General features: G+C 34.1%; 204 protein-coding genes, 8 tRNA genes and 4 pseudogenes (1 of these 216 cut by a window edge). 101 read left to right on the plus strand and 115 right to left on the minus strand.

Features of this window, described 5'->3' with window-relative positions; translation table 11 throughout:
• Window positions 1-51: 51 nt before the first annotated feature.
• The 3 genes and pseudogenes from hemE to ABWU35_RS00015 all read left to right on the plus strand — a co-directional run.
• A pseudogene (hemE, locus tag ABWU35_RS00005) lies at window positions 52-990 on the plus strand (uroporphyrinogen decarboxylase); the annotation flags it as partial.
• 464 nt (window positions 991-1,454) lie between these two features.
• Window positions 1,455-2,648, plus strand: coding sequence for a pyridoxal phosphate-dependent aminotransferase (locus ABWU35_RS00010; RefSeq protein WP_017531947.1), 1,194 nt, complete (start codon window positions 1,455-1,457; stop codon window positions 2,646-2,648).
• A 48-nt stretch (window positions 2,649-2,696) separates the two neighbouring features.
• A complete protein-coding gene (locus tag ABWU35_RS00015; protein WP_010403511.1) occupies window positions 2,697-3,014 on the plus strand; it encodes a DMT family transporter in 318 nt (105 codons plus the stop codon).
• Window positions 3,015-3,030: 16 nt separating this feature from the next.
• Here ABWU35_RS00015 and ABWU35_RS00020 read toward each other — a convergent pair whose 3' ends face one another.
• The gene (locus ABWU35_RS00020) at window positions 3,031-3,543 is read right to left on the minus strand and encodes a hypothetical protein (protein WP_214303167.1); all 513 of its coding nucleotides are present in this window, start codon (window positions 3,541-3,543) and stop codon (window positions 3,031-3,033) included.
• A gap of 388 nt (window positions 3,544-3,931) precedes the next feature.
• Between ABWU35_RS00020 and ABWU35_RS00025 the strand changes: the two genes are divergently transcribed.
• The 6 genes from ABWU35_RS00025 (at window position 3,932) to rpe (ending at window position 10,938) form a co-directional block, all read left to right on the plus strand.
• Window positions 3,932-5,167, plus strand: coding sequence for an MFS transporter (locus ABWU35_RS00025; RefSeq protein WP_007302244.1), 1,236 nt, complete (start codon window positions 3,932-3,934; stop codon window positions 5,165-5,167).
• Complete coding sequence (gene glyA / locus ABWU35_RS00030) at window positions 5,139-6,416, plus strand: serine hydroxymethyltransferase (protein WP_007302243.1); 1,278 nt, start codon at window positions 5,139-5,141, stop codon at window positions 6,414-6,416. The genes ABWU35_RS00025 and glyA overlap by 29 nt, the downstream gene beginning before the upstream one ends.
• 79 nt (window positions 6,417-6,495) lie before the next feature.
• Entirely contained in the window at window positions 6,496-7,683 is a 1,188-nt protein-coding gene (locus tag ABWU35_RS00035; protein WP_179943647.1) for a phosphoglycerate kinase, read from the plus strand.
• A 49-nt stretch (window positions 7,684-7,732) separates the two neighbouring features.
• On the plus strand, window positions 7,733-8,560 hold the full coding sequence (locus ABWU35_RS00040; RefSeq protein ID WP_012481925.1) for an EndoU domain-containing protein: 828 nt from the start codon (window positions 7,733-7,735) through the stop codon (window positions 8,558-8,560).
• A 74-nt stretch (window positions 8,561-8,634) separates the two neighbouring features.
• The gene (locus tag ABWU35_RS00045) at window positions 8,635-10,110 is read left to right on the plus strand and encodes an N-acetylmuramoyl-L-alanine amidase (protein ID WP_007302240.1); all 1,476 of its coding nucleotides are present in this window, start codon (window positions 8,635-8,637) and stop codon (window positions 10,108-10,110) included.
• A 153-nt stretch (window positions 10,111-10,263) separates the two neighbouring features.
• Window positions 10,264-10,938: a ribulose-phosphate 3-epimerase gene (gene rpe / locus ABWU35_RS00050; RefSeq protein WP_007302239.1), complete on the plus strand. Its 675-nt coding sequence runs from the start codon at window positions 10,264-10,266 to the stop codon at window positions 10,936-10,938.
• 100 nt (window positions 10,939-11,038) lie between these two features.
• Here rpe and pnp read toward each other — a convergent pair whose 3' ends face one another.
• The 3 genes from pnp to truB are packed head-to-tail and all read right to left on the minus strand — an operon-like array spanning window position 11,039 to window position 14,671.
• Window positions 11,039-13,315 (minus strand): polyribonucleotide nucleotidyltransferase, encoded by a 2,277-nt coding sequence (gene pnp / locus ABWU35_RS00055; protein ID WP_012481924.1) that lies wholly within the window; start codon window positions 13,313-13,315, stop codon window positions 11,039-11,041.
• Window positions 13,316-13,329: 14 nt separating this feature from the next.
• Window positions 13,330-13,602, minus strand: a complete 273-nt coding sequence (gene rpsO, locus ABWU35_RS00060) for a 30S ribosomal protein S15 (protein ID WP_007302237.1) — start codon at window positions 13,600-13,602, stop codon at window positions 13,330-13,332.
• A 7-nt stretch (window positions 13,603-13,609) separates the two neighbouring features.
• Complete coding sequence (truB, locus tag ABWU35_RS00065; RefSeq protein WP_007302236.1) at window positions 13,610-14,671, minus strand: tRNA pseudouridine(55) synthase TruB; 1,062 nt, start codon at window positions 14,669-14,671, stop codon at window positions 13,610-13,612.
• 133 nt (window positions 14,672-14,804) lie between these two features.
• Here truB and ABWU35_RS00070 point away from each other — a divergent pair, with 133 nt between their 5' ends.
• Window positions 14,805-15,389 (plus strand): hypothetical protein, encoded by a 585-nt coding sequence (locus ABWU35_RS00070; RefSeq protein ID WP_264685533.1) that lies wholly within the window; start codon window positions 14,805-14,807, stop codon window positions 15,387-15,389.
• A gap of 67 nt (window positions 15,390-15,456) precedes the next feature.
• Here the strand turns inward: ABWU35_RS00070 and ribD are convergent, their stop codons facing one another.
• Both ribD and ABWU35_RS00080 read right to left on the minus strand, forming a co-directional pair.
• Window positions 15,457-16,539, minus strand: coding sequence for a bifunctional diaminohydroxyphosphoribosylaminopyrimidine deaminase/5-amino-6-(5-phosphoribosylamino)uracil reductase RibD (ribD, locus tag ABWU35_RS00075; RefSeq protein ID WP_264685534.1), 1,083 nt, complete (start codon window positions 16,537-16,539; stop codon window positions 15,457-15,459).
• Complete coding sequence (locus tag ABWU35_RS00080) at window positions 16,539-17,720, minus strand: deoxyguanosinetriphosphate triphosphohydrolase (RefSeq protein WP_264685535.1); 1,182 nt, start codon at window positions 17,718-17,720, stop codon at window positions 16,539-16,541. Before ABWU35_RS00080 ends, ribD begins: the two co-directional genes overlap by 1 nt.
• A 47-nt stretch (window positions 17,721-17,767) precedes the next feature.
• On the opposite strand from ABWU35_RS00080, the gene ABWU35_RS00085 reads away from it, so the two are divergent.
• Both ABWU35_RS00085 and ABWU35_RS00090 read left to right on the plus strand, forming a co-directional pair.
• Complete coding sequence (locus ABWU35_RS00085; RefSeq protein WP_264685536.1) at window positions 17,768-18,214, plus strand: HesB/IscA family protein; 447 nt, start codon at window positions 17,768-17,770, stop codon at window positions 18,212-18,214.
• A gap of 26 nt (window positions 18,215-18,240) precedes the next feature.
• Window positions 18,241-18,915: an ABC transporter ATP-binding protein gene (locus ABWU35_RS00090; protein WP_019236789.1), complete on the plus strand. Its 675-nt coding sequence runs from the start codon at window positions 18,241-18,243 to the stop codon at window positions 18,913-18,915.
• Between the two features lie 247 nt (window positions 18,916-19,162).
• Here ABWU35_RS00090 and ABWU35_RS00095 read toward each other — a convergent pair whose 3' ends face one another.
• Complete coding sequence (locus tag ABWU35_RS00095) at window positions 19,163-19,861, minus strand: alpha/beta hydrolase (protein WP_353275966.1); 699 nt, start codon at window positions 19,859-19,861, stop codon at window positions 19,163-19,165.
• Between the two features lie 135 nt (window positions 19,862-19,996).
• On the opposite strand from ABWU35_RS00095, the gene ABWU35_RS00100 reads away from it, so the two are divergent.
• The 3 genes from ABWU35_RS00100 to ABWU35_RS00110 all read left to right on the plus strand — a co-directional run bounded on the left by ABWU35_RS00100 (window position 19,997) and on the right by ABWU35_RS00110 (window position 22,645).
• Window positions 19,997-21,184 (plus strand): cysteine desulfurase family protein, encoded by a 1,188-nt coding sequence (locus tag ABWU35_RS00100; RefSeq protein WP_007302229.1) that lies wholly within the window; start codon window positions 19,997-19,999, stop codon window positions 21,182-21,184.
• Between the two features lie 201 nt (window positions 21,185-21,385).
• Window positions 21,386-22,108: a Bax inhibitor-1/YccA family protein gene (locus ABWU35_RS00105; RefSeq protein WP_007302228.1), complete on the plus strand. Its 723-nt coding sequence runs from the start codon at window positions 21,386-21,388 to the stop codon at window positions 22,106-22,108.
• Window positions 22,109-22,645: a cytochrome c oxidase assembly protein gene (locus tag ABWU35_RS00110; RefSeq protein ID WP_010407017.1), complete on the plus strand. Its 537-nt coding sequence runs from the start codon at window positions 22,109-22,111 to the stop codon at window positions 22,643-22,645.
• Window positions 22,646-22,689: 44 nt separating this feature from the next.
• On the opposite strand, the gene ABWU35_RS00115 is transcribed toward ABWU35_RS00110, so the two are convergent.
• The gene (locus ABWU35_RS00115; protein WP_019236787.1) at window positions 22,690-23,391 is read right to left on the minus strand and encodes an ankyrin repeat domain-containing protein; all 702 of its coding nucleotides are present in this window, start codon (window positions 23,389-23,391) and stop codon (window positions 22,690-22,692) included.
• Window positions 23,392-23,511: 120 nt separating this feature from the next.
• Here ABWU35_RS00115 and ABWU35_RS00120 point away from each other — a divergent pair, with 120 nt between their 5' ends.
• Window positions 23,512-24,489, plus strand: coding sequence for a quinone oxidoreductase family protein (locus ABWU35_RS00120; protein WP_007302226.1), 978 nt, complete (start codon window positions 23,512-23,514; stop codon window positions 24,487-24,489).
• Between the two features lie 127 nt (window positions 24,490-24,616).
• On the opposite strand, the gene dapA is transcribed toward ABWU35_RS00120, so the two are convergent.
• From dapA to elbB, 9 genes are all read right to left on the minus strand, one after another.
• Window positions 24,617-25,498, minus strand: a complete 882-nt coding sequence (dapA, locus tag ABWU35_RS00125) for a 4-hydroxy-tetrahydrodipicolinate synthase (protein WP_012481921.1) — start codon at window positions 25,496-25,498, stop codon at window positions 24,617-24,619.
• A 9-nt stretch (window positions 25,499-25,507) separates the two neighbouring features.
• Entirely contained in the window at window positions 25,508-25,990 is a 483-nt protein-coding gene (gene ssb / locus ABWU35_RS00130; RefSeq protein WP_006014313.1) for a single-stranded DNA-binding protein, read from the minus strand.
• Window positions 25,991-26,058: 68 nt separating this feature from the next.
• Window positions 26,059-26,132, minus strand: a tRNA-Arg gene (locus tag ABWU35_RS00135).
• 12 nt (window positions 26,133-26,144) lie between these two features.
• Window positions 26,145-26,933: a hypothetical protein gene (locus ABWU35_RS00140; RefSeq protein ID WP_052264933.1), complete on the minus strand. Its 789-nt coding sequence runs from the start codon at window positions 26,931-26,933 to the stop codon at window positions 26,145-26,147.
• Complete coding sequence (locus tag ABWU35_RS00145) at window positions 26,930-27,538, minus strand: hypothetical protein (RefSeq protein ID WP_007302223.1); 609 nt, start codon at window positions 27,536-27,538, stop codon at window positions 26,930-26,932. The genes ABWU35_RS00140 and ABWU35_RS00145 overlap by 4 nt, the downstream gene beginning before the upstream one ends.
• A gap of 4 nt (window positions 27,539-27,542) precedes the next feature.
• Window positions 27,543-28,982 carry a hypothetical protein gene (locus ABWU35_RS00150; protein WP_019236785.1) on the minus strand — a complete coding sequence of 480 codons (1,440 nt, stop codon included), beginning with the start codon at window positions 28,980-28,982 and terminating at the stop codon, window positions 27,543-27,545.
• A 270-nt stretch (window positions 28,983-29,252) separates the two neighbouring features.
• The gene (ispH, locus tag ABWU35_RS00155; protein WP_007302221.1) at window positions 29,253-30,179 is read right to left on the minus strand and encodes a 4-hydroxy-3-methylbut-2-enyl diphosphate reductase; all 927 of its coding nucleotides are present in this window, start codon (window positions 30,177-30,179) and stop codon (window positions 29,253-29,255) included.
• Between the two features lie 58 nt (window positions 30,180-30,237).
• The gene (locus ABWU35_RS00160; protein ID WP_007302220.1) at window positions 30,238-30,546 is read right to left on the minus strand and encodes a hypothetical protein; all 309 of its coding nucleotides are present in this window, start codon (window positions 30,544-30,546) and stop codon (window positions 30,238-30,240) included.
• A gap of 129 nt (window positions 30,547-30,675) precedes the next feature.
• Entirely contained in the window at window positions 30,676-31,374 is a 699-nt protein-coding gene (gene elbB, locus ABWU35_RS00165) for an isoprenoid biosynthesis glyoxalase ElbB (RefSeq protein WP_007302219.1), read from the minus strand.
• A 141-nt stretch (window positions 31,375-31,515) separates the two neighbouring features.
• On the opposite strand from elbB, the gene ABWU35_RS00170 reads away from it, so the two are divergent.
• Window positions 31,516-32,529, plus strand: coding sequence for a hypothetical protein (locus ABWU35_RS00170; RefSeq protein WP_007302218.1), 1,014 nt, complete (start codon window positions 31,516-31,518; stop codon window positions 32,527-32,529).
• A gap of 578 nt (window positions 32,530-33,107) precedes the next feature.
• Here ABWU35_RS00170 and ABWU35_RS00175 read toward each other — a convergent pair.
• From ABWU35_RS00175 to ABWU35_RS00215, 9 genes are all read right to left on the minus strand, one after another.
• Window positions 33,108-33,659: a 5-formyltetrahydrofolate cyclo-ligase gene (locus ABWU35_RS00175; RefSeq protein ID WP_007302216.1), complete on the minus strand. Its 552-nt coding sequence runs from the start codon at window positions 33,657-33,659 to the stop codon at window positions 33,108-33,110.
• Window positions 33,643-34,272 (minus strand): hypothetical protein, encoded by a 630-nt coding sequence (locus ABWU35_RS00180; protein WP_007302215.1) that lies wholly within the window; start codon window positions 34,270-34,272, stop codon window positions 33,643-33,645. The genes ABWU35_RS00175 and ABWU35_RS00180 overlap by 17 nt, the downstream gene beginning before the upstream one ends.
• Window positions 34,273-34,305: 33 nt before the next feature.
• Window positions 34,306-35,433, minus strand: a complete 1,128-nt coding sequence (locus ABWU35_RS00185) for a SurA N-terminal domain-containing protein (protein WP_353275971.1) — start codon at window positions 35,431-35,433, stop codon at window positions 34,306-34,308.
• Window positions 35,434-35,551: 118 nt separating this feature from the next.
• A tRNA-Ser gene (locus ABWU35_RS00190) sits at window positions 35,552-35,642 on the minus strand.
• Window positions 35,643-35,972: 330 nt separating this feature from the next.
• Complete coding sequence (gene ppa, locus ABWU35_RS00195) at window positions 35,973-36,479, minus strand: inorganic diphosphatase (protein ID WP_019236780.1); 507 nt, start codon at window positions 36,477-36,479, stop codon at window positions 35,973-35,975.
• Window positions 36,480-36,559: 80 nt separating this feature from the next.
• Window positions 36,560-37,858 carry a hypothetical protein gene (locus ABWU35_RS00200; RefSeq protein WP_012481917.1) on the minus strand — a complete coding sequence of 433 codons (1,299 nt, stop codon included), beginning with the start codon at window positions 37,856-37,858 and terminating at the stop codon, window positions 36,560-36,562.
• Window positions 37,859-37,970: 112 nt separating this feature from the next.
• Window positions 37,971-39,077: a tRNA 2-thiouridine(34) synthase MnmA gene (gene mnmA / locus ABWU35_RS00205; protein ID WP_007302211.1), complete on the minus strand. Its 1,107-nt coding sequence runs from the start codon at window positions 39,075-39,077 to the stop codon at window positions 37,971-37,973.
• Window positions 39,078-39,296: 219 nt separating this feature from the next.
• Window positions 39,297-40,364, minus strand: a complete 1,068-nt coding sequence (locus tag ABWU35_RS00210) for a rod shape-determining protein (RefSeq protein WP_007302210.1) — start codon at window positions 40,362-40,364, stop codon at window positions 39,297-39,299.
• A gap of 20 nt (window positions 40,365-40,384) precedes the next feature.
• Window positions 40,385-41,803 carry a carboxypeptidase gene (locus ABWU35_RS00215; RefSeq protein WP_007302209.1) on the minus strand — a complete coding sequence of 473 codons (1,419 nt, stop codon included), beginning with the start codon at window positions 41,801-41,803 and terminating at the stop codon, window positions 40,385-40,387.
• A gap of 274 nt (window positions 41,804-42,077) precedes the next feature.
• Here ABWU35_RS00215 and ABWU35_RS00220 point away from each other — a divergent pair, with 274 nt between their 5' ends.
• The 5 genes and pseudogenes from ABWU35_RS00220 (at window position 42,078) to ftsH (ending at window position 47,184) form a co-directional block, all read left to right on the plus strand.
• The gene (locus tag ABWU35_RS00220) at window positions 42,078-42,557 is read left to right on the plus strand and encodes an OmpA family protein (RefSeq protein ID WP_007302208.1); all 480 of its coding nucleotides are present in this window, start codon (window positions 42,078-42,080) and stop codon (window positions 42,555-42,557) included.
• 142 nt (window positions 42,558-42,699) lie between these two features.
• A complete protein-coding gene (gene tilS / locus ABWU35_RS00225; RefSeq protein WP_264685537.1) occupies window positions 42,700-43,992 on the plus strand; it encodes a tRNA lysidine(34) synthetase TilS in 1,293 nt (430 codons plus the stop codon).
• 129 nt (window positions 43,993-44,121) lie between these two features.
• Window positions 44,122-45,135, plus strand: a complete 1,014-nt coding sequence (locus tag ABWU35_RS00230; protein ID WP_264685538.1) for an ATP-binding protein — start codon at window positions 44,122-44,124, stop codon at window positions 45,133-45,135.
• A gap of 57 nt (window positions 45,136-45,192) precedes the next feature.
• A pseudogene (locus tag ABWU35_RS00235) lies at window positions 45,193-45,342 on the plus strand (tRNA(Ile)-lysidine synthetase); the annotation flags it as partial.
• A gap of 12 nt (window positions 45,343-45,354) precedes the next feature.
• Window positions 45,355-47,184, plus strand: coding sequence for an ATP-dependent zinc metalloprotease FtsH (ftsH, locus tag ABWU35_RS00240; protein WP_264685539.1), 1,830 nt, complete (start codon window positions 45,355-45,357; stop codon window positions 47,182-47,184).
• 124 nt (window positions 47,185-47,308) lie between these two features.
• On the opposite strand, the gene ABWU35_RS00245 is transcribed toward ftsH, so the two are convergent.
• Window positions 47,309-48,178 carry a hypothetical protein gene (locus ABWU35_RS00245; protein WP_019236774.1) on the minus strand — a complete coding sequence of 290 codons (870 nt, stop codon included), beginning with the start codon at window positions 48,176-48,178 and terminating at the stop codon, window positions 47,309-47,311.
• Between the two features lie 236 nt (window positions 48,179-48,414).
• Here ABWU35_RS00245 and ABWU35_RS00250 point away from each other — a divergent pair, with 236 nt between their 5' ends.
• The 3 genes from ABWU35_RS00250 to ABWU35_RS00260 all read left to right on the plus strand — a co-directional run bounded on the left by ABWU35_RS00250 (window position 48,415) and on the right by ABWU35_RS00260 (window position 51,275).
• On the plus strand, window positions 48,415-48,909 hold the full coding sequence (locus ABWU35_RS00250) for a hypothetical protein (RefSeq protein ID WP_149168710.1): 495 nt from the start codon (window positions 48,415-48,417) through the stop codon (window positions 48,907-48,909).
• 284 nt (window positions 48,910-49,193) lie between these two features.
• Window positions 49,194-50,456, plus strand: a complete 1,263-nt coding sequence (locus ABWU35_RS00255) for a pyruvate dehydrogenase complex dihydrolipoamide acetyltransferase (protein ID WP_007302203.1) — start codon at window positions 49,194-49,196, stop codon at window positions 50,454-50,456.
• A gap of 57 nt (window positions 50,457-50,513) precedes the next feature.
• Window positions 50,514-51,275, plus strand: coding sequence for a hypothetical protein (locus tag ABWU35_RS00260; protein WP_007302202.1), 762 nt, complete (start codon window positions 50,514-50,516; stop codon window positions 51,273-51,275).
• Window positions 51,276-51,374: 99 nt separating this feature from the next.
• Here the strand turns inward: ABWU35_RS00260 and ABWU35_RS00265 are convergent, their stop codons facing one another.
• From ABWU35_RS00265 to ABWU35_RS00285, 5 genes are all read right to left on the minus strand, one after another.
• A complete protein-coding gene (locus ABWU35_RS00265; RefSeq protein ID WP_017532259.1) occupies window positions 51,375-53,120 on the minus strand; it encodes a type I secretion system permease/ATPase in 1,746 nt (581 codons plus the stop codon).
• A 284-nt stretch (window positions 53,121-53,404) separates the two neighbouring features.
• Window positions 53,405-57,031 carry an ankyrin repeat domain-containing protein gene (locus tag ABWU35_RS00270; RefSeq protein ID WP_264685540.1) on the minus strand — a complete coding sequence of 1,209 codons (3,627 nt, stop codon included), beginning with the start codon at window positions 57,029-57,031 and terminating at the stop codon, window positions 53,405-53,407.
• A 111-nt stretch (window positions 57,032-57,142) separates the two neighbouring features.
• Entirely contained in the window at window positions 57,143-58,153 is a 1,011-nt protein-coding gene (gene tsaD / locus ABWU35_RS00275; protein WP_007302199.1) for a tRNA (adenosine(37)-N6)-threonylcarbamoyltransferase complex transferase subunit TsaD, read from the minus strand.
• A 72-nt stretch (window positions 58,154-58,225) separates the two neighbouring features.
• Window positions 58,226-58,963, minus strand: coding sequence for a hypothetical protein (locus ABWU35_RS00280; protein WP_012481913.1), 738 nt, complete (start codon window positions 58,961-58,963; stop codon window positions 58,226-58,228).
• A gap of 176 nt (window positions 58,964-59,139) precedes the next feature.
• On the minus strand, window positions 59,140-60,567 hold the full coding sequence (locus tag ABWU35_RS00285; protein ID WP_010403276.1) for a sensor histidine kinase: 1,428 nt from the start codon (window positions 60,565-60,567) through the stop codon (window positions 59,140-59,142).
• A 64-nt stretch (window positions 60,568-60,631) separates the two neighbouring features.
• Between ABWU35_RS00285 and ABWU35_RS00290 the strand changes: the two genes are divergently transcribed.
• Entirely contained in the window at window positions 60,632-61,801 is a 1,170-nt protein-coding gene (locus ABWU35_RS00290; RefSeq protein WP_264684902.1) for an aspartate aminotransferase family protein, read from the plus strand.
• Here the strand turns inward: ABWU35_RS00290 and ABWU35_RS00295 are convergent.
• A complete protein-coding gene (locus ABWU35_RS00295; protein ID WP_264685541.1) occupies window positions 61,798-65,448 on the minus strand; it encodes a DEAD/DEAH box helicase in 3,651 nt (1,216 codons plus the stop codon). The genes ABWU35_RS00290 and ABWU35_RS00295 overlap by 4 nt on opposite strands.
• A gap of 97 nt (window positions 65,449-65,545) precedes the next feature.
• Here ABWU35_RS00295 and rimM point away from each other — a divergent pair, with 97 nt between their 5' ends.
• The 3 genes from rimM to ABWU35_RS00310 are packed head-to-tail and all read left to right on the plus strand — an operon-like array spanning window position 65,546 to window position 67,365.
• Window positions 65,546-66,046 carry a ribosome maturation factor RimM gene (gene rimM, locus ABWU35_RS00300; protein WP_007302194.1) on the plus strand — a complete coding sequence of 167 codons (501 nt, stop codon included), beginning with the start codon at window positions 65,546-65,548 and terminating at the stop codon, window positions 66,044-66,046.
• 59 nt (window positions 66,047-66,105) lie between these two features.
• Complete coding sequence (gene efp / locus ABWU35_RS00305; protein WP_007302193.1) at window positions 66,106-66,672, plus strand: elongation factor P; 567 nt, start codon at window positions 66,106-66,108, stop codon at window positions 66,670-66,672.
• Window positions 66,673-67,365 (plus strand): inositol monophosphatase family protein, encoded by a 693-nt coding sequence (locus tag ABWU35_RS00310; RefSeq protein WP_007302192.1) that lies wholly within the window; start codon window positions 66,673-66,675, stop codon window positions 67,363-67,365.
• Between the two features lie 280 nt (window positions 67,366-67,645).
• Here the strand turns inward: ABWU35_RS00310 and hemA are convergent, their stop codons facing one another.
• The 10 genes from hemA to priA form a co-directional block, all read right to left on the minus strand.
• On the minus strand, window positions 67,646-68,842 hold the full coding sequence (gene hemA / locus ABWU35_RS00315; RefSeq protein ID WP_007302191.1) for a 5-aminolevulinate synthase: 1,197 nt from the start codon (window positions 68,840-68,842) through the stop codon (window positions 67,646-67,648).
• Window positions 68,843-68,906: 64 nt separating this feature from the next.
• A complete protein-coding gene (locus tag ABWU35_RS00320) occupies window positions 68,907-70,739 on the minus strand; it encodes an ankyrin repeat domain-containing protein (RefSeq protein ID WP_264685542.1) in 1,833 nt (610 codons plus the stop codon).
• A gap of 150 nt (window positions 70,740-70,889) precedes the next feature.
• Window positions 70,890-74,066: an ankyrin repeat domain-containing protein gene (locus ABWU35_RS00325; RefSeq protein ID WP_264685543.1), complete on the minus strand. Its 3,177-nt coding sequence runs from the start codon at window positions 74,064-74,066 to the stop codon at window positions 70,890-70,892.
• Between the two features lie 38 nt (window positions 74,067-74,104).
• Window positions 74,105-76,009 (minus strand): molecular chaperone HtpG, encoded by a 1,905-nt coding sequence (gene htpG, locus ABWU35_RS00330; protein WP_007302187.1) that lies wholly within the window; start codon window positions 76,007-76,009, stop codon window positions 74,105-74,107.
• A gap of 158 nt (window positions 76,010-76,167) precedes the next feature.
• Window positions 76,168-77,388 (minus strand): P-loop NTPase fold protein, encoded by a 1,221-nt coding sequence (locus ABWU35_RS00335; protein WP_007302186.1) that lies wholly within the window; start codon window positions 77,386-77,388, stop codon window positions 76,168-76,170.
• A gap of 55 nt (window positions 77,389-77,443) precedes the next feature.
• Window positions 77,444-78,526 (minus strand): hypothetical protein, encoded by a 1,083-nt coding sequence (locus ABWU35_RS00340; protein WP_007302185.1) that lies wholly within the window; start codon window positions 78,524-78,526, stop codon window positions 77,444-77,446.
• A 118-nt stretch (window positions 78,527-78,644) separates the two neighbouring features.
• On the minus strand, window positions 78,645-79,232 hold the full coding sequence (gene recR, locus ABWU35_RS00345; protein WP_179943646.1) for a recombination mediator RecR: 588 nt from the start codon (window positions 79,230-79,232) through the stop codon (window positions 78,645-78,647).
• A 132-nt stretch (window positions 79,233-79,364) separates the two neighbouring features.
• The gene (locus tag ABWU35_RS00350) at window positions 79,365-80,753 is read right to left on the minus strand and encodes an ankyrin repeat domain-containing protein (protein ID WP_007302183.1); all 1,389 of its coding nucleotides are present in this window, start codon (window positions 80,751-80,753) and stop codon (window positions 79,365-79,367) included.
• Window positions 80,754-81,311: 558 nt separating this feature from the next.
• Window positions 81,312-82,106: an ankyrin repeat domain-containing protein gene (locus ABWU35_RS00355; protein WP_264685545.1), complete on the minus strand. Its 795-nt coding sequence runs from the start codon at window positions 82,104-82,106 to the stop codon at window positions 81,312-81,314.
• A gap of 115 nt (window positions 82,107-82,221) precedes the next feature.
• Window positions 82,222-84,669, minus strand: a complete 2,448-nt coding sequence (gene priA, locus ABWU35_RS00360; protein WP_264685546.1) for a primosomal protein N' — start codon at window positions 84,667-84,669, stop codon at window positions 82,222-82,224.
• Between the two features lie 98 nt (window positions 84,670-84,767).
• Between priA and ABWU35_RS00375 the strand changes: the two genes are divergently transcribed.
• From ABWU35_RS00375 to ABWU35_RS00385, 3 genes are all read left to right on the plus strand, one after another.
• Window positions 84,768-85,736 carry a hypothetical protein gene (locus ABWU35_RS00375; protein ID WP_264685547.1) on the plus strand — a complete coding sequence of 323 codons (969 nt, stop codon included), beginning with the start codon at window positions 84,768-84,770 and terminating at the stop codon, window positions 85,734-85,736.
• 9 nt (window positions 85,737-85,745) lie between these two features.
• Window positions 85,746-89,201: an ankyrin repeat domain-containing protein gene (locus ABWU35_RS00380; protein WP_264684911.1), complete on the plus strand. Its 3,456-nt coding sequence runs from the start codon at window positions 85,746-85,748 to the stop codon at window positions 89,199-89,201.
• Window positions 89,202-89,527: 326 nt separating this feature from the next.
• The gene (locus ABWU35_RS00385; RefSeq protein WP_264685548.1) at window positions 89,528-90,700 is read left to right on the plus strand and encodes a hypothetical protein; all 1,173 of its coding nucleotides are present in this window, start codon (window positions 89,528-89,530) and stop codon (window positions 90,698-90,700) included.
• A 24-nt stretch (window positions 90,701-90,724) separates the two neighbouring features.
• Here ABWU35_RS00385 and thyX read toward each other — a convergent pair whose 3' ends face one another.
• The 5 genes from thyX to acpP all read right to left on the minus strand — a co-directional run bounded on the left by thyX (window position 90,725) and on the right by acpP (window position 94,938).
• The gene (gene thyX / locus ABWU35_RS00390) at window positions 90,725-91,567 is read right to left on the minus strand and encodes an FAD-dependent thymidylate synthase (protein ID WP_007302176.1); all 843 of its coding nucleotides are present in this window, start codon (window positions 91,565-91,567) and stop codon (window positions 90,725-90,727) included.
• Window positions 91,568-91,576: 9 nt separating this feature from the next.
• Window positions 91,577-92,854, minus strand: coding sequence for a UDP-N-acetylglucosamine 1-carboxyvinyltransferase (murA, locus tag ABWU35_RS00395; protein WP_012481905.1), 1,278 nt, complete (start codon window positions 92,852-92,854; stop codon window positions 91,577-91,579).
• 4 nt (window positions 92,855-92,858) lie between these two features.
• Window positions 92,859-92,996 (minus strand): hypothetical protein, encoded by a 138-nt coding sequence (locus tag ABWU35_RS00400; protein ID WP_158307661.1) that lies wholly within the window; start codon window positions 92,994-92,996, stop codon window positions 92,859-92,861.
• 412 nt (window positions 92,997-93,408) lie between these two features.
• The gene (fabF, locus tag ABWU35_RS00405) at window positions 93,409-94,671 is read right to left on the minus strand and encodes a beta-ketoacyl-ACP synthase II (protein WP_019236756.1); all 1,263 of its coding nucleotides are present in this window, start codon (window positions 94,669-94,671) and stop codon (window positions 93,409-93,411) included.
• Window positions 94,672-94,677: 6 nt separating this feature from the next.
• Window positions 94,678-94,938: an acyl carrier protein gene (acpP, locus tag ABWU35_RS00410; RefSeq protein ID WP_007302173.1), complete on the minus strand. Its 261-nt coding sequence runs from the start codon at window positions 94,936-94,938 to the stop codon at window positions 94,678-94,680.
• 127 nt (window positions 94,939-95,065) lie between these two features.
• On the opposite strand from acpP, the gene ABWU35_RS00415 reads away from it, so the two are divergent.
• A complete protein-coding gene (locus ABWU35_RS00415; protein ID WP_006014603.1) occupies window positions 95,066-95,848 on the plus strand; it encodes a polyprenyl synthetase family protein in 783 nt (260 codons plus the stop codon).
• The gene (locus tag ABWU35_RS00420) at window positions 95,841-96,722 is read left to right on the plus strand and encodes an FKBP-type peptidyl-prolyl cis-trans isomerase (RefSeq protein WP_007302172.1); all 882 of its coding nucleotides are present in this window, start codon (window positions 95,841-95,843) and stop codon (window positions 96,720-96,722) included. The genes ABWU35_RS00415 and ABWU35_RS00420 overlap by 8 nt, the downstream gene beginning before the upstream one ends.
• A gap of 70 nt (window positions 96,723-96,792) precedes the next feature.
• Here the strand turns inward: ABWU35_RS00420 and hslU are convergent, their stop codons facing one another.
• Entirely contained in the window at window positions 96,793-98,244 is a 1,452-nt protein-coding gene (gene hslU, locus ABWU35_RS00425) for an ATP-dependent protease ATPase subunit HslU (RefSeq protein ID WP_007302171.1), read from the minus strand.
• A 1-nt stretch (window position 98,245) separates the two neighbouring features.
• A complete protein-coding gene (gene hslV / locus ABWU35_RS00430; RefSeq protein WP_012481904.1) occupies window positions 98,246-98,800 on the minus strand; it encodes an ATP-dependent protease subunit HslV in 555 nt (184 codons plus the stop codon).
• An 82-nt stretch (window positions 98,801-98,882) separates the two neighbouring features.
• Here hslV and gshA point away from each other — a divergent pair, with 82 nt between their 5' ends.
• Window positions 98,883-100,040, plus strand: a complete 1,158-nt coding sequence (gene gshA, locus ABWU35_RS00435) for a glutamate--cysteine ligase (protein ID WP_007302169.1) — start codon at window positions 98,883-98,885, stop codon at window positions 100,038-100,040.
• Here gshA and ABWU35_RS00440 read toward each other — a convergent pair.
• The 3 genes from ABWU35_RS00440 to ABWU35_RS00450 form a co-directional block, all read right to left on the minus strand.
• The gene (locus ABWU35_RS00440) at window positions 100,028-100,891 is read right to left on the minus strand and encodes a hypothetical protein (protein WP_007302168.1); all 864 of its coding nucleotides are present in this window, start codon (window positions 100,889-100,891) and stop codon (window positions 100,028-100,030) included. The genes gshA and ABWU35_RS00440 overlap by 13 nt on opposite strands.
• A 61-nt stretch (window positions 100,892-100,952) precedes the next feature.
• On the minus strand, window positions 100,953-101,906 hold the full coding sequence (hemH, locus tag ABWU35_RS00445; protein ID WP_007302167.1) for a ferrochelatase: 954 nt from the start codon (window positions 101,904-101,906) through the stop codon (window positions 100,953-100,955).
• Window positions 101,903-102,664 carry a hypothetical protein gene (locus ABWU35_RS00450; protein WP_012481903.1) on the minus strand — a complete coding sequence of 254 codons (762 nt, stop codon included), beginning with the start codon at window positions 102,662-102,664 and terminating at the stop codon, window positions 101,903-101,905. The genes hemH and ABWU35_RS00450 overlap by 4 nt, the downstream gene beginning before the upstream one ends.
• Before the next feature lie 105 nt (window positions 102,665-102,769).
• Here ABWU35_RS00450 and ndk point away from each other — a divergent pair, with 105 nt between their 5' ends.
• The 6 genes from ndk (at window position 102,770) to folD (ending at window position 107,542) form a co-directional block, all read left to right on the plus strand.
• On the plus strand, window positions 102,770-103,189 hold the full coding sequence (gene ndk / locus ABWU35_RS00455) for a nucleoside-diphosphate kinase (protein ID WP_007302165.1): 420 nt from the start codon (window positions 102,770-102,772) through the stop codon (window positions 103,187-103,189).
• A gap of 122 nt (window positions 103,190-103,311) precedes the next feature.
• The gene (locus ABWU35_RS00460) at window positions 103,312-104,490 is read left to right on the plus strand and encodes an aspartate aminotransferase family protein (protein ID WP_007302164.1); all 1,179 of its coding nucleotides are present in this window, start codon (window positions 103,312-103,314) and stop codon (window positions 104,488-104,490) included.
• Window positions 104,491-104,558: 68 nt separating this feature from the next.
• Window positions 104,559-105,836 (plus strand): HlyC/CorC family transporter, encoded by a 1,278-nt coding sequence (locus ABWU35_RS00465; protein ID WP_007302163.1) that lies wholly within the window; start codon window positions 104,559-104,561, stop codon window positions 105,834-105,836.
• A gap of 9 nt (window positions 105,837-105,845) precedes the next feature.
• Window positions 105,846-106,103, plus strand: coding sequence for a DUF2312 domain-containing protein (locus ABWU35_RS00470; protein ID WP_007302162.1), 258 nt, complete (start codon window positions 105,846-105,848; stop codon window positions 106,101-106,103).
• Complete coding sequence (locus ABWU35_RS00475; protein ID WP_007302161.1) at window positions 106,096-106,671, plus strand: UbiX family flavin prenyltransferase; 576 nt, start codon at window positions 106,096-106,098, stop codon at window positions 106,669-106,671. Before ABWU35_RS00470 ends, ABWU35_RS00475 begins: the two co-directional genes overlap by 8 nt.
• A complete protein-coding gene (gene folD / locus ABWU35_RS00480) occupies window positions 106,655-107,542 on the plus strand; it encodes a bifunctional methylenetetrahydrofolate dehydrogenase/methenyltetrahydrofolate cyclohydrolase FolD (RefSeq protein ID WP_353275979.1) in 888 nt (295 codons plus the stop codon). The genes ABWU35_RS00475 and folD overlap by 17 nt, the downstream gene beginning before the upstream one ends.
• Window positions 107,543-107,641: 99 nt before the next feature.
• On the opposite strand, the gene ABWU35_RS00485 is transcribed toward folD, so the two are convergent.
• The 15 genes from ABWU35_RS00485 to ABWU35_RS00555 all read right to left on the minus strand — a co-directional run bounded on the left by ABWU35_RS00485 (window position 107,642) and on the right by ABWU35_RS00555 (window position 124,176).
• On the minus strand, window positions 107,642-108,379 hold the full coding sequence (locus ABWU35_RS00485) for a hypothetical protein (protein WP_012481902.1): 738 nt from the start codon (window positions 108,377-108,379) through the stop codon (window positions 107,642-107,644).
• Window positions 108,380-108,482: 103 nt separating this feature from the next.
• The gene (locus tag ABWU35_RS00490) at window positions 108,483-109,073 is read right to left on the minus strand and encodes an outer membrane beta-barrel protein (RefSeq protein WP_019236743.1); all 591 of its coding nucleotides are present in this window, start codon (window positions 109,071-109,073) and stop codon (window positions 108,483-108,485) included.
• A gap of 108 nt (window positions 109,074-109,181) precedes the next feature.
• Entirely contained in the window at window positions 109,182-111,641 is a 2,460-nt protein-coding gene (gene leuS / locus ABWU35_RS00495) for a leucine--tRNA ligase (RefSeq protein WP_264685551.1), read from the minus strand.
• 4 nt (window positions 111,642-111,645) lie between these two features.
• Window positions 111,646-112,236, minus strand: coding sequence for a murein hydrolase activator EnvC family protein (locus ABWU35_RS00500; RefSeq protein ID WP_007302156.1), 591 nt, complete (start codon window positions 112,234-112,236; stop codon window positions 111,646-111,648).
• Between the two features lie 52 nt (window positions 112,237-112,288).
• Window positions 112,289-112,615 carry a MerR family transcriptional regulator gene (locus ABWU35_RS00505; protein ID WP_012481900.1) on the minus strand — a complete coding sequence of 109 codons (327 nt, stop codon included), beginning with the start codon at window positions 112,613-112,615 and terminating at the stop codon, window positions 112,289-112,291.
• The gene (locus ABWU35_RS00510; RefSeq protein ID WP_007302154.1) at window positions 112,612-112,911 is read right to left on the minus strand and encodes an integration host factor subunit alpha; all 300 of its coding nucleotides are present in this window, start codon (window positions 112,909-112,911) and stop codon (window positions 112,612-112,614) included. Before ABWU35_RS00510 ends, ABWU35_RS00505 begins: the two co-directional genes overlap by 4 nt.
• Before the next feature lie 38 nt (window positions 112,912-112,949).
• A complete protein-coding gene (locus ABWU35_RS00515) occupies window positions 112,950-114,146 on the minus strand; it encodes an MFS transporter (protein ID WP_007302153.1) in 1,197 nt (398 codons plus the stop codon).
• A gap of 306 nt (window positions 114,147-114,452) precedes the next feature.
• Entirely contained in the window at window positions 114,453-116,387 is a 1,935-nt protein-coding gene (gene uvrB / locus ABWU35_RS00520; RefSeq protein ID WP_007302152.1) for an excinuclease ABC subunit UvrB, read from the minus strand.
• An 85-nt stretch (window positions 116,388-116,472) separates the two neighbouring features.
• Window positions 116,473-117,234, minus strand: coding sequence for a cytochrome c1 (locus tag ABWU35_RS00525; RefSeq protein WP_007302151.1), 762 nt, complete (start codon window positions 117,232-117,234; stop codon window positions 116,473-116,475).
• Window positions 117,234-118,460, minus strand: coding sequence for a cytochrome b (locus ABWU35_RS00530; RefSeq protein WP_007302150.1), 1,227 nt, complete (start codon window positions 118,458-118,460; stop codon window positions 117,234-117,236). The genes ABWU35_RS00525 and ABWU35_RS00530 overlap by 1 nt, the downstream gene beginning before the upstream one ends.
• A 122-nt stretch (window positions 118,461-118,582) precedes the next feature.
• Complete coding sequence (locus ABWU35_RS00535; protein ID WP_007302149.1) at window positions 118,583-119,764, minus strand: ankyrin repeat domain-containing protein; 1,182 nt, start codon at window positions 119,762-119,764, stop codon at window positions 118,583-118,585.
• A 257-nt stretch (window positions 119,765-120,021) separates the two neighbouring features.
• Complete coding sequence (locus ABWU35_RS00540) at window positions 120,022-121,191, minus strand: ankyrin repeat domain-containing protein (protein ID WP_007302148.1); 1,170 nt, start codon at window positions 121,189-121,191, stop codon at window positions 120,022-120,024.
• 257 nt (window positions 121,192-121,448) lie between these two features.
• Window positions 121,449-122,504, minus strand: a complete 1,056-nt coding sequence (locus tag ABWU35_RS00545; RefSeq protein WP_007302147.1) for an ankyrin repeat domain-containing protein — start codon at window positions 122,502-122,504, stop codon at window positions 121,449-121,451.
• Between the two features lie 247 nt (window positions 122,505-122,751).
• Window positions 122,752-123,834: an ankyrin repeat domain-containing protein gene (locus tag ABWU35_RS00550; protein WP_007302146.1), complete on the minus strand. Its 1,083-nt coding sequence runs from the start codon at window positions 123,832-123,834 to the stop codon at window positions 122,752-122,754.
• Window positions 123,835-123,924: 90 nt separating this feature from the next.
• Window positions 123,925-124,176: a J domain-containing protein gene (locus ABWU35_RS00555; protein WP_230440382.1), complete on the minus strand. Its 252-nt coding sequence runs from the start codon at window positions 124,174-124,176 to the stop codon at window positions 123,925-123,927.
• Window positions 124,177-124,345: 169 nt separating this feature from the next.
• Between ABWU35_RS00555 and ABWU35_RS00560 the strand changes: the two genes are divergently transcribed.
• Both ABWU35_RS00560 and hisS read left to right on the plus strand, forming a co-directional pair.
• Entirely contained in the window at window positions 124,346-124,918 is a 573-nt protein-coding gene (locus ABWU35_RS00560) for a NifU family protein (protein WP_006015115.1), read from the plus strand.
• Window positions 124,915-126,138, plus strand: a complete 1,224-nt coding sequence (gene hisS / locus ABWU35_RS00565) for a histidine--tRNA ligase (protein ID WP_007302144.1) — start codon at window positions 124,915-124,917, stop codon at window positions 126,136-126,138. The genes ABWU35_RS00560 and hisS overlap by 4 nt, the downstream gene beginning before the upstream one ends.
• On the opposite strand, the gene surE is transcribed toward hisS, so the two are convergent.
• Window positions 126,135-126,905: a 5'/3'-nucleotidase SurE gene (surE, locus tag ABWU35_RS00570; protein ID WP_007302143.1), complete on the minus strand. Its 771-nt coding sequence runs from the start codon at window positions 126,903-126,905 to the stop codon at window positions 126,135-126,137. The two genes, hisS and surE, sit on opposite strands and share 4 nt — an antisense overlap.
• Before the next feature lie 101 nt (window positions 126,906-127,006).
• Entirely contained in the window at window positions 127,007-128,446 is a 1,440-nt protein-coding gene (locus tag ABWU35_RS00575) for a hypothetical protein (RefSeq protein WP_007302142.1), read from the minus strand.
• Between the two features lie 138 nt (window positions 128,447-128,584).
• Here ABWU35_RS00575 and ABWU35_RS00580 point away from each other — a divergent pair, with 138 nt between their 5' ends.
• Entirely contained in the window at window positions 128,585-129,859 is a 1,275-nt protein-coding gene (locus tag ABWU35_RS00580; protein ID WP_012481896.1) for an APC family permease, read from the plus strand.
• 70 nt (window positions 129,860-129,929) lie between these two features.
• Window positions 129,930-131,216: an APC family permease gene (locus ABWU35_RS00585; RefSeq protein ID WP_007302140.1), complete on the plus strand. Its 1,287-nt coding sequence runs from the start codon at window positions 129,930-129,932 to the stop codon at window positions 131,214-131,216.
• Window positions 131,217-131,244: 28 nt separating this feature from the next.
• Here ABWU35_RS00585 and ABWU35_RS00590 read toward each other — a convergent pair whose 3' ends face one another.
• Window positions 131,245-131,670, minus strand: coding sequence for a hypothetical protein (locus tag ABWU35_RS00590; RefSeq protein ID WP_007302139.1), 426 nt, complete (start codon window positions 131,668-131,670; stop codon window positions 131,245-131,247).
• Window positions 131,671-131,808: 138 nt separating this feature from the next.
• Here ABWU35_RS00590 and ABWU35_RS00595 point away from each other — a divergent pair, with 138 nt between their 5' ends.
• Window positions 131,809-132,831, plus strand: a complete 1,023-nt coding sequence (locus ABWU35_RS00595) for an aspartate-semialdehyde dehydrogenase (RefSeq protein WP_052264832.1) — start codon at window positions 131,809-131,811, stop codon at window positions 132,829-132,831.
• Window position 132,832: 1 nt separating this feature from the next.
• Here ABWU35_RS00595 and ABWU35_RS00600 read toward each other — a convergent pair whose 3' ends face one another.
• Entirely contained in the window at window positions 132,833-133,909 is a 1,077-nt protein-coding gene (locus tag ABWU35_RS00600; RefSeq protein WP_029237555.1) for a 5-(carboxyamino)imidazole ribonucleotide synthase, read from the minus strand.
• A 106-nt stretch (window positions 133,910-134,015) separates the two neighbouring features.
• On the opposite strand from ABWU35_RS00600, the gene apaG reads away from it, so the two are divergent.
• Window positions 134,016-134,420, plus strand: a complete 405-nt coding sequence (apaG, locus tag ABWU35_RS00605; RefSeq protein ID WP_012481895.1) for a Co2+/Mg2+ efflux protein ApaG — start codon at window positions 134,016-134,018, stop codon at window positions 134,418-134,420.
• Between the two features lie 202 nt (window positions 134,421-134,622).
• On the opposite strand, the gene ABWU35_RS00610 is transcribed toward apaG, so the two are convergent.
• Entirely contained in the window at window positions 134,623-136,221 is a 1,599-nt protein-coding gene (locus ABWU35_RS00610) for an ABC transporter permease (RefSeq protein WP_019078664.1), read from the minus strand.
• 130 nt (window positions 136,222-136,351) lie between these two features.
• Between ABWU35_RS00610 and ABWU35_RS00615 the strand changes: the two genes are divergently transcribed.
• Complete coding sequence (locus ABWU35_RS00615; protein ID WP_012481894.1) at window positions 136,352-137,197, plus strand: rhodanese-related sulfurtransferase; 846 nt, start codon at window positions 136,352-136,354, stop codon at window positions 137,195-137,197.
• Here ABWU35_RS00615 and ABWU35_RS00620 read toward each other — a convergent pair.
• Window positions 137,194-137,610, minus strand: a complete 417-nt coding sequence (locus ABWU35_RS00620; RefSeq protein WP_007302133.1) for a hypothetical protein — start codon at window positions 137,608-137,610, stop codon at window positions 137,194-137,196. The genes ABWU35_RS00615 and ABWU35_RS00620 overlap by 4 nt on opposite strands.
• 137 nt (window positions 137,611-137,747) lie before the next feature.
• Between ABWU35_RS00620 and ABWU35_RS00625 the strand changes: the two genes are divergently transcribed.
• A complete protein-coding gene (locus ABWU35_RS00625; RefSeq protein WP_007302132.1) occupies window positions 137,748-137,906 on the plus strand; it encodes a type II toxin-antitoxin system RelE family toxin in 159 nt (52 codons plus the stop codon).
• A gap of 281 nt (window positions 137,907-138,187) precedes the next feature.
• Here the strand turns inward: ABWU35_RS00625 and ABWU35_RS00630 are convergent, their stop codons facing one another.
• The 5 genes from ABWU35_RS00630 to ABWU35_RS00650 form a co-directional block, all read right to left on the minus strand.
• Window positions 138,188-138,496: a type II toxin-antitoxin system RelE family toxin gene (locus ABWU35_RS00630; protein WP_264685552.1), complete on the minus strand. Its 309-nt coding sequence runs from the start codon at window positions 138,494-138,496 to the stop codon at window positions 138,188-138,190.
• On the minus strand, window positions 138,459-138,668 hold the full coding sequence (locus ABWU35_RS00635) for a DUF6290 family protein (RefSeq protein WP_007302130.1): 210 nt from the start codon (window positions 138,666-138,668) through the stop codon (window positions 138,459-138,461). The genes ABWU35_RS00630 and ABWU35_RS00635 overlap by 38 nt, the downstream gene beginning before the upstream one ends.
• A gap of 354 nt (window positions 138,669-139,022) precedes the next feature.
• Window positions 139,023-139,109, minus strand: a tRNA-Ser gene (locus ABWU35_RS00640).
• A 31-nt stretch (window positions 139,110-139,140) separates the two neighbouring features.
• A complete protein-coding gene (locus ABWU35_RS00645; protein WP_007302129.1) occupies window positions 139,141-139,929 on the minus strand; it encodes a DUF2163 domain-containing protein in 789 nt (262 codons plus the stop codon).
• Window positions 139,930-140,313: 384 nt separating this feature from the next.
• Window positions 140,314-142,353 carry a porin gene (locus ABWU35_RS00650; RefSeq protein ID WP_265014480.1) on the minus strand — a complete coding sequence of 680 codons (2,040 nt, stop codon included), beginning with the start codon at window positions 142,351-142,353 and terminating at the stop codon, window positions 140,314-140,316.
• A gap of 331 nt (window positions 142,354-142,684) precedes the next feature.
• Between ABWU35_RS00650 and ABWU35_RS00655 the strand changes: the two genes are divergently transcribed.
• Window positions 142,685-143,998 (plus strand): lipase family protein, encoded by a 1,314-nt coding sequence (locus ABWU35_RS00655; protein WP_007302125.1) that lies wholly within the window; start codon window positions 142,685-142,687, stop codon window positions 143,996-143,998.
• A 42-nt stretch (window positions 143,999-144,040) separates the two neighbouring features.
• On the opposite strand, the gene ABWU35_RS00660 is transcribed toward ABWU35_RS00655, so the two are convergent.
• The 4 genes from ABWU35_RS00660 to ABWU35_RS00675 all read right to left on the minus strand — a co-directional run bounded on the left by ABWU35_RS00660 (window position 144,041) and on the right by ABWU35_RS00675 (window position 146,420).
• Window positions 144,041-144,868 (minus strand): 3'-5' exonuclease, encoded by an 828-nt coding sequence (locus ABWU35_RS00660; RefSeq protein ID WP_007302124.1) that lies wholly within the window; start codon window positions 144,866-144,868, stop codon window positions 144,041-144,043.
• Window positions 144,861-145,745, minus strand: a complete 885-nt coding sequence (gene era, locus ABWU35_RS00665; RefSeq protein ID WP_264685554.1) for a GTPase Era — start codon at window positions 145,743-145,745, stop codon at window positions 144,861-144,863. The genes ABWU35_RS00660 and era overlap by 8 nt, the downstream gene beginning before the upstream one ends.
• Window positions 145,746-145,786: 41 nt before the next feature.
• Window positions 145,787-146,245 carry a hypothetical protein gene (locus ABWU35_RS00670; protein WP_007302122.1) on the minus strand — a complete coding sequence of 153 codons (459 nt, stop codon included), beginning with the start codon at window positions 146,243-146,245 and terminating at the stop codon, window positions 145,787-145,789.
• A 102-nt stretch (window positions 146,246-146,347) separates the two neighbouring features.
• Window positions 146,348-146,420, minus strand: a tRNA-Gly gene (locus tag ABWU35_RS00675).
• A gap of 159 nt (window positions 146,421-146,579) precedes the next feature.
• Between ABWU35_RS00675 and ABWU35_RS00680 the strand changes: the two genes are divergently transcribed.
• The 4 genes from ABWU35_RS00680 (at window position 146,580) to ABWU35_RS00695 (ending at window position 148,530) form a co-directional block, all read left to right on the plus strand.
• A complete protein-coding gene (locus ABWU35_RS00680) occupies window positions 146,580-147,200 on the plus strand; it encodes a ribonuclease D (protein ID WP_007302121.1) in 621 nt (206 codons plus the stop codon).
• Window positions 147,201-147,279: 79 nt separating this feature from the next.
• A complete protein-coding gene (trxA, locus tag ABWU35_RS00685; protein WP_007302120.1) occupies window positions 147,280-147,606 on the plus strand; it encodes a thioredoxin in 327 nt (108 codons plus the stop codon).
• 39 nt (window positions 147,607-147,645) lie between these two features.
• A tRNA-Ile gene (locus ABWU35_RS00690) sits at window positions 147,646-147,722 on the plus strand.
• A gap of 553 nt (window positions 147,723-148,275) precedes the next feature.
• Entirely contained in the window at window positions 148,276-148,530 is a 255-nt protein-coding gene (locus ABWU35_RS00695; RefSeq protein ID WP_007302118.1) for a hypothetical protein, read from the plus strand.
• Between the two features lie 15 nt (window positions 148,531-148,545).
• Here the strand turns inward: ABWU35_RS00695 and ABWU35_RS00700 are convergent, their stop codons facing one another.
• Window positions 148,546-149,679 (minus strand): alpha/beta hydrolase family protein, encoded by a 1,134-nt coding sequence (locus ABWU35_RS00700; RefSeq protein WP_264685555.1) that lies wholly within the window; start codon window positions 149,677-149,679, stop codon window positions 148,546-148,548.
• Between the two features lie 181 nt (window positions 149,680-149,860).
• Here ABWU35_RS00700 and ABWU35_RS00705 point away from each other — a divergent pair, with 181 nt between their 5' ends.
• The 4 genes and pseudogenes from ABWU35_RS00705 to ABWU35_RS00720 all read left to right on the plus strand — a co-directional run.
• Entirely contained in the window at window positions 149,861-150,520 is a 660-nt protein-coding gene (locus ABWU35_RS00705; protein ID WP_264685556.1) for a CADD family putative folate metabolism protein, read from the plus strand.
• A gap of 22 nt (window positions 150,521-150,542) precedes the next feature.
• Window positions 150,543-150,920, plus strand: a complete 378-nt coding sequence (locus tag ABWU35_RS00710) for a dihydroneopterin aldolase (RefSeq protein WP_007302114.1) — start codon at window positions 150,543-150,545, stop codon at window positions 150,918-150,920.
• Window positions 150,917-152,167 (plus strand): dihydropteroate synthase, encoded by a 1,251-nt coding sequence (gene folP / locus ABWU35_RS00715; RefSeq protein WP_254229408.1) that lies wholly within the window; start codon window positions 150,917-150,919, stop codon window positions 152,165-152,167. Before ABWU35_RS00710 ends, folP begins: the two co-directional genes overlap by 4 nt.
• Window positions 152,167-152,457, plus strand: a pseudogene (locus ABWU35_RS00720) (dihydrofolate reductase); the annotation flags it as partial. The gene folP and the pseudogene ABWU35_RS00720, both read left to right, overlap by 1 nt.
• Here the strand turns inward: ABWU35_RS00720 and ABWU35_RS00725 are convergent.
• Window positions 152,456-153,317, minus strand: a protein-coding gene (locus tag ABWU35_RS00725; RefSeq protein WP_265028085.1) for an IS630 family transposase whose coding sequence is annotated in 2 segments (ribosomal slippage) — window positions 152,456-152,993 and window positions 152,992-153,317 — 864 coding nt in all. Because the reading frame shifts where the segments join, the coding sequence is not laid out codon by codon here. The pseudogene ABWU35_RS00720 and the gene ABWU35_RS00725 sit on opposite strands and share 2 nt — an antisense overlap.
• 61 nt (window positions 153,318-153,378) lie before the next feature.
• On the opposite strand from ABWU35_RS00725, the pseudogene ABWU35_RS00730 reads away from it, so the two are divergent.
• Window positions 153,379-153,588: pseudogene (locus tag ABWU35_RS00730) on the plus strand (dihydrofolate reductase); the annotation flags it as partial.
• 279 nt (window positions 153,589-153,867) lie between these two features.
• Here ABWU35_RS00730 and ABWU35_RS00735 read toward each other — a convergent pair.
• Window positions 153,868-154,446: an alpha/beta hydrolase gene (locus ABWU35_RS00735; protein WP_007302110.1), complete on the minus strand. Its 579-nt coding sequence runs from the start codon at window positions 154,444-154,446 to the stop codon at window positions 153,868-153,870.
• Between ABWU35_RS00735 and ABWU35_RS00740 the strand changes: the two genes are divergently transcribed.
• Window positions 154,445-154,591, plus strand: a complete 147-nt coding sequence (locus tag ABWU35_RS00740) for a hypothetical protein (protein WP_179943643.1) — start codon at window positions 154,445-154,447, stop codon at window positions 154,589-154,591. The two genes, ABWU35_RS00735 and ABWU35_RS00740, sit on opposite strands and share 2 nt — an antisense overlap.
• 705 nt (window positions 154,592-155,296) lie before the next feature.
• Here ABWU35_RS00740 and ABWU35_RS00750 read toward each other — a convergent pair.
• Window positions 155,297-156,553 (minus strand): iron-containing alcohol dehydrogenase, encoded by a 1,257-nt coding sequence (locus ABWU35_RS00750; protein WP_007302109.1) that lies wholly within the window; start codon window positions 156,551-156,553, stop codon window positions 155,297-155,299.
• Between the two features lie 42 nt (window positions 156,554-156,595).
• Between ABWU35_RS00750 and dapE the strand changes: the two genes are divergently transcribed.
• The 6 genes from dapE (at window position 156,596) to ABWU35_RS00780 (ending at window position 162,726) form a co-directional block, all read left to right on the plus strand.
• Window positions 156,596-157,792 carry a succinyl-diaminopimelate desuccinylase gene (dapE, locus tag ABWU35_RS00755; RefSeq protein ID WP_007302108.1) on the plus strand — a complete coding sequence of 399 codons (1,197 nt, stop codon included), beginning with the start codon at window positions 156,596-156,598 and terminating at the stop codon, window positions 157,790-157,792.
• Between the two features lie 356 nt (window positions 157,793-158,148).
• Entirely contained in the window at window positions 158,149-158,625 is a 477-nt protein-coding gene (locus ABWU35_RS00760; RefSeq protein WP_019236989.1) for a transposase, read from the plus strand.
• A complete protein-coding gene (locus tag ABWU35_RS00765; RefSeq protein ID WP_038227351.1) occupies window positions 158,591-158,773 on the plus strand; it encodes a hypothetical protein in 183 nt (60 codons plus the stop codon). Before ABWU35_RS00760 ends, ABWU35_RS00765 begins: the two co-directional genes overlap by 35 nt.
• On the plus strand, window positions 158,733-159,089 hold the full coding sequence (locus ABWU35_RS00770) for a transposase (protein ID WP_007301972.1): 357 nt from the start codon (window positions 158,733-158,735) through the stop codon (window positions 159,087-159,089). Before ABWU35_RS00765 ends, ABWU35_RS00770 begins: the two co-directional genes overlap by 41 nt.
• A gap of 267 nt (window positions 159,090-159,356) precedes the next feature.
• Entirely contained in the window at window positions 159,357-161,135 is a 1,779-nt protein-coding gene (locus ABWU35_RS00775) for an ankyrin repeat domain-containing protein (RefSeq protein WP_012481884.1), read from the plus strand.
• A 250-nt stretch (window positions 161,136-161,385) separates the two neighbouring features.
• Window positions 161,386-162,726, plus strand: a complete 1,341-nt coding sequence (locus ABWU35_RS00780) for an ankyrin repeat domain-containing protein (protein WP_012481883.1) — start codon at window positions 161,386-161,388, stop codon at window positions 162,724-162,726.
• A 906-nt stretch (window positions 162,727-163,632) separates the two neighbouring features.
• On the opposite strand, the gene ABWU35_RS00785 is transcribed toward ABWU35_RS00780, so the two are convergent.
• Window positions 163,633-164,661, minus strand: a complete 1,029-nt coding sequence (locus tag ABWU35_RS00785; protein ID WP_029237556.1) for a class I SAM-dependent methyltransferase — start codon at window positions 164,659-164,661, stop codon at window positions 163,633-163,635.
• Window positions 164,662-164,743: 82 nt separating this feature from the next.
• Between ABWU35_RS00785 and ABWU35_RS00790 the strand changes: the two genes are divergently transcribed.
• The gene (locus ABWU35_RS00790; protein ID WP_007302103.1) at window positions 164,744-165,136 is read left to right on the plus strand and encodes a hypothetical protein; all 393 of its coding nucleotides are present in this window, start codon (window positions 164,744-164,746) and stop codon (window positions 165,134-165,136) included.
• Window positions 165,137-165,418 (plus strand): DUF2610 domain-containing protein, encoded by a 282-nt coding sequence (locus ABWU35_RS00795; protein ID WP_007302102.1) that lies wholly within the window; start codon window positions 165,137-165,139, stop codon window positions 165,416-165,418.
• Here the strand turns inward: ABWU35_RS00795 and dapD are convergent, their stop codons facing one another.
• Window positions 165,419-166,261, minus strand: coding sequence for a 2,3,4,5-tetrahydropyridine-2,6-dicarboxylate N-succinyltransferase (gene dapD / locus ABWU35_RS00800; protein WP_007302101.1), 843 nt, complete (start codon window positions 166,259-166,261; stop codon window positions 165,419-165,421). It lies immediately after the preceding gene.
• A 38-nt stretch (window positions 166,262-166,299) separates the two neighbouring features.
• On the opposite strand from dapD, the gene ABWU35_RS00805 reads away from it, so the two are divergent.
• Entirely contained in the window at window positions 166,300-166,710 is a 411-nt protein-coding gene (locus tag ABWU35_RS00805) for a zinc-ribbon domain-containing protein (protein WP_007302100.1), read from the plus strand.
• Between the two features lie 208 nt (window positions 166,711-166,918).
• Window positions 166,919-168,718 carry a succinate dehydrogenase flavoprotein subunit gene (sdhA, locus tag ABWU35_RS00810; protein ID WP_012481881.1) on the plus strand — a complete coding sequence of 600 codons (1,800 nt, stop codon included), beginning with the start codon at window positions 166,919-166,921 and terminating at the stop codon, window positions 168,716-168,718.
• Here sdhA and ABWU35_RS00815 read toward each other — a convergent pair.
• The 4 genes from ABWU35_RS00815 to ABWU35_RS00830 all read right to left on the minus strand — a co-directional run bounded on the left by ABWU35_RS00815 (window position 168,690) and on the right by ABWU35_RS00830 (window position 174,351).
• A complete protein-coding gene (locus ABWU35_RS00815) occupies window positions 168,690-170,738 on the minus strand; it encodes an ankyrin repeat domain-containing protein (protein ID WP_007302098.1) in 2,049 nt (682 codons plus the stop codon). The genes sdhA and ABWU35_RS00815 overlap by 29 nt on opposite strands.
• Before the next feature lie 244 nt (window positions 170,739-170,982).
• Entirely contained in the window at window positions 170,983-171,591 is a 609-nt protein-coding gene (gene gmk, locus ABWU35_RS00820) for a guanylate kinase (RefSeq protein WP_007302097.1), read from the minus strand.
• Window positions 171,592-171,626: 35 nt separating this feature from the next.
• The gene (locus tag ABWU35_RS00825; protein ID WP_012481880.1) at window positions 171,627-173,393 is read right to left on the minus strand and encodes a pentapeptide repeat-containing protein; all 1,767 of its coding nucleotides are present in this window, start codon (window positions 173,391-173,393) and stop codon (window positions 171,627-171,629) included.
• Complete coding sequence (locus ABWU35_RS00830) at window positions 173,377-174,351, minus strand: ankyrin repeat domain-containing protein (RefSeq protein ID WP_264684956.1); 975 nt, start codon at window positions 174,349-174,351, stop codon at window positions 173,377-173,379. The genes ABWU35_RS00825 and ABWU35_RS00830 overlap by 17 nt, the downstream gene beginning before the upstream one ends.
• A 195-nt stretch (window positions 174,352-174,546) precedes the next feature.
• On the opposite strand from ABWU35_RS00830, the gene ABWU35_RS00835 reads away from it, so the two are divergent.
• Window positions 174,547-175,728 carry an ankyrin repeat domain-containing protein gene (locus ABWU35_RS00835; RefSeq protein WP_264685557.1) on the plus strand — a complete coding sequence of 394 codons (1,182 nt, stop codon included), beginning with the start codon at window positions 174,547-174,549 and terminating at the stop codon, window positions 175,726-175,728.
• Between the two features lie 497 nt (window positions 175,729-176,225).
• Here the strand turns inward: ABWU35_RS00835 and ABWU35_RS00840 are convergent, their stop codons facing one another.
• From ABWU35_RS00840 to rpmE, 5 genes are all read right to left on the minus strand, one after another.
• Window positions 176,226-177,113, minus strand: coding sequence for an aspartate carbamoyltransferase catalytic subunit (locus ABWU35_RS00840; RefSeq protein WP_007302094.1), 888 nt, complete (start codon window positions 177,111-177,113; stop codon window positions 176,226-176,228).
• A gap of 80 nt (window positions 177,114-177,193) precedes the next feature.
• The gene (locus ABWU35_RS00845) at window positions 177,194-178,210 is read right to left on the minus strand and encodes a Fe(3+) ABC transporter substrate-binding protein (protein WP_007302093.1); all 1,017 of its coding nucleotides are present in this window, start codon (window positions 178,208-178,210) and stop codon (window positions 177,194-177,196) included.
• Between the two features lie 123 nt (window positions 178,211-178,333).
• Window positions 178,334-179,599, minus strand: coding sequence for a hypothetical protein (locus ABWU35_RS00850; RefSeq protein ID WP_264685558.1), 1,266 nt, complete (start codon window positions 179,597-179,599; stop codon window positions 178,334-178,336).
• 83 nt (window positions 179,600-179,682) lie between these two features.
• Window positions 179,683-180,468, minus strand: a complete 786-nt coding sequence (locus ABWU35_RS00855; RefSeq protein ID WP_264685559.1) for an NAD kinase — start codon at window positions 180,466-180,468, stop codon at window positions 179,683-179,685.
• A 21-nt stretch (window positions 180,469-180,489) separates the two neighbouring features.
• Window positions 180,490-180,702, minus strand: a complete 213-nt coding sequence (gene rpmE / locus ABWU35_RS00860; protein WP_006013575.1) for a 50S ribosomal protein L31 — start codon at window positions 180,700-180,702, stop codon at window positions 180,490-180,492.
• Between the two features lie 125 nt (window positions 180,703-180,827).
• Here rpmE and fabD point away from each other — a divergent pair, with 125 nt between their 5' ends.
• Window positions 180,828-181,793, plus strand: a complete 966-nt coding sequence (fabD, locus tag ABWU35_RS00865) for an ACP S-malonyltransferase (protein ID WP_012481879.1) — start codon at window positions 180,828-180,830, stop codon at window positions 181,791-181,793.
• 55 nt (window positions 181,794-181,848) lie between these two features.
• Window positions 181,849-182,595, plus strand: coding sequence for a hypothetical protein (locus ABWU35_RS00870; protein ID WP_007302088.1), 747 nt, complete (start codon window positions 181,849-181,851; stop codon window positions 182,593-182,595).
• Here the strand turns inward: ABWU35_RS00870 and gpmI are convergent.
• Entirely contained in the window at window positions 182,590-184,098 is a 1,509-nt protein-coding gene (gene gpmI, locus ABWU35_RS00875; protein ID WP_007302087.1) for a 2,3-bisphosphoglycerate-independent phosphoglycerate mutase, read from the minus strand. The genes ABWU35_RS00870 and gpmI overlap by 6 nt on opposite strands.
• A 196-nt stretch (window positions 184,099-184,294) precedes the next feature.
• On the opposite strand from gpmI, the gene ABWU35_RS00880 reads away from it, so the two are divergent.
• Window positions 184,295-185,032, plus strand: coding sequence for a hypothetical protein (locus ABWU35_RS00880; protein WP_007302086.1), 738 nt, complete (start codon window positions 184,295-184,297; stop codon window positions 185,030-185,032).
• Window positions 185,033-185,119: 87 nt separating this feature from the next.
• On the opposite strand, the gene ABWU35_RS00885 is transcribed toward ABWU35_RS00880, so the two are convergent.
• Window positions 185,120-185,191 (minus strand) — tRNA-Asn (locus ABWU35_RS00885).
• 203 nt (window positions 185,192-185,394) lie between these two features.
• On the minus strand, window positions 185,395-187,977 hold the full coding sequence (gene alaS, locus ABWU35_RS00890) for an alanine--tRNA ligase (RefSeq protein ID WP_007302085.1): 2,583 nt from the start codon (window positions 187,975-187,977) through the stop codon (window positions 185,395-185,397).
• Between the two features lie 218 nt (window positions 187,978-188,195).
• Here alaS and ABWU35_RS00895 point away from each other — a divergent pair, with 218 nt between their 5' ends.
• The 6 genes from ABWU35_RS00895 to fmt all read left to right on the plus strand — a co-directional run bounded on the left by ABWU35_RS00895 (window position 188,196) and on the right by fmt (window position 192,457).
• Window positions 188,196-189,152 carry a hypothetical protein gene (locus ABWU35_RS00895; RefSeq protein WP_264684953.1) on the plus strand — a complete coding sequence of 319 codons (957 nt, stop codon included), beginning with the start codon at window positions 188,196-188,198 and terminating at the stop codon, window positions 189,150-189,152.
• A 289-nt stretch (window positions 189,153-189,441) separates the two neighbouring features.
• On the plus strand, window positions 189,442-190,191 hold the full coding sequence (locus ABWU35_RS00900) for a hypothetical protein (RefSeq protein ID WP_264685560.1): 750 nt from the start codon (window positions 189,442-189,444) through the stop codon (window positions 190,189-190,191).
• Window positions 190,192-190,402: 211 nt separating this feature from the next.
• Entirely contained in the window at window positions 190,403-190,846 is a 444-nt protein-coding gene (locus ABWU35_RS00905; protein WP_019236701.1) for a PAS domain-containing protein, read from the plus strand.
• A gap of 98 nt (window positions 190,847-190,944) precedes the next feature.
• Window positions 190,945-191,151, plus strand: coding sequence for a 50S ribosomal protein L35 (rpmI, locus tag ABWU35_RS00910; protein ID WP_006013548.1), 207 nt, complete (start codon window positions 190,945-190,947; stop codon window positions 191,149-191,151).
• Between the two features lie 21 nt (window positions 191,152-191,172).
• Entirely contained in the window at window positions 191,173-191,538 is a 366-nt protein-coding gene (gene rplT, locus ABWU35_RS00915; RefSeq protein WP_007302081.1) for a 50S ribosomal protein L20, read from the plus strand.
• A 19-nt stretch (window positions 191,539-191,557) separates the two neighbouring features.
• Window positions 191,558-192,457 (plus strand): methionyl-tRNA formyltransferase, encoded by a 900-nt coding sequence (gene fmt, locus ABWU35_RS00920; protein ID WP_012481877.1) that lies wholly within the window; start codon window positions 191,558-191,560, stop codon window positions 192,455-192,457.
• A 207-nt stretch (window positions 192,458-192,664) separates the two neighbouring features.
• Here fmt and ABWU35_RS00925 read toward each other — a convergent pair whose 3' ends face one another.
• Genes ABWU35_RS00925 through ABWU35_RS00935 form a run of 3 tightly spaced genes read right to left on the minus strand, consistent with a single transcriptional unit; the run spans window position 192,665 to window position 193,605 of the window.
• Complete coding sequence (locus ABWU35_RS00925; protein ID WP_007301972.1) at window positions 192,665-193,021, minus strand: transposase; 357 nt, start codon at window positions 193,019-193,021, stop codon at window positions 192,665-192,667.
• Window positions 192,981-193,163 carry a hypothetical protein gene (locus tag ABWU35_RS00930; protein WP_038227351.1) on the minus strand — a complete coding sequence of 61 codons (183 nt, stop codon included), beginning with the start codon at window positions 193,161-193,163 and terminating at the stop codon, window positions 192,981-192,983. The genes ABWU35_RS00925 and ABWU35_RS00930 overlap by 41 nt, the downstream gene beginning before the upstream one ends.
• Window positions 193,129-193,605 (minus strand): transposase, encoded by a 477-nt coding sequence (locus tag ABWU35_RS00935; protein WP_019236989.1) that lies wholly within the window; start codon window positions 193,603-193,605, stop codon window positions 193,129-193,131. Before ABWU35_RS00935 ends, ABWU35_RS00930 begins: the two co-directional genes overlap by 35 nt.
• A gap of 514 nt (window positions 193,606-194,119) precedes the next feature.
• Between ABWU35_RS00935 and dnaE the strand changes: the two genes are divergently transcribed.
• From dnaE to ABWU35_RS00990, 10 genes are all read left to right on the plus strand, one after another.
• A complete protein-coding gene (gene dnaE, locus ABWU35_RS00940) occupies window positions 194,120-197,440 on the plus strand; it encodes a DNA polymerase III subunit alpha (protein ID WP_096097239.1) in 3,321 nt (1,106 codons plus the stop codon).
• Window positions 197,441-197,489: 49 nt separating this feature from the next.
• Window positions 197,490-198,263: a 30S ribosomal protein S6 gene (rpsF, locus tag ABWU35_RS00945; protein ID WP_052264806.1), complete on the plus strand. Its 774-nt coding sequence runs from the start codon at window positions 197,490-197,492 to the stop codon at window positions 198,261-198,263.
• Window positions 198,263-198,541, plus strand: a complete 279-nt coding sequence (rpsR, locus tag ABWU35_RS00950; RefSeq protein WP_015587948.1) for a 30S ribosomal protein S18 — start codon at window positions 198,263-198,265, stop codon at window positions 198,539-198,541. The genes rpsF and rpsR overlap by 1 nt, the downstream gene beginning before the upstream one ends.
• Before the next feature lie 3 nt (window positions 198,542-198,544).
• Window positions 198,545-199,099, plus strand: coding sequence for a 50S ribosomal protein L9 (rplI, locus tag ABWU35_RS00955; RefSeq protein WP_007302077.1), 555 nt, complete (start codon window positions 198,545-198,547; stop codon window positions 199,097-199,099).
• Window positions 199,100-199,229: 130 nt separating this feature from the next.
• Window positions 199,230-200,531 (plus strand): adenylosuccinate lyase, encoded by a 1,302-nt coding sequence (gene purB, locus ABWU35_RS00960; protein WP_007302075.1) that lies wholly within the window; start codon window positions 199,230-199,232, stop codon window positions 200,529-200,531.
• Window positions 200,522-200,593: transfer RNA gene (locus ABWU35_RS00965), tRNA-Met, on the plus strand. The genes purB and ABWU35_RS00965 overlap by 10 nt, the downstream gene beginning before the upstream one ends.
• Before the next feature lie 498 nt (window positions 200,594-201,091).
• Window positions 201,092-201,568: a transposase gene (locus ABWU35_RS00975; RefSeq protein WP_019236989.1), complete on the plus strand. Its 477-nt coding sequence runs from the start codon at window positions 201,092-201,094 to the stop codon at window positions 201,566-201,568.
• Window positions 201,534-201,716: a hypothetical protein gene (locus ABWU35_RS00980; protein ID WP_038227351.1), complete on the plus strand. Its 183-nt coding sequence runs from the start codon at window positions 201,534-201,536 to the stop codon at window positions 201,714-201,716. Before ABWU35_RS00975 ends, ABWU35_RS00980 begins: the two co-directional genes overlap by 35 nt.
• Window positions 201,676-202,032: a transposase gene (locus ABWU35_RS00985; protein WP_007301972.1), complete on the plus strand. Its 357-nt coding sequence runs from the start codon at window positions 201,676-201,678 to the stop codon at window positions 202,030-202,032. Before ABWU35_RS00980 ends, ABWU35_RS00985 begins: the two co-directional genes overlap by 41 nt.
• Window positions 202,033-202,295: 263 nt before the next feature.
• Window positions 202,296-203,327: an ankyrin repeat domain-containing protein gene (locus ABWU35_RS00990; RefSeq protein ID WP_264685561.1), complete on the plus strand. Its 1,032-nt coding sequence runs from the start codon at window positions 202,296-202,298 to the stop codon at window positions 203,325-203,327.
• A 188-nt stretch (window positions 203,328-203,515) separates the two neighbouring features.
• On the opposite strand, the gene ABWU35_RS00995 is transcribed toward ABWU35_RS00990, so the two are convergent.
• Together ABWU35_RS00995 and lipB are read right to left on the minus strand one after the other, a co-directional pair.
• The gene (locus ABWU35_RS00995; protein WP_264685656.1) at window positions 203,516-204,427 is read right to left on the minus strand and encodes an LD-carboxypeptidase; all 912 of its coding nucleotides are present in this window, start codon (window positions 204,425-204,427) and stop codon (window positions 203,516-203,518) included.
• Between the two features lie 302 nt (window positions 204,428-204,729).
• Complete coding sequence (gene lipB, locus ABWU35_RS01000; RefSeq protein WP_264685562.1) at window positions 204,730-205,347, minus strand: lipoyl(octanoyl) transferase LipB; 618 nt, start codon at window positions 205,345-205,347, stop codon at window positions 204,730-204,732.
• 311 nt (window positions 205,348-205,658) lie between these two features.
• On the opposite strand from lipB, the gene ABWU35_RS01005 reads away from it, so the two are divergent.
• Both ABWU35_RS01005 and ABWU35_RS01010 read left to right on the plus strand, forming a co-directional pair.
• Window positions 205,659-206,834 carry a phage portal protein gene (locus ABWU35_RS01005; RefSeq protein WP_007302071.1) on the plus strand — a complete coding sequence of 392 codons (1,176 nt, stop codon included), beginning with the start codon at window positions 205,659-205,661 and terminating at the stop codon, window positions 206,832-206,834.
• A gap of 53 nt (window positions 206,835-206,887) precedes the next feature.
• On the plus strand, window positions 206,888-207,433 hold the full coding sequence (locus tag ABWU35_RS01010) for an ankyrin repeat domain-containing protein (protein WP_007302070.1): 546 nt from the start codon (window positions 206,888-206,890) through the stop codon (window positions 207,431-207,433).
• Between the two features lie 235 nt (window positions 207,434-207,668).
• Here ABWU35_RS01010 and ABWU35_RS01015 read toward each other — a convergent pair whose 3' ends face one another.
• Both ABWU35_RS01015 and murJ read right to left on the minus strand, forming a co-directional pair.
• Window positions 207,669-210,158: an AsmA-like C-terminal region-containing protein gene (locus ABWU35_RS01015; protein ID WP_264685563.1), complete on the minus strand. Its 2,490-nt coding sequence runs from the start codon at window positions 210,156-210,158 to the stop codon at window positions 207,669-207,671.
• A 375-nt stretch (window positions 210,159-210,533) separates the two neighbouring features.
• Window positions 210,534-212,030: a murein biosynthesis integral membrane protein MurJ gene (gene murJ, locus ABWU35_RS01020; RefSeq protein ID WP_007302067.1), complete on the minus strand. Its 1,497-nt coding sequence runs from the start codon at window positions 212,028-212,030 to the stop codon at window positions 210,534-210,536.
• A gap of 144 nt (window positions 212,031-212,174) precedes the next feature.
• Here murJ and ABWU35_RS01025 point away from each other — a divergent pair.
• The 8 genes from ABWU35_RS01025 to ABWU35_RS01060 all read left to right on the plus strand — a co-directional run bounded on the left by ABWU35_RS01025 (window position 212,175) and on the right by ABWU35_RS01060 (window position 220,015).
• Window positions 212,175-212,250, plus strand: a tRNA-His gene (locus ABWU35_RS01025).
• Between the two features lie 147 nt (window positions 212,251-212,397).
• The gene (locus tag ABWU35_RS01030) at window positions 212,398-212,928 is read left to right on the plus strand and encodes a hypothetical protein (RefSeq protein WP_007302066.1); all 531 of its coding nucleotides are present in this window, start codon (window positions 212,398-212,400) and stop codon (window positions 212,926-212,928) included.
• An 89-nt stretch (window positions 212,929-213,017) separates the two neighbouring features.
• Window positions 213,018-215,066, plus strand: a complete 2,049-nt coding sequence (gene mnmG, locus ABWU35_RS01035; protein ID WP_007302065.1) for a tRNA uridine-5-carboxymethylaminomethyl(34) synthesis enzyme MnmG — start codon at window positions 213,018-213,020, stop codon at window positions 215,064-215,066.
• 1 nt (window position 215,067) lies between these two features.
• Complete coding sequence (locus ABWU35_RS01040; RefSeq protein ID WP_265028089.1) at window positions 215,068-216,864, plus strand: aminopeptidase P family protein; 1,797 nt, start codon at window positions 215,068-215,070, stop codon at window positions 216,862-216,864.
• A 94-nt stretch (window positions 216,865-216,958) separates the two neighbouring features.
• On the plus strand, window positions 216,959-217,324 hold the full coding sequence (locus ABWU35_RS01045; protein ID WP_006014880.1) for a hypothetical protein: 366 nt from the start codon (window positions 216,959-216,961) through the stop codon (window positions 217,322-217,324).
• Window positions 217,325-217,421: 97 nt separating this feature from the next.
• Window positions 217,422-218,066, plus strand: coding sequence for an alpha/beta hydrolase (locus ABWU35_RS01050; protein ID WP_007302063.1), 645 nt, complete (start codon window positions 217,422-217,424; stop codon window positions 218,064-218,066).
• A gap of 5 nt (window positions 218,067-218,071) precedes the next feature.
• On the plus strand, window positions 218,072-218,851 hold the full coding sequence (locus tag ABWU35_RS01055; RefSeq protein ID WP_264685564.1) for an SDR family oxidoreductase: 780 nt from the start codon (window positions 218,072-218,074) through the stop codon (window positions 218,849-218,851).
• A 90-nt stretch (window positions 218,852-218,941) separates the two neighbouring features.
• Window positions 218,942-220,015 (plus strand): ankyrin repeat domain-containing protein, encoded by a 1,074-nt coding sequence (locus tag ABWU35_RS01060; RefSeq protein ID WP_007302061.1) that lies wholly within the window; start codon window positions 218,942-218,944, stop codon window positions 220,013-220,015.
• Between the two features lie 245 nt (window positions 220,016-220,260).
• On the opposite strand, the gene ABWU35_RS01065 is transcribed toward ABWU35_RS01060, so the two are convergent.
• From ABWU35_RS01065 to ABWU35_RS01090, 6 genes are all read right to left on the minus strand, one after another.
• On the minus strand, window positions 220,261-223,134 hold the full coding sequence (locus tag ABWU35_RS01065; RefSeq protein ID WP_264686275.1) for a hypothetical protein: 2,874 nt from the start codon (window positions 223,132-223,134) through the stop codon (window positions 220,261-220,263).
• A complete protein-coding gene (locus ABWU35_RS01070; RefSeq protein ID WP_007302059.1) occupies window positions 223,115-225,469 on the minus strand; it encodes a type VI secretion protein in 2,355 nt (784 codons plus the stop codon). Before ABWU35_RS01070 ends, ABWU35_RS01065 begins: the two co-directional genes overlap by 20 nt.
• Before the next feature lie 51 nt (window positions 225,470-225,520).
• Window positions 225,521-225,886, minus strand: a complete 366-nt coding sequence (locus ABWU35_RS01075; protein WP_007302058.1) for a hypothetical protein — start codon at window positions 225,884-225,886, stop codon at window positions 225,521-225,523.
• A 104-nt stretch (window positions 225,887-225,990) separates the two neighbouring features.
• Window positions 225,991-227,352, minus strand: coding sequence for a DUF350 domain-containing protein (locus tag ABWU35_RS01080; RefSeq protein WP_149168655.1), 1,362 nt, complete (start codon window positions 227,350-227,352; stop codon window positions 225,991-225,993).
• 132 nt (window positions 227,353-227,484) lie between these two features.
• Window positions 227,485-228,480 carry an NAD(P)H-dependent flavin oxidoreductase gene (locus ABWU35_RS01085; protein WP_010402622.1) on the minus strand — a complete coding sequence of 332 codons (996 nt, stop codon included), beginning with the start codon at window positions 228,478-228,480 and terminating at the stop codon, window positions 227,485-227,487.
• A 5-nt stretch (window positions 228,481-228,485) separates the two neighbouring features.
• Window positions 228,486-229,007 (minus strand): cytochrome b, encoded by a 522-nt coding sequence (locus tag ABWU35_RS01090; RefSeq protein ID WP_019236682.1) that lies wholly within the window; start codon window positions 229,005-229,007, stop codon window positions 228,486-228,488.
• A 265-nt stretch (window positions 229,008-229,272) separates the two neighbouring features.
• Between ABWU35_RS01090 and ABWU35_RS01095 the strand changes: the two genes are divergently transcribed.
• Window positions 229,273-230,445, plus strand: a complete 1,173-nt coding sequence (locus ABWU35_RS01095) for an NADH-quinone oxidoreductase subunit D (protein WP_265028090.1) — start codon at window positions 229,273-229,275, stop codon at window positions 230,443-230,445.
• Window positions 230,446-230,463: 18 nt separating this feature from the next.
• Here ABWU35_RS01095 and recJ read toward each other — a convergent pair whose 3' ends face one another.
• A protein-coding gene (gene recJ, locus ABWU35_RS01100; protein WP_019236680.1) for a single-stranded-DNA-specific exonuclease RecJ crosses the window boundary here: on the minus strand, window positions 230,464-230,686 show its 3' end. It continues 1,517 nt past the right edge of the window; 223 of the gene's 1,740 nt are visible here — the last part of the coding sequence; its start codon lies beyond the right edge, outside the window — the gene reads right to left on this strand; its stop codon occupies window positions 230,464-230,466.

A 230,686-nucleotide genomic window follows, 5' to 3' on the forward strand; every position in this document is an offset into this window, starting at 1 on the left:
TGGAAAGCAACAAACCAGCGATAGTAAGAATTATTAAGCAGAATAAGCCAAATGAAAAAGTACCTATTTGGTTAATGCGCCAGGCTGGTAGATCTCTTCCTGAGTATCGCAAAGCCGTAGAAAAAACGAGTAATTTCATGGAGATATGCTATAGCATAGATTTAGTGGTAGAGCTGACGCTACAGCCAATAAAAAGATTTGATATGGACGCAGCCATAATTTTTTCAGACATTTTAATAATAGCTGACGTTTTAGGTTGTGATGTGAATTTTGTTCGCGGTGTGGGTCCAATAATAAAACCTGTGAAAAGCTCTGAGGAGTTAAAAAATTCACAAGAATTTGAAACTAAAACCTTTCCAATCTTAAATGCCATCAGGAAAGTAAGAAGCCAATTATCAGAGGAAAAGTCCCTTATAGGCTTTGCTGGAGGGCCGTGGACGGTAGCTTCCTACATCATAGAGGGTGGTAGTAGTAAAACTTTTTCTAAAGTATTACATTTCTGTTCCCTAGAACTAGAAGAAGTAATTAAAAAAATAACAGAAGCGACAATTATTTATCTAATCAAACAGATAGAGTTTGGAGCAGATGTTATTCAGTTATTCGACAGCAATGCTGGTATATTGCAGGGAGAACTGTTTGAAAGGTATGTAATCAAGCCAACAAAGGAAATTGTTTCAGCAATAAAGAATAAGTTTCCTGATTTTCCTATAATAGGTTTTCCACGCTCTGCTGGAAATCTTTATAAGGATTACTATGAGAAAACAGGTGTATCTGCAGTAAGTATAGATTATAATGTTCCAATAGAATGGGCGAAAGCAAATCTAAAAATTCCTCTGCAAGGGAACCTTAATCCTAGTCTTTTGGCCTACAATAAGGCAGAAGCAATTGAAGAAGCAAAGCGTATAATAGATTGTTTTAGAGGGTTACCTTTTATATTTAATCTTGGACATGGAGTGCTTCCTGATACTCCGGTTGAAAATATTGCTGCATTAGTGGACCTAGTAAGAAACTACTAAAACTCTTGTATGAAAAGCCTTTATGAGGGTGGAATGAAAACCTTACTTGACAAATCTTTACACTTTCCTTATTATGGCAATAAGAGTATTTATCCTTGTTTTTGGGCTCAACGACAAAATTCAGTAAAAAAACTCAGATATCTATTGGCAGGTTACAAAAAATTATAGCGGCTGCATGTCTTTTTTATTTTTTCTACATTCAGCCAAATCGCGCTTATTTTAAGCGTTAGCACATTATTACAATGCCAATTTACATTATTATAGGGTCAAAACTCGCTATACGGGGATTTATTTGCCTTTTTAAATTTATTAAGCTTTTTAATATCTATAGTTAATATATTTAAGAGTACAAAAATACCAACCTTTATGTAAAATAATAAAACTTCTAGCTTTTTTGTTGTGTAGAGTTTATCATTTTTATTTAACTTTAGTGAGATTATGTCAGACCTTGCAAAGAGGATGTCTCTGATAAAACCATCGCCTACAATCGCTGTGACCGATAAGGCAAACAGATTAAAAAGCGAAGGAAAGAAAATTTGCGTTTTAGCTGCGGGAGAGCCGGATTTTGACACTCCAGATCATATAAAAAAGGCAGCTATTCAATCGATAAATGAAGGCAAAACTAAATATACTGCTGTTGATGGAACGCGTGAGCTTAAAGAGGCGATAATCAATAAGTTAAAAAGGGATAACATTCTAGAATACACACTTAGCCAAATCTGTGTTGGTGCTGGTGCTAAGCAGGTGTTATTCAATTTGTTCATGGCAACAATTAACCCTGGGGATGAAGCTATAATACCAGCTCCTTATTGGGTTTCATATGTTGATATGGTAAGTCTTTTTGGCGGACTGCCAGTTGTTGTAGAGTGCAAACAAAACTTTAAGCTGATACCGGAGTTACTGGAAAGCAATATAACTGAGAAAACTAAGTGGTTAATTCTCAACTCACCAAATAATCCAGCAGGAATTGTCTATACATATGATGAATTGAAAAGCATAGCGCAAGTATTGCTTAAACATCCACATGTGAATGTTGTTACAGATGATATTTATGAGCACATAGTATACGACGAAAAGTTTTTTACCATTGCTCAGGTTGAGCCAAAACTTTATGATAGAGTTTTTGTGGTCAATGGAGTATCAAAAGCCTATGCAATGACGGGCTGGAGAATAGGCTATATTGCAGGCAGGAGTGATGTGATAAAAGCTATTTCTACACTGCAGTCTCAAAGTACTTCTAACCCAAACTCGATAGCACAAGCAGCAGCAGTTGAAGCGTTAAACGGTGATCATAGTTTTTTGAAAGAAAGAACAAAAATCTTTAAGGATCGTAGAGATTTTGTAGTAAAAAAGCTAAATTCTGCTTCAGGATTGTCAGCATCTATTCCACAAGGTGCATTCTATTTGTTTGTCGCATGTGAAGGTTTATTGGGTAAGAGCACGAAAAGTGGTAAAGTAATAAATAGTGATCTTGATTTTGCTGAATATTTGTTGGAAGACCATTTAGTTGCTGTTGTTCCAGGAATTGCGTTTGGTCTGAAAAATTTTATCAGAATTTCTTATGCAACCTCTCAGGAACAATTAGAAATTGGATGTAATAGTATTATTAAAGCATGTGAAATGCTAAGTTAACTTTTTAATATTCTTATGTATAATATTTCAGTAAGATAGAGTTGATTTATGGCGTGGGTATATTTGCTATTAGCTGGTTTGGTTGAAATAATATGGACCACAGCACTGAAATATAGCAATGGCTTTACTCGTGTTATACCTGTAGTAATTATTTTAGTTAGCGGTTCTGTAAGTCTTTACTGGCTATCGTTAGCAATGAAGTCTATCCCCCTTGGAACATCTTATGCAGTTTGGACTGGTATAGGCTCTATAGGTGCAGCGATAATAGGAATAATGTTTTTTAATGACCCAGTAAATTTTGGGCGTTTATTTTCCCTTGCTTTGGTAGTGCTGGGTATTATAGGATTAAAAGTATTTTCCAATTAGGAAAAGTTAAGTACGTCTATTTTACCATCTCAGGACTTTCTACTAAAGTTGCCTTGGATTTTTCGGTTCTTGAAGAGGGCATTCCTATTGATTTAGCAAGTACCTTTCTGATGTTCAATGTTTCATTTTTCTCATTTTGTTGAATTAAGTTAATATCGTTTATTTTATTCATTAAATCTTTTCCTTCCTTTAAAATTTTTAAATCGCTTTCGTTGATATGATGTTCATTTTTAAATTCTGCAACGATTTCTTTCTTCTTTGGATGAGTATTCAGAAATTCTAATATCTGGTGTTTAGCAACAGCTTGAATAAATTTCTTATCGTGAAATATTGAATTGTTATGTAGTTCTTCTAGGCTTTTATCATATTGTTTTGCTTCGTTTACAGTAAGTTTTATTATTTCTTCTGCGCTACTTAAAAGTTCCCTGTATAACTTGTCGTATCTATTGCCTGTGTGTGCGGCAAATGTTTGTTCAATGTATTTTGTTATGTAGTTTTGTAGCGTATTGTCTATTGTACCTATGTTCATTCACTCACCTTGCTTTTATATTATATTTTACACACAAAAAGGTTAATATTTAGTTAACTACAGCGTTTCTGATACTGAATTTCATTAAAAATTATATTATTTAAAGTATAATCGGTATCACGAAATAAAAGCGTAAGTAAAATGAATTTTGTAACAAAACTAAAACTTATAGTAAAAAAAATAAAGCTTAAGATGAACAAGGGTAAAATTATAAAAATCCTTATCATCTGTGGTATAATTTTTTTCATATACCTTATCCATGAACCAGTTATAGATATGCTAAAAGGTCTCTTTTAAGAAAGATACTCGGATTAGAGTAGCTATTTACAAAAGTGTTGCTCCTTGCTGATAAAATACCTATAATTCTGTTTTTTAGGTAATATTAGGATTGCAGAGAAACTTTTTCATATGGTTGCTAGCATCACTATTTTATGCATACCAGTATATATTGCGTGTAATTCCAAATATAATCGCGCCTGAATTAATAACAAAATTTAACATAAGTATTACAGATGTTGGTCAATTTGGTGGGCTATATTATATAGGCTATACGCTTGCTCACATACCTGTTGGTCTTGCCCTTGATAGATTTGGGCCAAAGTTTGTTTTACCTGCGTGTATTGTCTTAACATTTGCTGGAACATTGCCGCTAATATGCTTTGATCAGTGGTATTACTCAATACTTGGTAGAATGATTGTTGGAGTTGGGTCATCTGCTTCAGCAATTGGGCTTTTCAAAGTTGCAAGCATGTATTTTTCACAAGAAAAATCAGCAAGGATGGCTAGCTTATCTATAATAATAGGGTTACTGGGAGCTATTTATGGTGGATTACCTCTAGACTTCTTGCTCAATAAATTTGGTTGGAATTATGTTATATACACTTTCTCAGCGTTTGGTTGCTTGCTCGCCCTACTTTTATTCTTAATAACGCCAAATTCTAACATAGAGGAGAGTAGAAATGACAACATACTTCAAGATTTAAAAACTGTACTTTTCAATAAACATATCATTCTAATCAGCTTTTTTGGGGGCTTGATGGTTGGGCCACTAGAAGGTTTTGCTGATGGTTGGGCAAAAGCGTTCTTATGTGAAGCATATCAAATGACCGGAGATTTGGCATCTTCACTTTCCTCTCTCATGTTTATAGGTATGGGAGCTGGATCATTCTTTCTCGCTTATTTACTGGAGAAGTATCCAGACAAACATTACGAGGTGATTATTGCGTGTTCTTTTGCAATGATCGCTAGCTTCCTCTTGCTTTTTACACAATTTGGCGGTTTATATATTGCATTACCTACACTTCTTGTTATCGGCTTTGCATCTGGGTATCAGGTAATTACTATTTACAAGGCAATAAGTTATGTAAACAATAACTTGGTAGGCTTAGCCACAGCTGTATCAAACATGATAGTTATGGTTTTTGGCTATTTTTTTCATACTGGAATTGCAAAAATAATAGACTTATGTTGGAATGGAACGGTAATACAAGGAAATCCTGTGTATGGTACTGAGTTACTAGTAAAAGCAATATCAATTATTCCTGTATGTTTGCTTTTGGCTGTTTTTGGATTTATGTGGTTAAGGAAAAGGTCTTATGACAATTGCTTCAGAAAGGATTTGTAACTCTGAAAATAATTTAAAGTCTTGTGATAATGAAGTTTATCTCTCTATAGAGAAGGAACTGCAGCGTCAAAGATCGCAGTTGCAATTGATTGCATCGGAGAATTTTGCAAGTAAAGCAGTGATGGAAGCACAGGGTTCTTTTCTGACTAATAAATATGCAGAAGGTTATCCTGGTAAAAGATATTACTGTGGCTGTGAGTATGTAGATGAAGTTGAAAATCTGGCTATAGAAAGGCTTTGTAAGCTGTTTAATGTTAAATTTGCAAATGTTCAACCTCACTCTGGTTCTCAGGCAAATCAAGCAGTGTTTGCTTCACTACTTACTCCGGGTGATACAATACTTGGATTGTCACTGAATTGTGGTGGACATTTAACTCATGGTGCAGCACCAAACCTTTCTGGTAAGTGGTTTAAGTCGATCCAGTATACAGTTAATAGAGACACTTACCTGCTTGATATGGATGAGGTGGAAAGGCTAGCGCTAGAGCATAAACCGAAGCTAATCATTGCTGGTGCTTCTGCTTATCCAAGAAAAATAGATTTCGAGCGCTTTCGTGAAATTGCGAATAAAGTTGGTGCATATCTGCTTGCAGATATTGCTCACTATTCAGGGCTTATTGCTGCAGGTTGTTACCCATCACCTGCTGAATATGCGCATATTATAACTTCTACAACTCACAAGACTCTACGTGGTCCTCGTGGTGGAGTGGTAATGACAAATGATGAAGCGTTACATAAAAAAATTCAGTCTGCAGTTTTTCCAGGATTGCAAGGTGGGCCACTTATGCATGTGATAGCTGCAAAAGCTGTTGCATTTAAGGAAGCATTAGCGCCAGAGTTTAAAACTTATAGTAAAAAAGTTGTGGAAAATGCGAAAGTGTTAGCTCAAGCGCTGCAAGGGCATGGGCTGAACATTATAACCGGTGGCACTGACTCTCATATAGTGCTAGTTGATTTAAGATCACAGAAGTTGAAGGGAAAAGACGTTGTAAATAGCCTTGAGAGAGCTGGCATTACCTGCAATAAAAACTCCGTGCCGTTTGACACAGAAAAACCAACCATTACTTCAGGGCTCCGTTTTGGTACCGCTGCTGAGACAACACGCGGACTTGAGAAAAAAGATTTTAAAGAGATAGCTGATCTGATAAATGAAATAATTCAGGGATTAATTGATGGAAATAGCCCTGATGTTGAAAAAGCAGTGAAAAATAAAGTTGAAAGTATTTGTAGTAATTTTCCTATTTATTAATTTATTTAGCATTGGAATTTCCTTCCTTTACTTTGGATTAAACTATTGTATAGTGATTTTATACCTCTTTAATTTTATGATAAATGTACCTAGCATAGAGAGTTGTGATTTTCACAATAAAAATGTTCTGCTCAGGGTTGACTTCAATGTTCCTATAAAAAATGGAAGAATTTGTGATGCCACTCGTATTTTGAGAGCGCTACCTACCATTCAGTATTTGGCAAATGCGGGTGCAAAAGTTATTGTTATCTCACATTTTGGGCGTCCAAAAGCCAAAGACAGTAACTTATCGCTAAAAAACGTAGTTGAAACTTTATCGCGGCTGCTAAGCAAAGAAGTGAAATTTATTGATGATTGTATTGGTGAGAGAGTACAAAGAGCAATAAATGCGATGGATGGAGGAGATATAATATTACTAGAGAATCTGAGGTTTTATAAAGAAGAAGAGCAGAATGATTCAAATTTTGCTAAACAATTAGCATCTCTAGCAGATATATATATAAATGATGCGTTTTCTTGCTCTCACAGAGCTCACGCTTCTATTTCACGCATTACGGAATTTTTACCTTCTTATGCAGGATTTTGCTTGCAAGATGAGCTAAAGTATCTTGAGCAAGCTATATCGTTTGACGCTAAACCTATTACTGCGATAGTTGGTGGAGCTAAAATATCAACTAAAATAAAAATGCTTATAAAGCTAGCAGAAAAGGTTGATTACCTTATTCTGGGCGGCGCAATTGCTAATAATTTTTTGTTATTTAATAAAGTTAATATAGGCAAGTCTTTTTTTCAAAATGGCGTTGATGATCTTCTGCACGATATTGTTGAGACGGCAAATAAAAACAATTGCAAAATAGTTGTGCCAGAAGACGTTTTGGTTGCAGTAAATTCTGATTATAGCACTGGCGTTTTAAGAAAAATTGAATCCATTTTGGACGGTGATATAATTTTAGATATCGGACCTCAAACTTTAAGCACAATAAGCGGTATAATAGCAAGCAGTAAAACTCTGCTGTGGAACGGACCTATTGGTGTTTTTGAACATTCAGCTTTTGCAAATGGTACAGTAGAGGTGATGAGAGTAGTAAGTGATTTGACACACGAAGGAAAATTAACCAGTGTAATAGGAGGAGGAGATAGTCTATCTGCAATAAATACTGCAGGTCTTGCCGATAAAGATTTTACATATATTTCAACTGGTGGGGGAGCGTTTTTAAGTTGGCTAAGTGGTGATGAGATGCCAGGACTGCGATCAACATTAGATTAAAACTTTTTTAAGTTGTTGCTTATACCCTAGCTTCTTTATGAATATGATTATGTCGAAAATAGCTAAGTTAATCTTGTGCTTAATAATACCAGTAATAGGATTTGTTTTTTACATTAAGGAGCATTATCTCAATGATGCAAATTCACAAATTGGCTTTGAGCCGTTTTTCAAAACAGATTCTTCAGATCCAGACTATATTCCACCACTTCCAGAGTTGACTGATTTTGATAGAGGAGTGTTAAGGGTTTGTGGAGATTGGGGAACACAGCCTGATGAAGAAGATTTCAGAATTTTGCTTGATTGTCCGCAGCATCAAGAAGTGGTGAAAAGGATATACGATAAGCTTGATCATCAGGTGATTACACCTAGTGCAGACTTGGGGTTGTTTAAAGATGAATTGACTAAGATTTGGTTTACAAATAGCGGAACTGAAAAAGAAACTATAGGGTTTGGGCATATTTTTTGTGGTGAACCAGATAGATTGGGGCTAGGTGGTATGCATTTTGTAGGTAGATATGTTGAGGCTCAAGAAAATAAGTGGGCGGGTGCGATTTGGGATAATGAATCTCTGTGCAATAAATTAGATATTAAGCCACCTGTTTACACATTTGGAATGAAATATCTAGGTAAGGATGGAGAAGTGAAAGTTAAGTGCCCAAGTGGGTACGCGTATAACCTTCATGCTGATGATATTTTAGTTTCTGCAACTAAGGCGTTTAAGGAGCTGGGAAAAGATGGAATGTGTCTGTATAAAATGGAAGATGACAATTATCAATCAGTGTTTGTGAGAAAGAAAGACGCTATACTCACATTCTATCCTGACTTAACACCAAAATGTAATGATAAGAGTATTAATTGTAGCTGTAGCAAGTCTTGATTGGCTGAAAAAAAGTAAACATTTTATGTGTGTTATGCTAATTTAGTTATATTAAGGGCAATTTGTAGAGCTACATGAAACTTATAGTAAAAAAATGTTTGTCTGTTTTATTTCTGTTGCTGCTTGTAGCGCCTCTTTTATATGGACAACAATCTTGTTTAAGTGATATTGAGAACGATTTTCAAGATTTGAAAACATCATTAAAAAATCCAATATTTTTAGATCCTGCACCGAGTTTAAATTATGATGATAGAGAAGGCAAAAAAGTGTTGATGGTGGTGGTGCACCATACCGAATCACCAACATTAAAAAGTACAAAATACGCATTAAATTCTTCAGGGATATCAGTACAGCTTATTGTTGATAGAGATGGTAGCATTACTCTGATGGTTCCACTTGAAAAACGAGCATGGCATGCTGGTATAAGTTATGCGAAAGTTCAAGTAGATAATGTGGTTGAAGAGCTACGAAAACTGAATGATTATTCTATAGGTATAGAGATTGTAAACACAGGGCTTGAGCCTTTTCCAGAAGAGCAAATGAAATCTGTCAAAGATCTGATTTTGTACCTCATGAAGCGCTTTAAGATTAGAAAAGATATGATATTTAGTCACGCTGAGATAGGCACTATAGTGTACAACTCAGCAATTGAAGGTTACGCAATGCGTAAGCCTGATCCACATAAGTTATTTGATTGGGAGTTATTAGAGAAAAGTGGTATTGGATTGCATATAGGTGATAGAATCAGTCCTCAAGACGCAGAACAAAAAGTAAATGAGGTTTTGTATAAGGTAGGTGATAAGAGTGAAAATATTTTGAAATTAAAAAAAAGGTTAAACGGTTTTTTTTATAAAATACTGCCTTGGAATGATAGGGAAGGTAATATGATTTTTCCTGACAATAATGCTAATTACTCAAATGAGTTTGATGAAAATTTTGCGTGGGTTATCAATCAGTTTTCAATGCACCACTTGCCGAAAGAGATTAGAAAAGACTTGCCTCTAAAATTAGAACAAGAAGATATTTTGCCTGAATTTTTAGTTAAGTATAGAAATCTTATTTTTAGTGAATTCTTATCTTTAAGTGATAAAACTCAATTAAGCTTAAAGCCACCATTTTTGAATGAAGAGGATTATAAGCATTTATTATCTTCTCTTGCAGAATATGAAAATAATATTTCTTCTGATGCATTTGCTATGCTCATGTACAAGATTAAGCTATATTATGACTCTTATCTAAGATACAATATAAGATCTTCACTTTATATTCCATTTAGACTTAATTCATTTGAAAAGCTAGATATTTTAAAGAATGAAATATTATCTTTTAAGTCTATAAGCCCTGAAAAGGCTATAGAAGTCTCGAATTTGATTAATGAGTTTAGGTCGAAAATTTTATCTGATTTCCAAAATTTTGAAAAGCAATGGTTTCAAGAATTTAAGGACACTTGGAAACAAAAATTTATACCGAATATGGAAAGGCAAATGTCTTGGACTGCGCTACATGAAACTGTGTTGGAATATTTAGAAAAGGCGAAGAAAGAAGTCTAATGAGTATTACAATGACCAGATGCATGGGCAGAGAAAAATAAAGGCACATGCATCTGGAAGTATACAAAAATTTCTAAATGAGATTAATATAGTATTGGGATGACAGAGTTTAAAAAATAAGTTACTTTTTTTATTTTTGGTAAAAAGTATTCTATGGGTATTAAAATTGCACCTTCTATACTTTCAGCAGACTTTGCAAAATTAGGGGAGGAAGTAAAAAGAATTAGCGACTTGAATGTAGATTATATACACATAGACGTTATGGATGGAAATTTTGTTCCAAATATTACAATAGGTCCGAATGTTATCTATGCGATACGTAAATATAGCAACCTTCCTTTTGATGTGCACTTAATGATTAAATCTCCTGGTGACCATATTGAAAGTTTTATAAATGCTGGTGCTGATATTATCACTATACATGCAGAAGCAGAGATACATCTTGAGAGGCTAGTAAGAAAGATAAAATCATATAAAAACAATACAAAAAAAATAATACAAGTTGGAGCTTCAATTGTTCCTTCAACTTCTCCAAGCGTGCTTGAGTATATAATAGATGAGCTAGATATTGTGCTAATTATGACAGTCAATCCTGGATTTGGAGGACAGGAGTTTATTCATTCGCAGTTGAGTAAGATATCTACTGTGAGGAAAATGATACAGGACCGTAATCTTAAAACACAAGTTTCAGTAGATGGTGGAGTTAACTTTTCTAACGCAGCTGATATAATAAAAGCAGGTGCAAATATATTAGTTGCTGGATCAGCAATATTTAAAGCTGAAGACATGAAAAAGGCTGTAAACGATCTTAAAAATCTTTCGTTATAACCCTACAGATAACACAAACCATTTTTGTTATCTTGTCAGTTTTAAAAATTCCTATTATCCCAGTGTTTCGACACTGAGATAATAGAAAGTAAGTTCAACCTCAATAGAAACCTGATGACGAGTCATTATTACCAAATTTTGGTCTGCTTCTATTACTAAAACCAGAACGAGGACGAGTAGGTCTATTACTATGATAATTATCTTCAGGTTTTTTATTAAACGAGTTGTTATAATAATTATCCCTATTATTTAAACCATCTCTCCTTTCTTCATTGTAAAGCTTACCTTCAAAAAATTCACCTGTTTCTTGATCAACACGACGTCTTGATAATTTTGGACATCCACCTTTTTCAAAGTCAATTATCAAAGCTTTGAAGGTATCACCCTGTTTAAGTATATCCTCAATGGACTCTACATGTTGATTAGCTACCTCGCTTATATGCATTTTTCCTTTTCTTCCATTAAGAAGTTCTAGCTCTACAATAGACTTCTCTATCTTTACAACTTTAGCATCAATTATAGAACCTTGTTCTAGCTCTGTTATTGAATCAATCATCATATTCTTTGCAGCTTCAGCTTCAGTACTACTAATGGCAAAAACAGAAACTTTACCGTCATCCCCTATTTCAATTTTTGCATTACTTCTTTCACATACACTGCGTATATTTTTTCCTTTAGTACCAATAGCTGCAGAAATTTTATCTTTATCTATATAAAACGATAACACTCTTGGTACATGATCTTTTATATCCTTACGATGTTCTGAAATTACTGCATTCATTTTTTCTAAGATATGTAATCTTCCGACTTTTGCTTGTTCTAAAGATTTTTCAACAATTTCAAAGCTTATACCAGGAATTTTCATATCCATCTGCAGTGCTGTAATCCCTTCGCTAGTTCCTGCTACTTTGAAGTCCATATCACCAAGATAGTCTTCATCGCCCAGTATATCAGAAAGTATTATATGCTCATTTTTGTCTTTGATGAGACCCATAGCAATTCCTGCAACGGGAGCCTTTATTGGCACACCTGTATCCATTAATGCAATGGAAGTTCCACAAACTGTTGCCATAGAAGAAGAACCATCAGATTCCATAATCTCAGATACTACCCTTATTGTATAAGGAAATTCAGATTTATCAGGTAAAACAGGATGAATTGCTTTCCAAGCAAGTTTACCATGACCAATTTCTCTCCTTCCTGGTGCGCGTATAGCAGAAGCCTCTCCAACAGCAAATGGAGGAAAATTATAATGCAACATAAAATGTTCACGTCTATCCCCTTCAATGTCATCCACAATTTGCTCATCTTGTGTAGTACCAAGAGCAGTAACAACTAGTGCCTGAGTGCTACCCCTTGTAAATAGCGCAGAACCGTGAGTCTTGGGTAGAATGTCAGCCTCAATTTCTATCTGGCGTATTTCATCATACTTACGGCTGTCTATTCTCACACTTTTCCTTCTAATCATTTCACGCACTAAAGATCTTTCAAAGCTTTTTACTGCATAAGTAATTAACTTTTCGTCTTTTCCAGCCTCTTTAAGAGTATTCAATATATTATTCCTGACTACTTCTAGAGCTTGGACTCGCTCTTGTTTTACTGTTTTTGAATATGCTTCTTCAAAGTCTTTTCGATATTTTTCAAGTTCTTGAGTTATATCTGATATATCAACAGGAGCAAAGCTTTCAGGTTTATTGCCAACTGTATCAGCAAATTCTTTTATGAGCTTAATAACAGGTTGAAGGTGTTCATGACCAAATTTTATTGCGTTTAAAACATTTTCTTCAGAGAGCTCTTTGACTTCCGATTCGACCATTAAGATCGAATTTTCATCACCAGACAAAAACAGATCCAAGTTGCTCGCTTTCATCTCTTGAACGGAAGGATTGAGTATATAATTGTTATTTTCATCACAACCGACCATGACTCCAGCTATAGTAAAGTGGAAAGGAACACCAGAAATTGCAAGAGCTGCGACGGTACCTATCAATGCTGGTACTTCAGGAGAATTGACCGTATCGTAAGTTAACAGATTACATACTACACTAATTTCATCATGAAAACCTTCAGGAAATAACGGCCTTATACTTCTATCTATTACTCTTGAAATTAAAGTTTCTCTATCAGATGGTTTTCCTTCTCTTTTAAAAAAACCACCAGGAATCTTACCCATGGCATAACTTTTTGCAATAAACTGCACATTTAAAGGGAGAAAATCAACACTTTCTTCCTTCTTTTTTCGTACAACAGTGACTAAGATAGAAGTATCTCCATAATTTACAACTACTGAACCATCAGCTTGACGTGCTATTTTCCCAGTTTCTAAAGATAAGGTACGCCCCTCCCAATCTATAGATTTTTTTATAATTTCAAACATACAAAATTCCTCGATTATTTTCTAATGCCTAACTTCTCTATTAACTCTTGATAGGCTTCATTACCAAATTTACGTTTTATATAATTTAAGTGCTTGCGCCTTCTACCTATCAATATAAGTAAACCGCGCTTAGAATTATGGTCATGCTTATGCGCTTTAAAATGCTCAGTTAAATTACTGATCCTCTCGGTTAAAATTGCACACTGTACAAAAGATGAACCTGTATCATCTTCTTTAATTGCATATGTACTAATCAAACTTTTTTTCTTTTGGGATGTTATTGACATCTAAACCTCATTTCAAAATATTAAAAACACGAATAGGCTTCACATAACCATGAGTAAAACTGCAAATTGCAATAGGTACATTACCCACTATCGTACAAAAAATATCATAATTCTTTAAATTACGCAAGTTATTTAATATAATTTCTTGACCTTTTCTGATTTTCTCCGCTTCCTCTAAGGAAATTTCAACTTTGAACATCGATTTTAAAGCCGATTCAATGGGAATGATGAAGCCTTTTGTATTACCTCCATCATCTTCTGTCATCCCACCCTCCGATGTCATCCCAGTGTCAAGCACTGGGATCAAGCCTATTTCATCACGAACATTGTTTTTGACATATGCTCCTAGAATCTTTTGTCCATTACATGATTTGTAAGTATTTGTATCCAGTGTCAAGCACTGGGGAGAGTAAGTTGTTGTGTTTTTTTTAGTAAGTTGCTCAATTGTCACTGATTCATCTTCCTTAAAATCACCTACCATCGTTCTTCTTAATTGTGTAATATGTCCAAAACAATTTAATTCAATTCCAAGATCTCTTGCAATTGATCTTACATATACGCCGCTACCGCAGATCATAGAAAAATCGGCAATATTATTTATGGTGTCCAAAAATATCATCTTTAGTTCATGTATTTTGACTTGTCGAGGTTTTATATTTACCTTTTGCCCACTTCTTGCTAATTTATATGCTCTTGCTCCCTTGATTTTCACTGCTGAAAATTGAGGAGGAGTTTGTGTTATCTCACCAATAAAATCCTTAATCGCACAGTTTATTTGGTTATATTCGGGTTTTATATCGCTAGTTCTAATGATATCACCACCCAAATCATCCGTAGTTGTTTGTTTTCCCCATTTTATTGTGAAATTGTATGCCTTTAAGTCACAAGATAAATACGGTATAGTTTTTGTTGCTTCACCAAGAGCGATCGGTAATATACCTGAAGCCAAAGGATCAAGTGTTCCCAAATGTCCGGCTTTTTTTATTCCAAAAATCCTTTTAATTTGAGTTACAGCTTGTGCAGAACTCATTCCTGTTGGTTTATCAAGATTCAGCCAGCCATTTACCATGTATCAATCTTACATAATTAGTAACAATTTAAAAAGTAGATAAAACATCAAGTTATTAATAAAAATGCTTGATTAGTTTACATTCTCAATATATAATTAACTTTTTATAAACCTTAATTAGGAGGAAGTGATTATGACTACAAATATATGGAAACTAAAAAACATAGCACCTATAACAAAAATGGGTATTGAAGGTACAGTTGCAACTGCATCTTTAGCAGCAGCAATAACAACATTATTGATTGCTACTAAAGTAATTGCTGGACCTGCATCTTTAGCACTTATTGCTAGCCCTGCTGGAATTGCAGTTCTATTTATTGCCGCTGTATATTTTGTCGCAGCAGCTTATGCTTCATATCAGCAAATGCATAAGAATGAAGAAATAAGTGAAGCTAAAGTAAGTGCTGAAGCAGCAGCTAATAAAGCTGAAGCAGCTAAAGCAAGTGCTGAAGAAGCAGCTAGTAAAGCTGAAGCAGCTAAAGCAAGTGCTGAAACAGAAGCTAATCAAGCTGAAGCAGCTAAAACAGAAGTTGAAGAAAAAATTAAAAATTTACCTACTAAAAATGAGTTGAATAACAAAGCTGACAAGTCTGAATTGGATAGTAAATTAAATGCAGATGCTCTTGAAGGCGAAATTAAAAAACTTTTACCTAGTCTCTTAGTAGATCCTGATGTTGCTACTGTGGATGTTAAAAAAGCATTTGCAACAGCAAGTTAATAAATTAATATAACTGGAGGTAGATTTTCTACCTCTTTTTTTCTCCTTTCATCTCGATGTGTAAAAGTTACAATAGCCTATCCCACAACTCAACTACATCCTCATCAAAGTCTATTACTTCTGTTTTTTTGAATCGGTAGCAGTTGTTGATGGATTGAATCCCTAAATCTCCTATAAAGGGAGTGGCATCATTACCTAAAATTTTACCACTGCGGCAGATTATCAATCTGTCGATTAAATTATGCTTTAATAATTCTGTAATTAACACTCCTCCACCTTCAACTAATAACCTTGTTATACCAATTTCTGAAACAAGTTTTGATGCCATGTCTTTTAGGCAGACTTTGCCAGCATTGTTTGAATTAACTACTAAGTAGTTAATGTTTTTTATTTTTTTCTTTACTTTATTGTTTGTAATTACCCAAGTTGTTATTTTGTCTGCAGTTTTTGCAATATTATGCTCTTCCTTCAATTTCCCTTGGCTATCGATAATTAGCCTTATTGGCGACCTGTCTTCGAGTCCTGGTAATCTGCAAGTTAAGAGAGGATCGTCATTGATAAGGGTACTACTGCCAATCATAATTGCATCATATTTTGCTCTGAGCTCATGTACCCAATTTCTCGTATCTTCACTTGTTATCCATTTGCTATCACCTGTAAATGTTGCGATTTTTCCGTCAAGAGTTGTTGCGATTTTGCAAGCTATGAATGGTCTATGAAATTCTTTAGTGGTGAAAAAACCGACATTCAATACTTCTGCCTCTTTTTGCATAATACCTTGCTCAACTTCAATTCCTGCTTCTTTCAGAGCTTTAATTCCTCCACCTGAAACTCTACTATCTGGATCAATTGCTGCAATTACTACTCTTTTTATTCCTGATTTTATGATTTCTGCAGTGCAAGGTTCTGTAACTCCAAAGTGGCAGCATGGTTCAAGAGTGACGTACATAGTTGCACCATGAGTTAAATCTTTAGCATTTTGCAAAGCAACTACTTCTGCATGTGGACGTCCACCGATTCCTGTGTAGCCTTCACCGATCACCATACCGTTTTTTACAATGATACATCCAACAGCGGGATTTGGTGCAACACTTCCAAGACTTTTTTCTGCAAGTTTTAATGCGATCGACATGAAATAATCATCAGTCATTAGAAAGAAGTCATTTCGTATGAGGTATCAAAAATTCTTCTGTGCTCGTGTATGGCAAATCTATCTGTCATACCTGAGATATAATCACATATTATTACTGAACGCTGAGATTCACAAGCAAGCTTGTTCCACTCTGTGGGTAATAACCTTGGGTTTTCATAAAAACATTGAAAAAGCTCCTGTACTATACGTTTTGCTTTGTTCATTGTTCTGGTCAGTTTATAACTTCTGTATATTTTTTCCATGTTAAATTTTTTCATCTCTTTTGTGGCATTTGCAATTTCTGGTGAAAATGTGACTAGCATTGTATTTAGACCTCTTACATCTTCTACGCTTTTTATTTTGTGATCTTTAATATTTCTTTCAGTCTGAAAAACGACATCATTTATCATAATTCCTATAGTTCTACTCAGTGATTCATGTATGAGTTTGCTTTGAGCCAATTCTGAATATTCGCTTTTTACTTCTTTGAACATTTTGCCAATTAAAGGAACATCGAGCAAATCTTCGGTTATTACTAAATTTGCCCTGAGTGCATCATCAAGATCATGAACACTATAAGCAATGTCATCAGCAATCGAAGCAACTTGTGCTTCAAGACTTGAAAATTCTTCAAGCTTTAGATCATATTTTTCATTGTATTCTAATAGTAGCTGATTATTTGTGTGGGATACCGTATTTTGACCGAGTAAAGGACCGTTATGCTTTGCAACGCCTTCAATCACTTCCCAACTTAGATTCATACCATTAAAGTCAGCATGTTTTTGTTCAAGATAAGTTAAAATCCTTATAGCTTGAACGTTATGATCAAACTTATACTTCTCGTTATCAATTTGAACTAGAGCATTCTCACCTGTGTGACCAAATGGAGGATGACCAAGGTCATGTGCAAGCGCTATGCATTCGGTGATGTCCTCATCTAATCTGAGCCTGCGTGCGATGGATCTTGCAATTTGTGCAACTTCAAGGCTATGAGTTAGCCGAGTACGATAGTAATCATGCTCATAATTGATAAAAACTTGTGTTTTGTACCCCAATTTCCTAAACGCATTAGAGTGAATAATGCGGTCCCTATCACGCTGAAAGCAGCTGCGATTTTCATCTTCTGGCTCTTTAAAATTTCTTCCTTTTGTTTTATTTGGAAAGCACGCGTAACTTAATAGAAAATTATTGTTTGACATGTAAAATTTCTACTATAATAGGTTATCAATAATGAACGGTGGTTGTTATGTCAACAGATTACAATATTAGCTTAACTGACAATGCATTAAGGAAAATCCACTCCCTTGTAGAACAGGAAGGAGATGAGAGTTCTGTTTTGCGGGTTGCAGTTTCAGGTGGTGGATGCTCTGGCTTCAAGTATAATTTTCTTATGGATCAAATAAATAAGAAGATGTCTTTGGGTGACGATTTTGACGATGATGAAGACGACGATTTTGACGGTGACGAAGATAGCGAGGATTATAGAAGCCACTCCAGTTTTAGTGAAAAAGGTAAAGATATAGTAATTAATGATGAGAATGGAAACCCTGTGTTAATGGTTGATAATTGTTCAGCGAAATTTTTAAATAATTCAACTATAGATTATACTGAAGATCTAAGTGGTTCTGGTTTTCAAATCAAGAATGCTCTCGCTAAGTCTCGATGTGGGTGTGGTAACAGTTTCTCGGTCTAATTCTCCCTCCTGGATCTTTTTATAATATGGACAGTGATGTAGCACTAGAGCTAGCTTCTGTGAGTAAGAGCTTCAAAAAAAGTCCTGCTATTGTAGAAGATATCAATCTGAGTCTTACAAGAGGGCAAGTAGTTGCATTGATCGGCAGTTCAGGATCAGGAAAAACAACTATATTGCAAATTGCAGGCCTATTGGATAAGCCAACTTTAGGTGTAGTGACAATAGATGGAGTAAATTGTACGCAAGCCAGCAATAAATATAAAACTCATGTAAGAAGAAATTTTCTTAGCTTTGTTTATCAATTTCACTATTTATTACAAGAGTTATCAGTGTTGGAAAACGTTATGCTTCCTCAGCTTATTGCAAGAAGAAGCAAAGCTGAAGCAAAAAAAAAATCGCAAGCAATATTGGAAAAATTTGGTTTGGAAAGTAAAGCAAGTAGTATGGTATCTGAAATTTCTGGTGGAGAAAGGCAGAGGGTTGCAATTGCAAGAAGCATTGTAAACTCTCCAAAGCTTTTACTTGCAGATGAGCCAACGGGAAATTTAGACCCAACAAATTCTTTGAATGTATTTTTGCTGTTACATTCATATGTAAAGGAAAATAACAGCTCTATGCTTATAGTAACACACAACTATATCCTTGCAGAAAAAGCAGATCACATTTTTCAGTTAAAAAACCGATCATTAGTAAAGCTGTAAATGGAAGAAACAAGTACAATACAAAGCTACCTATAACTTGTACTTATTTAACCAATGGTCATTAACGGAGTATAATTCGCATGAAATGCTTTCATTATTTTTTATACACGGACTCTTTAACTTACGCTGTTTACTTAGAAAGCATCCTGACAGCATAAACATTGCTAAAACGAGAAATAATAATTGCCTAAACATAACAAGACTTTTTTTATTTATATTAATACGTTCATTTCTCTCATTTGTAAAGTTAGGCATATTCTTTTACCCTTATCTCTTTTTTAACTTTTTTGGAGGAAGTGACTGCACTGTTTAAGCGTAGTTTTATATAATTATCTATAATTTGAGCTACTTCCTCTTCTTTATCCCTTAAAAAGTGGTTAGTATCGTCTACTATATGGTATTCCATATGGTTATTTTTTACCGAATTTATTAACCTTTGTGCTAATTCTGTTACATCGCTTTCTTCTGAAATTGTATCATTATTACTTTGTATTATAAGTCCAGGAACTGGGCAAGGAGAGAGAAAAGAGAAATCGTACTTAGTTGCTGGAAGAGAAAGGGCAACAAAACTTACTATCTCTGGACGGCGTATTGTCAACTGCATAGCTACCCATGCTCCAAAAGAAAAACCGACTATCCAAATTGGAACGTTGTTAGAGTTATGCTCCTGAAGCCAATCAATAGCTACTGCAGCATCAGTTAATTCTCCTATACCCTTATCAAAAGTTCCGGTAGATTTTCCGACACCACGAAAATTAATTGTCAATGCAGAAAAGTTATTATCGATAAAAGATTCATATATAGTATGTATAATCTTACTATCCATACTACCACCATATTGAGGGTGATGATGTAAAATTAGCACAACTGGTGCATTGGTATCTTTGCTTTGATGATATCTACCTTCTATCTTTTTTGTTGCATTATTTAAAAAGACTTCTACCATGATTGCTCCTAATAAAAACCTGTTTTGACAGGGCTTGATAATGTAAATTATTTATTAATTATGTATTAATTTCACTGTTTTTGCAATAAATTTTTTATCGTGTTAAAGTTAACATACATAATTGGTTAATGGTAAGTGACAAATAAGCCTGTGAGTTTATTCTCTCTGGAAGAAAGTAGTTGCGTGTATGCTGATTATAATGCAACTGCTCCAGTGAGTAAAAATGTAAAAAAAAGTATACTTGAGATTTTGTCAAAACAAACACTAAATCCATCATCTCTGCATAAAAGAGGACAAGAAGCGAGGAAGATTCTTAAAGAGGTAAGAGATAACGTACGTGATGCTCTTAGCATTCCAGATGATAAAGAAATAGTTTTTACGTCTGGTGCAACTGAAGCAAACAACCTCGTCATGAGAGGAATGAAAGGCTATCTGCATGTAATTTCAGCTACAGAGCATCCTTCAATTCTTAATTCTGCATGTAATCCACATATAATACCCGTTAATCAAGAGGGTATTGTTGACTTTTTAGAGCTAGAGAAAATTCTAAGCGAACTTGAAGGGAATAAAGTAATAATTTCAGTGATGATGGCTAATAACGAAACTGGAGTTATCCAGCCTGTTAAGGAAATAGCTAAAATAGCACATAAATTCGGGGCAATCTGTCACACTGACGCTGCTCAAAGTGTTGGGAAAATCAAAGTAAATATGGAAGATTTAGGAGTGGATTTACTTACTTTATCTGCTCACAAATTTGGTGGTATAGCAGGTAGTGGAGTTTTAATATTTGACAAAAAGCTTGTAATAGAACCTACTATAATAGGTGGTGGGCAAGAAAGAGGATTGCGTGGTGGTACAGAAAACATTGTTGCAATTGCAGGTCTTTCTGCTGCATTGCAAAACATTCCAGATCTTCTATCAAAAATGAATGAAGTGGAGAAGCTGCGTGATCAATTGGAGTGTGAATTATTAAGTCTTGTCAGTGATATCAAGATCTTTGGCAGAAATTCTGAAAGATTGCCAAATACAAGTTTTATTTATATGCCGAGGGTAAAGAATGATCTGCAGCTCATGCATTTTGACTTAAATAATATTGCAGTCAGCAATGGTTCTGCATGCTCTTCTGGAAAAGTTGGGCCTTCTCATGTTTTGCTTGCAATGGGAGCAACAAAAGAGCAAGCAGAATGTTCAATTAGAATCAGTATAGGTCCGGAGGTTAAACCGCGAGACATAGAAAAAATAGTGGATTGTTGGTATAGTATCTATAAGAAGAATGCTTTAGTAAATGCAAAAACTACTTTCACCATTCCCCTTAAATCATGATAGAGGGAATGGTGAAAGTAATTTCTATTGCCAGAGGTTGTTATAATAGTTAAATGCTGCTGAAAACCGATTTGCTTATAGTTATGGAAGAAATTCTCTAATTGCATACCACACCATTCAATTGTAGTATGTCATTTTATACTTGATAAAAACGCTGTATTGTATTATAATATATCATCAAGAGATAATAAGGAGTTACATATGTCTTATATGAAAAACGAACAGGATATTCGCTCTCAGGGCGTTTATTATAGTGCTGGACTCAGGAGTTACCTAACTAAAGTATACAATTATATGGCTTTAGCTTTAGGTGTTACAGGGCTTGTTGCGTTTTTAACAGTGTTTTCTGGTCTTTTCCAGGTGATTTATTCCAATCCTGTTCTATCGCTTGTGGTAATGCTATCTCCAGTTGCATTGGTGTTTTATATGTCTTTTAGGCTTCAACACCTAAGTGCTCAGTCAACACTTACTGTATTTTTTCTATTCTCAGTTTTAATGGGAATTTCTTTATCTCATATTTTTATAATTTATACTGCAGAAAATATAGCGAGAGCATTTTTCATTACATCGATCATGTTTGGTTCTATGGCTTTATATGGTAATACTACAAAAAAAGATCTTACCAGCATGGGTTCTTTTTTGATTATGGGAATCTGGGGGTTAATCATTGCATCTATAGTTAATCTGTTTCTTGGAAGCAGTCCTCTCTATTTTGCAATATCGTTTGTATCAGTGATAGTGTTTACTTTAATGACCGCATACGATGCTCAGAGAATCAAAGATGTTTATTATAGATATAATGATGGCTCAGAAGTTGCAACTACTAAGCTGGCAATACTTGGTGCAACTAATCTTTACTTTGACTTCATCAATATATTCCTCAATTTACTCAGGTTACTTAACTTGTTCAACAATAAGGATTAGATGATTTCCTTTTTAAGGGGAAACAATAAAAGTTCTATAGTTTTCCTCCTAATATCTTTAGTGGTATTGATGCTGTGTCTTGCATATGCTTCAGTACCGTTGTATAGCATCTTTTGTAAAGCTACTGGATATGGTGGCACAACGAGAAAAGTAACTAATGCAACAATAAATGCAACTGACCAAAAAATCAGGGTTCACCTTAATGCTGATATAATATCAGGTCTGCCTTGGGAATTTAAATCAGAAACTAACTACATCGATACAAATATAGGGCAACAAAGTTTAGTATTTTATTATGCAAAAAATTTATCTGATCAGCCTTCTTTTGGAATGGCAGTGTATAATGTCACACCTTTTAAAGCAGGTAAATATTTCAATAAAGTTGCATGCTTTTGTTTTGAAGAGCAAATGCTGCTACCAAAACAAAAAGCGGCTATGCCCGTATCCTTTTACGTAGACCCTGAAATAATGCGTGACAATAGTACAAAAGATTTAAGTGAAATAACACTATCATATACGTTTTTTAAGCTTAAATAACAAACCTTTTCCTATTGTAATCCGAACAAGGTTGTACGATACATCTATTGAATTGAGCAGGAGCTCTTATTTGCTTTTTGCACACTGACTACTTGTGTTTCAGTGTTCGTTGTTGCTAATTCCCATCCTTCATTATTTGCTTCACAAGCATTCCAACATTGAGCCAACTCCTTATTATTTTTTACAGAATCTGGTATTTCTATGTTGGGTTTTTTTTCTAATGTATGCTCAATTAGAATTTTACAGCAATCCTTGGATTTCGTTGACTTATCTCTACCATATAATTTAGCAACATAGTCTAAAGCGGTATTTCCACCATAGTTTTCATTTGGGTTATCATTTACTCCCGCTTTTATGAGAGCTTTTAATATATCTGGAGAACGAGCCAAAACGCAGGCATGTAAATATCCTTTTTCATTTTGCACATTAGCTCCTGCTTTTATTAAAACTTGCGCTAAATTTGTTAAAGTGTATAATTTATAATTAATGGCAATAGAAAAAAGACTATCTATTGGAAAGCCATCATAATCTTTCAAGTCAAATTGGTGATTAATATCAAATCCTTTTTTTTCCCAAGAAGTATATAAATATTTACAATAATCTCTTTTTTTATCTGATTTTTGTATTCTATATTCTAACCTTTCTTTTATTTTTTTTATTACATTGTTAACATCCAAATCATTATCTTCATCCACTTTGCACAACACATTGAATAAAACACCATAAAGCCAAATTTCTCTGTTCATGATAATTTGTGCCTCAAAACTATTAACAATACGCTTATGTAGTGTATAAACTCTAAATAACATTTTGCAAAAATATTAATTGCTAGATAACATAATTAAAGTTTTTGTCTTACATTTATCATGGTTAGAGCTATACAAATTAAAAAAACTGGGGGGCCAGAAGTATTAGAATTTGTAGATAAGAGCATAGGTGAGCCAAAAGATGAGGAAGTCTTAATACGTCATACAACTATCGGCTTAAATCGTTATGATTTAGAACACAGAAAAGGTACACGCAAAATTAAAGATCTGCCATCAGTACTTGGAGTAGAGGCAGTAGGAGTTGTTGAAAAGCTTGGTAAAAAAATTAGTGATGGACTTAAGGTTGGAGATAGAGTTGGATATTGCACAGCTCCTCCAGGGGCATATTGTGAAAAGCGCATTGTACACCAGAAATATTTGATAAAAATTCCGAATGATATACCTGATGAAGTTGCTGCTGCAGTATTGTTTAAAGGTATGACAGCTCACTATTTAGTTAATCAATCTTATAAAATCAGGCCTGGTGCTTTTGTACTAGTTCATGGAGCTAATGGTGGTTTGGGGCAAATAATATGCCAATGGGCAAAGGATAAAAAAGGTATAGTGATAGGTTCTATAAGCTCTGACGAAAAAATGAAGATAGCTTTACAAAGTGGCTGCACATACGCAATAAACTACAATGATAAAGACTTCGTTTCTAAAATCATGGAGATTACGAAAAATAGAGGAGTAGGTGCAGTGTATGACCCTATAGGTTACGCTACAAGCAAGCTCTCTTTTGAATCTTTAGGTAAGTTTGGCATATATGTTTCCTATGGGCAGATATCAGGTAATGCTCCTATTAATTTCTCTTTACTTAGTTCGCGTTCGTTATTTGCAGCTGGAACTTCGATATATCACTACAAGCACAATAGACTTACGTTAGTGCTTACTGCAATGGAAATTTTTGAAATGATAAGAAAAAAACTTTTAATTGTACGAATTAATAAAAAATATAAATTTGATGAAATAATAGAGGCTCATCGTGACATGGAAAATAGAAAAGTAAGTGGGCTAAATATTATCAAAGTTTCTTAAATAACTTAGTAACCTAAAATAATTATTCATTAAGTCATATCAACAAGAATTTCACATGGTTAGTTTTCTTATAACAAGTTAGTTTATTTGATGCAGGTGTAGAAGTTGATGATGTGTGTTCCTAGCTTTAGCTATTAGTCAATTCTTTCCATCCAAGAATCATTTTATTAGCTTGCCTCAATGTTTCAATAGAAGGCAAGTCTTCTGTGCTTAGTGGTAGACGAACAGTTTTGTGTTCTATAAGCCCAATGTCATGCAAGAGTGCTTTAGTAGGTATTGGATTGCTGGCAGTAAATAGAGTTTTGCAAGCTTGTTGCCAACTGTCTGCCTGAGGGTTCTCGCCACTCATGCATTGCTTAACATATTCATGTACTACACTTGGCCAAACATTGGCAGCAACAGAAACCAGACCAGCCGCACCCTTAGCAGCCATATCGGGTATCATATTATCATCTCCGCAAAAGACCTCAATATTTGGTGCAACTTTCTTATACTGAGTTAAAGTATCAACGGTGCCACTTGAATCTTTGATAGCCCAAAATTTTTCGTGGCTGGATAAGTTGCGTACAGTTTCAGCGTGAAGACTCACTCCTGCTCTTGATGGAATATTGTAAAGCATGGCTGGCACATGTGCTTTTTCAAGCAGCTTTTCAAACCATAAAGTTTGCCCCATGATTCCAGGCTTTGCATAAATGGGAGTTGTCATTAGATAGCCATGAATAGGCATACCCTTGCAAAAATCAAGCCATTCAAGAGTCTGATATAGATTCACTCCTGGTACACCAATTATAATTTTCGTATTTAATTTTAGCTCACATACAAATTCAACTAATGTGCGCTTTTCAGAATCAGTAAGTGATAAGCTTTCACCTGTGCTACCTAGCAACACTACACCATTTTCAGTTTCAGCTTGCATTGTTAGTAAACGCTGCAAGCTTTGGTAATCTATACTATCTCCACTGCAATTAAAAGGAGTAACACAAGCAGTCCATAAAAATGTAGATTTCAATTGAAGTTATTAAAATGGTATTTCATCATCGATTAGTTCGTCTTTTATATCGTTGTCAAAACTTCCGTGTTTATCTTTTTGTTCTGTTTCATTTTGTTTGTATTCACTTGGCTTGTAATCAGAGTTTGACATACTGTTTCGTGAATCTAAAAGGGTAAGGGCACTATTAAAGTTATATAGCACCACCTCTGTCGTATACCTTTCGCTACCATTTTGGTCAGTCCATTTTCTAGTTCTCAGAGAACCTTCAACGTAAACTTTACTACCTTTGCGCGCAAAATCCTTAACAATTTTTACTAATCCTTCACTAAAAATTACAATATTATGCCATTCTGTCTTTTCAGAGCGCGTACCAGAAAATTTGTCAGTCCAACTTTCAGACGTGGCTATTGAAAAACTTGCCATCTCTTTTCCATTTTGTGTAGTCCTAATTTCAGGATCTTTTCCTAGATTACCAACTAATATGACTTTATTTATAGTACCACTAGACATAATTATGCTTTAAAATAAATCTCTTTATTATCTTATGTGAGAGTATTATTGTCAAATTTAATTAAAAACGCGCTTGGAGGGATTCGAACCCGCGACCTTTGCCTCCGGAGGGCAACGCTCTATCCAACTGAGCTACAAGCGCAGATGTATTAGATTATTTAATAGATAAACTATCTAAATCAAATTTTTGTTCTGGATAAAGCGTAAACATAATACCTCCATGTCCAAAATGTACATTTTTAGAATTGCTTATCCGTTCTTTTGTTATCTTTTGGTTTACAGCCCATGAAAAAGTTACATAATTTTCAGTTACTGAGTGCACTTTTAAATCCTTAGTATTTATAAACAACTTTCCATTTACCCATATTTTCCATGTATCGGGGGAAAAGTATAAAATTGAATCTAAACTGACTACTTTACAATTGAAATTTTCTTCCTCTGTAACTCCTGAAGACTGTAAGTTAAACTTTTCCATCTCACTAACTATTCTATTAACCTGCTCTTCATCAAAAAAAATGCTTTTTATGCTACCATATTGCGATAAAGTACTCTCTGCTGCCTCTTTTATTATATCGTCTCGATCTATATAATAATTGTTGATAAAAAAACACTCCTTCGCACGCAAATTTGCTATATCAATGAAGTCATTTATTTCTTGATTTCCAACTTTTAAAATACTTTTTAAGTACTTCTTTTCTATAATCATTCCATCATTAGAATGATGACAGACCATTTCATCATTGCCTTGTCTTTCTATATATACACATAAATTTTCACTATTTAACCCTAATATTTTATGCTCAATAAAATCTTCATTACTAATATGCTGTTGGCAAGAATATTTTTTACAAATCCCTATATTTTCTACAAGATCTTCGCAATTGCAATATGCACTAACATTAAAAAACAGCAGCGTAAAAATAAAAAACAACTTTATATTCATCTACTTAATATGGTATACCAATCAAAAACTATACTAGCTCTCACTATCTCTATCATATTACCACTTAAAATCTGGTTTATAACTTTAGCATCTATATTTCTCTGCTTATTCAAGGTAAGAGATCTGATCATAACATAACCAGGAAGATTTGGAATAGACTGTAGAAATAAAAAAATATGCTTATCGCTAATTGAGCTTAAACTTAGAACCACTTCACTTCTTATTACTTTTGTATGTTCACTTTTATTGTGGAGTTCAGCTTCTTCAGGTATAGAAATTGATATTTCAGGTTCTAACATGTAGTGTTTTTTATATAGCTTGTTAAGCTCAAAATTTAAATTTGTAATGTATCTGCTACTATGTAAATTTGAAGAAGAAATTCTTTTCCATAAATCTAGGTTTTTATTTAGAACGACTTCTTTCTTTTGAATTTCAATGATCTGTAAATTAATAGAGCGTATTTCTTCAGCTGCAGTTTGATTTTTATTATAAACCTTTTTGTTATAGATAATAAAACACGTTGATAACCCTATTAATACAACAGATAACAATAAGTAATATATGCACTGAATTGTAGCTTTTCTTTTTAGTTGAGAGATAGTCATCAATCTACATTGCCTCTCCTATTTCAACATCAATAGATAGATTTTTCTCTTTAGTAGTAGGTAAGCTAGAAATACTAATATCATGAGTACGGAAATTATCGTTTAAATTTTTCTGTAGTTTCTCGTATTGATAAGAAATGTCTTTACCAGATTGAAAATTAAACCTTAAAGTTGTGGTAATATAACTTTTTGCCTCATTATAATTCCACTCAAATAATTGAAGCTCTACATCTGGTACTTTTAGCTTTTCTACATACTTAACTTGTGTGAGAGGAGAGTACTCTATTTTTGATAAAATATTATTGATATTAATAAAATCGTAAACTTCATCTATCTTTTTTACATTATAGCTTTGGCTAAGTTTTATTAGTTTGTTATTTAAAGCACTCCGCTTTGCAGATAAATTATCAGCAATATTAAAATTCGAATACAAATTCCGCAAACAAAAGGTGTTAATTACAATTAAAGTCAAAAGGAGGTATAGAAAAATCCGAGGAGAGTTTAAATAAAGGTAATTGAATAGATAAAATTCTTTAGTTTCTTTTGTATTAAAAACATCTGTTGGCTTATTCTTAAAGCTGTGAAACAAAATTGTAGTATCACAAAAGCTATCTTTTTCGCTTATAGCTAATTCTGCCCCCAATAGTTTACCCAGCTCATATGGAGTCAATATGTTCACACTATTCTCTGAAAAATTTATAACTGATAAACTAGATTTAATAGCTTCTGATACTATAATGCAGAGGTCGACAGGGTCATTTTTTTCAAATCCAAACTTAGTTAAAGATTGAATTGTATTTTTCACTTCCTGATATATTTCACCAGCAATGATTCCTGGTAAATTATCATTAGTAAATGGTATTAAACGTGTAAATATCATTTTGTTCTCTTTAAGAACCACTTGTCTATAGCCACCTGTTTTAGTTGCAGCAACTATAATTTTCCAGTTACTAGGATCTTTGTGTAGAATCTTTTTTGCTATACTGACTAGTTCTATAGGAAACATTAATATTCCTTTAAAGTTAGAGCCTATTTCAACAAACACGTCCAACCAATATTCTATTAAATGATTTGCTTTTGATGAAACAAATAGATACCACCAGTTTTGATTAAATTTATTCGGCTTTTCGACCAAGAGAATAGAATTTATATCGTTATTATGAGCAAAATGCTCTACTTTTGTTTTTGCTGATAGATAAGCACTAATCCTATTTACTCTTGGGATAGACTGTAGCAAATAGTTCTGATCAGTGTGATTGAGAACCAGATATAAGGGTGCTTTTTTATCTGATGAAAGACATGAAATTAAGTCAGAAACAGCTTTATTATTTTTGTCCTTAGCAAAATATCTTTTATTTAAAGTATCATTTTTAAAATATAGTAACATTGTGCCTTCTTTTCCTATAGAAAGCATAAACTTACTTTTGGGTTTTGACCCAAACATATTAACAAAGTGTATACTCATCTAGAATTAAAAAGGTAATTTATTGAAATTCATTAAACATTAGATGACAATATTACTTATATTATAAGTTTTTGATAAAATTAGTAGTAATATTAACCCTTTTGTATGATGAAGGTTTTTTATATTTGTGCTAGACACAACTTAACCTGACAAACGAGGATTAATTATATCTCAGCTTGATATTTTATTCTCCAACAGACTGAAAATTGAATTAAGCTAAAGACTTGATTTGACGCACGTTGTTGCACATTACCATTTAGTATACTTGAACTGAACATTTTCAGTGAATCCATCTGGCATGACTGAAACTTTTGTATTCATATTTATTTTTAAGTAATTTACTAGCTCATCAACTAATATATCAGGAGCAGAAGCACCTGCAGTAATTCCTATTTTTTCTGCGCCCTGCAACCAATTTTTGTTCATACATTTATAATTATCAATCAAATAGGCTCTTTTTCCTGTGGAAATGCACAGGTCTAATAAACGGTTTGAATTTGAACTGTTTTTGCTTCCTACAATTAACACTACGTCTGTAATTTTAGCCAATTTTTTAACAGCGTTCTGCCTATTTTGTGTTGCATAGCATATATCTTTTAAGTCGGGGCCTGTAATGCTTGGAAATCTGAGCTTCAGTGTAGCAATAATTTCTTTGGTATCGTCAATACTTAACGTGGTTTGTGTTACATAAGATAAATTATCTGGATCTTTGATTTGTAAATTGTATACGTCTTGCATAGTTTGCACTAGAGATATAGGATTACTTACTCTTCCTATAATTCCTTTAACTTCTGGATGATTTTCATGTCCAATTAGAATTAATTCTTTACCACTATCCTCATACCTTTTTGCCTCTTTATGTACTTTGCTAACTAATGGACATGTTGCATCAATCACTTGAACACCCTTTCTTTTTGCCTCATCCTCTATACTTTTCGACACTCCATGTGCACTGAAGATCAATATTCCTCTATTGTCTTTAATGTCTTCTATGCTGCTTACAAAAACCACTCCTTGTTTCTTAAAGCCCTCTACTATATATTTATTATGAACGATTTCGTGTAGTACATAAACTTGGCGTTCATTTTTGTATTTCTCTAAAGTGATTGCTAATATGTCTACAGCTCTTTTAACACCTGCACAGAAACCGCGTGGTTCAGCTAAGATAATCTCCATTTTTTAAGTAAGTATGTAAACATTGCTAAAAAGTAAGCTCCGCTCACTATGTTTCATATCATGACTGCTTTACTATAATTTCAAATTTATCATTACCAAGATTCTTATTAATATACCAGGAACCGTCATCTTTAATTACAAATTCGGGACTCTTGAGGTCTCTTTTTATTGTCTTTCCATCTTGGCCATCCATAGCAATATGGATATCGAATGTAACGATGTCTATATTTACCATGGCTTTTTTCCCACTGTGTGAATTTAGACTAAACTTGCCCAACATGACATCATTAATACTCACTTCTCCTGCATAAGTATCACACTGACCATCTACACAACACTCACTTTCAATATAAAAAAGATCTGACATATTTATATCTATAAAAAAAAGAACTAAACTTACATACTAAATATAGCTTATCATTAATAAGCAATTACAGATTACTTTGGCTACAACAATAATGCAACAGACATAATTAATTGTATAAGAAACTACACTTTAGAGAAATGGTTGTTTGGTTTTTTTATTAATTTTTTTCACCATACTGTCAATCATGTGTTTTATTCCTTGATATACAGAGTGTGTACTTTCATCACTACGCATATAAGCAGAGCAGGAAAATATATTATGCTTTTCGTCTTCTATTGATAGCTTTGTATCGCATGTTATATGTTCGCCGCCGAGCTTCTCTATCAACTGGTCTTTGTCGTCTCCTATAGTTACCTTAATCTTACTTTCTTCTTTACCTATTTTGCTACTTAAAATTAAAACAATAATGGCTGGAGATATACATATAGTTCCTATTGGCTTTTTTGCAACAAAGAACTCTGAGACTAATCTTTCAAACTCAGGCATTACTGTTTTATTTTCAGCTAAGTCAGATAAATTTTTCGCAACTCCATATCCACCAGGTACGACTAGCATGTCAAAATTTTCAGCTTTAGCTTCTCTTAGGTCATATATCTCACCTCTTGCGATTCTTGCTGCTTCTACAAGTACATTCCTTTTTTCTTTTACCGCCTCTTTTGTTTTGTGATCCATAACTTGTGTGATATTGATATCAGGTGCAAAACATTTAACATCCACTTCCTGCTGATCAAGCACAAGCAAACTTAAAACTGCTTCTCTCACCTCTGTGCCGTCGAGGTGGCCGCATCCTGATAAAACCACAGCGGCTCTTAATTTTTTCTCACCCATAAAATACCTTGATTTCATATAATCTAGGTATTGTAATACAAATTCCATATTTGGAAAGGAGTAATTATTTTATGTTAATTATAATATAATTAATAATTAGTATATATAATTAGGCATATTTATAATTGATGGGAATTGAATATGGTACAAGGTGGTGCAGTAGATACTGGTAACAGCGAGTACCTTGCTCAAGGTATATTTGAAATTATTCAAGGAGATAAAGCTTTACAGGAAGAAGCAAGAAAGTTTTTGGATCAAAATGAAGATCTGAAAAATTTAGATTCAATTAAAAAGGCAGACATAATCAGTTTATTAGAAAATGAGAAAAGCGAAAAATTTTTTACAGCTGTGTCAAAAAAATTATCAGGAAGAGAAAAATTCAAAAAACTAGCTGAGCAAGTTGGTAAAAATCTAGTAATGGAGGAAAAACTTGAAGCTTTAGGCAACCAACTGTTAGTTCAAGGAGTTATAAGTGGAGCAGCATTTACAACATTGACAGGTGCATTAGTAGGTACATTAGCAATAGGGGGAGTGGCTGGTGCATTGTTGGGTGGTGGAATAGCGTTGTTAGGGCTTTTAGCAATAGCGGCTATAGCTGCTATTGGTTATGCCATATATCAGCATAGAGATGAAATAAAAGAAAATGCAGATAAAAGTATTGGTAAAGTAAAAAAGGGTGCAATTAAATGCGGAAAAGCAGTGAAAAGTTTTGTGAAAGATGTGATCGATGAATTGACTTGGGAAAAGATTAACTTCTCTAGATTAGAGAAAGAGTTCATTGATGATATGGTATACCCTGAAAACGCTGAAAAATCAAAAGAGGCCCAGAATAAAATAAGGATCATAAAAATGCTTAAAAATGAAGAGCAACGATCTGCTATACAAGAGTTAGTAAAGAATGGAAATATTCAAAATTTTTCAGAAGCTGATATGATCAGACTTCTGGAAAAAGGCCTCAGTACTCATGAGGAAGATATGCAGAAATTGCTAAATTTGATGGAAGATTTTCTACCTGCAATTATGGACAGTGGTAATAATAAAATAGAGAAAGTGGAAAAAATAGTTGGTGATAAAGTTAAACAAATGGAGCCAAATTCTGAAGTGAAGAATCCAAGTTCTGAACGAGTTAGTGAAGAAAGGAAAGGAGTGAATTGATACATTTGAAGAGCGTTTTAATGTATCTGTCTATCTTATTTTGCCACCCTGCTAAGCGGACACAAAAAATTACTTCCGCATATTTTAAATCTCATTATAATGACAATTAGAGATATCTTTAGAGCTCAAAAATTTATCTTTGTCTGCAGACTTTTTCTATTAAACAACAAAAAAATGTAGCGTATCCTCTTCAGCGTATGTGGGTGCACACACACATACTTAATTTCTGTCGTATGTGCACTGCATTTTTTCTAATCTTTTTTTCACAGGGGGATTTTATGTTCAGAATTCCAGATATTTGACCTTTACTTTAGCTAATAAAAACCAACTGGTACCTGCGGTTTTTATAGCTACGTTTCTCAAACAAGTTTCAAATGAATAGATTTCTTGCATAACTGGAATTTAAAAGTTGATGTCATTCTAGCGCGTGACACTAGAATCCAGTCCTTTTGTGCAAAAAACGTTGTAAAGTAACTTAGTTGGATCCCAGTGTCAGCTACTCTGATGACAAGACAGGTTTCAATATTTGCATGCATCTGAACAGATAAGCAATTACTATCAGAAAGAGGGAGACTATGCTACTCCTTTCTATCCACTTTTTTGAGCAATCCACTTCTACATCTAACACACATCTCAGTGATTATAATATCCAATTTTTGATCATGTTTTTCTACAGGTAAATTTTTACAATATTGCTTCTCATAGGCTACACCTATAAATATTTTTCCAAGTGGCCGTAATTTTTTTATCATTTCATCATACCAACCACCGCCAAAACCTAACCTATTAAAATGATCATCAAAAGCAATAACAGGAGTAATGATTGTATCGGGGATTATATCTTCATCTGCTTTATTCCATTCCTCAAATTTTAATAACTTATTTTTATTAGGAATTGCTACTTTATATCCTAAATCGAGTAAATGATGCATCAAAGGCACAACATTAATTTCTCCGTCTGTTGGAATGTACGCTGCTATTGTTTTACCTTTAACGTAGCTTAAGTTCTGATTAAAGAGATTAATAAGGGAACTTGCTGCATAACTGGAATAACTTTCATCAACATCTTTTCTTATGGTTCTATATTGCTTCCTTAGTTCCTCTTTGTGCTGTTTAGTGTCTTTGAACATGTTCTATCCATTTTGCAGTGAGCTTTTCTTGTAAACTATTTTGCTTCAAGCGCTCACTTAAAAAATCAAAGTCAACAAGCTCCATATCCTGGTCTTGATTACTGCAACTATAAACAAAACTTATTTCTCCTGTTTCCTTATTTATGTGTTGCTGAATACATTGAGCGCAGATTTCTTTCATCATGCACTGCATAGGAGAGTTAACTGATGATATTGCTATGTGTTTTGGTTTTAGATATGGCTTTAAAATTGTTTTTCTAGCTTCATTTATAGCTTTCATCATTTTATCAGAACCAATAGTGATGATTTTATCTATAGTGTTTAAATTAATAGTAATTTTACCTAACTTTCCTTGCTGATATGAGATTATTGCATCAACTATATTACCATGAAAGGATTTATCCTGTTCTCTGCTTGTTTCTATCAATCCTTCTTCACATGCCCAAATTACTGCACTTGATGCACGTTCTATCAGTGCTCGTTTAAATACATCACTTAATTTTTTATAGCCAGCGAAATATAAAACCTTATGATTGTTTTCAAGACATGCCTTCCCTATCGAAAATAACACTGCATTTCCAACTCCACCGCCAATGAGCATTATATTCTTCATAAACTTTTTATGGAGTAGAAAACCTCTCTAACTTCAATTAAACTGATAACTAACAGCTGCATTTTTACGCATATTATCCAATAACAGGTTGCTTTGTATCATAATCTTTTGTTGATACATTTCCTGTTTGATTGCTTCTATATCCATTGCATTATTTTTGATATCACATAACATCATCAACTTTGCAGTGCTATTTTCTCTTAATTCTACTATTTCATTCATATTTGTTTTACTAAATAAAATCTGTAAATCAGGATTTAAATTTCGCATTTTTATTTCAAACTCTTTTACGCTTGGCAACTTGAAATCATCTGCTAACTTGTCAAAATTTAAACAACTGACCTTTTGCTCCTTAAAACTAGAGAGTAAACTTTCTGAACCTTCAACTACAACCTGTTTCAGTTTTAAAGTACTTTTCAGCAGTGTATGATCGAGCTGTACCTTATCTATGACTTTTATAACAGAGTAACCTTCGCTTAAACTAACCGGACCTGCTACATCACTGATTTCTAATCCTTCCAAAACGTCCTTGAGTTTACCTTTTAGCTGACTTAAATTAACGGTTGCTTTGCTCATCTTTATTGAAGATTCTGGATTATTACTGGTACGTAATTTTTTTACTAAGTCTTCAGCTATCTTCTGATCGGGAATTATGAACTCCTGAAACGTAATAAGGTAATCAGACTTCTCTTTTTGCTTTCTTGCATCATCCACTTCTTGATCGCTGATATTAATAAGCGGTACAACTCCTACTTCAATAATCTTGTTCCACAGCAGCTGACACTTTATTTGTTTTTTTAGGGTATTGAGATCTATATTATGCTTTTTTACGTATTGATCAACTTCATCAGCCTTAAGTTTTAAACTTTGAGTTAAGAATAACGTGACAGCATTATTTAACTCCTCGTTACTCAATTCTATATTCATCTTCTGTGCTTCGCTGACAATGATAATTTCGTCTATTAACTGTCTTAGAATTTGAGATTTTACCTCTTTTTGATTAATCTTCTGAGTGCCAAGCAATGAATTTATGAAGTTTATACGTCTTTCGATATCTAAATTTGAAATTGGCTCACCATTTACATCTGCAACAATTTCAATCTCAGTTGCAAGTAACCTAAGCGGCAGCATTGTTAATATCAAAATTAGTATTTTATGCATATAAAATTATTTAGCTAATAACTAATTCTATAATAAATACTGAATAAACGCTAGCTAACTTTTTAATAATTAAAAAAGAGGGTGAAATTACTGTAATGAATACCTAAACAATAATATACGGAAGGAGAGGGATTCGAACCCTCGATACGACTTTTCAATCGTATAACGGTTTAGCAAACCGCCGCCTTCAGCCGCTCGGCCACCCTTCCAAATTATTACTATAATATCAAGACCTTTACTGCCTGTCTAATGCTTTTAATTGCAATATTTGTATCTGTCCAGATGCATGCAAATATTGAAACCTGTCTTGTCATCAGAGTAGCTGACACTGGGATCCAACCAAGTTACTTTACAACGTTTTTTGTGCGAAAGGACTGGATCCCAGTGTCAAGCACTGGGATGACACCATTTGTTGTAAACTCACTTTTACTCTATGGTTATACTACCTTACCGCTATCCTGAACGGATACCAATATTTACCCATTAAAAACAACAACATTTTTCCGAATAACTGTAATTTAAGGCTAAATCAACGCAAACTAATTTCTACTTTTTTCAATGATTTCTTTTGCTTTTTCCACATTAGCCCATTCTCCAACTGTCACCGTTTTTCCCTTTTCTAAATCTTTATAATGAGAAAAGAAATGAGCTATTTTATCTAGTAAGTTTTTAGATAAATCAGAATAGTTTTTTATATTGTCATAATAGCTATCAACACTGGAGATAGGTACAGCTAATATTTTTTCATCCTCTCCTTTCTCGTCTTTGGTAAGTAATGCACCTACTGGACGCACCGATATCAAAACTCCAGGCGCTAAAGGAAATTGAGTTAGCACCAAAACATCCGCAGGGTCACCATCACCTGCGCAGGTATTTGGTATAAACCCATAATTGCAAGGATAAGTCATTGAGGTAGACAAAAATCTGTCAACTTGTAACAACCCAAGCTCTTTATTAAATTCATACTTTACAGGCTCAGCATTTGCACTTATTTCAATTACTACATTTATTTCATCTGGTTTTGTTGTTACTTTGCTTAAATCCATGGATTACCTCGTTATTCAAGAGAAGATATTATATAGCATACACTTTAAAAGTGCTACATTTATCATTCATAAGTAGAGATTCATGATTGAATAGGACCATTTGCAAAACTGTTAATAGTTGTATCATTGATCGTTGAATGTGGCGGTTCTTGAGGTGATTTTAGTAGTTGAAATAAAGCATATACTATTACGATAGTAAGTACTGCAGCAACTATGAAATTGATGAGATTATTTTGTGGCAAAATATTTGTTATTGAGTTGAATAACTTTTGCTCCATAAAGAAATAATCAGCAGTATATAATCCAATAGACAATATAAACATACCTAAAGCTAATTTACAAAATGTGTTTTTATGATTTTTGTTTTTTTTGTTACTGATACTAGAGTTTAGTCTGCATTCACTTTGTGGCACTGAGTAATACGTATTCTCAGGGTTTGTTACTAATTGTTCAAATGCATCACTATTTTGGTTTTTTAGTAGTTGCTCTAGAGTACGTTTGATATTTTTAGGATATAGAGAATCTTGACTGTCTTGCTCTCTTGCAGCTGTAAATGTCCCGTTCAATTCACTTATACCTCTATAATTAAGTGTATACTTGGTGAATCCATTTCTATACGGTAACTCAATTTTTCTTAATACCTTTATTAACTGTAAGATGTAACTGTAATACAGTGGTGTGTTGATTACTCTAGCTTTCTCATTAATATATTGATTGAGTGATAAAATATCTCCATTTCCAGTACATGTAGAAAATATACCATAACTAGAAAATAGTAATGCTATGTCTTTATCTATTTTTATACTGTGAATCGAGTAATAATGATTTATTACCTCTTTACATAAGCTAAACTCTTTATCAAATTCATTTGCATAGCTTATTTTGAGTAACTTTTTAATATTATTGAGTACTTGTTTCTCAAAGTCATCATTATTGTTAAATAGAGCTTCACCTTTCGGATTTGCTAGAATATTAAAAAGCTTTAGTTTTTTTTGATCTTCTGTCAATTCTACTTGATCTACAATTTCCCTTAGCAGTTTCTTCGAAGTGTCACAAAGAGTAGGTATTTTTTTACTTTCAACTGCAGCATATATTTTATCAATTACTTCTTGAGTATTGAACTGAGCATTTTCTGCAAGAACTCTATAAGCTTGAACATAAATTAAAAACAATCCTTGTAGACTAAATTTTAAGTTAAAATATTTATCTAATGGCTCTTGTTCTTTTTTATTAATGAATTCGAATAGACCTATATGATTTCTGCAATCCATGCAATGATGTAAGTCAGCATGTTGAAAACTGCCCAAACGAATAAATGCGGCTTCTAGTAAATTGCCCTTACCAACAATTTTTATTAACTCTTCAACTTCTTTAACCATCCCTCTAGTCCACAATATAATAATTATCTTTATAGTATAAAGAATATAGGATAAAACAGCAATAAATTTTATTGTATGTTTACATTCTGCATTAAAAAATTAAACCACCAAGTTAGGAGCATATCCAACCTCCACCTATAACTTGTTCGCCCTTATATGCTACACAGGCTTGACCTGGACTGATGCCAAAGTAATCGTCGTTTAAAATTACACAGGCTTTGTTCTTTTCGTCAGTTGAATATATTGTCGCTGAGCTTCCTGCATGTGATGACCTAAGCTTCACAGTTACTTCCATGCCTTCTTTTGGTTGTTCTAACCAATTTAACTCTTTGACCAATATCTTTTTTTGCATTAGAGCATTGATCGGGCCTACTACAACTTCATTATTTTCTGTATTAATTTTTATCACGTAAAGAGGCTCATTGTGTGCGATGCAGAGGCCTCTTCTCTGTCCCACTGTAAAATTTACTATGCCGCTGTGCTCACCTAGCACTTTTCCATGAATATCTACTATTTTACCTTTCTGCACAGATTGTGGAGCTAATTTAGCTATTGTTTTACTATAGCTTTCGGAAACAAAGCATATATCTTGACTATCCGGCTTTTCAGAAATTTGTAAGCCAAAATACTTTGCTAATTTTCTTATATCACTTTTATAGAACCCACCTAATGGAAATCGCAAAAGCTTTAACTGCTCCTCAGTAGTTGCAAACAAAAAATAACTTTGATCTTTACTTTTATCAATACTTCTGCACAACTTTACCTCACCATTTTCTTCTAATCTTCTTACGTAATGTCCTGTTACGAGCACATCCGCACCAAGATTTTTTGTAACTTGCAATAGATCGCGAAATTTTACTGTTTGGTTACACCTTACGCACGGTATGGGAGTTTCTCCACGCATATAGGTATTTGCAAAATCCTCTATTACTTCCTTTTTGAATATTTCCTCGTAGTTTAAAATATAGTGGGGAAAGCCAACACTTTCAGCCACGTATTTGGCATCATAAATATCCTGTCCAGCGCAGCATGCACCCTTTCTCGCATTACCATCACTGCCATAGAGCTGAAGAGTCACACCTATCACTTCGTACCCAAGGTTATACAGCAGTGCTGCAGCAACGGAGCTATCAACTCCCCCGGACATTGCAACAATAGCCTTAGTTTGATGCGGAGCTTTATCTTTTAATAAAGGTTCAATTTCAAATTCTTTTAGCATATAATTTATAAACACAAACCTGTGTCAAGCACTGGAATCCAGTTTCTATTACACAATTTCATCGAAACAGCATACTTATTTGTAGTCAAGTTCCAGTGTCAAGCGCTGGGATGACACCCCTTCCTGCTGGAAGTTGCCTTTAAATTACTTGGTGCGTGACACTGGGATCTCATTTATATTACATAATTCCATCAAAACAATTCGATCTTCAAAAACAATTTAATCTTGCTTGAATAAAACATGGCCAAAATAGTCCATGTTTTCAAGTACTTTTCCGCTACCCAGGGCAACACAACAAAGTGGATCATCTGCAACACGAACTGGTAATTTTGTTGTTTCACTAATAACTTTACTCAAGTTGCGCAATAACCCACCTCCACCAGATAAAATTATTCCTCTATCAACTATATCAGAAGAAAGTTCGGGTGGAGTACTCTCCAGTGCAGTTCTAATAGCAGAAATTATCTGATGTACAGGCTCTATTAGGCTCTCTGCAACTTGATATTCTGATAAAAGCATTTCTTTTGGCATACCACTCACTAAATCCCTGCCTTTAATTATCATTCCCTCTTTGTTGTTTTCAACTGGCAGACTGGCTGAACCGACGTTTTTCTTAATTTTTTCAGCAGTTGTTTCGCCAATCAATAACTTATGATTTTCACGAATGTATGACTTTATTGCCTCATCCATAATATCACCACCTACTCTGGCAGAACGTGAATAAACAATTCCACCTAAAGAAATAATTGCAACTTCAGTTGTACCACCTCCTATGTCAACAATCATAGAACCTTCAGGTTCGGTAACTGGAAGTCCAGCCCCAATTGCTGCAGCCATTGGTTCTTCAATTAAGAATACTTCATTTGCACCAGCACTTTCTGCTGCATCTTGTATAGCACGCCTTTCAACTGGGGTAGATCCAGATGGAACACATATGATAATACTAGGCTTATTAACAGTGAATCTTGTGTTTGCGCTGCGTATGAAATATTTTAACATTTCTTCCGCGCTTTTAAAATCAGCAATAACTCCGTCTTTCAAGGGCCTTATCGCTTCTATTTCTCCAGGTGTTTTTCCGAGCATCATCTTAGCTTTTTTGCCAAAAGCATAAGGAACGTAACTTCCTTTTTCTTTTACTCTTGCTACAACTGAGGGTTCATCAAGCACTATCCCCTGACTTTTCTGATAAACTAAAGTATTTGCAGTACCAAGATCTATAGCAATATCGCTAGCAAATAAACCTTTGAAAGTAAAAAAATTTCTGATTAAATTCTGAACAAAACTCATACACAACTCAAGAAAACCATTTATTGAGACAAATTATACTTTTCAGATAAGTAACTAGTGTAGCACTCAATATCTAAATCCCTACCTGTTACCTTTTTTAGCTGTTCCAAAAAGCCATAATTTGCACTATATACATTTTTAGAGAACCAATCGATAAGTAAACTGAAATCTCCTTTTACTATAGAATCTAAAAATTCGTAATGATTTTTCTTAATGAAAGAAAAAAACTGCACAGCAGCGATTAACGCTATGACTTTAATAGGAAAGTAGCCTATAACACCACTTATCCAATACTCATCTTGAAAATAAGTGTCTAGCTCATTTTTAGCTTTTACTGAAATCTTGTAATGCTTCATACCTTCCAGCCATTTATCGTGTAGATCTTTAACTTCTAACGTACCATTTATTAGATCTTGTTCTAATTTAGTTCTTAGCATAATGTGAGCCAATAAACTAAATTCATCCGCATTCTTCAAAAAAGATGAAAGATTTACTTTATTGAAAATCAAATACAAATTTTCAACACTACTATTAATTTTGCCTTTTGTAGAAAGTTTCTCCTTTATGTGTGGTTGAATGAACTCAATAAATTCTCTCGATGTTCCAATGATCTTTTCCATGAATAACCCTTGAGTTTCATACATAATATGTTTTGTAATTGAGCTCTTTATAGAATTTTGCGCTAAACATTTTTGATGAATTGCATAACCAGTATGCCGTAAAAGTAAAAATAAACCATAACAAAGGTCAGATTCATCATAATCGATAGAATCGTAATAAGAAATGGAAATCTCATTTGGTGTAACACTCATTTGCTGTAAGAATAAGGAACCAAGTTCAATCTGTCTCTGAACCGTAACTTTTTGTATATTAGTAACCTTATCCTTCTTCTGCTTTTGAGTTACTTTCTCTACATTTTCACTAAAAAATTTACCTAGCTTAGGAAATATTTCCTTTATGTTCTTTTCTGTGATATTAGAGTCATAGTCAGCAAGCAATGACTCATAGTTTGAGCGCTTTAATTGCTGCGATTTTATAGAAGCTGCTTCACGAGTAAGCTTAATTAGGTTAGTAAAGCATTCTTTCAGCTTTTCTAAGTTACTAATTTCAGAATTAGTTAGCCTCCATAAGTTTTGGCATTCAATCTTAGCTTTGGACAAAGATTTTACTAAATCAACAGGAATAGCACTGCTGCTTTTGTGTATCCCCTCTATTAACTTTAGCTGCTGAATATTAGCACTCTTTTTATTCCTAAGAGCATTCGCTAATGATTCCTTTATTGCATCATGAGAGATAATTTCATGTCTGATTTCCTCTAGAAGACACATTTGTTCAACTTTGTCCTCTACATTCAATTGGCTTTTGCTTAGTAGTTTTAGTGTGTTTTCGATATTCCTTACCTTATGTAATACTTCCTCTAAAAACTTATAAGATCTCATTTTTATTCATTGCTTTGAAACATCTGCTTAATATCGTAATAGATTAATAATAAAGTTAAAAGTATATTTGCTTAAAGTACAATAAAAAATTGTATTTTTATTCTTTTATTGTACTTCATTGCTAAGAATTGAGCATCTTATCAGAAAATTAATTATAAGATTGTAAAGAAAACATTTAGTATTTTATTTCCCTTGACTCTATTCTAGTATAGAGGGATTATTAGTACTAAAATTAAAATTACGCACTATATTTTAAATTTATGGAGGTTTAGTGATGTGGAGTAGACTGATTATAATGTGTTGTTTTTGTTTACTGCTTACTGGTGTAAGTTCTTGCCCTAAAAAAGGAGTAAATACGACAAATAAAATGAATGCTGTTGTTAAGCAGATAGGTGATAAAAGAGTTTTCTTTGGTTATGATGAATCTAGTATCAGTGAAGTGAGTGCAGATGCATTACTTGACGTGATGGAAGTGTTACAAAATAATCCTGACGCAAAGGTCACTTTAACTGGTCATACTGACAATCGTGGTTCTCACGAGTATAATCTTGCACTAGGAGCTAGAAGAGCAGATGCAGCTAAAAAATTTATGGTCAGCTGTACACCTTATCTAGAAAATAGAATAAAAACTGCTTCTAAAGGTGAAACTGAGCCTTTGGTTAATGTAAAAGATGATTCTAGAAATTCTAAATATGAAAAAGAGCATGCTAAAAATCGTAGAGTGGAATTTTCATTTTCTGGAATAAAGAAGTAGTTTCTTGCATTAAAACCTGGATCCCAGTGTCAAGCACTGGGATGACAAAAGAGAGCAATTCCGCTGCTTGTTAGCGGGATCTATATATACCACAAATAAGTCGCTGTATGACGTAGAGACTATCTGGCCATCAAGAAACATAATGAAATTAGAGTTATTATTTCAAAATATAGCTAATAGCTTTGCTTTCCATAACCAAATCGCAGTTGCAGTATCAGGTGGTGTAGATAGTATAGTCTTACTGCACTTAATGACTAACTGGGCAAAAAAAAACAAGCTTTCACTTCCTATAGCATTAACAGTAAATCATGGGTTACGTTCAGAGTCTCAAAAAGAAGCTGATTTTGCTGTAAGCTATGCAAAAGAACTTGGGGCAAAGGAATCGTTCATATTAAATTGGGAGAAGCAAAATATTAAAGGTAACATTCAGTTACAGGCACGAAAAGCACGATATAAGTTACTAGCAGAGTGGTGTAAAAACAATAATGTTAAATGTTTGCTCGTTGCTCATCACAAAGATGATCAAGCAGAAACGTTCTTATTAAGATTGGAGCGAGGTAGTGGAGTAGATGGATTATCATCAATGGACTACAAGTATTTCTTAGATGGTATTTATGTATTTAGGCCGTTGTTAAATTTTAGTCGTAGTGAAATAGAAAAGTATGCTAAACTTCACCAATTAAGATGGATCGAAGATAGAAGCAATTATGACTTAAAATACAGACGAACTTTATACCGTAACTTACTTAAAGCAAGTGATAATCAAGATGTTCTAACAGAGCGAATATGCCTTACAGCACTTCATATGAAAAGAGCTGCAAAAGCGTTGATGCACTACACACGCCTTGCACTTAATGACTGCGTTAATATTCATGATCTTGGTTATATTGAAATTAAACTAGATGAACTTTATAAACTGCCAGAGGAAATAGCTTTAAGGCTTCTTCTTTATTCTATAATGGCAATTGTCAACAAGCACTATAAACCAAGGTACCGTAGCCTTATCGCAATATTTAACAGAATATTGCAACAAAATAGTGATGTTAATTGCACACTCTATGGATGCAAAATAAGAAAATATGGAGAAAGTATTTTGATAATGAGAGAATCGTCAAAGATACAGGAAATTACTGTACACTTACCATTAAATGGTTCTATTGAATGGGATAACAGGTTTAGCTGCACAATATTTGGAGATCAGGAGTGTTCAGTAACTATTGCTCCACTAAAGAAAACACAAAAAATCCCTGAATTTCTAAAAAATTATGATTATTTCTCTGAAGTTTACTATTCTTTGCCTACAGTACAAAAAGATGGAAAGATGCTTGCTTATCCATGTATAAAACATGATAGCAAGCATATTGGTGATGATGAGATTAAATATTTTATCACTAGCATAATAAAGGAAAATTTGCTAAAGTTAATTGATGTTTAATTAAGGATTACAATGAGTGGGGCAAGGTTTTTTAAATTTGTTTTATTATGTCTAACAATCGCTGCTTTTATTTATCTTATGTATGTTCTTTTTTTTAAAATTAAAGCTGCTGCGGCCACTATATCCTTCATGCCTATTATTATAACATCTGCTGTAGTGACATGTTCAGTAATATGCACTGCGTTTGTATTAGGTTTTGCTATTTATTTAATGAAACCATCTAAAGTAATAGAAGTTGAGCAAGGTGAGCAAAAAGTAACACTTGATGATGTCATCTTATCAGATGAAATAAAAGAAGAGCTACGCATGATTTGTAATGATATATCACAAGAGAAGAAGGTAATGTTTGAAAAAGTTGGTTTTAAGCCACCACAGGGTTACCTTTTATATGGTCCACCAGGAAATGGTAAAACACTTCTTGCTCGCGCTGTTGCAGGTGAAGCTAAGCTTCCGTTTTTTTCCATTTCCGGAGCTATTATTGCTGGTCGATTTGCTAATCAAGGTGTACACAATATACAAGAACTTTTTCAAACAGCAAGAAAAAAGGCTCCTTGTGTAATTTTTATAGATGAGATAGATTCTATCGGTTCAGAACGTATTGACTCTAGGAGCCAATCTAATAGAGCTATAAACGAGGACCATAACAAAACTTTAAACCAATTATTGATTGAAATGGATGGTTTTAATGTTAGCAAGGGTATAATAGTAATTGCTGCAACTAATCGTCGTGAAGTTTTAGATGAAGCGCTTCTTAGGCCTGGCCGTTTTTCTAAGCATATCTATATTTCCCTACCAGAATTGGGCTCACGAGAAAAGATATTAGATCTTTATATGAAGAATGTGCCAGTTGGATCAGATCTAAACCTTAAAGAAATTGCAGAAAAAACTGAAGGCTATTCAGGCGCTGAGTTATCTAATTTAGTAAATGAGGCCAAGCATAATGCCGTAAGGCGTACTCAAGAGCAAAAAATAGAAGAACCTGTTGTTAGCATGGGTGATTGTACAAAAGCACTTGAAGAGTTTAATAGTACACATAAAAAATTCAAGAATAGAAAAGCGAGCAATACAGGTAATAATGTAATAAGTGCATTACTACAACCTGCTGTAGAAAATTATATGCAGCAGCATCTTACCAGTACATAACACATATACTTATTGCAGTGAAAAACAATTTTTTAAATTTGTAATTATTTTTCTAAAGTTTACTACTCTTTTCCAACAGTGAAAAAAATGGAAAGGTGGTTGCTTATCCTGATGTAAATTATAACGAAAAAATACGGTGATGATAAGATTCGATTCATTATTAATAGCACGATAAAACAAAATTTGGTAAGCTTGATTAGTATTTAATTAGAAATGTAAATGAAAAAATTTTTAGAAGGCTTATTGATCTGGTTAGTGATTATTGTTCTTATTTCAGTTGCTTATATTCAATTTAGCGGAAGTATAGGTAAGAGTAAAACAACCATACCTTTTTCAGAATTTTTAACTAGACTAGAAGATAATGATATAGAAAATATTACAATAAGAAACCAAAGCATCGAAGGGAAGTTTAGGGATGGGTCAGCCTTTAACTCAAGTGGTGTTATATATAGTGACTTAATAAAAAGTTTGCATGATAGGAAAGTGAAGTTCTCCTTTTCAATTGGAGACTCTGCAATGGGTATAATTGGTGGATTACTTATTCAATGGGTTCCGACGCTTATCTTTATCGGTTTATTACTTTTCCTTTTTAAACAAACGCAAGCAGGAGGTAATAGAACTATAAGCTTTGGCAAATCAAAAGCTAGGCTTATGACTACTGGAAAAAAAGTGACATTTGATGATGTTGCTGGGATTGATGAAGCAAAAGAAGAGTTGGTTGAAATTGTTGATTTTCTTAAACAAAGGCAAAAATTTCAAGTGTTAGGTGGGAAGATACCAAAAGGATGTCTTTTAATTGGTTCCCCTGGAACTGGTAAAACTCTACTTGCTCGTGCAATTGCAGGTGAAGCTAATGTACCGTTTTTTAGTATTTCTGGATCTGATTTCGTTGAAATGTTTGTCGGTGTTGGTGCAAGCCGTGTCCGGGATATGTTTGATCAAGGCAAGAAAAATGCTCCTTGTATAATTTTCATAGACGAAATAGATGCAGTAGGTAGGCATCGCGGCATTGGTCTTGGTGGCGGTAACGACGAAAGGGAACAAACATTAAACCAGTTACTGGTTGAGATGGATGGTTTCGAGTCTAATGAAGGTGTGATAATAGTTGCTGCAACTAACCGTCCAGACGTCCTAGATCCAGCACTACTTAGACCTGGTCGTTTTGACCGACAGATTACTATTTCTTTACCTGATATAAATGGGCGTGAGAGAATATTAAATACGCATATAAAGAAAATATCGATAGCACCAGATGTAAACGTAAAAACAGTTGCGAGGGGAACGCCAGGTTTTTCAGGGGCTGATCTAGCAAATTTAGTGAATGAGTCTGCGCTTATTGCTGCAAGAAGAAATAAGAAAATTGTTACCATGGATGATTTTGAGTATGCACGTGATAAAGTGATGATGGGCATGGAAAGAAGGTCCTTAGTCATTACAGAAGAAGAAAAAAAGCTTACTGCTTACCATGAAGCTGGTCATGCAGTAGTTGCAGTTAATATGCCTGCTTCTGATCCTATACACAAAGCAACAATTATTCCACGTGGTAGAGCACTCGGTTTAGTTATGAGACTACCAGAAACAGATAGAGTGTCCCTCACAAGAGAAAAGATGCTAGCAGATATAACTGTTGCAATGGGTGGACGTGTGGCAGAAGAGCTAATTTTTGGCTATGATAAAGTCACAAGCGGCGCATCTTCAGATATAAAACTAGCATCAGATTTATCACGTGCTATGGTGACAAAATGGGGAATGAGTGACAAAATAGGGCCAATATATCACAATCGTGAACAAATCACACATGATTCTGAGACAATTTCTGAAGATACGTTAAGACTTATAGATGAGGAAATAAAGAAAGTTGTATTTTCTTGCTATGAAAAAGCAAAAGACATTTTAACCAAGCGTAGGAAAGACTTGGAGCTCATTGCTGAAAATCTACTGGAGTTTGAAACTTTAACAGGAGATGAAATAAGAGACATATTAAGTGGAAAAAAAATTGTTAGAAATGAAAATGAAGGTAAAGAAGAGATAAGAAGATCCTCTCTCTAATAAGATCTGGCTTTATTTAACCGCTAAAACAAAAATTTTTAATTAATTAGCTTAAGTTATAAGATCATAGTTAAGCCGATGTATTTTATAAATGGACTTTTTTGAACATTCTTCCAATTTTTTTCTAAATAACTCTTTGCCTATTTAAATAAGTATGTTCAGTATTAGAGCTTTCCAGACCGCTACTAGGAGAAAGATTAGGTTCTTGACCTTTAAACATCTCTATTAGCTTTAATACAGGAGCAGTTCCTGCTACAATAGCTCCTATAACAGCAGTAGCACCCATGATGAGAAGAATCGGTTCTGCAGTGGTGATTACACAAAGCTCAATACATAAACCAGCAATGACCATACCAACCATTATACCAATGAAAGCACCTACAATTATGGATGAAACTACACCAATTAATTCTCCTATTTTTGAACTAAGTGGTACTTCTCTTTCACGTCTAATACGCCTAATATAGCGTGACCTCATTTGTCCTCTCATTATTACATTTTCATCCCTGTTTCCAAAGAGATTCAATGACGCTTCTCTTTCTCTAATAAAATTTGGCCGCATTTGTTGTTCTCTTGCCCTTCTTCGCTCTCTCATTATTATGTTTTCCTCAAAGAGGTTTAGTGGTACTTCTCTCTCACCTCTAATTCTAACATGATTTAGCTGTGCTTGTTCTACTAATAACCTTATTGTACTTTTTATTTCATTTAGCGGTGCTCTTCCTCCAATATCCTTAATTGCCTTCTCAAATTTTAATAGCGACTTGTTATTTAGTCTGACATTATTCTGAGAATCACAAACAATAACCCAATCTAAAATTGGCTTTTTTTGACCACCATACTCTATATAATCATTAATGTGTTCCTTTAGTTTTTTAATTATCTCTACTGCTCTTGTTTCCATAGCTTCTATGGCGCTATCTTCACTTTCTATGAGTATATTGAAAACAATTCCTAATAACTCCTGTTGTAAATCCTTTCCTTCTTTAATATTCATAATTAGCCTCAACTTTTATATGCTATTTTGCCAAAATAATTTTACCAAATAAGTAATATATATACAATAATTCTCGTTTAAAAATTTTTTTACATTGGCTTATCTCAGTTATGTTTTAGGATGTAAAAGCTTCTTACTTTAATAATTTATTAAAGTAAACCATATATGGATTGCTATTTAGGAGCAGCTGTTGTACTTTAATCAGAAGGTACAGTAATGTAAGAAGGAGGTACTTTATGTCTTTAAAAAATGAAATTTCTGAATTGATAGAGCAACAGCTTGGCATTAAATATCATGACAATTGCTTAGCTTACACTATCCATAATTCGGCTGCAGGTGAAATATCCGATTCTATTGCTCTTTGCATAGTTGGCTGTGGCGATTGTGAGATTAAGTATCAAGGTATTGCTAATTCATTTAACATAACGAAAGAAGAAATTAACCAAAGTAATATAGAAAGCATAAAAAATAAGATAGAAAGTGAAGCTAGAAAAGAAGGTAGTGAATTTTCCGAGTTGATTTCTAGAATGGATCAATCGCTGAAAGAACAAAGTGAAAAGTCTATTATACAGATTTTAAATTCATCTGCTGAAGAGATGTTAAGGAGTTTTTGTGGTAGTTCTATACAGAGAACAGAGGATAAAGAAGTTAGTCTGTCCTCTGCTTCACATGAAGAGCCTGCTACAGAAGATTCGGAAACTACTATTAATTCTGATCTTTTATCAATTTAACCAGCTCCTCATATAAATTTTTTCTGTACCCAAGCTATATGTTTGTGAGAGGATAGTAAGCACTACATTTTTCTATTTCCATTATAACAGATTCGTCTATTTTCATGATGATCTTACTATTTGTACTCTGTCTAGGACTAAGCAATAGAAATAGTAGGATAACAGTAGTCAACCAAGATTCCAGCATCACGTACTAGGATGATATAAGTATCATAATTTACGATTAGATTGACATAGGGTAAAGAGTAAATTAAAAGTTAAATAGATCTTTTAATACAGAATAAATGCCTATAGAAATATTGATGCCTGCTCTTTCCCCAACAATGAGTAAAACTGGAGGAAAAATTGTAAAGTGGTGTAAAAAAGAACAAGATAAAGTTGAAATAGGTGATGTAATCGCTGAAATTGAGACTGATAAAGCCATAATGGAGTTTGAATCTGTCGATGAAGGAGTTTTGGCAAAAATTTTAGTGTCGGAAGGAACAAGTGGCGTGCCTGTAAATCAACTGATAGCTCTAATGTTAGAGGAAGGGGAAGATAAAAGCGCACTTGATTTAGCTTCTGCCATCAATACCAAGGTTGAGAAGGAGGTTGAAGCCGATTTTTCAGTATCATCCAACCCTTCGATTTCATCTAGCTCTTTAATGTCATCCCAGTGCGTGACACTGGGATCTAAAAAAGAGGATAGAGCAACAGAAAATAGAATAAAAGTAAGCCCCTTAGCTAAAAAAATAGCTCAAAATGAAGGTGTTGATATAAAGCGATTAAAAGGTACAGGTCCATATGGTCGTATCATCAAAGCTGATGTATTAGAATTTTTAGATCAAACTAAAAGCTATGAGAGATTTGAGGAAAATACAACAGTTGAAGTAAGTAATATGCGCCAAGTGATAGCGCAGCGCCTAGTTGAATCTAAGCAAAATATTCCACACTTTTATTTAACTGTAGACTGCCACGTTGATAAGCTAATATCGCTCAAAAATGAGGTTAATTCAGCAAATGAGAACAATAAAGTAACAATTAATGACTTAATTATAAAAGCTGTGGCTTTCAGCATGAAAAAATTTCCTGATATAAACTCATCGTGGATAGATACTAAAATAGTAAGATACTCAAATATAGATATCTCAATTGCTGTAGCGCTTGAGGATGGACTGATTACTCCTATAGTAAAAAATGCTGATGAAAAAAGTGTTTTATCTATATCAAAAGAAGTGAAAGATTTAGTAAATAGAGCAAGATCTGGAAAATTAAGGCCTGAAGAATTTCAAGGAGGAGGGTTTACCATTTCTAATTTAGGCATGTTTGGTATAAAAACTTTCAGTGCTATAATCAATCCACCACAGTCTTGCATTATGGCTGTCGGCGCATCTAAAAAACAACCAGTTGTCATAAGTGAAAAAATAGAGATAGCAGAGGTAATGACAGTTACTCTCTCTGTTGACCACAGAGCAGTTGATGGAGCACTCGGAGCAAAATTTTTAAATGCCTTTAAGTACTATATAGAAAACCCTACGGTGATGCTTCTTGAGCCTTTATTATTATAATAAAATTAATACCTCTTAGTTTATACTTTTATTAGTTAATAGGTTTAGAGGTAAAATATGACTTATAAAAAGATAGAAAAACGTAGTATATCTTTTGATGCTACAAAATCAAAATTTTCAAACGATAGGTTTCAAATAGATTCCTCATCTAATGAGTCAATAGATACCATTGGTAAAAAATTTAAGTATGAAGTGAAACTTCCAGGTGTTATTCACACTACAACAAGAAAAAATAATGTTGGAAGCGGATTAAATGAGTTGGATCTAAGAAAGAAAAATGAAAACTCTTTCAAGACACCAATAAAGAATATTGAAGAATCAGATAGTAAGAGAAACCAAAGTCATTTGCTGTTTCAGGAGGACTCATTTCCAGAACTACCAGCATGTGCATATAAGCCAGCACTGCTGCCAAAACCATCAAAAGAAAAAATAAAGGAAGCTGTAGATAAAATGCGCAATAATAGAAAAGCTCATAATTCTGCAAGTGTTGAAAATGGTGTTAGTTCAGACAGGTTCAAAGTGCGCCCGTTCTTATGTAGTGATATAGATGGATATGTAGCTCCTGACAAACGTGACCGTAATCTAGAAAGGTGTAGGGTTACACATGATAGCAGTAAGCTTGAAGCACAAATGGAAAGAAAGCATGGGTTTCAATCAGATCCAAGTGTTAAGCATGTAAAGGCTGATACTGTAGTATGTTCTATTACTAAAGGTCATGACAAAAAAGGCGTTAAATCTGATGTCTCATATACACAAGAGCCTACATCAGAAATGTCTAAGGTTAATGTGAGAGAATTAGCAAATAGGTTCCGCGGCTAATCATTATTGGATTTTTCGAATAACAATTGCTTAAGATTTTATAAACTGTGCATATAGTACTCTATAAGAGAAAGAGAAGTGTGACAACTTCTCTCTTTCTTAACCACTTGCTGAAGAACGTTTATCTTCTGTGGCATCTGGTGATGGAGCAACTAATCTACTCAAAATCTCATCTTTTGGTCCCATAGCATAAATAACCCCATCTGACATGACGATCACTGTATTGACTACAGATAGTAGCTGTAGCTTATGAGTGATGATAACAGTGGTAGTATTTTGCTCTCTTGCAACATTGATTGCATTAATCAAGCGCGCCTCTCCATTACTGTCTAAGTTAGCATTCGGTTCATCAAGCACTAAAAGCTTAGTATTACCATAAAAAGCCCTTGCAAGTCCAAGAAGCTGTTTTTGGCCACCAGAGAGTATTACTCCTCCAGGTCCTCCTATTGTTGTATCATACCCATTTGGTAAGCTCAGTATTAATTCATGTATTCCTGCAATTTTTGCTGCTTTGATTATTTCTTCAGGATTTGGATCTGGTCTCATGCGGGCAATATTAGCTTTAACGCTCGTGTTAAATAACTCAATATCTTGAGGTAAGTAACCAACATAATTACCAAAGTTCTCTCGATTCCAAGTATATACATCAGCGCCATCTAGTCTGACTACACCTGATATGGGTTTCCAAACACCAACGGTTAGTTTTGCAATGGTCGACTTACCAGAAGCACTTGCACCAATAACACCAACAACATCCCCTGGTTCTATTACAAATGAGATTCCTTTTACTGTTGGCTTATTGCTCCCATAAGGAGTAAAAAATACCCTATCAAATTCCAACTTCCCTTCAGGCTCTGGTAGAGCCATAGTTTGCTCTCTTTTTGGGGATGTTAGGATAAGTCTTTGCAGCCTGCCATATGACATCTTGGCTTGATTTAAAAATTTCCAAGTATGAACTGCTGCATCAAATGGAGCCAATACTCTACCCATCAAAATCGAGGCAGCAATAATGCTACCGGCAGTTTTGTGAGCTGTGATTGCGAGTAATGCACCTGTTCCAATTACTGAAATTTGGAGAGTCGAGCGTAAAAACTTAGTAATCCCAGTAATCACATTAGAACGATTCTGCGCTGTAACTTGCATTGCACGATTTTGATCATTCCGTTTACACCAATCAGAAACTATAAATTCTGACATACCCATAGCTTCAACCACCTCTGCATTTCGTGTTGCAACATCTATAGCATTAATATTACGTATAGTTTCTTCATTGGTTTCTCTCAATATACGCTTAGTAGCAAGTTCATTCCATACTGCCATTGAAACTAATATAATAATTCCGGCAATAGCTATAAACCCTGTAGAGGTATGTATCATAAAGATCACAACAAGGTAAATTAGCGACCATGGAGTATCGAACAGTGAAAATATACCATTTCCTGTAATGAAATTTTTTATTACTCCAAGATCTCGTATTGCTTCACCACTTGAAGTTGAGCTTTGTACTGATGTTAACCTGATTGACCTTACTATTAGATCTGGTGTTGCAGTTTTATCAATCCAATCACCAATTTTAGCCATAGCTAAATATCGACAAGTTTCAAGCATTGCAGAACATGCAAACGCAGATAAAGTAATAATCGTCAGCATAACTAGTGTTGACACACTCTCGCTCGATATCACTCGATCAAGTACCTGAGAGGTATAAAGTGGCAAAAATAACATTAACGCATTAATCCCTGAGCTAAACCAGAAAATGAACCAAAACGCACTCTTGCACTTCTCTAGACAAGTATATAGTATACTTTGCTTTAATTCCTTTTTTATTGACGGAGTGATTTCCACAATCTTCCTTTTATTTAATTATATGTACCATATATAGTTTTTATTTCAAAAGTATTAACAGTTATTGCCTTACCATATCATTAATGTAATAAAATATTAATGATATGCGAATATAAACTTTTTCATGGAAATTTAGCAAGGCTATCTAATTTCTTCTCTACTATAACCTTATACGATAGCCTTGCCAATTGTTCTACGTTTTTCTTATCTACTACTCAATGACAGTTCTTACTATCACTCCTCTGAAAGTTGATGCTATCAGAGTCAGTGACTACAATCTGCATCTATTTTCCTCTTTCTATATGATCAGGAAGTATTACATATTCCAATGATCTAGCTGTAATTGCTCTTTTTCTCACACAAGATGGACTTGAATATACCCTTGGTCTATATCTTTCGAATTTAAAACAGTCAACAGTAATCCCCTCCTCAAAGTTAGAAAGTATTAGAGATGGAGATTTACTAACTTCCTTATCACTCACAGGATTATTTGCACTACCATAACTCACATGACGCGCTGCACTATGATTGTTACCACACTCTTCTCTTGAGGTTGAACTGCTTGGATTAAAAGGAGTCGAAAATATTGAATACCCATTGGTATCACCAAATCGTTTTATCAACCCACAGTTTTCTTCATTCATTTTTGTAATATTCTCGTGATTAGCACCTTCTGATAAGCTTGATGAAGCGATAAGATCTTCTTTTTTCTTACTAAAGATATTGCCTATTTTTAGCTTAGTTGCAACATTCTTGAATTTGTTTTTCGGAGCTTTTGGTTTAATTTCTGAATTCTCATTTATAGTAATTACACATGATGGATTATCTAACTTGTCCATTGTATTTTGTACTCTACTGTTGCGTCTTGAACACAGACTAAGTTTTGCTGTTAAATCATTCAAAACAGGTGAACTTTTTTTACCTTCTAAAGACTTATTCGAACATAGTAGTGCACTACCACCCCTACTCATTTTCTGAGGAGAAATATTGAGTTTGTCTTTACTCTCTAATCTAGTTTCATGCGTAAACTTGTAAAGTTCATTTTCCAATCGTGAAATATCTTCTGCATTCTTTATTAATAGTTCCAATATTGAGTTGTATTCCTCCAAATCATGATCCCCTACTTTTGTCTTAGCTAACTTTCCTGTAGCCTCTTCAATTCTGTTCATTTTTTCAGTATAGTTTTCTATCTTACGTTTAACAGGTTCTTTTTGAAGGCCAATCACTAAGTTGTATAAGATAAGTAAAAATGATATCGAAGAAAATGCAATGGAAATCCAGGTAGGAATTTCTTCCTTTTCAGATTCTGCATTATTATACTTAATGCAAACAGAAATAATCACACTTGATATTGACATGGCCAGATTATAGTAGTCTAGAAGCTTTTTGCTTCTTTCTTGATCTTCCATGTTAAGTTTATCATATTTCCTTTTTTTGTTTTCCCTTATTTCATAAAAGAAATCTAAAAATAACCTCAAGATATTTGTGTCACCATGTTTAAAAGCATAATCTAAAGCTGTTTTTTTTGCATTATCCTTTATATCAAAATTTATCTTTTCATTTAAAGTTTTCTCTCCGGTGCTGATTGTTAGGTAGAATAAGGCTTTAATAGCTTTTTCCCTTAAGTGCTCATTTTGTTTACGCTTTTCTAAAACTAACTTTTTCAAAAATTGACCTTGCTTAAAATCCTCATTTATAGTTTTTTCAAAATCATTATCACTCATTACAAGATAGTGTAATGCTGTTCTTCCAGATTTAGATACAACATTTAACATTTTCTTATTATAGGGGTAATGATTATCTTTCATAAAATATTCTATTAACTCAGCATTAAGGCTCATGGCAGCTAAATGTAGAGGTATAAGCCCTTGACTGTTTGTGTTAAAAAGTGGTACTGTGTTCCTAATAGTTGACTTAGCAATACTTTCAATAACATACTGAGAGAATTCTATGTCGTTGGCAAGAGCAGCCATGTGTAACGGTGTATTGTCATTTTCATCATATAACACTTTGATGCTAGCAGCCACCTTTTTACCTACAAGTTCTTTTGACACAAATTCAAGACATTCCTTATTGCCGCTCAAAATAGCTGCAAATAACAACTTTTTTTGTGTATTTTGTTCTAAAAAAATACCCTTTGGGCTTTTTTTTACCAAATACTTAACGCATTCTACTCTTCCACTGAGGATAGATAAGTGTAGTAAAGTTTGTCCATCCTTATTTTTCTTACTTAATATTTCTCCCACTCTCTCTTTTTTAAAAAGGTGCTCAAGGCATGATTTATTACCAACACGTGCTGCCATATGAAAGACGGTGTCACCGTTGCTATTCTCACGCAAAACCTCTTGATAAACGTCAAATTTCTTCTCTTCCAACTTTTTTTCTATCATGCTTAAAAACGATAAATCAAGTTGGGCAGCAAAATGTAAAGGGGTGTTTCCTTCATTATTACTCTTATTTACTTGCATGCTTCTGTCTATTAATAGACTCACACATTTTTTTCTTAGTTCTGTTTCTGTATTACTCGATAGAGCTAAGTGTAGGGCCATATTTCCTTTGTGTGTTTCTGTGCTTAAATCGTAATCAGGAAATTTCTTGAGTAAAGATGTTAGACAATCATACTTCCCGTACATTGCAGCTAAATGTACAAGATCTCTTCCATAATCACCTTTGGATTGAAGTATGCTATTTCCTATATTTTCATAAAATAGGTCTATACAATATGAATTACCATTTATAATAGCAATATGTAAGGGGGTGTTACCTTGTTTATTCTGAACAATTTTTGCACCTGATTGAGTAAACAATTTCATTAGCTGGTTATTTCCATGTTTTGCAGCTATATGCAATGGGGTGTTACCATCTACATTTTCTTGATTAATTTCACTTTTTCGTCTACCTAAAAATTTTAGATGCTCTATAAGAAAATTTATGGCATTTTCTTGAGTTTCTGAGTTACCTACAATCTTATGAAAAGGATTCTCATTATATTTATTTTTTAAAAATTGTACTTGATTATCAATGAAGAATTTTATGCACTCAGCATTTCCAGATTGCACAGCATAGTGTAATGCGTTATTTCCATATTTATCTGTTTTAATTTTCTCCCTATCAAAAATTCCTTTTGCTGTCAATATTTCTTTTAAATATTCTAGGAGGTTAGGACTTCCGCTTCTGGCAGCATAGTGTAACTCGGTTTTATTATTGGTAGTGCAACTAAAATCTGCTTCATTTTCTATGAGAATTTTCAAGCATTCTTTATTGCCAGATTTAGCCGCATAGTGTAGTGGTGTTTTACCATCTCTATCTTTATTCCTTACTGCTTCTTTAATGTCAAAATTAGAATTTTCTATGACAAAACATAAAATATCTTCTTTACCCGACTCAGCTAAATAATGTAGAAGTGTTTTATCATTACTATCTGCAAAATTCTCCAATTTTATAATCAATTCTCTGCCCATACTAAGAATTAGAGATACAGCTATTTCAACATGAATATCATAATTCCTATTTTTCTTTTGTTCTTTCCTAATTCTTTCAATAGCCACTGTTAATAGCGAAGAACCATCATTACTTATTATATTCCATCCATCTTGACGAAATTTTTCAGCTAATGAATCACTTATATTTTCTGCTAAAATCCTGCTTTTTATACAATCAAGATTATTAGTACATATATTATAGTTTTCTTCTTGAGTTACTTTATTAATATAATCATATATGATTATTAGGTCTTGCTTATTGACTTTATCTTCTGAATTGCCTTGTAATGAAGAGAGGTCTATCTCACTAATTGCTCTGGCCATAACAACGTTTCCCGCAACAAATAAACCTGAACTGAGTGTCTTTGCGCTTGTACTAGATTTAGCTTTGAAAACACTAATAACTGTGTCAAATTTATTTTTGAACATACTGTACCTCATAAATAATAATGCCGGTAAGGCTTTAGTAGATACCACTGTAATTTTTAAGCCTACAAAAATTCACCAGCGGCCGCATTATATAGTAGATAATTTTTTGTGCTAGTAATATTTTTCTAATTCCCACTTTGGCCTTGGTGCAAAGTCAAGAGAGTCTACATAGCTTCTCTGTAACCTTTCAATTCCTGTCCATCCAACCATCACTGCATTGTCTGTACATAAATTGCTTGGAGGAGAAAGCACGTTCAAGTCTATGTGCTTTTTTAATCTCTCTTTCAGGAAATTATTTGCTGCAACTCCACCAGTAATTACAAAATCATTGATTTTAATATTTAAAGATACAGCGATACCAATAGCATTTCTGACTCTATCGAGTAATATGTCGCTAATACACTCTTGAAACGAAGCACACATATCACACACATCCTGTTCACTCATTACAAATTCTCGTGCTAAGTTTTTTACCGCTGTTTTAATTCCAGAAAATGAAAGGTCACATCCAGAACGTTTTATCATTGCTCTTGGCAGCTTAAATCTCATACCATCACCTTTTTTAGCTAACTCTTCAATTAATGGACCTCCCGGATAGCTTAGACCCAGCGTTTTAGCGACTTTGTCAAATGCTTCTCCTAATGAGTCATCAAGCGTTTCTCCAAGTTTGATGTATTTACCTACATCCTGTGCAATTAAAAATTGGCAGTGACCACCTGATATCAGCAGGACTAAAAACGGAAATTCAACCTCATATAGTAGCCTAACAACTAACGCATGTGCTTCTAAGTGATTAACTGCAATAAACGGTTTTTGTGTTACGTGTGCAATTGCTTTAGCCATCATTGTACCAATTATTAATCCACCTATGAGTCCTGGTCCTGATGTTGCTGCAATTGCATCTAGATCACAAAAGTTAAGGTTAGATTTTTCCATAGCACTTTTTATTAAACCACTTAAATGCTTCATATGAGCACGTGATGCTATTTCAGGAATCACTCCACCGCACTTTTTGTGCTCTACCTGAGAAAGAATTTCGTTAGCAAGCACTTGCTTATCACTATTTACAATCGCAACTGCAGTTTCATCGCAACTTGTTTCAATCGCTAAAATGGTTTTCATATATATTTGAACTCTTTAAATTGCGAGAACTATAACTTGAAATGTTGAAGAAGTGAACTTTGTTCTGCTGAGCTAATTATCATCTTCAAATATAGAACCAATTTTTTTGCTTCCAGGAGAAAATTTATTAGTCCAACTGCTTTGTACTTTGTTTATATCTTTAAAAGCAGTTTTATCGCTATATTCCTTTACTTCTTTATCTATTCTCTCCATTATTTGTAGATCCAGGTAGCTCTTTTTCCATTGGTTAGTAGCAAGAAATACTCTGTTTAAATCTTGAGTGCGAATTAGATATTCTTTATCTTTAGGATAAACTTCCTGAGCCCAAGCAAACAGCTCAAAATAGCGTGCGAATAACTCAGACGCACGTGATTTTGGAGTTTGGTAAACTTGTATCTCCTTAAATATAATTTGACCAATAATTTTTTGTACCAGAATATTTGACTGCTTTAAGTTCTGCTCAATATCCTGATAAACTTTATAGAGAAATTCTTGCTCTAAGCTTAAGTTCAGTTCATTTTCAACCATATGTGAAAGTTCATGTACTATGATGTAAGGATTTGACCTTCTTAGCACAATAACATACTTATTTAAACCAGAAGAACGAATTGTCTTACACACTCCCTCTTCCATATCCACTAATCCTTCTTGATATATTTCAAACGAGAGTCTAGTTTGCTTTATTATTGACAAAGTGAGGTTTAATGTATTTCTAAACTTCTCAAATTGATAGAGATATTTGACATATTGTATTACGTTTTCACTATTTCCTACTTGAGTTGCTTGTTTTATTAAGTTCCTGATTAGCATGCTTCATTATTAAAGGAATTTTCTTTATGCTCAAGAATTATAAAGTGTTTTCAGGAAGTATAGCTAAAAAAGTTTAATTTACTTACATTCCGCTACTTATTATTAGCCAAGAGGTATCACGTCAGTATGACTTAGGAATGTACTAGATATAAAAGTGCAATATCAAATATATTTTACTAAAAATCAATCAACTTTTCACATGTTTGCTCTTCATAAAAGAAGCTCAATGTTATCGTAGTACCAAGTTTTGCTTCACTTTGAATGTTGAAAGTCCCACCCATTAACTCTACTAATTTCTTGCTTAGAGGTAATCCGATACCTGTGCCTTCGTTTCTATATCCCGAATCTGCTTGGCCAAAAACGGACATAACTTTATATATGTCCTGCTGCATTATCCCTATTCCATTATCATGAAACTCAATAGTTAATAAATTTTTTTCTATATTCTCTTTAATAATCATTCTTATTAAACCACCTTGAGGAGTGAACTTGATTGCATTTGATAACAAATTTATTATAACTTGCTTCATTCTTTTGGGATCGGCGATAACTAATAATTGTTTATCAGATATCTCTTTCTTTAAACTAATCCCTGTTTCTTTTAGTTTAGGTGATAACATTTTTAAGCACGAATCTATTATCTTATTCAGATTAAACTTCACTTTCTCTACTGTTAAACTACTTGATTCAGCTTTAGAAAAATCGAGCACATCATTAATCAAAGCAAGTAAATGTGTACCAGCATTATATATATCGTCTACGTATTCCTTGTATTTAGAGTGATCTACAGAACCTAAAGTTTCATTTTTGATCAACTTTGCAAATCCAATAATAGCATTAAGAGGTGTACGCAACTCATGTGTAACACTTGCAAAAAATTTTATCTTATTTGCATTTTCTTGCTCTAATGCCTCTTTAACCCTTTGTAATTCAATATTAGTTTTATGCTGCTTGGCTAGCATTTGGGTATTGGAAAAGTGCAAATAAAGCATTATTAGTATTAAGATAACCAGTAATAAGCCCATTAATATTGAAAATAGACTATATACCATAATATAAGAGTCATTATAGCTTTGAATGATCTTCAAAAAAAATGAAGGCTTAATGTCATCTTCATGAAATATAGGGAAAGTAGAAGTTAATGTATTTCCTGTAGCGTAAAATATTTCTTGATTGCTTAGCAATTTATCAATTTCATCATTTGTAAGCAACTGCTCATAGTCATGACCTTGAGTATTAAAATTACTGAAAATTACTCTGGCATTTTGATCATACAGTATTAAGCTAAAATTTCTTACTTTGCTTACTGATTGTAACAATTCAGCACGCAATTTTACCAACTGGTTTATGTAATCAAAACTGTTATATTTAATATGATGTTTTTCTATTAGTAAATAATGATATTTTTTTATTATACTATTTTCCAATAGATCTTTTAAGTTTGCATTTGAATTACGGTAAAAAGAAAGAAAATTATTCTTTAATGAATAACTGCGGTATATTGTGCCCAATAAAACCACAAAAATTAATAAGAATAGCGAGATAATTTTTGTATATCTATTTGTTTTTAGTGTAGTAAAAATTAATTTACTTAATTTATACATATTCTTCTCATTGTGAAATAACGTCTTTTATGGTATTAATAAAAAATTAGCATATCATACTTTTATGACAATTTCTCCTATCTTGCCAGTTTATTCTCCTGTTAACATAAATTTTTCTTATGGCAAAGGTATTTACTTGTATGATATCGATAATAAGCGCTATATAGATTTTCACTCTGGAATAGCTGTTAGCAGTTTAGGTCATGCCAACCCACGATTAACTGATGTCCTAAAATTACAAGGAGAAAAACTATGGCATATATCAAATACCTATAATATATCTACTGCCAACAAATTTGCAGAAAATTTAATAAACAACAGCTTTGCTAATACTGTATTTTTTGCAAATTCTGGATCAGAAGCAGTGGAATGTGGACTTAAAATCGCTAGGGCCTATCAAAATGGAAAAGGTAATAAAAATCGCTATAGAATTCTAACATTTCATGGTGCATTTCATGGAAGGACATTTTTAACTTGTGCAACAAACGATAGACAGAAATTTTCTGAATTACTGAATCCTTATATTGACTGGTGTGATAACATAGAGCCCAATATTGAGAGTGTAAAGAAAGCAATTTCTAATGGCATAGGTGTTATATTAATAGAACCAATACAGGGACAAGGTGGTATTAAAGTAATGAGTGAAGTCTTCATGAAAGAGCTAAGAGAACTATGTAACGAAAACGACATACTGCTATTTTTTGATTGCGTTCAGTGCGGTGCTGGCAGGACAGGAAAGTTATTTGCATCTGAACACATAGGAATTAAGCCTGACATATGTGCTCTTGCAAAAGGAATAGGAGGAGGTTTCCCTCTGGGGGCTTGTCTTGCAACTGAAAAGGTTGCTAAGTACATGGCGGTCGGTATGCATGGTTCTACTTTTGGTGGTAATCCACTTGCAACTTCAGTAGGTAATGCTGTATTGGATGAATTGCTCGGCCCTGGCTTCTTAGAAAATGTTGAAGTTAGAGGTAAGTCTTTAAAAAACAAACTAGAGGACTTAGCAAGCAAGTTTCCAATGATAGAAGAAGTGAGAGGAAAAGGGTTGATGCTAGGAATAAAAGTAAAAATGAATAACCAAAAATTTGCAGAAGAGCTAAGTCACCGTGGTTTACTCACTGTTGGAGTAACATCAGATAACGTTGTAAGAATCTTGCCTCCACTCATTATCACTGAAAAAGAGATTGATGAAGGCATTGAAATCCTCACTCAGTATTTATCTGAAAAGTTCTAGTTAAAAACTAAACCTTCCTGCTCACTAGTTGTTGGCTGTATCAAAATTGCAGATAAAGCAGTAGATACAACTTTATCAGCTACTTCATTTGTACACTTTGCCTTTTCCTGTTCTCTTATCAGTGTAAGCTCATTTATATCACTTAGTGAGTCAAATTTTGTTATATCCTCAAATATAAACGATTGCACGATGTCTTTCGGAATATTGAGAAAAGCCGAGTTACCAAGCGATAATGTCATATCTAACAAACTTTTCATTGAGCCGTTTCTCAAAACACATTTAGACAGTTCTCCTAAAAGAATTGGCACTCCAAAAATAAAAAATGCTCCTCTCACTAAATAGGTCGTTATTTCATATAACAATGCACCACACAAGAGTGCCAGTGGTCCAAATACTATAAAACCGCAAAGTAAAGGCAATTGCATGGTCTGACCTGATGATATTCTACCTATAAGCTCCATTGAAATTATAAACCCAATAAGTAACATAGCTCTACCTAGATATGTCCTTTCTTTAGAGCGTTTGTTAAAGTTTTTCTCACGTAACTTAGAAAAATCATTATTGACTCTTACGTCAAAAATATTATGGCCATTTTTTAATTTGAGCTCCAAGTTCTCTATTCCATGACGCCACTTATGGCACCTTACAACTTCATTAATTACCATACTAATTCGATCATTGATCTTGCATAATTTGCTTTCTTGATATAAATCTCCTTGATAATACTTTTCTCTAAATTTCACACAGTCTAATTTCTTTAAATCAGATAAAAAATCTTTAATTTCTTGTGCCATTTTATCAGTATCACCTCTGTAGCCTACAGCTTTCAAAATTGCTGCTAAGTGTTCATTTTCAATTTGAGCAATTGTTCTATCTAATGCACGTATATATTGCTTGGATTGAAAATATGAGATGATTTTTTCTTTACATCTATCCTCATTGCCTTCGTACAAACTATTTCTTTTGAAACTGCTGTCATGTTCTTTGGCAATTTCTAATGCATGAACCAATACATTTTGCGCCTTCACACTACTTTCACAGTGACAGTTTCTGATTATGTGTACATACGCTCTTGCACTGGTATCTCCAGATTTATCTATATTGTACGCTTTAGCCAAAAAGACTAAATAGTCAAACCCTGCCCAAAGATAATACATTACCTTTGTTATAGCACTCCCCACAGAAAATAAAGCTGAGCGTGTGCAAGATAATTTACCGTTGTTTTTAATTCTGTTCTCATATGAACGAAGGTATGCCTCTGTACTTTTTAAAATCCTATGTAAATCTTGTTCTGTCTTTTTGACATCAAAATCATTTATATCATGAACTTTTTCATACGTTTCTTTTATCAAATCACTAGAAAACTTCTTCAGAGCTGAATCATCAATATTTCCTAATGCATCAATATTTTTACTAATATAGATTTCTATTTTTCTTCCAAGTTCTTCTCCCATTCTATTTTTTAGCAACTTATTGTATTTATTAGTAGCTGGAAACAAAACTTTCTGACAAAATTTCTGTGGTTCCTTTTTAAAATTTGCTAAGATCTTATTCACAAATAGCTCAACTTCTTCACCTGCAGCAGTGAAAAACCATGATTGTCTGCTCTCATTACGCTCTCTATTTCTTCCAAGATTCTGTAGGGCTTCAGATGGATTATTGAACTGACTAACCGAATCTGCAAATATTGATGCAACATGATTATATTCACTATCAAATCCACGACCTTTCGATCCATCTATAACCGTTGTCAACGCATATTTAGCCAATGAATCAAAATCTCTTTTTTCATAATCACAATAAATAGTTCGATATTTACCTATTTGATTACGTATTATCGCTGAAAAGGGTCTATTTTCTCCAATACCAAGATCATTTTTCCCAATTCCTGCAAAGATACATTTATTTTGTTTGCAGAAATCAATGAGACTATGTAGTATACCTTCCTCTCTTTCCATGAGGTCATGGAGCTCTTTGCTTAAGCGCCAATTATCAACTATTAAGCTGCATTGCTCATTATCACTTTTACTCAGTGCTTCAATTACTGTCTTTATTTGCAGTAAGAGCTCATCTCTAGCAAATTGCTCACTAAAGCCTTTTCTCTCTAGGTAGCTTATAATATTGTTATCATTAGTGGTGCTAACATTCTTTTTAACATCTTCTATCAATTCACTCAAACCTTCTCTTCTTTTTTTATCTAAAGTAATATTATCACACTTCATTAAATATGAGAGAGTAAGATCGATCATTGAATGCATTACTCTATATTTTAGATATTCAGCAGTACTACTGAAATCCACCTTTTCTTTTAATTCAGATATCTGCTCTTCTGTCAGACTAGGATGTTGCTTTTTAACGCAGCTTATAAAGTTCGTTTCACGTAACTTGAGCCTATAGTCTTGATAAGACATCCCTTCAGGCTGAAATTTATTATACACTTCATAACGTGTACTACCTTCATATACTAAATTATCTCTACCCTGCAACGCAAAGTTAAGATTAACTATACTATTTACATCATCAGCTAAAAGCAGAGCACTTTCTCCAATTGGGCTTTGCACATTCCATCTTATAGAAGTTAATAAATCATCGGTATCAACAAGCTTATTGTAATTAAAAACTTCTTCGCTCTCTTCAACATATTCATGAGCTGGGCTCAATTTTTCTCTAGTAAATAAGCTACGCACGTTAGCAAGAAATCTAGAAAGCAGTTCTTTTGACTCTACACCAGTTGCTTTAGTTAGTACCCACCAAATTGGCAACATTACTATACCAAATATAAACATAGAAATTGTATAATATAAGTTTCCAATCAAAGCAGAATACAGCCAATAATCTGAAGTTAGACCAATTACAGCAGCAACATTACTATTTATAACAGGAAATAATGTAATCATAGGTATTATAGTAACAGCAATATTCACTACAAATGCTAGAGTGAAATTTGTTCTCCTATTGGTTTTTGCAATAACACTTGCTGTTTCGATGGCGTTTGCAATACAACGTCTACTCAATCTTGTCGGGCTGATAACTTTTCCGCATCTATTTAAAATCCTTCTCTTTGGTGTTGCAGTGAGGTAAGTCGTAGGATATTTCTCATCAAGCTTGCACATGTTCTCAAAATCCTGCTGCTTGTTAATACTGTCTGCTTCATCAACACTAATCCACAACTTGGTATTTTGGTCTTTAAATTTACGATCATTTTCTTGCTGTAATAACAGGTCATGTGTCACTATAATTGTTGTAGGTTTAGTTGCCTGCAGTGCATTTTTAATTTCCTCAGCAGTTTTGGGTGTCCTAATGTTTACAGTAAATGCACTACTCATCATTTTTTTAGCTTGGTTTACTAGATCACTGTTTGGTACTGCAACCAGATGATGAAACCCTGCTTGGGCTAGTACATGGCTCCACATTCCAATATCGTAAGTCTTGCCAAACCCAGTTTCTGCATCGATCAGAACATTACAGTTAGTAGTAGAAGGGTTGCGTAAATGTTCTAATGCCTCTTCAACAACAGGTTTACGACGTGCTACTATTATAGATTCCTTTGTATCATCAAGTTTTATAGATTCACCTTGCAACTTACAGTTGATTTCTTCTAAGCCACTTATAATACTTTGCTTTTCTTGATTGCTGATAGAACTCACACATTATCCACTATAATTATCACAATATTAATTGTATGTTAATTCAGTAAATTGTCAATTCTATAGACAAAAAGCTGATTTCAACTATCATATTAATATGAATATATGCCTCGGAATAATTACTTCTCCCCATGGAATCAAAGGAGCTGTTAAGATAAAAACCTTTACTGAAAAGCCCGAAAATATTTTCCTATATGGTGAACTAATAAGCGGAAGTGAAAATTATAAAATAAGCTTGGTGTCTGTTGTCAGTAATAATTTAGTAATAGCAACAATTAGCGGTGTGAACTCCCGTAATGAAGCAGAACTTTTAAGAAATAAAAAGTTATATATAGAGAGAAATAAGCTACCACAATTAAATGATGAGGATGAATTTTACCAAAATGATCTTGTGAATATGGAAGTAAGATTAGAAAGTAATGAATTATATGGCTATGTGAAGTCTGTACATAATTTTGGCTCAGGGGATATATTAGAAATTTTGGTTATCAGCACAAAAAAAAACATTATGCTATCTTTCACTAAAGAAATATTTCCATACATCAACATGAAGGAAAGATATATAGTAATCAACATGCCAGAATTCATTGGCCAATAAAAATTTTGATATTTGTATAAAGTTATTTATAATCATCAGACTAAATTAAAAGTGTAATTATGGCAGAAAGGGCTAATGATATCAGGCCAGGTCAGGTACTAGAACATAACGGTGGTTTATTTTCGGTTATAAGTATTATGCATACTCAACCTGGTAAGGGTGGTGCATATATACAAGCTGAAATGAAAAATATCCAAACAGGAGCAAAGTACTATGAGAGGTTTCGCTCTGATGCAACAATCAGAAGGGCAATTTTAGATGAAGAGGAATATGTTTATCTCTTTACTGAAGGGAATATCGTAAATCTTATGCATCCAAGTAGTTACGAGCAGATTGTTATAAATTTAGACTTATTAGGGGAAAAGAAGGCTTATTTGCAAGATAATATGAAAATTAAAGTAGTAACTTATCAAGATAAAATAATTTCTGCACATGTGCCTGATCACGTTACACTAACTGTAAAAGAGACAGAGTCTGTTATCAAAGGTCAGACTGTTACTGCTTCTTATAAGCCTGCAATTTTGGAAAACGGAATACGTGTTAACGTGCCTCAATTTATAAAAGAAGGGGATAAAATTGTATTACATACTCCTGATAACAGCTATTACGAAAGAGTAAAAGAGTAAATGGCAATTTCATCACCACGAATCAATGTGATGCTTGATTCTGTACGCAGTGCCTCCAAGCAGCTTATACGTGATTTTAATGAATTGCAAATTTCAAGCGTTAAGTCAGCAGACTTTATCAATAAAACTTATTCAAAATCCAAGCAACTTATATACGATTGCTTGAAAAACTACAACCAGAACTATGACTTTATTTTTGAAGACGATGTGGGCCAAGATCTAAAAGACGGCGGTTATACTTGGTTTATTATGCCTATAGAAGGCAAGGAAAACCTTTTTAGTTGTATGGTTTATTTTGCAGTATCAGTTTGTCTCATTCATAAAAACAGAGTTGTAGCAGCTGTGATTGATGCTCCAGCCCTTAGAGAAACTTTCTGGGCAGAGGAAAAGAAAGGAGCTTTTCTTGAAGATTTCAAATCTCGCCATGTAAAAATGCGGATGAAAGCTCGTGAAGGGGGAATAATAGACATAAGTGGTAATTTGTTAAATAAATTACCACTTGACAATAATAATCTACGCTCCCTTGGCTCAACGGTACTAGGTTTTGCATATCTTGCTGCCGGAAGATACAATGGAATAATTTACTCTGGAATTAATAAATATAAAACTTCACTCGGTAGGCTTTTTCTGCAAGAAAGCGGTGGGAGATTAAGGGAAGATAACGCGCTTGTCATTGCTGGAGATATAAACTAAAGTTCATTCAAAAGAGCAAAAGTCACGTAGTGAAAATAATAAATGGTCTTACCTACCCCTCATTGCAGCAGGGTAGCAAAATAAGATAGACGAGAAAAGACAACTATAGGAACAAATAGTCAGTGTGTGACAATGGCATCTAGTCCTTTTGCACAAAAAATGTTGTAAAGTAACTTAGTTGGATCCCAGTGTTAGCTACTTTCATGACAAGAAATAAAGCACTGATTTTGTACATTAACCATGCTTTTAAATAGATACCTTATTCTTGGCAACTTTAAACTCAACAACAGACACAAACAGATAATTTCTCAAAAACTTTTACAAGAGATTTTGTTAAATGCTCTATCATTTCATTTGTATGGTAAGGCGTAGGAGTAATACGGAAGCGCTCAGTCCCCTTTGAAACTGTTGGGTAATTTATATGTTGTACATATATTCCATACTCATCAAATAACAATTTTGATGCTTTTTTGGACAACTCAGGATCGCCAATTATGATTGGAATTATATGAGTTTCTGTTTGCATAAAATTCACTCCTGCATTTCTCAGTGAGTCTTTTACTTTCTCAACCACCTGCTTCTGCTTTTCTCTTTCAATGTTGCTTGATTTTAGATGCTCAACGCTTGCCTTTGCTGCTGCTGCTAAAACGGGCGACATAGCAGTAGTAAAAATAAATCCTGGGGCTGAACTTCTTATTACATCCACCAAGCTCTTTGAAGACGCTATATATCCACCCATCACTCCAAAAGCCTTTGATAATGTACCCTGAATAACAGTTATTCTATCCATCAAACCTTCTCTTTCTGCAATTCCGCCACCGCGCGGTCCATACATGCCAACTGCGTGTACCTCATCCAAATAGGTAATTGCATTATACTGATCTGCTAGATCACATATCGCTTCAAGCGGTGCTACATCACCATCCATTGAGTATACAGATTCAAGTGCTATTATTTTCGGCGTTTTTATATCTATAGACTTTAGCAACTGCTCTAAGTGATCAACATCATTATGCCTAAATATGTGCTTCGGTCTTTTTCCTGATTTTATACCTTCTATCATTGAAGAATGGTTTTTCTCATCTGAAAAAATTACCACGCCCGGAATAACAGACGATAAAGTACTAAGTGTAGTTTGGTTGGCAAGATAGCCACAAGCAAAAGTTAAAGCAGCTTCTTTTTGATGCAAGTCAGCCAAAGATTTCTCGAGCTCAACAACTTCCTTTGTTGTACCTGATATATTTCTTGTTCCTCCAGCACCAACAGATGAATTTTGAATAGCAGCAATGACACTATCGTTTTGTGACATTCCCAGATAATTATTACTGCACCAGACAATAACCTCTCTATTTCTTTCATAATCCATAATATAGGGAAGTTTGCCAGGTAATGACGCAAAATGCGTAAATTCACGATAGCGCCCTTCTTCTTTTATATCTTTGATTTTATTTAAGAATATTTTTTCGTAGTCTACCAAGTTTTTATCTATTAACAATCAATATAATTATAATAAATTATTAAATGATAGACTACTATATTTATTACTTAGACTGACATTCTTCTGTCTGCATAACCTTTGTGACCTGATTATCCTCAACTAAGCTTTTAGGCCTATAGCAGTACGTAATTGTAGCTGCAATAAGACAACAAACTGCAACTGCTATTCCTATTGCTAACATTTCCAAGTAAACTGCAACAGCTGCTCCTAAGGCAATAACAGTTATTGCAAGCGCAGAAGCAGCTACGACATACTTTTTTGTGTTTTGTGGATCATTCTTTGAATTGCTTGGTACGGTTGCTGAATAGCCTAAAGATGACATAAATTCCAAAAATCCCTTATTTCCTCGCTTTTTTGCCATATCTAAAGAGCTTCCTTTCAAAAGAGTATCTGATGGTTTATTAATAATTGGATCGTTTTCTAAATACGGGCTTGTACCATTGTCTATTAGCAATTTTGCAGATTTTTTATGCCCTTCATTTATTTTTCGATTATAAGCTATAACATGTAGCGCAGTACCAATATCCCTACTTTGTGTATTAACATACTTTTTTTTATCTTTTGCTGCACCTATCAAAATGGCAACTACATCAGAATGACCATTATCAGCAGCTAAGTGCAATGCAGTTTCACCATTATGATGTTGTAAATAAAGATCTGCCTTTTTTTTTAAAAGTAATTCCACCATTGCCGAATTACCTTCTGCAGAAGCATACATCAAAGGAGTAAGATTATATCGTTCTTTAGCATCAACTGTTGCGCCACGCTCTATTAGCAATTCTGCAACATCTGAATGTCCACTATATGCTGCTTCATGTAAAGGAGTTACTCTGCTGCCTGTACTGCTTACTGAATTAACATTTGCGTCATTATCAAGTAAAAGCTTCACAAAATCTTTATGACCACTCTTGGCAGCTAAATGAAGTGCAGTGTCACCACCTACTTTTGTTTTTGATTTAATCTCAATATTTGCACCACATTCTAGTAAATGCCTGCCAAGCTCAACATTACCTTTTTGTGCTGCAACGTGTAAATGAATAAATCCATCATTATCATAATCTGTGAAACGTTCATTAATATCGTCTAGTAAACTTTCCCTACCAGCTTTTAATTCCTCAGAAATGATAAGTGTTACTTTACCATTTTCATACTCTACTTCACCATTATGAAATTTAAGTGTGAACTCTAAAATAGCATCAACCCTGCATATTTCCCTATTTGTATCAAGTTTCCTGACAGGCATACTTGGACAATACTGAACATTGAGAGAACCTTGGCTATTATATACAATACTTATCTTTCTATCATTGGCATGAGGCAAGATTAGTTTATGCTTAGAGAATATAGGAGAGAGCTGCATTAACAAAGAGCCATCATACCCAGCTTGATTGCAACTAGTAATTAACTCTTCCAGTATATAGTCATTTGGAACCTCTGCTTTAGCATGTTTAAAAATTTCCGTAAAAACATACTTTGCAAACAGACGTTTATCATCTCCCTCATTATATTTATCATATAACCCTTTAATGAAACTATTATCTATAGTGCGATCATTGATTACAAAAAAATCCGTTCTATATAGGTCTTGATAAGCTGTGTTACCAGACTTTACATCTTCATTATTCTCATCTGCCTTTACTTGACCCAGCAGAGATTGTGTTAGCTGAAATTCTAACGTAGTTACTGCACTAGATTTAGTATCAGAATTATTAACGCCAGATTCCTCTTGACTTTCATTACCTGAATCCTCAGAACGACGGCGCTCTTTTTCCTCTCGTTCTAAAATTTCAAACCCTTCTTCAGTTCCCGAATCCCTAGAATCTGATTTCTTTAAAATTTTGTTTGATTCCTGTGATACAAAATCTGAACCTAACATGTTTTTCCTCACTAATTAGTAGCTAAGCTAAGTGTAGCATTAAATGGCAATTTTGTCAACTTAGCAAGCATCTCTTCGTAGTCTACCAAGTTTTTATCTATTAATAATCAATATAATTATAATAAATTATTAAATAATAGACTACTATATTTAGTATACAGACCTTTCCTTGAACACAATCTCTGCAGGCTCACCATTCTCAATTAAGCTTTTAGGTCTACAGCAGTATGTAACTGTAGCTGCAATAAGACAACAAGCTGCAACTGCTATTCCTACCGCTAACATTTCCAAGTAAACTGCAACAGCCACCCCTGAAACAATACCGGCTATTGCAAGCGCAGAAGCAGCTACAACATACTTCTTTGTATTTTGTGGATTTTTTTTGAGGCCACTTTTGCTGCTTTGCTCATTAATTCTTGGCAATTCTGTTTTTGGCTGTCCATTTCCGTTAGCAACTTGTTCTACATGCTCAGTAGGTTGATTAACGTTAATATCATTATTAACATCTTCAATTTCAATCGAAAGAAATTCATCTTCATCATCACTTGTTAATTCTACTCTTAAAGTACAAGGAACAGAATTACTAGAAACAGTACCATTAGCTGTTGCTTCAGCTTCCACTGTGTCAATTACAGATATTCTTGTTTCATGACCTTCTTCACTAATTTTTTCAAATGGAGAATTACTATTAGAGTCTGAGGAAGTTCCGGCAGAGCAATCACTTTTATTACCTTCAAGTTTAGAAAAATCATCCTCCTCAGAACTCAGTGATGGTGAGCTTTCTTTAGACTCTACCAAAGGAGCTTCTTGGCTACTTGCAGCAGCTTCTACATTGTTGTCTACTGGTAATGTAGCAGCAGTGTGCTTGAGCTCATTTTCAAGAAATAGTATTATTTGTTCAAGAGCCTCTTTTTGCTCACCCTCTTCCAAATTTGTAATTTTGTCATTTGCTTGGTCCAAGAGCTTCTGTACAGTAGGTTCATATGTGCTGACTTCTAATTTCTTTAATAAATGTATCAAACGAGTAAGATTGATTCTATCGACAGCATTAGACAATTTTTCTCCTATAATTTTTTCATTTCCAGGCATTTTACCCTCCTCACAATTATTACCTATAGCTTCTTCTATTGAAGCCTCTTCATTATTCATAATATTCTCTACTTTATCAACAATGTTTCTTTGCGGCTGTTGATTATCAATATTTTTGGATTCTGGATCTTTTTTAATATTTAAATGCAAAGGTGTTTTATCATCTAAACCTTCAAGAAATTTTGTGATTTTTGATTCACTAGAAGATTTTTCCCTGTTTTCTTCCCTTACCAAATATAAACTTTTCGTTCCTACCAGATCTAAAGCTGTTTTGCCATCTCTATCTTGAATGTTCCAATCAGCTCCCTTGTTTACAAGTAATTTTACTATTTCAAATTTATCATGGTAAGCAGCCCAATGTAAAGCTGTTCTGCCATGCCTCTCATCTTGAATATCAATCTCAGCGCCATTTCCAATAAGCAAGCCCATTAATTCTAAATTATTACGTGCCACAGCCCAATGCAAAGGTGCATGCCCTGAATTGTCTATACTATTAATATCAGCAATTTTATGATTAATAATAGTCTTTGCTACATCTATAAAATCTTGTTGTATAGCATAGTGCAAAAATTTTTCTGACATATCAGAAACTCTAGACCTGGCTTCAGTATCTTTAAATTTATCTAATACCGCTTTCACGCATTCTTGATTACGAATAGACAACGCCCTTCGAAGTTTTTCACATATGCTATGCCAAGGTAGAATAGTACTTCGATTTTTTTCCAAATCTTCTAATAAAAGCTTAGTATAGCGCTGTCCACCAACACCAATAAGTAGCCTATCGAGACCTTCATCTTGCGTAAATAATATACTTTTATGCGTTTCTGCATACCTTTCCACAAGTGTGTCATCAGCTGCAATGGCTAGTAGTGAAAGCTCTTTTACTGAATAATTATAATAACCATTTGTTTCATCATAGCTATTATTCAACAGCACATTGTGCATATGATCAGTCAAATTAAGCTGTTGAGAGCAAAAATCCTTCAAATTACCACAATTTAAATCAGTAATAAATCTATCGCTTTCCTCTATATTATTTATAGTTTTATCTAAATCTGCATAATCACCATAATTTTTTGCTTTATTTATAACGTCTATTAATCCATCAAAGGTTAAATTTTTAGGGGTAATGGTAAATTCTTCTTCATTATGCCTTGGTTCTATATTAACCTGATCTTGAGGCCAAAATAACTCTGTTGCTACAACTGCTGTAACTTCTGCAACACCTACCAATACATTCGCAACATTACCTAAAATGCCTGGATCAGTAACTACTTTGTTTGCTACTTCACTACTATCAGATGAACTCTCAGTAATAGACAAGTCTTCAGCAGCAAATGACTTAGGTCCTTCATTCATATTTTTCTCAAGAGTCTCTGTAATTCTATTATCCTCATCTTCGAAATGCCTATTTATTTCATCTAACAAACTTTTGCCATCAACTTTGTAATTCTCTAATTGTTCAGGAATAGCAAGTGTTACTTTGCCGTTTTCATACTCTACCTTACTATCTCGAAACTTAAGGGTGAACTCTAAAATAGCATCAACCCTGCATATTTCCTTATTTGTATCAAGTTCTCTAACAGGCATACTTGGACAATACTGAATATTGAGAGAACCTTGGCTATTATATACAATACTTATCTTTCTATCGTTGGCATGAGGCAAGCTTAGTTTATGCTTAGAGAATATAGGAGAGAGCTGCATTAACAAAGAGCCATCATACCCAGCCTGATTGCAATTAGTAATTAACTCTTCTAATATATTGTCATTTGGAGTTTCTGCCTTAGCATATTTAAACATTTCTGTGAAAACTTGCTTAGCAAACAGGCGGTAATTTGCATTTTCACTCGAAATTAAGTGATTGTGCTGGCAATATAACTCGTGAACATACGCTTTGCTTATTGTTTGCCCATTAATTACAAAATCCATTCTTTCCAAATCAAGTTGTGCTTGCTTGCCAGAATTTGCATTCCTATTATTCTCACCTGCCTTTACTTGACTTAGCAAAGATTGTGTTAGCTGAAATTCCAATTCAATTGCTCTGTTAGTATTTTGTCCTTCCTCAACCTCTGAACAATTGCCTGAATCTCCAGAATGACGATGCTCCTTAATTTCTTCTTGTTCTAAAACTTCAAATTCTTCTTCAGCACCTGAATCTCTGGAATGGCGACGCTCCCTTTCTTCTGCAGTATCTACTGCTGGCGGCATGAGCCCACCAAGTAAATTCCACCCCATGTTTTACCCCCTAATTATTAGCTAAACTAAGTATAGCATTAAATAGAAATTTTGCCAAGCAAGTTATTGAGCCTTTTAGCAAATAGACTTACGTCTTCCATCTCTTCACCTTCCACTATACAAGCTTGATAGAACAATAAGTAAATCATATCTCCAAGTGTTGGATTTTCACCATTTTTAGCGTGAGATTCCATTATGTTTCTTATCAAAGGATGCTTAATGTTAATTTCAAGTACTTTTGGCGTGCGGTAATTTAGCTGCTTCTGTTCACGTAAAAAACGCTCCATACGGAGGTCCATAGTTCCTTCATCAACTGCTAGACACACAGGACTATCGGTTAATTTCTTAGAGATCTTTACACTTTTTACTAAGCTTCCAAGAACCTTGGTGAAGTATTCGAGTATAGAATCCGCGTTTTCTTCGCTTTTGTTTTCATCTGATTTATTTTCTTCATCTTTCTTGCCTTCTTCTGAAGAAAATTTTTCTAAATCAACATCAGCGCGGGTCACAGACTTAAATTTTTGATCTTTATATTCATGAATCACGCTAGTCCAGAAATCATCAACTGGATCAACAAATAGAAGCACTTCCAATCCTTTGCTGACGAATCCTTCAAGTTGTGGACTGTTTTTTACTGAATCGAGACTATTACCTGTGAGATAGTAGATATGTTCCTGTTCAGGCTTCATTCTGCTTATATAATCATCAATGCTAACTAGCTTACCATCACTGGTGCTATGAAATCTGCAAATGGAAAGCAATGCTTCTCTTTCATCAGTTGGCATAGCTTCGCAAAGACCTTCTTTTAACACCGCACCAAAATTGCCCCAGAATTTTGTATATTCCTCTAAATTCTCTTTTGCTTTTTTGCCGAGCTCTGATATTATGCGCTTAGTTAAAGATTTCCTAATCTGCTCAACTACACGATTATTTTGCAGTGTTTCTCTGCTGATATTGAGAGGCAAATCCGGTGAATCAACCACACCTTTCAAAAAACGCAAGTACTGCGGTATAATCTGCACATTATCTTCAGTGATAAACACTTTATTTACATACAATTTTACAGAGCAGCGTCTATCTGGATGAAATAAATCAAAAGGCTTGATAGAAGGAACATAAAGCAAGTTCGTATACTCTATTGCACCTTCATTTTTATTATGAAATATCATCCAAGGCTCACCGCCCACATGTGCAACACCACGGAAGAAGTCGTTGTGCTCTTCTGGAGTAACGTCATTTTTTGGCTTAGTCCAAATTGCAGCTTTGCTATTTAATTTTTCACTTTTTCCTTCTTCATTTACAAACTCAACGGGAAAATTTATGTGGTCAGAGTAAGTAGTAACGATGTTTTCAATACGGAATTTGTCTAAAAATTCGCTTTCTTCAGGACGCATGATGAGCGTAATTTTTGTGCCACGAGAGATTTGACCATCTAATTTGCTGATTGAATACTCTCCATCTCCTTTAGATTTCCACACCCAAGACTCTTCTTCTCCGGCTTTCCTTGATTCTACTATAACTTCTGAAGCAACCATGAAGCTTGAATAAAAACCAACACCAAACTTTCCAATCAGCTCTACAGCTTGGCTCGAATCTTTATTATTCTTAATTGCATCCAAGAATTTTTGCGTACCAGAACTTGCAATCGTGCCAAGATTATCTATTAAATCCTGTCTGTTCATTCCAATTCCATTATCGGTTATATACAGCTCATTCTTATCTTTACTGGAGCTAATAGTAATCTTCAACTCATCACTTGAATCTAATAAATCAGCATTTAATTGTGATTCATAGCGCAATTTATCACATGCATCTGATGCATTTGATATTAACTCACGCAAGAAAATATCCTTATTAGTATAAAGTGAATGAATTACTATATTTAGTACTTTGCCTACTTCAGCGTCAAATTTTAAACTTTCAGTTTCTTGTATGTTGTGCATTTTGAGCTCCATTATTAGCCTACTACTCTAATAATTTAAGTATTGCACTGCGATCTTTCAAGGTCACACATGCTAAAATTTATGTGGGCCAACTTATGGTTCCAATGCTAAACTGGAATAAGTACAACCATTGTGTCATGCAAATTAAGAAGAAAGTGCTAGAATATAATATCTCTTATTTGCTTCAAAGATTTGTTAGTCTTTGATTCTTTTTTTTTAAAAGTAGTCTCAAGAGAGATTTTAAGCTTTTTCCATTCTTCTTGACCATTTGGCATTAAATCACTCTCAATCTTCTCCAGTACTTTCTGAGGTGATGAATATAATTCCTCGTACAAATCAGTGTTTACTGACTGTAGTATTACTAAAAATGTAAATAAATTCGGATCAAGTAATTCTTCTTTTGCATGGTTCAAAAAACATAGCTTTATTCTTCTTATACAGTATTGTATTGCCTGCAGTGATAATGAGAAGCTTTCTGCATAAAATATAAAGCTATCTATAATTAAGCTCTTTGATTTTTTCGGTAATTCAGAACTTTCAAACAGTTTTCTTATAAACTGCTCTGTTGGCTGTTTTGGCAAATGCAAAGAGAGATCAGTAAAAGATTTTAGGCTAAAATTTGGTCCAAGTATTGTGCTAATTGCTCTTTGCACATTACTCTTATCTTGGCTAACAGAGATAATGAAAACCAGTCCCTCAACATCAAGCATGTACTTTATGGATTCTAAAAAATCGACAATGAATTTAGGGCGACATATATCAAGATCATCCACCATTATATAAATGTTTTTGTCTTTCCTGATTTTATTAACCACATCTGCTAGTTGTATTTTAAAATCTCTAATGTTCTCTTTTCTCCTTTGGAGAAGATTTAACTCACCCAAGACAAAACCAATGTCTTTCTTATCAGCCTCTTTTGCAGCATCGAGAAATACTGAAAGCATAGCAAGTGGAGATTTACTGATCAGCTTTCCTAATGTATTGAGAGAAAATAGTTCTTGGTTTATGTTTTTGAACTGCTGTATAACACTCCTTTTTACTTTGTATGATGCGAATAGATCCTCAAACAGGAAATGCAAAAAAGAAGGCAATGGTTGATCTAGCGCACTAATATCCCATGCGCTGTAATAAGCTGCAATTTCATTTTGCTGCTCTAGATCCTTTACCCATTCTTTCAAAAAAAACGTCTTACCCCATTTATCATATCCTTCTAAGGATACAATAGAAAAAGACTTACCAATTGTCTTGATTATAGAACTAAATTTACTTGCAACTTGTTTATAGCCTAAGCAATCATTCTCCCAAGTTATTACCTTAGGTAATTGCTCGTCTTCTTTTTTTCTGAATCTTACTAATGATATAAGTTTTTTAAAGCACATAAGATCCTTATGCTATATTTTACTATAGTATCTTATAAGTTAAGGGTCCAGACAATCATTTGCTTAGTAATCCATGTTTTTCTAACACATTAATAGAAATGTTTTTCAAGCTACTTACAGGATCAAGCACACCACATGGATCATATGTGATAGTTTTTATTCCTGTTTTTTCTTCTATGCATCTTTCCATGTATTGCACGTAATTTTGTGTAAGATCGTCTATTACTTCCTGTGTTTCCTTTAAACTTTTACAATCTTTGAATTCAGTTACTAGTTGCTCAATTCCACTTTCATAGAGTCCAGAATAGTTTTGAATTATAAAACTCCTGTTTTTAATAGCTTTTTGTATTAAAGGAAACATCCCGTTTATATAAGCTAAGCTTCCTGCATCCAAACTGATATCTATTGTTAACTTTCCTTTTTCCTTCCATAAGTCTATTTTTTCCTCCATGATTTTCCTACTATCACAAGTTTTTATTAATTCTATTAGTGCAGAATTACCATACTTATCAGATACCCAGTCACTATGCACAAAGTTTTTATACACCAGCATTAATGGAAATATAAAGCTTAGGTTATCAATATATCGAACATATTCGTCTTGATTTAATTTTCTTATTATTTTGCTGAAATTAGGTTTAATAATAATATCCTTATATCGAGCATATTCGTATTCGTCTAGATTGAATTTTCTTGTTATTTCGCTGAAATTGAAATAAGGCTTAATAATAATATCCTCATATCGAGCATATTCGTCTTGATTTAATTCTCTTATTATTTTGCTGAAATCAGGATCCTTATATCGAGCATATTCGTCTTGATTTAATTCTCTTATTATTTTGCTGAAATCAGGTTTAATAATAATATCCTTTAATAAATCTGTATTGTGAAAATTAATATCGCTTTTTGTTAAGAGTAGATCATTTGATTTAAAATCAAACTCTTTTAATTTTTTCACTTCTAAATTAGGCACTTGTAGTCCTAAGTCAATCTTTATATCCTTTAATATGTATCCAATTCGTTTACTATCTGCGTATTCTTTGTTAAATAGCGCAATGAAATCAAGAGCGATTGATCTTGATTTTTTGATTAACCAACTATAAGTATCACGTACTCCATCTAGTACAAAAGTTAACATAACCCCTCATTTTTAAATACCATATTTAAATGTATAATATTTTCAATTAGCAAGCAAGTTTCTAGGCTGAAGTATGTTACAGTATTTTTAAAGTATGTTGCTCAGAAGAAATGGAATATTATTTAATATCCTGTCTTGAAGTAAGCGCTATCTTCAGAGTCCCTTCATCTAGGTAGTCAATTTCTCCACCTATCGGTATACCACAAGCAAGGCGCGATATTTTTACATTCGAATTCTTTAGCAATTCAATTATATATTGCGCAGTAACTTGGCCTTCTAATGTCGGATTGATTGCAATAATGACCTCTTCAATTTTAAATTCTGTAACTCTTTTGGGAATGTTATCAAGATTCAGTTCTTTTGGACCTATGCCATTTATTGCTGATAGCCTTCCACCCAAAACATGATACATACCTGAATATATATTCCCTTTTTCAAATGCCCATAGATCACCCAATTCTTCTACTACACACATTAACTTGGTGTCACGCTTTGGGTTAGTACAAATAGAACACGGCGATTTAGTATCTAGGTTTCCACAAATTTTGCACTCTATTATAAGATCCGCTAGCTCTCTAATCAAAGATGCAAGCGGTAGCATGACTCTCTCTTTGTTCTGGAGCAAATGTATAACTAATCTTCGTGATGATGATGGACCTAAACTTGGCAATTTAGAAAAAGCATGAACTAAATTCTTTATATTAATGTTCATTTAACAAATTCAGGATATAGTTTATAAAATGATAACATCAAACCTTTCGTAAAGAAAGCTTAGTTTGATTGGCTATGAAAAAGATTTCCCACTTTTTTTAGAACTGTCTTGAAAAAATTAATGTAATCACAATCTACTGTAACCTAACTCTGATTCAGGTATAACTGAAATTATCTCACACATTTGCGTAGTTACTACGGTACTTCTTTTTTGAAAATGACGTAATTTATTTTTCAACATATTTCTTTCTTCTACATAACTGTCTGACTCTTTATTCAAACTAGAATTTTTTTCTTCATACTTGGAAAGTATTGTATCGATCAAATAATTAAAAAATAATATTAGACCTGTAGTGTTGGCAAGCAATGCAAGAGAATAATATAACATATCTTCACTCACTTCTTCATTTATTATGTCATGGGAATTTCTATACATTCTAAAACAAGAGCCGAAGGCTGCTAAGCATACACAAGTAAGTTTTGTTTTGTTTAGGACGCACTTAATTCGTGCTAGTTTTTTATTATTATCTTCTAATTTTATACGCAACTCACTAATTTTACTACTATAGTGCTGAATAAACAATTCTATGGCCTCTTTGTTATTAGCATAATTATATGCTTTGTAAGATTCCTTATCTATGAGTTCAGTATCTATATCCTTTGATTTGAGAAGCTCTTTGATTGCTTCATTTTTGTTAAGAAGCATAGCTTCGTGTAGAGGTGTGTACTCATTTTCAACATCTTTTCTTCTGTTAATATTTTCACGAGTTAAGTAGTTAAAAAGAGCTGAAATGCATTCTGAATTATTGCTTTCAATAGCCAGAGTAATTGCATCTTTTCCATCCTTGTTATTAGTATTAATAACTTTGAAAAGCGGCTTTTCATTCTCTTGCTTATGTTCAAAATATTTGCGTTTGTAAAACTCACTTGAACAGTATGGTTCCTTAAGAATACACAAAAGTTTTTCTACAAAACAAGTACGATTTCTTTTTATAGCTACATGTAAAGGTGTGTCATGATTCTCCTCGTCTTGCAACAATAAGACATCATACAAATAACCCTCTTTATATAAAAAATTAATCTCTTGATCAAAAGAGATATCTTCTTCTCCTTTACAGATATTTAGTAGCCGTAACCCTATACTTTCTGTAGTACTGTAATCAATTGCAGAGCTACGTTGCACTTTAGATTGATAAAGGGTTACGTCCATACTATTCCTACCTTTAAACAACCCAGCTATACCTCTAAATATTACAGCTATACCTGATTCACTCCGAGCAGCACAAGGTGTTTCATCTGGAATGTTAATCTCAACATTTTCACTAGAAAAAAGTTCTAAAACATGCGAGTTGCTTTTTCTACTGGAAAAAGGCACATCGTTCCTTTTATCTTTAATCTCAGCACTCTTTGCATTCAAAGAATTTAGAGAGTTAGCTAAACAATCAAGATCTGTAGCATTTTTAGACTCAAGGTCTTCTGCTTGAAAATTTGCTGCAGTGTTTATTTCACCTTTCATATTTCTTTTTTTACAGAAGTTGCATTTCAGGTAGGGTATCTCATCTTTAAAATTTTTCAACTCTATTTAAATTTTTTTAAAATAGTTTTTGATAAAAATACTTATGAAACTAACTTCTGTGTTAATTTTTTAGAAGATTTTATAGCTAAAAAATTACTTCCGCATATTTTAAATCTGATTACAATTACAGTTAGAGATATTTATTGAGCTCAAAAATCTATCTCCGTCTGCAGACTTTTTTATTAAACTCATTAAAAAATGTAGCGTATCCTCTTCAGAGCATATCTGTCGTATGTTCACTGCATTTTTTCTAATCTTTTTTATACAGGGGGATCTTATGTTCAGAATTCCAGATACTTGACCTTTAATTTAGCTAATAAAAACCAACTGGTACCTGCGGTTTTTATAGCTACGTTTTCTCAAATAAGTTTTAAATGAATAGATTTCTTGCATAATAAGATGTCATCCCAGTGCTTGACACTGGGATCCAATAAGAAAAATGCGCTGGAACTTTCGAATTCCAGTTATGCAAGAAATCTAATGTTAAAAAACTCACAGTTATCCTAGTACTGCTTTATTATCTACAGTCTTTTCATACTTGACAGAAGAGAGTTGAGGATTAACAGCTTCTTCTATTGATTTAGCCTGTTTATAGTCTTGACTTAGGAAATATATAGCCACTCCAACTGCTATTCCAGCAACAAGAGCAGATACTGCGAGTGTGCATAATATAATAGTCATTGAAGGGACTAAAGCACTACCAACACCGAGTCCAATGCCAAGAAAAACGCCAGGTATAATGCCAATCAAACTATTACATCTAGCACTTTCTTTTTTCGATTTAGCTTGGTCTTGCATGTATTTAATGAGTGCTTCTCTTGTTTTTTCTTCTTGAGCTAAATCTAATGGCATTTTGTCTTCTTTATTCCTTATCAAAGAATTTGCGCCATGTTTCAAAAGGGCTTCTATTGCCTCAGTGTTATTACTTATAACAGCTTGGTGTAATAATGTATTTTTACTACTTTGATCTTGAAAATTTATCAATTTGTAGAAATAGAAATACTGAGGAGTAATAAACCTATTCACAGTTTCATCTAAAATCTTCATCACGTCTTGAAATGATAATTTCTCTTTTTTCTCAGATATTGCACTATCGTGTTCAATACAGTAGTGCAAAATAAGATACACCATATCTTTTCTTATATCTACAGCATCCTCTATAGATAAAGCTGATTTAAATAACTCCTTGTCAATAGGTATTTTGATATTTTTATTAAGGAATTCCTTCAATTCTGTAATTTTTTCGTTATGCCTTATCCCTTTCCTACAGACGATTTCAAGTAAAGTATTCATACCATCTCCTTATTCTAGTTATATCAATAATATAATAAACTCTAATAAAAGTCAAATCATTGATTAAAAAATTAATATAATTAATTCTGTGAATGTCAAATAAATTCAAATAACATCAAAAAAAACTCACAGGGTCAACATCTATTGTTACTGCAATATTTGAATTCAAGTTGTAATTTTTAATCCAATGTTTCAGCTTTTTCTTTATGAATAGACTATGTTTACTATGTATCTTTAGTAACACTCTATAACGATATTTATTGTTTAAAAAATTTATTGCTGCTGGTGATGGGCCAAAAATTTCGAGTTCTTTTTTTCTAGTCACGCACTGGAATGACAACGCAGAAGGAATAGTAGCTGAACATTGATCATGCAAAAAGCTTGTTATCTCACTTGCTGCTTTCTGCGTTGCAAATTGATCCTTACCGAAAACTATAAGCGCTATTAATCTACTAAATGGTGGCATTTTAGCTTTGCGTCTTGACTCAAGTTCAATTTCATAAAACAAATCCCTTTTTTGCTGCTGCAATGCTTTTATTATCAAACTTTCAGGATTATTAGTTTGCACTATTACCGTTCCTTTTTCGTTGAACCTCCCAGATCTACCGGCAACTTGATGCAATAATTGATACGTCTTTTCTGCTGCCCTGAGGTCAGAATTTTCAAGGCCTAAATCTGCGTTTATCACTCCAACCAAAGTTAACTTAGGGAAATTATGCCCTTTAGCAATCACTTGTGTACCGATTATAATATTCACTTCTTCTTTGAGCACTGAGTCAATTACGCTACCAAGCGACTTCTGGTCGCTGCTAATAATCGCAGTCTTTGCGTTTGGTAATAGTTTTACTATCTCTTCAAGTAACCTCTCAATTCCTATACCACAAAGGGATAATGACTGCTCACTTTGACAATTCGAGCATTTTTCTGGAAGTTTTGATTGGTAAGAACAATGGTGACACAAAAGGACGTTCTTTTTCTTGTGGTACGTAAGCCATACAGTGCAATTTGAGCAGGAAATTTTATATCCACATTTTTTACAAACTGCAAGTTGCGCATACCCCCTGCGGTTTAGAAAGAGCATAACTTGCTGTTTTTTCTCTATGGTTTGTTTTATCCCTTCGAAAAGCTCATTTGAAATCCATTGTTTATTATTCACTACTTTTATGTGCGGCAACTCTGCACCACCGAATCGTTCGGTTAGCTTTACATGGTTGTAATTCCCTTTTTTAACATGATAAATTGTTTCAAGCAGCGGAGTAGCGGATGATAAAATAATCGGAATATTTTCGAGTTTGGCTAAGATAATTGCCATATCTCGAGCATTATATATAATTCCTTGTTCCTGTTTAAAGGATGAGTCATGCTCTTCATCAACGATGATCAATTTTAGGTTCTTATAAGGCAAAAAAAGTGATGACCTTGCCCCAATAATGATCTGCGCACTTCCATTTGCTATATTGAGCCAATTATTTCGGCGAGCTTTTGGAGTAAGTCCTGAATGCCACTCAGCTATATTTCCAGATATCTGACTGTGAACACGATTTACCAATTGTGAAGTTAGAACAATTTCTGGCAGAAGGATAAGGACTTGTGCATTACCCTCTTCTGGTGTTATTCCAGTGTGTAACCTTTTGGTGTTTGAACATTTGCAGGTAGTTTTAGTAGTAGATGATGTCATTCCAGTGCTTGACACTGGAATCCAGTCTTTATCGTACAACTGCTTAGTGTACTGATTTGAAATTAAGTTCCAGTGTCGGGGCACTGGCTTTTTGGTAAAAATTACTCTTATATTGTAACATTCGTCTAGTTGTGTATTGAACGCTGGAATGACATAACGTTTATTTTTGAAAGTAAATTGCATAGCAAATGGTGTCATGCAAGTAGTTGACACTGGAATCCAGTTTTTTGATTGAAAATGTTGTATAGTGTGCTGTTTACAATCAATTTTACTGGATCCCAGTGTCGGGGCACTGGGATGACAAAAGAAGGGGGTACCGGAATGACACCATAGGATGGAGTGACACCTTTTTGGTAGACAATGTTCGTAAATACTATAATTCTTAATTAACTGTGCAATCACAGAGAGATAAACTTCCGTTTTTCCAGACCCGGTTTCACCGTCAAGCAAAGTCACTGAATACTCATTCAAATTACTTATTATCTTATTGCGAGCTGCTTGCTGCTCAGGGCTTAATTGGCAATCTATTTCACTTATTTCCTGCTTTTGCTTAGTGAAAACTAACTTATCTATCTGATTTACCTTTAATACTCCTCCCATTATTACTTTGGCAAGCATACCGATAGGTATTACATTATACTGCGCAACCCACTCTGCAAATTCGATCAGTTTTGGTCTGATACTCGGTAACTCGATCTTTTGTTCAATGCATTTTAATTCTCGATCACTCTTGCCGCTATATTTCCAAACTATTCCAATCAAACGCTTTCTGCCAAACGGCACCACTACGTAATCTCCAATTGAAACTTCAGTATCTTCCTCAACTGCATATGAAAATAGCTGATCAATTGGAAGTGGCAGTAATACGTCAACTGTTTTTGTCATAAGTTAGCGCTGTTTTTAGATACATAGAGAAGCCTTAATGCTTTTTTCATAGTACACAATTTATAATCATAAATATTAGAAATGTGAGGAAATTCTGTATGTTTAGCGATAAAATAGTCCTAGACTTTGAAATAGAAAAAGGTGACCGAATAGATCGGTGTTACTTCTCTACACGCATCAAACTTACAGATAAGAGCAAGAGTTTTCTATGTGAAAAGCTCGGTAAACCTAACAATTTAGATGATTACTTTAATCTTAATCCTGAGAATTTTTATATTTATTACAACAAATATAGTGGGCACTATGGTATAAATGAGCTGTATGTCAGAGATAATAATGGTAGATATTTAGCTACTAAACTTCCACTTGATCAGAGCGGATTTTCGATAGAGTTATCATTCGACGAGGTGAATTATGGCTTTTATCCTATGTATGCAATCTATAACCCCACTCAATATGACAAAAAGCAGGAAAAGAGCTTTGAAGATAATGGTGAATTGCAGCCGTTTGTGTCAATTGTATTGGATTACTTTCTAAATGGCTTAACCGTTCAAGATATGTTTTTGCAAATACAAAATGAGCTTGTTGAAAAAGAAACAAAATTAGAAGAAGACAGAAGAAAAGCAGAGGAAGAATTAAATAAAAAGAATGAAAAGTTAAGGGAACTCATAGAAAATGATGAGATTAAAGTACTTAAAGTAATAAAAGGCCATAGTATTGGGAATGGATGTTCAGCGGCAATTTTGCAGCTTGATGGTGATCTTGATGCAAGTAAGTACTACATAGCAGAGTATGAAGGCAATGAATACTTACATTGCACGAGCTCTGGTTATGACATACTGCTTGACCAGAGCGATTTATTTTTTGTTCTCAATAGCAGCTCTTATCTTGAACTTGAAAGCGGTTTCTACTCAATACCTGCTGGCAACTATGCTAAATATCTCGATACTAAGAATCTGCTTTTTCGCGATGATCAACTATCTAAGCAGTTATGCAAAAACAAGGTAAAGGCTGAATCTACAGTTAACGCATTTTTCTCAAGACTTATTTATAGTGAAAATTTTTAAGAGGTGAATATGAAATTTAAAACAAATTCTGAATATGATAAATCACAAACTTTGATTAAAAAATTATTTCCAAATAAAGAAAGTATAGTAATAAACGATCAGCTTACAATAGAAGTAAAATATGGGGGATTAGCTAGTTATACCCCTGAGTATATAAAACAAACTGTAAAAGATGCTTACGGAGCCTGGTCTGATAATTTCTATTCACAAAAAAGCGTTCATTCTGGTCCAGTAAAATTGCAGCTTTATGTGCTGAAAAATTACGATGATTACAAAGCTCACATCAAGGAACTTTCAGGTGGTAAGGACCATAGAGAATTATGGGGTGGTGGAACAGTAAGAGCACACGAAGCTGACGGCACGATAGCAAAGACTTTTATTGTTGGAGATGTAAATGGTTTACTTTGCGCAAAATCTAAAATTTTAATGGAGAAAATGAGCGATGCATTTCTTGAGTACTCTACCGGTAATATGGATACAGTACCTGAAGTTTTACGTACCGGTATGAAGCTTTTCATGTGGAGCTATGATGCAGCTAAAAAAGAAAGCACTCGCGATATGCATTATACAAAAGAAGCATACAATAAAATGCATGAATCTGGGCATGATACACCATATAAAATAGCAAGTATGTCTAACGACTATAGAATATCAGATTGCTTAGTGACATTCCTACAAGAAAAACATCCTCAATTCATAAAGCAATTGCTTACTGAAATGTCCTTCGATAGAGTACAAGCGATATCAAAATTCAAACATCTTTTGAATAACTCAGAAGTTGAAAAAGAATTTAAGCAGTGGATGGATGTAAAAAGTGGCGATAAAATTGTGGCAGATCTTGTGCCAGATAGTGAAGTTATGACTTTTGGCGAACACAAGCTTCAAATAAATATAAAATATGATGATGAGGAATTAACTCAGAGCAAATTGAGTAGTGTAAAAAATGCCATCGAGAGTACTATAAAAGATTTTGATTCAGCATTTGGCATTAATAATTCTCAGCCTTGGCACAACATACCAAATAAAGTTAATGTTTTCGTATTTAATACAAAGAGTGACTACGAAAATTATCTTAAGGAGTTGAACGTTAACTATAAAGGCGCTTCTGGCTTAACAGTTCAAGGGCGTGGCTCAGAAGTTCATGTTTATTTTTATCTACAAGACCAATTTGATGACTCGTGTAAAACTTTAAAACACGAATTGGGGCACGCCTTAACTATCATTAATTCCTATTATGGTACAGGTGATGTCTTATCTAAGGCCATGCATGAAGGGGTTGCTAACTATATGGCAAGTTTAGAAGATGGTCGGCATGTCAATGACCACGGAGATAAAGAGGCCTTGATTGCAATAAGAAATAAAGATCTCAAACCAGATGAAATATTGCGCAATAATATTTGGAGTAATAAAGGGGAACATTATCATTCGGATGCTGAACAAGTGATCAAATTTCTTGAAGATAAACACCCAGATATGATTGATAATTTGCTCAAGAGCCTTTCTAAATCTGGTGCAAATAGGTCTCAAGGTAATAAATTATTTGAGGATTTTTTGGCTGAGCTGAAAGGTTATGATCAAGAATTTAAACAATGGGTTAAGGCTGAGCTGAGTGGTGAACAACATATGGAATATAATGTTGTTGAATCTAACAGTGTTGAAAGTTCAACAAGCCAACAAAGTACAGGCAAGGGTCTATATGGTTATAGCCCAGTACATAATGTAAGTGGTGATAAAACCAAGATAGAAAGTGTCAGTAGAGAAGATTCTATGCAACCTGCTAAAAAAGTGAGTGAAGACGAACAAGGAAAAGCTGTTACAACAAAAGTTATGAAGTATAATAAACAGCCTTTCTTAAAGGTGAATATTGATGACAATAATGTAGAAAACACTATAGGAAAAGTAAACGAGATAAATAAGGTAACAGGTGCGACGAGTTTACATTTTGCTGCTTCATTGGGAGATTTAAGCAAAGTAGCAATGCTACTAAAACACAATTCATATACTGATACAAGAGACCATAATGGACAAACGCCACTACATTATGCCATTCAGTCAGGAAATACGGAAGTAGCAAAATATCTTATTGATCATGGAGCAAATCTTAATGTTCATGACAATTATTATCAGAAAACTAATACTAAATATGTGTATTATAAGACACCTTTACACTATGCCATTGAGTCTGGAAATATAGAGATAGCTAAATACTTAATAGATCGTGGTGCAAATCCTAATATTCAAGATGCTTATTCCAAAACGCCATTATACAGTGCTATTTATTCAGGTAATACAGAAATAGTGAAGTATCTATTAGATCATAACGCAGATCCTAATAGTAAAAGTTATTATACTTTTCCGTTACTTGCTGCTATTAAGCTAGGGAATGCGGAAATAGTTAAGAGTTTAATTGAGCATGGCGCAGATCTTGGTATCAAAAACACGTCAGCTCAAACACTGCTGCACTATGCAATTGAGCTAAAACATACGGAAATTGCTAAATACTTAATAGATCGTGGTATAGATGTTGATACCCGTGATATTAGCTCTGGTAAATCTCCACTACATTTTGCCATGTACATGAAAAATATGGAAGTAGTTAAATATCTCATAGAGCATAATGCGGATATTGATATTCAGGATAGCTACGGCTTAACACCTTTGCATCTTGCTGTTGATCTTGGGAATAAGAAGATGATAGAGCAGTTAGTTGAAAAAGGTGCGAATATTAATGCTCAGGATAATGATGGTTGGACACCTTTAGTTCATGCAGTGAGGCATGGAAAGTTAGATACAATAGAATATCTAATAAAAAACAAAGCTGACGTTGACGTTGTAGGCAAAGATGGCAGGACACTTGTTGAACATGCTGAGTTATGGGCAGAAGAGAAAGGACTAGCAAGAGATGTAATAGATAGCAAAGGCGGTAATGATTCTTATTATCGTGAGCTTTCAAAAGAAGCTGCAACTTGGGAAAAAGCTGGAAAGGATATGCTTAGCTATCTCAAAAAAATTACTATGCAAGAAGAAGAATCTAACGATATAGACCAAATGCCAGCAGATCAACCTGCGAGTGAAGAAAGGAGTAAAAGATCGATAAGAGGAGATGAAGAGAAGCAAGAGGAAACAATTGTTATAGATAATGTGAAACAACATCCTTTAAAAATCAAAGTGGGTGAGGCTGTTGAAATAGGGAAATATAAGGTAGAACTGCAAGTTACGTATGATGATGTAAGAAATTTTTATGACACTATACGTGGTAAATATCATGATGGTAGTGGATACAATTATGAGCAAGTAATGGTTTTGTACAATGAAATTGTTAGGCCAGCATCACAGCATCATGATGAACCATTTACTCTTGCTGAGTCCTATATTGCAGATGGGCATCTATTTATTAAAAATCAAGATTTTGGAATTTTGAATGATTTTAATGAGATGTTCTATAAAAGTGATGAGTTTATGTAATGTAAAAGGTGGATGAGAATTAATTGATATAAGGAATTAGATCTTTCACTGTCATCCCAGTGTTTCTTTCCCCTGCCATTCCGGCGTTTCCTTCTCCTGTCATCCCAGTCTGGGATCCAGTGTTCATATAATCTCATCACAAACGTTTATTTTAATTTTAGACCAATACCCAATTTAGAATCAAAATTCCTAGATTCCAGTGTCAAGCACTGGAATCTACTATGTAATTTACTTTTTTATATAATAAATAATATTAATTTATTAATTGACAGGTGGCGTGGGTTATACTATTATTAAGATATATAGTTAATATCTTAATAATCAATATGCCAAAACATGTTAATCGCATTGCTCAATCTATTGTATTAAAAGTCTATACTGATAAGGAACATCCTAGAGTTAAAGTGTTTTATAAAACTGAAGATAGAGAAGATGGACAAGTTGAAACAAGACTCTCAAAACAGGAAATTGCGGAGTTTTTAAATCAATTTGCCAATAAAGGAAAGCACCAAATTTCTATCAGTAAAAATGTAGAACAAGGTATAATTAAAGATATAGAAGGTATACGTAGAGAAAATGGTAGATATGTATACAAAGCACCGGATTTATCAGCTGAAGAACAATATAATAAATTATTTGAAAGTGAGAAAGCTATTCAATTTAATTTGAATACTTTTATGTCAGATAGTATATCTAAAATTGTACAATTAAAAGATAGATTTGAAGAAATTTTAGGTTTTTCTCTCGAAAGAGGGTTATGTCACTCATTAAATTACTTTGTTACTTTTCTAAAATTAGAGAATAGGCAAGATTTTGTTGGATTTCTCGAGTCTGATAATATTATATCTGAACAAGATTTTATGAATTATATTGATGGAAAAAAAGAACAAACGAAAAAGTTATTAATGATGCAGTTTTTATCGCAATTCTTACCTATTCTTGATATTCAGAGCATTGAAAAGCGAGAAGGAGATCCATTTTATTATGATGAGATAATATATAAGCAATTATGTAACGATCTATCTTCAACAAAAGTATGGGTCTATACTAACCAAGAACAAATCAAACGTTTCTTAAATGATGTGAAGATAGGATGCTACTTAGAATTTAGTTATTTTTGCTATGCTTGTAATGAAGAAGATGTCATTGAGGATGAGGGGCATTCTATGTTGGTGTATAAAGCAGAGAATGATAAATACATATTTTTTGACCCTAATAAAGGAGCGGTTGGCTTTTGTCCTGATACAGGAGCTGCTAATTTTACATTAGAGGAAGTTTGTAGGGTAATGGAACTTGCTGTAAACCATTATTCATATGATATGTATGTTGAAAATTTTGCAGATTATTGCGAAGTTCATATTGGACTTAGAAATGCAACACTGATTTCAAAGAAAGCTGAAAAACTTTATGAAACAACAGAAAGAACAAATTCAAAAATAATTGATATATCAGTTGATAAAGGTATGAATAAATTGTTGCTCACACCTGCAAGTCTGTGAAAGGACATAACTCGATCTTTTTGGCTATTTACCAAGTATAGACATCAGCTCATTCCATTCTCTTTTACCAATGCCACTTTCTTCTCTCGCAACATTTTCTCCTTTTATTAGCTTGCGAATTATTTCAAGACCAGTTTTTGAAATACAGGCTGATTTTAAGGAGTATTCAATGAAAGCATTATAGGCCAGCGGGACCCATTTCTTTACTATGTCCAACATAACTTCTGCATAGACTCTAATTTCATATTGGGCGTGCTGATCAGCTCTAAGCCTTAAAAAGTGAAGAAGGTTGTGTAAATCTATTTTCCAATAAAACTGAGTATAGTAATTAAGTGTTAGATTAGTTCGGGCAATTTCCCTTGCAAGGCCCTGTTCAATAAATTTCTCATAATGAGAATATACTAAATTAGAATCATTTATTAGAGAATCTATTATTTCTTTTGAAGTACTTGAGTCAAAAGCTTCACCGCTGCCTTGTTTATTATTATCAGATTGTTTTGCAACCTGTTCTGGTATATAAAATTCATTATCAAGTATCGAATACCTTCCGGAATATTCATTCACATTTGCAGTTCTGTGTCTTATCCACTGTCTTGCAATAAAAATTGGAAGTTTCACGTGAAACTTAATTTCACACATTTCAAATGGAGTTGTATGATGATGCCTCATCAAATACTTTATAAGCGCTTCATCTTGATTTATCTGTTTCGTTCCTTTTCCATAAGAAACGCGAGCAGCTTGAACTATGGCGCTATCAGAGCCCATATAATCAATTACTCGAACAAATCCATGATCTAATACCTTATGTTCTTCGTATAGAATGTCATCTATTTCTTTTACTGTAGTTCGCTTAGTTGTCTCATTCATAATATATCCTCAAGATGAAACGAAAATATCAGCCCCGCATGAATTGAGTTTTTCGTGCATTGCCTCATATCCTCTCCATAAATGATGTGAGTTATTTATTGTAGTTTCTCCTTTAGCTACCAAAGAAGCGAGAATTAAAGCTGCTGTTGACCTTAAGTCATTAGCATGCAGATTAGCTCCAGATAAGCTCTTTATTCCACTTATAGTAGCTTTATTTTTTTCGATGCTGATATTAGCACCTAATTTTCTTAGCTCATTTGCATGTGCAAATCTACTTTCAAAAACGTTCTCTTCAATGATTGATATTCCACCTGCAATTGACATAGCAGACATTAGTTGTGGTTGCATATCACTGGGAAAGTTGGGATATGGATTTGTTGCAACGTGAGCAGATTTAATAGAGCCATTTTTTCTAGAAATAATAATACCATCATCATGTAACTCAACTCTGGCTCCTATAGTCTTCAATTCATTTGCAATACATTCTATATCAGACAAACTTACTCCTTCTAACTTTAGCTCGCCGTCGGTAATGATAGCAGCCAAAGCATAAGTACCGGCCTCTATGCGATCTGGTATTATTTTATGCTCACACCCATTTAATGCTTCAACACCTTCTATTGTGATTTTTGTATTATTAACTTCAATATTGGCACCCATAATCTTCAGAAACTCTATTAAATCAAGAACTTCCGGCTCCGTTGCGGCATTGTTTATTGTTGTTACTCCTTCTGCAAGTGTTGCTGACATGATTATGTTTTCTGTTGCGCCAACACTTACTTTTTCAAATGTTATTTCTTTGCCTTGCAATTTTCCCTTTGTTGTTGCAGTTATATTACAGCTATCAATTTCAATTTTAGCTCCCATTGCTTCAAGTGCCTTGATATGAATGTCAACAGGACGTTTTCCAATATTACATCCACCAGGAAATACTGTTGAAACTCTACCAAATCTGCTGAGCATTGGACCTAGCATTAAAAAAGATGCTCGCAGTCTGCTTGCAATTTCATGTGATATTAAATGGTTATTGATATTGCTACAGTCAATTTCCAAAGTATGATTTGCTTTATAGTCTTTATTGCATATAAAATTTACTTCTGCACCAAGACTCTTAAGCAGCTCAGACATCAAATGCACGTCAATTAAATCAGGTACGTTATGCAAAGTTATTGAAGAATTACTAAACAAGCTTGCCGCCATTATTGGCAAGACTGCATTCTTTGAACCATTAATCTTGATTTTTCCAATCAAGGGCTTATGGTTACTTCTTACTAATATTTTATGCATTTAATCAAGCGATAGAACTTATCAAGTAAGTATAATAGGTTAGCGGTAAAAGGCAAAATTTTGCTTTTTCTTCTTCAGTCATTCGAGTAGCTGACACTGGGATCCATTTCTTCATCATCATCAAAATGTTATATTTCAACATTACTTTTATGCTGACCAATTTAACTGGATTCCAGTTGGCTTTGTTGCATCGCTATCTACGGCGGATTAAAGATAAAAAAGATGAAGAATATCAGTAGCTTATTATTCTAGCATTTATAGTAAGGACGGTCAGTGAATATCTAAATTTGAGTAAAAGAAATTTTACTACCATTCACTAATCTAGCTAAAATTCAAGAATTTCAATGCTTTAGCTATTTTAAGTAGAATTAAATTTACTAATACAAACAATAAATTACTATTCTTAAATTTGATCAGATTGACTGCAAAAAAAATAAGATTTTCAATAAGTTGCTTGTATAGTTAGCCTTTCATAGGTAGCGATGCAACAAAGCCATTCCAGTTTCAGCTACTCGAATGACATTTTCGTAGTCGATTCAAAATAGCATAATTAACTACACCTTTCCAAAGATGAGAGACGCGTTGGTACCACCAAAACCAAATGAATTAGAAAGCGCATATTGAATTTTATGCTCTTGAGCTTTAAGTGGTACAAAATTTAAATCACACCCTTCTGAAGGTTTGTGTAGGTTTAAAGTTGGTGGAACAATTCCATTGTTTAATGCAAGGATACTAAATATTGCTTCAACACTTCCTGCGGCACCAAGTAAATGTCCTATAGAAGATTTAGTCGAGGAAACAGGTATTTTATAGGCATAGTCACCGAATAACTGCTTCATTGCTATTACTTCAACTTTATCCCCAAGTTTTGTTGAAGTTCCATGTGCATTGATATACCCAATTTGACTTGGGCTTACTTGTGCACTCCTTAAAGCAAGTTCCATTGCCTTAAGTGCGCCTCTTCCTTCTGGATGTGGTGCTGTAATGTGGTGCGCATCTCCTGTGAGTCCATATCCAGTGAGTTCTGCATATATTTTTGCTTCCCTTTTTTTTGCATGTTCATATTCTTCCAGAACTAATATACCGGCCCCTTCGCCCATGACAAATCCATCGCGTTCTTCGTCCCATGGCCTTGAGGCCTCTTCAGGCTTATCATTGAATTTAGTTGATAGCGCCTTCATCGATGCAAAACCTGCAATTCCAACTCTGCATAACGCACTTTCTGCTCCGCCTGCAATCATAATGTCAGCTTCACCGAGTTTTATAGCTCTTGCTGAGTTTATAATCGCATGCGCACCTGTTGCACATGCAGTAACCGCTGAGTCATTTGGACCTATAAATTCGTATTTAATAGAAATATGACCAGATATCAAATTTATTAGACTTGCAGGAACAAAAAATGGGCTAACACGTCTAGGCCCCTTCTCCTGCATGGTAATTACATTTTCCTGAATTGATGGAAGACCACCTATACCAGAACCAATAGCTACACCTATTCGCTCTTTATTAATATTTTTATTTTCCAAAATTAGTGAATCTTCTACTGCCTGAACAGCTGCTGCAATTCCGTAGTGAATAAAACGATCTGTTCTTTTTAGGTCTTTTTCAGAAATATAATCTAGCGGATTAAAACAGCTTTCAGCGTTGTAGGATACCTGTCCTGCAACCCTGCAAGCAAGATCAGAAGAGTTGAACCTATCTGTACTGATTGCTTTTATGCCAGATTTACCTTCTTTCAGCTTTAACCAGGTGTTATTAACATCTGCTGCTAGTGGAGTAATTAAGCCAACACCGGTAACTACTACTCTTTTGCTCATTCAACATCAATTGTTTGCTTTGTTTACTACATATTCAACTATCTGTTCCATAGTTTCCATTTTTTGCGCATCTTCATCAGGAATCTCTATACCAAATTCTTCTTCAGCTGCCATGATTATTTCAACTGCATCTAAACTATCTGTGCCATGGTCTGAAAGCTTTGAAGAACTACTAAATCCCTCTACATCCTTACTGATGTGCTCTAGTATAATCTTCTTTACTTTTTCTTCTATATCTTCTCTAGTGCTTTTTGCCAATTCGTTCATTTCTTACTAAAAAATAACCTATTCTCTGATGTTATAAGAAATTTTGATGTTTGCAATAGCTTTTATGATTATATAAACTATTAAAAACTTCCTATCTCTTAGCACTCGATAGTTAATAAATTTAAAAATGCTAGACGAAACAACAAAAAATTTGCTTGTTGTAGAAGTGAATAAGCTCTTACCTGAAAATAGCGAGAATAAACTTATATCAGCTATGCGTTATGTACTTCTTGCTCCTGCAAAACATATACGTTCTTTTTTAGTTATAGCATCTTCGTCGATATTCAACATAAAGGTTGAAAAAGCAATAACAGCAGCAGCAGCAATTGAATTTATTCATGCTTACTCCCTAATTCACGATGATCTGCCATGTATGGATAACAGTGACACTCGAAGAGGCCAGCCAAGCTGCCACAAAAAATTTGGTGAAGCAACAGCAGTACTGGCCGGAGATGCATTACTTACCCTGGCTTTTGAGGTATTATCTTTGTTAAATTGTGAGATCATAAAAGTGCTCTCTCAAGCAATAGGAATGAAGGGAATGGTGGGAGGGCAGATTTTAGATATAGGTGCAGATTTTGACAAAATAAAAGAAATTCATTTGATGAAAACTGCAAAACTATTTGCAGCTTCATGTGAAATAGGGGCTATAATAGGAGGCGCTACAGACAAGGAGCGGGAAGCATTATATAACTATGGAATAAATCTAGGGCTTATTTTTCAAGCCAAGGATGATATCGAAGATTATGAGCAAGATAAAACAAACAATTTAATGTCCGTGCTTGGAAAAAATGAAATGGAAAACTATATAGATAGTCTCTTTAAACAGGCCTCAGATAATTTAAGTACGCTTTCAGGGAATACTAGTGACTTATATGATTTATTGAATCAAGTAAAAAAAGATGGTTAGAAAAATTATATTACAAATGTTTATCTCTGTAGTAATGATTCTCACTTTAGCTTCTGCTTTTATAATTACGATTGTTTATATAAACAAAGATAAACCAGAGAAAAGGGAAAAGCTTTACGAAATAAATGCTACACATGGTGGTTTGACACAGATGATAGCAAGTTATTTGGTCAGGCCGATACTTGAATCAGCTCTTGATCGTTATATTGAAAAGCATGGGTTAGCAGAATATTTAGAAGAAATAACACAGCAAAAAGAAGAAGAGATGATAAACTTTTATGAAATTACTGAAGGTAGTGGCAGTAAAGTTTTCTGTGGCCAAGAAGTTCTGCTACAAATGTACAAAGTCTCCAACAACCTAGCAACGCTACTTCCGACTGATGTCAATTTGAAAATAGGTCAGGATTACTTAAAAGAAGTGAGTTTAGGGGTAATAGGTATGAAAGAAGGCGGAGAGCGTGTAGTTACTATTGCTGCTGATGACAACAAAATGAGTTTTAACTCTTATTACATCAAACTGATTGAAGTAAAAGATAAATATCCCGATTCAGTAAATAACCTGATGATTTTTAATGACTTAATTAACAAAACTGGAAAGCGAGTAAAATGTGGCGATGAGATATCAGTTCAATATAGCATAAAGAGACATAATGGTGAGTATATAATCAAAGATCAAATAGTGCAGTTTAAGGTTGGTGACAAAAAAATACCACTTGCTATAGAACTTGGAGTTGTGGGAATGAGGGCTGGTAATAAAAGAACAGTTCTTTCTCCACCTGATCTTTTAACTGGTATATTAATAAAAGAAATAGATTTTGATGAAGAAAATATCTCAATAATTGATTTAAGCTTGAATTCTACTATTGAAAAATAGCTTAAAGAATTACGAAGTAAGAAAAAATAAAACCTCTTGAATGCTCTATATTACTTAAAGCAGGCTTCCTCTAAAGTATAAATTTAGATAAATCAAGCTGTTTTGAAATTGACTCTAGTTTATCTCTTACATATTTGCTATCTATAACAAATTTTTCACTATTTTTTTCAGAAGCGATAAAACTTATTTCATCCAAAAGCTTCTCCATGACAGTATGAAGTCTTCTTGCACCTATATTTTCCACTTCTCTATTAACTGTAAATGCTATTTCAGCTATAGTCTCTATACCATCATCAGTAAACTCAAGTGTTACATTTTCCGTTTTCATTAACGCTATATACTGTTTTAACAAACTAGATTCTGGTTCCTTTAATATTTTTATTAGATCCTCTTGAGTAAGCGCCTTAAGTTCCACTCTAATTGGCAATCTACCCTGTAATTCTGGTAAAAGATCAGATGGCTTAGATAAATGAAAAGCACCAGATGCAATAAATAATATATAGTCTGTTTTTACGGGGCCATACTTAGTTGAAACAGTTGTTCCCTCAAGTAATGGTAACAGATCGCGCTGCACTCCTTCTCTGTTGACTTCACCTTTTATTTCTGTACGTGCTGCAATTTTATCTATTTCATCTAAAAACACTATGCCTTCATTGCTAACAAGATCAATCGCTTCTTTGATTATCTTGTCTTCATCCATTAACCTTTCGCTTTCTTCATTAATCAATATTTCACGTGCTTCTTTCACTTTAACTGTAATAGTTTTTGTTTTTTTGTTCCCATTAAACATCTTACCCACTATTTCTGTTACGTTCATCACGCCAATTTGCCCACCTGGCATACCAGGTATATCAAAAGTGGGTAGCATACCCTTGCTCTCCCTGACGTTAATAGAAACTTCTCCATCTTCAAATTCCTTATTTCTCAGTCTTTCTCTGAAAACTTTTTTGCTTTCCTCGGTTGCATCTTCACCAACCATGGAGTTGACTATTATCTTTTCAGCCAAACCTAAAGCTTTTTTAGTTAAGGCTTTACGTGCTTTTTCCTTAACTAAAACTATTGCTGCGTCAACTAAATCACGTATTATCGAGTCAACATCACGTCCAACATATCCTATTTCAGTAAATTTCGTTGCTTCAACTTTTATAAAAGGTGCACCAGCAAGCTTTGCTAAACGGCGAGCTATTTCAGTTTTACCAACTCCCGTATGGCCTATCATGAGTATATTCTTAGGTATAATCTCTTCACGTAGTGGAAGTGGGACTTTATTTCGACGCCAACGATTTCTGAGTGCAATAGCAACAGCGCGCTTTGCATCATTCTGCCCGATTATAAATCTGTCTAATTCTTTAACTATCTTCTGTGGTGGTAGATCATCTAATAAAGCTTGTGAGCTTTGAATGCTGCTACTTCCTGTACCTTCATTTTCATAGAGGCTATTTTTCTCATTATAGTCATCATTATTATCAAATTGACCTACTACAGATTGACTAGAAAAATTATCACACAAAGTTCTTGACATATTACTCCTCTATTTTTTCGATAATTAGATTATGGTTTGTATAAACACATATATCGGCAGCTATCTTCATAGCCTTTTTTGCAATCTCCTCTATTGATATTCCTTCAACGTCAATCAAAGCTTTTGCTGCAGATAAAGCAAAATTTCCTCCAGAGCCAATGGCTGCAATGCCATCTTCAGGTTCAAGAACATCACCCGTTCCTGTAATGACCAATGAAATGGACTTGTCTGCCACGATCATCATAGCTTCTAATTTTCTTAGATATTTATCCATTCTCCAGTCTTTTGCAAGTTCAACACATGCCCTCATTAACTGTCCTGGGTGCTTATCAAGTTTAGATTCTAGCCTTTCGAAGAGAGTAAATGCATCAGCTGTTGCTCCAGCAAAACCGGCAATTACGGAATCACCAGAAAGACGCCTAACTTTTCTTGCTCCAGATTTTATAACGGTATGGCCTAGCGAGACTTGCCCATCACCTATTACTACTACATTTTTGTCTCTTCTAATTGACAGTATAGTAGTACCATACATTTTACTGCTGTCATGATGAATCATTTTTTTGTTATTTTAATTCGTTATATTATATTAAGATTATAACTTATAATATAGTACTTTTCTTATAACATTTAAAGTGTAGATGCAAAACATAATTCATCCAAATCTGGAAAAAGATATAAATAATTGGTTCAAAACAAAATTTAATGGTTTTACATTACCATTTTATAGCTCCATAGATCTTAGGAATTCAGGCTACAAAATTGCTCCAGTAGACGCCAATTTATTTCCTGCAGGGTTTAATAACCTAAGTGAAGTATCAAAAGCGATAGCAGCAAAATTGATAAAAAGCTACTTCGAAACAAAACAATATAAAAAGGCCCTTATAATACCGGAGAATTACACACGAAATAAAATGTATATAGAAAATGTATTTGCCATAGAAAAGGTAATGCAACTCGCAGGTTTTGAAACTAGAATTGGCCTCTTTCATAATGAAACGTACAATTTAATAGAACAGTATGAAACTGTTGTGAAAGAAAACTCTTTGCTGAAGACAACTTCAGGATTTGTGCCTGATATTATTATACTGAACCGTGATATGACGAGCCACATTCCAGACACGCTAGAAAACGTAAAACAAGAGATAGTGCCAAGTCCATTATATGGCTGGCACAGTAGGCAGAAATTTCAATATTTTGAAATCTATCAAAAATTAGTGTCCGAATTTTGTGGCGAATTTAAAATGGACCCATGGCTTCTTTCTGTGCTTACAGAAAGCTGTAATGGAGTTGACTTTAATGATGATTCATCACTAGGAGCAGTAGCGACTAAAGTTGACCAAATATTATCTCTAGTGCAAAAAAAATATGAGGAATATGAAATAAAAACACAACCTTACGTTTTTATCAAAGCAAGCAATGGCACATATGGAATGGGCATTATAACAGCAACAAGTGGAAAGGAAATATTAAATCTCAATAAAAAAAAGCGTCATAAAATGAAAAAGATAAAAGAAGGAATAGCAATCAATAGTGTTATTATACAAGAAGGTGTACCAACTATTGACATATTTAAAAGTAGTTCTGCAGAACCGCTAATATACTATATAGGAGATACTCCAACATGTTACTTATACCGATGTAATAGCAGGAAAGATGTATATTCTAGCTTGAATTCCACTGACTGTGAATTTTATGACATCAGCCAAGAAAATAAAACTTTGCCACTTTGGAATATTGTTAGCAAATTAGCAGTGCTAGCATTGGCAGTAGAAATTAAGTCTTTTCATCTCGAATAATTAATTTCTACAATGCTGCCATTATGCTGAATATGGTGAGCGTCATCAAGTCCAGTAGAAGGATCAGTACCATTATTAGGTTGATTGACAAACTTATCGATGTTTGATACTAGATATGCTATACTTAGTATCAAACTAACCGTAACAGTTAAGTTGAAATTATAGATTATGCCACCACCCAAGTCTATCGGTATAGTTGCAATTTCCATTCTTTTTAATATGAAGCTTAACAAGCCCAATGACAAAGTGAATGTGCTAAACATAACATTCTTCTTGCATTTAGCAAGCTCAGCTTCACATTTCGTAAGTTCGTCATCACCCTTTTTGTATTTTTTACATGCTTCTTGATATTTTTTATGCACTTCCTTATATTCTTCGCACTTATAATAACAGCTTACGAATTCTGAAAATAGAAATAGAACTGCTGATGTTAAGCTAATATAACTTATTACATCCTTGTTGTTTCTAGCTAAGAAATGAATGATTTTTGCCTGCATCAATATTCCTATGATACAGCTTGCCAAGTACGCTGAGTTACCTACAACCTGTATTGGTTTTTCAGGTTTATTTTCCTCTTCACCATTCGCAGGTTTCTTAGATTTATATCCAGCTAAATTGAGACCAAAATGAAGAGCAAATATTATTGATGTTGGTAGTTTTATGAACTTAGAAATATCTAATATAGTACAAATATTGGATCTGTTGTTATCAATAAACTCGCAACAGAATTGCAATGAAATTTTACACAATATGCCTGTTAAACCTACTGCAATACAATACATCTTTCTAATATCATGATTGTGAACATCATGTATACTTTCTATAAATGTATTTGGCTTACCTTTTGGCATAAGTAGATAATAAAATAATAACTTTTTAATATTATACTATAAAAATCTAAAAAGAAAAGTGCTATAAATCAGTACTTTGAGAGTGATCTAAACATAAATCGGCCAAGCACTTGATAAATAAGAGATCAGTACTGAGAGTTGGTACGCGAAAGTAATATCCGTCTTTGATAATTGCTTTATACTCTATATCAAGTTCAACCAGTGTTTCAGAATGCTCAGAAACAAAAGATATAGGTGATAAAACTACAGGTATATTATCGTCTTTCGCGCGTGATAGCTCACTTTCAGTGCTAGGCTCCAACCATTTTACAGGGCCAACCTTACTCTGATAACATATTCCCCAATCAAGATCTTCAATATTCAATTTTTTTACTATTAATTTTACTGTTTTTTCTATCTGTGAAGCGTAAGGGTCGCCTTTTTTAATGATACTAAGAGGTAAGCTATGAGCCGAGAATAGGACTCTTGGCTTACCGATTTTGCTAGCTAATTTATAATATTTAGACGTCAGATTAACATGAGCTTCAATAAAGTCTTCATTGTCATAATAATGGTGAATTGTTTTTGTGTTACATTCCAGTTTGGCATTTTTTTGCCAATTCTCGATGGATGATAGAGTTGTGGTGGTTGAATATTGCGGATATAGTGGTAACAGAATGATTTCGTCAGGATCGAATTGCTTTACGCTTTTAACAACTTCATCAGCAAATGGATGCCAATAACGCATGCAGATGAATATCTTATATACATGGTTTCCATTTTCATTTAATTTTAGTTCTAAAGCATCAGCTTGTGCTTTCGTATTCTCCAAGATTGGCGATTTACCTCCAATGTGCTCGTATATTTCTTGTGCAGTACTTTCTCGCCTTTTGGAGATAAACTTTGCTAAAAGGAAGCGAAAAGGATTTGGTAGATTTATTATTCTTTTATCGTAAAAAAGATTAAATAAGAAAGGACGGACCGCACTTAGTGAATCAGGTCCGCCTAGGTTAAATAAGATTACTGCCTTCTTCACTGACAGCACCTTTCTTCAGGTTTGCCTATAAAATCAGCTACACACTCATCAAGTTTAGTTACAGGCACTAAATTTCTTACACTGGCATACAATAGATGAGCAGATCTCTTCATGTTACTCTGTGTAGATGCAAAGCCTCTATCGAAAACCACATCAACACAAAAACTTGGCACTGCTTCAAGAAGTTCAACAGCAGCCAAAGATATCATTATGCAGCTTTGTAGAGCCTTCAGAAAAATCGTAAGGGGGAAAAGTAAAACCTTAACAAAAAGAGAGGGAGGACTTTCATTCATTAGTTGTCCTGGATTAGGAGAATTATATTCAATATGCTGTCTGTTTTTATCAAAGATAGGAAATTTTATAGTGTCTTTCTTAAATTCCTGCTCTATTTGTTCCTCGGTATAATTTTCATTATTAGTCATTTTTTTCAATAACTTTTCACGCAAGTAAAAGGTTCTCACAACAAAACATGTTGCAACCATCAGTGCAGCACATATAAGTGCGCACTCGATAAGGCTTATGTTGCCTACCATAGCTGGTAATACAAAGCAAAAAAACAGCGGTATGGCAATCATTTCACCAAATGGAACAACGTTCCTTTTCATCCCAAAAGCGGCACCTTCTTTTAATTTTGTATTATTGTGTAAGCTATACTCTAAATAACTTAAAAATGCCAAATTAAAGGTTAAAAAACCTTTTGTTCCGCAGAAAATTGATGATTTAAGATTATTCACTAGTTTCTTACGACAGTAAACCATAAACTACCCCTTGATGTTTTATTCTTGACTATAAATAAAAAATCTCTTTGATGGAACAAAAATTCACAATAAAGTAAATATACGATCTTAATATAAGGGAATGATATGGCAATTGAGAGAACACTTTCGATATTAAAACCTGATGCAGTAAAAAATAATATTACAGGCAGTATAAATTCTTACATTGAAAAATCTGGACTAAAAATTATAGCACAGAGAAAGATGCTGCTGACAAAAAAACAAGCAGAGCTGTTTTATGAAATTCATAAGGATAGGCCTTTTTTTGGAGAGTTGGTGGAATTTATGACTTCTGGGTCTGTGATAGTTCAAGTTTTAATCGGTGAAAATGCAGTCAGTAAATACAGACAAATCATGGGTGCTACAGATCCAAAACAGGCAGATAAAGGTACAATTAGGGGTGATTTTGCTAATGATATTAGTGAAAATAGAGTGCATGGTTCTGATAGTCTAGAGAATGCTCATAGAGAAATAGCTTTCTTTTTTGCTGAATGTGAATTGGTGTAGTTTTACCTTTTTACATATTAAATTTCTGAATTTTATGTTGAACTGTATAATACTAGCCCAATTTTTAGTTTAAGCAATATTAAGGGAAAGCTTTTTCATGCACAGTATAGATAATATTTAAAATGGATCATGTTGTTAACGCTTATAATAGATCTGAAGCTTCTATAGTTAGAGGAGAAGGAGTATATCTCTTCGATAAGGATGGTAAAAAATATTTAGACTTTGCTGCAGGAATTTCTACAACCTCTCTAGGGCATTGTCATCCATACATTACAGATAAACTGAAGGAGCAACTGGATTCATTATGGCACTGCTCTAATATTTTTACTATTCCTCAGCAGGAAAGGCTTGCTCAGCGTTTAACAGAACTTACCTTTGCCGATAAAGTTTTTTTCTGCTCAAGTGGACTTGAAGCAACAGAAGCTGCAATTAAATTTATTCGCCGCTATTTCTACTTAAATGGACAAGAAAAGCGCAGTCACATCATTACAATTGAAGGAGGTTTTCATGGCCGCAGTATTGCTGCAATTTCAGCTGGGGGAAATGAAAAATCACGCGAAGGTTTTGCTCCACTCCTTTCTGGTTTTGATAAAGTTCCAAGAAATAACATTGAAGCATTAGAAAAGAAAATCAATAGCGAAACAGCTGCCATATTTTTAGAGCCCATACAAAGTGAAGGCGGAGTACATCCATTGGACGTAGAGTATCTTAAAAAAGTAAGAGAGATAACAAAAGCTCAAGGAATAATTTTATGCTTTGATGAAGTGCAATGCGGATATGGACGGATTGGCTCTCTATTTTACTATCAAAATATAGGAGTTGAACCTGATATGCTCACTTGTGCGAAGGCTATGGGTAATGGATTTCCTCTGGCTGCATGTTTAGTAAAAGATTATATAGCAGAAGCAATCACTCCAGGAACTCATGGGTCAACTTATGGAGGTAATCCACTTGCCATGACTGTTGGTAATGCAGTACTCGATGTAATGCTAAAGGAAGGCTTTTTTGACCATGTTAAGAAGGTCAGTAAATATCTAAAAGAAAAGTTGTTGCCTTTGACTGAAGAATTTCCGAAGATCATTTCAGAAGTTCGTGGGGAGGGTTTATTGATAGGGATAGAGCTTAGAGTACCTTTGGCTGATAAAATTGTTAAACAATCTCTTGACAAAGGCTTAATAATGACTAATATTTTAAATAATAAGGTAATAAGAATAACTCCTCCACTTGTTGTTGAGAGTATGCATGTGAATGCAGTATGTGATATATTTCATGATTTATTTTTTTATATTAAAGATATATAGACTTGCAAATGCTTCTTACAACATATAAAATCAACTCTGTTTCTATATCGCAATAACATCATACTTTAATGGATTGGTTATTGATTTCAGTATTGTCAGCAATTTTCTTCTTGTTGATCTTATCGTTTTTGTTTTCAGGAGCAGAAATAGGGTTAACCTCAATTAGCCGCTCCCGAGTTAATAAACTAAAGCTAGATGGCAATAAAAGAGCTAAGATAATAGAACGCTTGTTGAATACAAAAGAATTAACAATAGGAACAATATTACTGTGCAATACAATTATTAACATTACTTGTTCCGCTTTATTTACAGCAATATTTATACATTTCTTTGAAAGTGAAGGCATCTTTCTTTCAACATTCATGATGACGTTTTGTATTTTGCTATTTTGTGAAGTTTTACCAAAAACTTACGCCATGCAAAATCCTGAAAAATTTACATTGCTTTCTTCTTATTTTATGCTGTTTTTTGTCAAGATTCTTTCTCCATTGACATTAGGCATTCAGTTTATTGTCAATCTCATTCTGAAGTTATGTGGGCTTCATAAGAATAGGGAGGTAATATCTGCAGCAGATGCAATGCGTAACATGATTACTCTTCATCGCAGTGAAGGAACTATGTTACAACAGGATTTAGATATGCTAAGTAGTATACTTGATTTGGCTGAGACAGAAATATCACAGATTATGACTCACAGGAGAAGCTTATTTTCTCTTGATATAGATCGAAACAAAGAGGATTTAATAAGAGAGATTTTAACCAGTAGCCATAGCAGAGTACCTTTATGGCAAAAAGAACCAGATAATATTGTTGGAGTGGTTCACGTGAAAAATCTAATAAATGCCTTGCGTGAAAAGGATAATAAAATAGAGATTGCCAAAGTTATGTCAAAGCCTTGGTTTATACCAGAAAGTACGCCACTCAGTGTACAACTTCACAACTTCCGTAAAAACAGGAAACACCTTGCATTTGTTATTGATGAGTATGGAGCACTACAGGGAATCGTAACTCTTGAGGATATACTGGAAGAAATAGTTGGAGAAATTTCAGATGAACATGATTTGATCACAGAGAATTTTATAAAAAAGATATCCGATAATATGTATCACATAGAAGGAAAATCTACTATTAGGGATATTAATAGACAGTTACATTGGGATCTTCCTGATGAAGAAGCTACAACTCTAGCAGGTATGATTGTAAACGAGATAGAGCGCATTCCTGAAGAAAATGAAGAGTTTTCCATGTACGGTTTTTACTTTAAGATTTTAAAAAAAGATAAAAATATTATTACTATGATTGAAGTACAAGTAAAAACTGATAATACTGTAGTAGCAATTAATTAGTTGGGTTCTATGGAAGATACATTAAAAATAACGGCTGAAGATTTGAAGAACTATATAGAGAGAATAGAAAAACTTGAACAAGAAAAGAGGGATGTGCAAGATCACATTCGTGATGTATATGCAAAAGCTGCAGATGAAGGTTGGGATATAAAAGTGATGAAACAGATTATTAGGCTAAGAAAGATGGATGATGATGACAGGGAGGAACAGGAAATATTACTTGATACCTACAAACGTGCATTGGGAATGAATTACGAAGGTGAATAGTAGGATTGTAATTGGAATAAGTGGAGCATCTGGTTCTATTTACGGTGTACGGATTCTAGAGGCACTAAAAAATACCAATCATGAAACTCATTTAGTGATCAGCAGTGCTGGAAAAATAACTATAGCTCATGAGATTAAAGAAAAACTTGAAGATATTATGTCGCTTGCAGATTTTTACTATTCTGAAGAAAAAATAGGAGAAAAAATAGCAAGCGGCTCATTTAAAACCTCAGGTATGGTTATTGCTCCATGTTCTATGAAAACAATGTCTGAAATAGCATCGGGGGTGACTTCCAATCTATTAACAAGGGCTGCAGATGTAACTCTAAAAGAAAGAAGAAAATTAGTTCTTATGGTGCGAGAATCTCCACTACATCTTGGACATCTACGAAATATCTTAAAACTAACGGAGATGGGAGCAATTATTGCTCCGCCGATGCCTGCTTTTTATATTAAACCAAAATCTTTGGATGATATTGTAAATCATTCTGTTGGTAAAGTATTGAATTTATTTGATATCGCATTACCTGACTTCGAGGAGTGGCAAGGAAATGTCAATTATTATTAACGGTAAAAAAACAGCAAATGATCTCTGTGAGGAGCTATCAAAAAAAATTGATATTTTAAAGAAAGAGTATAATGTTTTTCCTTGTCTTAAAGTAATTCTCGTGGGTAGCAATCCAGCAAGTCAGGTCTACGTTCGTAATAAACAAAGAAAAGCAGAATTAATAGGCATAAGTTCTGAAACTATTGTTTTGCCTGATAGTATCTCAGAAGATGAATTGATTGAAAAAGTTAATACATTAAATGAAGATTCATCTGTGCATGGAATTTTAGTTCAGTTACCTTTACCAAAGCACATCAGTGCAAGCAGAATAATTAATACAGTAAGTGTTGAAAAAGATGTAGATGGCTTTCATGATGAGAATGTTGGCAGGTTAGTTAAAGGTGAAAAAAATTGTCTGATACCTTGTACTCCCAAAGGTTCTTTGCATTTAATTAAGTCAGTTGAAAATAATCTGTCCGGTAAAAATGCGGTAATCATTGGCAGATCAAATATTGTGGGTAAGCCAATGTTTCACCTATTGTTGCAAGAAAATTGCACTGTTACCATCTTACATTCACAAAGTAGGGATTTAGCTGATTATTGCTCTAAGGCGGATATAGTAGTTGCAGCAGTTGGAAAGCCAAATTTTGTTCAACCAGATTGGATAAAAAAAGGTGCAATAGTGATTGATGTTGGCATAAATAGCATTAACATAGGAAATCAAAGTAAGCTTGTGGGTGATGTTGACTTTGAGGGAGTAAAAGAAAAAGTCAAAGCTATTACTCCAGTGCCTGGTGGAGTTGGCCCGATGACAATAGCATTTCTTATGATCAACATTTTAGTTGCTGCTTGCTTACAGAAGGGAGTTGATCCTTCTGATTTTATTGCTTAAGGTTTAGCTTAATGTTAGCATAAACAGAATACCTTTGCAAATAGCACATATATAGCACCAAGCATACAACTGTGTATAGGGATTCAAAGTGTTCATAGCTTAAAAATTATAACGTATACCTACTTCTATGATTGCATCTGGTTTTTTCATCGGTGGTTTAAAGCCACTTAATTGACCGCTTGCAGCAATAGCAACTGTGCCAACTATCTGCGGAATAATTTCACAATCAACACCTAACTTTACTTTATAGGAAATAGCACCCAGTATTTTATCTAGTGTTTCATTTTGACCTGCGGCTGCAGCTACAGTTGCAGCCGAATTTGGAGTGTTAACTGCATTTGTATCCTCACCAAGACCAAAAGATGGCAATATTCGAATATATCCACCCAGTCCTATACTAGCATATAATTTAATAGGATCAATTTCAAGATCAGGATAGTAAAGGTAATTTGCCAACAAACTAGCTCCTACTTTCCTTTTTTGTTTATCAGTTATATCACTTATGTTAGCAAGAACCTCAAGTTCAAACTTAGAATTTTTGTTATGATGATAACCAAAGACAACGTTAGGGTTCAATTTAAAGCTTTCACCCCATCGAGTCCCAAAGTTTAAACCTACATAACCTACATAGTAATGATCTTCGTACTGGTCTTCATATCGATCTTCGTATTGATCTTCACAATGATCTTTGTGTTGATCTTCATACTGATCTTTGTACTGGTCTTCATACCGATCTTTGTACTGATCTTCTAACTCACTTGTACCATTACTAGCTGTACTTGCTAAAGCAATCAACACAGCGAACACTTTCATCGTTCTCATATAATTCATACACATTACTTCCTTAAAACAGACTGGAATAAGTGTTCAAACATGCTAGCAGCAAGTTTTGAGCATTGCTTATGGTTACACCTAAACATGTACACAATGCCATCCAGCATTAAAAACTATAACGTACTCCTACTTCCAGCATCGCATCTGGTATTTGTTTTGCTTTTAAACCACTCAGTTGCCCGCCTACGGTTAAAGCAGCTGTACCAACTATCTGTGGAGCAACTTCATAATCAACACCAACCTTCAGTTTGTACGAAATAGCACCCAGTATTTTATCTAGTGTTTCAGTGCCAACAATGTCAAAAGGATATACTTGTAGATGTCCTCCTAAACCTCCACTGACATATAGTTTCACAGGATCAATGTCAACGTCAGGATAATAACGGTAATGTGCTAATAAACTAGCTCCCATTTTCTTGTTTTTGTCCTTTCCTTCTGCATCCTTACCTCCAAACATATCACTTACGTCAGTGAGAATCTCAAGTTCAAACTTAGAGCTTTTATCATAATTATAACCAAAAACTAAGCCAGGTTTTATTTTTAATCCAGTGCCCCATCCACCACCAAAGTTTAAACCTGCGTAGTACTGCTCTTTTGCACTATTACTAGCTGCTTTATTACTAGCTGCACCTGCTAGAGATGAAGTGAGCAAAACAGCTAAAACACACAATCCTTTTATTTTCATATAACTACCCATACAAAAAAATATATAATGCACAAGTATATATCCTTTATATTAAAAAAGATATAACCTCATATCAAAAAAAGTATACCTACGAAATTAGGGACATGCTACTCAAAATTTTTATATAACTATGTTTACTACCTTATTTGGTACAGCATATATAGTGCGAATTTTGCTTTGATCGATTTTGTTAGATACAGAATCTGTTGCTATTTTCTTCAATTCTTCTTGAGGTAAATCAGTTTCTACTTTGATAGTCGCACGCAACTTTCCATTAATCTGTACTGCCACAGTTACCATATTATCAATTAGTAGTGATTCATCAGCTTTTGGCCAAGGTTGCATATATAGCATGCCTTCGCCTCCTATTTCTTGCCATAAATTTTCAGCCAGGTGTGGCATTAATGGCTCAATTACTCTGATTAGTATGCATATACCTTCATCAATAAGAGATTTTCCAGTTTTTACGTCTATTTCAGCTATTAAATTTGTCATTTCACGAAACTTTGCTACCACACAGTTTAATCTGCAGTTTTCCAAGTCATCTGTAAGCACTTGCAATAGTTTATGGATTTTTTTTCTGTACTCTAGGAGTTTACCTACAATGTTTTCATTATCATAGTGTATGTTTACGGGCCTAAGTTGCACTACCATACGCCACAATTTATTTATGTAGCGAAAACAACCTTCCACGCCATCATCAGACCATTCCATATCTTTTTCTGGGGGGGTATCGGATAATACAAACAAACGAGCAGTATCAGCACCGTATTTTTCTATGATAAAGTTTGGGTCAACTGTATTCTTCTTTGACTTACTCATCTTTTCGACTTTTCCAACTTGGATCTTAGCACCCTTCGCAATCAACTCTTTTGCTTCTTCGGGAAAGAGCCATTTGCCATTCTCATCTTTATAAGTTATATGGCAGACCATTCCTTGAGTGATTAAAGTAGAGAAAGGCTCTTTAACGTCAAAATAGCCACATTTAGTTAAAGCACGGCAGAAAAACCTTGAGTAAAGCAAATGTAGAATTGCATGTTCTATTCCACCTATGTAATAATCAACAGGCATAAAACGATTACAAGTATCTTTATTAATCGATTTATTTTCACTGCAAAATGCAGCAAAATACCAAGAAGATTCAAAAAAAGTGTCAAATGTATCAGTTTCACGTTCTGCTTGCTTTCCGCACTTTGGACAATCAACAAATTTCCAGGTTGGGTGCTTATCCAGGGGATTACCACCACTTGTAAATTCTACATCCGTTGGTAGAACAACAGGGAGGTCTTTTTCTGGAACTGGAACAATTCCACAATCTTTACAATGTATAATAGGTATAGGACATCCCCAATAACGTTGCCTTGAAATTCCCCAATCGTGTAGACGATAGTTTATTGTTTTCTTACCTATTCCTTTTTCTTCAAGTTTTTTTATGATTACTTTTTTTGCCTCATTAATCATTAGTCCGTTTAAGAATTCAGAATTGAACATCACTCCATCACCGAAGTACGGTTCTTTTAAGATCTCTGTGCTCTCTTCACAAACTACAGGAATAATCGGTAAACCATACTTCTGTGCAAATTCAAAATCACGCTGATCATGTGCAGGGCAACCAAAAATCGCACCTTCTCCATACTCCATCAACACAAAATTCGCTATATAAAGTGGTAATTCTTTATCAAGAAATGGGTGTTTTACGTTTAATCCAGTGTAAATTCCTATTTTTTCATCATTCTCCCCCTTTGCCTTCATATTACCAATAAAGTCTCTTATTTCTTTGTCCTTAAGGTCTTGTACAATAGGGTGCTCTGCTCCTACTGCAAGAAAAGAAGCTCCAAATAAAGTATGAGGAGAAGTTGTAAAAATCTTTAACTTCTTATTCAAGCCAAATATTTCAAAATCTATAGTTGCCCCTTCAGATTTTCCTATCCAGCGCTCTTGCATAGTTTTGACTTTTTCTGGCCAATTTTTTAAACTTTGCAAACAATGAAGCAAATCTTCAGCAAAATCAGTAATCTTTAAAAACCATTGGAATAACTTACGTTTTTCAACAACTGCACCTGATCGCCATCCTTTTCCATCAACCACTTGCTCATTTGCAAGCACTGTTTGGTCCACTGGATCCCAATTAACCCACGACTCTTTTCGATAGGCAAGACCATGCTTTAAAAAATCCAGAAAAAATTTCTGTTCGTGTTTGTAATAATCAGGCTCACATGTGGAGAGCTCACGATCCCAATTGTATGAAAGACCTATAGATTTTAGCTGCGTGCGCATATTATCTATATTATCTTGTGTCCATGCTGCAGGGTTAATGTTATTGTCCCTTGCTGCATTTTCAGCTGGTAATCCAAACGCATCCCAGCCAATTGGGTGCAAAACCTCAAATCCACGAGCTCTCTTGTAACGTGCTATAACATCTCCTATTGCATAGTTACGCAGGTGCCCCATATGAATCTTACCAGATGGATATGGAAACATTTCCAACACGTAACATTTCTTCTTTTTACTATCTTTGCTTACAGAAAAATCCCACTTATTTTGGTAGAATTTTTCAACGTTTTTAAAATCATATTTCATAAATTCAATCACAGTTTATATGTACTAAAGGATCGACTGCTTGACCATTATGTCTTATTGTGAAACACATCTGCGGATCTTTATCTTGTGTGCTTGATTTACCTGCAGATCCAATTACTTGACCTTGTTTTACTTTATCACCAATTTCAACTTGTATGTTTTTTAAATAGGAGTACATAGTCATGTAATTATCTTTATGTTCCACTATAATTAAATTTCCGTACCACCTCAGGCCTTTGCCTACGTATATTACTTTGCCAGGTGCAGAAGCAATAACCTTTGTTCCACTTTGAGCAGTAATTTTTATGCCATCTTGACATATTTTATCAGAAGAGGTAACTGCACCTTTAACCGGTATTACAAATTTACACATGCTTTGTGCATTATTGTTATATACCTTATCTACAAAGGCTTTTCTACTTTCTTTTCGCAGCGAAGAATCAACATTTTCTTTAATCAAATGATACTCCCTTGTGTACTCTAGGTCTCTTTTCCCATAAAATTCTTCGCCTTTAAGTAGTACAGGTGCAGGTTTTTGCAGGCCACAGCTTATCAGTATTGCTGATAATATAAAGAACAAGGCTATACGACACATACACTTATCTCTAGATATATCAACTTTCACAAAACTTTATAGTGTTTTTCGTCTATTTATTACTTTCTTCATTTATTTTATCAGTCAAATAGTCTCTTAAATCGGTAAGTTCTTTCAACAAATTTCTTGAATAATGATCAATTCTTACATCGTTACCAAATTCCTTTTGTACTCCTTTTATTGTATATCCTTTGTCATATAGCATATATTTTATTTTCTTTATTGCCTCTATACACTTATGATCATATAGTCTTCTTCCCTTCCGTTTTATGGGTTTAATTTGATGGAATTGACTTTCCCAGAATCTTAAAACATGCTGCTCCAAATGTAGTTCTTCAGCTACTTCTCCAATTGTGTAAAATAATTTTTCCTTATTCATCGGTTGTTTATTAATTTCTTCATCATTTTTGAAGGTCTAAAAGAAATTGATTTTCTCGCTTTAATTACTACCCTTTCCGATGTCTTTGGTATATTTCCTGGTCTTTCTTTCTTGTTTTTAACCAAAAATGTTCCAAATGAAGATATTTTTACTATTCCATCCTTTGCTAAGCTCGTTTTTATCTCATCCAATATGTCATCTATTATTGCAATAGAGTCTTCTTTCGATAATCCAATTTCCTGGTTTATACATTCAGCTATTGTTGCCTTAGTTACTGTTGTGTCTTTTGTTGTCATAATTTATTACAGTATGTTAATATAATATAACAATCGACTCAAGATTCAGCTACTTTATTTTTATAGTATGTTTCTTTTGTAGCATAATTAAAAATACTAGCAAATGTTAACATTGCAAATATTGTGAAAAGCGCCATTTGATGATCTGAAAAAAGTGCTAAAATTGACACTAAAATTCCACTCATAACAAACATAAATCCATTGATAATGGATGATGATGTGCTAATATACTTCTGCTCAACAATCTCACTACCAACAGTAAAATTAAGCATATGTCCTCCTGCAAAAAAACCAAACATTAACATACAAAAGTATATAATATGAACTGTTAAATTACCGCATAGTAAAATAATAGCTGAAATACTTTGCAATGTGGCAAAAGCAGAGATTACGTGCCTTCTATTTTTAAATAGATTTGAGATTAGATCTGCAATTGGAGCACCAACTGCAAGACCAAGCCACAATATTGCAGTTGCCACACCTAACTCCATTGTATTGAGTTCTAAGTTGCTTAGTAACCTTGGTGCCCACAGCATATTAAGCGCTAAAAATGTTCCAAAAGTAATAGCACCCACTATTGAGGTTATCCAGATATCTCTTAATTTTAGCACTGTTAGTACAGAACATATTACTGTTTTTATAGAGCTCTTTATTGTGTATTCCCCCAAATTTTTTTTTGAAAGTCCTTTCGGATAAAAAAACATAAGTACGAATATCGATACGCCAAATAATATTACGCATACAATAAGATTTTTCCAATCTGCACCTTCGGCAAGCAAGCTAGAGAAGCACATTTGAATCATCAAAGCAGAAAGACTTGAAATTGTCTGCACTAGTGAGAACATCAGTCCAAATTGAGTAAGGGGAAAATATGTGCTACTTACATGAGCAGCGCCAACAAAACCAAACGATGCTCCAATTGCGATCAAAAATTGAGATAAAATTAAATGGGCAAAATTGTCACTCTTGATAAGGACAAAAAAACCAAAGAGCATGATTGACAACGAGAAAAAATAAATTTTTTTGCTGGAAAAAACATTAAACATTGCCCCACTAAAAAATTGTGAGATAGCAAAAGTCCAAGTATATGCTGAATTAGCTAGTGCAACTTGCGCAATCGTGAGCCCAAGTTCTTTTTCAAGATTCACACTTATAAAGGTGTAGATTATCTGCATATTGCTGAATATAACAATTAAGTTGCTGATCAGCCAAATGAACCAAGCTTTATTTTCCATAAGATTTTTTATAAATAGTCCATTGATAATAAACCTCTTTTAGGCTCTGATTATTGTTAAAACAGTTGCAATTATAGTATGATATAAAAGCTATGAAACAACAAATTTGTTGTGAGATTTAATTTGTTAGAGTCTGTACATAATCTCAAGAAAGAAATAAGTTCAACAATCATTACCTATAAGATAAAAGGTGAAAATTTGAAATTATCATGAACTGGCTCATTTTTCTGCCACTTAGATGATGTTTTTTCAAATTGTTGATAAATCAAAGTCAGTTTAGCTATTAATTATTCATCTTTTTTCTAATTATGCAGTGGATCTATTATTAAACCTTTCAATAATACTTTTTATTTTTGCTGCCTCTTCAAACTCTAAATTTTCAGCATGCTTCAACATTTGCTTTTTCAAACTATTTAGATCATCCTTGCTAAAATTCTCAATCACCACTTTTTCCTGTAAAGTATTTGATATAGGCTTTATTATAGTTTTTGGTACAATATTATGCAGTGTATTATGCTCTGTCTGTTTCTTTCTTCTCCTTTCAGTTTCTTTCAGTGCACGATCCATAGAATTAGTAATTTTGTCTGCATATAAAATTACTCTGCCTTCAACATTTCGTGCAGCACGACCTATCGTTTGAATGAGCGAAGTCTCTGATCGTAAAAACCCTTCTTTGTCAGCATCTAAAATTGCAACCAATCCACACTCGGGAATATCAAGACCTTCCCGCAACAAGTTAACGCCAACAAGAACATCTATTTCTTTAGATCTTAATTTGCATATAATTTCAATTCTTTCCAGTGCACCAATATCTGAATGTAGGTAAGTTACTTTCATACTGAGCTCACTCATATGCTCAGCTAGCTTTTCAGCCATTTTTTTTGTCAATGTGGTAATTAGAATACAAAATCCTTTTTTTATTGTTACTTGCGCCTCGTGAATCACATCATCAACCTGACTCTCTGTTGGTTTTATGGTGCAGATGGGATCTGTCAGTCCTGTTGGGCGGATAACTTGCTCTATAAATGCGTGATTAGTCTTTTCTAATTCATATTTTCCTGGAGTAGCCGAAACGTAAATAGTCTGTGGCCGTATTGCCTCCCACTCTTCCAATTTTAATGGACGGTTATCAAAAGCAGAAGGTAGCCTAAAACCATAATCTATCAATTTCTTTTTACGTGCTTCATTACCGCTATACATTGCACCTATCTGGGGAACGGTTACATGGCTTTCATCAACAAATAAAATTACATCTTTAGGTAAATACTCAAACAATGTAGGCGGTGGATCTCCGGCTTTCATTCCGTAAAGATAACGCGAATAATTTTCAATACCTTTACACACTCCCGTTGCCATCATCATTTCAATATCAAAATTAGTACGCTGCTCAAGGCGTTTTGCTTCAACAATTTTGTTCTGTGAATAGTAATAATCCAGGCGTTCATGTAGTTCTTTTTTAATCAATTGAACTGCTTGCAAAAGAGTCTCACGTGATGTAGTGTAATAGCTATTTGGAAAAATGGTGACTGTATCTATGCATCTGATAATATTGCTGTTCATGGCATCAATCTCAGAAATTTCCTCTATTTCATCACCAAACAATGATAAACGCCAAGCTTTATTTTCATAATAGGCAGGAAATATATCAATAATATCGCCGCGCACTCTGAAATATCCTCGCTCAAATCTGACATCAGAACGTTTATATTGGAGATTAACTAAATTATTCAGAAAGTCATTAACATGAATCTTATCTCCAGCACTTAAAGTCAAGGTCATGCTGAGATAGCTCTCAGGCGAACCAAGACCATATATACAAGAAACACTCGCAACTACAATCGTGTCCCTACGCTCCAAAAGAGAGCATATAGCAGAATAGCGTAGCATATCAATTCTTTCATTTATTAAAGAGTCTTTTTCAATATAAGTGTCTGTTTGTGGCGAATAAGCCTCAGGCTGATAATAATCATAATAAGAAATGAAGTATCCAACAGCATTGTGAGGGAAAAATCCTCTCATCTCCTCGTAAAGCTGCGCCGCTAAAGTTTTATTATGTGCCATAATTAATGCAGGCCTGTTTGTTCTTGCAATAACATTTGCCATAGTGAAGGTTTTTCCAGAACCAGTAACTCCAAGCAAAACCTGATCTCTTTTATTACTATTTAACCCTGCAACTAAGTTGTCTATTGCCTGTGGTTGATCTCCAGCTGGCTGAAAATGTGTAACTATTTGAAATTCCATACCTTTATATTTTCATAATGTATTTATTACTATACAATACATTTGCTAGTGTAAATAAGGTATGAAAGAATGAACATAAAAAACTCTATTTTTTCTTTTTATAGAGCCTGCTCCAAATCCTGTTGTTGGTTAATACAAAAAACACCGTCAAAATTATAAAATATGTCACTATTTTTAGCCCAAGTTTATGTCGGCGCTCCAGTTCTGGCTCTGCTGCCCATTGTAAGAAATTTACCACATCATATGCCATATTTTCAACTGTGGCTTGCCTTGTACCATCATATTCTACCATTCCTTCAGAGAGTGGTGGGGCCATAGCTAACCTGCCTGTTGAAAAATATGGATTAAAATATAAACCGTTCTCATCATGTTCACCGTTTTGATAACCAATTAGTAGTGAATAGACATAATTTGCACCATCATGTCTTGCTTTGACAATTAATGATAAGTCCGGTGGAATTGCTCCATTGTTGCTTGCTGCAGCTGCTTCTTTTGTGTCAAAAGGTGCAATAAAATAATCCGAAGACACTCCCGGCCTATCAAACATTTCACCCAAATCATTCGGACCATCTTTAACTTGGTAAGAGGCTGCAATTTGTTTTACATCCTCTTCAGAAAAACCAACATCTTGCAAATTACGAAACGCTATTCTATTCATTGAATGGCAAGCAGCACAGACTTCCTTGTATACTTTATAGCCACGCTGAATTGACTCTCTATCGAAAGATCCAGTAATTCCATCAAAACTCCAGTCGATTTTCTTATTTGGTAAAGGTTTAAACTCCTCTGCAGACAAAGAATTAGTGAGAAGTAATATACAAAATACAGCAACTTTAATCAACAGCATCACTTCATCTCCGGAACGGAATCGCTTATTGTTTTCGGTAATTTTTTTGGTTTCTCATACTTACTAAGTAAAGGTAAAACTATCACAAAATATGAAAAATAATAAAGAGTTGAGAGCCTACTTAAAGTAATGTAAGGCTCCTTAATTTCTTGTCCCCCAAGCCAGGCAAGAAATGCAAAATTTATTGCAAAAACCCAAAAAAATTTCTTAAATAATGGGCGATAAGCACCACTTTTAACCTTTGATTTATCAAGCCAAGGCAAAAGAAACCACACTAAAATAGATCCAAACATGGTAAGTACACCAATAAGTTTATTTGGAATTGAACGCAGCATCGCATAAAAAGGTAAGAAATACCACTCTGGCACTATATGTACTGGAGTTACCATAGGATCAGCCTCTATATAATTATCAGGATGCCCAAGATAATTAGGGGCATAAAAAACAAATGCAAATAAAATTATAAAAAATAAACCAAAAGTTATGCAGTCCTTTGCTATATAGTAAGGGTAAAAAGGAATGGTATCCTTATCTGACCTGACTTCTATTCCACTTGGATTATTAGAGCCAAACCTATGCAGAGCAACAACATGCAACATAGCTAAAGCGATAATAATGAAAGGCATAAGATAATGCAGCGCAAAAAAACGATTGAGCGTTGGATTATCAACAGAGAAACTTCCCCATAGCCATATAACTATTTTATCACCAATTAAAGGTATAGCCGAGAATAAAGTAGTTATAACTGTTGCACCCCAAAAACTCATTTGTCCCCATGGAAGAACATATCCCATAAAGGCAGTTGCCATCATTGCAAAAAATATAAATATGCCAATAAACCATACCATTTCTCGCGGTCTCTTATAAGATCCGTAATATAATCCACGCATGATATGAACATAGACCACCATAAAGAAGAGTGACGCCCCAACAGCATGAGTATAGCGTATTAGCCATCCGTAACTTACGTCACGCATTATACGCTCCACGCTATTAAACGCGTAATCAACATGCGGAGTATAGTGCATAGCAAGAAATATACCTGTTATTATTTGTAAAATCAGCGCTATACCAGCCAAAGAACCAAAATTCCAAGCATAATTTAAATTTTTTGGTACTTGATAAGAAGCAATATGTTTTAGAAAAGAAAATATAGGCAGTCTATATTCTATCCAACCTAATATACCTTTTTCTTCTATTATTTCTTTTTTGCTATCATCTTCCATAACTTAAAGCTTTGTCATCTTAACTCATTGTATTGTAACAATTTAACGCTAATAAACAATAAAAAGTTTAAGTTTAAAGAGTAGATTTCACAAAAACAAGCACTCAAATTTGAGTGCTTGTTTTAAAGGGACTTTTGATGATATACACCTTTAGATATTGTTGAATTGCTTAATGAACTTCGAGGACATTGATAAAGTTTTTCACAATTACTAAGTGCCATCTTGACATTTCTTTCTATAGCACTAACCTTTCTTTCTTTAATTTGCTCCAATGTCAAAAGCGAATTATCCAGTGGCATTGAATATCTTTCCCCTGTGAATTTACTGATTGCTATAGCAGTTAGCAGAATTGCTCCATTACAATCAACTTGTGAAGAACCAATTGAGCTTCCAGTTGAATGTGCAATAGATTGCTGTGCAGGAGGTAAAGCAGGGGCACTCTGAAATAAGCTACTGAGTGCAGCAGTTGTTGAAGTTCCCATCCAACTAAATACACTATTAATAAAAGAAGAAGGTCTTACTGCACTACTTGGTGCAAGAGTAGTATCACCTGGGTTTACATTGGCACTCTCTGCTTCTGCAACAATCTCTTTTATCGTTTTACCGGGATAAAATAACTTAACATAATCTGATGGTGTTTCGTTCCTTATATCCTTAACATTATCAATATCAGCACCACTATCGTATAACAGCTTCATTATTTTTGGACGTTTTAAACTAATAGCCAAATATATAGGTGTTTGTCCCTGTTCGTTTTGAACATTGACATCAGCACGATATTCAATAAGAAGCTCAACTATTCTTGAGTAGTTTTTTTCAATAGCAGCATGTAGGCATGAATTTTGTGAATAAGCAAGAAGATCAAATTTGCCGTTTGGGCTAGCACCATGTTTAAGTAAGACCTCCACTTTTTCCGGACTATTCTTGTCTATAGCCCAACCTACAAGAGTGCGTTTTTTATCAGCATATGAAAAATAACCACTAATGCTTGCTCCTTTATCGATTAGAAGCTCTATCATTTTTTTGGTGCCCTTTGTAACAGCATAGTATATAGGAGGCACACGAAAAAAGTCCTCAATATTAACATCTGCACCATTCTCAATTAAAAACCTCATCATTTCTAAATCTTGTTTACTAACAGCAATCGATAAAGGTGAGTTACCATTTCTATCTTTAGAGTTAATAACATTAGTAGTATGTGTCTTTCCTTCTCTAATATACTCCTCAGCTTTTTGAAAATCACGTTCCTTTACTGCAGAACGTAACCCATCTCTCCATTTTTCAACTTCTGTTTTTGTAACCATAACCCTCCTAAAGGATAAAATTTTTGCCCTTATACCACATAATTTGGGCATATGCTAGTGAAATTTATATGTAAAATTAAAAAAAATTTACAACGTAAGAGATTGTTATTTGATCACGTGCTACATTTAGTTTTTGTACAAAACACCATAAGCCTCCTTAGTTTGCTTAAATTGCTTAGCAGCTTATTCTCAACATATAAGAGCTTTAACTTAAAGAGGATTATACGAAAATAAGCACTCAAGCTTGAGTGCTTATTTTAACTGATTAAAAGGGACTTTTGATGTATACCTTTAGATATCGTTAAATTGCTTAATGAACTTTCAGGACATTGATAAAGTTTTTTAAACTTACTAAGTGCTGTCTCGAAGTTTTTTTCTATAGTGTTAAGCTTTCTTTCTCTAATTTCTTCTATTGTGAGAAGTGAATTGTCCAGTGTCCTTGAATATTTTTTTTCTGTGAACTTACTCATTGCTGCAGCAGTTAGTAGAATTATTCCATTACAATCAACTTGTGAAGAACTAATTGGGCTACGATCTAAGTGGTCAACAGATTGCTGTGCAGGAAGTAAAGTAGGAGCACTGCTGAATAAGCCATTGAGTGTGGCAGTGGTTACCCAACTAAATATACTATTAATAGAAGAAGAAGGTTTTACTGCACCGCTTGTGATGCTGCTAGCTTCTTTAAAATCTGCTCTGGTAGGAGTGGAGGAAGAGTTCACTGTGCTACTTGCCAAGTTTTTGGTATTACTAACTTCCAATTCTATCTTAATTGCTTTGGTAGGGGATAATTGAAGACTCGCTGCACTACTTACAAAATCTGTGCTGTCGTTAGCGTCTTTAATACCTGCTTTTATAGAAGTTAATTTTGCTTCACAGTCAGCTTCAGTAGAACTGCTCAATACAGATTCTATTTTTTGAATTTCACTACTACTACATTCATCTTTTCTAGCATTTCCAACAACATCTAATGCTGTTTTGCCATACTGACTTTGAATACTAGCATCAGCACCCTTGCAGAGTAGGAGTTTTACCATATTTAAATGACAGTGGTCAGATGCTAAGTACAGAGGTGTAAAGCCTTTATAATTTGTAGCATTGATGTTAGCATCACGATCAAGTAAAAACTTTGCTATTTCTAGTTTATCATGTCTAGCAGCAATGTGCAAGGGAGTACTCAAATATCGATTACTAATAGTAGTATTAACATCAGCACCGCTGTTACATAAAAACTCTAATATCTTTAAATTACCCAAGAGAGTAGCATGATGTATAGGTTTCATATAGTATCTTTCATAATTCAAAACTTCATTTTTTATTTGTTCATACTCTATCTCTTTAATACATTCTTTAACTTTCTGAAAATCACCTCTGCTTATAGCAGAAACTAATTTTCTTCCTAAAATCTCAATTATTTTTTGTTTTTCCATCAAATACCTCCTAAAAGAGAATCTCCCGGGTTTATATCATGCAACTTAATATGTGCAAGCAAAATTTACAGAGAAAAATTTCAATAGTTAAAAATTAGGTCTTCAGCAACCTACCACGTTAACTTTTGTACAAAATATGCTGAGCTTCATTATTCAAATTTTTTTGCTCTTAATAAGAAGCAATCTGCTTTAGAAAAGGAAATAAGGGATAAGTTTTGTAAATAAGCACTCGAATTAGAGTGCTTAGTTTAACTGATTTAGAGGTGCTTTTGATGATGCACGCCTTTAGATATTGTGAAGTTGCTCAGTGAGCTTTCAGGATGCTGATGAAGCTTGTCACACTTGCTAAGTGCCATCTTGACATCTCTTTCTAGAGAATTAAGTTTTCTTTCTTTAACCTGTCTTATCGTTAAAAGTGAATCATCCAGTGGCATTGAATATCTTTTCCCTGTGAACTTACTTATTGCTACAGCAGTTAGCAGAATTATTCCATTACAATCAACTTGTGAAGAACCAATTGAGCTTCCAGTTGAATGTGCAATAGATTGCTGTGCAGGAGGTAAAGCAGGGGTACTTTGAAATAGGCTACTGAGTACAGCAGTAATTGAAGTTCTCACATAACTAAACATACTATTAATAAAAGAAGAAGGTTTTACTGCGCTGCTTAACGCATTTGTACTATTATCATGATAGCTAAAGTAATTCCTAGCTTCTATTACCTTAGGATTTGCTCTAGAAGCTAATGTCTGACAATTAACTTCTTTATCAGCACATTTTAATGTAGATATTATTTTTTGCCTTGTATTACTAGTACATATAGATTTTGGATCATCTCCAACAACATCTAGTGGTATTCTACCACCCGCATCTCTTATATAAATATTAGCATCATGCTTGATAAGAAGTTCCACCATTGCCACTTGGCAATGGAAAGACGCTAAGTGCAAAGGCACCTTACCCGTTATATCTTGCAAATTGATCTTAGCATAACGACTAAGTAGAAGCTGTCCTGCATCTTCTCTGCCATATTCAGCAGCAACGTGCAATGCAACTCTCAAGCTTTCACTACTAGCAGCATTAACATTGGCGCCGTTATTAACCAAAAACCTCAATATCTTTAAGCTATTTTCTTTCACAGCAAAACTTATAGGTTTCATACCGTATTTTTCACCAATAAAAATCTGCTTTCTTAGGTTCATGTACACTGCACTTCTGATACATATGTTAGCTTTTAGAAGACTATGCTCTTTTATGGCAATAAATAACTCATTTACAAAGTTCTCAGTTTTTATCCGTTTTTGCATCCCTTGCATCAAATATCTCCTAAAAGACAACGTTCCCGATTTTGTATCACACAATTTGATATATACAAGCAAAATTTACAGAGAAAAATTTCAATAGTTAAAAATTAGGTCTTCAGCAATCTATCACGTAACTTTTTTGCAAAATATTTTAAGCCCCTAATTCATAATTTTTATTACTTGATAATAAGCAATCTGCTTTAGAAGAGGAAATAAGGGATAAGTTTTGTAAATAAGCACTCGAATTAGAGAGCTTATTTTAACTGATTTGAAGGGACTTTTGATGCATACTTTTAGATATCGTTAAATTGCTTAATGAACTTTCAGGACATTGATAAAGTTTTTCACAACTACTAATTGCCGTCTCGAGTTTTTTTTCTATAATATCAAGTTTTGTCAGAGGTGGATTGTCCAGTAGTCTTGAATACTTTTTCCCTGTGAACTTTTTGACCACTACATCAACTAGTAGAGCTGTTGCATTAAAATCAACTTGTGAAGAACCAATTGGGCTACCAGCTAAGTGATCAACAAATTGCTGTGCAGGAAGTAAAGTAGGAGCACTGCTGAATAAGCCATTGAGTGTGGCAGTGGTTACCCAACTAAATATACTATTAATAAAAGAAAAAGGTTTTACTGCACTGCTTGGTGCAGGATTTGGAGTATCACCAGCTTCCAATCCTATCTTAGTATTTGCCCTGGTGGAGGTTGAGAAAGGGTTTGCTATACTACTTGCTGCATCTGGAGTATCACCAGCTTCTAACTCTAATTTAGTATTTATTCTAGCAGAAAGTAATAGTTCTGTACAATTATTTTTATGAAATCTTAACACAGCTAAGAATATTTTTTCTATGTCACAGCCATCACTGCAAAGACTTTCATAACCAGGGATAACCTCAAATGCCGTTTTGCCATTTGCATTTTTAATATTAATAGTGTTATTATTGAGCAGAAGATTCGCGATATCTAATCGACAATAAAAAAAGGCTAAGTGTAAAGCTGTAAAACCTTGCATTACTTGGGAAGTGGTACTACTAGTACAATGATATATCATTTCTTTTATTTCTGCTTTTCTATTCATGGCAGTAACGTACGAGTAAGGAACAAGACATCCATCACTAACAGCATTAATATTAGCATTATTTTTAAGCAAAAACCGCACTATCTCTAAGCTACCTCTATAAACAGCAAGATGTATAGGTGCCATACCATCTTTTTTACCATTAATAATCTCTTTTTCTTTATTTATATATCTTGCCTTTTTAACATATCTTTTAACTTTATTAATATTAAGCTCATCTATAGCCGCAAATAAATTCTTTCTCAATCTCTCAAGTTTTTTCATCAAATACCTCCTAAAGAATAATGTTTCCGGTTTTATATCATGCAACTTAATATGTACAAGCAAAATTTACAGAGAAAACAATAGTTAAAATTAGGTCTTCATCAACCTATCACGTGCTGCGTTTAACTTTTGTGCAAAATATTCCGAGCCTCCCTTGTCTGGATGGACCAGTTTCATTAAATTTTGGTATGCCTTATTGATTTCATTTTGGCTTGCCTCGGAATTCAGCCCCAGTATTTTTAATGCTTCATCTTTGGACATATTATCACCAGTGTAATTTTTGGTGTAACTTTTACTGCTGTTAAATTCGTTCAAAAACTTACTTAATATAGAGTGCATCATAAAACTTATGTTATTTCTCTTTGCCAAAAAGAGAAAAAATACAACAACGCTAGGTAAAACAAACGTGATTATTGTGAATATCAAAAAAAGGAAGAAGATGAATGACATGTATATTTTTTTATCATTTTATGATTAAATAGTAACAATTATAATTGTCATGGTAAATAACATGTTTATCCAGATTGAAGAAACACCAAACCCAAACACGCTGAAATTTCTTCCTGGTTTTGAAATTCTGAGCGAAGGAGAAACAGCTGATTTTTCAAATGCAGATGAAATAAAGAACTCCAAACTAGCAGTAAATCTTTTTCAAATAGAACATGTTGTAAGAGTATTTTTTGGTCATGATTTTATTTCGGTAACAAAATCAGATAGAATGAATTGGGATATAGTAAAGGTGGAAATTTTAACTACAATTATGGATCACTTTACTTCTGGTGGAAAAGCATTTGATAAAGAAGGAGTAAGTGATAATAAAATGCTAGAGGAAGAATTCTTTAATGAAAATGATATAGAAATTGTAAATAGAATAAAAGAATTGATGGAAAGTTATATTAAACCTGCAGTTGCTCAAGATGGTGGTGATATCAAGTTCCGTGGCTATAAAGACGGAATAGTTTACGTTGAACTGCAAGGAGCTTGCTCTGGGTGCCCAAGTGCTGCAATTACCTTAAAACAAGGAGTGCAGAATATGCTAAGCTATCACATACCAGAAGTTTCAGGTATAGAGACTATGCTATGACTAATCAAACAGTTAGAGGAACAAAAGATCTCCTGTTTGATGAATGGTACAAGTTTAAACACATAGAGCAAACAGCAAGCAGAATCTCAAGTTTATACGGCTTTTTACCTGTTCAAACTCCGATATTTGAATACACAGAAGTCTTTACAAAGACTTTAGGTGATAGCTCAGATATTATCACTAAAGAGATGTATACTTTTATTGATAAAGGGGGAAAGAGCATAACTCTGCGTCCTGAGTTCACTGCAGCTATTGTTAGGTTACTCATTGAAAAAAAACTACAAGCGCCGATAAAATTATTTTCAATAGGGCCTGCATTTCGCTATGAAAGACCGCAAAAGGGAAGACAAAGGCAATTTCATCAGATAAATTTTGAGGTTTTTGGCATAGAAGATCCAAAAGCTGATATTGAATTGATATCACTCGCTCAGCACTTACTAACTGAATTTGGCATCAATAAAAATGTAAAGCTGGAAATCAACTCTCTGGGTGATAGTGAAACAATAACTCAGTATAGAGAAGCTTTGATATCGTATTTAAAAAAGTTTCAAAATGACCTATCAGAAGATAGTCAAAATAGATTGATTAAAAACCCACTCAGAATATTAGACTCTAAGGATAAGACAGATAAAGAAATAATCTCTGACGCACCAAAAATCAGTGATTATTATACAAAAGAATCTTCATATTTCTTTGACCAGGTGTTAAATGGACTGCAAGCTCTTGGCATACCTTACACTGTAAATAGCAAATTAGTTCGAGGTCTAGACTATTATTGTCACACAGTATTTGAATTTGTCACAGAAGATTTAGGTGCACAAGGAGCAGTTTTTGCCGGTGGAAGATACGATAATCTAGTATCTTCAGTAGGTGGAAAACACACTCCAGCAATAGGATTTGCAGGGGGGATTGAGCGTATAATGGAATTAATCAACTATGCTGAAAAAAAAGAGAGGCCTATTTATATAATTCCAATCGGTGGAGAAGCTGAAGAACATGCTCTAACACTTGCAAGTGAATTACGCAGAAATGGTTTATATGTGATTTACGAATATAGTGGAACTCTAAAAACCCGAATGAAAAAAGCAAATCAAGCAAATGCAAAAGTTGTATTAATCTTTGGTGATGAAGAGCTAAGCAGTAAAACTTTAAAAATTAAAAATATGGACACGGGTGAAGAAAAAATGATTGCTCGCGATAAAACCGTAGAAAATATCTAATCAGAAGCAATAGGAGTGTTAGCTATAGAAGAAAATTCCTCTGCACAAGAATTTTTCATAGCATTTAATATATCATAATCTGTAAAATCTAATTTTATCGGTGTAATAGTAATAAAACCTCCTTTTATTTTATCTACACTACCACTGCCTGAGTGTTCCCGAGACCAATTTAAGCTCAAAGAACCATTTAAATTTTCAGTAAAAGTTAAATCACCATCAATGTTATATTCACCTTGTTCAGCAAATTCGACCCCTTTCACTTTTTCTGTAGCAGGAAAATTTATACTCATCACTATATCTTTAGGCCAACCAACTTTCATTAGCTTGGCAATAACCTTTGGTGCAAAAATCTTTGTATTGTTCCAGTCTATTTTATCATGATAAACTTGGCTCAGCGCAATAGAAGGTATAGATCTTGCAGCACCTTCCATTGCAGCACCGATTGTGCCTGAATAACAAATATCATCGCCGACATTTGATCCAATATTTACTCCAGATAATATTAAGTCTGGTTTTTTATTCATAATTTTATTTAACGCGATAATGACACAATCTGCGGGAGTACCAGACACACTAAACTCCCTTTCACTATGTTGACTTATTTTAATAAATTGCTTTACTGGATAGTCAAGAGACCTTGCAGCTCCACTCCTATCAGCATCTGGCGCCACTATCCATACTTCCGATGCAAAATTTTGTGCAATTTCTTTAAGTAATCTTATTCCTTCACTTTCAAAACCATCATCATTTGTTATCAATATTATCATATGTAACACTCAGCTATCAAAGTATACTGATGAGATTTCTTTGCATAATTACTAACTGTAACAAAAAAGCCCACTACAAATCAATAAGAAAAATTAAGAGATTAAGCAGCAGAAAATCTTGCCATGCCCCCTATAAATGCTTTCACTTTTTCAAGATAAGTAGATGGTTCTGCAGGAACTTCTATCTCGTCTATCTTACAAGATATTGCTGCATCTATGACTTCACCTGTTATTAATTCCCTTAGCTTTTGTTTTATCTGTCCTCTACGAATATGTTCTCCATAGTCATTATAAAACTTCACATATAACTCTTTAAATACAAATTCTTTTATAGCACTTCTCATATGAGAAATTCCATCCTTTACTTCATCATTTGCATTGCTCAAATCCACTTCAGAACCTAGCGAATATAAGTCATCAAAATTTTCTTTTAAAATTTTTATTTTAAAGTAGTGCTTATCTACAGATCTCTCAAGAAATCTTTTAGTAGCATTACCGGCCAATTCTCCTATTATCTGAGGCTCTAGTTGAGCTGCAAAATTATTTTCTGCTTCAAGGCCACTTAATGCATAAATGATACGATTAAGCATTCCAGGACCACATTGGCGATTACTTTCCTCAAAACGAACCAGCAATATGGATTTCAACAGCTCTACATCTGCATTTTGCTTTGTTGCTGCAATTAAAACTAGATTTATGGCCTGTGTTAATGTCAGTCCGGTTTTGGAATCTACCCACCTTACCCATTCTCCTTCTCTATAATTATCTACCTTCAAATAAGGCGCTATCAGTTCTTTCTGCTGATTTGTCAAACCGCCTATATAGTTTTTAAACTCTTCATCCAGCTCATTTGACGGAGTCCCATATTCTTCCTTTAATTTTTTGGCACACTCAATAACACTTTGCTCAAAACTTCTAGTATGAACATTCTGATTACCAGTACCTACATCACTTACATTAAACAAAAAGCTCATTTGCTTTACACTTAAACCCAGAGGCGAGAAGAGCTTTATTAATGGATACTTTATTAACTCAAGAAGCGCTACAGGGATCAATAATATAGTATTGATAAGCACTAAACATATTCTAAGACCGAGCGCTCTACTCTCTGATAACATTCTACTAAGTTCTGATATCTTTGATGCACAATACAAAAATGGTAATTGAATGTAGTATATTGAGTATATAGAAAAAAATAAAATCTTATCTTTTAACCCTACTGTTGGATCATTATATACTTCAGAAAAAATGTTATCATCACTATTTTCATTTTTGAAAGACTGATAGCTGCTTGTAATTTTTTCTGTAAAAATAGAACAGAGCTTATGCAGTCCGTAGCATGAAACGCCAACAGCTAAAAAAATTGCAAGTGTTCCAAAAAATGCTAATACTTCACTTGAAGTTTTGGCAAGAAGGAATGCATAAAGCGCATTAATAAAGATATCAAATAAATATTCAAATAAAAAAATTGCTCCAATAGCGGAAACAAACAATAAAATACCCCCACAAATAATCAAAAAATCTTTTAACCTTGGATTCATACCCCGCCTCTTAATAATCTATTAATATACTTTTTATTATATGCTTAAATTAAAAAAATGCAAATTTTGTAAAGACCAATTGAAATTTCTGAGCTTCAACTATATTGTTAATTATTCAGATAAAAATTAAACATTGTCGTGTCAAATAAAATAGGCTTTTTTGCTATTTTTGCCTTGGTGATTAGTAGCCAAATTGGCTCTGGAATTTTTATGCTCCCAATCAGCCTTGCACCATACGGCGCTTATAGCCTCATAAGCTGGGTTATATCAGGATTTGGTGCTATATCTCTTGCTTTAGTTTTTGCTTCACTCTGCGCAAAATTTCCAGAAACGGGTGGTCCTCATATTTATGTGAAACATGCCTTTGGCTCTACAGCAGCTTTTTTTGTTGGCTGGACATATTGGGTAAGCTCGTGGGTAAGCTCAACAGCTGTGACAATTGCAAGTATCGGTTATTTAGCCCCGCTTTTTCATAATGATATACAAGATATACGTTTGCTTTTAGAAATAACATTAATTTTAGCTATCATGCTAATAAACTTAAGAGGGGTAACTACTGCTGGGCATGTTGAGCTTCTTCTGACCATTGTTAAAATTATCGCACTTCTTGCAATACCCATAGCAGGATTATTTTTCTTTGATAGAAATAATTTTGTTGTAAGTGAGGAAGTATCAAACTTTACGATGTCTCAAGTCCTTGCGCGCTCTACACTCCTTACTCTATGGTGTTTTATTGGACTTGAATCAGCAACGGCACCTGCAGGATCTGTCAATAATCCCTCTAAAACAATACCAAGGGCTATAGTGCTTGGAACAGTCTGTGTTGCTGTGATATATTTCATCAATAGTCTTTCAATTATGGGATTGATAAGTGGTAATGAACTAGCTAGTTCAAAAGCACCATATGTTGATGCGATAAAAATTATGCTTCCAGGTAATTGGCATTTAATTGTTTCTGTTGTTGCCTTTATCGTTTCTGTAAGTAATTTAAATGCTTGGTTTTTAGCTGATGGACAGGTCACCTTAGGCCTTGCAAAAGACAAGTTAATGCCGCAATTTTTTGGCAAAAAAAATAAGCATGATGCTCCATTATGGGGAATAATACTCAGTACTTTGGGGGTGTTAGTTTTACTTATCCTAACGTCAAACAAAAGTTTTGCTGAGCAAGTAACTTCAATAATTGATATCTCTGTGGTGTCATTTTTGTTTATCTACTTAGCATGTAGCCTTGCTTTTCTCAAAGTTAATATACAAGACAAAAGCTACTGCAAATTTTTAATTGGAGGTGTGGCTGTATCTTTTTGCTGTTGGGTAATATACGAGACTTCTATAAAAACATTGTTAATATCAAGTCTATTCCCTTTAAGCGGAACACTTATTTATCTACTTTGGTATCATAAACTAAAAACTTAACTTAAATTTTTTATTTGCTAAAATTCTTAAGCTATACTACTGGCTTACATTAATAGAATTAAGAGGTATTGTGTCAAATAAAATAGGTTTTTGGGCTGTTTTTGCTTTAGTCATTAGTAGTCAGATCGGCTCTGGGGTTTTTATGCTTCCAATTAGCCTTGCTCCATATGGCGCTTATAGCCTTATAAGTTGGATGATATCAGGAGCTGGTGCTGTGTCTCTTGCGCTAGTTTTTGCTACGCTATGTGCAAAGTTTCCAGAAACAGGAGGTCCTCACGTTTATGTGAAACATACTTTTGGTTCTACCGCAGCGTTCTTTGTTGGTTGGACATATTGGGTAATCTCATGGGTTAGTACAACAGCTTTAATAGTTGTGGGTGTTGGCTATCTTACACCATTTTTCCATGAAGATATCAAAAGTATGCGTTTATTTTTAGAGCTGTTGTTATTTACAATCATTACATTAATAAATTTAAGGGGAATAGCTACTGCAGGGCACGTTGAGTTTCTGCTCACGGTTGTGAAGGTTGCTGTATTGCTTGCAATACCTGTAGCAGCGTTGTTTTTTTTCGATAGAAATAATTTTATCATAAGTGAAGAAATATTAAGTCTTACAACATCGCAAATTCTTGCCCGCTCTACACTCCTTACTTTATGGTGTTTTATTGGACTTGAATTGGCAACAGCACCTGCAGGGTCAGTTGATAATCCAGCTAAAACTATACCAAAAGCTGTGGTGCTTGGCACAGTTTGTGTTGCTGTTATATATTTTATCAACAATTTTGCAATTATGGGATTGATCAATGGCAACAATTTAGCAAGTTCAAGAGCACCATATGTTGATGCGATAAAAATTATGTTTTCTGGTAATTGGCATTTAATTGTTTCTATAGTTGCATTCATTTTTTGTGTTGGCAGTCTAAACGCTTGGGTTTTATCTAGTGGACAAGTTGCTTTTGGTCTTGCAGAAGATAGACTAATGCCAAAATTCTTTGCTAAAAGGAACAAGCATGGCTCTCCTTTTTGGGGAATAACAGTTAGTTCAATTGGAACTGCAATTTTACTAATTCTCACTTCAAACAACAATTTTGCCCAGCAGATTACGTCGATTATTGACTTTTCTGTAATTTCATTTTTGTTCGTTTATCTTGCGTGCTGTTTTGCCTTTCTAAAGGTTATTATACAGGAGAGGAGTTGTTATAAGCTTTTAATTGGTAGCATAGCAACAACCTTTTGTTGTTGGGTGATATTAGAAACCCCTGTAGGTACTCTGCTGATTTCGAGCCTGTTCACTGCAAGTGGCATACCCATTTATTTATTTTGGTACTGCAAAACTTCTGTGCAACAAATTCAGTAGTGAGAGATACACTTTAAATGGTTAATATTTATGGGCCAAGATTTTTTTTCTCTTTATCTACTTGTTCAATATTACCATTCTCAAGTTTGCTACCTACTTCTTCTGTGCGTTTATTATCTATGTAGATCTCATTTTTTGCTTTATTAGAAAGACCTATTTGCGATTGCAGTTTTTTATACTCTTCTTTTTCAGGCGTGAAAATTTTCACTAAAAATCTTCCTATTATTGGTATTGAACTTAAAAAATCTCTTAATCCAAAAGATTCTTGCTTCTTGTTTGAAAGATGCTGGTCTATCTTAGAAATTTTCACACCATACTTTTTATCATCAAAATTTATCGCTGGCTTGCTTTTTTTCGAAAGAACATTTTGAATCTCTAATCTATTGACTTTTTCAGGCTTTTGAAATGCAGATACTGCAGGTTTGACCTTAGTGTCATCATGTTTTTTACTCATTTCATTCTACCATGCAATATTATTAGTGTCTTATAATTATAACTAAATTATGGTTAATTGCAAGGTAAAAATATTAAAGTAATTGTAAATTTTATCAGTAAAAATATAATATAGCTTTAAAATCAGAGGTTTATTTATATGGGATGTAAGATTGCAGTTATTGGAGCAACAGGAAGAGTAGGATATGAGGTATTGACCATGCTTGCTGAGTTTCAAAAAGAGGGAAAATTTTCGATAGATTCTGTTGTTGCTTTTGCATCGAAAAAATCAAAGGGAAAAAAGGTAAGTTTCGGCGATGAAGAATTAACTGTCTTAGACCTTGAGAACTACGATTTTGTTGGAATTAATATAGCAATTTTCTGTGCTGGGTCTCATGTTTCCGAGAGATACGTACCGATTGCAACTGAAGCTGGATGTATTGTCGTAGATAATACCTCTCGTTTTAGGATGAAAGAAGGCGTGCCACTAGTTATTCCAGAGATCAACAAAGATAAAATTACGGAGTATAAAAACCATAACATAATATCTAATCCAAACTGTACTACAATACAAATGTTGCTGGCATTACATTTATTACACCAAAAAGCAAAAATAAAGAGAATCGTTGCTTCAACTTATCAATCAACTTCTGGTGTAGGTAAAGCAGCAATGGATGAGCTTTACAATCAGACAAAAAAAATCTTTATGAATGAAGCTAAAAAACCTGAAATATTTCCTAAGCAAATAGCATTTAATTGCATTCCTCATATAGGAGAGTTCATGGAAGATGGTTCTACAAAAGAGGAGTGGAAAATGCAAGAGGAGGCAAAAAAAATTTTAGAAGAGGATATAAAAGTAACTGCAACTTGTGTCCGAGTACCTGTTCTTGTTGGTCATGCTATAGCAGTAAATGTAGAATTTGATCAGCATATAACTGAAGAAGAAGCTCGTGAAATGCTCAGTGAAGACGATGGAGTTTTAGTGCAAGATAAGCGCGAAGATGGTGGATATATGACTCAGATTGATGTTGTGCAAGAGAATGCCGTATACATATCGCGTATTAGACAAGACGATACCGTTAAACACGGATTAAATATGTGGATAGTAGCTGATAATCTACGCAAAGGTGCAGCACTAAATATAGTGCAGATCTTGGAGATCTTGATCAAAGAGCATTTATAGCTCAATAGCTTAAATCTATATTGACATGTCCCATTTTACGCTTGTCCCTAACCTCTTTTTTCCCATATATGGTTAAACTAGCTTTTTCGTTGCTCAAATATTTGTGAGAATTATATATATCATTACCTATTATATTTTTTGTCATGCAAGGAAAGCGTAATACTACTTCCTGCATAGATAGCCCGCATATTATCCTAACTAGCTGCTCGAATTGACTAACGTTGCATGCATCCAAGCTCCAGTGGCAAGAATTGTGGGGTCTTGGGGCCAGTTCATTAACTAGTAATTCATGATTTTGAGTGATGAAAAATTCAATAGCTAGAATTCCTACTACATCAAGTGCAGTTGCTATTTTCTCTGCAGTTTTTTGTACCTCTTGGGCTAATTTATTATCTATTTTAGCTGGTGCTATTGAAGTATTAAGTATTCCGTCAACGTGGTGATTCTCTGCTATAGGAAAAAAAGCTACTTTACCGTTTTTATCTCTTGCAACGACTATTGAAACCTCTTTCAGTAAATCAACACTTGCTTCAAGAATGTACTCTTTATTCCAATCGAAGGAAGCAAATTGCTTCAGTTCAGAATCATTTTCAATCATATATTGTCCTTTTCCATCATAACCCATTTCTGTTGTTTTTAGCCTCACTGGATAGCTAAAAGTTTCACTACTTTCTAGTAGCTGATTATAATTTTGTATACTTTTGTAATCAGCAGTTTTTATGCTTAAATCTCTAATAAAATCTTTCTCTCTCAGCCTATTTTGCGAAATGTGTAACGCCTTTTTACCTGGATAAAAATCTGTATGCTGCGACACAATATCAATTGCACTACATGGAATATTTTCAGACTCAATAGTGACTAAATCCACACTCTGTGCAAAAGATTCAAGTGCCCTCTTATCACAGAAGTCTGCTATTGTTAAATCATCAGCAACAGAACAAGCTGGATCGTTTTTAGCACTGGCAAAAATATGCGTTTTGTGCCCAAGTTTTATTGCAGCGATAGCAGTCATTTTACCTAATTGCCCACTTCCTATTATTCCTATCACTTTTTTATCCAGTGGATCTGTTTTGTTCATCATGTAGATTAATATTTCCTAGTTAGAGTACGATAATATGCTTGGAAAATCTATGAAAAAAGTGTATAATTGAAGTGTGTTAAACTTTTATCATGAACACTTTACGATGACCATGAAATACACACTTATTACTAATTCTGTTGAAGTTACAGTTTTGCCAATTTACATTGAAGAGCAATCCATTCCTTATGAAAATTGTTACGTATGGATGTATAATGTTAAGATAAAAAACAAAAGCTCATCAACCATTCAATTATTAAGTCGCTATTGGCAAATAATAGATCATAAGGGGAAAATAAATGAAATTGCCGGAGTTGGTGTTATTGGAGAACAACCTGTAATAAAATCTGGAGAGGTATTCAAATATACAAGTGGAACATACTTAAATACACCATCAGGAATAATGCAGGGTAAATATGAATTTCTGAACGAAGAGAGCATAAAAACCTTTGATGTTATGGTACCACCCTTTTCCTTAGATAGTCCATACGTTAACACTAGACCTCATTGATCATCAAGATAGTGTATTTGTTTAAGTGCATCTGAAACCAGTGCTTCTTGTTTTGTCATTTGAGCTTCCATAATGTCATCCGAGTAGCTGATACTGAGATCCAACTAAGTTGATAAACACGAAAGCACTGACCATTTGCTTCTATAGTTGTCTTTTTTCGTCTATCTTATTTTGTTACTCTGCTGAACAGATGCAAAATAGTTTATTTTTGATTCTTATCATCAAGTGTGAATAAGATTATTGTAGAGGTTAAACCTATAATAACTATCATTAACGAAAATGGGGCAGCTTCTCTGTAACGCTCATCGCTGACAAGTTCATATACTCTAGTTGATATAGTTTCAAAATTAAATGGTCTGATAATTAGTGTTGCCGTGAGTTCTTTTACCGTATCCATAAACACGAGCAGAAATCCCGATAGTATACTTTTCTTGATAAGGGGAATATGAATATTCAGGCACGTGGAAATAGGCCCATGACCCATAGTATATGCAGTCCATTCAATTTCATTTGGTGTTTTTTTGAGTCCCGACTCTATCGCCTTGAAAGATATAGCAAAAAAACGAAATAAATATGAGTAAACTAATGCGCCAATAGTTCCTACCAAGCTAATTTCTACAATATATTGAGTAATGAAAGAAGATATTCTGCTTAAAAACATTATTATGCTAATTGCAATAATTGCATTTGGAATTGCATATCCAAGAGAAATTAGACGTGCTATATTGCTTATTAGCTTATTTTTACGTGCTGTATATCCAATAATTATTGCAATGCTGATCGAGATTAGCGCGGTAATAAATGATAAACTAATACTGTTTGTTATTATATTGTAAAATCTTGCTTCGTATATGAAAAAGCCTTTCTCTATGCTCCAATATATAAGTGGAATCATTGGTAAAATAAAGCCTATTAATATCGGCAATAAACACATAAGATAAGAAAAGATCAACGATATAGAACCGTTTATACTACGTTTATTGTGATAATCTGCATTAGTATTGATTGAAGAGTAAGATATTTCTCTTTTTTGTAGTTTTTTCTCGATAACTATTAGTGTTGCAACGAAAATCAGTTCTGCAACTGCCAAAACAGTAGTTGAATATTTGTCATGCAGTAAAAACCAAGTACGGTATATTCCCGTCGTGAAAGTATCGATAGCAAGAAACTGTGGTGTGCCGAAATCTGTAATTACTTCCATTAGTACCAAGGATAACCCAGCTATAATTGATGGACGTATGGAGGGTATGATGACAGAAAACAGACTCTGTAATGAGGAGAACCCAAGTGTTGATGCAATAGTGACTGAGTTACTAACGCTCTTTAGACTTGAGCGGACCAACATATAAACGTATGGATATAGACTAAATCCCATTACTAATATTCCACCACCTAGGGATTTGATCTCGGGAAACCAATAGTCACCTTTGCCCAATTGAAAAGTATCTCTTAACAAGCTCTGAATCGGACCTGAAAACTCTAGCGTATTTACATAAACAAACGATACTATATATCCAGGAATTGATATCGGAAAGAATAAGGCAATCTCAAAAATTCTACTTCCGGGAAACGAAAAAAATGTAGTAAGCCAAGCTGGAATTACTCCAAATATAAAGGATATTAACCCTACTCCTACCATCAAAATCAACGTATTGAGTATATATTCAGGAAAAAGTCTACTAATTACCCATCCAGAGTTTGCTGATTCTGTAAATAGAATCGATATTAACGATAGTATAGGGCAGACAAATAATACACTTACTAAAAACAAGAATATATTTTTAAATACTCTCAGAAACATTAACTTGAATCTATATTTGATATTAAAATGTTATATGCAAAAACTAAAGATATCCAGTAATTAACAGCCGTCCTATTGAATATCTTCATAATTTTATATATTATGTTTTAAATCGATAAACTAATTAATTATGAGTTTTGTCATTGCAACTTTCTATCATTTTGTAAAACTCTCTAATTATTATGACATGAAAGATGAAATAAAAGTTGCATGCGACAATGTCGAATTAAAGGGTACTATACTCCTTGCAGAAGAGGGTATTAATGCAACCGTATCTGGTGAAAGAAACGCGATTGATAAAATATTCGATTTTCTACGTTCTGATTATAGACTAAGGGACCTTACATGGAAAGAGAGTGCAGCAGAATATCAACCATTTAGTAAGATGAAAGTGAGATTAAAAAGAGAAATTGTGAATCTTGGTGTAAGTAATCTCGATACTTCCGTTAGAGGTCAGTACATTGATCCAGATTATTGGGATGATTTTATCTCTCAACCTGATGTTTTAGTGATAGACACACGAAATGATTACGAAGTAAAACTAGGCAAGTTTAAAAATGCAATCAATCCACATACTCAGCGTTTTCGAGATTTTCCTCAGTGGGCAGAGTCTTTCTCTGAGAGTAAAGATCTGAAAGTGGCTATGTACTGCACTGGTGGAATCAGATGCGAGAAATCTACAGCATATATGAAAAGCCTTGGATTTAACGATGTTTATCACCTTAAAGGCGGTATTCTTTCCTACCTTGAAAAAACTCACAACAAAAGTGGTAATTGGGAAGGCGAGTGTTTTGTTTTTGATGATAGAATTGCTGTTGATCACTCACTCGCCCCAAGTGATAAAATAAAATGCATATTCTGCTCAAGTAAAGTTTCAACTGATGAGCTGAAATCAGTTCCACGTGGCCAGGTAGTTTGCTCTGATTGTAAATCTTTAAGTATTGAAAGAAAGCTAGAATTCAATACGAACCTCTAAGAAAATTTGCTTATTGCACACTTACTAACCTCAATTTTATCAAGACATTTACCTACTACATAGCTCGCTCCAGCTCCAAGTAACGCACCAACTATAGCAAATGCAATCAACACTACACCAGAACCGCCAATAAGAGCTAAAGTGTCTTGCCATAAACAACATGCTGCAACTAGACCAGCAACTAAACCAATTCCTACACCTATGCACCTAAGTTTCATGTTATTACTAATATTGTAACCTCTTCTATGCTTTAGGCTATGACTAGTATTGTTACTTATCCAATCAAAGATTTTGACATTTGGGTTTTTGTCCATAAAATCGATAAGCTCACCTATTGTTTTGTTACGCAAACTATCTAAAAATATAATTTTATCTTCTACATATTGTTCAAATACATTTTTTTTACGTGTCATTTATTTTTCCATACTATTAGAATATGTTTTTACTACACTGCACATCTTAACAATTGGTAAATTCCCATATAAGAATAAGTAGATAATCTTACCACTATAGGTGGGACTAAAGCGCTATAAGATTAAATTCCTGAAAAATGTTGGTAAGAAGAGCTTTTCCAAAAACAATAAAGTTAAGAGTTGAAGAGATAGTAAAAGAGCGACTTACAGTTAATCCAATTGATTTTGGTGAATCGTTTTGTTACAAACTCAAAGGATACAGAAGACTGAGAACTGGCGATTATCGTATCATATAAATGCTGCAAAGTATGAAGTGTTTCAATAAAACACAGAAAAGACATTTACGAGTCTGAGGCTCCATACTAATATCCTTCCAGTATTAACTTACTGTAACCTTTCCGGTTGAGCCACTGCGATTCTTTGCAACGTTTATCTCTAATCCGTTATTAGCATCGATTTTATAGTCTGTAGAGTAGTAAAATTATAGGGGTATAGTCAAAAAATGAGTTATTTTTGAGCTGAGCAAAGCCACCTAAGGTGAAGAGGAAGGAGGGCTGTATAATGAAATATACAATGCTTATAGGAAGGTTCTAACTTTTATAGATGTATTCTCTATTGCAGTAATTATTACTGTACGTTCTAATTTACTTATCCTATAAACCAAACGATAATCACCAGATCTTATTCTACGATGTCCTTTGAACTCACCGAGCAAGGGATCTCCTGCCTTCTCAGGAGAAAGTGTAAGACGCTCTTTTACGATTTCTTTTACCCTTGACCATATTGTCTTTGGAAGATTTGGAATGTCTTTGTGAACTACATTTTCCTCATAGCAGATTAAATACTTATCACCAGTTGATGTCTTCATGCCTGATGAATTTTGCATTTCGAGTGTCACGTTGAATAGCAAGTTTGGCTATTGCCATATCTTCTTCATTTTCAATAGCTTCTTGTATAAACTGCTCTGCTAGCTCTTGAGCTGATTGATTCTTTACTTTAGCTAAACGAGTAAGGTTTTTTAAAACTTTTTCACTAATGTTAATACTTGAATCAGCCATAAGTTTTACCGAAATCTACTGCATAATTATACAACATTTTCCTAAAATTTTCAATAAAGAATTGTATTGACGGATTATGGTAGATTGAGTATATACTAGTATTAGATTTTAGGGAGAAATGACACAGACGTATTGCAAGACATCATTAGGAATAAGGAAGGTATGCTGGCTACTGGATGTATTTCTATGATAACAACTACTCTTCATCATCAAAAATCAAGAAGGCTCTGCAACTTGATAACTCTATTCTTTTATTGACGTAGATGACTCTGAAAAATTGCGGAGCTGAAGTGCTATGGTTATTACGGTTTAAGAACAAAACGGAAAATCCTATGTTACACTAGAAATAATGTGCGGAAAAGGGGGGATTCGAACCCCCGACATATTTTCATATGTGCACGCTTTCCAAGCGTGTGCTTTAGACCGCTCAGCCACCTTTCCATACTTATTCATAATATTAAAAATTATGCTGCTAAACAACTGGTATATATGGTTCGCCACGGAAATTCACAGTATTGTTAAACTTGTTTTTGCACGTTAAAAACGCTTTATCACAACCTGCAAGTATCGAATATTTATCTCCGGTAGAAATTTGATATGGAGGAGAAGCAAATAATGTAACTACTTTATTTTTGTATTCTTTAACTACAACTTCAAATGTTGCTGAACTAAACACTCCGTGCTTATAATATCCATCGCTTTCGATTAAATTAGTGTCTTCAAATCTTCTTTCATCTATCACTTTAGTAATTGTGCTCATTCTACTAAACTTTTTAGCATCAGCTTTACATCTATCATCGCAAAATTGTGCCCTGCATACAGGAGAATATAGCTCTGTTATGCTTCTCTCAAGCTTTGTCGCAAGACCTCTAATTTCAGCGATAAACCTCCCACTATTTAATGTTACTTTACCAAAAGTTCCTGCATGCAAATTCATAATTCCCTGACTCAAATCTTTATAATTCACAAGAAATATTTCAATATTTGCAAAGTCATACCTTCCTGATAAAACATCTTTTTCTTTAATATCAGCACTATTTAATATTCCTTCAATTTCTAAATTATCAGTTCTCAAATCGCTATTTAATATTATACTGCTGGCTATAAAACCGCTTGAAGATTTATAGAATACATTATTGAGATTTAAATCTTCATCATAGTCAGTAAATCCCATTACTTCTCCACTTACAAGTGTTAATTTCCAGCAAGTAGCGATGGTAAGTAATTCTCCAGTTAAATGGTTTTTTAGTTTGGTTTGCATACTGCTTAATTGATTGAATTTGAAAACGTTCGATAGGTAAGGGATTATATCCATTATCTGAGTAGCCATAGGGTGTCATGCCAGCGCCCAGACTATTGGCATCCAGTTAAATTTACGAGTATAAAAGTAATGTTAAAATACAACGTTTCTGATGATGATGGAAAAATGGATCCCAGTGTCAAGCACTGGGATGACACCATTTACTATGCAAATTGCCACAATTTTCGTACAGCTGTGACTGGGATGACATTACTTATTGTGTGAATAAAATAAATACTCGTAGAGTTTATTACGCACTGGCTTATGTTTATTTGATCGATGAGTAAATGCTAACAGATAAGATACACACCACATTCAAGTTGTGGTGTGTATTACTAGAACAAATTAGAAAGAAAACTTCACACCAGTGAGGAGAAGAATTCCTTTGTTGGAAGGTACATCAGCATTATTTTTATCTTTCAGCGCACCTTTTTCATCAGTCATAAAATAATGTAAGGCTGCATAAGGAACAAATTTGCTCTTATTGCAAGAAGATAGATCATACTGAACACCAAGTGCAACATCATGAAGCATATCTTTATCACTCATTCTGCTACCAAAGTATGTCACGCTTGTGTAGATGTTATCATATTGATAACCAGCACCTGCAGTCCAATACATGGTATTGTTATCATTAAATTGCTTTAAGCCATTTTTTCTAGCAATATCAGTAGTCTCTTTATATTCTTTTGAAGCAAGGTCGAGTTCCTTGATACTCTTAGGTTGACCAGATTTGCCTAAATATGCAAAAGAAGCAGCGAATTTTACACTTTGATCTTCATCAATCTTATAATCAGCGCTTGCACCCAAATTAATGCCTGCCAGATTATTGTATTCTATGAACTCATTATAAAGGTGCTTATCTTTACTCGGTTGCTTTGAAAACCCATATTCACCAACTACGGAAGTTTTAACTTTTACATTATGTTTACTAAAGTCATATTCATATGATGCACCAGCGCTTATTATATGCTGGTAATCTGGTCCAACATGTCTTAACGTTTCCTTATGCTTTACCTCATCTTGCTTTTGAGCATTTTTAGAAAGAACTGAATCTATTTCTTTTACAACGGATAAACCACTATCGTAGCGAGGTGAGTAGCTAAGACCAAATCTTGCACCCATATAATTCGGCGAGTAGTAAGCAGCTCTAAATGGCAATGTGGTCATAACCTCTTTGTTGTATTTTCCTGCCATACGGAAGGAGAGTTTTTCGCTCTCGCTCGAGAAGCTTTCAGTGTAAAGACGTGGTGTTACGTAAAATGGGAAGTTTGCAGCACTTCCTTCTAAGTTTACTTTTCTGAACCAGTCACTATCTGCAGCTCCATCAACAGTTGCAATTCTTGTTGCATCAAGTCTCATCAGAGACTCAGGACCAAACTGATAACCAAGTTTCAGATCACCATATTTTGAATTCAAAAACACATGTGCACTTCTACCTCTTGCAGCATTCACGCCTTGTGAAGCTCCTTTACCTTCAGTAACTGGAACATGGAATTGTACATCGGCACCATAACGAAGACCAATATCCTCATTTTTATTTTCAGCTCTTAAGTGCAATATTGCATCTGAAATCATGCCCATGTTTTCACTGTAATCACCAATATTCCCTATCCCTTTAGGAAATATTGGATTTGCTCCTTTTATACTATCTGGAGTATTGTTAAAATAATCTGTAGATTTACCTGGCATAACATTATAATGGTTATAGCCACTTAGCCCATGGTTACCATAACCTTGAGAATCAACAACGCCACCGAAAGTTATTCTTAAACCATCCCCTTGATTGGTATTGATAATATCAACCCCACCAACTGAAACAACAGGACTTGCCTTACCTTTTTCCTCTGTATTGCTGTTAACAACTTTTACATCCTTTTTTATATCTTTAGCTTCAATTTTAGCATTCTTAGTTTTAGAACCCTTAATTTTTGACTTTTCTACATTAGAATTTTTAGTGCTTAGAGCTTTCGCCTTTGAATCCTCTATAAGCTTTGCTTTTTTCTCTTTTGCTAGCCTAATTTCATCTTTTTTCTTTTGTTTTGCTACTAATTTTAACTCTTCTTTTTTCTTCTTTTGTTCAGCTGCTAATTTTAACTCCTCTTTTTTCTTCTGCTCAGCTGCTAATCTTAGTTCTTCTTTTTTCTTAAGCTCCTCGGCTTTTTTTCTTGGATCAGCATTACATATCCTGTCCATTTTTTCTTTTAGTTTCTTATTTGACGTCTTCATCACTTCCATCTTTCCAGAAGTTTTGATTGACTCGTTACTCTCTTGCTTTTTTACTTCCTTCATACTCTCGTCAGAAAAGTCAGCAGCAAAGCCACTGAAAGAACATAAAGTCAATAGAGAAGCTAGAGCAGTTCTAGTATAAATAGATTTTTTCATGAAGTGCCCCCAAAAAATTTTAAAATCATAACATAAATAGTATAAAGGTGTTGAAAATCCAACTTAAAGCAACCTTATAGCGAAAATAAAGGTAAAATGCAATACTTTAAAAGCAACTTTCTTAATACGCTCAACGTGTATATTAACCAAAATTTAGTACAGAGGTTTGCTTGTTAGTGTATTATAACTCTATACTTATTCTATGGAAGTAAAATTTACTCAAAGTAAAAGCATAAAAAGATTAAATTATTAATATAAATTGTTGACAATAATATTAATTTGTATTATAGTTGGTAGATTATTGTTTTATTTTTGATAGATTGGGGTACTTATGGATTTTAGTTTTTTACGCAATTGGTTTAGCACTACAGGTGCTGCTACAGGCTCAGAGCCAGGTAATACTGAACAGCCAGACTCTATTTCAGTAGATGATGGCAAATACGAGATGAAAGAATATGACGATGAATTTGAGATCATTGAAGATTATGAATTTATAAATCGTGCTGATCCAAATGAGCCATGTTCTTTACCTTCTGACTATAAAATAGATGAAAGTATTGTAAAAATTGCAGGATTTGATAGAGAGAAATTATTAGAAATGGGTAATTTCTGCAAGATAAGCTATGGCGATGATGATGGTAAATTAAGTAAAAAAAGATGTAACAACCTAGCTCAAAGAGTATACAAAACTGAATTTGAAATTGTAGAAGATTTTGAAATTGTTCCATCTACTGAAAAAATGTATAAAACTAGAGCTGAACTCATCAGCGAAGGTTATGAAATTATTCCATTTGGTAATAGCTTTGAAAAAGATGCTGGTCACGTTTTTATAAAAGGTAAAGAAATAACAATAGCCTACCATGGTACTCGTCTGAGCCAGAGTTTTAATGATGGAATTACTGATATAAATGTACTTTTTGCTACTTCGGAATTTTTACCTGAAGGTGGAAGAATTCATTGTGGTTTCTATAATTCATTTATGGATTCATGGCCTAATCTGTATGGCATTTTGAAATCTCATGCTGAAAAACAGGGATCAGAAATCAAGGATTTTAAAATTAATCTCACAGGTCACAGTATGGGAGGAGCTATTGCTAAGATAGCTGCTTTATGCCTCAATAAAACAGAAGGAGCTGAAGATGTTCATGTTGCAACTTTTGGTGATCCACGAGTTTTTGATCTTACTGCTAGTGAATTTTATAATGATGTTCTTCAAGAAAAAACCATTAGAGTAACTCAACATAGACAAGACCCAGTACCAGCGGTATCACCTGGTATTTGTGGTTATGCTCATGTAGGTGCACAATTGAGAATATCAGTACCTGAAGGATATTTTGTTCATCAAATAGATGGTTATCATGAAGCCATTAAAATAATGGATGAAAAAGATTTCCGATCGAACAATAACGTTTCTCTCTTTTATTACCCTTCGAGAATATTAAGTCGAATTAACTGTGCAGTTTTAGGTAATGCTCAATATTATGCTGCTAATTTAGGTAATTATATTCTTGGTGGACAAAATTTTTTCGAGAAAGTAAAAAAGGAATACCAAGATAAAAACTTAGAAAATTTTTCTAAGCTTGAACAAGCAGAAGTTAAGCAAAGGGCACATCAAAATGTCTTTTCTACTACAAGGAGTTTATAACTACTATACAGAGCAATCATTAGATTGCTCTGTAGCATCTATTCATTTAAATTCAATATAAAAATTTCCACCAGAAGTTATTTTCCATTCTTCTTTAAATTTCTTTAGGTGTTCTTTTTTTTCGCATTCTAAAAGCAGTTCTTCTATGCTCTTATTATAGCTTTCTGTAGTAATTCTTCCTTGATGATGCATAAACCTCAAATAAATCAAATAAGTGTTAATCACATCTGTTTCACAATAATCGCGAATCTCTTGTATTTTGCCACTATCATATAAGTCCATAACTTGTGAACCATCAACTCCAATCTTACCGGGAAGATTAAATGCTGCGCAAACTTCGTTCATCTTCATTCTTGCAGAAGCTCCAAAATCAGAGAGAGATTCAAGCAAATCACAATGCCAATCACTACTGTACCTCTGATTGTAACTATTCCACTTATCGCCAGCTTTGTGAAAATATTCTGCTTGAATGCCATGAACCATAGCACGGTACTTCAGTACCGGTATATCAAAAGTGCGTCCATTGAACGAAACTAGTCTTGGCTTTTTCTCTGATATGTAGTTAAAAAATCCCTTTACTAGCTCTTTTTCATTGGAGTTTACTGTGCCTCCAGATCTTATTTCTTGTAGTGTGAACATTTCATAACCGCTCTGGCGTGTTATATTACAAAGTAAAAAACTAATGACTACAACAAGGTGGAAGGGCTGACGCAGAAAAGAGTTTTGCCCGTTTGTTATTTCAAGATGATATTTTGTTAATGCGTTCCTCTTTTCTTCTACACTGCTATCATCACTAATATTTAGTAAATTCTTGCAGGAATTTACATCTGGTATAGTTTCAATATCAAATACTAACAAAGAATTAAGCATTACTTATATATTCCTCAGGGCGATCAGTCCAAGGTCGCACTTTTACGAACAAAAAGAGATGAACTTTACACTCAAATAACTTTTCCAATTCTGTACGCGCCTCGATATTAATTTTTTTTATGCTACTGCCGTCTTTTCCTAGCACTATTTTCTTATGATTATCTTTCAATACAAATATGATCTGTTTTATGACTAAACTCTTATCTTTTTTTTCCTCAAATTGTTCAGTTATAACAGCTGTAGAGTATGGCAATTCTTCACGTAGGTTCAAGAATAACTTTTCTCTCGTAATTTCCGCTGATAAAAAATCAGCTGAGGAATCAGTTATTTGATCTTTTTCATAAAACCAAGGGCCTATCGGTGCAATTTCAGACAAGTAACTAGTCAGATCAGAAAGTCCATCATTCTTCAGTGCCGAGATCGTAAAAATTTTTTCAAACTTATAAAGCAAATTTAGGTGCTCATGTGCCATCTTGAGCTCTGATTTCTTTACTAAATCAGTTTTATTGATAACCAAAATGCATCTGCCTTTTGTGCGCTCCAGTCGTGCAAATATCGTTTTTATTCTTTCTATATTTTTTAGGTAATTGTTTACATCAACAAGCAATAAAGTAATGTCACTATCCTTAACTGCTCCCCATGCAGATTTGACTAAAGCTTTTTCAAGATTTGTTTCTGCTGAACACACTCCCGGAGAGTCAGTAAAAACAATTTGCGCATTGTTGCATATAGCAACACCCCTTACCTGTGTCCTTGTTGTCTGCACTTTAGGGGTGACAATTGCAATTTTCTTGCCTACGATGCTGTTAATTAGCGTTGACTTTCCAGCATTTGGCAAACCAGCTATCGTTACAAATAAGCATTTTTCTTCTTTCACAAAGGAAATTATAAAGAAAACTAAATGCTAACGTCAATTGATTATTTTGCAGGTAGATTGCACTCTTCCTCTTTTGAAGAAAAACGCTCAACTATAGGTGATATAATATAATCATTCACTTTTTCAGCTATTGGTTCAATAACACAAAATGTTACAAATACCCCTGCGATTACTGCTATGGGTGCTATCACCGCACCTGCTAAAGCTGCCGATCCCATTCCAAGCATTGCACCAGGGAAAACAGCAGTTGCAGCTGCAGCAAGACCAACTCCAGTTGCAAAGCTTGCAGCACATGAACAAGCACCAATAAAAAAACTTTCTTTGGAAAATTTTTCATTATAAATAAATTTACATGCAAGTAAGGCTGCCGAAACCGCAGCAATAATTCCACCCATTACTAAAGGTGATAAAGCTGTAAAACTGAGTCCCAAACCTGTAAGTGCTCCTATTGATGTAGCTATACCTAAGGCAAATAACATTGGTTTAGTCTTGTTGTCCATATAATCCTCCTAAATAATAATTTTCTAAAAAGCTTTTAGCTACTTTTAGTATAGCTGAACTAGTTGAATAGGGGAAGGAAATTTTTTATGTTAAAATTAAAGAGCGGGAGAAGGGGTTCGAACCCTCGACCTCAACCTTGGCAAGGTTGCGCTCTACCAACTGAGCTACTCCCGCAGTTAAATTCTGCTTAGATTCTACTTCTAATTATAGGTACATATTACAATTTGTAAACCCTACATGCATGAAAATCATGAGAGCCAATTTTCTATGATCTTTTCGTATACTTAAAACTCATTTTTGATTATTGTATGTGTCATAAAACATATTAAATTTATGAGAATATTTATATATAAGGACGACCTGCCAGCCAGTGCAATACCGAATGATATAAAATCTATAGCTGTTGATACAGAGGCAATGGGGCTACTGCATAGCAGAGATAGATTATGCCTTGTTCAGCTCTCTTTCAATGATGGCAACGCTCACTTAGTTCAATTCAAAAACGATTATACAGCTCCAAATTTGAGAAAAATATTAGAGGATAAAAATATAACCAAAATATTTCACTTTGCGCGATTTGATGTGAGTATAATACATTACTACCTGCAAACTTGGGCACTGCCTTGCTATTGCACGAAAATAGCCTCACGTTTAGTTCGCACCTACACAGATAATCATAGCTTAAAAGAGTTGTGCTTAGAACTACTTGATATAAAATTAAATAAGCAACAACAATCTTCTGATTGGGGAAATGAAAATTTAACAGACAAGCAAAAAAGTTATGCTGCATCTGATGTTTTATATCTCCATAAAATAAAGGAAAAGCTAGATTTAATGCTAGAACGTGAAAATAGAAAAGAATTAGCCGAAAAGTGCTTTGAATTTCTTCCTACTCGTATTGAGCTAGATTCAATGGGTTGGGGGAGTGTAGATATCTTTAATCATCATATGTAATCACTTCACTTGAATCCAGAAAAATTTAGTTGATCAGCTGTTAATTGATACGCTATATTTATAAAAATTTAGGTATTTTATGAGTGATGATATTAAAGCGGTAAATGATCAAAATTTCGAATCTGAAGTTGCTAACCACAAAGGATTTGTGCTGGTAGATTTTTGGGCAGAATGGTGTGGACCATGCAAAAGTCTGATGCCACGTATCGAGCAATTGGCTGAGGATAGAAAAGGCAAGATCAAGATCTGCAAGTTCGACATAGATGGAGAAACTGAAGTGCCAAGTAAGTATGGAGTTCAATCTATACCTACTTTAATCATATTTCAAGATGGTAAGGAAATTGCACGCAAAATTGGCGCAATAAATGATTTACACAGTTGGGTTGATAGTGAAATAAGCGAGTAGACAAATTTCCTTTTGCGTGTATTATAGGTGTTGATAAAAGGGATTGTAGCTCAGTCGGTTAGAGCAGTTCGCTCATAACGAATTGGTCGTAGGTTCGAGTCCTACCAATCCCACCACTATCGATACAATTGCAAGGTCTACTTTCTTGGATAAGCTTTTTGCCTTATTAAAGTACTTGGTTGTTAGTGTTTGAAAAATCCATGATATTAGATTCCTTGCATAACTGGAATTCAAAAATTCCAGCGCGGTTTTCTTATTGGATCTCAGCTGGGATGACGCCTGGTTATGAAAGAAATCTATTGTCAAAAAAAATTACTTCCGCGTATTTTGAATCTGATTATAATGACAATTAGAGATATTTTAAGAGCTCAAATTTGTCTGCAGACTTTCAATTAATCTTTCAATAAAAAGCGTGCTCTTCAGCTTATATCTGTCGTGTGTGCGCTGCATTTTTTTCTAATCTTTTTATACAGGAGGATTTTATGTCCAGAATTCCAGATATTTGACCTTTACTTTAGCTAATCACAGGCGCCTGTGATTTTTATAAAGAAAGTGTAGGAAAAACTTTTTCCAGGCATAAATTTGCCATGTATACCTAAAAAGTAATTATATTAGCATAATGTTCATACTTATATGCTAATATTAATATTATTAAAATTGAAGAATATTATGGAACAACAAGCATCAAACAAAGAGAAAGGGATTGAATTTAGATATAATCAATGTAATCAGAAATGCCATTCCTACAAAACAAAACGGACAGACCAAGAATGCCTAGATAAATGCTATGAGAAGTACGTTTCTAAACTTTATCCACAAATTAGTGAGAAATTATTAGCTAGTGAAAACAATCTCTATGATGAAAGCGAAAAATTATTGCTTATAGCAAATGAAATACACAATCAAGATGCAATGTTTTTTTAATCACAAAAGAAACACTTATTTCAATATTTGCAGAGATGTTAGATTTTTAGATATACTCTGACTTATTGAACAATTCTTTAAATTGGTAAAATACTGTTTCTTTTCCTCTATTTCTTTTTCACTATTCTTTCCACATATCGCTTCTGTTTTTATCTCTGGTTGTTTCTCTTGATTGAGAGAGCCCTTCTTTTCAAAATAATTATCTGTGAATTCTAAAAAGAGTGAAATCAGCTCAGGAAGATTGTATTTGTGTTCACTTGATGAGCACAATTCTGTAATCGAAGAAAAGTGAATATCATCTGCCTTAATAGGTAGTAACGATAGAAACTTATTCCAGCATTTTCTCATTACTCCAACTTCAGGTTCAAGATTTTTTATTTTAGCTAAATTAGTATTCTCCATGAAAAACTCTTTGTATTGCTCAAAACCTTCAAAAGTTTCTTTTTTTTGGTAGTTTTTTTTCCTATGACTTTTTTCTATGTCAGAAATTTTAGTACCTATATTTGCCTGCTTACTAATAAAGCCATCGTTCTCTAGATTAAAACAAATTGTGTATGGAGTAATATCGTTTACTATTGTATGTGGCTTAAAGTGCCAACCAAAGCATTTGAGTATGAATTTTATTATAGCAGGAAATAGCCATTTAGGTTTTGATATGTGTAGTAATTTCACTACAAGTTTTTTGAATGAGCTAAAGGATTTATTGATAACGCATCTTAAATGAACATTGTCATCTTTTTTAAACTTTTTATAAACCTCTGCAGCTATTGGTCCTCCAGCACAGCTTCCATACAGTACTATATTGTCTGGGTGAATGCCTTGCTTTAGAAGATCTGAAATGACTGCAATTCCTGCATTTACTCGATTTTGACCGTTTAAAGAATGACCTTTGCTTTTTCCAGAACCAGGAAAATTAATAAGGTGAACATCCATACCTGCTTCAGCTGCCCAATTCCATTCACTTTTGTCTTCATCTGGCTCTTTTTCAAAAGTATATGTAAGCCCTGGAAAGTAAACTATATGCTTTTTCTTTCTGCTATCTGCACTGCTCTTCGAGTTTGACATCACTATCTTTTGAATTCGCATTCCATTTTGAACTTCTACGAACTCTTCCCTAATTTTTATTGTATTTTCTTCTGTTACTTTCATTTTGCGTTTTTCACTATATTGATTTAATAATACATGAAATTTTAGAAAAAATCAATTTTTACTAAAAAATTAACTTATAGCGTATCTATCTTTATATTTATTGGAATTAAGGTAGTAATGGGAAATGTCTCTTGACATTTGATAAACCTAAACGTAGCCTAAAACAATTTAGTGTTTATTTATGACATTTGTTCAATCACTTAATAATCAATTAGATAGTTTACACTTATTAAAACACCCATTTTACGAGTCATGGAATGAAGGTAGCTTAAGCCTGCAGGCTCTTCAAACCTATGCTAAGGAATATTATCACCATGTTGCTGCTTTCCCTCGTTATATCAGCGGTATACATTCTTTATGCCCCAATCTAAAGATGCGGCAAGTTTTACTTGGTAATTTAATAGAGGAAGAACAAGGCGATGAGAATCACCCAGAATTATGGCAGCGTTTTGCTGAAGGACTGGGAGTAGCACGTTCAGAACTTTGTGAAAATGAACAAATTAAGGAGACACGAGAATTAGTTGATGGTTATTTTGACATTGTAAAATCAGATTTTGCAGCAGGTCTTGGAGCTCTGTACGCTTATGAACGTCAAACTCCAGAGGTTTCTAAATCTAAAATTGAAGGTCTAAAAAAACACTATTCAATAAATGATGAGCGTCCTCTCAAATTTTTTACTGTTCATATGGAAGCTGATGAGTGGCATTCTGAAGAATGTGCAAACCTTATTGCAGATTTAAACGAAGAAGAACAAGAGAAAGTTATGCAAGGCGCTGAAAAAGGAGCAAAACTCTTATGGGGTTTTCTTGATGGCATGATGAATGTTGATGTTTGTCATTAATTATAAGTAGATACTAAATTCAGTGGTAGCATGTAATCTTCTTATATCTGATTTACGGCTTTGGGTTCATTTGGGATGTAGTGCAGAAGAGAAGTTTTCTCCCCAATTGGTGAGTATTGACGTTGATTTCACTTTTAAATCTCCTCCTTCAGGGCTTACAACTGATCAACTTAAAGATACTATCTGCTATTTGGAAGTAGTGCAAAATATTCAATCTCTTGTTCAGGGCAAGCAATTTAATTTAATCGAGCATTTAACTCATGATATATACAGGATGATTAACGACCTTTTTATGCAAAAAGAGCATTCTGTCAGGGTGACTACTCACAAAATCGCACCACCAGTTCCTGGTGTGCATGGGGGCGTTTTTTTTACTTACTGTAATGAATTGCAAGAATGATCTATATTTCTATTGGATCAAATATAGGGAATCGCCTTTCCCATTTACAAAGAGCTACTGAGTTACTAAAGAAGCGCTATTTAAAAGACTTAAAGTCTTCGATCATTCTAGAAACTAAGGCTATTTTACCAAATGGTGCTCCACCTGATTGGAACAAGCCATTTCTCAATATGATTGTCTATGGAAGTTGTTCTTCTTCTCCTGAGGAGCTACTAAAAGGCTTAAAACAAATCGAATGTGATATTGGTCGTCCACAAGTCTACGAAAAATGGGCACCTCGTGTTATTGATTTAGATATTTTGTTATGGGATGATCTAACGCTTGATACACCTGATCTTAAAATTCCTCACCCAGAATTGGTAAACAGGCCATTTTTGATCCACTTGATGGCAATGGTTAACAAAACATTTGCTTTCAATGTTCAAGACTGTTTTTCAAAGAGTTTTACGATTTCACCAAAGCTTATGGGTATTGTCAACATTACCCCTGATTCATTTTCAGATGGTGGTCTTTATTATGATGCGAATCGAGCAACCAAGCAGGCATTGCAGCTGGTATCAGATGGTGCAAGCATAGTTGATCTTGGAGCTCAATCAACAAGGCCTGGAGCTTCAATAAAGACGCCAGAGGAAGAGTATGAACGTCTAAAACCAGTACTTGATAATCTTAGCGACTATATGAAAAATGGTGATATTGAAGTCAGCATTGATAGTTTTTGGCCAGACGTTATTTTAAACGTTTTGAAGCACTACAATATTGCCTGGGTAAATGATCAGAAGGGAGATCTGAGTAGTAATACCTTAAAAGAAGTTGCTAGCAGTGGGTGTAGTGTCGTTATTATGCATTCACTTTCGATACCACCACATAAGGACAATATTATTCCACATGATATTGACCCAATTGATATCATAAATAATTGGGCAGAGGAGAGCATTAATAGGTTACTTGCCCTTGGTTTTGATGAAAGTTCAATAATTATTGATCCTGGTATTGGTTTTGGCAAATCTATGTATCAGAATATTCAGATTTTACGCAGTATAGAAACTTTACAAAATTTTGGCTGCAAGGTTTTAGTTGGCCATTCCAGAAAGTCATTTATTTCCTCTTTTTCCATAGAATCTCCCTCTAATAGAGATTTAGAAACAATTGCTATATCTGCTATACTGCAAAATAAGGTTGATTTCCTTAGAGTGCATAATGTACGCGACCACATGAGATTTTTTGTAGCCCAAGCTGTCTTAAAGTGATGAAGATTATTGGAATTATGGCTGTTGACCCTAATGGGGTAATTGGAATAAATAATGATTTGCCCTGGCGTTATCCAAGTGAGTTTAAACATTTTTGTCAAGTAACTGACAAGCAAGTTATTGTGATGGGAAGAAAGACATTTGAAACCGTGCCTCAGAGTATACTAAAGAATCGTACACCTATTGTTTTCTCCCGTAACAAGTGTTTTAATAGAGGCCCAAAATGTACTGTTGTCTCTTCCATGCAAGAATTTCTGTCAATTCAAAGTATAGCTCTTCTCATAATAGTCAGAATAAAAAAGCAGAATCAACAGCTTGACGGAAAGACTTAAAAATAGGGATATTTTTTCTAGCTCTGTTCTTTATAGCAAACCACTGATGCTCAATTTTGTTAAAGTCTGGAGAATATGGAGGAAGATAAAGAATTTCAGCACCAACTCCTTTAGCAAGATTATCTATTTTTTTAGATTTATGAAAAGTAGCGTTATCAAGAATTACAGTTTGGCCAGACCTTAAAATTGGAGTTAAAAACTGCTCAAACCAAGCCTCGAAAACATCCTTATTGCAATATCCTTCAAAGGTCAATGGAGCAATGATTTTCTCTTTATTTAGAGCTGCAATCATACTGACCCGCTGAGCTTTTTTACCTGATTTTAGTGAATGAAACCTCTCTCCTTTTCTGCAGTATCCGTATGGGTAGTCTTCTGTATTATCTATTCCAGATTCGTCAATATATACAAGATTTTCATGACGTTTTGTTGCTATAACCTTTGAAAAGTGAGCTCGCTTCTCTTCATTTCTTTCTTTATATCCGTAGGTCTTTTTTTCTTGTAAATCCAATATTTTTAAGTGCACGGTGAATCGTTTGTCTACTGATATTGCCCCAGAGTTTAGCCATCTCTGACTGAGTTTTGCCACCATGGTTTTTTGCAAATTTGGTAAAAACATTCCAGTCAGTAATTTTATGGTTATATCCTACGCTTCCAGGCTTTTTTGACTGAAAATCTCCCGTTTCCTTACGTCTTTTCTGCCACTCATATAGAGTTGTTTTTCCAATTTTAAATCTCTCGGCAACATTTGCTCTACTTTCTCCTTCATCCAATGCTTCCATTGCTTTTTTCCTTAAGTCGTAACTATACGCTGCTGGCATACAAACCCCACTACCATAAATCCATATCTTAACTTGTTTGGATTATTATGAGAAGAGCTATAGTTCTCAAGTCTTTGTGATTGGTGGGGCACAAATAGTACACCTTTTTTTAGAGCATAACCTAATCTCAGAATTTATTATGACTGAAATGCATAAAACTTATAAAGGTGATACGTATTTCAATTTAGCACTCCTTGATCAGTGGAATAAAACTATTCTCACTAAAACTAAAGACTATACTATATGCAATTGTGTCCGTTCAGCAGAGTAGTAAAATAAGGTAGGCGAGAAAAGACAACTATCAGTGCATGACACTGGCTCCTTTATGATGGTCAGTGCCCAGAAACTGGCATCCAGTTAAATTTATGGATCTCAGTGTTAGCTACTTAAATAACAGGGGAGAGCTACTAAATGACATCTTCAATTTCTGTACAGCTACATCGCAAGAAAGGAAGCACTGGCTTTCACATTAGCAAATTCCCTGAATAGATGAATACAATTTAATGCATAATGAAGTGTGACCTTAGCCAAAAAAAAAGCAGCAAAAAAGTTAACGCGTTCTAGACGTAACTTTACTAAGTACCATTTCTCTTAATTCTTCAGTCAGTGTGCCACTATCCAAAACACTGTTATGAGGATCATCTCCATATATAAACAGATCATCACGAATCTTAATCGGATTACCATTTAATAATTGATCACCTCTTATCGCATTTACCAATTGTGCAGGCAGTGGTATTAATGTGTCTCTTGCGTGATTAATAATTACTATTGGCGTTTTTTCATTTTGTGACTTTTGCAAATTATCTGCTATATCAAAGTCTAAAGCGAAGGCTTTTAGTATTCTTTTTAGTAGGAATAAAGGCAGTATACTCAAAATTTTCGTTTGAGGCATTGGAAAATGCTCTATTGCTGTATGAAAAGAACTAAAAGTGCTAGTGAAGACGATTCCTCCAAGTTTAACATCTCTATTCGCAAAATGCCTTGATACTTCCGATGCAACTGCTCCTCCAAAAGAATGACCGAAAAGTATAATATTTTCGGGTTTTACACCTTGATATATTAGTTGATCAATTTGCTCTATTGAAGACTTGAATAACTTTTGATCCTTATTTAGAAACGGAATCATGAGTAGGAATATAGATAAAAAAACACAAGCTGAAGCTGATAAGACTGCCAATCCAGCTGTTCTAGCTGTTATTGGATTAGTGAGCAGTATGACAGTAGGTGGCAATATTGATGCTAGTAAGCATACGAAGCTGGTTAAGGCATAAGTTACTATAATTTTGAAATGCAGCCGGGTATTTGTGTGCATGAGTGTGAAAATTAGGTATATCATGGTGGTGCATGAGCTCAGATTGCATATCTTTACAGAATGTAGTTGCATTTTTATAATTATCCCCTAACCCATGAAAGAATATAAGATGTATTTCTTTTTCTTTAGTGTTAGGCATTATTTTCACTATTAAATATTTTCAATTATATACTATTCTTATAATTTTGTTGAGCTTTTTCTATGTTAACTAGTGAACCGGCAATCTTAAAATGCTTGCAAGATCTACTTACATCAAGGTGCATGAGTTTTTTTTGTATCCGTTCATCAGAGTAGTAAAATAAGAAAAAGAGAAAAGAAGACTAAATGAATTTCATCCGAGTAGCTGATACTGGCATCTATATAAAGACAATCTAATGCACTCATTTAAAGTGAAGTTTTCTGGATCCCAGTGTCTAGGCACTGGGATGACAAGAAAAGAGTTGACTTGAATGACACCGAATAGGTATTGGGACAGAGGCTACTTGAATAATATTTTACCATGTCATTCCAGCACTTGATGCTGGAATCCAGAAGTTTTTTGAGCACAAAAGTCATGCTAAGTTTTTGTTGTTAAGAAAGGCTGGATAGCTACTTGCATGACATCATTTGTTACTGTGTTTTTGTCTATCTTATTTTGCTACTCTACTGAACGAATACACAAAATCTAACTTTTTTCTATACAACCAGCCAGGTCAAGAAAGGTGAATCTATCTCTTGTTGCAAATGTAAGATTGACTACCTTGCAATATTGCTCTTTGTTCCAATTAAGATGCTCCGGTAAGTACGGAATTGATAGATCTTCAAATACTTTCTGCAGGTGTTTTGCAGATAGTAAATTTTGCTTAATTAAACTAGAAATATTACTCCATTCTTTGCAAATAATCTCTTGAATTTTTTGCTGCATCATTTGCTTCTGCTTTAGAATTTTTATAAATTCGGTATTACCAAAGCACTGAGTTATATGTTTTACATCTAAAGTGATCGGTTTGGTAATCGGGTTTCGTATTGACAATATCTCCTCTTGCAAGTTAGCCATGGTAATCGTTGTCACAGCAATTTTTTCCCCATGTAACGAGGAGGAATAATCCTGTGTTACCATCTCAATTGCATGAGCTATCATATGTTCTCCTTGACTTGCAGAGTAACTGCCTTTTGACATCACCATTCCGAGTCCTGAAATCAATAAGGCTTCCATAAGTAATAAAACTACTCTTTTATCTTTTTTAGCAAGTGCCAAGTGTTCTCTGAGCAAAATTTCCTCCAGATTGCGAACAAGTTTAAAGGGGAGTTCATTATATTCTGTGCCAAGTAATAGATGAGATAATAGCCAATCGGCTTGTACTGTTGAACGGCAGATGAAATCTGCAAATCCACTTAATGTGAGGCGTAGTGGTGCGTTGGCAATTATATCGGTATCAATGTATATTGCCTTTGGAAGATGTGCTCCGAACGATTTTTTATATCCATCAACTAATATTGAAGCGTTTGCAGAGCTATATCCATTCATGGAAGCAGCTGTTGGAAAGGATATGTAGTCTTTGCCTTCTAAATAGCTTGCGTACTTACAGATATCATTAACAGTGCCACTGCCAAATGCAACCATTAAGTCACTATCTTTTGCTTTATTTCTAACTAGGTTTACAGCTTGGAGAGAAGCAGCTCTGTTCAGTCTATTTGGTGTCATCCAAGTAGCGTGACACTGCGATCCATCATAGTCACGCGCTGGAATGACAGGTGTGGCTGGAATAATTAAATGAGAAACTTTATTAAGTATGTTTTTGTTTAAAAGTTTTGCTGTATTTTCATCTGCAATCAGAAAAATGTCATTTCCATATTGTCTACATATTTCATAGATATTATCAGCAACTTCCCTAATAAGAACTTGTTCTGTGTGCTGTAATATTTGTTTTAAATATCGCATAGAATGTTTACAATACGGTAATGTTAGTATTTCAAGATTGGTATGAAGATTGACCCTGTAGAACTAACTAAGAAATTAATTTCTTTTAAAAGTATAACACCAAAAGACGATGGGGCAATAGAGCATATAGCAGCCATTCTCAAGAAAAGTGGTTTTGAATGTGAGATTTTAGAGTTTGGTGATAAAGTTAAAAATCTTTATGCGAAATATATAAATGGAGTACCAAACTTGTGTTTTGCTGGACATGTTGATGTTGTACCACCAGGTGAGTTAAAAGATTGGATATCTGATCCATTTAAGCCAGAAATTAGAGATGGAATGCTATATGGAAGAGGAGCAGCTGATATGAAAAGTGGAATAGCCGCATTTATTGCTGCTATCGTAGATTCAGTTGCAGGTAAGTTTCGATTCAGCGGTTCAATCAGTGCATTGATTACCAGCGCTGAAGAAAGCACGGAAGAACATGGAACAAAGGCCGTTTTGGAATGGATGAAAAGCAAGCAAAAAAAGATAGATTTTTGTATAGTTGGAGAACCAACGAGTAGTGAGAAATTAGGTGATACCATAAAAATAGGTAGAAGAGGTTCTGCAACATTTAAATTGATTTGCCATGGAAAACAAGGGCACGTTGCCTATCCAGAACTAGCGGATAATCCAATATATAAAATGATATCGATACTAAGTAAGATAAAAGATACCACTTTTGATACTGGTAATAAATATTTTCAGCCTTCACATTGCGAAATTACTACTATCGACGTTGGAAATAATACTAATAATCTAATACCTAGCTCAATAGCAGCAGGTTTCAATATTCGATATAACAACATACAGACGCTTGACGGCTTATATAAGCTGATTGATGAAATATGCTCTAGTGTAACTAACGATTATAAACTGTCTATGCAGAGCAGCAGAAACGTTTTTCTCTCTATTCCTGATAGAAATACTGATATTATGCTTGATGCGATAAATAAAATTACCGGCATTGATGCTGTGCTGAGTACAAATGGTGGCACATCTGATGCTGCGTTTATTAAGGATATTTGTCCAGTAATTGAATTTGGTATGATCAACAAAACCGCACATCAGGTAAATGAATGCGTATCAATAGACGATATACATAAATTAACAGCTATATATAAGGAGTTTATAAAAAATTATTTTTACCCCACTAATAAAATATTAAACCAGATCAATGTAATTGGTAATACGCCTGATGGTCCATTATTAGCTTGAGGTGCAGTTGCATAGAGAAGAAAACTTACTAGACACATTTTACCAGCCCCTTATTATAATATTAAGGGTATTTTTGACTCAAAACTTGTCTTTGATCTGTGCGAGCTCAATAACAAAAATTCAGTAGAAAGCTTATTGGCGAAAATTATCTGTTCAGCAGAGTGACAAAATAAGATAGACAAAAAGGGTATAAGAACAAATAGTGTCATGCAACACTGGTTTTTGTACACAAAACGTTGTAAAGCGCTTTTGTCAACCTGGATTCCAGCAGGCTTTGTTGCACCACTCAAGGAAAGAACAGGCAGTTACTGATGGAATTTGTTATAAAATAGATATTTAGCCGACAAAGGAAAAATATGCCAATAAGAATGAAAGTCAGTAACTGCAATGAATATAACAAATTTCTTCAAGAAAGGGGAAATGTTTTTCATTATATCAACGATGCCATTGAAAATTGGTACGAAAATAGTCCAAAAGTAGCAGGTGGCAACAATGTCTACAGCGACAAAGTAGTGATTCTAATTCACATAATAACCTATCTATTCAGGATTGGTCTTAGGCAAACAGTGGGATTTATAGAGAAATATCTTGAGCAAATAGGGAAAATTTTGCAAATTATCAGCTATTCGCAGGCTTCAAGAAGGTTTAAAAAGCTTAATATCAAAATCAACGACTGCAGAGTTGATAAGAACGATATGGAAGATATTGAAATTGCTATAGATAGTACAGGTATCAGCATCTACAATAATATTCCAGGCCATAGTAAGGCAAATGGTACAGATAGAAAGTATCGCCGCTATGAGCAAACAAGATGTAATGCTAGAGATAGGTAGTAAAAAAGTTATAGCTGCAAAATACAGTAGTGGAGTTTATTCCGACCACTATGGAGCCTGTGATCTTATTGAAAGAGTGGATACCAAGTATAACATAAGCACGATATATGCAGATAGATCGAAAGAAGTTATACAAACTGTGCGATGAGCTTGACATAAAGACAAGGATTCCTCCGCAAAATAATGCAGTAGAGCATCCAAAGTTGGATTATATGAATGAGAGAAATTCTACAATCAAGCTCATAAAGTCATATGATGAAGATGGTATGAAGAGGTGGAAAAAAGAGATAAATTATTGGAAGAGATCTTATATAGAAAGTTTTTTCTCGCGACTGAAGCAAATATTTGGATTTAGTTTTAGGAATAAATCTGAGATTAATCGTGAGAAGGAACTGCTACTCAAGTGTTATTTGCTTAACAAATTTACTGAAATAGGCATGGCTAAGTTTGATATAGCTTCATGAATTTATTATACATTACCCACTATCCGAAGAGCTGTGCAACAAAGCCCACTGGAATCCAGAAATTTTTTGAGAACAAAAGTTATGCTAAGTTTTTGTTGGTAAGAAAGGCTGGTGTCTAGGCACTGGGATGACAGTAGTGTGAGATGGGGCTACTTGGATCTAATTTGCTATTCACAATCCAATTATTACCTTGTTTAAAATAAATATTGAATTTTTATTTTAGTTATATAATAATTAAATATATCATTTAAGATTAAAGATGAGATTATGACAAGTGATCAATTACTAGCAGAAGTACTGAGTATAATTAACGATAAGACAGATTTAAATGAAGATAATATAATTCAGGAAATAGAAGAAGAACTAAAGAAACAGAATCAAGATCTACATGAAGAGTGGAAGAAAGTTGGATTTGATGTAAATCATTTATTTAGTCAAGAACTTACATTGTTGCACGTAGCTGCTAGAGGTGGCTTTGAAAACGTAGCAAAAGTCCTGGTAGCAGGAGGAGCTGATGTTAATAAGAAAGATAGTAAGCGCGAGAAGATTCCTTTACATTTAGCTGCTGAAAATGGTCATGTTGAAGTAGTAGAATTTTTCTTAAATAAAGGAATAAGTGTTAATGTAATGGATAAAGAGGGCAATACCCCTTTGCATTATGCTGCAGATAATGGAAGTAGAAAAACAATATCAATTCTAATAAGAAAAAATGCAGATCCTTGGTTAAAGAATTTTTATGGTAAAACTCCAGTGAATATTTATGCATTCAAGCATCCTAATGGCTCTGGATACTTAATGCAGCTGAAAAAAGCGAAAATTCAAGGTTATATCGTTTTTGGCTCAATGTTGTTGTTAGGTGCTGCTATGGCAACATCAATTGTTGCGGTTAATTTAATTGTACCTGATGTGCCTGTATTAAAGGTGTTATTGTGTGTAAGTATTTTGTATGCATTTGCATCTATAGCTAAATATATTACGTACAAAGCGGCTGAATTGGATGCTGAAAATGAGATTAAAAACGAGCAAGATTCAAACATAATAAATATTGAAGAAGTGAGTGATGAAAAAAAATCGGTTAATAAAGCAACGCACTCAAAAGAATTAAATGATCTTGTTTGTGCAATAAAAGGCTCTTCTAGAATAGAGATAGTTGATCCAGACAAGCAGAAAAAAGTAACACTTGATGGTGTTATTGTTTCAGATGAAGTAAGAAAAGAGTTAAAAATGATTTGTGGTCATATATCAGAGAAGAAGAAGAAAGCTCTTGAAATGCTAAGTTGCAAAATGCCAACAGGCTATATTTTATATGGTCGACCTGGAAATGGTAAAACTCTTATTGCTCGTGCAATTGCATGTGAAGCTAATGCTAAATTTATTAGCGTTTCTGGATCTGAATGTATGCAAAAATATGCTGGACAAAGCGCACATTACATAAAAGATCTTTTTGCAAAAGCGAGAGAAAATGCTCCTTGCATAGTCTTTATAGATGAAATAGATGCTGTTTGTACAAAACGTAGTAATAATAATGCATACAATGACGAAGAACGCAACCGAATTGTAAATCAGTTTTTACATGAACTTGATGGTTTTAATCCTATAGAAGGCGTGACAGTCATTGCTGCAACTAATCGTCTAGAAAGTTTAGATGAAGCAGTAATTAGATCAGGTCGCCTCTCTAAACATATTGAAATTATTTTACCAGATAAAAGCCTACGTGAAAAAATATTGGGTCTTTATACGGAGAAAGTGCCAATGGAACCAGATGTAAATCTAGCAAAACTTGCAGAAGAAACTAATGGTTTTTCAGGAGCTGATCTAGAAAATTTGGTAAATGAAGCAAAACTTCATGCTGTAGATCAGATTTGCGAAGAAGAGTCAGAAGATGAAGAGCTAAAAGTGACAGTGAACATGGATGATTTCAATAATGTACTTAAAGATCTTAAATCTAAAAAGGTTGAGAATGAGCAAGTGGATAGTAAGATGGAGTTGTTGAACAATATTGTGAATTTTGCAAATTTGAGCAAAATGCTTAATAAAAGTGCATAGAAAACATATGGAGCTGCTTTATTGTAAAGCAGGAAAGTGATTCAGCGAATGTAAATGCAAAAGTAGAGATAGAGTACAGAGAAAGCGGGTAAAATAGTGATTTTAATTGTGTTAGATAGATTTTGACTTTCTGTTCTTTTTCTTACTATTTATCACAAATCTCCCTAACGTTTATATCTCTCTTACAGATTCATTCAAACTTAATTAAGTGGGAGTATTGTTAATGCGAAAAGGGTTTAATTAAAATGGTATGGCGTGTGAGGAAGACATACATCAATTGGTAGAAAGTGGATTTGATATTAACTCAAAAGATGTAAGCGGAGTCACTCTCTTACATAAGTTTACAAAAGAAGGCGATTTAGTTGGAGTAAAATCATTATTAGAACACGAAGCTGACTTTAATGTTGTGGACAACGAAAATAGAAATCCACTGCATTATGCTATTATGCATGGACACAAAAAAATTGCTAAACTTCTTGTTAATCAACTGACAATTAATTCTAGAGATAAAAATGGATTTACTCCACTTCACCTTGCTACACTACAAGATGATACAGAATTAATGGATTTTTTAATAACAAAAGGCGCAAAAGTTAATGAAAAAGATGCTGAGGAAGGCTATACTCCTCTTCACATAGCTTCATTATACGGTTCTAAAAAGAGCGTCCAGATTTTAATTGATAGCGGAGCAAATCTTGAATGTGAAGATAACAACTTTCGTACTCCTTTATTTTTGACCATTTATCAATGTACTACACATTATGAAAGTAGAGCAGAGATTATAGAATATCTGATAAAGAAAGGTGCAAACATAGAAGCAAAAGATGCAGAAAATAATACTACGCTTTTTCTAGCAGCATATAACAACAAAATGCAACTGGTAAAGCTTATTGTAAAGCAAGCAAAAGCTAGGTTAAAAGAGTTTATTTGCATAAAAAACAAACATGGCTTTGATGCACTGGATTGCGCTATTGAGCATAATAATAGGCAAATGGTAACATTTCTTGTTTCAAAGGGAATAGAAGCAGATGACCAAGATTGTAGCGGTAACACCAGATTACATAAAGCTAGCTATAATGGTGATACTAAAGCAGTTAAGTTCTTATTGGAGCTTAAGGTAAACGTTAATGCCGTAACTAGATGCAACAGAACTCCTCTGCTACTTGCAGCTAAAAAAGGTCATATAGAAATTGTAAGAATGTTGTTAGCAGTAAAAGCCAATATGAATATTTGTGATCAACAAGGTTTTACACCTCTGCATCTTACTATTCAAAAGGATTATTTTGATATAGCTCAGCTATTAATAGAAAAAGGGGCAATTAATTGTAGTAATGATTATACTGCAATAGATATGTTTATTGACAAGGCTCATAGCAAAAAAAATATTGAAGAAAATTACAAAAAATTTTGTAGGTTTTTGATGCTTTACTTGAAAGAGCTACATAGTAAACACAAAGCCTTTTGTGTACTTTCAATCCTAGCTCTAAGCTTAACAATTATAGGTTTACCATTTATTTTCAAGCCTATTATTAAATATAGAGAAAGAAGTAAAATATATAAAAAAATTAGGGCTATGCTGATTTATATTTAAGTATAACAGGAGAACTAAGCTAATATATGACAATTATCTGCTCGATAAAAATGGAATTAAATGTATCCGTTTAGCAGAGTGGCAAAATAAAATAGACAAAACCATAAAAATAAATGGTGTCATGCAATTTGAGCTTCGGCATAGATCCCACATAAATTTTTTGGTACATATTTTTTCAACATTAATTTCGTATTCCATTCAAAGAATATTAATATTGGCATATAAGTATGAATATTATGCTAATATAATTACTTTTTAGGTATACATGGCAAATTTATGCCTGGAAACAGTTTTTCCTACACTTTCTTTATAAAAATCACAGGCGCCTGTTATTAGCTAAAGTAAAGGTCAAGTATCTGGAATTCTGGACATAAAATCCTCCTGTATAAAAAGATTAGAAAAAAATGCAGCGCACATATGACAGACCGCTGAAAAAGATACGCTACGTTTTTTATTGAAAAGTTAACTGAAAGTCTGCAGACAAAGATAGATTTTGAGCTCTTAAAATATCTCTAATTGTCATTATAATCAGATTCAAAATATGCGGAAGTAATTTTTTTTGACAATAGATTTCTTGCATAACCAACCAGCTGGGATCCAACTAAACACTTTACAACGTTTTTTGCGCGAAAAGGCTGGATGCCAGTGTCAGCTACTTGCATGACATCGTCTTGGATGAAAATCAGTACGTGATGCACCAAAAATTGTGCATCAAAAGGGTGTCATTTGAGTAACTTTTTTGTTGTCGTGCCAGTGTCAGCTACTTTCATGACACCTATTTGTTCCTATGATAGTCTTATCTGTCTATCTTATTTTGCTACTCTGCTGAACAGATACGTTTTTTTTACCTTTTTTATTCTGTAAATTTTTTAGTATTTGTATGTTTAACATAAGAACTACACAAGACTACAAATGGTGAATCAGCATTACCTTAAAGAGAGTACCCATATTTTCAGTTAACCTTAAAAATTCACTGAAGATCTTATTCTTCTGTTCATTACTTGCATTTTTCATTAAAGCTTGTGCTCTTTCCTTTATACCAAAAAGGTGTAAAAATTCTCTTTGAGTCAAAATCTCACAATTTACGTGCCTTAATGAATCTTTTAATGATTGAAAGTTCACAAGTGCAGTGATGTCACTATTACCGACGTTTTCAAGAAAATTAGTATATTTATGCTGCCTTATCGATTGCAAAGTGCTCTTATATTCAGGATATACATAACCATAATCTATAATCAGGGCAGCTCCTCCGTTATTGACTATCTTATTCTCAAGTTTCTTTAATATTTCGATTCCGGCTAGGCATACTTCCACTACTGCACCATTGAAACCCCCTGTCATTCCAGTCTGGAATCCAGTTTTTGGTCTGGTTAAGCACTGGAGTGACAATGAAAGACTGCCATCATCTTGTTTTATTACTCTATTTTCATACCACTGCTCATCACGATAAATAAATTGGTCAATTGGAAGGGCGTCAAATAACTCATTTGCAAAAAAAATAGTTGGCTGATTTGGTAAGTTGTCGACATCTGTGTGCCAATTAATATCTAATCCCTTTAATTTTTCCTTTTGTATTTTCTGTAAAAGAGGACTTATTTCAACTAGGTGAATGTTCATTGAGCTAAAAAAACAGCTGTATTTTTTAGTAACTCTTATTATATCGTGAATGAGTGTTCCTTTACCTGGTCCAAGTTCAACTAGAGAAAATTTTGATGGCTTTCCTAATTTTTCCCATGTATTCATTATCCACACTGCAATTGTTTCACCAAATAGCTGACTAATTTCAGGTGCAGTAATGAAGTCACCATCTTTGCCAAGTGGTAATTTATTCATGTAATAACCGTACTCTTTATGATATAGAGCAGCACTTATGAAATCGCTGATAGATATTGATCCTTGGCTTTTATCAATTAATTCGTGTATATAAGTGAGCATATTATTAATAAACATTTAACTATAGCGTGCCATACTATAAAATAGTGGAGTATTTATATATATAATATAAGTTTAAAAACATATGAGTAGTATTCCTTTGGTTATGGACAATCAAGATACGGATTATGTTACCCTTATACCTCAAGATGATGGTATTGAATATAAATTTAAAGAAGCTATCAATTTTGTAGAAAATAAGGTTGTAAGTGCTGATGGATTAACTTTAGCGGAGGTATTTCAAGCATTGGTTCAAATGTTGAATGGTGATCTAGAGTTAGTAAAAAAAGTGTTAGCATATACTAATATTATGGTAAAACATGGAATGAGGGTAGCAAAAGAGTCACAGCTAAGCAGAGCCGATGTTCGTCGAGCTTTAGAAGGCAAAGAAAGTGTGTTTAATAGGCAAGATTTTATCAAAAAACCACCTCTTGTATCTTCTATAAAATCGGTTAAAAAGAAAAGTAGAGGTCTTTAAATGGCTGAGTCTATAAAAAAATTTACTGTACAGTGTGATTTCAAAGGACAGAATGCACCTTTTGCAGTATATATAGGAAATCCAAAGGGTGATACTCATCCAATTCACCATCAAGATTCATGGCTTGCAAAGGAGCGTGGAGGAAACATTCCTAATAAAGTTAAAGAAAGTTTGCAAAAATTATACAAGTTGTCTCAAGAAAACGGGATCTCTTTTCCAGAATTATGCGCATATGCCATTACTATAGTTAGTAATAATGATAAAAAAAGTGACGGTAAGTAGTTAGATTCTCAATATTTCATTTATAGAAGTTTTTGATCTCGTCTTCTCGTCCACTTTTTTTACTATAACTGCACAATAGGTTGAGACATTATTTCTAGATCGAGTAGATCCTGGCACGACTACAGAATAAGGTGGCACTTCACCGTAAAATACTTTGTTCGTTTCCCTATCAATGATTTTTGTTGATGCTCCAATAAACACCCCCATACTAAGGACTGATCCTTCTCTTATTATAACACCTTCGGCTACCTCACTGCGCGCTCCAATAAAGCAATTATCCTCTATAATGACTGGAGAAGCTTGAATAGGCTCGAGAACTCCGCCTATTCCCACTCCACCGGAAATATGACAGTTTTTTCCTATTTGTGCACAACTACCAACTGTTGACCAAGTGTCTATCATTGTGCCAGAATCAATGTATGCACCAACGTTGATAAAGCTTGGCATTAGAACAACATTTTTACCTATGTAAGCAGATTGGCGGACAAAACATCCAGGAACTGCTCTAATTTTTGAATGGTAAAATTTTTCTTCATTCCATTCACTAAACTTACTACCGATTTTGTCAAACCAGCAATTGGTGTTGTCTATTATTTTGCTTTCCTCAGTGAGGAAATGTAATAATATTGACTGCTTTATCCACTTATGTACTATCCATTCTCCACTTGATAGCTTTTCTGCTACTCTAATTTTACCACTGTCAAGTAACTCAATTACCTCTTTGATTATTAATCTTGCTTCGTGTTTTAGATTATAGTCGTTAAGTTTTTCTTTATCTTTCCAAATATTTTCTATCTCATCTTGTAATTTTTTAGTTGCAAATTTTTCATTTATTATATACATATTGATATCAAATTTATATTATTTTATACGTAAGCACTATGAAAATACAATGTCATAATTGTACTAAAACTTACTTAGTATCTCGTGGGCAAATAGGTGAATCTGGAAGAAAAGTGAAATGTACAAACTGCAATCACATGTGGCATGAGTATCTAAAAGAAATGTCAAGTGAATTGTGCCCTGCTGGTATACAAGAAAAAAAAGCTAACTGGAGGCAAAGTTTAACTCTAGCTTTTGCAACAGTTGCAGGGTTATGCGTTATAATTGTTGGTGGTATCTTTCCAGGAGAGGTAAGTAAGATATATAAAGCAGTTAGTTCATATAAAGATTCAATAAGCCATAAATTAGGATACAAAAAAGTGCAAACGGAAAATTCAAGTGCGAGAGAACTTGTTGTAAATGAGTTTTATCAAGATTACCTTTTTCTATCTAATTTTAGATCTAATTAAATAGGCATAAGTCATCAATGTTATGCAAATAACTACACTTATTCCTTTATGATAGTGTCATTCCAATTTCAGCTACTTTCATGACGCCCTATGATTGTTATTACATCGTTTACTATAGATTTGTTTCAGAAGCTTACATCCAGAAAACTTGTATAGATTTTTTCTACTTCTGTGATATTATAAGCCTGTGATGATAAAATAAGTGGATATGGATAAGTCAGCGTATGAAATCATAGAGCATGAGTATGATGTGGTGATAGTAGGTGCAGGTGGAGCAGGGCTTAGAGCAACACTTGGAATGGCTGCAACTAATTTTTCAGTTGCCTGTATTTCTAAGATTTTCCCTACACGGAGTCATACAGTTGCAGCACAAGGCGGAATTAGTGCAGCCTTGAGCAACATTGCTGAAGATGATTGGCGCTGGCATGCGTATGACACAATAAAAGGTTCAGACTGGCTTGGCGATCAAGATGCAATAGAGTATATGTGTAAAAATGCTGCCAAAGCTGTGATTGAACTTGAAAATTTTGGTGTACCCTTTTCTCGTACGGAAGATGGAAAAATATATCAGCGTGCCTTTGGTGGAATGACAACTCACTTTGGTAAAGGAAAATCGGCTCAGCGTACTTGTGCAGCAGCAGATAAAACTGGGCATGCAATTCTTCATACTCTATATCAGCAATGTCTTAAATTTAACGCTGAATTTTTTGTCGAATATTTTGTAATCGATTTGATTATGGACAAAGGGACATGCTGTGGGGTGATAGCTTGGTCGCTGTGTGATGGTACGTTGCATAGATTTCGTGCACATTTTGTGGTAATAGCAACAGGTGGTTATGGACGTGTTTATTTTTCTGCAACAAGTGCACACACCTGCACAGGTGATGGTAATGGCATGGTGGTAAGAGCTGGGTTGCCACTTGAAGATATGGAGTTTGTGCAATTTCATCCAACAGGAATATATGGCTCAGGGTGCTTGATGACGGAAGGATGCCGCGGTGAAGGTGGGTACCTCGTTAATTCTCAGGGTGAGAAGTTTATGGAACGTTATGCGCCAAAGGCAAAAGATTTGGCTTCTCGTGATGTAGTAAGTCGAGCAATGACAATTGAAATTAGAGAGGGAAGGGGAGTTGGGCCAAAGAAAGATCACATGTACTTGAATATATCGCATCTTGATCCGGAAGTAATAAAGCTCAGATTGCCAGGTATTAGTGAAACAGCAAAGACCTTTGCAGGAGTTGATGTTACTAAAGATCCGATACCTGTTATTCCAACTGTTCACTACAACATGGGCGGTATTCCAACCAACTATCATGGGGAAGTGATCACGTTGCAAAAAGGTAAAGAAGAAGTGGTAGAAGGATTATTTGCAATAGGAGAGGCAGCATGTGTTTCTGTACATGGTGCAAATCGACTAGGTTCCAACTCGCTTCTTGATCTTGTGGTTTTTGGTAGAGCTGCCGCGCTTAGGGCAAAAGAAAAATTGAAACCTGATACACCACATAAAAAATTGCATTCAGACTGCACAGACTGGATAGTAGATAGATTTAATAAAATGAGATTTGCTTCCGGAGAGTTCAAAGTAGCAAAAATACGAAGTGAAATGCAGCACACTATGCAGAAATATGCATCGGTATTCCGTGTTGCTGAAGTTTTAGAGGAAGGTAAAAAAGCTATAAAAGAAGTAGCAAAAATGATGCCTAACATTGCAGTTGAAGATCGTAGTATGATATGGAATAGTGATTTGGTTGAAGCTCTGGAGCTTGCCAATATGATTCCACAAGCAGTTATTACCATGGAATGCGCAGCTAATCGCGAGGAAAGCAGGGGTGCTCATGCTCGTGAAGATTTCCCTGAACGTGATGATAAAAACTGGATGAAGCATACTATAGCATGGCTTAAAGAAGAGAAAAGCCAAGTTAGTGTAGAAATTGACTATAAAAAAGTTGCTGAAAAAACTCTGAGCGATGAGATTGATTTCATCGCCCCGGAAAAGAGAATTTATTAGTTAACCCATCTGGTTTATTTATAAATTGACGTAGTATTGATACATAGCTCATTTGAGTAGCTGGGCTTTCTGTATGCTCCGATTGATTTGACGATCTTTGTACTTCTTGCTCTGCTGAGTTGTTAGCTAAATTTTGTTGTTCAGTAATATTTTCAGGTTGTTTTGCAGCTAGGTGATCATCTTTACGGCTTTGCTTATCGTTGGTTAATTCCTTAACAGACTTCCTAATGCCGCTAAGTCCCAAAGTGAATATCAGACAGACCACTCCTGTTATAGCTATGATGGGTAACGCTGCTCCAATTGCAATTTGTCCTTGAAAGCAAGAAAGTGTTACCATTGTAATAATAGTAGTTGCTACTGTGATTGCTAACAATACACTAGCTCTCCTGCCCGGATCAATGCATTTCCATACAACAGATGCTCCTTTTTTTACACCAGAACCTAGCTTTTTAATGCCTGATTGACATTTTTTCGAAGCAGTTCCACAGTGGTATTTTTCCTCAAGCTTCTCTTTTAGTTCTTTAGCTTTCTCCTGTGCTTTCTGTGGAGTGCTTGAACAATCTTTTAGATCTCGTAAAGTTAAATAGTACTTTTTAGTATGGAGTTCTGGATCTTCTAACCATAAAGAATCAGGGTTAGCACCGTTTTGTAATAATGCTGCACAAAACTTTGTTGTATTATCATAATTAGTTGCTAAATCAAAAATTGTTTCTTGCGATAGGTATTCGATACTTTTTTTTTCTGCTTTTTTCTTTAGTGCTAATTCTAGAGGTGTATTTCCTTGCCTGTTAGTTGCTTTTATAGCTTCATCTAATTTATCTTCAGATATTTTTCTTTCTTTTACTAAGGCTGATATTAATTTCAAGCATGTAACTTTTTGCTTCCCTCTCAGCAAGGCAATATGGTGTAAAGCATTATTGCCATTTGCATCTTTAAGGTTAATATCTGCTCCTTTTTTCAATAATTCCTTAAAAGATTTTTCATCTTTATCTTTAATTGCTAAATGTAGTTGATAATTATCATTACTATCTGGAGTATTTATGGTATGGGCTATAACTTCTTCAACTTTTGTTTTTATTTCTGGTTTTCGCTCAGCCAATTTCTCTAAAAATTTAAGATAGTATTCATTTTGCTTTTTAGATAATTTTTCTAAATCCTCTGTAGGTAAGCTTAGCTTGGCTCCATACTTTAACAATTTTGCAAGAAACTTAAGTGTGTTATCGTTATCTTGGATTGTGTGAGAATCATGTTTCCCTTTTATTATCTTGTTAATTAGTGCTACCTGAAAAGGAGTCTTTCCTTCTTGATTTTCACTATCAACAAGTTGTACTAAATTTTTCTCGTTAGCTATTTTTATCAAGGTATCTAGAAACTTAAGCTTTTGTTTCTTTTTGAGCGATGCAATAAGGTGTAAAATATTATTTCCTTTTTCATCTGTTATGCCACTGATATTTGTGCAATCTTTTAGGTATTTTCTAAATTTCCTGTTGTTTCCATTTTGGATTGCATTTAGTAATTGAACGTCATTATCAGAATCCGATATTCCGTTTATTCCATCTTCAAAATCGCTATCAGAATCTGATATTCCGTTTATTTCATCTTCAAAATCGCTACCGTAGCCACTGTCTTGTTCGCTGTACCTACTAAAACAACTTTTAGTGACTTCAGAAATTACTTGTTTTTTTGTTTCATTTGATATTCTTTTCGATCGTTCTATTACTTCACCTAGCACTGGAAGGAAACATTGGACATAATATCTGTGATATTTTTCCTGTTCTCTAAGCGATTCTTCTAATTTAGTTAATACTTCAGGACTAGCGCCTTCCTTAAATAACCTTTTACATTCCTTGAGTGTTCCATCTCGACTTCTTGGTTTTTCATGCTTATGTTTTTCTTTTTTTACCTTTCTCTCTATAATATTATACAATTGCTTGTCTTTTTTATCTTGTTTTTCATTTTTGTTTATACATTTGTCTAGTTTATTTGCATTACTAACTAATACACTTGAATCTATACTCATATTAAAACCTCAATATTAAAAGCTATTTGGCGTTAACGAATTGTATTAAACTTTTAAATTGAGCTAGATGTTATCGAAATATAGGTGAAAAGGCAGAAAACTAGTTTCTATTAGAAAATCTATTGTCATAGTCAAATCCCCACTTTAGCACTTGTCTACTATTTTAACTATTTTATCTTAAAAAATAATAAATGTGGCTAAACTGTGAAGCGTGAATGCTGCTAAAAGAGATAAACAAATATTTTTATAGATCTTTCAAACTTGATTTTTCTTCTAATTTTTTAAGCATTCCTTTACTTAGTATTGATTTTATCTCTTCTACGCTTTTATCAAGATTATCATTAATTATTACGTAATCATATTTATTACTTTTACTTATCTCTTTTTGCGCTTCGGCTAATCTACGCTCTATTTCAATTTCATCATCACTATTACGCCTTTGTAGACGCAGTCTAAGCTCTTCCATTGAGGGAGGTAGTATAAAAACACTTACAACTTTTTCTCTTAAGATTTCAAACAAATGAAATGCTCCTTGCCAATCTATATTCAGTAAAACACTTATTCCACTGCTCAGGTTTTGTTCTATAAAATCTTTTGGTATACCGTAAAAATTCTCAAAAACTTTGGCATATTCAAGCATTTGACCAGCCTTACATAGTTCGTGAAACTTTTCTTCAGTAACGAAAAAATAGTCTTTTCCGTTTACTTCACCGGGACGAGGTTTGCGTGTAGTCATAGAAACAGACATAACTAAATCAGTTGATTGCTCAAGTAATTTTTCTGATATAGTAGTTTTTCCAGCTCCAGAAGGAGAGGATAGAATCAGTAGTATGCCCTCATTTTTTACGGTCATTTTTCTTTATTTAACAAGTACATTATAGAGCTTTTTTAAGACTTTGTATTTTTTAAATCAAAGTTTAAAAGACTAGAGCCCTCTAAATTAGAATTTGATAAATTGGCATCAATAAGAGAGGAATTATCAAAGACAGTATAACGTAAATCGGCTTTTTCAAGATTTGCCTTATTCAAATTAACGTTTACAAACTTTGCTCTGCTTAATATTGAATTAGAAAAAATAGCATTTTCTAAATTCATATCTTTAAACTCAAAGTAAGAATAATTTACATCAAATTTTTCACCCTGCGATATTTTCTCTTGCAGATCTTTAATTGAAGTTATAGCACTCTCTAGACCTGTAATTTTGCTCTGTCCCTGATTGTCAATCATAATTGAATTATCAAATTTGCAATCTGTTAAATGAATATCAGCAATTGAACTTTTATATATGCTTGAAGAGAGGAAAGAGACATCACTCACTGTTGAATTATTCAAATTGCTAAGAAAAAAACTAGTCTTTCTAAAGGCATTATCATAAAACACGGAGGATTTGAAATCACTTTCAATAAAGTTTGAATTAGTGACTTTTGACTTAGACCAGCTCGAATTATCAGCTAATAATTTGAAGAATATTGAATTTTCTATCTCACTCGAATCCATATTATGGTGGGAAAGAGTACTATTATAAATTTGAGAGTCTTTAATTTTTGTCTTATAAATTGAAGTTCTAGAAAGATCTGAATCTTCTATTTTTGCAGAGGTAAACAATGAATGATCAAAGAACGAACCACTCATGTCAGAATTCACAACTTTAGTATTATGAAACTTTCCATGACAAATGTTAGCGTTATAGGTATTAACTTTATACAATTCACTAAAACTAAAATCAATATTAGATAAATCAGCATCCTGAAGGTCTGCTTCGAAAACATATGCATGTTTTATCTTGGAACCATTTAGTATAGATTTAATGAAGTTTGAATTATCCCCTTTCACATAGGAAATTTGTGAATTGCTTAAATTGGCTTTTTCGAAATTACTGTTGACTATAATGGAAGAATTAAAATAGGCGTTTGAAAGATTGCTACCTGTAAAATCCGATTTTTTTATTTCTGCACCATATATGTTAGCATTTTTTAATGAAGAAAATTGTACCTTGAGCTTATGTGCATCCACTCCAAAGAAACTTGCGTTGTCGAAATTATTTTTCTGCATAACAGTGTCGTTTATTTCACTATCACTAAAATTGATGTAGCTTGCACTTGAGTTTGATAAATTGGAGAAATTCATTTTTACATTCAAAAACTTGGTATGCAAACCAATTATATTACGCATACTTACTTTGTTGAGATTAGAATTGATAAAATCAGCATAACTGATATTAGACTGATCAAATATGATATCTGTTAAATTTGTAGAAGCAAATTTTGAAAAACTTAAATTTGTGCCTTTTATTTTAACGCCATGTAAATTAGCATTGGAAAAATTGGCACCACGCAAATCAACATCGATAAAAGACACATCTGATAAATCGGTGTTAGAAAAATCGGCACCAATTAAACTTACTCCATCAAAAATAGATTTGCTTAAATACAATTGACTAAAATTAGCACCATTTAAATTAGGACCAAAACCTTTCTTAAAATCTTGTGGTATGCTGGCTTTATTACACTGTACTAAAAATTTAGCAAAATCTTTTGTATTGTAAGATATGTATTTTACATCGTGCAGAGCACTTAAAAAATCATTGATTGCATCATCTCCATAGCATAAATGACCAACTAAAATTAATATCAAAAGTCTAATTATCTTTTGCATCACACGTGTTTTCTTTTGTTTTTATAGCAAAGTTATACATCTCTGAGTTTTCTTGATTGTTTATTTCTTTATCCTCTAAAAGGTATGGCATCATTTCGGCAATTGCGTTTATTATGTTGATCTGATTCCTTTCGATTGCTATTTCAATAGGGGACTTAAAATTATTATCAACTACTCTAGGATCAGCACCTTGTAATAAGAGAAAGCGAACTGTGTCTATTTGACCTTGTTTCACTGCATAAATTAGAGGAGTATCACCCAATTTATTTCTAAATCTTAGTATTTCTTGAATTGTTAATCCAATTTTTTCTAGCTTATTTATTACTCCTCTTAGACAAATTAAGTTGCCCTTCTTGATGCAGTAAAAAAATTGCTTACTGTAATCATCAGTAAATATAGTTTTAGGAAGGTGCTCATTTAGGCTATCATATTGTCTTTTATATATAGACTTGCTTTTATGTTTTTTTATTTCTTTGTTTAGCTTTGTCCATTTTTCGCTTTTTTCATTTTTTTTGTTCACAGGTGTTATATTGTCAGGCTGTTCTTCTTTCTTTTTCTCTGTTAATTGGCTTGTTGAAAGTTCGGTGTCTTTTTTGCTAATCTCCTCTTCAGGCTGTAGGTTTGTTTGATTATTGTGACTGATTTTCTTCTCTTCAGGTTCTTCTTTTTTTTCTTCTGATAAAGGACTTGTTAGAGCTTTGGTATCTTTTATATTAGTCTCCTCTTCAGACTGTAGGTTTGTTTGATTACTTGAAGGTACTTCTTTATTGATTACATTTGTTGGGTCTGTGATTTCTTTGAGTTCGCTCAGAAGCGGAGAAGTTTTTTCAGCATCAGTGTTGCTTTTCGATACGTCTTCTTGATTTATACTGCTTTCATTTTTATTTTCTTCAGGCTGTTCTGCAGCAAGCAGGTTAGATATAACAATTAATAGTATGAAGAATGCTTTATATTTCATAAACATTGCAAATATAGGCTTAATTAAAATGATACTATAATCAAATGATTAATCTACAGTAAAAAATGCCTTAGGGTTTTATTTATATTTGCTAATAGAAAATAAAATGCTAAAATTAGATAGGCTATTTCGAGTGAAATTAATACTTTTTCTTACTCAAGCTTTTTAAAATTATATAATTTTTTTAGGGGGTATATGTTACCACAAAATAAACAATTACTAGATGCTGCTGAAAGCGGTCAGCTAAATCTTGTTAAGCAGGCTATACAGGGCGGAGCAGATATTAATGCTGCAGATGAACATGGAAGTACTGCATTAATGTTAGCTGCTGTATTTGGTTATCCAGGTGTAGTGAAGTATCTGATAGGAATAAAAGCAGATGTTAATATGAAAGATAAAGAGGGAAACACTGCTCTAATTTGGGCTGCTAAAGAGGGTCATTTAGGTATAGTAAAGTATCTGATAGGAATAAAAGCAGATGTTAATATGAAAGATAAAGAGGGAAACACTGCTCTAATTTGGGCTGCTAAAGAGGGTCATTTAGGTATAGTAAAGTATCTGATAGGAATAAAAGCAGATGTTAATATGAAAGATAAAGAGGGAAACACTGCTCTAATGTGGGCTATTAGATTAGGTGAGGTGAATATAGCAAAGTGGCTGATACACGCAGGAAAAGCAAGGATTGATGAAAAAGATACCTGTGAATACACTGCATTAATGTTTGCTGCTGGATTCGGTCATTTAGGTATAGTAAAGTATCTGATAGGAGCAAAAGCAGATGTTAATGTTATAAGTCGAAATAAAGGAAGAACAGCACTAATGCTTGCTGCTGTAGGAGGTCATTTAGATATAGTAGAGTGCCTAGTAGAAGCAAAAGCAGATGTTAATATGAAAGATAAAGAGGGAAACACTGCTCTAATATGTGCTACTAAAGAGGGTCATTTAGAGGTAGTGAAGTACCTGGTAGAAACGGCAAAAGCAGATATTAATACAAAAGACAATAATGGAAACACAGCACTAATTTGGGCTGCTAAAAATGGAAAACCAGATATAGAAGAATATCTTAAAAATTATATACAAAAAAAAAGTTACATACAAAAAAAAGAACTTTTGCAGGAATATATCTATGTTGGTGTTGGTAGTGCAATAGGCTTAGCTTTAGGTATGGCAATAGCATATTATGCAGGAGCAGCTATTGGAGTTTGTATAGCATCAGCTGTCGTTGGTCTAGCGCTAGGTGGAGTAGCTGGTTACGTAATTGCAGAAGTGAAAAAAGAAAAGGATAGAGATCCAAATATAGACGTAGCTACCGCACTTAAAAATGTTTTCACTACTCAACCTTTAAGTGAAAATGTGATAGCTTTAAAGTGGAAGTAGTAAACTAAAGCTGGCTTTGTGTTTATAGTACTTTTTGCAAATAAATGCTCAGTGGTAATTTGCGTACTAAACGGTGTCATCTAAGTAGCTGACACTGGTTTCTATCATTATCAGAAACGTTATATTTTAGCATAACTTTTAACTCACAAATTTAACTGGATGCCAGTGCTGGCTACTTTTATGACATCTATCATTTTATGTTTATAGTATTTTTTGCAAATAAACGTTCGTAGTTGTAAATTAAATGCAAAAAAATACTTGACACATTTGGTAAGTTGATTATTATCAGTAAAAATGAGGGTATTTTAGAGCTCGAAATCCACCTTATTCAAGTCTGCAGACTTTTCAATTAATTTTTCAATAAAAAATATAGCACAGTCTACTTCAGTGCGTACACGTACGCTTAATTTCTGTCATAAGGTGTGTTATATTTTTCTAAATCTTTTCTTTATAGGAGGGTCATTATGTCTAAAATTCCTTAAACATTAATTTTTAACTTAAACATTTATTAAATAGTGCAGTACTGCCTTACGCGTTGCTAATCCAAACTTTACTTGCTGTAAAATAACACAATCTGCTATATCATTGCTAATTTCGATACCTCTATTTATTGGTCCTGGGTGCATAACAATTGCATCGGGTTTTGCATGCGATAGTTTTTGTGCATCAAGTCCATACAAATGAAAATATTCTTTTTCTGAAGAATTATTATTCATGCGCTCTTTCTGCAACCTCAAGAGCATAATTACATCAGCATCCTTTATACCTTCAGTTAATGAATAATGAAGTGAATCTACTTCAGAAAAATGTTTACACATCAAAGCTGGTGGTGCAACTAAGCTTATTTTTGCTCCAAACATTTTTAGCAATCTTATATTTGATCTTGCAACTCTACTGTGCAAAATATCTCCACATATCACAATTTTGAGGTTTTTTATTTGCTTTTTATGACTGATAATTACGAGATAATCTGCAAGAGCTTGAGTTGGGTGTTCACTGCTTCCATCGCCTGCGTTGATTAGCGAGCAATTGACATGCTTTGCCAATGTATTAATAATACCACTACTTTTATGCCTGATTATCATATAGTCAGGATTCATTGCATTTAGTGTTTTTATCATATCTTTTAGATCTTCCCCTTTGTTAATAGAAGAAGATTTTATTGGTAAAGTTATAACATTTGCTCCAAGGCTCTTTGCTGCTATTTCAAAAGATGCGAGCGTACGTGTTGAATCTTCAAAGAATAGGTTTATGACTATTTTATTTTTCAGAACATGACTATTTTCAACTTTTTCTTCAAGGTATTGGTTGGCTAATTTAGTTATATTTTCTACATCACCGATTGTGAGGTCTGAGATATTTAATAAATTCCTTCTCTTGTCCATAGCTCCTTTTTTGAGCTTATTCTACTTTCTTAATTTCAATTACACAACTGTAAAGTAAAGTAGAAGGAAGCTATAAAATTTTATTTCCACTTACATTCATCTGCTATCATAACAGCCTCAAAGAGATGCTTCTCAAGCTCACTTATAGGCAGAGTACTTTGTAGGTAATTTCCCCAAGATTTTAACACATCAGAAGTTTCAATACCTTCAACAATAGGATATTCTTGATTTTTTTTAGCATATAGCTCTTGAGCCTGTTTGCTTACAAAAAACTCCAATAAAGCTATGGCATTTTCTCTGTGTTTTGCGTTTTTTGTTACTGCTGCACCACTAATATTCACCATTACACCATCACTCGGAAAGAAAGCTCCTAACTTTTCTGTGATATTCTTTTTATTTTCTGATGAAAGGATTCTTGCAAAGTAGTAGCTATTTACTATTGCAACATTGCCTTCACCAGCGGCTACAGCATAAATTTGATCTGTGTCACCACCGCTTGGTTTTCTTGCCATGTTGCTTACAATTCCACTCACCCATTCTTTTGTTTTTTCAAAACCATTTTTTGCAATCATAAAAGCGATCAATGATCGGTTATATGGACTTGTGGAAGAGCGTACTAATATTTTCCCTTTCCATTTTTCATTCGCTAAATCTTCATAGGTACTTAATTCCTTAGGATCTACTGATTCTTTATTGTAAACCAATATTCTAGCTCTTTTTGTGAGACCAAACCAATAATCTTCATTATCTCTAAATTTTGCAGGTATGGCATTTTTTAGAGTCTCTGAATCCACTTGAGATAAGAGCCCTCTTTTTTTGGCTAAAATCAAATTCACTGCATCTGCAGTTAAAAACAAATCAGCTTCACCACCATTTTCCATGCGTGAAAGCAATTGGGAATAATCGTCAATGATATAACGTACCTTAATGCCAGTGGTTTTTGTAAAATCATCAAACAAACTATGTACTAATTCTTCTTTACGTGATGAATAAACGTTTACTACTTGTGAATCATCAATTCCGCTATTTTTATATAAAAAATTAACGACTATCAATAAAGCCGCTACTAAAGATATAAATATTAAACCTTTTTTCATAAACAAACCCCTTCCTTGTCATCATCTCAAGCTATCAAAATAGCAAGGTCTTAGCAAGTGTAAATCTTCAAAACGTTGCAGTTACAGTACTGGAATAGCGATAAAAAGAAGTACGAGCCAGATTTAATTAATAATATAAGTAATATCTGGATGGCCACATCGTTCAGCAACTACTTGTAACAATTTTGAACTAATCTTTTCTTGACTGCTTTTTACAGTTTTAATAGCTGTTTTATTAGCTGTTTCATTAGGATTTTCACTATTAGCATCTTTTGTATCTAATAACAAGTAATCTTTAAAATCAGTTTTGCTCCAATGATGAATTGTGCAAGCTAAAGTGAAAAGCAGTAGAGTGCCTGAAATTGCAACGATTGGCCAGTAAATAGTAGGATTTGTGTATGAACTTACTATGTTGCTCAAACCACCTGTTGAATAAAGTGCTAAAGGGAAGGTTATGTTTCCAGTAATAAGAACTGTTCCTAAGATAGGAAGCCATATTCTATCATTGATTAATGAATTTACTTTACTCTTGTAATAGATTGGCTGGCCTGTAAGTTCTACGATGTTCGGATTACTTTTTGCTTTTTCTGGAAGAGAGTGAAACGTAAAGTAAACACGATTACCGTTGCTATATTTTAATACCAAAGATTTGATGCATTCCTCGTCTTTTGAAAGTGTATTTGATATCTCATCTAAAACTTCTTGAGTATCTCTTTTTGTGATCTTGTGCTCCTTAGTACGTACTGCTTGCATAAATTCCCACATAATTCCCAAGGCTAAACAAGACGCTAATACTCCGACAAATATAGTAACAGGATTTATGCTGCCGATGAATCCAATGAATTCTCTTTGCTTCACAGCTAAAACGATTGACGTAATACAACATGCCGTAATAAGACCTACGAAAGGCATTGTAACTTTCTTCTTTTGCATCGTATATTTTACTTTCTGTAAAAATCTGTTTGTCTTTTTATTATCTCCAAGGAAAGATTCTTCAGAGCCATTTGTGTGATATGATGGTGGAGGAGTTGGATTTGCCTTCACTCTTTCTTTTAAATTTTCTAATGTTTTTTGACTATTCCAAGGTTCGCTGTATACTGTTTCTTGAGAAGGTGATCTGCTAACTGATACACTATCTGAACTCTTTTTTGGAGATTCTGTATTTTGCTCTATGGATGCATAAAGAGGTTCTGAACTGTTCACATTCGATTCTTCTTGCCTTTCTTCATAAGAACTTGATTCGCTAGCCGAACTTGTATGTTGTAAAATTTCATTTTCACCATTTGTTTGTTTCGTTGTTTTGCGAGGTTGTGGTTGTGGTGGAATTGTTTGTTCTATTCCACCTCTTTCAGTTATTCTGACGTTTCCTACGTTTGCTGATCCAGGCATATTCGCTCCAAAATTAATTACAATGTTATGTTGATTACGCTATAGTTATTAAGATATAGTGAATACTAATTTAAGAATAAATATTAGTATAAGAACTGCTGATCAAAGATCCTTTCATTCAAAGGGCAATCTTTGTCAAAAAGTAGAGTGACTGTATTTTCGTGATCTTTCTGTATTTTTACCTGCGATATGTCGTGAAATTCCTTGTAATCTGATACTACAAGTGCTGGACGATTTTTCACATCATTGATATCAATTTGCACTATTGTATCATTTGAGATTAGCGCTCCATTCCAACGCCTTGGGTAGTAGCTATTAATGGAAGTCAGTGCAAGTAAATTTGAATTAAGTGGTAAGATTGGCCCACCGGCAGAGAAGTTATATGCAGTGCTACCTGTTGGGGTAGACAATATAATTCCATCTCCTCTGAATTTTTCTACTTTTAGCTTATCATTAATGGTAATATTCATCTCCACTATTTGATTTGCATTTCTAAAGACATACACTTCATTTACTGAGATGTAATGGTGTTTTTTGCCATTTATGTCTTTGGCTTCCATTTTTAGTAAAGTTAGCTGAGTAGGAACTGCATGTTCTATATGATCAATTAGATCTTCAAAGCATTTATTCATCAAAAATCCGACGTTACCGGTATTTATTCCATACACATGTATATCTTTATTTCCTATGACGTAGTTGTGCAGAGTGCGTAGCATAAAACCATCACCACCAACAACTATCAGCAGATCAACTTCATGCTTACCTGCTTCTGCTATATTGATAAAATTGAGTTTCTGTAGTAGTTTAGATACTTCCTGAGACTTGGGTAGCGAAGAAGCAATATAGCCTACATTTTTATATTTATACATGTTAAATAAAGAGGGGAGGAACTAAAAAAGACTCCCGTATTTATCATTAAACTTAGCTATTTTACTATCCTTCTCCCCTGAACCGCTTGTCAAACTTCCAGTCCATGCAGGATGAGTAAGAGGATCTCTATCAAGCTTTATTCTTTGACCTTCTTTTCCATAAGTGGAATAAGTTTCAAACTCTTGACCATCTGTCATAACTATAGTAACTTTGTGATAGTCGATTTCTGCCATTGTTCTTACAAATTTCTTACCAGCTAAGATTTTAGTGAATCTGGTTCATTTGGTCAATCATTATTGTGAAATATTGACAAAAAATAAATAAAGTAGTATTATCAATGAAGAATGAAAAACTTTTTATGATTTTTGCTTTTCCTGGTCAGGGCTCCCAATTTGTAGGAATGGGAAAGAGCTTATATGATGAATTTTCAGTTGCAAGGAACGTATTTGATGAAGTAGATGACATATTGGGTAGAAAGCTGTCTCATTTGATTTTCAATGGCCCTATTGAGAAATTAACCATCACGGAAAACGCTCAGCCAGCTATAATGGCAGTGTCAATTGCAACGCTACGTGTTATGAAGCACGTATTTGGTGAATCTCTTTACAGCGTTCAGTATGTTTGTGGGCATTCAGTTGGCGAGTATACAGCGCTGTGTGCTGCAGGGGCATTGACGCTTGAGTCTGCAGTCAAGTTGCTAAAAGTTCGTAGCGAAGCAATGCATGAAGCTTCACTAAAATGCAAAGGTGGAATGTTTGCTCTACTTGGAGCAGAAATAAGTGAAGTAGAAGGTATATTAAAATCAGCTCAAATTGATTGTGAAATTGCAAACGATAATGGTGGTGGGCAGGTAGTGGTGAGTGGTACTGCAGAGGCTCTTGAGGTCTTACCTGATTTATTCAAAAACTCAAGTGTCAAGAAAATGATAAAATTACAAGTTAGTGGGCCTTTTCATTCATCTTTTATGAAACCTGCTGATGAAAAACTTCTGGAATTTTTAAAAAGCATCAACATAACTCGCCCTTCGATTCCTTTTGTATCAAACGTTACAGCTAAGGAAGAAAGTGATCCAGAGATCATAAGAGCTTTGCTCGCTAAGCAAGTTGTAAGTAGAGTAAGATGGAGAGAGATGGTTTTATATATGACAAGCCATGGCACTAATAAGTTTGTTGAAGTTGGCCCTAACAAAGTTTTATCTAATCTAGTTAAAAGAATTGACCAATCTATCAATACAAAAAGCATAGGTAGCATTAGTGATGCTGATAACTTCTTTAATGAATCATTAATGTTGACAGCAAAAAATTTAAAAATAAAAAGCTTATAACTAACATAAAGTAAAATTTGTACTATTTTTTGCTTTGATTATTGATAGCAGCGGAATGTCAAACATCGACACTAAAGAATATGATCTAGCGTTGGGTGATACCACGGTTAAGCTTTTTATTAAAAGTAGCGATACAAGTGGGATCAATTTTATTAATGTGCATCAAAATGAAGTAACTTCAAAAGGGGCTGGTGAGCATATACTCCAGCAGTTTGGTGGAAGAATGCTATACATTACTCATGGTGATGGTACTCCGCGTAATGTAGAATTTTACTTAAATGGTGAGCGGTATGAATTCGATCCCAATCGCATGTTTGATGATGTAGGTGCAGAAGCTAGCTTAAGAGAGTTTGGCAGTGTTTCAGAAGATGCTTTGAGAGCTGTTAGAAACTTTGCAGAAAGAATTTTAGATTTTTTACTTCCTGGTCAAGATCACGTTATCGCTCTGCACAATAACTACAATTCTCCCAGCTACTCATTCAAGAGCTATTTTTCTCCACCACTTTCTCATGATGTGCTAAAGATTTCTCCAGAAGTGTGTCCGGAAAGTGGAACGGGTGAGTTTTTCTATACGACAGTTGAAGATTGGTTCGATGCTTTAAAACAGAAAGAAATTTTTAATATAGTATTGCAAAATAACAAAGCAGTTGAAGATGATGGTTCTTTATCTGTATATGTAGGGAAGAATAATATTCGGTACTCTAATGTGGAAGCTGAGCATGATCATTTAGAGCAGCAAATAGATATGCTATCTTCTATACACAGTGTTTTATTTCCTCAACCCTTAACAATAGAGTTATAGCAACATGGAACGCACTAACGAACTACCTGTCATCTCGTTTGGCTTTTTAAGTCCAAGTAGCTGTAAAATAGTAGGAGCAATATCAGATAATTTTCCATCTCTCAGTTTTAAATTTTCACAAGATATAATAAATGGAACTTTATTTAGAGTGTGCGCTGTGTGAGGTGTGTTATTTTCTTCATCGAACATACATTCCACATTACCATGGTCTGCTGTAACAATGAGTGCAGTATTACCCACTTCTTTGACAACGCTGAGTACTTTTGCAAGGCAATCATCTACAGCGAGCACAGCTTGCTCGGCTGCTTTTATATTACCTGTGTGTCCCACCATATCAGGGTTAGCGTAGTTTACAACTATCAGCGCAAATTCTTGAGAATGAATTTTTTTTACAAGCTCTTCTGTGAGCTCAAAGGCTGACATTTCAGGCTGCAGGTCATAAGTTTTAACTTTTGGTGAAGGAATGAGTATTCTTTCTTCACCAGAAAAAGGTTCTTCTCTTCCACAATTAAAAAAGAAAGTCACATGCGCGTATTTCTCAGTTTCAGCAATGCGCAGTTGCCGTAATTTATTGTCTTCTATTATCTGTCCCAAAGTGTTGGCAAAAGATTCAGGAGGAAAGAGATAAGGGATTTTTAAGTCCGCTTTATATTGCATCATACTTAAAATTGAAGAAAATTTTGCTACCTTAGCGTAATCTGTTTTGCCTAGCAAAATACTTGCCAATTGTATCATTCGATCAGCACGAAAGTTAGCCAATAGCAATCCATCTTCTGGTTTTATACCTTGATAATCGCCTATTATTGCGGGCCTGATAAATTCATCGGTTATATTATTTTGATAATTTTCATCAATAAGCGATACTGCATCATCATAACGAGGCGCCTTTGCAAATGCGATGGCTTCATAAGCTTCAATTGTTCTTTCCCACCTATTATCACGGTCCATAGCATAATAACGCCCAGAGACAGTGGCGATTCTTATATCATTTTCCTTTATGCTTTCTGTAAATTCTTGAATGCATCTTTTCCCTGAATTTGGCAATGTATCTCTGCCATCTAAAAATGCGTGTATTACAACTTTAATTCCGCGCTGTGATATCTTGTTTGCTAAAGCTGAAATGTGCTTTTGATGCGAATGAACACCACCATCTGATATCAATCCCATTATATGGCATATGCCATTCTTACTTTTTAGATCATTAATAAAATTCTGTAGATTTGCATTATTTTCTATCGTTTCGATTGCTTGATTAATACGCTGAAGGCTTTGCATTACCACTCTACCGCTACCAATATTCATGTGACCAACTTCTGAATTGCCTATTTGGCCTTCTGGTAATCCAACATCAGTTCCACAGGCAGATAAACTGCACTTTGGATAATTAGAGCTAATATGTTGCCAACAAGGTGGATTTGAATTGCTAATAGCGTTGTATTTACTATTTTCTATTCCATTACCCCAGCCATCTAATATACATAAAACGACTGATTTAAAGTTCATATAAAAATTAACATCGAAAACCCTCGATGATACCAAAAATAAACTCTTCTCACAACTTTTGTGTTAAAGTAGGAGATAGAAAAAGCTGCGTAGAGGCAATAGTATATGAGTTTTTTCATAAAATATTTTATTAAAGTGATTGACAGTTGCTGAAGTGTTTACTAAAACACTTGCATAGCTTTAATAGTGAGGTTAAATGAGCTCTAGCCAATATATAAAAGGTAATACTTTAGCAACATCAGGTGCTATAATTAATGTTGATAGATTAGTAAACTTTTTAAAAAGCAATACAAACATTACAAGACTTATTTTACGATATTCAAAAATTAATTATGAAGGTATAAAAGAACTAGCTAAGCTTGCACATCTTACTTCACTTGATCTGAGTTGCAATTGTGTTGGTACAGAAGGTGCAAAGATTTTAGCAAGCGGGAATCTTATAAATCTTACTTCGCTTGATTTAGGAGGAAACGAAATTGGTGATGAAGGTGTAGAGGCTTTAGCCAGTGGAAATCTTACAAGTCTTACTGAGCTTAAATTATATGATAATAAAATTGGCGATAGGGGGGCAAAAGCTTTAGCAAGTGGAAACCTTCAAAAGCTTATTTTACTGAGTTTAGGATGGAATGAAATCAGTAATGAAGGTGCAGAGGCTTTAGCAGCAAGTGGAAACCTTAAAAATCTTATTACACTTAAAGTATATGATAACAGCATTAATTACAGAGATGTACAGACTTTGGCGAGTGGAAATTTGGTGCGTCTTACTTCGCTCATTTACAATTATTGCAGTATTGATGAAACATTGCCAAAAAATGTCCTTCCTCAATTAAAAAGGAAATGTAATAAAAGAAAAATAGGAGAGGAGCCGGATAGCAAGCTAAGTGAGGTACAGACGTCTTTGCATTTTGACAGTAAAGGCTTTAAAGCTATATAAATTCACACGTTTTGTCTGTTTAAGAGAAAGAGAAAAGATAGTGAACTCTGGGCTAAAAATGGGGTGTACAGATTGTATAAAACAATGCTCCCCGGGCCGGATTCGAACCAGCGACCAATTGGTTAACAGCCAACTGCTCTACCACTGAGCTACCGAGGAATAAACTGCTTTCAACTTATCACATTGAACGCCGATTGTAAACGATTTTTATGTAGACTTTAGACCTAGATATCATTCCAGTGCATGGAGCTGTAATCTAGTTCTTATTACCTGATATGCTCATTTGACAGTTAAGTCTTCTCTACCCCTATTTGCATAATACCTTCGTTTACGGTTAAAAGATATCGAGGTAGTAGGGTGTATTAGTTTTTGCAAGCTGTTATTTTGCTATGGATTGCTGTAATGGCATCATCTATTTTATTGTTATCACAGCCTGTTTGGGCAAGTTCGGCATTTCCACCGCAATCCCTTCTGGTTAAAGTAGATACTAGCTCTTTTGCATTGATCTTATTAGTTAAATCTTTACTTACTTTAACAATCAAAACTGTTTTATCCTTTTCTATTACCATGAAGGCTATTACAGTTTTCGGTTTTTGTTGCTGTAGAGCAAATTCCCTTATTATACTTCCTGGAACGTTATTGAAAGTGTGGCTTACGAAATTTATTCCATTTATTTCGGTACTTTTTACAGTTTCTACACTGATAAGCTTTTTATAAAGATTTTTTATTTTGACTTCAAATTCTTTGCGCTCCTGGCTTAAAATACTGAGTCGACTTATTATTTCATTTACTGGTGCTTTTACGCATTCTGCAACTTTTTTTAAGCTAATTTCGTTATTGCGTACATAATTAATTGCTTCTTGACCGGTTAAAGCTTCAATTCTTCTTACTCGAGATGCAACGGAACATTCTGCTGCTATCTTAAACAAACCAATTTCTCCGGTACGCTCCACGTGTGTACCACCACATAATTCTTTTGAATCTCCAATTTTTACAACCCTAACATTATCACCATATTTTTCACCAAATAAGGCCATCGCTCCTTCGTCTATTGCCTCATCCATACCTTGAACTTTTGTGGACGTAGAAAGATTTTCTCTGATTAGAGAGTTTACTATATCTTCTACTGAAGACAGCTGATCCTGAGTGACTGGCTTATTGTGACTAAAGTCAAATCTTAGTCTATTTGGTGCGACTAGAGAACCTTTTTGAGTAACGTGATCACCTAAGATTTTTCTGAGTGCAAAGTGTAGAAGATGTGTAGCTGAATGATTTCTTCTTAAGTCTTGTCTTCTTTTTTTATTAATACTAGCTGTAACTGTGTCACCTTTACGAACTGAACCAGATTCAACTATACATCTGTGTAAATATAGGTCGTTAATCTTGTTGGTATTTTCCACTGTTAACGTACTTCCATCAGACTTTATAAAATTTCCAGTATCTCCCACCTGTCCACCTGACTCTCCATAAAAAGGTGTTTTATCAAGTATAATAGTTATCTTTTCTCCTTCTTTTGCAGAATCAATTACTTCATTTTTAGAGGAAATTATTGCGAGTACTGTTGCATCCTTTACTTCATCACGTTCATAACCAACAAATTCCGTTTTGCCAAACTGATCGATTAAATTAAACCATACTTGTTCAACAGATTTTTCACCAGATCCAGTCCAATTAGCACGTGCTCTTTCTTTTTGCTCTTTCATTGCATTATCAAAACCTTTTTGGTCAAAATTTATTTTCCTTTCTTTCAAAATATCAAGTGTGATATCCAAAGGAAATCCATAAGTGTCATATAGTTTGAATGCTGATTCTCCAGATAGAGTGTCACCTGATTTTAAATCTGCAGTGAATTTGTCCAAGAGATTAATGCCTTTCATTAAAGTGTCTTTAAAGTTTTCTTCCTCTGATTTTAACGTTGTTTCTATTAAGCTTTTAGCTCTGATTAGCTCTGGATAAGCATCTCCCATATAAGCCAAACTTGTGCCATCTATGAGTGCAGGAAAAACAAGGTTCAATAGAGAATCATTATATCCAAGTAGGTGGATATAACGTGCTGCTCTCCTGATCAATCTGCGTAGTACATAATTTCTTCCTTCATTTCCAGGAAGCACTCCTTCTGCGATGAGAAATGCAGCTGCACGAAGGTGATCTGCGATAATCTTATGAGCTACTTTATTTTCCGTATTTCCACAGTACTCTTGCGATTTACTTACCAGAGCAGAAAATAGGTCAATATCATAGTTATCATGAACGTTCTGCATAACAGCTGCTATTCTTTCAAGGCCCATTCCGGTATCGATGCATTTTTTTGGTAATTTTTGTAAATTACCTTCTTCATCTTTATTAAATTCCATGAACACCAGGTTCCAAATTTCAACAATTCTGTCGTCTTCATGTAAAGCGGAATTTCCATGATCGTAAAAGATTTCAGAACATGGGCCACATGGACCAGTATTGCCCATGCTCCAAAAGTTATCATCTGTTGTAATTCTTATGATTTTATCATCTGAAAAGCCACTTATCTTACGCCAAATTTCATATGCTTCATCATCAGTGTGGTAAACAGTTATGGATAGTCTGTTTTTATCAAGAGACAATTCTTCAGTAATAAATTTCCACGCAAATTCTATCGCAGTTTCTTTAAAGTAATCACCAAAGCTAAAATTTCCGAGCATTTCAAAAAATGTGTGATGCCGAGATGTATAGCCAACATTTTCAAGATCATTGTGTTTACCACCTGCTCTGAGACACTTTTGACTTGAGACGGCACGTTTCATTTCAGTTTTTTGCGTGCCGGTAAAGATGTTTTTGAACTGTACCATACCAGCATTTGTAAACATGAGTGTTGGATCATGCTCTGGAATCAAAGGAGAAGAAGGAACTTGCTCGTGATTATTATTTACAAAAAATTTTATAAATCTTTCTCTAATTTCGTTTAGCTTCATCGTTTTTACTGAGGTTATCTATGCATAATAAGTTGTAACAGAAGTAAAATCAATTTATCAATCTAAATATTAATATATACATTACTTAGTATAATAAAAGTAACTTTTACATAAAAATTTTAATAAAAAGATATAGGTTTAAATATTTTATCCACTAACATAGAGAAGTATTTGTTAATTCAAATAATATTTTTGTTAATTAATTTAAGGAGTGTGAAATGCCAAAAAAATTCCAAAACACTAAGAATAGCATGCGAAAGAGAGAAACAACAAATAAGCAGGAGATGGATGGTCCAACAATTAGAATTGTATCTGACTTGGAAAGTATAAAACAAAACAGAAGAGTAGAATTTTTAATTAAAGGAGAGAATTTAATAGTAAAAGACCTCTCTATATCTTCTAGAGCAGCTGAGATAGGCTTGGTTACAGGAATAGTAAATTCAATAGACATTCCTCAAGCAATTCGTGAATCGACAATAGATGGAATTATTTTAGGTCTTAAGAATGGAGAAATAGAAAAAAGTAAAGAATATAATTATAGAGAATTTAAGAAAATATATCTAAAAAACCTTGTAGATGAATTGGGTAAGGATAGTTCAAAAAAGCTAAAAGAAAGAACTGATGAAAATAGCCAATTGAGAGAATCTACTACTGAAGAAATTGATTATCAGATGCAGGAAGATGTAACTATCGAATCAGCTTCTTTAACAAAACAAGAATTCGATTTTGCATCAAGCAAAGTAACTACTAAAGAGATTAATGACGTAATAAATGAAATAGAAGAATCAAATGCTAGTTATGGAATTACTCTTGAAGATATAAGTAGTGTTTCCCGTTTTGATAGTAATTCACAAGAAGTGTTAGATCATTCTATATTTAATAGCACAGATGTGGAAGGGCCTAAATTACCCGAAATAAATGGAGGACAGTATATAGGAATAGCAGGGATTGCTGGTGGTATATTTGGTGGAGTGCTAGCAGTAGCTTTTGCAGGATTAGGATACTTTGTATGGCATAGAAAAAATAGGGAAGGTAGCTACGATGTTGAAAAAGCGATGAAAAACCTTCCTGAACAAGCTCAACTTGAGCATTCCGGATCTACATCAGAAATAGAATCTTTGCTCAGCAATGCTACATCGGTAGCACATCTATCTTCTCAGATTAGTGTCGAGTAAGATTCCAGAGTTTGATGGCACAACAGTGCCATCAACTTAGCTCTTACAGCACTTATATGCTCTGGAACCAAAGGAGAAGAAATTTTCCTGTCTTACAAAAAATTTTATAACTCTTTCTCTAATTTTATATCGTTTTTACTAAGGTATAATAAATTGCAATGAGAAATTCAGATATTAATATATGTATTATTTAGTATAATAAAAATATAAAAATCTTAGTGAAAAGATGTGGACTTAAATAATTTATCTTTTATACATAAGGAAATATTGGTCAGCTTGGGGGTCATATATGTCAAGAAGATTTAAAAATACTGTAGGAAAAAAAAGATCAATCAATAAGGAAAAAAGGAATAGATGGATTAGTATTGAATCAGAATTGCGAGATGTAGAACAAAACAGAACAATATATTTTCTATTGGGAGGAGGTGATTTAAAACTTAAGTATGTATGTATGCTTGACGATACATCTTATCGTATTCTTGTTGCTGAAGGAGAAATAGTGCATGCAGAAAATCCAAAAGTGATGATTGATGATATTGTTTCTGATCTCAAGAGTGGAAAAATACGAAGTTATAAAAGATATAATGCCAAAGAGTTTTATGAAAAGTATCTCAAAGAGTTTTTGAGTAATGAGAACTTGCAAAAGCTGGAAGCTGGTGATATTGAAAATACAACAGCAGAACTACCAAACTTAAAACAAGTAATGGAAGAAATGAAAAAATCAAACGCTAGCAATGGAATTACAATGCGAAATATAGAAAGTGTTCAAAATACGACGAATATTTTGGGTAATCCTATGATTCATGATACAAACTTGAGAGAGTTTAAATTATTGGAAACACCTTCAAACGAGAAAAATAATATAGTGTTCACAGTAGGTATGTTAGCAGTAACAGTAGCTTTGGTAGCAGCTGTACCATTTAAATGTTGGTTTTATAATAGAAAAAATAAAAGCCATAGTAGTGCTCAGGAAGAAACTCCATCTAGTTATTTATTAAGTGCAATAACTTTAGAAAGTGGAACTAATTCTATTCGTTAGCCAAAATATTGCAAAAATAGAACTTTTTTATTATTTTTTTACAGTTTCCTCATTTAATAATTTTTATGCTCTAATTATTATACTTAATTTATCATTACCTGTTGTGTAAACAGGATGAGAATTTTCAATAATCTACATCCTTTAGTAAGAAAAAATCAATACATTCACGATAAATTTACCTCATATCTGTGTTTTATATGTGGAATTTCGAATGGAAAATTATGCAGGCAAAGAAAGAAGAATAGTGAATATAGTTACTCAACATTGGAGTGATATAAAAGGATCAGATAGAGAATGGCCAGAAAGACATGAAATAGACACTGCAGAAATCATGGAGTCATGGCAGCATTGTTTTATCATTGAAGTTAAAGATCGAGGTTATATTTGTGAAAATGCAGGAGAAAAAGCTATTGAATTCTATGGTTTTGAAAAAAAGATGTACATCGATGATAAGTATGCAATTGATGCACCATTTTTGCGGTTATATAAAATAGATGCAGTTATTGATAAACTTGAGACTGTAATAGAGAGTAAATGCTCAATTAACGAAGAGGAAGAAAGTGAAAGTGTTAAAATAAGGCAAGTATTGCTACCAATTGGGAATGAAGAAGGTATAACACATATACTGGGTGTGATTACATTCAAGCTGCTTTAAAATACAATTTTAATTTGATTCTTTAATAAAATTATCTATACTCATACTTAATTACTAATAAAGAACTAAATAGTGGTGTTTATAAATTTGTTTAGAATATGACGAAAATAAAATTAAAAACAAAATCTTCTGTCAAAAAGCGCTTTCACCTTACAGCTAAGGGTAAAGTCATCTCTACTCAGTCAGGTAAGAGACATGGCATGGTAAAAAGAAGTAAATCTAATATTCGTAATCAACGCGGTACAACGATTCTCAATAAATCTGACTCGCGTATAGTTAAACTTTATATGCCTTATGGTATTTAATAAAATGGAGGTAAGATAAAAATGGCTCGGATAAAGCGTGGAACCGCTACTCATGCTCGTCATAAAAAGGTATTAAAATTAGCAAAGGGTTATAGAGGACGGGCAAAGAATTGTTATAGAATTGCATTACAAAGGGTTGAAAAAGCACTACAGTATGCTTATAGAGACAGAAGAAATCGCAAGCGTGATTTTCGTGGTTTGTGGATAATACGTATTAATGCAGCGGCAAGAGAACATGGACTTACTTATGGTAGGTTTATGCATGGTCTTAAACTTGTTGGAGTTGATTTGAATAGAAAAATTCTTGCTGAGATGGCTGTTAATCATAAGGATGATTTTGCTAAATTAATAGAAACTGTAAGTAGTAAGTTAGCAGAAAATTCCTAAAGCAAACACACCTGAAAACATGAGAATTATTTTCATGGGGTCACCGGGGTTTGCTGTTGGTGCGTTAAACTTACTATTGAAATTACAGAGTGAAGTAGTAGCAGTATATACCAAAGCTCCAAAGCCTTCTGGACGTAGGCAGAGGTTAACAAAATCGCCAGTACACATCGTTGCTGAAAAAAGTGACATAGAGGTATGTACTCCTGCCTCTTTAAAATCTTCGATAGAGCAAGAAAAGTTTGGAAATTTTAAGCCAGACGTTGCAGTTGTTGCTGCGTATGGATTGATACTTCCAAAAGAAATTTTAAATATTCCCAAATATGGTTGTATTAATATTCATCCATCATTGCTGCCTAGGTGGCGCGGTGCAGCTCCGATACAGCACACAATTTTAGCCGGAGATCAAGAAACCGGAGTTAGCATTATGCAGCTAGATGAAGGATTAGATTCTGGCCCTATTTTAAAACAGAAAAAATTTCTTATTGAAAAAAGCGATAATTATAAGACGTTGTATGATAAATTGTCTGAATTAGGTAGTGATTTACTGCTGAAAGTACTAAACGAAATTGAAAAGCAAGTTCCCTTAAAACAGAGCGATAACGATGCGTGCTATGCTGACAAAGTAAAAGACTATAAAATTTACGCAAGTGACGCCTGTGAAATTGCTTATAGAAAGGTTAAAGCATTTTATCCAAAAGCATTCATTAAGGTAGAGAATAAACGTATCAAGATACTTGATGCTGAATTTGAAGCCTTCACTTCAGGACAAGGTGAGATCATTAATGATAATATGCATATAAGTTTAAAAGGTGGTACTTTAATTCCTAAAGTTGTACAAATGGAAGGAAGAAATCCTTGCGATATTAAAGATTTTGTTCGTGGCTTAAAATCAAGTTTAACAAAAAAATTTATAGAATAGACTACTTTGAAAGGAGAGTGAGGAGAGCTAAAGCAACTTCTACAATTTGGTATTCCGCTGCTTGTTAGCGGAATCTACAACAAGATACCGCGTTTTGGTGTACGAACATTGCAATTTGCAGGTAATTTGAGTAGTAGATGGTCAGTGCTTGACACTGGAATGGCTTTGTTGCACAGCTCTTCGGATAGTGGGTAATGTATAATAAATTCATGAAGCTATATCAAACTTAGCCATGCCTATTTCAGTAAATTTGTTAAGCAAATAACACTTGAGTAGCAGTTCCTTCTCACGATTAATCTCAGATTTATTCCTAAAACTAAATCCAAATATTTGCTTCAGTCGCGAGAAAAAACTTTCTATATAAGATCTCTTCCAATAATTTATCTCTTTTTTCCACCTCTTCATACCATCTTCATCATATGACTTTATGAGCTTGATTGTAGAATTTCTCTCATTCATATAATCCAACTTTGGATGCTCTACTGCATTATTTTGCGGAGGAATCCTTGTCTTTATGTCAAGCTCATCGCACAGTTTGTATAACTTCTTTCGATCTATCTGCATATATCGTGCTTATGTTATACTTGGTATCCACTCTTTCAATAAGATCACAGGCTCCATAGTGGTCGGAATAAACTCCACTACTGTATTTTGCAGCTATAACTTTTTTACTACCTATCTCTAGCATTACATCTTGTTTGCTCATAGCGGCGATACTTTCTATCTGTACCATTTGCCTTACTATGGCCTGGAATATTATTGTAGATGCTGATACCTGTACTATCTATAGCAATTTCAATATCTTCCATATCGTTCTTATCAACTCTGCAGTCGTTGATTTTGATATTAAGCTTTTTAAACCTTCTTGAAGCCTGCGAATAGCTGATAATTTGCAAAATTTTCCCTATTTGCTCAAGATATTTCTCTATAAATCCCACTGTTTGCCTAAGACCAATCCTGAATAGATAGGTTATTATGTGAATTAGAATCACTACTTTGTCGCTGTAGACATTGTTGCCACCTGCTACTTTTGGACTATTTTCGTACCAATTTTCAATGGCATCGTTGATATAATGAAAAACATTTCCCCTTTCTTGAAGAAATTTGTTATATTCATTGCAGTTACTGACTTTCATTCTTATTGGCATATTTTTCCTTTGTCGGCTAAATATCTATTTTATAACAAATTCCATCAGTAACTGCCTGTTCTTTCCTTGAGTGGTGCAACAAAGCCTGCTGGAATCCAGAACAGGTAATAAGAAGCACTGAAATGACATCTCTATAGAACTCCTAACCAATCAAAAATATTAAGAAATTTACCAAGCAAAAAAAGGCAAAAGAATCCCCCAGTAGTGAGTTTTAACCCTATAATAATGTAAATCGGCATTGTAATAATGTGCTAACGCTTATTTAAAGCGCGTTTTGGCTGAATGTAGAAAAAATAAAAAAGACATGCAGCCGCTATAATTTTATGTAATCTGCCAATATATACCTGAGTTTTTTACTGAATTTTTGTTGTTAAATCTGCAGAGATTAAAAACAAGGATAAATACTCTTATTGTCATGATAAGAAGACTGATGAGGTTTGTCAAGTTGACTCTATTGCATATCCTTATAAGTAAATTAATGTTATCCTTAACTATTGCTAATCTAAAATTTTTTATGTTCATACACTTACGTGTTCATAGCGTTTATTCTCTGCTTGAGAGTTCGGTTAAAATTGAGGAGCTGATTGGTCTTTGTTTGCAGAACAAAATGCCGGCAGTTGCAGTTACTGATTCAGGCAACTTATTTGGCTCACTTGAATTTGCAGAATATGCAGCAAATAAGGGAATACAGCTAATAGTAGGATGCAATATTATCGTTCGACACTTAGAACAAAATTTATCAATACTCCTACTTGCAAAAAATGAACAAGGGTACACTAATTTAGTCACTTTGGTGAGTGAGTCTTTTAAAAAGCGCAAAAATAGCAGCGATATTCCCTACGTTGATTTTGATGAGCTATTAAGTTTTAATACAGGTCTAATCGCCTTAACTGGTGGATGTTTGGCTCAACTGTTATTGGAGCAAGACAAAGAAACGGTTGAAAAACTGCTTTCAGCATTCGATGGTCATTTATATGTTGAATTGCAGCGTCATGGGCTGAATAAAGAGCTAGAGCTTGAAGAAGCTTTAATAGATTTTGCTTATCAGCGCAATATACCACTAGTGGCAACGAATGATGTGTTTTTTTCAAATAGATCTGATTATGAAGCTTATGATATATTAACGTGCATATCGGAGGGCAGTTATGCCCTGGAGAATAACAGAAAGAAGTTAACTACCGAGCATTACTTCAAATCTGTGGCAGAAATGGAGGAACTGTTCAGCGACATTCCCGAAGCAATTTATAACACTTTAGTGATAGCTAAGCGGTGCTCTTACATGCCAAGAAGCAGGCAGCCTATCTTGCCTAAATTTCCTTGTCGAGAAAATAAAACTGAGAATGAAGAACTGAGGGAGCAGGCAGTTGCAGGATTAGAATTCCGCATTGCAAATGAAACGGACATAGACCTTAAACAATACTACGATCGGCTGAATTACGAACTAAGCGTAATAACTTCGATGAACTACGCTGGCTACTTTTTGATAGTTTCTGATTTCATTCGTTGGAGCAAAGCAAATGGCATTCCAGTTGGACCGGGAAGAGGTTCTGGTGCTGGATCAATTGTTGCTTGGAGCTTGCAGATTACAGATCTTGATCCAATAAAATTTGGTCTGATCTTTGAAAGATTTTTAAATCCTGATCGTGTATCGATGCCTGACTTTGATATCGATTTCTGCCAAGAGAAAAGGGACCTGGTTATTGATTATGTTCAGAAAAAGTACGGTTATGTTGCTCAAATAATCACTTTTGGAAAATTGCAAGCAAGGGCAGTATTGCGTGATGTTGGTAGAGTATTGCAAATGCCTTACTCTCAAGTGGATAAAATATCTAAAATGGTTCCATTTAATCCAGTAAATCCTGTAACTTTATCGCAAGCGATAGAGTTTGATCAAAATCTTCAGAAAGAAAGGGATAGTGATGAAGTAATTGCCAAACTTCTTGATATATCTCTAAAGCTCGAAGGAATATATCGTCACGTTTCAACTCATGCTGCTGGAATTGTAATATGCGATCAAAAATTAGAAAATTTTGTTCCCGTCTATTATGATCCAAATTCGGCTCTGCCAATCACTCAATACAGCATGAAATATGTAGAGAAAGCTGGGTTAATAAAATTTGATTTTCTTGGACTTGGTACGCTAACACTAATAGATCATGTATGTCGTTTAATTAATCGTGATAAAAAAAAATTTGATATTTCCTCAGTTTCTTTGATTGATCAAAGAACCTATGAAATGCTCTCAAGAGGTGATTCAATCGGAGTGTTTCAGCTTGAAAGTTCGGGAATGAGAGAAGCTTTAATAAAACTAAAGCCAGACTGCATTGAAGATATCATCGCTTTAATTTCTCTTTATCGCCCAGGGCCTATGGATAACATTCCAACTTATGTTGCAAGAAAGCATGGACTTGAAAAGCCAGATTACATTCATCCATTGCTTGAGGAGGTGTTAAAAGAAACATTCGGAGTAATAATCTACCAAGAACAGGTAATGGAAATAGCGCGTATTCTCTCTGGATATAGCTTAGCAGAGGCGGATTTACTCAGACGTGCCATGGGTAAGAAAATTAAGGCAGAGATGGATAAACAACGTGAACTTTTTGTTCAAGGAGCAACAAAAAACGGTGTTGATTACGACAGGGCAAGTTATATTTTTGATCTTGTTGCAAAATTTGCTGGTTATGGATTTAATAAATCCCACGCTGCAGCATATGCGATTATATCTTACCAAACAGCTTACCTTAAGGCTAACTACCCGCTAGAATTTTTTACGGCCTTGATGAATCTCAACATTGATGATAGAGACAAACTGAATTTGTTTTATCATGCTGCAAAATTCAGTGGAGTTGCTGTTCTTTCGCCTGATATCAGCAAATCTAAGGCTGAATTTTCAATAGAGGGTGAGCACATACGCTACGGAATTGCTGCTTTGCGTAATGTTGGTTTTGCTATAGCAGAAGGAATAGTAAATGCACGCTCAAGTTCTTATAAGGACATATGGGAATTCATTCAAAATTTGGGGCATATAATAAATAAAAGGGCATTAGAAAGTTTAATTAAATCTGGAACATTCGATAGTGTGCACAAAAATAGAAAGCAGTTATACGAGTCAATAGACACATTGATTTACTTTGCAAATAAAAATAGGCAGTCAAATCAAGCTGCTTTATTTGGTAATCTTGATATTCTGAAGCCAAAACTTGAGAACGTGGAAGATTTTAATGAAGAGGAAAAATTAGAGCATGAGTTATTTTCATTGGGATTTTACTTAACTAATCATCCACTTGAAAAGTTTAGAACTCTCTTGAAAAAATTAAATATTGGGTTTATCGGAGAGAGTAAAACGATAAAAACTGCTGGTGTAATATTAAATGTGCGTATGAGAACCTCAGAACGTGGAAGATTTGTTATACTAACACTTTCTGATCCCCACAATGTTTCTGAAATAGCATTCTACAATAATGAAATAATAGAAGAAAAAAGGAATCTATTTTCACCTGGAGCATTTGTGATAATTGATCTTGAAATTTCAGAAAACACAACGAGACTATCAGGAAAGGACATATCTGAATTTACAGAAAAGGTTACTTCTCTAATGAAAGGATTAGTTTTAACTGCTGTATGTTCAGACTCGCAAAAAGTTGCTGAGGAGTTGAATGCAGTGTTGAAAAATGGAGGCAAAACCAAAATAATGCTAAAGTTTCTTCTCGAAAAACATAAAGTCAGCATCTTGTTGCCAGGTACATATTCAATCACCCCCAAAGCTATTTATGAAATATCTCACTTAAGTTGGATTGAAGACGTAGAAATTAATACAAATAACTTGCTTATATAAAAAAGTTTTATATAATTAAAGTGTTTAATTGATATTAAAGGAAGATATAGTGAATCTCTATGAATTTACTTTTATAGCACAACCGAACTTATTGCAGCAAGAAGTAGAAGAAATGGTCCAAGAATTGGCTATTTTGTTGAAAAATATTAAAGCAGATGTTATTTCTCAGGAGGTTAAAGGTCTCATAGAAAGAGAACATAGCACAGTTATAAAACAAGAGCTAGAGGCAAGTACCGAAAGCATTAAAAAAAGTCTGATTGTTTACTCTGATTTTTTGGAAACTCTGACAAAAATTTTGTGGGTTGAATTGGAAGAAGATTTTTCAAATTTAAAAGAAATAAAGTCAAGAATCGATAAAGAATTGAAAAATGAACTAAGTGATACGGGAATAAAACAAAATTTTATGGACCTTCCAGGAGCTAACACTAAAAGTGCATTTATCTATAATGTAGTAAATGCTTTTAAGGAAAATATTTCACAACATCTAATAAAGCCCCTTCAAGAGGTTTTAAAAAGTTTTAAAATAGTAGACTCAAATCAATTGAATAAAACGCTGGAAGTGCTTTTGAAAAATATTGAAGCTTCAGGATTGATAAAATATGAATATTGGGGTCTATTGGATTTTGCATACCCAATAAATAAGATGAAAAGTGGTCATTACTGTATGATGTGTATAAGTTTTACTTCAAGCATTATGGATGAATTTGAGCGTAGAGTAAAACTGAATGAGAATATTATTCGCCACTTGTCTGTACGGGTTAATGAGTTTTTTAAAGGTAAATCTTACATGATGGATAAACAAATTGAGGAGAAAAGTGCATAATGATGAAAAGACGAAATAGTTTTAATAATTCTTACGTGTCTGTAAATAACAGAACTGGCTTTAGGCGTCCTAAGGTCTGTCCTCTTGCTGCATCTAAAGATGAGGACATAGACTATAAGAATATAGATTTATTGTCCAAATTCACCTCTGACTATGGTAGAATATTACCTAGAAGGTTAACAGGTGTGTGCGCAAGAAAACAAAGAAAGTTGCGCTTAGCAATTATAAGAGCACGCTTTTTAGCTCTTGCTCCTTACTGTACTAAAAAAGTTAGGTAATTTATGTTAATAATTTTAAAGGAAAATATAACAACTTTAGGTAAGCTTGGTGAAGTTGTCAAAGTTAAGCCAGGTTATGCACGTAATTTTCTTTTTCCACAAAAAAAGGCGATGAAAGCCACTAAGGAAAATTTAATAAAGTTAGAGGAACAGCGTTTATTATTGGAAGAAGAAAATACCAAAAAATTAAATGCAGCAAAAGTGCTTGCATCATCACTGCATGATAAATTTATTATATTAATAAAGCAAGCTTCAGAGGATGGAAAGATTTTTGGCTCTGTAACCACACGTGAAATTGCAAAAACTTTATTACAAGAAGGATATGATATAAGTCATCATAGTTTATCTTTGGGTGGAATAAGCATCAAAAATTTGGGCGAGTATCAAGTGAATATAGAATTACATAGTAAAGTGATAGTGCCAATTACTATATACGTTGTCAGATCTGAGAAAGATGCACATGAATTAAGGCAAGCAAAGTTGCAAAATCAGAAATCTGAGCAACAAGAGGCAGAGCAAGATGCGAGTAAAGAAGCTGCTGATGCTGATGATAGCTGATCAAAGATGATCCCTTGTTATAGTCGTAAAGAAATGTCTTCCATTGCTAGGCTGGTATCATCCCAGTGCTCCCCTCATGTCATTCCAGTGCATGACACTGGAATGACACCATTATTGGAATAAATCAAAAATGATTCCACGCTATAGCCGCAAAGAAATCTCTTCTATTTGGGAAGAAAAAAATAAGTTCAACATATGGCTCAAAATAGAAAAATTAGCATGTGAAGCTCAAGCAAAATTAAAAGTTATTCCAAATGATGTTGCTGAAAAGCTCTCTGGTGCTATTGAATTTGATATTGAGCGTATTAACGAAATTGAATCCATTGTAAAACATGATGTTATAGCCTTTTTGACATATATTGCTGAAAAAGCGGGAGTTGATGTTCGTTATCTCCATTACGGAATGACAAGTTCTGATGTTTTAGATACATGCTTTGCAGTGCAGTTGAAAGAGTCATGTGATATTTTACTCAAGAATCTAAAAAATTTACTTATAGTATTGAAAAAAAAAGCTGAGGACTATAAAGATATTGTTTGTGTTGGGCGCAGTCATGGAATGCATGCAGAACCAATAACTCTTGGATTAAAATTTGCTAGATTTTATGCTGAATTTAAACGCAATTATCAGAGATTAATTAGCGCGCAAAAAGAGATCTCAATTTGTAAAATATCAGGTGCAGTAGGTAATTTTACAAATATTAATCCATTTGTTGAAGAGTATGTAGCGAAAGAAATGGGACTCATACCTGAAACCATATCGTCTCAAGTCATCCCTCGTGATAGACATGCCATGTTCTTTTCAATTTTGGGAGTAATTGCAAGCTCAATAGAAAATATTGCAATTGAGATTCGTCATTTGCAAAGAACTGAAGTCGGCGAAATCTCTGAATATTTTTCCACTGGACAGAAGGGAAGTTCTGCTATGCCGCATAAGTGTAATCCTATTTTAAGTGAGAATTTGACTGGGCTCTCACGCTTAGTACGCAGCTACGTTTTTCCTGCATTAGAAAATGTTGCATTATGGCACGAACGAGATATATCGCACTCGTCTGTGGAAAGGTGCATTGCTCCTGATGCTTGTATAGCAATGGATTTTGCTTTAGTACGATTAACAGATTTGATAGATAAATTGGTGATCAATAAGGAAAATATTGAAAAGAACTTAAATTCTTCAAAAGGCTTGGTTTTTTCACAACGAGTATTACTCGAGTTGGTAAATAGTGGTTTGGCGAGGGAAGAGGCGTATAAAATTGTTCAGAGCAATGCAATGAAAGTGAAACAAAACAATAGTGATTTTCTGGCCGAACTGAAACAAGATAAATCCTTACTTGAAGTTATTAACTCTAAAAAACTTGAATCTTTGTTTGATTTGAAGTATTATACGAAGCATGTAGATCATATATATAGCAAGGTTTTTAATGAGGCTGAGTAGCTCAGTGGTAGAGCAGGAGGATCATAATCTCTTGGTCGGGGGTTCAAATCCCTCCTCAGCCACTCAAGCTAAGCTATGGTTTGGCGATAGCAGCGCATTTGACAAAATAACGTGATTCATTGTCAATTAACTGAAGTCTTTTTTCAGTTGTTCATATAGTATATGGAATAATGTATGTGAAGTGATAAAGATACAACATTTGTTGTATCTATTCAGGGGAATGGCTAATGGTATCCGTTCAAGAAAGTGGTAAGGTAGATGAGAAAAGACAACTAAATGAATTTCATCCGAGTAGCTGACACTGACATCTATATAAAGACAATCTAATGCACTCATTTAAAGTGAAGTTTTCTGGATCCCAGTGTCTAGGCACTGGGATGAAAAGAGTTGACTTGAATGACACCGAATAGGCACTGGGACAGAGGCTACTTGAATAATATTTCACCATGTCATTCCAGCACTTGATGCTGGAATGGCTTTGTTGCACCACTCAAGGAAAGAACAGGCAGTTACTGATGGAATTTGTTATAAAATAGATATTTAGCCGACAAAGGAAAAATATGCCAATAAGAATGAAAGTCAGTAACTGCAATGAATATAACAAATTTCTTCAAGAAAGGGGAAATGTTTTTCATTATATCAACGATGCCATTGAAAATTGGTACGAAAATAGTCCAAAAGTAGCAGGTGGCAACAATGTCTACAGCGACAAAGTAGTGATTCTAATTCACATAATAACCTATCTATTCAGGATTGGTCTTAGGCAAACAGTGGGATTTATAGAGAAATATCTTGAGCAAATAGGGAAAATTTTGCAAATTATCAGCTATTCGCAGGCTTCAAGAAGGTTTAAAAAGCTTAATATCAAAATCAACGACTGCAGAGTTGATAAGAACGATATGGAAGATATTGAAATTGCTATAGATAGTACAGGTATCAGCATCTACAATAATATTCCAGGCCATAGTAAGGCAAATGGTACAGATAGAAAGTATCGCCGCTATGAGCAAACAAGATGTAATGCTAGAGATAGGTAGTAAAAAAGTTATAGCTGCAAAATACAGTAGTGGAGTTTATTCCGACCACTATGGAGCCTGTGATCTTATTGAAAGAGTGGATACCAAGTATAACATAAGCACGATATATGCAGATAGATCGAAAGAAGTTATACAAACTGTGCGATGAGCTTGACATAAAGACAAGGATTCCTCCGCAAAATAATGCAGTAGAGCATCCAAAGTTGGATTATATGAATGAGAGAAATTCTACAATCAAGCTCATAAAGTCATATGATGAAGATGGTATGAAGAGGTGGAAAAAAGAGATAAATTATTGGAAGAGATCTTATATAGAAAGTTTTTTCTCGCGACTGAAGCAAATATTTGGATTTAGTTTTAGGAATAAATCTGAGATTAATCGTGAGAAGGAACTGCTACTCAAGTGTTATTTGCTTAACAAATTTACTGAAATAGGCATGGCTAAGTTTGATATAGCTTCATGAATTTATTATACATTACCCACTATCCGAAGAGCTGTGCAACAAAGCCCACTGGCATCCAGTTTTTTTGTGCAATTCCGTCAAAAAAAGCGCTTTCGTGTTTACCAACTTAGTTAGATTCCAGTGTCAAGCTACTCGGATGACACCAAAGAGGCTATTTGAATCTAATTTACTATTCACAATCCCGGTTATTAGCTTATTTGAGTTGACTTTTCATCATAATTATGTAATAATTAAACATATTGTTTAATATTGAAGGTAGAATTATGATAGGAGAATATGAGTCACTGGAAAAAGTACTGAGGACGATTGAGGTTAAGGAAGGCTTAAATAAAGATAATATAATTGAGGAAATACAAAAAGAACTAAAGGAACAGGATCAAGGTCTATATCAAGAGTGGGAGAAAGGTAAATTTGATGTAAATCATGTATTTTCCCTATATGGGAAATTGACGTTATTAATGATAGCTGCTGAGAATGGTCACGCAAGTGTAGTAGAGGTTTTACTCAAAGCAGAAGCAAATGTTAATGCAGTAGATAGTAAAGGGTTTACTCCTTTACATGTCGCTGCTGAGAATGGTCACGCAAGTGTAGTAGAGGTTTTACTCAAAGCAAAAGCAAATGTTAATGCAGTAGGTAGTGAAGGGTGGACTCCTTTACATGTCGCTGCTGAGAATGGTCACGCAAGTGTAGTAGAGGTTTTACTCAAAGCAAAAGCAAATGTTAATGCAGTAGGTAGTGAAGGGTGGACTCCTTTACATGTCGCTGCTGAGAATGGTCACGCAAGTGTAGTAGAGGTTTTACTCAAAGCAGAAGCAAATGTTAATGCAGTAGGTATTGAAGGGTGTACTCCTTTACATTTCGCTGCTGGGAATGGTCACGTAGATATAGTAAACCTTTTACTAGAAAAAGGAGCAAATGTTAACGCAGTAGATCGATATGGAAAGACTCCTTTAGATTATGCTGAAGGTTATGCTAAGAATCAAGACGTAGTAAAAGCTCTATTAGACGCAAGAGGAGGTTCTTTTGTGAAAGCACGTAATAAGGCAATGATTGCTGGTGGAGTGAATACATTATTAGGCACTGCTATAGCAGTGGCACTTTTTACAACTGGAACAATTACAGCTCAGTTGATACCTATCGTTATAGCAGTGGTTGCAGTTACAGCAGCAGCACTGGTAGTTGGTTGTGCTACATATGAATTACTAAAGCCTAGTACTAAAGTTGATGGAGCAGAAAAACCAATTGTCAACTCAATAAATGAACAGCAGAGAGTTACTAGCATTTCTTCATATTAGAGCGCGTGACGCAGGTTCCTGGATCCCAGTACTGGGATGACAATGAAGGGGCTGCTTGAATAACAACGAAGGGTTATTTGGATAATAGCCGTACTTGATCTGGATCCCAGTGTCTAGGAACTGGGATGACAAGGGGGGATACTAGGATGACAACGAAGGTGCTGGAATGAAAGGAGTGTGAGATAAAGCTACTTGTATAACTGTTGCACATCCATAAACTCTTTCTCGTCTTGCATGCTGATGATAGTGTGAGTGTTGAGAGGTAAAGGGTCATTTCTATGTCCATGTCCTACCCCTTTTATTGTAAATACTGGAAAGTTAACACTTTTTGCAAACCTTTCTTTTACAATTTCAACAAGATTATCATTATAACAGTTAACAAAGTCACCGAATATTACTGCATCTACTCCATCAAAAATATGAGCTTGTTTTAGGTGATCTAGACTTCGCTCAATTGAATATGGATAAACTTTTATGTCTTCTAAAAATAGAATTTTGTTTTTTGCGTTTATTTGCCAAGCAGTTCCTATGCTATTTTCAACCAAAGTCATATTACCGCCGATGATTTTAGACTCTAATTTGCCATTTTTTAGTCTAACTCCATTATTTATCATCTTTAAGTTGTCAAATCTGATAGAGTTGCGTTGGTTAAGAATTAATTCTTTTAATTTTTTAACAGAGCTTTCAGCAACGGAGTTATTTACTATCATTTCCAACATGGTGCCGTGAAGAGTTTGCCAGTCATATTTAACTTGCAGATAAATATGTAAAGCAGTGATATCACTATAGCCTATAAGAATTTTTTTGTTTTGAGCAATTCTTTCTTTTTTATCATTGGGCAGCTTTTCTAGGTAAGGAATTAGCCGAGAAGCCCCTTCTCCTCCTCTGATACACCAAATTATTTTGCTATCATCGGTTAGTGAATTAACCAAATCATTTGCTCTGAATTCATCAGAGTTGGAATAAAATGGATTGTCGTTACTATATATTTTCTCCGAAATGTGAGGATTAAAATCCAAAGTTTTTACGTATTCTCTTATAGTAGGCAGATCTGATTCTTTTCCCTTCGAAGAAGGAGCAATAATATCAACTTGGTCCATTGCATGAATATCTGTGTTAGCACCATAGCTGTACGAACATTCATTTTTGAAGACAGCAAATGGTGTCATTCCAGTGCTTGACACTGGAATCCAGAAATTTTGCTTATAACTGAGCTGATGAGCTAAAGGTAGTTGTCTTACGCTAAAACAAACGTTTTTAATTAAGTTGCATAGAAGCTGGATCCCAGTGTCTGGGCACTGGGATGACACCCCACTGGTGGGAATTGCTCCCAAACTACAACGTTCGTACAGTTGTGTGTTAGCACATAAAGTGAAAATAAAATATAAAAGGTAAATGATCATTAAAATATCTTATGAAACTCTTGCTTTAATATATCATCTAATTCGCAAAGAGAAACTTTTACTCCTAGTTTTTCCATTGATGTAACGCCGTAATCTTTTAGTCCACAAGGAATAATACCCTCATAGTGGGAAAGGTTTGGAGAGACATTAAGTGCTATGCCATGATAAGTTACCCATTTTCTCAAGCGAATGCCAAAAGCTGCTATTTTTTCTTCTACTCCGTTGTTGTTCACCCAAATGCCTATTCTATCTTCCTTAAATTCCCCAAGTATATTAAAGTGTTTTAAAACATTTATGATCCAATTACTTAGGTCTCTGATATATAGTTTTATGTCACATTTGTTTCTTTTTTTGAGGTTTAGCATTAAGTATATAATGCGCTGCCCTGGTCCGTGATATGTATATTTACCACCCCTACCTGTTTTATATATAGGAAATAATTTTTCAATAATGTCATCATCTGTTGCACCGATTCCTGCAGTATAAAGTGGAGGGTGCTGGAGCAGCCATACTAGCTCATCAGACAAATTATTGTAAATTTGTTGAATTTTTGCTTCCATGAATTTTATAGCATGGTTATAATCAACAAGTTGGTTAGATATTAGCCATTCTGTCATGTTCTATTTCTTTAGGTCTATCAATGTCATTCCAGCGCTTGACACTGGAATCCAGAAATTTAATTGTAGATAGCACACTGAACTGGTGAGCATAGTTGCTTTACGCTAAAAGGAACGTATTTGACTAAATTGTATAAAAAGATGGATCCTAGTGTCAAGCTACTTGGATGACAAATATGGGCTACTTGAATGGCACTATCGCAAACGAACTAGTGTCAGCTACTCAGATGATATCATTCTTGTAACACCAATTGATATAATTCAACTATAATTTTAATCTTTTAACAAATTTAATTTTTCAGGAGGCACATATGAATTTTAACATTTTTCAAAGAAAGAAAAGCAGTGAATACTCTGCTTTGCAACTAATGATGGAACCAAGTTGGAGTAGGCGTGATTATGTAAGTTTTGCTGAGGAAGGTTACATAAAAAATGTTATTGCCTTTCGAGCAATTAATATGATCGCAAGTGCTGCATCTTCGGTACCTTTTATTCTCTGCCAGCTTACTGACCAGGGAAAATCACAACTAAAAGCACATCCGTTACTGAAGTTACTTTATTCTCCTAATCCAATGACATCAAAATCAGAATTTATTGAGGGGATTGTAACTTATCGGTTAGTTAACGGCAATTCTTATATATTGATGATTGAGCTGCAGAACAAACCAACAGAGCTTTATCTTCTGCGCCCTGATAGAGTTGAAATTGTTCCGGGGAGAAGTAACGTTCCTTATGCCTATCGTTATACCGTAAATAACAACAGTTATGACTTTAAAGTTGATAAATTGACTGGGCGTTCAACAGTACTGCATCTTAAAACCTTTAACCCTTTGAATGATTGGTATGGACTTTCACCAATTGAGGCAGCTGCATATAGTATAGATCAGCATAATCAGGCTGGTGCTTGGAATCAGGCAATGCTGCAAAATGGAGCAAGACCAAGTGGTGCAATAGTTGTGAAATCAGAAAAGGATGGAAGCGTTGGAAACTTAAGTCAAGAGCAGTACCAACGCTTAAAAGCGCAGATAAATGATCATTACTCAGGTCCTGTCAACGCTGGAAGACCGATATTACTTGAAGGAGGTTTAGAGTGGAAGGAAATGAGCTTATCACCGAGGGATATGGATTTTATTGAGTCAAAACATAGCTCAGCTCGTGATATTGCGCTAGCTTTTGGCGTTCCGCCGCAGTTGCTTGGCATACCGGGTGATAACACTTACAGTAATTTAGTTGAAGCACGTCTTTCCCTTTGGGAACAGACGATTTTACCAACGCTAGAAAATATTATCTGTCACCTGAATTCTTGGCTAGTGCCCAAGTTTGGCAAAGATTTATGTTTGTCATATGATAAAGACGCGATAGAAATTCTAATGGAGAAAAGACAAAAGATGTGGAAATACGTGCAAAACGCAAGCTTCATGACGCTCAATGAAAAAAGAGAAGCTTTTGGCTTGCAACCGTTACCCGGTGGTGATAAGTTGAATTGATGTTTATATAGTATAGATATTTATACTAAGCTGTAAGAAATTAGAGGTATTTTATGTATCAAGAACAAGAAAATTCAGTAAGTAATTCTCGATTGACTCTTCCTCATATGGAATTATCGTTGAGAGCCAAACAAGATACTAATCCAACAGATAATGAAGGTCTTGTCCCTTTACATTATGCTGCTTGCGGAAATCGCTTAGAGCAAGTGAAATTATTGCTTAAAAACGGAGCAAATGTTAATGCATTGGATAATTATGGTTTTACTCCTTTACATTATGCTGCTTCCATAAATTGTAAAGAGGAGGTGGAATTATTGCTTAAAAACGGAGCAGATATTGATGTAAGAAATCATTTCGGTGCTACTCCTTTATATTTAGCTGTTCAGGGAGGCCATGAGAATGTGGTAAAATTATTGCTTAAAAACGGAGCAAATATTAATATAGCAGATAATTCTAGCAAGACTGTTTTACATTTATCTGTTCTCAAAGGCCACACAGAGATAACAAAGTTATTGCTTGGAGATATGGAGACTCCAAGTACAAGCTGCATCGATATAAGCATTGAAGAGTTACAAGTAACTAGTAAGTCTTATTATTAGAGGGTAGATGAAGTTTACTATCTCCTAAATCGTATCTGTTCAGATTCATGTGAAATCAGTCCTTTTTTTCTTGTCATGAAAGTAGCTGACACTGGGATCCAGTTTGACGAAAGCGCTCTACAACGTTTTTTGTGAAAAAGCCAGTGTCAGGCACTGACCATTTGTTGCTACGTTTTTGTCTATCTTATTTTGCCACCCTGCTGAACGGATACCCTAAATCATGTAGCTAAATGAGTTAACTATTTTTCTTGCTAACTAAGGTGTTGTAAATTTGGTCTACATCAAAACTCATCTTAGGGCACCAAATAGGGCCATCTAAGTGTGCCTCGATATAAAGAGGACTATTATGATTTGGTAGTATGAAAAAGAGTCTGAATATAGAAGTTAAGGAGAACTTAGATAAGATTAAATTAGAAGAGATAGAACCTGATGCTTGATCGATACTAAACTGTGAACTAGTTGAACATACACCACTGTTAATACTTACTTTTCCATTAATATTTTCAAAAAGCGTACTGCCATTATATATATCAACGTAAGCAAGCTTGGAAATTTCAGGTTTATTCTTACTGCTTAACAACTTAGTGATGAATGAATTAAAATCCACATTTGTAAACTCTATTTTCTGTGCTTGAAAGTTTACATTTCCTGATAAGTTACTAGCCCAATCATCAAAGCTTGTCCCTTGAGTTTTGATTTCACCACTTAAGCTTATCTTGCCATTTATGTTATTAACTCCTATAACTTCCTTGGTGTCCAAATTTGCAATAGAAAATTTTATGTGAATTGAGCCTGCTTTTAGATAACCCTGAAAAAACATTTGTCCATGTTCTAGTATGTAACTTATCTTTTTGATAGTGATAGTGCTGTTTCTTATCACTGTATCCAAGTTAAAATCTTTTAAGACGTTTTGCCCAATTTTAAATTCTGTAGTTTTGATTTGCACGTTTGCATCAAAATCTCCTTTCTCATCTAAAAAATTAAGCTGCTTTGTTGACCATTGAATTTGATTTATTTCATTTCTTGAGTTTCTTTTTACCTCTAATAGTTTTGGTAATTTAAAGATATTTCCATTAAATTTATTACCTGTAAGGTTTACGTCTAATAAAGGCTTAGTGTATTTTTGATCCACTAATATTTTTACACTACCGGTAATGTCGAAATTTTCTCCGAATAACTTTATTTTATCTGCAACTAGCTTGTTCTCTTGTATTTTTAATGAAAAATCCAAATCTTCAATTTTTGTACCATTGAATATAGAATCTTTAACACTAGTTCTTATATTTACATCATATTTAATATTTTTCAGCCATTGCACTTTGCTGAATAATGAATAATCATATTTATCTATATTAATGTTATGTATGCTAAATTTACTATCGATCATATTGTGTTTTTTTGTGTGATTTACCTTAATTGATCCTTGCCAAGATTCTTTGTTATTTAGCAATCTGATATCTGAAAGAGATAATATTCTAGGTGCTAAATATAGTTTAGAACTTGCTGTAAATTGACTTTTCTCTCTTTCTTGCATCTTGATAGAAGGTAAAATATGTGAAATGAACGACTCACCCTTTATCAATATATCACCATTAAATTCAGACAAGTTGCCATTGTTTGAAACTTTTCCTGATAAGCGAGATATATTATTGGTTCCAGGAAACTGAAGAAGAGTATCAACGTTTATTTCGCCATTAGCAAATTTTAGCGTAGCATGAAATTTGTCCAATATCCTGTTTTGATATTGAATATTTGAAGCTTCCATATTAAAATCCAAGCTCAGGTTCTTTGGCACAACCTCTCTAAAAGATTCTAAAAGACCCTTCATATCTGTTGTTTTGTGTGAGCCGTTTTTTAGGTCGACTTTACTAAAACTAATATTGATATTAGTATGATCACTTTTTCTATCATTTTGTATTATACCAGTGCCTTGCATGCTTTTGGACTCAATTTTTAAATTAGTTGCCGTAAACTCGCTTTCATTGAGATTGATATTGGATGATATCTCAATATTTTCGCTGGGAATCACATAAGAAAGGAAGCTAAGATTAATGATTTTTGCCAAGCCGCTCATAGAATCAGAATTATTATTAATCGTCAATACTAAATTGCCCTTGAGCTCTTCTTGATTTCTATTACCTTTAAATAGCAAATTTGCAAAATTTGAATCAACACTAATGTGTACATTATTTTTTGTGACATTAACCTTTCCAGAAAAATCGTAATTGTTGTCACCAATCTGTACTTCACCAAAAAACTGCTTATTTTTTTTTATAGCAACTTCCTTGATATTAATAGTATCGGCGTTAAAACTTATTTGGCTGTCCTTTATTAATATATCAACTATATTATCATTGGCTTTCGTATTTATAATATTAAGTAAATTTTCTTTGTTGCTTTTCATGCCCAAAAATGAGATTGACTTTGGTTGCAATGAAAATGAAAACAACGATGGCCTTATTTCAATTTTTTTTGCACTAATTAAATCTGATAATTTTTGCTCCTTGTTTTTGTTGTATTGTACATATACATTGTGAATAGTAAGTTTTGGAGTAATGAGCGAAACTTCAATTTTTCCTCCAACATGTACTTTAGCATCATACGTCTTCTCTAACTCTTTTACGATATATTCTCTGTAGCCACTCCAATCCTTAAAAGTTGCAGCAACGTGCATGAGAATTAATAGCAACGAGATTGATAATATGGAGTATAAAGAAAGTTTCATAATAGACCTCTCATTCCAGCATCCCTTCTCTTCTTGTCATCCCAGTTTGGGATCCAGGAAATTTGATTAGACATTAAGTTAATTAGCAAAAAAGTAGCTATTCTTATGTTAAAGCACAGCATTTTTACATGAGAAGCTGGTCTGATGAGCACTGGGTTCCCAGTGGAAATTGCTCTCAAACCACAACACTTATACAGTTGTGTGTGTGACACTGTGATCCAGTGTGACTTAAATAAGGTTTTCCAGATTATATAATCAACAAAATTTCTGGATCCCAGTGCTTGACACTGGGATGACAGGAATAGGTTATGGGATGAAAGAAGTGGATATTGGAATAGTAGCTGAAATGACATATAGCAATACAAAGGGTGTAATTTACACATATTTCAAATTATTCAAATTTCCTCTAAAAATCAGGTAAAGAGTGCTAGAATAAATAATAACACTCAAAGCTATTAAAGTTACTAAATAAACAATACGAGCTAGCCCTCTATCGAAAAACAACCCTGCTGATAAGTAATTAGAGAGATAAAGAACTATTGACATAACCAATGTTGCAGTGAGAATTTTTACAATATTTAGTAATAATGCTTGGCTAAGCTTATACATCTTATTTATTGTTAAATAATTAATCAATAAAATAGAATTTATCCAAGTGGAAATGGAAGTAGCAATAGCAATTCCTATATGTTGGTATTTGTTCATTAATAGGAGATTTAGTATTACGTTAATTCCAAGGCACGTTAATGAGAACATAGTTGGTATTTTTAGCTTTCCCCTAGCAAAGAATGTGGGTAGCAATACTTTATTTATAATAAATGCGGGTAAAGAAAGAGAAAATGCTACTAATGTAGGAACAGTTTGCTGCACTGCATAATAATCAAATCGGCCGTAAGAAAAAAGCGTAAGTAAAATCATGTCAGGAATAATGATAAAAGCAGCAGTTATTGGCATAATTAATATTAACCCTATATTAAGGGCCTTGTTCTGTATTTTGACTATATTCTCAGTATCATTTATTCGTTTTGAAATCATAGGAAGAAGTACTGTACCAATTGCAGTGCCAATTACTCCTTGCGGTAGTTGATTTAGTCTATCGGCATAATATATATAAGAAACTGCATTTGGTATAAAACTCGCCATGATTGTGTCAATCCATACACTTATTTGTATTACACAATTGTTGATAATTGCAGGTATTACACGCTTGAAAAACAACTTCACTTCGTTACTTAATTCTAAACTAAAAGAAAAGAAAGCCTTTAATTTGTATGCACTAAATATTATTAAAAGTAGCTGCAAAATCCCTCCAATCAGGACGGCTATAGAAAGGTTATGAGCCGGTGTTTCAATGTAAGGTAAAAACAAACTGATGATTAAACAGAGGTTCAAAATGATTGGTGAAATAGCTGTTGAAGCAAAATGCTGTTTTACTTGCAACATTCCACCAATAAGTGATGCGATTGACACGAAGATTATGTAGGGCATCATAATTTTCGACAAAGTTACAGTAAAGGTAAATTTATTTTGGTCAAATCCAGGAGTGAAGATTTTGATCATGTAAGGGAAGAAGGTTTGTGTGATAAGGCAAAAAATTACTAGAATAATAAACGTAATGGATATTACACTACTTGCGAAATTAAATGCCTTTTTATTATCATATGACTCTGCAGAGTATAATGGTATGAATGAGGTAGTAAATGCTCCCTCTGCAAAAAACGATCGAAATAAATTAGCAAAGCGAAACGAGGAAAAGAATATATCTGCAAGAGAAGTTGCACCAATAACCGTAGCAATCAATACATCTCTTATTAGCCCTAAAATTCTTGAAATAGCTGTAAAAAAACTAAATGTGAAAATACTTTTAAACATATCACGATTTCAATACGATTAACTATAATGCTAAAAGCATAAATGAAAATGTTTATTCGCTAAACTTAAAACTCTATGCAAAAGTAGGTAGCTTAAATAATTAATTGACTATTTATGCTTGTGTGTTAGAAATTTTATACCTTGGCGGGCGTAGCTCAGTTGGTAGAGCGTCAGTTTGTGGTACTGAATGTCGCCAGTTCGATCCTGGTCGCTCGCCCCACTAAAAATTTCCACTTTACATAAATATAAACATTAGATATTTTTGCACGTCCGTTAGCATTCCTTGTTGCTTTAGTATTTAGATGGCGGAGGGGAAGTTTGCGATTTAGAGTAAAAATGATGCCTATTAATTAGTGAGAGGGATTGTATGTATATTTGTTTGTTAGCTTATAGTATAGTGTCAGCACTAGGAATATTAGCTTGGTGGTTGAGTTTTGACACTTCATCACCTTTAGCCATAGGTGCAATTGCTGGTTCTATGGCTCTAGCATTGATTGCGGTTTTGCACGTAGGATGTTTGCTATATAAGTTTTGCAAAAGAGATCCTATTGAGGAAGATCATGGAAAAATAGCAATTTTTTTGGGTATGGCTATACCTATAAGTACTATGATTGGGGCAGTGCTTAATGCAAGTGTGATTGCTGTTCTTCCTAACCCAGTAGTAACAGTGATTATCTTAGTAAGTGCAATAACAGGGCTAATAGCAACAATTATGGGGGTTTATGTAGCCACATCTTTAGTGCATTGTGCAGATGAAGCAGCAATTACATTTGCAGCAAGTGCAACTTCGATTACAGATTCTACATTTGTTAGAATATCTCAGGAAGAAGAAGTGGATGAGCGTATTACCTCTCCTACAGTTGAAAAAGTTTCTTCTGTAAAAGAGACGATAATTTGAGCTAAGTTAGTTTGTAACACTGGAATCTGTAAAATTTGACATCAATCACTGATAGTTGGAATATTATAGATTAGGAATTACTCAAGAAGATGCATAAGTACGACGTAGTGGTAGTAGGTGGCGGTCATGCCGGGTGTGAAGCAGCTACAGCTGCAGCACGTCTTGGTGCAAGCACGCTACTTATAACTCACAAAATTTCAACTATAGGAGAGATGTCTTGTAATCCAGCAATTGGAGGAGTTGCAAAGGGTGTTGTAGTTAGAGAAGTAGACGCCCTTGATGGAATAATGGGGAGAGCTATCGACCGAGCAAGCATACACTCGGTCGTTTTAAATGGCAGCAGAGGCGCAGCAGTATGGGGCCCACGTGCACAAGCAGACCGAAAATTATACAAAAAAGCAATACAGGAAATTATTCTAAATTATAACAACTTGACAGTAAAAGAAGAGTCAGTTGACGATTTTCTTATCGAAAGTGATAGCAATGGAGAATCTTATATAAAAGCTGTAATAACAGACTCAGGTGAACGTATACTGACAAGCAGAGTTGTTTTGACTACAGGGACTTTTTTACGTGGTGTGATTCATATAGGAGAGCAAACAACTCCTTCTGGAAGAATAGGAGATAAACCTGCAATAGAGCTTGCAAACACGCTAAAGAAGTATGATTTTAAACTGGGCAGGTTACGTACCGGAACTCCACCTAGGCTTGATCGTGGCACTATAAACTGGTCGGTATTACAAGAACAAGTGGGTGACAATCCACCTACACCATTTTCTTATCTTACAGAGAAAATTAACCAGCCTCAGGTTTCATGTTTTATTACTCATACTAATGAACATACACACAGAGTAATTCGAGAGAATCTTCACAGATCAGCTTCTTCATATTTAGATAACGTTATTGCACCAAGATACTGCCCATCAATTGAAACTAAAGTTAAAAAATTTGCAGAAAAAAATAATCACCAAATATTTCTAGAACCAGAAGGGATTGATGATAACACTATATATCCAAATGGAATTTCAAATTCATTGCCCATCGAAGTGCAGTATGAAATGATAAAGAGTATAAAAGGGCTTGAAAATGCAGAAATATTAAGACCTGGATATGCAGTTGAATACGATTATATCGATCCACGAGAGCTATTTCATACTCTCGAAACTAAGAAAGTTAAAGGACTATATTTTGCTGGTCAAATTAATGGTACCACTGGATATGAAGAAGCAGCTGGGCAGGGAATTATTGCCGGAATCAATGCAGCACTCTCTTTATCTCAAAAAAGTTTTGTTCTTCATCGTACAGACTCATATATCGGTGTAATGATAGACGACTTGGTCACTAAGGGAATTACCGAGCCTTACAGATTATTTACCTCGCGTGCAGAATATAGACTGGCAATCAGGTCAGATAATGCAGATAGAAGATTGACACAAAAAGGTTATGACATCTCTCTTGTGTCGCATGAGAGATACTCTGTTTTGCAGGGTAAACTTAAATCCATTAAGCAACTTGAGGAGAAATTAGAGAGCCTAACAATTACTCCTGAGCAGCTCAGGTCCTATGGCATTAAAATATCTTATGATGGAATAAGAAAAACAGCATTAGATTTGCTCGGTTATCCAAATATTGACTGGAATAAATTACGAGAAATATGGCCAGAGTTAAACATGGGTTCCAGTGTCAGCTACTTGCATAACGCCAAAGCACCTCTTCCTGTCATCCAAGTAGCTGACACTGGGATCCAGTACTTGAATGATGATGGAATGGATGCAGTTGACACTGAAAAAAATGTAGATTCCAGCGTCATGTGCTGGAATAACACTATAACTGATAGCATAGCCAAGAATGAAATATATGAAGCAGTTGCAATTGAAGCAAAATACAAGCCTTATTTAGTAAGACAAGAAGCAGATATGAAGTTTCTACAAGAGGAAGTTAATACTCAAATTCCAACTAATTTCAACTACTCACAGATTAAAGGCTTGTCAACTGAAGTGATAGAAAAGTTGCAGTCAATAAAGCCAGCAACAATTGGTATTGCGAAGCAAATACAAGGTATCACTCCAGCAGCGATAGTTAGCATATTAGTGTACCTTAGGAATAAGAAAACGAAAATAGCTGCTAATTCTGCGTAACATGTCAAAAATCGAAGAATTTCGCTCTTTTATGCACGAAATAAATGTTGATACATTTATGTTGAATACTAAAGACGAGTATTTAAATGAATATTCAAAAGAGTTAGCAGAGTTATGTGGCTTCACGGGAACAAATGGGCTACTTATCGTTACAAAGAGTAATAAGTGCCCATTTTTTACAGATGGACGCTATATCACACAAGCTCGCAGTCAGCTCGATCAGGGCAGTTTTCGAGTATATAATATACAAGAAGAGGATCCACACAAATGGGTAAAAGCAAACTTAACATTGACTACCTCACTGGGTTACTATCCGCAATATTTTACTATGAAGGACATAAGAAAATATGAAGGCATTTGTAAACTAGTACCATACTTAATTAAAAAAGATAGTAGTCATAAAGCACAAACAATAGTCTCACATGTATCTGGTGAGAGTGGTAAGGATAAATGTGAAAGAGTAGCTAAAAACATAGAGGCTGAAGCAGTGCTTCTGACTGATCCAAATTCAATTTCGTGGTTATTAAATTTAAGAAATGAAAGTTCTGAATATACTCCTTGTATATTGGGTCGTGCTATATTGTATAAAAATGCCAATGTTGATTTATTTATTCAAGATAAAGAACATTCAACTATAGAAGCAAATTTTGATAACCATATAAATGTTTTTGATATTAGTGAGCTAGAAAATTCACTACATAAGTTAAATTTGGTGGTGATAGATCCAAGCACGACTCCAATGAGCATTATGAATGCAATAGATCCCTTGTATAACCATTATTTAAATGAAAAATCAGCTTCGGTGTCATTCCAGTGCTTGACCAGAAATAAAAAAGCATGGATCCCAGTGTCAAGAACTGGGATGACAATAAGTAATGAAAGAGGTCTAATAGAAAATAAGCAGATAATTGAGAAGGAGGATCCTTGTTTGATTCACAAAGCAGTAAAAAATCAAACTGAAATAACTGGAGCTATAAGTGCGCACATCAAACATGGAGTAGCAGTTATAAATTTTCTATATTGGCTTGAAAACAATATTGACAGTGAAATTACTGAGCTTGAAGCTGAAGAAAAAGTTTTAGAATACAGAAAAGAGCAGAATTTGTTTAAGCAACCGAGTTTTCCAACAATTTCAGCATTCAACGAGAATGGAGCAATCATTCATTACCGTGCAAGCAATAAGACAAATAAAGTCATTCAAGAAGATGGGCTGTATTTAATTGACTCTGGTGGTCAGTACCTTGATGGCACAACCGATGTTACAAGAACTATAGCAATTGGTAGTCCAACCAATGAGCAACGAGCTCACTACACAATAGTATTAAAAGCTCACATTGCGATAGCAAGTGCGGTCTTTCCTTCTGGCACTACTGGTGGAGAATTGGACATATTAGCGCGTATACATTTATGGAAATTTGGAATGGATTACATGCACGGTACAGGACATGGAGTAGGAAGTTACCTTTCGGTACACGAAGGACCGCAAGCAATATCAAGAGGAAATAAAGTGGAACTCATTCCAGGCATGATACTTTCTAACGAGCCTGGTTATTATATTCCAGGAAAGTATGGAATAAGAATTGAGAATCTGATGTATATTGAAAGGCGAGAAAACGTCTTTTTAAGCTTTAAACAATTGACCTCTGTTCCTTATGATAAAAAGCTAATAGATATACAAATGCTTACTGAAGATGAAGTTAAATGGATAAATAGCTATCACCAATTTGTTTATAAAAATATAGAAAATGGCATAAAAGATAAGGAATGGTTAAAGAGAGTATGTGAACCTTTAAAATAGTTAATTTATCATTTAATCAAGTATTAATATAGTTGTTCTTGTATTGTTTTTAATTAAAAACAATATATAATATTAGTTTCAAATAGGTGTAATTATGACAGATAAAGTGCAAGATGATGAATTTATGAAGCAGTACATGGATACTTGCAAAGAGCAAATAGAAAAATTGGCAAGCGACCCTAATTTGCTTCAACAGACCTTAAAGCCATTCATGCAAATGTCTCAGCAACTTATGGCTGGCGGTATGCTAGAAGGAAATATGCCTAGCATGATACCTGATATGGGTGGTATGGATATCAACAAGATGATTGCTCAGATGAAGGAAATGTATGATTACATAAAGAGTAATCACAAAGAGCTCATGAGAAAAGATGCTTCACAAATTCAAGAGCTTGATGATTCCAGCAGAAGATTGAGAGGCTTGGTCAAGAAATTGATAGAGAAAGTTGAAGCTAAGTAGTATTTATTCATATCAAAGAGCTATAGCAGTAGTGAGGTCTTGTTCCTCAAATTTAGTATTACCATAGAGTTAAATATAAACATAAAGGGATGAAGAGATGATTGAACTTAAAAGCCAAGAAATTTGTCCAAATGGAAATAAGAAAAATTTGATTATTTTTTTTCATGGTTGGGGTTCAAGTGGCGATAATTTCGCTCACCTTGCTAAAGTTATGAGCAAATTTTTACCCGATTCATGTTTTGTGGTACCGAATGCTCCGTTTGAGAGGGAAATAGGTGATGGTTATCAGTGGTTTAGTTTAGAGGATCGTAGTGAAGAAGCACTATATAATGGGGTGAAAAATGCTGCATCAATTGTAAATCATTTTATTGATACAAAATTAAAGGAGCTTAATTTAAAAGATACTCAGCTTTCTTTAGTTGGATTTTCTCAAGGGGCAATGCTTGCAATGCATGTAGCTCTTACCCGGCTTCAGTCTTGTGCATCGGTTATTGCATATTCTGGTAGGTTTCTTTCACCTTCAAAAATTGCACCGGAGATCAAATCAAAACCCAGCATATGTGTTATTCATGGTGACGCTGATGATGTGGTACCTTTTTCTTCCCTTGATTTAGCGGTTAAAGCTCTGAAAGAAAATGGAGTAAACGCTCAAGGATACCCAATTCATGGATTAGGCCATATTATTAATGAAGAAGGAATAAGGTTAGGGGTTGAGTTTATCAAGAAGAATTTTGGAAATTAATTTCCATGCACTTGTTTTGCTTTGGTTACGGATATGTAGCTAAATTTCTATCGAAAAAATTGCTAAATTTAGGCTGGAAAGTTAACGGTACATCAAGAGATAAAGATATACAACTTTTTGATTATGAAAAGGTTGATCAAGATCTGCTTAAAAGCGTAACACATGTTTTAGTTTCTATTCCTCCAGACGGCGATGATGTTATGGAGAGATACGGTCATTGTCTGGAGAATATTAAATGGCTTGGTTATCTGTCTGCAACTAATGTTTATGGTGACCACTGTGGTAATTGGGTGAATGAGGAATCTGAAACAAAGCCTATAGAAATTAGAGGAGAAAAGCGCCTTGAGTCTGAAAAGAAGTGGCTAAGTAGCAAATTGCCTGTACATATTTTTCGTTTGGCTGGGATATATGGTCCTGGTAGAAATGCGCTAATTGACCTGCAGCTTGGCAAAGCAAGAAATGTGAAAAAAATTTTTTCTCGTGTTCATGTTGAAGATATATCGAATATTTTATTTTCTTCCATGCAAAATATAAAGCCTTATGAGATATACAATTGTGCAGATGATTTACCTGCTACGCAATCTGAAGTGGTCACGTATGCAGCCGAGCTTCTCAATATTAGCCCTCCAGAGCCAGTTGAGATTTCTTCCGTACCAAATTACGCACGGGGTTTTTATTTAGGGTCAAAAAAAGTAAGCAATACTAAAATTAAAAAAGATCTTGGTGTCTCTCTAGTTTATCCTGATTACAAGGTGGGTTTAAAGAGTTTGTATATATCAGAATAGAGAAAATAGATTGCCAGATGCAAAAATTTTTCTTGAATGTTCCTTGTTTTGATGTAATACCACTAGGCATACTATTATATAGAGGTAAATATGTTCAGCACTCAATCGCTCCCGGTTGAAAATATTCTATTACATCAAGCCGCTTATAATGGTAACATAAATGAAGTTAGGTTATTACTTAATGTAAAAACTGATATCAATATCAAGGATAAAAAAGGATTTACAGCCTTGCATTTTGCTGTTTATTCAGGACATTTAGACGTAGTAAAGTTACTAATCAGTAAAGAAGCTAATATTCATGCAAGAACTACTAAAGGCAGTACAGTTTTACACTTTGCTGTTGTAGCTAAAAGCAAAGCTATAGTAGAGGAGTTAATTAAAGCGGGAGCTGATCCCAATATAAAAGACTGTACTGATGGTAAGACACCTTTACATATTGCTGCTCAAAATGGACTTGTAGAAGTTGTAAAGGTGTTACTTAATACTCAAGAAATTGAGATTGATGCTAAAGACAATGAATTTGGTATAACAGCTCTGTACTTAGCCTCTCAGAACGGACATACTGAAATAGTTGAACTATTAATTAGCACAAAAAATGCTGATGTTAACATAGTAGATAAAAAAAATAATGTCACACCCTTGTATCTAGCTGCTCAGAATGGGCATGCAGCAGTAGTTAAGTTGCTTCTTGATAATGGTGCTAAAGTCAATGGCTGTGATACCAGTATGAATCCTTTGTGTGTAGCTATTGATAATGGCCATGACGAGGTAGCTCAATTATTACTTAGTGTAGAAGGGGTGGATGTCAATATTGGCAATCAGCTTGGCAATACACCTCTACATATAGCAGCTATGAAAGGTAATGAAAAAATGGCAAGATTACTGCTAGAAAAAGGTGCTGATCCTAATATTAAAAACCTTTCAGGAGATACTTCCTTACAAGCTGCTGAATACGTAAGAAAAATTAGCTGGCATGATAATCCTCCAAATGTACAAGGAGGATTCTTCGTGTTAGTTGGCTCGAATGGAATATATTCATTTCAGCAATTTTATGAGCAAAAAAAAATTATGGAGCTTTTGGTACAACATATAAAGGACAGCAGACCTAGCTCATCAGTAGATGAAATTGACGTATCTGTTCAGCAGAGTAGCAAAATAAGATAGATGAGAAAACTAGTTTGTGACATTGGTGTCCAGTTAAATTTACATGGATTCCAGTGTCAGCTACTCGAATGACATTATGGAAGCTGTGATGACAAGGAAGGAAGCACTAGAAAGAAATGGGTGTCACGCACTGGGATGACATTATGGGAACTGAGATACAAGAAAAGAAACACTGGTTTGACATGCATCTGTCTCAGTGATGTAAATTCGACTTTACCCCATTTGCAACCATCAGGGTTCTTTGACTATAGACCTAACAATTCTTTTCTAATTTCTTCTTTAATTGTATCAATAATCTTTTTATCAAGTTTATTTATTAAGGAATCATCAATACCTGTGATGTCATCTGGATTTTGTATCATTTTTTCAATAGCATCATCTATTTTTTTTACTCTTTTTTCATTAATTTCCTCAAATATAGGTTTAATTTTCACATAACCAGGAGCGCCCTTGCTATAACTTTTGCTGCTTTCGTTGATACAACCACCAGCACCATATGTTTTATTCACGTAGTTTTTACTACATTTTGTTACATCTTTATACCCAATCTCACCATTTTCTATATATGCTATTTTATTATCTTTACTAGAGTTTAGCTTGTCCCCTTTCTTAATTTCTTCTTTTAATTTTAAACTTTGTTCATGAATTATTGTATCTTTGTAATTCTTTCCCCCATAGGTTCTGTATGTACCTCCGCCTGCAACAGTAATTAAATCTTTACAAATTGTTTCTGAAGAGTCTCTGCACATTTTTATTAAAGTTGGTCCCCCATCCTTGTTAGATTTATCATTTTCTTGTCCACCACCTCCTTCTGTTACTTTTACTTTAATATATGGATAACTAGGGTTGACTCTCAGTTTAGCTTTAATGTAATCACCTGGCATTCCTAGTCTACTTACAGTAGACTGAGCTTTACCATCTATATGACCAGCTTCACCACCTCCCCATGCTTCTATTTCAACGTAATCATACATTGACAGATCATCTGTAGAGCCATCTCCAAGCTCATAAAGTTTTTGATCCCTGTTTTCAATAATCTGCTTCTTATGTTTCAATTGTGCTATTATTATTTCACGTAATCTCTTTTTTAAACCCTCTAAATCGAACCTACACAATTTATCAGCATAAAAAACTTCTGTTCTATTTGCTTTAATCGGTTGATTTTTTAATTGTGTGCACTTTTGTATTTCACCTTTCTCGTTTTTTACTGTTTTACCATCCTTATCCTTGCAATCCACTTCCTCATATCTTAAGTAAAATAGTTTATCATTCTTATCTACATACTGTGTTGAGCGACTACATACTCCATCAAAGCAGAGGCAACCATCATCACCGTGATTACAGTTTTTTTCTTCATACTTTCCATCTGTTAACTCATATACTATTTTGCATTTGTCACAATTTTGTTTTGTATCTACCTCTTTATCCTTTTTTTCCATGCAGTTATCTCTAGACTTATTTTCAGCAGGAATGGAAATATATCCTTTTTTATTAAATATTATTTCATTCAGTGCATCTTGTGGCTTTGCTAAAACCTCAATTGTTTCGTTACAGGGAAAATAATAAAGCTGATCAGACTCCTTTGAATAAACAGTATTGTATTTATTGTATCTTGCCCCCATTGATTTTAGCGATATTAGCTTACTTTCTTTTTTAAGAACAAACTCCTCTGGTTCTGGTTGCCACCCAGAAAGGCAGAGCATTTTACTTTTAGAATTTTCTTTATATTTTATTTCTACTTTTGGATATCCTGAGCCATCTAGTTTGCACTTACCATTCTGAAGCTCTTTACATTCTGTTTCAATATCGGGAACATATCCATATTTTTCTAGAACTTCAAATTGCGAATTATTTTTTAATATACCTTCTATTACGCTATCGATGTCGCTTTTACTGTTACTGCTATCAGTTGTTTTTGCCACTATTGCTGGCTTTACTACTTTTAAAGGTAGATGGCCAACATATGTAGGAGAATTTTTATTAACATAAAAAGTACAGATGCCATTACTGTGAGTTCCACGTGCGTCATAAGTACAAACGTTCTCACTCATCTTCATTTTTACTTTTAGCGTATTTTCGCCTTTACCCTCATTAGGCTTTGGTATGCTCACTTCTTCAATCTTTGGAGCAGGTGGCGCTGGGAAGCAGCGAGCAGGAAATTGTAATTTTCTTTCGGACTCTTCTTCCTCAGTACCATAGTATTCAGCGCAGAGCTGACCTTTTTTTCTATAGGTTTTGAGATAATGGATAGTATCTTTAATAGTAAATGGATAAATTGGAGTATTCTCACTATTTGAAAAACCGCGCGGAAAAGGTAGCTCCCTTCTTTCTTTCAGCTCACCAATAATGACTCCAACTCTTGGATGGAAATAATCATTTTCTTCATTTGTTATAGGAACAATTCTAACTTGTGGAGGTGACATTGCAAGTTGTTCACAAAATGGAGGGGGGCCAGGTGCAAGTGGTACAGGAGCACATTTTATCTTTTGCTTTCCTTTATTCCATGATGAACAAGTATCACAAACGTTTTCCATATCCCCTGGACGGAAAATATTTTCTCCCTGAAGCACTCTTGAAAACCATGCAGAACTACCCATACAAGCGCCTTTTTGGCTACAAGCACATATTTTAGGAGACTTAGCAAACTTCGTTTTTTCTTCATCAGTAACATTGTCTGCCCATTCCCACTCAAGACTATCTGCTATTTTTGCATTAACAGATGTTTTATCTCCTTCCCAATCAATAAACACTGCTGCAGAGACTCCACCTCCTGTATCTTGTGTACCATATATCTGGCGGCAGGATGTTCCACTAGGTAATATATAACAATTATCTTTTCCTTCATAATCACAGACTTGAATCTTTGGATTAAAATAACCATCAATTCCTTGGTCTTTTACTTGTCTTACTGTAATATATTGGTATAGCTTTTCATCAACTTTAAAACTACCTTTAGTACCAAAAGTAAAAATTGCTAAAAAACCCTCCAAAGCTTTTTTGCCTCCAGCTTCAAGTGTAGTATTACTCTCTACAAGAGGCGGACAATCAGCATATCCTTGATAAGAAAGACAAAATATCAAGGAGAATATCAATAAAAAATTAAGCTTTACATTTTTCATAGAACGCCGGTAACCACTTACTCACTTTTTCGCCTTTTTCCTTTATTGCTTCATACATATACTTTATAGTCTCTTTATTAGCTGAAAGTACATGTATTTCTTTCATATTCTTCAAATCTAGATTTAAAGTTACTAAACCTTTGTATTGCTTTATCAAAAATAAACCTTCCTGTGTTGGTGTTTGCAAAATAACATTCAGTTCCTCTTTCGACAGAGAAAATGCTTTCATGTATAACCTGTTTGCATTTATGTTCGGCATCAGGATTCTCGTATCGACATGCTTATCTAAATATTGAGTAAACTTGCTAGCAAATGCTAGGTTTAAGTTTTCAGTACTTAGAATTACTACAACATTTAACTTTGTCATTCTTTGCATCCAGTCGTCAAACTCTCCCTCTGTAGGAAAAATATTACTTATCTCCCATGCTTCATCCAAAACAAGTATTGCAGGTGAGCCATCACATTTTGCTTCGAAAGAGTATAAGAAATAGTAAAGTATCACGGACATACATTCTTTTTGCTTAGTGAGATTTGCAGTATTGAGGGATATAGTTTTTGTTCCCCAGTCAATGTCTGACTCATCACCATCTTGGAATAAGTAAGCAAATTCACCTTCACCACACCATTTACTTATTTTGCCTCCAAGAAGTAAAAGCACTTCAGAAATTTGAGAAATAGATCGCGATTCTCTTGGTATAGCAAATATAGAATCTACAATTTTTTTTGTCTTTTCTTCTACGTCTACCAAACTTGCATCTGCAACCATCCTTTTGATCAATTCAACAAGCATATTGCGATTAGAAGCACTATCTTCAATGTTCAGTGGGTTAAATTTTAGACTTTTATCTTTATATTTTGGATCAATTATGTAATATTGGCCGCTTACTGCTTTAGTAAATATTATTGATTTTCCAGTATTATCCAATATAACAATCCTAGGGTTAAATTTTCTTGATTCCGAAAGTAAGAAATTGATCAGTGAGGTTCTACCTGAATTTGGAGCTCCAAGTATTGTGGTATGACCATTATTTTTCTTTCCATGAAAGTTAAAAAAGTAAGGACTGCCTTTTTTTGAAAAAAAAACTGTTACTGCTTCTTTCCATCTTCCTCCTTTTAACGTACCTGATGTAAAATCATGCAACATAGCAAAGCTGCAAGCATATTTTTCTAATATATTTTTTGGTTGTGTAACAAAAGCAAAGTTTCCAGGAAGCTGTGCCCAAAAATGATTTTCCATGTGCAGATCAGTCCTAAACATCATCAACCCGATTAACGACATTACAGAGGATAAATCACTGATATTTTTAGCTAACCTATTCTTATCATCTGCAAAGATTGTAACAATAATTTTCTGTTGACAAAAATCCATAGCAGAAATTTTTTCAAGCTCTATTATTTCATTTATTCCTGAGTTTTGAAGTAAGGTATTGTCCTCACTGATTTGCAGTATATTAATTTGTTTTTTGAATTCTTTTACTGCTTTATTATTACTAGTAAATATTATTATTTCTGTGATGATAAGCTCAGAGTCAAGTTGCAAACACCTATCTATATTTTCTAAGGGGATTTCTCGATATTCCTTTATGCAAAAAATAGAACCAAACTTCTGTTGACCTTCAAACGATGTTTGAAATTTATTGAAACCAAAAGCTACTTTTAAATTTTTAACATGCTGCGATAGATCCCTTTCACATATTGGATAATCTTTGTGCGTTAATGTAATAATGTAATGGAGAAATTCCATCATTTGAGAATATATTTTGCCTTCACTAGACCTAAGGCCCAGTTTTTTAGCTCCAAAAGGTTCTAAATCTTTTTGAATCAGGTCAGTTATTTTTTGTAATTCTTGATGATTTTTTTGTAAAAATAACTTGTGCCTATTCTTTATCCTGCCAAAAAAAAATGCATTATTAATATGTTTGCCAAAATCACTAAGTAACACCACAATGTATAACTCATTTATATACTGTAGTTTACTATCAACTAGTTTATTAAACCACGTTGAGTGTAGCTGATCGGAAAAGTCTGAAGTTTTATTCCACTGTAAGCTCAGTTTATTGCGCTTACGGACAGTGTGAATCCAAACGGTAAAATATAAACTCTTGATATTTTTTGATATACTTTTTCTAATTTCAGTTCTAAGATCACCATAGTTATCAACTGAAGAATAGTCTTCTAATTTGATTATTTTTAATAATTCCCCCTGTTTTGTTAGTATAGTTTCTTCATCGTAGTGGCAAGCATAAGGGATAAAATCTAAATTAATACTTTCTAGTAACGCTAAATTGTTCTTTTTTTCAGAATTAGATCTAGTGGCTGGTACTTTTGGTTGCATACAATATCATGCGTATTCAATAAAAAGATAATAAAGAATCATCTATCTTACTTAATCCTTATCTTCTTTTTTGTTATTGGATTGTAACTGTATGTCCTTTGCAAAGTTGAATTTTTCTTTCAGGTAATCTGTTGCCTTTTCTGTGCTTCCAAACATCATGATCAGTACGCCAAATATTATCATGAAAAAAATTAGGCCTCTGAACACTACTGCAAGTATCACTGTAGCTATACATAACCCTATAATTGTCGAAGGATTCATATTTTCTACAGTATCTTTAACTGAAAATGAAGAAATAAGTTCTTTCAACGTTCCTGGTATATTTTTCAATTCATCACTTGCTTTGCTAGAACATGACATGAAGATAAAACTTAACAGGGCTACAATAGCAAAAACTCTACCCAATTGAATACGCATCAGCTAAATACCTTTAAGATACTCCTCAAATGTAACAATTTTTACATCAATAGGCAAGAACCGAATTCACTTGCTCACCATAAGTAACTCATATTTAACTTTTATCACCGTGTTAGCTCTTTATTATCAACAAGAGGACTCACACTAATGGATGTCAATTTACTTGACAGAAAGTTTGAACACAATTCAGCAGCAGCTGCTGTAGCAAACACCGCAGCCACCACAAACAGTCCTGCTCCTACTAATCCTGATGTCATTGCTCCTGCAACAATGCACCCTATTGCTAAGAGAGCAGAACTTGTTACAAGTGCGACGTGAAGATTTTTGTTTTTACTATTATTTTCATAATTATTGGATTGCATTGTATCTTTTACCTTACTGCCTGTCACTGAGATCACACAATGAGGCCCTTCTTCAGTCTTCTTATAATGTTTAGAAGGGGATATTCTTCCGCTTGGGCCTTTGGGCCTTGTTTTGTTCGGATGTGCTAATTTTGTTTTTCCTTCATCTTCTAGTTGCAAACTATTATCTTTCTCAGCAGGGTTTAATTTTAAGTGTACACTTTCCTCAGATGAAATGCTTGTTACTGAAGTTAAGCTGTTCCTTCTGCTACTTGATGCCAAGCTAGATGAATTTATTCCACTATCTAAGTCACTGCTACTACTGAGTTTAGAAGTATTTGCACCGCTTGGCACTTCTACAGCATTCACAGTTATATTAGGCTTTTCATTTTTTAAATCTTTACTATCAATCGAAAGATCAGATTGACTATTCAATTGTGATTGTGCGATCTCCTTTCTTGCTTGCGATTGTTTTGATGTAGGATGTGCTGAAGCACCATAATAACCTGAATTTCTCAAGGTATTGTATTTTCCAGGGGTTCCTTTTCCACTTACACCCTTAGCTAAAGAATCCTTTTCCAGAGGATTAATACCTGAATTTTTGGGAATTTCAACTTCACCAGAAAGACTTTTTTTGTTAAATAGTTCCATAGTATTATTTTGTCTATTTGCTTGATTACTTCTAAGACTTTTCTGATTTTGAATAGTGCTACTAGAATGATCTTTGTCACTACTTTTATTAGTAATCCCTGTAATCTCTAAAATTATTTCTAATATTTTTCCTCTTCTTGTTGGTGATCTTTGTGATGATTTTTCTTCATTGTTAAGTACTGAAGATTTCATTAATTCCTCTGACTCTATCACTTTTGTTTTCAATGCTGGAAGGAAGTTGTCAATATAATATTTATAATATTCTTCTTGTTTTCTCAATGACTTTTCTAATTCAATTAATACGTTGGGATCAGCTCCTTTGTTAAACAACTCTATGCATTTTGCGATAGTTCCATCTCCCTTTTTTAGATTTCCATGATTATGTGTTTTTTTTGTGACCTTTTTGTATATAGCATTGTACAATTGTTGATTAATATCTTCACTCTTCTGATGTTTTGCAAAACGACTTAGCATAACATTTCTCCATACATAACAAAATGTATGAATACCTCTTTAGCGTTAATTTTACATTAAAACTGGGCAGTTATGCCTTATTGCGGATAATTATAGCAATTTGCTAACTATTTTCTTTGCTGATTACTGATTTTACATTTCAACATAATTGCTTGCCTGTTGAACTAACATATCTATCACTTCTTTTACAGGCTTTTCTCTATCAACCATGCCAACACTTTGACCGGCCATTAAAGATCCTGTTTCAACATCTCCATCAATTACTGCCCTTCTTAAAGCTCCAGCCCAGAACTTTTCTATTTCAAGCTGCCCATCTTCTTTTGAGATTTCTCCATTTTGATATTTATCAATAATGTCTCTTTGATGCTCCATAAAATCGTCACTTGCTTTGTTAACTATAGCCCTTACTGGAATTACAGGGAAATCAGCACTAATCTGCACAGAAGATACAGCATTACGCGCAGCTGATTTGATGAATACTTCTTTAAAATTTTTGTGAGCGATTGACTCATTCGTGCAGACAAATAATGTACCTATTTGACAGCCACTTGCTCCCATTTCTAGGTAGTTCACTATCATTTCGCCTCTTCCTATTCCACCTGCAACAAACACCGGTGTTTTCTCATTTTTAAAATGAGGTAATATCTCTTGTGCGAGAACAGAAGTGCTAACAGGACCGATATGTCCTCCTGCTTCCATACCTTCTATTATTAACGCATCTACTCCCATTTTTACTAACCTTTTCGCGAGGCTTAATGCTGGTGCAAAACACATAACTTCAATGCCCGCACTCTTGATTTTTTCTATATTAGGCTTCGTTGGTAGTCCACCGGCAAGCACTATATGGCTTACTTTCGTTTCAATGCACACATCTATCAACTCACTCAACTTTGGGTGCATAGTAATTAGATTTACACCAAATGGTTTGTTAGTTAATTTCTGTGTCTCTATGATTTCTTTTTTCAGTAAGTCTGGAAACATTGCACCGCAAGCAATCACGCCAAATCCACCAGCATTTGAGATTGCTGAAACCAAATTTCTCTCTGAAACCCAGCTCATAGCACCACCCATTATGGCAAACTCACTACCGAGAAAATTTGTTCCTTTTTTCCAGAGGCTACTTAACATATAACCTATATCATACGTTTAAAAATGTTTTGTTTATCTATAAATGTGTGTTTTAAAGCACCAATTATATGCAAGGCTATAAAGAGTATCATAAAATATGCAAGTATCGAGTGTAACTGATTAGCTGCACTAGCTAGATCTTCATTATGGTTAATTAATAAAGGGATATGGAAAAAATATTTGATCTCTTTGCTAGAAGCAGAAGACATGACATAACCAGATAGTGGCATTAGCACCATCAAAGTATATAAACCAAAGTGTATCGTTTTGCTCGCATTGATTACAAATCGAGAAAAATTGGCTGGTAATGGCGGAACATAAGTAAAGACGCGAAAAAATATACGTACTATAATTAATCCAAGAACGGTGATACCACAAGCCTTATGAACAGCGTATATGCTGAATTTAATTTCACTGCTAATCGGCAAACTTTTCATGTACAGCCCAGAACAAAGCATGCCAATAATAAAAGCAGACATTAACCAATGAATGATCCTTAAACCTAAACTATATTTATTGTCTTTCATTAATTTTGATTACTCTAAAGTAGAATTTATATAGTAGAAAAACTATTTCTCAATCAAAATTATCTATACATAATTTCGCTGCCTTGATCAACATAAGTGCAATAATTGTATGTGACACATAAACATTGTCTATCAGATCATGAAGAAGTGGTGAAGTTTTTGAGAGTTTTTCTATTGTAACGATGAGTTATAGCTTGTACAAGAAGCCTATTGACTTTAAGCACATTTTACCCTATACAATTCCAATACCTTAAGCTACCAAAGCATGCCTGATCTAAAGACAATGATGCTAAATTTTGGCCCTCAGCACCCAGCTGCACACGGGGTGTTACGTCTTGTTTTAGAGATGGATGGTGAAGTGATCGAGAGGGCAGATCCCCATATTGGGCTTTTGCACCGTGGCACTGAGAAGTTAATAGAACATAAAACATATCTTCAAGCTCTGCCTTACTTTGACCGCCTTGATTATGTGTCACCAATGTCACAAGAGCATGCATATTCGTTATGTGTAGAGAAATTATTGCAGTGCGAAGTTCCGATTAGGGCAAAATATTTGCGTGTTCTATTTTGTGAGCTGACAAGAATACTAAATCATTTACTAAATATCTCTTCCCAAGCACTTGATGTTGGGGCGATGACTCCTCTTTTATGGCTCTTTGAAGAGAGAGAAAAAATACTCGAGTTCTATGAAAGGGCCTCAGGTGCAAGATTTCACGCAGCTTATATAAGGCCAGGTGGACTTGCAGCAGATATCCCAGAAGGTTTGATTGAAGATATTGCAAAATTTATAGAGCAATTTCCAAAGTATATAGATGATGTTGATGAACTTTTAACGGAAAATAGGATATGGAAGCAACGCACTGTAGGAATTAGTGAAATATCAATAAAACAGGCGCTTGATTGGGGCTTTAGTGGACCAATGCTCCGTGCTGCTGGACTTGCTTGGGACTTGCGAAAAAGCCAGCCATATGAGATATATGATCAGTTAGATTTTGATATACCTATCGGCCAAAATGGTGACTGTTATGACCGTTATTTAGTAAGAATGGCAGAGATTAGGCAATCTATTAGCTTGGTGAAGCAATGCATAGAGAAAATTCCTAAAGGGCCAATAAAAACTGAAGATAGAAAAATTTCTCCACCGCCAAGAGCAGAAATGAAAGAATCTATGGAGGCTATGATTCATCATTTTAAGCTTTATTCAGAAGGATATCATGTGCCAGAAGGTGAGGTATATGTGGCTGTTGAAGCGCCAAAAGGTGAGTTTGGAGTATATATAGTTTCAGATGGTACCAATAGACCTTATAGATGTCGAATAAGAGCACCTGGCTTTGCGCATTTACAGGCCTTAGATTTCATGGCAAAAGGACACATGCTTGCTGACATTGCAGCAATTATCGGTTCACTCGATATAGTCTTTGGTGAGATTGATAGGTAATTATTGTAAAATAGTAACTCAACTAATGGTCAATACATCCTCTATTAAAAACTGCACAAATTCATTGCCATTCCAGTAATTCATAGAGATTTTACCCAAAATGGCTTTAACATTACCCTGCATAATAGCAGAGCCGAGCTCAGTATTTGCACAGCGAAACGCAATAGCTTTGACCATAACATTATCGTCAGCAATAAAACATTTTATATGGTCAACTCCTATAACTTCCGGCTTTCTTATC

This window comes from Wolbachia endosymbiont (group B) of Xylocampa areola (assembly GCF_964028205.1).
Taxonomy (GTDB): domain Bacteria; phylum Pseudomonadota; class Alphaproteobacteria; order Rickettsiales; family Anaplasmataceae; genus Wolbachia.

Excerpts from the sequence above, each read along its gene's own strand:
- priA (WP_264685546.1), bottom strand. The coding sequence starts at position 84,669 with ATGACAAAAACAGTTGACGTATTACTGCCACTTCCAATTGATCAGCTA.
- ABWU35_RS00775 (WP_012481884.1), top strand. The coding sequence starts at position 159,357 with ATGACAAGTGATCAATTACTAGCAGAAGTACTGAGTATAATTAACGAT.
- gshA (WP_007302169.1), top strand. The coding sequence starts at position 98,883 with ATGCAAAACATAATTCATCCAAATCTGGAAAAAGATATAAATAATTGG.
- ABWU35_RS00040 (WP_012481925.1), top strand. The coding sequence starts at position 7,733 with ATGTCGAAAATAGCTAAGTTAATCTTGTGCTTAATAATACCAGTAATA.
- ABWU35_RS00020 (WP_214303167.1), bottom strand. The coding sequence starts at position 3,543 with ATGAACATAGGTACAATAGACAATACGCTACAAAACTACATAACAAAA.
- ABWU35_RS00200 (WP_012481917.1), bottom strand. The coding sequence starts at position 37,858 with ATGGTTAAAGAAGTTGAAGAGTTAATAAAAATTGTTGGTAAGGGCAAT.
- ABWU35_RS00765 (WP_038227351.1), top strand. The coding sequence starts at position 158,591 with ATGAGCAAACAAGATGTAATGCTAGAGATAGGTAGTAAAAAAGTTATA.
- ABWU35_RS00700 (WP_264685555.1), bottom strand. The coding sequence starts at position 149,679 with ATGAAAGTAACAGAAGAAAATACAATAAAAATTAGGGAAGAGTTCGTA.
- ABWU35_RS00150 (WP_019236785.1), bottom strand. The coding sequence starts at position 28,982 with ATGTTTGGGTCAAAACCCAAAAGTAAGTTTATGCTTTCTATAGGAAAA.
- ABWU35_RS00995 (WP_264685656.1), bottom strand. The coding sequence starts at position 204,427 with ATGGACCAAGTTGATATTATTGCTCCTTCTTCGAAGGGAAAAGAATCA.
- ABWU35_RS00080 (WP_264685535.1), bottom strand. The coding sequence starts at position 17,720 with ATGTCAAACAATAATTTTCTATTAAGTTACGCGTGCTTTCCAAATAAA.
- ABWU35_RS00760 (WP_019236989.1), top strand. The coding sequence starts at position 158,149 with ATGCCAATAAGAATGAAAGTCAGTAACTGCAATGAATATAACAAATTT.
- dapD (WP_007302101.1), bottom strand. The coding sequence starts at position 166,261 with ATGTATATAATAAATGAAAAATTTGCAACTAAAAAATTACAAGATGAG.
- fabF (WP_019236756.1), bottom strand. The coding sequence starts at position 94,671 with ATGAGCAAAAGAGTAGTAGTTACCGGTGTTGGCTTAATTACTCCACTA.
- ABWU35_RS00905 (WP_019236701.1), top strand. The coding sequence starts at position 190,403 with ATGGAAAATTATGCAGGCAAAGAAAGAAGAATAGTGAATATAGTTACT.
- ABWU35_RS00540 (WP_007302148.1), bottom strand. The coding sequence starts at position 121,191 with ATGGAAAAACAAAAAATAATTGAGATTTTAGGAAGAAAATTAGTTTCT.
- ABWU35_RS00785 (WP_029237556.1), bottom strand. The coding sequence starts at position 164,661 with ATGCTCACTTATATACACGAATTAATTGATAAAAGCCAAGGATCAATA.
- ndk (WP_007302165.1), top strand. The coding sequence starts at position 102,770 with ATGGCAATTGAGAGAACACTTTCGATATTAAAACCTGATGCAGTAAAA.
- ABWU35_RS01090 (WP_019236682.1), bottom strand. The coding sequence starts at position 229,007 with ATGAAAGACAATAAATATAGTTTAGGTTTAAGGATCATTCATTGGTTA.
- ABWU35_RS00600 (WP_029237555.1), bottom strand. The coding sequence starts at position 133,909 with ATGAACAAAACAGATCCACTGGATAAAAAAGTGATAGGAATAATAGGA.
- purB (WP_007302075.1), top strand. The coding sequence starts at position 199,230 with ATGATTCCACGCTATAGCCGCAAAGAAATCTCTTCTATTTGGGAAGAA.
- ABWU35_RS00530 (WP_007302150.1), bottom strand. The coding sequence starts at position 118,460 with ATGGAAGATGATAGCAAAAAAGAAATAATAGAAGAAAAAGGTATATTA.
- ABWU35_RS00610 (WP_019078664.1), bottom strand. The coding sequence starts at position 136,221 with ATGTTTCTGAGAGTATTTAAAAATATATTCTTGTTTTTAGTAAGTGTA.
- rplT (WP_007302081.1), top strand. The coding sequence starts at position 191,173 with ATGGCTCGGATAAAGCGTGGAACCGCTACTCATGCTCGTCATAAAAAG.
- rimM (WP_007302194.1), top strand. The coding sequence starts at position 65,546 with ATGAATATATGCCTCGGAATAATTACTTCTCCCCATGGAATCAAAGGA.
- ABWU35_RS00935 (WP_019236989.1), bottom strand. The coding sequence starts at position 193,605 with ATGCCAATAAGAATGAAAGTCAGTAACTGCAATGAATATAACAAATTT.
- ABWU35_RS00590 (WP_007302139.1), bottom strand. The coding sequence starts at position 131,670 with ATGAGTAAAAAACATGATGACACTAAGGTCAAACCTGCAGTATCTGCA.
- ABWU35_RS00175 (WP_007302216.1), bottom strand. The coding sequence starts at position 33,659 with ATGTTCAAAGACACTAAACAGCACAAAGAGGAACTAAGGAAGCAATAT.
- leuS (WP_264685551.1), bottom strand. The coding sequence starts at position 111,641 with ATGAAATATGATTTTAAAAACGTTGAAAAATTCTACCAAAATAAGTGG.
- gpmI (WP_007302087.1), bottom strand. The coding sequence starts at position 184,098 with ATGAACTTTAAATCAGTCGTTTTATGTATATTAGATGGCTGGGGTAAT.
- ABWU35_RS00795 (WP_007302102.1), top strand. The coding sequence starts at position 165,137 with ATGGCTGAGTCTATAAAAAAATTTACTGTACAGTGTGATTTCAAAGGA.
- ABWU35_RS00245 (WP_019236774.1), bottom strand. The coding sequence starts at position 48,178 with ATGAATATTAAAGAAGGAAAGGATTTACAACAGGAGTTATTAGGAATT.
- rplI (WP_007302077.1), top strand. The coding sequence starts at position 198,545 with ATGTTAATAATTTTAAAGGAAAATATAACAACTTTAGGTAAGCTTGGT.
- ABWU35_RS00615 (WP_012481894.1), top strand. The coding sequence starts at position 136,352 with ATGAGTTTTGTCATTGCAACTTTCTATCATTTTGTAAAACTCTCTAAT.
- ABWU35_RS00260 (WP_007302202.1), top strand. The coding sequence starts at position 50,514 with ATGACTTATAAAAAGATAGAAAAACGTAGTATATCTTTTGATGCTACA.
- ABWU35_RS00440 (WP_007302168.1), bottom strand. The coding sequence starts at position 100,891 with ATGCCAAAAGGTAAGCCAAATACATTTATAGAAAGTATACATGATGTT.
- ABWU35_RS00285 (WP_010403276.1), bottom strand. The coding sequence starts at position 60,567 with ATGTATAAATTAAGTAAATTAATTTTTACTACACTAAAAACAAATAGA.
- ABWU35_RS00290 (WP_264684902.1), top strand. The coding sequence starts at position 60,632 with ATGACAATTTCTCCTATCTTGCCAGTTTATTCTCCTGTTAACATAAAT.
- pnp (WP_012481924.1), bottom strand. The coding sequence starts at position 13,315 with ATGTTTGAAATTATAAAAAAATCTATAGATTGGGAGGGGCGTACCTTA.
- ABWU35_RS00550 (WP_007302146.1), bottom strand. The coding sequence starts at position 123,834 with ATGAAAAAACTTGAGAGATTGAGAAAGAATTTATTTGCGGCTATAGAT.
- dnaE (WP_096097239.1), top strand. The coding sequence starts at position 194,120 with ATGTTCATACACTTACGTGTTCATAGCGTTTATTCTCTGCTTGAGAGT.
- rpsO (WP_007302237.1), bottom strand. The coding sequence starts at position 13,602 with ATGTCAATAACATCCCAAAAGAAAAAAAGTTTGATTAGTACATATGCA.
- alaS (WP_007302085.1), bottom strand. The coding sequence starts at position 187,977 with ATGAAGCTAAACGAAATTAGAGAAAGATTTATAAAATTTTTTGTAAAT.
- ABWU35_RS00325 (WP_264685543.1), bottom strand. The coding sequence starts at position 74,066 with ATGGGGTGGAATTTACTTGGTGGGCTCATGCCGCCAGCAGTAGATACT.
- surE (WP_007302143.1), bottom strand. The coding sequence starts at position 126,905 with ATGATAATATTGATAACAAATGATGATGGTTTTGAAAGTGAAGGAATA.
- ABWU35_RS00535 (WP_007302149.1), bottom strand. The coding sequence starts at position 119,764 with ATGGTTACAAAAACAGAAGTTGAAAAATGGAGAGATGGGTTACGTTCT.
- ABWU35_RS00465 (WP_007302163.1), top strand. The coding sequence starts at position 104,559 with ATGGATTGGTTATTGATTTCAGTATTGTCAGCAATTTTCTTCTTGTTG.
- ABWU35_RS01060 (WP_007302061.1), top strand. The coding sequence starts at position 218,942 with ATGTTCAGCACTCAATCGCTCCCGGTTGAAAATATTCTATTACATCAA.
- thyX (WP_007302176.1), bottom strand. The coding sequence starts at position 91,567 with ATGAATGAGACAACTAAGCGAACTACAGTAAAAGAAATAGATGACATT.
- ABWU35_RS01055 (WP_264685564.1), top strand. The coding sequence starts at position 218,072 with ATGCACTTGTTTTGCTTTGGTTACGGATATGTAGCTAAATTTCTATCG.
- ABWU35_RS00505 (WP_012481900.1), bottom strand. The coding sequence starts at position 112,615 with ATGAATAAGGAAAAATTATTTTACACAATTGGAGAAGTAGCTGAAGAA.
- ABWU35_RS00015 (WP_010403511.1), top strand. The coding sequence starts at position 2,697 with ATGGCGTGGGTATATTTGCTATTAGCTGGTTTGGTTGAAATAATATGG.
- ABWU35_RS00460 (WP_007302164.1), top strand. The coding sequence starts at position 103,312 with ATGGATCATGTTGTTAACGCTTATAATAGATCTGAAGCTTCTATAGTT.
- ABWU35_RS00880 (WP_007302086.1), top strand. The coding sequence starts at position 184,295 with ATGAGCTCTAGCCAATATATAAAAGGTAATACTTTAGCAACATCAGGT.
- ABWU35_RS00490 (WP_019236743.1), bottom strand. The coding sequence starts at position 109,073 with ATGGGTAGTTATATGAAAATAAAAGGATTGTGTGTTTTAGCTGTTTTG.
- ABWU35_RS00750 (WP_007302109.1), bottom strand. The coding sequence starts at position 156,553 with ATGCGATATTTAAAACAAATATTACAGCACACAGAACAAGTTCTTATT.
- ABWU35_RS00635 (WP_007302130.1), bottom strand. The coding sequence starts at position 138,668 with ATGGCTGATTCAAGTATTAACATTAGTGAAAAAGTTTTAAAAAACCTT.
- ABWU35_RS00595 (WP_052264832.1), top strand. The coding sequence starts at position 131,809 with ATGGGATGTAAGATTGCAGTTATTGGAGCAACAGGAAGAGTAGGATAT.
- ABWU35_RS01040 (WP_265028089.1), top strand. The coding sequence starts at position 215,068 with ATGTCAAAAATCGAAGAATTTCGCTCTTTTATGCACGAAATAAATGTT.
- tilS (WP_264685537.1), top strand. The coding sequence starts at position 42,700 with ATGAAATTAGAGTTATTATTTCAAAATATAGCTAATAGCTTTGCTTTC.
- ABWU35_RS01005 (WP_007302071.1), top strand. The coding sequence starts at position 205,659 with ATGAATTTTAACATTTTTCAAAGAAAGAAAAGCAGTGAATACTCTGCT.
- ABWU35_RS00450 (WP_012481903.1), bottom strand. The coding sequence starts at position 102,664 with ATGGTTTACTGTCGTAAGAAACTAGTGAATAATCTTAAATCATCAATT.
- folP (WP_254229408.1), top strand. The coding sequence starts at position 150,917 with ATGATCTATATTTCTATTGGATCAAATATAGGGAATCGCCTTTCCCAT.
- ABWU35_RS00545 (WP_007302147.1), bottom strand. The coding sequence starts at position 122,504 with ATGCAAGGGATGCAAAAACGGATAAAAACTGAGAACTTTGTAAATGAG.
- ABWU35_RS00045 (WP_007302240.1), top strand. The coding sequence starts at position 8,635 with ATGAAACTTATAGTAAAAAAATGTTTGTCTGTTTTATTTCTGTTGCTG.
- ABWU35_RS00560 (WP_006015115.1), top strand. The coding sequence starts at position 124,346 with ATGTTTATCCAGATTGAAGAAACACCAAACCCAAACACGCTGAAATTT.
- ABWU35_RS01015 (WP_264685563.1), bottom strand. The coding sequence starts at position 210,158 with ATGAAACTTTCTTTATACTCCATATTATCAATCTCGTTGCTATTAATT.
- ABWU35_RS00105 (WP_007302228.1), top strand. The coding sequence starts at position 21,386 with ATGTCTTATATGAAAAACGAACAGGATATTCGCTCTCAGGGCGTTTAT.
- murA (WP_012481905.1), bottom strand. The coding sequence starts at position 92,854 with ATGCATAAAATATTAGTAAGAAGTAACCATAAGCCCTTGATTGGAAAA.
- ABWU35_RS00670 (WP_007302122.1), bottom strand. The coding sequence starts at position 146,245 with ATGGACAACAAGACTAAACCAATGTTATTTGCCTTAGGTATAGCTACA.
- ABWU35_RS00835 (WP_264685557.1), top strand. The coding sequence starts at position 174,547 with ATGTTACCACAAAATAAACAATTACTAGATGCTGCTGAAAGCGGTCAG.
- ABWU35_RS00980 (WP_038227351.1), top strand. The coding sequence starts at position 201,534 with ATGAGCAAACAAGATGTAATGCTAGAGATAGGTAGTAAAAAAGTTATA.
- gmk (WP_007302097.1), bottom strand. The coding sequence starts at position 171,591 with ATGACCGTAAAAAATGAGGGCATACTACTGATTCTATCCTCTCCTTCT.
- ABWU35_RS00380 (WP_264684911.1), top strand. The coding sequence starts at position 85,746 with ATGAAATTTAAAACAAATTCTGAATATGATAAATCACAAACTTTGATT.
- ABWU35_RS00215 (WP_007302209.1), bottom strand. The coding sequence starts at position 41,803 with ATGAGATCTTATAAGTTTTTAGAGGAAGTATTACATAAGGTAAGGAAT.
- ABWU35_RS00250 (WP_149168710.1), top strand. The coding sequence starts at position 48,415 with ATGTCTTTAAAAAATGAAATTTCTGAATTGATAGAGCAACAGCTTGGC.
- ABWU35_RS01080 (WP_149168655.1), bottom strand. The coding sequence starts at position 227,352 with ATGCTAAGTCGTTTTGCAAAACATCAGAAGAGTGAAGATATTAATCAA.
- ABWU35_RS00780 (WP_012481883.1), top strand. The coding sequence starts at position 161,386 with ATGGCGTGTGAGGAAGACATACATCAATTGGTAGAAAGTGGATTTGAT.
- ABWU35_RS00620 (WP_007302133.1), bottom strand. The coding sequence starts at position 137,610 with ATGACACGTAAAAAAAATGTATTTGAACAATATGTAGAAGATAAAATT.
- hslU (WP_007302171.1), bottom strand. The coding sequence starts at position 98,244 with ATGTCAAGAACTTTGTGTGATAATTTTTCTAGTCAATCTGTAGTAGGT.
- ABWU35_RS00210 (WP_007302210.1), bottom strand. The coding sequence starts at position 40,364 with ATGAGTTTTGTTCAGAATTTAATCAGAAATTTTTTTACTTTCAAAGGT.
- ABWU35_RS00160 (WP_007302220.1), bottom strand. The coding sequence starts at position 30,546 with ATGTCAGATCTTTTTTATATTGAAAGTGAGTGTTGTGTAGATGGTCAG.
- ABWU35_RS00850 (WP_264685558.1), bottom strand. The coding sequence starts at position 179,599 with ATGCCTGGATCAGCAAACGTAGGAAACGTCAGAATAACTGAAAGAGGT.
- ABWU35_RS00705 (WP_264685556.1), top strand. The coding sequence starts at position 149,861 with ATGACATTTGTTCAATCACTTAATAATCAATTAGATAGTTTACACTTA.
- ABWU35_RS01075 (WP_007302058.1), bottom strand. The coding sequence starts at position 225,886 with ATGCGTATTCAATTGGGTAGAGTTTTTGCTATTGTAGCCCTGTTAAGT.
- hisS (WP_007302144.1), top strand. The coding sequence starts at position 124,915 with ATGACTAATCAAACAGTTAGAGGAACAAAAGATCTCCTGTTTGATGAA.
- ABWU35_RS00740 (WP_179943643.1), top strand. The coding sequence starts at position 154,445 with ATGAGTAGGAATATAGATAAAAAAACACAAGCTGAAGCTGATAAGACT.
- ABWU35_RS00510 (WP_007302154.1), bottom strand. The coding sequence starts at position 112,911 with ATGACAACAAAAGACACAACAGTAACTAAGGCAACAATAGCTGAATGT.
- mnmA (WP_007302211.1), bottom strand. The coding sequence starts at position 39,077 with ATGCTAAAAGAATTTGAAATTGAACCTTTATTAAAAGATAAAGCTCCG.
- ABWU35_RS00845 (WP_007302093.1), bottom strand. The coding sequence starts at position 178,210 with ATGAAAAAAGGTTTAATATTTATATCTTTAGTAGCGGCTTTATTGATA.
- ABWU35_RS00515 (WP_007302153.1), bottom strand. The coding sequence starts at position 114,146 with ATGGAAAATAAAGCTTGGTTCATTTGGCTGATCAGCAACTTAATTGTT.
- ABWU35_RS00990 (WP_264685561.1), top strand. The coding sequence starts at position 202,296 with ATGATAGGAGAATATGAGTCACTGGAAAAAGTACTGAGGACGATTGAG.
- ABWU35_RS00145 (WP_007302223.1), bottom strand. The coding sequence starts at position 27,538 with ATGACTATCTCTCAACTAAAAAGAAAAGCTACAATTCAGTGCATATAT.
- ABWU35_RS00340 (WP_007302185.1), bottom strand. The coding sequence starts at position 78,526 with ATGTTAACTTTTGTACTAGATGGAGTACGTGATACTTATAGTTGGTTA.
- fmt (WP_012481877.1), top strand. The coding sequence starts at position 191,558 with ATGAGAATTATTTTCATGGGGTCACCGGGGTTTGCTGTTGGTGCGTTA.
- ABWU35_RS00680 (WP_007302121.1), top strand. The coding sequence starts at position 146,580 with ATGAGAATATTTATATATAAGGACGACCTGCCAGCCAGTGCAATACCG.
- ABWU35_RS00500 (WP_007302156.1), bottom strand. The coding sequence starts at position 112,236 with ATGTGTCGTATAGCCTTGTTCTTTATATTATCAGCAATACTGATAAGC.
- folD (WP_353275979.1), top strand. The coding sequence starts at position 106,655 with ATGTCAATTATTATTAACGGTAAAAAAACAGCAAATGATCTCTGTGAG.
- ABWU35_RS00255 (WP_007302203.1), top strand. The coding sequence starts at position 49,194 with ATGCCTATAGAAATATTGATGCCTGCTCTTTCCCCAACAATGAGTAAA.
- ABWU35_RS00180 (WP_007302215.1), bottom strand. The coding sequence starts at position 34,272 with ATGAAGAATATAATGCTCATTGGCGGTGGAGTTGGAAATGCAGTGTTA.
- ftsH (WP_264685539.1), top strand. The coding sequence starts at position 45,355 with ATGAAAAAATTTTTAGAAGGCTTATTGATCTGGTTAGTGATTATTGTT.
- ABWU35_RS00220 (WP_007302208.1), top strand. The coding sequence starts at position 42,078 with ATGTGGAGTAGACTGATTATAATGTGTTGTTTTTGTTTACTGCTTACT.
- ABWU35_RS00575 (WP_007302142.1), bottom strand. The coding sequence starts at position 128,446 with ATGAATCCAAGGTTAAAAGATTTTTTGATTATTTGTGGGGGTATTTTA.
- tsaD (WP_007302199.1), bottom strand. The coding sequence starts at position 58,153 with ATGAAAACCATTTTAGCGATTGAAACAAGTTGCGATGAAACTGCAGTT.
- ABWU35_RS00790 (WP_007302103.1), top strand. The coding sequence starts at position 164,744 with ATGAGTAGTATTCCTTTGGTTATGGACAATCAAGATACGGATTATGTT.
- mnmG (WP_007302065.1), top strand. The coding sequence starts at position 213,018 with ATGCATAAGTACGACGTAGTGGTAGTAGGTGGCGGTCATGCCGGGTGT.
- ABWU35_RS00655 (WP_007302125.1), top strand. The coding sequence starts at position 142,685 with ATGGATTTTAGTTTTTTACGCAATTGGTTTAGCACTACAGGTGCTGCT.
- dapE (WP_007302108.1), top strand. The coding sequence starts at position 156,596 with ATGAAGATTGACCCTGTAGAACTAACTAAGAAATTAATTTCTTTTAAA.
- ABWU35_RS00645 (WP_007302129.1), bottom strand. The coding sequence starts at position 139,929 with ATGCAAACCAAACTAAAAAACCATTTAACTGGAGAATTACTTACCATC.
- ABWU35_RS00470 (WP_007302162.1), top strand. The coding sequence starts at position 105,846 with ATGGAAGATACATTAAAAATAACGGCTGAAGATTTGAAGAACTATATA.
- ppa (WP_019236780.1), bottom strand. The coding sequence starts at position 36,479 with ATGGATTTAAGCAAAGTAACAACAAAACCAGATGAAATAAATGTAGTA.
- ABWU35_RS00660 (WP_007302124.1), bottom strand. The coding sequence starts at position 144,868 with ATGCTTAATTCTTTGTTAGTATTTGATATTGAAACTATACCAGATGTA.
- ABWU35_RS00375 (WP_264685547.1), top strand. The coding sequence starts at position 84,768 with ATGTTTAGCGATAAAATAGTCCTAGACTTTGAAATAGAAAAAGGTGAC.
- ABWU35_RS00840 (WP_007302094.1), bottom strand. The coding sequence starts at position 177,113 with ATGGACAAGAGAAGGAATTTATTAAATATCTCAGACCTCACAATCGGT.
- efp (WP_007302193.1), top strand. The coding sequence starts at position 66,106 with ATGGCAGAAAGGGCTAATGATATCAGGCCAGGTCAGGTACTAGAACAT.
- ABWU35_RS00830 (WP_264684956.1), bottom strand. The coding sequence starts at position 174,351 with ATGAAATATAAAGCATTCTTCATACTATTAATTGTTATATCTAACCTG.
- ABWU35_RS00695 (WP_007302118.1), top strand. The coding sequence starts at position 148,276 with ATGGAACAACAAGCATCAAACAAAGAGAAAGGGATTGAATTTAGATAT.
- ABWU35_RS00735 (WP_007302110.1), bottom strand. The coding sequence starts at position 154,446 with ATGATTCCGTTTCTAAATAAGGATCAAAAGTTATTCAAGTCTTCAATA.
- ABWU35_RS00870 (WP_007302088.1), top strand. The coding sequence starts at position 181,849 with ATGTCAAACATCGACACTAAAGAATATGATCTAGCGTTGGGTGATACC.
- ABWU35_RS01050 (WP_007302063.1), top strand. The coding sequence starts at position 217,422 with ATGATTGAACTTAAAAGCCAAGAAATTTGTCCAAATGGAAATAAGAAA.
- ABWU35_RS00900 (WP_264685560.1), top strand. The coding sequence starts at position 189,442 with ATGTCAAGAAGATTTAAAAATACTGTAGGAAAAAAAAGATCAATCAAT.
- ABWU35_RS00400 (WP_158307661.1), bottom strand. The coding sequence starts at position 92,996 with ATGTTGAAATATAACATTTTGATGATGATGAAGAAATGGATCCCAGTG.
- ABWU35_RS00320 (WP_264685542.1), bottom strand. The coding sequence starts at position 70,739 with ATGTTAGGTTCAGATTTTGTATCACAGGAATCAAACAAAATTTTAAAG.
- ABWU35_RS00355 (WP_264685545.1), bottom strand. The coding sequence starts at position 82,106 with ATGAATACTTTACTTGAAATCGTCTGTAGGAAAGGGATAAGGCATAAC.
- rpmE (WP_006013575.1), bottom strand. The coding sequence starts at position 180,702 with ATGGCAGAAATCGACTATCACAAAGTTACTATAGTTATGACAGATGGT.
- ssb (WP_006014313.1), bottom strand. The coding sequence starts at position 25,990 with ATGTCTAGTGGTACTATAAATAAAGTCATATTAGTTGGTAATCTAGGA.
- ABWU35_RS00770 (WP_007301972.1), top strand. The coding sequence starts at position 158,733 with ATGCAGATAGATCGAAAGAAGTTATACAAACTGTGCGATGAGCTTGAC.
- ABWU35_RS00420 (WP_007302172.1), top strand. The coding sequence starts at position 95,841 with ATGGTTAGAAAAATTATATTACAAATGTTTATCTCTGTAGTAATGATT.
- ABWU35_RS00120 (WP_007302226.1), top strand. The coding sequence starts at position 23,512 with ATGGTTAGAGCTATACAAATTAAAAAAACTGGGGGGCCAGAAGTATTA.
- ABWU35_RS01070 (WP_007302059.1), bottom strand. The coding sequence starts at position 225,469 with ATGCAACCAAAAGTACCAGCCACTAGATCTAATTCTGAAAAAAAGAAC.
- ABWU35_RS00140 (WP_052264933.1), bottom strand. The coding sequence starts at position 26,933 with ATGAATATAAAGTTGTTTTTTATTTTTACGCTGCTGTTTTTTAATGTT.
- murJ (WP_007302067.1), bottom strand. The coding sequence starts at position 212,030 with ATGTTTAAAAGTATTTTCACATTTAGTTTTTTTACAGCTATTTCAAGA.
- ABWU35_RS00415 (WP_006014603.1), top strand. The coding sequence starts at position 95,066 with ATGCTAGACGAAACAACAAAAAATTTGCTTGTTGTAGAAGTGAATAAG.
- ABWU35_RS00385 (WP_264685548.1), top strand. The coding sequence starts at position 89,528 with ATGCCAAAACATGTTAATCGCATTGCTCAATCTATTGTATTAAAAGTC.
- ispH (WP_007302221.1), bottom strand. The coding sequence starts at position 30,179 with ATGGAGATTATCTTAGCTGAACCACGCGGTTTCTGTGCAGGTGTTAAA.
- ABWU35_RS01030 (WP_007302066.1), top strand. The coding sequence starts at position 212,398 with ATGTATATTTGTTTGTTAGCTTATAGTATAGTGTCAGCACTAGGAATA.
- ABWU35_RS00095 (WP_353275966.1), bottom strand. The coding sequence starts at position 19,861 with ATGGTAGAAGTCTTTTTAAATAATGCAACAAAAAAGATAGAAGGTAGA.
- ABWU35_RS01045 (WP_006014880.1), top strand. The coding sequence starts at position 216,959 with ATGACAGATAAAGTGCAAGATGATGAATTTATGAAGCAGTACATGGAT.
- ABWU35_RS00280 (WP_012481913.1), bottom strand. The coding sequence starts at position 58,963 with ATGCTAATCAGGAACTTAATAAAACAAGCAACTCAAGTAGGAAATAGT.
- ABWU35_RS00485 (WP_012481902.1), bottom strand. The coding sequence starts at position 108,379 with ATGTGTATGAATTATATGAGAACGATGAAAGTGTTCGCTGTGTTGATT.
- fabD (WP_012481879.1), top strand. The coding sequence starts at position 180,828 with ATGATTTTTGCTTTTCCTGGTCAGGGCTCCCAATTTGTAGGAATGGGA.
- ABWU35_RS00975 (WP_019236989.1), top strand. The coding sequence starts at position 201,092 with ATGCCAATAAGAATGAAAGTCAGTAACTGCAATGAATATAACAAATTT.
- ABWU35_RS01065 (WP_264686275.1), bottom strand. The coding sequence starts at position 223,134 with ATGAAAAATGTAAAGCTTAATTTTTTATTGATATTCTCCTTGATATTT.
- ABWU35_RS00170 (WP_007302218.1), top strand. The coding sequence starts at position 31,516 with ATGGTACAAGGTGGTGCAGTAGATACTGGTAACAGCGAGTACCTTGCT.
- ABWU35_RS00085 (WP_264685536.1), top strand. The coding sequence starts at position 17,768 with ATGTCAACAGATTACAATATTAGCTTAACTGACAATGCATTAAGGAAA.
- acpP (WP_007302173.1), bottom strand. The coding sequence starts at position 94,938 with ATGAACGAATTGGCAAAAAGCACTAGAGAAGATATAGAAGAAAAAGTA.
- ABWU35_RS00985 (WP_007301972.1), top strand. The coding sequence starts at position 201,676 with ATGCAGATAGATCGAAAGAAGTTATACAAACTGTGCGATGAGCTTGAC.
- ABWU35_RS00230 (WP_264685538.1), top strand. The coding sequence starts at position 44,122 with ATGCCTATTATTATAACATCTGCTGTAGTGACATGTTCAGTAATATGC.
- ABWU35_RS01095 (WP_265028090.1), top strand. The coding sequence starts at position 229,273 with ATGCCTGATCTAAAGACAATGATGCTAAATTTTGGCCCTCAGCACCCA.
- ABWU35_RS00895 (WP_264684953.1), top strand. The coding sequence starts at position 188,196 with ATGCCAAAAAAATTCCAAAACACTAAGAATAGCATGCGAAAGAGAGAA.
- trxA (WP_007302120.1), top strand. The coding sequence starts at position 147,280 with ATGAGTGATGATATTAAAGCGGTAAATGATCAAAATTTCGAATCTGAA.
- uvrB (WP_007302152.1), bottom strand. The coding sequence starts at position 116,387 with ATGGAATTTCAAATAGTTACACATTTTCAGCCAGCTGGAGATCAACCA.
- ABWU35_RS01085 (WP_010402622.1), bottom strand. The coding sequence starts at position 228,480 with ATGTTAAGTAGCCTCTGGAAAAAAGGAACAAATTTTCTCGGTAGTGAG.
- ABWU35_RS01010 (WP_007302070.1), top strand. The coding sequence starts at position 206,888 with ATGTATCAAGAACAAGAAAATTCAGTAAGTAATTCTCGATTGACTCTT.
- ABWU35_RS00270 (WP_264685540.1), bottom strand. The coding sequence starts at position 57,031 with ATGTTCAAAAATAAATTTGACACAGTTATTAGTGTTTTCAAAGCTAAA.
- rpsR (WP_015587948.1), top strand. The coding sequence starts at position 198,263 with ATGATGAAAAGACGAAATAGTTTTAATAATTCTTACGTGTCTGTAAAT.
- sdhA (WP_012481881.1), top strand. The coding sequence starts at position 166,919 with ATGGATAAGTCAGCGTATGAAATCATAGAGCATGAGTATGATGTGGTG.
- ABWU35_RS00310 (WP_007302192.1), top strand. The coding sequence starts at position 66,673 with ATGGCAATTTCATCACCACGAATCAATGTGATGCTTGATTCTGTACGC.
- ABWU35_RS00930 (WP_038227351.1), bottom strand. The coding sequence starts at position 193,163 with ATGAGCAAACAAGATGTAATGCTAGAGATAGGTAGTAAAAAAGTTATA.
- ABWU35_RS00350 (WP_007302183.1), bottom strand. The coding sequence starts at position 80,753 with ATGAAAGGTGAAATAAACACTGCAGCAAATTTTCAAGCAGAAGACCTT.
- ribD (WP_264685534.1), bottom strand. The coding sequence starts at position 16,539 with ATGACTGATGATTATTTCATGTCGATCGCATTAAAACTTGCAGAAAAA.
- lipB (WP_264685562.1), bottom strand. The coding sequence starts at position 205,347 with ATGACAGAATGGCTAATATCTAACCAACTTGTTGATTATAACCATGCT.
- ABWU35_RS00070 (WP_264685533.1), top strand. The coding sequence starts at position 14,805 with ATGACTACAAATATATGGAAACTAAAAAACATAGCACCTATAACAAAA.
- ABWU35_RS00090 (WP_019236789.1), top strand. The coding sequence starts at position 18,241 with ATGGACAGTGATGTAGCACTAGAGCTAGCTTCTGTGAGTAAGAGCTTC.
- ABWU35_RS00625 (WP_007302132.1), top strand. The coding sequence starts at position 137,748 with ATGTTGGTAAGAAGAGCTTTTCCAAAAACAATAAAGTTAAGAGTTGAA.
- ABWU35_RS00010 (WP_017531947.1), top strand. The coding sequence starts at position 1,455 with ATGTCAGACCTTGCAAAGAGGATGTCTCTGATAAAACCATCGCCTACA.
- ABWU35_RS00115 (WP_019236787.1), bottom strand. The coding sequence starts at position 23,391 with ATGAACAGAGAAATTTGGCTTTATGGTGTTTTATTCAATGTGTTGTGC.
- ABWU35_RS00110 (WP_010407017.1), top strand. The coding sequence starts at position 22,109 with ATGATTTCCTTTTTAAGGGGAAACAATAAAAGTTCTATAGTTTTCCTC.
- glyA (WP_007302243.1), top strand. The coding sequence starts at position 5,139 with ATGACAATTGCTTCAGAAAGGATTTGTAACTCTGAAAATAATTTAAAG.
- hslV (WP_012481904.1), bottom strand. The coding sequence starts at position 98,800 with ATGATTCATCATGACAGCAGTAAAATGTATGGTACTACTATACTGTCA.
- ABWU35_RS00855 (WP_264685559.1), bottom strand. The coding sequence starts at position 180,468 with ATGTATAAATATAAAAATGTAGGCTATATTGCTTCTTCGCTACCCAAG.
- ABWU35_RS00525 (WP_007302151.1), bottom strand. The coding sequence starts at position 117,234 with ATGCTGTTGATTAAAGTTGCTGTATTTTGTATATTACTTCTCACTAAT.
- rpe (WP_007302239.1), top strand. The coding sequence starts at position 10,264 with ATGGGTATTAAAATTGCACCTTCTATACTTTCAGCAGACTTTGCAAAA.
- truB (WP_007302236.1), bottom strand. The coding sequence starts at position 14,671 with ATGGTAAATGGCTGGCTGAATCTTGATAAACCAACAGGAATGAGTTCT.
- htpG (WP_007302187.1), bottom strand. The coding sequence starts at position 76,009 with ATGCACAACATACAAGAAACTGAAAGTTTAAAATTTGACGCTGAAGTA.
- ABWU35_RS00335 (WP_007302186.1), bottom strand. The coding sequence starts at position 77,388 with ATGTGCTTTAAAAAACTTATATCATTAGTAAGATTCAGAAAAAAAGAA.
- ABWU35_RS00815 (WP_007302098.1), bottom strand. The coding sequence starts at position 170,738 with ATGAGTATAGATTCAAGTGTATTAGTTAGTAATGCAAATAAACTAGAC.
- ABWU35_RS00555 (WP_230440382.1), bottom strand. The coding sequence starts at position 124,176 with ATGATGCACTCTATATTAAGTAAGTTTTTGAACGAATTTAACAGCAGT.
- ABWU35_RS00925 (WP_007301972.1), bottom strand. The coding sequence starts at position 193,021 with ATGCAGATAGATCGAAAGAAGTTATACAAACTGTGCGATGAGCTTGAC.
- ABWU35_RS00805 (WP_007302100.1), top strand. The coding sequence starts at position 166,300 with ATGAAAATACAATGTCATAATTGTACTAAAACTTACTTAGTATCTCGT.
- ABWU35_RS00650 (WP_265014480.1), bottom strand. The coding sequence starts at position 142,353 with ATGAAAAAATCTATTTATACTAGAACTGCTCTAGCTTCTCTATTGACT.
- ABWU35_RS00185 (WP_353275971.1), bottom strand. The coding sequence starts at position 35,433 with ATGCATAAAATACTAATTTTGATATTAACAATGCTGCCGCTTAGGTTA.
- rpmI (WP_006013548.1), top strand. The coding sequence starts at position 190,945 with ATGACGAAAATAAAATTAAAAACAAAATCTTCTGTCAAAAAGCGCTTT.
- apaG (WP_012481895.1), top strand. The coding sequence starts at position 134,016 with ATGACCATGAAATACACACTTATTACTAATTCTGTTGAAGTTACAGTT.
- elbB (WP_007302219.1), bottom strand. The coding sequence starts at position 31,374 with ATGGGTGAGAAAAAATTAAGAGCCGCTGTGGTTTTATCAGGATGCGGC.
- ABWU35_RS00825 (WP_012481880.1), bottom strand. The coding sequence starts at position 173,393 with ATGCAAAAGATAATTAGACTTTTGATATTAATTTTAGTTGGTCATTTA.
- ABWU35_RS00630 (WP_264685552.1), bottom strand. The coding sequence starts at position 138,496 with ATGCAAAATTCATCAGGCATGAAGACATCAACTGGTGATAAGTATTTA.